This window comes from Burkholderia pyrrocinia (assembly GCF_003330765.1).
In the GTDB taxonomy this organism is placed as follows: domain Bacteria; phylum Pseudomonadota; class Gammaproteobacteria; order Burkholderiales; family Burkholderiaceae; genus Burkholderia; species Burkholderia pyrrocinia_B.
This window is the reverse complement of the sequence record NZ_CP024903.1, coordinates 2961021-3189426: the sequence shown is the minus strand read 5'-3', so window position 1 is coordinate 3189426 and position 228406 is coordinate 2961021. Positions and strand designations below refer to the sequence as shown.

Below are 228406 nucleotides of genomic sequence, written 5' to 3'. Positions count from 1 at the left end.
ACTCAAGAACGATGCTTCCGGAGAAACGTGCCTGCTCCGCGCGTATCACGTGTTCGGCCGCGATGCAGCGCGCTGCGACACGGTCATCCGGGATGCGTCGGTGTCCCGTGTCCATGCCCATATCCGCTGGATCGGCGGGGTGTGGGAACTCCACGATCACAGCAGCAACGGCACGTCGGTATCGGGCGTGCCGCTGCGCGACGGCGAGCATGCGGTGCTGCAACAAGGCGACGTGATCCGGTTCGGCAGGACGGGTATCGCACCCTGGCGCGTCGATGCGCTCGACGATCCGGCCGATACGCTGTGGCCGATACGGGGCGCCACGCATCCGATCGTGCTCGCGCCGAGCCAGATCCTGCTTGCCCACGCCGCGCAGCCGGTCACGATCGCCCGGTCGCCGGCCGGCGAATGGCTGTGTGACGACACGTTGCCGCCGCGCGCGCTCCATGACGGCGATGAAGTATCGACCGGCGACTTCTCGTGGCGCCTGGCGCTCGTGCGCAGCGGCTCGACGATGATGCTCGCCGCGCCCGCCGATCCGGCCGTGCCGGCGCAGTTGCTCGAATTCTTCGTCAGTCGGAACGAAGAGCACGTGCGCATGTTGCTGCATGTCCGCGGCGGCGTGGTCGACCTCGGCGAGCGCGTCCATCACTACAGCCTCGTCACGCTCGCCCGGGCACGCTCGGCCGACATGCAGGCCGGCTACGACGCCGCCACGCAAGGCTGGATCGAACTCGACCGGCTGGCACGCATGCTCGGCATCGATACGTCCCATCTCAACGTGCAGATTCACCGCGCCCGGAGCCAGCTCGCGGCGCTGCCGGGGCTGGACGCGAGCCAGCTCGTCGAGCGCCGGCGCGGCAGCGTGCGCTTCGGCGATTTTCCGTTCCGCATCATGCGCGGCGAGCACCTCGAGTGCCAGTCGGTGCCGGGCGTCGAGCCGCGAATCGGCGTGCATCGTCCGGCGCCTGACCCGGTCGTCCACTACTCGTGAACGCGCGAGAACCGGCCGCGCCTCGCGCGCCCGTCGTGCCGGAAGCACGTGAACCGCGGCAGCCCGCCGTACCTTTCGCGGAGCTTGCCGGCAAGCGGCACTACCGGCTCGGCGCGTTGCTCGGCGAAGGCGGCAACGGCGTGGTGTTTCGCGCGACCTGCGGCGAGACGGGACAAGACGTCGCGATCAAGCTGATGCGGGACGATGTCGCGCGGACCGCCGCGGAGCGCGCGGCCCAGCGTGCGCGCTTTCGGCGCGAGACGAGCCTGTGCGAGGCGCTGCGGCACCCGAACATCGTGGCGCTGCTGGACAAGGGGGAAGCGCCCGACGGGCGGCTGTTCGCCGTATTCGAGCTGGTACAGGGCCGGACCGTGCGCGACCGGCTCGCGGCGGAGGGGCCGCTGTCGGCCGTCGACACGGGCCAACTGATGACGGAGGTGCTCGACGCGCTCGCGGCCGCGCATCGGCGGGGCATCGTGCATCGGGATCTGACGCCGCAGAACATCGTGATCACGATGGCCGATGACGGGCCGCACGCGAAGCTCCTCGATTTCGGCATCGGCGCGTTGTTGCCCGGCACGGAAGAGATCGCGCGCCAGACCGCGACGCTGGTGACCGAGGTGCTCGGCTCGCCGCCCTATTGCGCACCGGAGCAATTGCGCAACGAGCCGCCGACGCCCAGAAGCGATCTTTATGCGTGGGGCCTGGTCGTGATCGAATGCCTGACGGGCGACGTCGTCATGCACGGCGCAAGCGTGGCCGACATTCTCTATCAGCAGCTCAGCCCGGTGGATGTCGCGCTCCCTGCGTCGATCGCATCGCATCCGCTCGGCTCGGTACTGCGGCGCGCGCTGAGCAAGAATCCGGCGCAGCGCGCCGCGTCGGCCGATGAACTCGCGGAGCAGTTCCGCGCGCTCAACTTTGCCGCGCTCGTCGGCCAGTTCGATGCCAGCCGCGCCAGCCGGCAGACGCGTCCGCGCCTGGTCACGCGCAGCGAGACGATCGCAACGCCTGGCGAGTACCGGCAGATCACCACGCTGTGTTGTTGTGTGACGATCACCGGAGAAGGCCGGCAACGCTACGCCGGAGCCGATCACGGTGACTTGCTCGACGGCTACGAGGAGCAATGGCTGACGAAGTGTGCCGACATCGCCGTCGGTTATGGCGCGCACGCAGGCGGCCGGCTCGGCGACACGCTGCTGTTCCATTTCGGCCTGCAAGGCGATATCGACCGGCCCGCGCGCCGTGCGGCGCGCGCGGCGCTCGACATGGTGCGGGTGGCCGATCGCGCACGGCTGCCGGTGTCTGCGGCTGCCGGCGGCCGCGCCGGTGGCGAAAGCTGGCGCGTCGAAGTGGCCGCCGCGATTCACGTCGGGCAGGTTCTCGCGCATGCGTCGCACATGTCGGGCGGTTCGACGCCCGCCGCGGCATCGCGGCTGCTGCGGCTCGCCGGGCCCGGGCAGATTCTGATCAGCGACGATGCGCGGCTCGCGCTCGAACGGCATGCCGACTGTCGGCCGAGTGCGTTGCGGCTGGCGCGGGCGGGCCTCGTGCCGCAGCCGGTTCATGAATTGCTCGGCGAGCGTCGCGCCGATACGCCGTTCGATTCGCTCGACGCCGGCATGCGGGCGCCGATGGTCGGCCGCGCGCGCGAGCTCGACGCGCTGCTGCGTGCGTGGCAGGAGACGCTCGCACGACATCGTCGCGTGATGGGCGGCGAGCCGGTGCCGCACAGCGTGCCGCGGCTCGTCGTCGGCGATGCGGGAATCGGCAAGTCGCGCCTCGTGCACGAGCTGTGCGAGGCGGTCCGGACCCAGGGCCACGCCTTCGCGCATTGCGGGTGCCTGCCCGAGCGGGAGAATCACGCGCTGTTTCCGATCCTGCGGTTCATCGGCGCGCATTGGCATATCGACGCCGATTGTCCGGCCGGTTTCGCGCTCGCGGCGATCGACACCATGATCGCGCCGCTCGATTGCGATCATGCGGCGGCCCGTGTCGCGCTCGCGACCTGGCTGGGGCTGCCTTGCGAGGCGAAGGGGCTCCTGTGGTCGAGTGCGCGCGAGCAGCACGCGCTGTTCGACGTCCTCGAGCAACTGATCGTGTCGCTCGGCAACGGCGCTCCGGTGCTGCTCGTCGTCGAGGACGTCCAGTGGATCGACCGCTCGACCGAGGATTTTCTCGCGTACCTGCAGCGCTCGCCGCGCGCAGCGGCCCTCGGCATCGTGTTCACGTCGCGCCCCGACAAGCTCGGGCGCTGGCGCGGTGCGACCGAACGCCTGGTGCTGCGCCGCCTGCCGCGCGACGACGCGCAGCGCCTTATTTCGGCGTGTCTGGGCCAAGGCGCGCTCGATCCGGCCTGGCTCGACCAGCTCGCCCATCGTACGGCGGGCATCCCGCTGTTTATCGAGGCCGTCGCGCGCGAGCTGACGATGAGCGGCGTGGACGGCTCGCTCGCGGGGCCGCCGGCGACGGACCCTTATCCGCTTCCGCTCAGCCTCGGCGGCATGCTCGGTCTCGCGTTCGACCGGATCGACGACGCGCGCGACACCGCACAGCTCGCCGCGACCATCGGGCTCGAGGTGGATGCGCAACTGCTCGCCGACGCATCGCCGCATGATCGGGCCACGCTCGACGCGCATCTGCGGTTGCTGCTCGAAGAGCGGATCCTGTACGCGCAACATCGGCGCGATCGCGTGTTCTATTCGTTCCGCCACGCGTTGATTCGCGACGCGGCGTATGAATCGATGCCGCCCGCCGTGCGGCGCGGCAACCATGCGTGCGTCGGCCATGCGCTGGTCGCGCAAGCCGATCGCGAGGCCGGTGCGCACGCGTTCGGCGTCGCCGGGCACTTCGCGCGCTCGGGCGCCTTCGCCGACGCGATCGCCCACGGCATCGACGCGGCGCGTCGCGCACTCGAACGTTCCCGTTACGACGACGCGATCCGCTATGGGCAGTCGGTGTTCGACTGGCTTGTCGACGCCGACTACGCACAACGCGAACACGACAGCGCGCGCATCCGCGCCACGTTGACGCACGCGACGATGGCCCGGTTCGGCTGGGCCGATCCGCAGGTGCGCGAGCATGCGGAGCAGCTGTTGCGGCAAATGCAGACGGTCGACGACCAGGAACTCGAGATCAGCGCGCTCTGGACGCTGTCGACTTACTACCACGTCGCCGGCGATCGTCCCACGGTGCGTGGGATCAGCATGCGGCTCGACGCGCTCGCGACCGAGCGCGGCGACGCCGGCGCTCAGGTCGCGGCGGACGCGATGCGCGGCATGAGCCTGTGGGTCGACGGCCACTATGCGCGCGCCCGCGCCGCGTTCGACGCGGTGCTGGCCGGCTACGACGTGCGGCGCGACGCGGACCATCGGCGCATCCTGGGGCTCGATACGCGTGCGTGGACGATGGCGTCGCTCGCGAGCGTGCGCTGGTGCATGGACGACGATCCGCACGCATCGCTCGCGATGGCGCGCGACGCGGTGTATTGCGCGACCTGCCTCGACCATTTGCCGACGCTCGGCGTCACGATGATGTACCTCGCGCGCATGTACCAGCTGACGGGCGATCGCGACGCGGCCCGCACCCTGTCGGAAGCGATTCTCCGCCTGTCGGATGTGCATCGGCTGCGCGCGGTCGGGCACTACGCCGCGATCATTCATGCGTGGACGCAAGGGGATCGCGCGGGCGTCGTCGCGCATCTCGATGCGCAGCGGCAGTCGGGCGGCCTGCTCGGGATGACCTACTACGCGTCGCTGCTTGCCGAGCTGGATGCCGCGCGCGGCGACTACCACGCCGCGCTCGCGCAGGTCGAGCAATGCCTCGCATGGTGCGAGTCGACCGGAGAGCGGTATTACGAAGCGCAGCTGTGGCTGAAGAAGTGCGAGTACCTGCGCCGGGCCGATCCGCGCTGCGGCGGCGTGGCCGCGCTGGATGCGTGCCGGCGCGCAGTCGAAATTGCAACAACGGCGGGCATGGGCCGCATCGCCAGGCTCGCCGGGGCGATGTTGCAGTCGTTGCCGTAAGTGGTTCCATTCGTCATTCAGGAGAGCATACCGATGAGCAAGGATCTTCGATTACCGACGTACGAACAATTTCTCGAATACCGGGCAACCGTCATCCGGGCAATCGCCCTCGCGTGGCATTCCCCGGCGTTTCTCGACGAACTCGAGGCCGATCCGGTCGAGGCATTGCGCGCGCATTTCGACTATCACTTCCCGTTCAAGCTCGACTTGAAGGTGCAGGTCAAATCGTCGGCCTGGACGCCGAGCGTCAACGGCGACTGGACGGGCGGCCGGAAAAACAAGCTCACGCTGTTTCTGCCGCCCGCGCCGGCGGACGAAGCGCAATTCGCGCAGGCGCTGGCCGCCTACAACGCGAACCACATCACCATCATGGAATGACCCAGGAAAACCGACATGGCAAAGGACAACGCTAATCCGACGCTCGAATCGATGCTGGAGTTTCAGAAGGTCTATCTGCGTGCGATCGCGCTTTCATGGCGGAACCCGGAGTTCAAGGGTGAGCTGCTGGAGAAGCCGCTGGAGACGCTCGCGAAATACTTCGGTTACCAGTGTCCGTGGATCATCGACATCGAGGTCGTCAAGACGGACGGCGATCATGGCTGGACGAGCCACGGTAACGGCCACGGGAGCTGGAGCCTACCGCGCAACGTGATGACGGTCGGCATCCCGGAGCAACCGACGAGCGTGGACGAAGAGGCCGTTGCACTCGCGGCATACTGCGACGCCGGGCCGAGTTACCTGTTCACCTGCTGCTGACCCCGCGCGGCCGAACCGCGCACCGTCGCGCGGCCCGGGCCGGCTGCCCGGGCCGCGCGATGTTTGTTGACCCGCCGCACGGAACCAGACGATGCTCGATGACCTTTCGCGCGTGTTGCGCTTCAAACCGCATTTGCTCGTGCTCGATGCGGGGCCCGAGACCCTGTTCGTTGTCGACGAATTCAAACGCGCGATGCTGTCCGGCGCGATCTTCGTGCGGATCGCCGCCTGCTTGCGCGCGCGGATGACGATCGCCGAGACCGTGGCATCGCTCGCCGGCACGTTCGGTGAATGGGACGTGCTCGCGCGGCTCGATCATCTGGTGCGTCGCGGGTACGTGCGCGCCGACGTGCCGCACGACGACGATGCGGCGCGCGGCTTCTTCGAGCGCGCCGGGCTCGACGGCGACGCGGCTTGTGCGCGCATCGCGCATCTGCGCGTCGCCGTCGAAGCGTTCGGCGCCGACGATGCGGCGCTCAGGCGTGCGCTCGACATGGCCGGCATCGACGTCGTGCCGGACGCCGAACTGACCGTCGCGATCACCGATACGCACGACCGCGACGATCTCGCCGCGTGCGCTGCCCGCGTGGTGGCGCGCGGCGGGGCATTGCTCGTCGTGGCGGCCAGTGGCGTGCAGACGCTGATCGGGCCGTTGCTGGCCGGCGGCGGCGCGCTTGCGGACGCGCCCTGCATCGAATGCGTGCGTTACTGGATTCGCATCAACCGGCCCGTCGAGGCGCTGCTTGCGCGCCATCACGGCAGCGACGCAACGCGCGTGCCGCCGGCCGCCTCGCGTGCCGGGGCCGCGGCCGCAGCGGCACTCGTGGCGGCGACGGTCGAGCAGATTGCGGTCAACCGCACGGCATCGGAACGGTCGCAAACGCATATCGTGGCGCAGCGCATCGACACGTTGGCTGCCGAGCGGCACCGCGTGCTCAGGCGTCCGCAATGCCCGTGCTGCGGCAATCCCGCGTGGATGCGCGAGCAGGCGGCGCGCGCGCCGCGGCTCGCCGATCATGCGCCGTTGGCGCGCACCGACGGCGGCTACCGGACCGCCGATCCGCAACAGGTGTTCGAGCGCCATGCGCATCTGATCTCGCCGGTCAGCGGCGCGATCGCGTATCTGCATCCGATGCCGAAGCGACACGCGGGCTTGCGCAAGGTCTATGCGTCGGGTTTTCTCGTGTGCCCGGCCGCCGTACCGGGCAGCAACCGGTTCGACCGGATCTGCTCCGGCAAGGGCCGCACCGACGATCAAGCCCGCGTGAGCGCGCTGTGCGAAGCGCTCGAACGATTCAGCAGCGTGTATCAAGGCGACGAGGCGACGTTGACCGGAAGTATCGAAAGCCTGCTCGCCGACCCGGCTTGTGATGCTGCACCCATTCACGTGAACGATCTTCAGCAGTTCAGCGAACGGCAATTCGACGCGCGCGATGAAATCAACGCGTTGACCCGCGATGTGCGAAAGCAGGTGCCGCCGCGCTTCACGGCGAGCGACGTGATCGACTGGACGCCTGCCTGGTCGCTCGTGACCGGCAGGCGCCGGCTCGTACCGCTGAGCTACTGCTATGCGGAAACGCCCGACAGTGCGCAGGCACCGGCCGCATGCGTACACAATCCCAACGGCTGCGCGGCGGGATCGAGCGTCGACGAGGCGATTTTGCAAGGCATGCTCGAGTTGATCGAGCGCGATGCGGTCGCGATCTGGTGGTACAACCGGATCCCGCGCCCCGGCATCGATCTCGCGAGTTTCGACGATCCGTATTTCGATGCGCTCGTGCGCGAATACGCGACGCTCGGATGGCGTTTGTGGGCGCTCGACATTACCACCGATCTCGGGGTGCCGACCGTGGCCGCGCTGGCGGAGAATCCGCAAGACGGGCGCTTCTCGATCGGCTTCGGCTGTCATCCGGACGGTCGTATCGCGGTGCAGCGGGCTCTGACCGAAGTCAACCAGTTGCTCGATGTCGCAGCGGATGCGCCGCACCCGTGGGATCGCGAAAAACTTTCAGCAACCGGGTTTCTGTATCCGGCGACAGACGTGCGCGGCACGACACGCTCGACGTGGCGGCCGATCGACGCTGCGTCGTTGCCGGCGGCGCTCGCGCATTGCGTCGGGCGCATCGCGGCGGCCGGCATGGACGTGCTCGTCGTCGACAAGACGCGGCCCGATATCGGCTTGTCCGTGGTGCAAGTCATCGCGCCGGGGCTGTGCCATTTCTGGCCGCGTTTTGGCGCGCGACGGCTTTATTCGGTTCCGGTGGAGCTGCGTTGGCGCGCGCAGCCGTGCGGCGAACCGGAGTTGAATCCGGCGCTACTGTTTCTGTAACTTGACCGCTTGTTCGCCTGCGCCAGCGGGATGGAGCCGGCAGAGGGCACCGGGCGGGCGGACCGATTCCGCCCGCCCGGTGCCGCCGGGCGCCTTGCGCCGATCACGTCTCGGTCTTGTTCAGGCGCTGCTTTGAGATCAACTGCTGATGCCGATGAAAGGATCCCAGGTGACGTAGCCCTTCAGTTGCGCATGCCGGTCGTAAATGGCGACGACAAACGAATAGGTTTCGTCGCCGGGACTGCGCACGCGGGCTTCCGCGTAGTAGTCCGCGCGCGGCTCTTCATTCACTTGGTTGTTCTCGGGCCAGCCCTGGGCCGGGTAAGGCTCGGTGATGTTGGCGGTGAGGTACGAAACATTGCCCAGCCGATTGGCGCCGCGCGGCGTGAGGCGATACAGGAAGCACTTGTAGTCTGCCGTGTCGGTCAGCGACACGGTGCGCCAGTGAATCAAGTCGTTGACTTCGGCCTTGATCCGCAAATTGCCGCCGCCCTCGCCCTGCGAGCCCTGGCTATAGCCATACGCCGCGTTCGCCAGCGTGGTGATCATGAAGACGGTATCGGGGTTGTTCCCGAGCGAGGTCGGCTGACTCGAATTCGTACTGAGCGAATTGTTGTTCCTTCTCAGGATTTCCTCGACATCGAACGCGATCAGGACATCGATGATGGAGTAGGTACTCAGAATTTCAGGCATGGCAGTTCCTTTCACGGTTTATCGTTGGCAAAACACCCTGCTGAGTGACGACGCTTGTGGCGCCTGCACCTCCCTCATCCTGCGAAGCGGCGCCCGCGGAGAAATCGGGCGCGCGGAAGAGTCAGAACAGCGTACGAAGGATTGCGTCGCGAGTCGATTACACGTGATTACAGTGCGCGTGCGACGAGAAGTGCGGTGCGTGACGGGTCTGATGCGGGGCAACCGTGTCGCGGCCAGCTCTTCTGCGAATGTCGGCCGTCAGTCCGGAGACAGCGACATGACAGCCGAATACACCTTCAAGCACTGGCGTCCGGCGATCCGGCCGCGGGATCGCCGACAGGATTCACCAGGGGGCTGGAACCTAGAACCGCGTGCTGAACCCGATCCGTGCGATCGACTGCAGTGCGCCGCTCGACGCGCCGTTCGCGTCCATCACGCCGTTGATCTGCGCGTTGCTGCCATGGCTTGCGCGCTGATGCACGCCCGCCACATACACCATCGTGCGCTTCGACAGCCAGTACTGAACCGCGGCCAGGAACTGGTGCGCGTGCGCGTTGTCGAGGGTGTCGTTGCCCTTCATGTACGTATAGCTCGCGCCGATCACCCATACCGGCGACGGCCGCCATGCGGCGCCGGCTTCCGCCGACCACGCGCCCGCGCCGTTCTGCGCATTGCGCACGGTGGTGAAGAGCGCCTTCCCCGTGACCGTGCCGACCGTGTAGTGAACGCCCGCGCCCCAGTTTCGCACGCTGGTGGGCGGCAGCCCGGCCGCCGCGCCGTATTTCTGGTTCGTATAGGCCACGCCCGCGCCGAACGGGCCGTTGTCGTAGCGCGCGCCGACGCTGACCGTGTTGTTTGCGCCCACCGACCCCGCGACGTTCCCGAAACCGTACAGCGCGCCGACGGTCAGGCCCGACAGCGACGGGCTCGTGACCTTGACCGAATTCGCGACGCGATTGCTGCCGGCGACGCGATCCCAGTCGAAGGCGCCGGTCGGGTTGTTCGGCAACGCGAGCTTGTCGAATGGTCCATTGCGAAAGCCGTACAGGCCGACGAGATCCTGCGCGATTTCATTGCCGCTGGCGGCGAGCGAATCGACCATGAACTCGTACTGGTTGCCGAGCGTCAGCGTGCCGTACCGGTCGTTCTGCAGCCCGACATAGGCCGTGCGCGCGAACAGCCCGCCGCCGATAATCGAGCCGTTGCCGAGCGAATACTGGTTGACGAGCCGGAAGATCGCGCGCGTGCCCGCGCCGAGATCTTCCTTGCCTTCGAACCCGAGCAGGTTCGGAAAGAAGATGTTGTCGTCGAATTTCGGGTTGCCGTGGCCGCCTTCGTTGCTGACGTAGCTGATGCCGGCATCCATCAGCCCGAACATCGTCACGCTGCTCTGCGCGAACGACGCGGCGGGGATCGTGCAGGCCGCGAGTGCCAGAAGGGTCTTTTTCGTCATCTCCAATGTGCTCCTCACATGTTTCCGATCGGGTCGGATATTTTTAATTGGACTACTGATTGTTGCGATGAATGTCGCGCCGAGACGGGCGCGACGCGCCGGTTGCTAGACCGTCGAATATCCGCCGTCCACCGGCACGATCGCGCCGGTCACGAACGACGCGCCGGGCGAGCACAGGAACAGGATCACTTCCGCGACTTCGTCGGCCGTGCCCCAGCGCCCGAGCGGCGTGCGATCGAGGATTTGCCGCGACGCCTGCGTATCGGCCATCAGGCCGCTGCTGAGCGGCGTTTCGATCCAGCCGGGCGCGACCGCGTTCACGCGGATGCCGCGATCGGCCCACGCCTGCGCGAGCGAGCGCGTGAGCTGCGCGATGCCGCCCTTGCTCGCGCTGTATGCGGGCCGGTCCTTGCTGCCGAAGTACGTATACATCGACGCGACGTTGACGATACTGCCGCCGTGCGCGGACAGTGCCGGCAACGCGGCGTCGGAAGCGCGCATCACCGACGTCAGGTTCACGTTCAGCACGAGCTCGAACTGGTCCATCCGGTATTCATCCGCGTGCCGGCTGATGCCGACGCCGTTGACGAGCACGTCGAGTCGCGGCAGCGCGGCGATCGTGCGCGTCAGCGCATCGCTGTCGGTCACGTCGAGCTCCACGCACCGGACGCGCGGATGCACGGGCGCATGCGGACCGGCGACGTCGAGCCCGAGCGCGACGACCGACGCGCCAGCTTCCGCGAAGCGCCAGGCGGTGCTTGCGCCGATGCCTGACGTGCCGCCCGTCACGACGACGGTTTTGCCTTCAAACGCCCACTGACGACTCATGCTCGACACTCCCGATGGTGTATGCGCGACGGGCCGGCCGTTGCGCGGGTGAAACGAGGATCTTGATCTGCGTGCGGTCGGCGAGCAGCGCGTCGAAGCCGTCGGCGACGGCATCTTCCAGCGACACGGTGCGCGTGACGATCGACGTGAGATCGAGCGCGCCCGACGCGACGATGCGCAGCAGGTCTTCGTACGCATGCCGGTAGCCGACGCTCGCCGTGAAGGTCAGCTCGTCGTTGACCGCGCGGAACGCGTCGAAGCCCGCATGCGGCATCAGGCCGACCATCACGACGCGGCCGCCCTTGCGCAGCGCCTGCATCGCCGATTCGAACGTGGCCGGCAGCCCGGCCGCTTCGAAACTCGCGTCGACGCCGAGCCCGCCGGTGGCTGCGCGGATCGCGTGCTGCAGCGCGGGTGCATTGAGCGCGCGCGCGTCGAATGTGTGCGTCGCGCCGAAGCGCGTGGCCGCCGCGAGCCGTTCGGGCGATACGTCGACGGCGACGATCGTCGTCGCGCCCTGCAGCTTCGCGAGCATGATCAGCAGCAGGCCGATCGGCCCGATCCCGAACACCGCGCAGGTCTCGCCGAGCCTCAGCGCGCCGCGCCGCAGCGCGTGCAGCGCGACGGCGGCCGGCTCCATTACCGCGGCCTGTTCGAGATTCACGCCGTCGGGCAGGCGATGCAGCATGTAGGCCGGCACGACCGCGAAGTCGGCCATCCCGCCGTCGCCCATCAGCCCGGCGAATCCCATCGACACGCACAGGTTGTACGACCCCGAGCGGCAGTACGCGCACTGCTGGCAGCGATACTCGGGCTCGACCGCGACGCGGTCGCCCGCGCGCAGCGCCGTCACGCCTTCGCCGACTTCGACGACGGTGCCGCAGAACTCGTGGCCGAGCGTCAGCGGCGCGGTGCGGTTCGACAGCGGATGCGGCGCGTCGACGGGAATCGCGTGCGGGCCGTCCGCATATTCGTGCAGGTCGCTGCCGCAGATGCCGCAATACGCGACCGCGATGCGCACGTCGCCGGGGCCGACGCGCGGCGTGTCGATTTCCACGAGACGAACGTCGCGCGGGCCATGCCATTGAAGCGCTCGCATGTCATCGCCCTCCGAGGTTCTGCGCATCGAGACGGCTGGCGGTACCGGCGAGCGCGCGCTTGCGCAGCACGGCGGGCGCGGTCTCGACGAGGCCGAACGACAGCACGCACGCGAGGATCGCGCCGGTGGCCGACGTCCACATCGCGAACTGCAGGCCGTACTTGTCCGCCGCGAAGCCGGCGACGGTCGGCGCGACGAAGCCGCCGATCAGCTCGCCGGCGCCCATGATCAGGCCGAGCGCGCTGGCGATCGCGCGCGGCGGCACCGTTTCGGCCGGGATCGTCGCCATGAACAGCGTGAAGCAGCCGAGGCCCGTGTAGGTCGCGAGCACGAGCGCGCAGAGCGCACCCAGCGAACTCGCGTGGATCAGCGCGACGGGGCATGCAGCGGCGATCAGCGCGAACACGATCATCGTCGGCTTGCGGCCGATCCGGTCGGAGATTGCCGGCACCGCGAAGCCCCAGAACACCCACGCGGCGCCGAGGCAGGTCATCACGACGCCCATGTCGGATGGGGACAGGTGACGGCTGTCGACGAGGAACACCGGCGCGAACGAGATGATCACGACGAACCACGTGAGGAAGAAGCAACTGATCAGCATGCAGAGCAGGATGTTGCGTTCCTTCAGCAGCGCCCAGCGGCTGATCGCCGTGCCGCCTGCCGAACGCGCGGCGGCGCCGTCGGCCTGCGCATGCCGCCCGCCGCCGGGCGGCACTTCGCGCACCCAGCGCCAGATGCAGAACGCGATCAGGAAGCCCGGAACGCACGACACGTAGAACGCCTCGCGCCAGCCGTACGCGGTCGCGATGCCGATCACGACCGGCGGCCCGATCATCGCGCCGAGCAGGCCGGCGGCCGAGCCCTGCAGCAGGCCCATGTTCAGCCCGCGACGGCTCGGCGTCGAACTCTCGACCATCAGCGATTGCGACAGCGGCAGCACGGGCCCTTCGGCGATGCCCATCAGCGCGCGAAACGCGATCAGGCTCGCGAAGCCGCCGACGAGCCCCGACAGCGCCGAGCACGCGGAAAAGCCGAGCACGGCCGCGATCAGCAGCGGCTTGCGCGTGCCGCGCGCGTCGGACCACGCGCCTGTCGCCGCGCCCGACAGCGCCCACGTGAGCGCGAGCGCGGACGACACCATGCCGAGCTGCGTGTTCGTCAGGTGCAGCTCGGCCGACATGAACGGGAACAGGAACGACAGCGCGAGGCGGTCGAAGAATACGAAGCCGAACGTCATGAACAGGATCAGCAGCAGCCTGTTCTCGTACGTCCATGCGGATTGGGGGGAAGGGTGGGATGTCATGGCCGGCCTCGTCGCGCGTCAGCGGTACAGCTTCTCGATCGCTTGCGCGCCGAGGCCGACCTTCTCGTAATGCGCCTTGCACATCGCGATGTACGAATGCACGTCGAAATAGCCGTCGGGGTTGCCTGCGTCGTCGAGCCAGATCAGCGGCCCCTTGACGATGAAGAACGCGCGCATCGGCTCGGGGTGATCGAACGCGACGAGCGTGTGGCCTTCGCCCGGCGTCTCGTACACGAAATCGCCGCGCGTCGCGGTCCATTCGTGCTCCAGGTAGCCCCATTTGCCGGACAGCGTGTATGCGAACACTTCATGCGGGTGATAGTGCCGGTTCACGAGCCCGGCTTCCTTCGCCATCAGGATGTCGCACCATTTGTTCTGCGACGGCGAGATCCACAGCGGCCGCGACGAAACCGTTTCGGTGAACGGAACGTAATAGCGCGCGTCGTCGGTGGCCGCGTTCGGGATGTAGGCTTCGGGCATCGCATCGGGCTTGAACGGATTGGCAATCGGCGGGATGTTTTGCCAGAATTCGGCTACGGCTTGGTCGACCACGGTTTGTCTCCTTGTATATGGATGTCGTGGGCTCGACTTTAGCCAGCCGGTGCCTGCTGCTCTTGACTGGGCTGGACGAATTGCTTGACCGCGCCGGACATTGCATCGCACCAATTCCAGACGAACCATCCCCCAATCCGTGCCGCTCCGCACGACAGGCGCCAGCAGGAGGCGACGTGACGAATTCGACCGTTTTTTCACGCACGCGAGGCTCGACGGCCGACGTGCCGGCGCGCGACAGGATGGCGTACTGGGATGCGTTCAATGCGGCGACGCTGGTCGGCCTGCGCTGCTCGTCGCTGTCGCCGGCCGGGCTCGAGGTCGAGAAGACCGACATCGCACTGCCGGGCCTCGGCATCGCCGACATCAGCGGCCGGGATCACGTGATCGAGCGCAGCCCTGCTTTGGTGCGCCAGTTGCCGAAGGAATCGCTGTTCGCCTGCCAGATCCTGAGCGGGCGCGCGTATTTCATCCAGCACGACCGGTGCCTGCTCGCGGAAGCCGGCGATGTCGTCGTCTACGACACGCGCGTGCCTTATCTGTTCGGATTCCTGACGCCGATGCGGCAACTGCTGATCGATATCCCGATCACGACCTTCGACGACCGGCTCGATGCGGAGCTGGCGGCGCTGCCGCTGCGGATCGCACCGAAGCCGGGCGCGGGTGCGATGCTGGGCGCGACGTTGCGCGCGAGCGTCGAGCGGTTCATGAAGGATCCCGTCGAGCGCGATGCCGCGCGGTTCGCCGAACACACGCGCACGCTGATCGCGGAACTCATCGACGCGGAGGTGAACGGCGCGGGTGCGTCGCGCGCGTCGCTGTCATATCTGCTGACCGCGAAGCAGTACATCGCGACGCATCTCGGCGAGCCGGAGCTCGGGCCGCAGGCCGTCGCCGATGCGGTCGGGCTGTCGCTGCGTCATCTGGGCCGGCTCTTTGCGGCCGAAGGCGAGTCGATCACGCAGCACATCTGGTCGGAACGGCTGTTGCATGCGTATCGCGAGCTGACGGATGCGCGGCTGCGCAAGACGAGCGTCGGCGAGATCGCGTTTCGCTGGGGGTTCTCGAGCCAGGCGCACTTCAGCCGCGCGATTCGCGAACGCTATGGCGCGTCGCCGATGGCGCTGCGCGATGCGGCGCGCGCGGCCGAATGCTGAAGCCGGCAGGTTGCAGTTGCGGCGGCGCGTGGTTCACGCGCCGTTTTTGTTTTCAGCGCGCGAGCATGAATTCGGCGCAGCGTTCCGCGATCATGATCGTCGGCGCGTTCGTGTTGCCGGACACGATGCGCGGCATCACCGATGCATCGCAGATCCTCAATCCGTCGACGCCTTGCACCGCGAGGCGCGGTGTGACGACCGCGTGCGCATCGTTGCCCATGCGGCAGGTGCCGGCCGGGTGGTAGACGGTTTTCGCGCGGTGCCGCACGTAGTCGGCGAGTGCCGCCTCGGTCAGCGTCTCGGCCTCGCGAACGATGCGCGCGAGCGACGGCGCGCGCATGATCTGCCGGGCGAGCGCGACGCCGCGCACGAGGCCGTCGACGTCGGCCGGGTCGGACAGTGCGCCGCTGTCGAACCGGATCGGCGCGGCCGGATCGTTGCCGCGCAGTTGCACGGCGCCGCGCGAACGCGGCCTGAGCAGGCACGGGTTGATCGACAGGCCGTGGCCGGGCAGCGGTTCGCGATCGACGTCGCCGACGAGCGTCGGCAGCACGTGGAACTGGATGTCCGGGCGGCCGCTGCCCGTCGTGTCGACGAACGCGCCGGATTCGACGACGTTCGACGTCAGCAGGCCGGTGCGGCACAGCATCCACTGCAGCCCGTGCCGCAACGCCTTCAGCCCGCGATCCTCGCCCAACAGGCTGATCGGCGCGTGGCTGTAGCCGTAGATCGACACTTCGAGGTGATCCTGGTAGTTCGCGCCGACGTCGCGGCTGTCGTGCAGCACGTCGATGCCGTGCGCGTGCAGGTGCGCGCCGGGCCCGATGCCCGACAGCATCAGCAGCTTCGGCGTGCTCAGCGCGCCGGCCGCGAGCACGACGTCGGCGCGTGCGGCGGCCGAACCCGTCGCGCCGCTTTCCGTGCGCCATTCGACGCCGGTCGCACGCCGGCCGTCGAACCGCACGCGCGTCACGCGGCAGCCGGTCAGCACGCGCAGGTTCGGGTGGCCGATCGCGTCGGCGAGATAGGTGGCCGCGGTACTGCCGCGCTGCCCGTCGAAAATCGTCGTGTGGTAGAAGCCGACGCCATGCTGCGCGACGCCGTTGAAGTCGTCGTTGTACGCGATGCCGGCTTCCTGCGCGGCCTTCACGAACGCGAGGCTCAGCGGATGCCGGAAGCGCGTGTCGCCGACCTTCAACGGCCCGTCGGTGCCGTGGAACGGCTCGGAAAGCCGCAGGTGCGATTCGGCGCGCTTGAACACGGGCAGCACGTCGTCCCATCCCCAGCCGGTGCAGCCGAGCGCGGCCCAGTCGTCGTAGTCGTCGCGCGTGCCGCGCACGTACAGCATCGCATTGACCGAACTGCCGCCGCCGAGCGTGCGGCCCTGCGGCACGTAGGTCTTGCGTCCCGCCGCGCCGGGTTGCGGCTCGCTCTCGAACGTGACCGTGCGCTGCGTGCCGAGCACACGGATGAATGTCGCCGGAATCCGGATGAACAGGCTGTCGTCCTTCGGGCCGTCCTCGAGCAGCAGCACGCGCCTGCCGGCCTTCACCAGCCGATGCGCGACCGTGCAGCCCGCCGATCCGCCACCGACGACGATATGGTCATACGTCTCCATTCCGCTTCTTCTCCTTGCTGTCGGGCGGCGGAACAGGCACCGCCGCGCAAGAAGCCAGCTTAGCGACCGGGCTGCGTCCCTATTTGACCGGGACGGACGCCGTGCTTGCCTCGCAGGGACAGAGCGGCGGGTGGCGGGCCTTGCAGCGTGCGGTTATCGCGCATCGGCCGGCGCGCGGGTGTCGCTCGGCGTCTCGCCGAAGCGCGCGCGATAGCTGCGGCTGAAGTGCGCGCTGTTGTTGAAGCCCCAGCGGAACGCGATTTCGCTGACCGTCAGGTGCTTCAGCGACCGGTCGCGCAGGTCGGCGCGGCAGCGTTCGAGCCGCCGCGCGAGGATGTAGCGCGTGAGCGGCATCCCTTCGATCTCGAACACGCGCGCGAGCTGGCGCGGCGACAGGTTGATCGCGCGGCTCACCGACTGGCTGTCGAGATCGTCGTCGGCGAGATGGCTGTCGATGAAGGCTTTCGCGCGCGACAGCGTATGGACGGTCGACTTGGTCGGCGACGCGTCGCCGTCGCGCAGCCGCAGCATCGACTGCACCAGGTCGAGTATCGCGGCGGCGCGCCGTTCGCGCGCGTCGGGCGTCGGCTCCTGCGGGGCGGCGAGCAGCGCATACACCTGCCGCACGGCCCACGACGCGACGCCGTCGCCGCGGTCGATCTTGACGAGACTGCGGTAGCGCCACGGGCCGACACGCGCCTCGAACACGTCGCGCGGCACGTCGAGCACGGTCATCGCCATGTCGGCGGGAAAGCCGTGCCCGTACGGCATCGACGTGTCGTAAAGGACGAGATCGCCGGGCGCATGCTGCATGCAGTCGACGTCCTGGAACGTATAGCCTTGGCCTGCGTGCATCAGGCAGACGAACACGGCGTCGCGCTGGTCTGCATGGATGTTGTGCGGCGTGCGCACGACCGCGTGCCGGTTCGCGACGATGTCGCATGCGCTGAACAGCCCGAGATCGCGCTTGCGCAGCGTCGCGTCGATGCCTTCGGACGACTTGCCGCTGCATTCGATCTTCACGAGCGTGCGGGCGACCTGGTCGACCCAGAAGTCGACGCGCTCGGCGCCGCGTACGGCGCGCGTCGAGATCGTGACGATCCCCGTGCTGGTGTCCGGCATGACGTTCTCCCAATGACCGCCCGAGCGGCGCAGTCTCGGGCACGTCGAATGCCGCGGTCAATCCGTGGAAGACCCGGGGCGGGCGCGCGACGCGCTTGCAGCGGGGCGTTGCGGCTGCAAGCGCGATCGATGTCCGGTCCAGTCAACGGAAGCGGCCGTGCCAGTCAAAACGCAGGTGCGAATTTCGGCTATGCGGTGCGCGTTGGTGCGTGTTTCGCCACGCGCTGCCGACAGGTGTCGCGGGCTTACTTCGACGAAGACGGCGGCAGCCCGAGCGGAACGTCCTGTTCGTATCCCATCCTGTTGTCGCGGAATTCGACGGTCACGTGGCCGGCCCGCTGCGCGTCGGTGACGTTCGCGTAGATCGATGTCGTCACCATCCCCGCGTCGCATGCGAGCGGGATCGTGCGGTCGGTGCGGCCGTGTCGAGTCGCGCGGCCGTCGGGACGCACGCCGGTGTATCCATCCGCGACCCCCGATTTTTCCCGCATCCGCGCAACCGGCGACACTGGCGTGCACATGACGCAGGCCGGCCGCTAAACCGCGAGATGCCGCGATTTCACCGACCGGCCCGCCGCGACGACGTCAGGTTGCGCTGGCCTCGTCGATCTGGCGGATGTCGTCCTGATCGAGCCGGACGCGGATCGCTTCGCCGAGCGATTCGAGCTGTGCGAGCGACGTCGCGCTCGCGATCGGCGCGGTGATCGTCGGTCGGGCGATCTGCCACGCGAGCGCGATCGCGGCCGGCTGCGTACCGTGCCGGGCCGAAACGGCGTCGAGTGCCGCGAGTATGCGCAGGCCGCGTTCGTCCAGATAGCCGGCGACGCGATCGCCGCGCACGCTCTTCTTCAGGTCGGCCTCGCTGCGGTATTTGCCCGACAGGAAGCCGCTCGCGAGCGCGTAGTAGTTGACGACGCCGAGCTTCAGGTCGCGCACGACCGGTTCGAGATCGCGTTCGTAGTCGGCGCGGTCGATCAGGTTGTATTCGGGCTGGATGACCTGGTAAGCGGGCAGGCCGTCGCGCCGGCTGATGTCGGCGGCTTCGCGCAGGCGCGCGCCGCTGTAGTTCGATGCGCCGATGATACGCACCTTGCCCGCGTCGATCAGCGCCTGGTACGCGCCGAGCGTTTCTTCGAGCGGGGCCGTATCGGCGAGATCGCGGTGCGAGAAATACAGGTCGATGTAGTCGGTCTGCAGGCGGCGCAGCGAATCGTCTGCGGCCTTCAGGATGTTGTCCTTCGTCAGCCCCGCGCGTGCGGCCAGCAGGCCGACCTTGGTCGCGATCACGACCTGTTCGCGCTTGCCGGAGCGCTTGAGCCACTTGCCGATGATCGTTTCCGATTCGCCGCCGCTGTTGCCGGGCGCCCAGGCCGAATAGACGTCGGCCGTGTCGATGAAGTTGATGCCGGTGTCGGCGAGCGCATCGAGCAGCGCAAACGATGCGTTCTCGTCGACGGTCCAGCCGAAGACGTTGCCGCCGAAGGCGAGCGGCGAGACCTGGATGTTGGACGTGCCGAGGGTGCGTAGTGCCATGTTCTGCTCCGATATCGGTGGGTAACGGGATTGAACCGCGGGATTGGCCAAAACGATTGCGGCGAGACGGCGGGGTGCGAGATGCGGTTCCGCCGTTGTCGCGGGACACCGGACATTCTCGCCGATCGGTCCGATTCGTGCAGGCGGCGAGTCGACGCGATGGTGGACGGTTTGAGGCAAATGGCGAACGCCTCGTCCGTTACGCGAGCGTTCCGTACGGCTGCATTCGATCTGGAGCGGATTTTCGTGGCGGCTGGCGCGACGGGAAGCGGGCGGGAGGGCGGAGTGCCCCGGCGTCGTGCCGGAGCGGATGGGAAGACGGGCGGCAAGCCGCCGCCCGTGCGTCGGTGAGTCGATGAGTCGGTTAGCGCAACTGCACCGCCGCGAGAAACAGCACCATGCTGCCGATCGCACCGTCCAGCACGCGCCACGCAACGGCCTTGCGGAACCACGGCGCGAGCAATCGCGCACCGTAGCCAAGCCCGAGGAACCACACGAAGCTGACCGTCATCGCGCCGATCGCGAACGCGACCCGCGCGCCTTCCGGCTCGCGCGCACCGGCCGTGCCGATCAGCAGGAACGTGTCGAGATACACGTGCGGGTTGAGCCACGTGAACGCGAGCGTCATCAGCACGATCGCGAGGCCGCTCTGCGGCGGCGGCGCGACCGCGTCGCCGCGCACGTCGAGCGTTTCGTGGCCCGGCTTGAACGCGCGGCGCAGCGCGTTGATGCCGAACCACGCGAGATACGCGAGGCCGACGTACAGCACCGCGTGAACGAAGGTCGGATAGCGTTCGACGAGCACCGATGCGCCGCCGACGCCCGCGCCGATCAGGATCATGTCGGACAGTGAGCACAGCAGCACGATCTTGCCGACGTGCGAGCGCATGATGCCCTGCCTGAGCACGAATGCGTTCTGCGCGCCGATGGTGACGATGAGCGACGCGCACAACGCGGCGCCATGGGAAAAAGCGAGCCAGTTCATGGTGGGTGAAAGCAGTAGACGAATGAATCGGGTAGCGCTAGTCTGCGGTCAGCATGAAAATAAGAGAAGCTAAATCACCTAATGCGGATTAAGGAAATCTAATGCTCGACTACGCGTTGCTCGACGCCCTCGCGGCCGTGATCCGGCACGGCTCGTTCGAGCGTGCGGCCAAGGAGCTGAATGTCACGCCGTCGGCCGTGTCGCAGCGCGTGAAACTGCTGGAGGAGCGTGTCGGCAGCGTGCTCGTCAAGCGCGGGCAGCCGTGCGTCGCGACGACGTCGGGCGCGCTGCTGTGCCGGCATACCGAGCGCGTGCAACTGCTCGAGGCCGAACTGGGCGGCCGGATGCCGACGCTGCCGGGCCAGATCGCGAGCGCATGGCCGATGTTGCGCGTGGCCGTCAACGACGACAGCGTCGCGACGTGGTTCATCGACGCGGTGGGACCGTTCTGCACGGAGCGCGAGATGCTGCTCGACCTCGTGATCGATGACCAGGACTACACGGCGGCGCGCATTCGCGACGGCAGCGTGCAGGGCGCCGTGACCGCGCAGGCCGAGCCGATCCACGGGTGCCGCTCGACGCGGCTCGGGCGTATCCGCTATCGCGCGGTGTGCTCGCCGGCGTTTCACGCACGCTACTTCGGCGCGGGCATCACGCGCGATGCGCTGCGCCGCGCGCCGTGCGTGATGTTCAATCCGAAGGACGGGCTGCAGGCGCGTTTCATCCGGCGCGTGACGCGCGCGGATCTCGATCCGCCGCAGCACTGGATACCGCACGTCGCGGGCTACCTGCGCGCATGCGAGACGGGGCTGGGATGGGGAATGTGCCCGGACCGGATGGTCGACCGCCTGCTGACGGCGGGCGAACTGGTCGACATGTCGCGCGGACGAACCGTCGACATCGATCTTTACTGGCAGAGCTGGCGCTTGTCGATCGGCTGGCTCGACGATTTCAGCGCGGCGCTCAAGGCGCGTGCCGCGCTGTTTCTCGACTGATCGATAACGTCACGCGGGCGACGCGGGCGGCGCGCGACAGGCGCGCGCCGTGCGGCATCAGAGGTGATGCAGGCCGTCGAAGTCGACGATCTGGACGTGGCGGCCCTGCATTTCGATCAGGCCGCGCTTCTGGAATTTGGACAGCGTGCGGCTGACCGTTTCGAGCGTCATGCCGAGATAGCTGCCGATATCTTCGCGCGTCATCCGCAGGTTGAATTCCGACGGCGAGTAACCGCGCTTCAGGTAGCGCGACGACACGTCGAGCAGGAAAGCGGCGACACGTTCTTCGGCATTCAGCGAACCGAGCAGCATCGTTTGCGACGTTTCGCGCACGATCTGTTCGCTCATCAGCTTGTGCATGCGCAACTGCATCGAGCCGGCTTCCGAGCACAGCGCCTTGAGCGCGCTGTACGGAATCACGCAGACGGAGCTGTCTTCCAGCGCGACCGCGGTGCGCGGATGCGTATCGTCGCAGATGCCGTCGAGGCCGAGCGCTTCGCCCGCGAGATGCAGGCCCGTGACCTGTTCGCGGCCGTCGTGGCGCGTCGCGACGGTTTTCAGCGAACCCGAGCGCACGGCATACAGGTTGTCGAATGCATCGCCTTCGCGGAACAGCGCTTCGCCGCGCTTGACGGGGCGAGCCGCGCAGATGACCGACTCGAGGCGACTGAGCGCTTCGGGCGCCAGGCCCTGCGGCATGCACAAGTGCCGCATTGCGCACGACGAGCAGTGCGGGGCCTGGCGAGGAGCCCAGCTGCCGGCATGAGGCGTGGCGGCGGGGCGTGTGGCGACGGGCGTCAGCATGATCGTTTACTCCGGCGTTGAATCGACGGAATCATTGTCCCACCGCAAGTTGCCGCTGTCGGGTGACAAAACGTCGCGACCGGCCGCGCCTGCCGAACGCCGTTCAGGCGGCCTGCTCGTCCACGCTGGCGGCCGCCGGAATCAGCAGCACGGGCAGCGTCGCGTGCCGCACGCATTGTTCGGCAATGCTGCCGAGCACGAGACGGCGGAACCCGCGGCGGCCGTGCGTGCCGAGCACGAGCAGATCGGCGCCGAACGCCTTCGCGCCTTCGAGGATCAGCGACGACACATCGTTGAGCGAGGTCGCCTCGTTCAGCCGCGTCTCGCCTTTCACGCCCGCTGCCTGCATCAGCTTCGTGAACTCCTTCGCGAGCGCGTCGCCCTGCGCGACGAGTTGATCGCGCAGCACGGACGGATCGTAGCCCGGCACGCTGTAGTAGATCGCGGCGTTCTCGACGACATAGAACGGTTGCAGCTCGGCGCCGTGCGCTTTCGCGAGCGCCAGCGCGGCATCGAACGCATGGCGGGACGTGTCGCTGCCGTCGACGGCAACCAGAATGCGCTTGTACATAGTGTCTCCGAGTGGCGGGTTGAAACGAAGTCGGCCGGATGGCCGATCAGGCTGGGCGTTGCTGCGAGGCAGAGTAAACCAATGGCGGGGACTTTGCAGTGAGGTGCCCGTCGTGCCGCGCACGGCCATGCGCGCGGCGCATGCTGCACCGCGCGACGCGTGTCGCCTGGCCCGGTCGCCTCCGTCGTCCGCATCGTCGGCGGGAAGGCATGCGCAGGCATCGGAATCGCGCGTTGCATGGGCACGCGCATCGCGGCGCATGCGAACTGCATCGACACGGCGCAACAGCCACGCTGATGAACCGCACGCATCGCCATTCAATCGCAACCGCGCCGTTTCGACATGATGTCGATCAACGCATGTGCGTCGGTGCGATTCGCGGCATGCATGAAACTGCCGACGCCGATGCGCGGAATCGTCCGTTTGCGCACCACTGGGATACCGGCACACAGTCGCATGCGCCGATCCGCAGCCATCGGTCGTCGACCGATGCCGGTCCGCAAACGAACGACCGATTCAAACGCCGCGCCGGCTACTTCGGCGCGGTTGTCAGCTCGATGATGCGCTCCGGCCGCCGTCCGTGGCCGGGCCAGTACGCGCTGCCGTACATCCGGTGGACGGGACCGATCAGCGCGTCGCCCGCGGGCGTCGGCGCGTCGAAGCCTTTCTCGATCACCATGTAGCCTGCGCGCAGTGCGAACGCCGGATGATTGCCGCCGGGGCGGCTGTCGAAACCGGCGAGGCCGTCGCCGGCTTCCGGCATCGCATTGACGAGTGATGCGTTGCTGCCGGTGATCTCGTCGGGCGAGATCGGCCCGCCGCCGGCGAGGCGCGACGCCTCGCGGTTCTTGCCGTCGGTGTCGACCGTGCTGTCGTGCGTGTCGTCGTTGTAGAGCTCGATGCTGCGCGGATGCGAACGACCTGTTTGACCGGATGATTCCATCACGGCTCTCCTGGCGGCGAAGCGCTCCGGATCGAAGCAAATCCCGTTCCGGGTACGACGGGAAAAGGCGCGCGGGCGATCGCCGCGGTCGCGCGACGCGCACTGATTTGTCATGATTTATTTCAGCTAGAAGACCCGTTTTCTACAGAGTATGATTCTTTTCCTGCGAAGCGGCGACAGGGGATGCAGTTGCGCCGCCTCTGCCCGCGCCGGGGGCGCCTCAGCACCCTTAAAGACGGGTAGTGAACAACAAAGCAAGGGACTAGAGGTGGCGGATTCATGCAAGCGACTACTGCCTTCACGCACCGCGGTTATCTGTTGAATTGTGCGCCCGCGCGTGCCAGTGACGGTTCGTTCAAGCCCTACGTCGTGATCTCCCGATCGAGCGACGGGGAACTCGTTGCGAACCGATTTTTTCCGATCGAGCTCCAGTTCAACGACGAAGGCGCCGCGATCGCGCATGCGCGCGACTGGGCCGTGCGATGGATCGACGCGAGCAGCATCACGATCTGACGCCGTCGCGATTCGGCATCGTCGGCCGTCCGGCCGATCTCCTGCGTGCCGCTCCCGGACAAAAAACGCGGTAATCTTGCGGAACCCGTCACTTTATTAGCGGCCGTGCGACCGAGCGCGGCCGCCTGCATTGGCATATGTCGACATCACCCGTCCGTCAGTGGGGCCTCGAAGAAATCGTCATCGGCTTGCGCGAGTCGCGCGAGGAACTCCATCGCACGCGCCATCCGCGCGGCATCCGTGAGCTGCCATCCCGCGATGCAATCTGCAAGATTGTCACCGGCCTGCGCGCGTCGATGTTTCCGACGCATTACGGCGCGCCGGATCTGACTGACGAAAGCGTCGACTACTACGTCGGCCATACGCTCGAAAGCACGCTGCGCATCCTGTCCGAGCAGGTTCGCCGTGCGCTGCCGTTCCTCCCCGAGCATGTGGATACGCCGTCCGCGGAGCTCGACGAGCGCGCGTTCGAGATCGCGCGCGAATTCGGCCGGCAGTTGCCGGCGGTCCGCGCGCTGCTCGTCAGCGACATCCAGGCCGCCTACGCGGGCGATCCGGCCGCGCAGCACATCACCGAGATCCTGCTGTGCTACCCCGGCGTGCTGGCGATGATGCACCACCGGCTCGCGCACGCGCTGCATCAGCTCGGCGTGCCGCTGCTCGCGCGGTTCATCAATGAAATCGCCCACTCGGCCACCGGCATCGACATCCACCCCGGTGCGCAGATCGGCCCGAGCTTCTTCATCGACCACGGCACGGGCGTCGTGATCGGCGAGACGGCGATCATCGGCGAGCGCGTGCGCGTGTACCAGGCCGTCACGCTCGGCGCGAAGAGCTTCCCGGCCGATGGCGAAGGCGCGCTGGTCAAGGGCAACGCACGGCACCCGATCGTCGAGGACGACGTGGTGATCTACGCGGGCGCGACGATTCTCGGCCGCGTGACGATCGGGCGCGGCTCGGTGATCGGCGGCAACGTGTGGCTTACGCACAGTGTGCCGGCCGGCACGAGCGTCGCGCAGGGCAAGGTTCGCGAAGGCGGGAGCGCCGAGAAGCCGTAACGCGGCGGCGGCCGCCGGCCGCCGCCGCGCGTGCGTCAGTGCTTGCCGGCAGGCGAGCGGTGCTTGTACAGCACGTCCTGGTCGACGCGGATCAGGTTCTGCCCCGCATCGACGACGAAATCCACGCCGTTGTACGCGTTGCCCGTCAGCAGCAGGATCGCGCTCGCGACATCCTCGGGGCCCGCGATGCGCGCGAGCGGTGTCGATGCGCGGCTCGCGTGTTCGAAGTCGGCCTGCGTCTGGTCGTCGCTCGGCAGCATCAGCCCCGGGAATACCGCGTTCACGCGCAGCACGGGCGCGGACGACAGCGCGAGCATCTGCGTGAGGTTGCCGAGCGCGGCCTTCGCGACCGTGTAGCTGAAATGGTCGCGGTGAAAGTTTTCCTTGATCTTCTGGTCGACCACATTCACGACGACGCCCTGCGTGCCGGCCGCGCGGGCCCGTTCGTAGAACGCGCGCGTGAGCAGGATCGGCGCGCGGCAGTTGACGGCCCACGCCTGGTCGAACGCCGCGAGGTCGAAGCTCGGGAAATGGTCCTGCCAGAATACCGACGCGTTGTTGACGAGCACGTCGAGGCGCCCGAAGCGTGCATACACCTGGTCGATCAGCGCGGTGATCTGCGCGGCATCCGACAGGTCGGCCTGCAGCGCAATCGAATCGTGCCCGCGTTCGGCGATCGCGCGGGCCGCGGCCTGCGCGGCTTCGGCCGAGCGGTCGTAATGCACCGCGGTGCGATAGCCGCGCGCGGCGAAATATTCGGCGAACGCGCGCCCGGCCCGGCGCGCGGCGCCGGTCACGAGCACGACGGGCGCGTGCGCCGTTTGCTTCGTCGGCTCCATTTACGTATTCGTCAGGTTGACTGAAGAAGGGTTGGCGACGATCGAGAGGAATTCGCGCCGCGTCGACGGATCGGTGCGGAACGTGCCGAGCATGCGCGACGTGACCATCTCGACCCCCGGCTTGTGCACGCCGCGCGTCGAGATGCACTGGTGCGCGGCTTCGAGGATCACGCCGACACCTTTCGGCTGCAGCACGTCGAACAGCGTATCGGCGATCTGCACGGTCATCTTTTCCTGGATCTGCAGGCGCTTCGCGAACGCGTCGACGAGGCGCGCGAGCTTCGAGATGCCGACCACGCGATGGTTCGGCAGATACGCGACGTGTGCGCGGCCGATGATCGGCACCATGTGGTGCTCGCAGTAGCTCTCGAAGCGGATGTCCTTCAGCACGATCATCTCGTCGTAGCCGTCGACCTCGCTGAACGTGCGCGCGAGGATGTCGCGCGGCTCAAGCGCATAGCCGGCGAAGAACTGCTCGTACGCGCGCACGACGCGTGCGGGCGTGTCGAGCAGGCCTTCGCGCGCGGGGTCGTCGCCGGCCCAGCGCAACAGCACGCGGACCGCGTCTTCTGCTTCTTTACGGCTCGGCCGGGATGTGGCCGGCTCGGGCCGCGCGGTTTTCTTACCCATGTAGTGGCTCCATCGAAGGCGGCCGCCTGCGGCGGCCGGTATCCGGTGATTGTTTCATGCTTTCGCGGGTCGTGCGTGCGGCCCGGCGCTCACTTCGGCCATTCGTCCTGCTCGTCGTTGAACAGCGATGCGACGACGCCGCGCAGCCACGCGGTGCGCGGATCGTTGTGGTACTTGCGGTGCCAGTGCTGCTTCAGGTCGAAGCGCGGCAGCGCGAGCGGCGGCTCGACGGGCACGATGAACGCGTGCTCGGCCGCATACGCATAGCCGATCGCATGCGGCACCGTCGCGATCAGGTCGGTGCGGCTCAGGATGAACGGCAGGCTCATGAAGTGCGGCGTCTCGAGCACCGCGCGGCGCTGCATGCGCTGCTTCGCGAGATATTTCTCGAGCACCTCCTGGCTGCGGCCTTCGGCGCGCACCACCGCGTGCCCGCATGCGAGGAACTGCTCGACCGTGAACGGCGGCGCCTGTTCGAACGGATGGCCGCGCCGCATCAGGCACACGAACCGGTGCGTGAACAACCGCTGCTGGAAGAAGTTGTTGCCGTCGAGGTCGGGGAAGTAGCCGACCGCGAGATCGATCGACCCGGCTTCGAGGCCGCGTCCGACTTCGTCGTGCGCGGGCGAGACCGAACGCAGGTTCGCGTGCGGCGCGCGCGTCGCGAACGCCTGCAGCAGCTTCGGCAGGAACACGATCTCGCCGACGTCCGACAGCGCGATCGAGAACGTATGCGTGCTCGCGGCCGGGTCGAAGTCGTGCGGCGCGACGAGGCCGCGCTCGATCTGCGCGAGCGCGTCGCGCGCGGCCGGCAGCAGCGCGAGTGCGCGCGGCGTCGGTTCCATCCCGCGCGACGTGCGCACGAAGAGCGGATCGCCGAAATACTCGCGCAGCCGGCCGAGCGCCGTGCTCACGCGCGGCTGGCTCACGCCGAGCAGGTCGCCGGCGCGGCTCACGTTGCGGGTGTCGTCGAGTGCGACGAGGTAGGGAATGAGGTTCAGATCGAGCGAATCCATGAGGGGACCAATATCTTCGAAACGTATACAACATATCTCCTGAATCGCGTTGCCGCATAGTCGGGAAAGCGCTCAAATGTGTTCCATTACTCGAACCAATGTTCCGCGAAGCATGGGACCGGAGTAAGCGCTGAAGCGCTAACTCCGGTCGACAGGAGACAAACAATGCGCACTCAAGTTGTAATCATCGGCGCCGGTCCGTCCGGCCTTCTGCTGTCCCATCTGCTGCGCCTGCAAGGCGTCGATTCCGTCCTTGTCGAAGCGCGTTCGCGTGAATACTGCGAGAACCGCATCCGCGCCGGCGTGCTCGAGCAGGGCACCGTCGACACGCTGAACGAAGCCGGCCTCGGCGACCGGATGCGTCGCGAAGGGCTCGAACATCACGGCATCGAGCTGCTGTTCTCGGGCCAGCGCCATCGCATCGACCTGTCCGCGCTTACCGGCGGGCGCGCGATCACCGTCTACAGCCAGCATGAAGTCGTGCGCGACCTGATCGCGGCCGGCGTCGAGCATGGCCATCAAATGCACTTCGAAGTCAGCGACGTCGCGCTGCACGACGTCGAAGGCGAACACCCGTTCGTTACGTTCAAGCACGCGGACGGCCGCGCGGATCGCATCGACTGCGACTACGTCGCCGGCTGCGACGGCTTCCACGGCATCGCGCGCCAGACGATCCCGGCCGAGCGGCTGAACACGTTCGAGCGCGTCTACCCGTTCGCGTGGCTCGGCATCCTCGCCGACGCGGCGCCGTCGCTCGACGAACTCGTCTACGCGCATCACGACAACGGCTTCGCGCTGTTCTCGATGCGCTCGCCGACGGTCACGCGCCTGTACCTGCAGTGCAAGCCCGACGAGAACCTCGCCGAATGGTCCGATGCGCGGGTCTGGGACGAATTGCACACGCGCTTCTCGAACGACACGGGCTGGACGCCGACCGAGGGCCGGATCACGCAGAAAAGCGTGACGCCGATGCGCAGCTTCGTGTCGGAGACGATGCAGCACGGCAGGCTGTTCCTCGCCGGCGATGCCGCGCACATCGTGCCGCCGACCGGCGCGAAGGGGATGAACCTCGCGGTGGCCGACGTCCGCGCGCTGTCCCGCGCGCTCGGCGCGCGCTACCGGAACGGCGACGCGACGCTGCTCGACACGTATTCGGCGACCTGCCTCGAACGCGTGTGGCGCGCCGAACACTTCTCGTACTTCATGACGAACATGCTGCATTCGTCCCCGGAGGACTCGCCGTTCGTCAATCGCCTGAAGTTTGCCGAGCTGAAATACGTGACGCGCTCGCGGGCCGCCGCGCAGTCGCTCGCCGAAAACTACGTTGGCTTGCCGTTCGACGACGCGACGCCCCCCGAGGCAACCCGCCTTGACAACGCGCTGTGCACGACTCTATGATCGGCCCATCGTTCGCTAATCGAATCTAGGTTCGAATAGCGAACAAATACCGGGATCGAAATCGGCCCCGGCGCGGCACGCGGCACGCGCGTGTCCCCTCGACAGGCCGCGCATCGTGCCGCGGGTTCGTATCAGGAAGAGACATGGTCAACAAGATTTTCGAATCGCTTCAGTCGGCGGTTGCCGACGTCCACGATGGCGCGACAATCATGATCGGCGGCTTCGGCACGGCAGGCATGCCGTCCGAGCTGATCGACGCGCTGATCGAACAGGGCGCGCGCGACCTGACGATCGTCAACAACAACGCGGGCAACGGCGAGACGGGCCTGGCGGCGCTGCTCAAGGCGAAGCAGGTGCGCAAGATCATCTGCTCGTTCCCGCGCCAGAGCGACTCGCAGGTGTTCGACGCGCTGTACCGCGCAGGCGAGATCGAGCTGGAGCTCGTGCCGCAGGGCAACCTCGCGGAGCGCATCCGCGCGGCGGGCGCCGGCATCGGCGGCTTCTTCACGCCGACGGGTTACGGTACCAAGCTCGCGGAAGGCAAGGAAACGCGCGTGATCGACGGCAAGCCGTATGTGTTCGAAACGCCGATCCACGCCGATTTCGCGCTCGTGAAAGCGTACAAGGGCGATCGCTGGGGCAATCTCGTGTATCGCAAGACCGCGCGCAACTTCGGGCCGATCATGGCCAGTGCCGCGAAGGTCGCGATCGTGCAGGTGTCGGAAGTCGTGCCGCTCGGCGGGCTGAACCCGGAACACATCGTGACGCCGGGCATTTTCGTTCAGCGCGTCGTCGAGGTGCCGCAGGCCGCGCATGCGGCCGAGCTCGCCGCAGAACACGCCGCATCGCAAGCCGCATCGCAAGCCGCCTAAGGAGATCCAGAATGAAACGACTGACCCGCGATGAAATGGCCAAGCGCGTCGCCCAGGACATCCCCGAAGGCGCATATGTGAACCTCGGCATCGGCGTGCCGACGCTGGTGGCGAACCACCTCGATCCGAGCAAGGAAATCTTCCTGCACAGCGAGAACGGGCTGCTCGGCATGGGCCCGGCGCCCGCGCCCGGCGAGGAAGACGACGAACTGATCAACGCCGGCAAGCAGCACGTGACGCTGCTGACCGGCGGCGCGTATTTCCACCATTCGGATTCGTTCGCGATGATGCGCGGCGGCCACCTCGACTACTGCGTGCTCGGCGCGTTCCAGGTATCCGCGCACGGCGACCTCGCGAACTGGCATACGGGCGCGCCCGATGCGATTCCGGCCGTCGGCGGCGCGATGGATCTCGCGATCGGCGCGAAGCAGGTGTTCGTGATGATGGAGCACCTGACGAAGCAGGGCGAAAGCAAGATCGTCGCGCAGTGCTCGTATCCGGTCACCGGCGTGCAATGCGTGAGCCGCATCTATACGGATCTCGCCGTGCTCGACGTGACGGCCGACGGCCTTGCGGTGAGCGAGATCTTCACCGACCTGTCGTTCGACGAGCTGCAGACGCTGACCGGCGTGCCGCTGATCGACGCGACGCAACAGGCCGCCGCCTGAACCGGGAGCGTGCCGGCGCGCGCGGTCGTGCGCATGCCGGTGCGCTTGGGTGGACAATAGGCGCACGCCGTTTCCCCAATCTGATGCCATGCTCGAAGACAGCGCCCGCCTGACCTCCCTCATCTGCGGCACCGAGCCGCTCAACCGGATCTGGTCGCCGCGTGCGACGATCCAGCGGATGCTCGACGTCGAGGCCGCGCTCGCGCGCGCGCTCGCCGCGCAGCAGGTGATTCCCGCTGCCGCGGTTGCGCCGATCGAACGCGCCTGCGACGCCGGCCGGCTCGACGCCGACGCGCTCGCGCACGGCGCGGCGCTCGGCGGCAATCTCGCGATTCCGCTCGTCAAGCAGCTCACCGCGCAAGTAAAGGCCGACGACCCCGAGGCCGCGAAGTTCGTGCACTGGGGCGCGACGAGCCAGGACATCATCGATACCGCTACCGTCCTTCAACTGCGCGATACGCTCGATGTGCTCGAGCCGATGCTCGACGAAGCGTGCGCATCGCTCGCGGCGCTTGCGCGCACGCATCGCGCGACGCCGATGATCGGCCGCACGTGGCTGCAGCAGGCGCTGCCGATCACGCTCGGCCTGAAATTCGCCCAATGGCTCGATGCGCTGTTGCGTCATCGTGCGCGCTTCGCCGAATTGCGCGCGCGCGTGCTGGTGCTGCAGTTCGGCGGTGCGGCCGGCACGCTCGCGAGCCTGCGCGAGCACGCGGGCGGCGTGACGGCCGCGCTTGCGGCCGACCTGCGGCTTGCGGCGCCGGCCGTGCCGTGGCATACGCAGCGCGACCGCATCGCGGAAGCCGCGTCATGCTTCGGGATGCTGACGGGTACGCTCGGAAAGATCGCACGCGACGTATCGCTGCAGATGCAGACCGAAGTCGGCGAGCTCGGCGAACCGGCCGCCGCCGGCAAGGGCGGCTCGTCGACGATGCCGCACAAGCGCAACCCGGTCGGCTGCGCGGCCGTGCTGACGGCTGCCGTGCGCGCACCGGGCCTTGTCGCGACCGTATTCGCAGGGATGGTCCAGGAGCACGAGCGGGCGCTCGGCGGCTGGCAGGCCGAATGGGATGCGCTGCCCGACCTCGCGCGCCTGACCGGCGGCGCGCTCGCGCAGATCGCGCAGATCGTCGCGGGCCTCGACGTCAATACCGAACGCCTTGCTGCGAACCTCGACCTGACGCACGGGCTGATCCTCGGCGAAGCCGTGATGCTCGCGCTCGGCGACCGGATCGGCCGGCTCGATGCGCATCATGTCGTCGAGCACGCGTCGAAGGAAGCCGTGCGCATGGGCGCGACGCTGTTCGACGTGCTCGCCGCCGATGCGACCGTCTCGGCCCACCTGTCGCGCGACGCGCTTGCGCGGCTGCTCGATCCCGCACATTACGTCGGCGAGGCGCAGGCCTATGTCGACGCCGTGCTCGCGCTGCATGCGGGCACGACACAACCAGGAGAACATTGATGCCTTTCGCCACTGTCAACGGCGTGAAACTGCATTACCGGATCGACCGTGCCGCGCGCGACGACGCGCCGTGGCTCGTCTTCTCGAACTCGCTTGGCGCCGACTTGCAGATGTGGGCGCCGCAGATCCGTCCGCTCACGCAGCACTTCAACATCCTGCGCTACGACACGCGCGGCCACGGCCATTCCGATGCGCCGGCCGGTTCGTACACGATCGAGCAGCTCGCGGGCGACGTGATCGGCCTGCTCGACCACGTCGGCATCGCGCGCGCGCATTTCTGCGGGATCTCGATGGGCGGGCTGACGGGCGCCGCGCTGGCCGCGCGCTTCCCGTCGCGCATCGTTCGCGCCGTGCTGTCGAACACCGCCGCGAAGATCGGCTCGCCGGAAGTGTGGGCGCCGCGTGCGCAGAAGGCGCGTACCGAAGGGATGGCCGCGCTTGCCGACGCCGTGTTGCCGCGCTGGTTCACCGACGCGTTCGTCGAACGCGAGCCGCGCCTGTTCGACGCGATCCGCGACACCTTCGTGCATACCGACAAGGATGGCTATGCGGCGAACTGCGACGCGCTGAACGCAGCCGACCTGCGCGACGAAGTGAAGGGCATCGCGCTGCCGGTGCTGGTCGTGACCGGCGCCAAGGACATGTCGACGCCGCCCGACCAGGGTCGCGCGCTTGCGGCCGCGATTCCCGGCGCGCTTCACGTCGAATTCGACGCGGCGCACATTTCGAACATCGAGTGCACCGGCGGCTTCAACCGCGCGCTGCTCGATTTCCTGACCGCGTGAGGCTTGGCGATGGACGACCAGGAACGTTATGAAGCGGGGATGAAGGTGCGTCGCGCGGTGCTCGGCGACGCGCACGTCGACCGTTCGCTCGAGAACCGCACCGAGGTGACCGACGAATTCCAGAACCTGATCACGCGCTATGCATGGGGCGAGATCTGGACGCGCGACGGCCTGCCGCGCCATACGCGCAGCCTGCTGACCATCGCGATGATGGTGGCGCTCAATCGCGGCGAGGAACTGGCGCTGCATTTGCGCGCCGCGCGCAACAACGGCGTGACGCGCGACGAGATCAAGGAAGTGCTGCTGCAGACCGCGATCTACTGCGGCGTGCCGGCCGCGAATTCCGCGTTCCATCTCGCGGACAAGATTTTCAAGGAACAGGACAGCGCCGGCTGACGCCGGAAGCGGCCCGATCGCGCGGCCTGCCGTCGTTGGCGGGCCGTCGACGATAAACGAACGCGCCGGCAGTGAATCGGCGCGCGGCGCACCGGATTTCCGGTGCGAAAACAAGGACGGCGCGGCTTCGAGGCCGCGTTGCTTATATCAAGGAGACTCGCGATGAATCGCGCAACCGTGGTCGATGTCCAGACCTTCATCAACGAGCAGCCGTTCGGCGGCTTTCAATGGCTCGTGTTCGTCATGTGTTTCGTGATCGTGCTGCTCGACGGCTTCGATACGGCCGCGATCGGCTTCATCGCACCGTCGCTGCTGGGCGAATGGAACCTGACCAAGCCCGATCTCGCGCCCGTGCTGAGCGCCGCGCTGTTCGGCCTCGCGTGCGGCGCGCTCGTGTCGGGCCCGCTGTCCGACCGGCTCGGGCGCCGCTCGCTGTTGCTCGGCTCGGTGTTCCTGTTCGGCGTCGCGTGTTTCGTGTCCGCGTTCTCGACCACCATCGGACACCTGACGATCCTGCGTTTCGTCACCGGCGTCGGGCTTGGCGCGGCGATGCCGAACGCGGTCACGATGATGGGCGAGTTCTGCCCGGACAAGCGCCGCGCGACCGTGATCAACCTGATGTTTTGCGGCTTCCCGCTCGGCGCCGCGTTCGGCGGTTTCCTGGCCGCATGGATGATTCCGCATTTCGGCTGGCGCAGCGTGCTGATGCTCGGTGGCGTGACGCCGCTGCTGCTCGGCGTGCTGCTGCTGTTGAAGATGCCGGAATCGGTGCGCTTCATGGTCGCGAATGGTCACGCCGTCGACCGGATCCGCGCAACGCTCGCGCGCATCTCGCGCGATGCGCTGAACGCCGGTTCGTTCGCGATGACCGAAACCGCGCCGCAGACGGGCAGCAAGGGGCTTGGCGTCGTGCTGTCGCGCTCGTACATCGTCGGCTCCGTGATGCTGTGGATCGCGTACTTCATGGGCCTCGTGATTTTCTACGCGTCGATCAACTGGATGCCGATCCTGCTGAAGGATGCGGGCCTGACGCCGCAAAAGGCGACGCTGATTTCGGCGCTGTTCCCGCTCGGCGGCGTGGGCGCCGTGCTGTGCGGCGTGCTGATGGACCGCTTCAACGCGAACCGCGTGATCGCCGTGTGCTACGCGCTGACGGCGATCAGCGTAGTTGCGATCGGGCAGGCGGCCGGCAACGTCGGGCTGCTCGTGCTGGTCGTGTTCGTGGCCGGCGTGCTGATGAACACCGCGCAATCGTCGATGCCGGCGCTCGCCGCCGCGTTCTATCCGACCGAGGGGCGCGGCACGGGGGTCGCGTGGATGCTCGGCGTCGGCCGCTTCGGCGGGATCGCGGGTTCGTTCCTCGTCGCCGAACTGACGCGCCGGCACTTCTCGTTCGCGGGCGTGTTCGCGACGATCGCCGTCGCGGGCGTGCTCGCGTGCATCGCGTTGCTGATCAAGCAGATGGCGCGGCCGCATGGCGTCGCGCAGCCGGCAGGCAAGATCGAGTCGCTCGGGCATTGAGCGGCGTTTGGGCCGGTGCGATGCGCCGGCCCTCTGTGAGCGGCACCCTGCACGCCGCTATTCTTCCGCGTCGTGTTCCTTGACGAAGTTGCGCAGATACGCGCGCAGCGCAGCCTCCCGGCCGCGATGATCGTCGTGGTTCGCGGCGCCCATCTCTTCCTCGTCGCCGAACAGGGTTGGCGGCGCGCTGTAAGTGCCGACTTCGATGTTGTCGCGCAGCACGCGGATGTCGTGCGTGAGCGGGTGATACTCGGCGACCCAGTGCATCCCCTCGATGTGTTCGCCCGTCCTCAGCAGTGGCTTCATCGGCTTTCTCCCGGAAGCAACGGCACAACCGGCAAAACGGTTGCGCGCGCCCGTACCAAAAGGGTACGCCTGCGTCGCGTGAATCTCAACGGGTGCGCTGTGAGCGCTCACTGCGGCAGCAGGTGCGCGACGAGCGGATACAGCGACAGGATCAGCAGCACGGCCATCGTCACGTTGAAGATGCGCAGTGCGCGGCGGTTCGACAGGAAGCGTCGCAGGCCGAGGCCGAATGCGGCCCACAGGCAGATGCACGGAAAGCCGATCAGGATGAACACGACGGCCATCCACGCGGCGTTCATTCCGTAGTCGGCGGACAGGCGGACCGTCGTCGCGGCGGTCAGCACCATCATCCATGCCTTCGGGTTGATCCACTGGAACGCGGCGGCTTCGATGAGCGTCATCGGCCGCGGCTTGGCGCCGTGTGCCTTCACTTCTCCCGACGTGCCGATGCGCCAGGCGAGGTATAGCAGGTACGCGACGCTCGCGGCTTCGAGGATCGTGTACAGCAGCGGCATGCGCTTGAAGGCCTCGCCGAGGCCGAAGCCGACGCAGAGCATCAGGATCGCGACGCCGATGCTGATGCCGAACAGGTGCGGCATCGTGCGGCGGAAACCGAAATTGACGCCGGACGCGAGCAGCATCGTGTTGTTGGGGCCGGGCGTGATCGACGTGACGAGCGCGAACAGCATGCCGGCGGGCAACGCGCTCAGGGTGAGGAATTCCATCGCGGATTCTCCATTCGGTTCGAGGCTGGGACGGAGATCAGTTTAGCGACGGTTTTCTGTACAGTACCGGTACAGTTGGATTGACGATTGCCGGTACGGGAGGGAGTTGCTGGGGGGCGAATGCTTCTATTTGATTGTTGTCTCTCAGAAAAGATGTCCGCGCTATCAATATGTTGTCCTGCTGGGCGCGCAAAGAAAATGCCCACTCATCGAGCGGGCATTTGAAGAGGTGGGGCAGGCAACCTGCCGCGGAACGACGTCCAGTCCAGTATGCCCCCGCTCCCTGTTTGCTGATGCTGAACCTAGATCAACTATCCGGCCGCGCCTGCCTCGAGAGAAACGACGTAGCGAAGTACGTCGTCCACGCGTCCTTCCGACACTAGCTGTTCAGCCGTCTTGTAGTCGAAGGTTGGCAACGGTTCATTACCTATGACGCGATGTTTGATCGACGGTGGCCATCATCCGGCCAGTCAGCGCTTCATCGTCAACTCGGGCGACGTGATTCGTAGTGGAACAGCGAGCGCGAAATCTTTACCAGCCTGCAGGCTTGGGTAACGACGCTGATTGGACAGCAGACGGCACACCGTGCGTCAGAAAAACTCTGGCAGTTTTTGCAGATGCATTGTCATCTTCCACAAATTCAGGCTGGCTGAATGTGGATAAAGTACTCGTCACGGAGACGCTTTAAAGCATCGGACTGTCAGGCTTTCGTGCTTCGAGCCGGTAGTGAACAAGCGTTGATCGGTGTAGATGGCTGCGACGTGCCATGAACCAATGATGCAGCCGTCGAGCGCAGGTCAGCGCCATTGACGGATCGCCGAGAAGATCGACCGTTAGGTCACGTCAGAATGGGGAGTCAATCATCATGAAGCTTGTCTTTTCGAAAATCGCAAGGGTAATCGTGTCCACGTGCGCCATTCAGAAGATGGACATCATGGTCTGCAATTCTGCGGGACAGGAGATCCCGTACGTCATGTTGTTCACCATGTATGGCTTCGTCTGAGCGCGGAGCCACGGCTTTACAAGGAAGGAGATTCTCATGCACACGACAATTGCAGCGGTACTCTGCTTCGTTACGTGCTTTCCATTGGCCGCAAGCGCCGGTGTAGTCGATGCGAGCTGCGCCGCGGCGGTGGTCACGAATGGAAAGGCGCGCGCTGAGGTACGGGCCGAACTCATTCAGGCAGAACGCGACGGCTGGATTCCGATTCACTCGCGCAGGCAGCGGACGTATCCGCCCGACATGGCGCAGGCGCGCCGGAATCGGGATGTCCGTGATGCAGGCGCCGGGGCGACGCCATCCTATCAGGCGTCGAACCAGCAACCTTGAGCAACGACCGTGGCGTCGGCATGCCGGCGCTGAAATATCGCCGCATCGTCATGTCGAATCCAGGGCGAGCAAGGCTCGTCAGAATTTATGTCGTATAGCGAGCCGATAAACCATCTGGTGGTTATTCGATGAATCTCCGGATCCGCCAATGTTGGCGACCGCCAGCGCGCCCGTCGACGATGTGCCGGAAGCGCGTTGCCAGCCGCCCGAAAAGTATACGTCGGTACGCTTCGACAGCAGATAGTCCAGCGTGAACGCCACCTGATTGTAGTGCTGATTGCCGATGGAATTGCCTTGTGCCGTCGTGACGCTCCGCGCTTTCATGTAGTCATACGCAACGCCGACGAAAAAAGCCGGCGTGACACGGTAGTTCAAACCAATGTCAAAATTGTTGAAGATGGCCGTACCGTTCTGGAACGACGCACCGAGATTGGCGTATTGAACATTCGAGTACGACGCGCTGATCGTCGCGTTTCCGATCGTGTAGGCCGCCGCGATGACGGCGTCCTGATAGGCTTGCGCGACCTGATAAGCCGAGTTCAGGGAAGAGGCTAGCAGATTGAAGCCGCTTGCATAGTTGGTGAACCATCCGTTACCTGGTGTCGATGTCGGGTGTTTGAAGTAATCGAACGCCGCGCCGATCTGAAGCGGACCGTGTGTGTAACCGACTCCAAGCGAATAGCCCGACGTCGAAGTGAAGTCGCCGGGCACGCCGCCAAGGCTATATGCGGCGCCAAAGGAGAAGCCGTGGAAGTCCGGGCTCATGTAGCGCACCGAGTTGTTGAATCGCACGCTGTTACTGGTGTTGTCGAAATCTCCCGGATGCGCGCTCGCCAGGTCGCCAACCGCTGCGGCACCGGCAAGAAACTCGGGGAAATACCACACCATGTCGTATTGACGGCCGACGGTGAGAGAACCGTAAGTGTCACTGCTCAGTCCGACGAAAACTTGCCGGCCAAACGCCGTGCCGCCCTGGGCAAGTCGTCCGTTATTCACGTCGATGCCGGACTCGAGCGTAAAAACCGCCTTGAGACCGCCTCCCAGATCTTCCTTGCCGGTCAGCCCCCAGCGACTGCCGTCGATGCCGTCCAGCGAGTCCATGTAGACAGCTTTGCCGCCGCCTACGTTGGTCTGGTAATGAATACCGTTGTCGATCTCGCCATAGAGCGTTACGCTGCTTTGGCTATGCGCGACGGAACTGGCCAGCCCCATGAGCGAGCCGACAATCATTTCGATTTTTTTCGTTTTCATGAGATCTCCGCATTTCAAAGGCAATACACAGGAACCGTTCATCTGACGTTCATCGATTCAGCACGTGGTGCAGGTCAGGCTGAGAAGGATTTCTTCAGGCCGTTTTTCGTCAGGCCATAGGAAGCGCCCATCAGGGCCACGCAAGCCGCTGCAACGAGTATTGGCGCTGCTGCAACACGAAACATCGCGTCGACGGTCCAGTTGTTCGCGTACAGGACGCCCGCGAGGTAAGTGCCGCCCGCGGCGCCGAGCCGACCGAATCCATAGGCCCATGCGACGCCCGGGGCGCGCAATTCCGGGCTATAGAAGAGCGTGCACAACGCGATCGCGCAGGTTTGTCCGCCGCTGATGCAAAAGCCGCAAAAGAAGATCGTCGTGAGTAAAGCGAGATGCGATGAGCCGATTGCCATGGAGATCGCGTACATTGACACGGCGCCGCCGACGTAGACCGCGGACAGGATTCTGTAAGGGCTCGTGCGATCCATGATGGGTCCCATCAGCAGACTGGCCACCATGCCGCCGATGATCACGGTGATGGTCGCCCAGACCACGAGCGCGGGTGGGAACGAGATGGACGCGAGAACGGTCGGCAGCCAGCTTTGCAGAAAATAGAAAGCGGCCAGGTTGATGGCGAATACGGCCCAAAGCAGGAATGTCCCCACGCGGAATTGTGCGGAGAACAATCCGAGCACACTTGCGTCCGCCGGCTTCTCTTCGTGAGTGACCAGTTCGCTGTCCGATTGCAGCGTGAAATCGGGAAAGAGGCGCTTGGTTGCACGAAGCAATTCGGCCGGCTCCGCATTTGCCGACAGGTAGGCCACGGATTCCGGCAGCAGCGGGATAAGCAACACCGTCAAGCCCAGTGCCGCGAGCCCGCCCAGCCACAGTGGTCCTTCCCAGCCAAACCGCGGGATCAAGGCGCTACTGCAGACGCCCGCGAAGATGAATCCCAGCGCATATCCCAGGTAGACGAGAATGACGAAAGTCGCGCGGGTTCTCTTCGGGCTGAATTCCGAAACGAGGCCCACCGCGCAAGGCGTGGCCGCTCCGAGGCCGATGCCCGCAAGGAATCTCAAGGCGATCAGTTGCGGCACGCTGGTGGCAAAAACGGTCAGGACGGTGAACAGACCGAAAGCAGCGGTTGCCACGAAAGCAATCTTCTTCGTGCCGAAGCGCCGAGTCGCGAACGGAATGCCGAAGTTGCCGATTAGTAGCCCGAAGAAAACAGCCGAAAAAATCGCGCCGAATACTGCCTTGGGCAGTTGCCATTCTTTCGCGAGAACGGGCACGATGAAGCTGATGACCTGGGTGTCGAAGCCATCGAACAGCATGAGCAGCGCACAGAAGGCGACGATGAAATACTGCCTCCTGCCGATTCTGCGACTGTCGATGACATCGTAGACGTTGATTTGCCGTATTTCCATATTGTTCTCCTCTCGTTAAAAGGAAGGGTTTACTTCGGGTATTACATTTTGTTTTCTGGTTTAAAGGTGGTGGCGCAGATGGTCGAGCATTCATTGCCCGTAAAGCGGATTTCCGGAACCGATTATTAATATTACGAATACTTGATTAATTTCTGAGGCTGATTGGTTATGTGAATGGAGCGCGCTGCGGATTCAACCGACGACGACCGTGCCGTACGGGGCGAGCGCCATACGCAATGGCGCGACGCTGTCGTCCGTCCGGTATTAGTGTGAAAAAAAACTGTCTCGCTTGATTTATTATTTCGTCGCTCCGGATTTCATTGCGCGTGACGAAATCCGGGGCGCCTGGATCGTGAATCATTTTGATTGCACGGGGAAATATTGCCGCAGTTCGGGCAGCATTTCTTATTCTTGTGTTACCGCAGTGGCGCTCCATTCGGCAGATTGTGCGGTGAGAACAGTCAATCGAAGCGCAATTCGCGGTCGGTGGCTCGCTGAACTTCGAGGTGCCGTCCACGTCGATCCGCGAGACGCCTTCGTGGCATTCATCCGACTTGTGAACCGCGGACGTGATGTGCCACAGATTACGCACGAAGCACAATCGGGTCCGAACCGGACAGCACAGGCGTCGACACTGTCGAAACGCACACCCGCGAGCCCGGATTCCAGCCGTCCGCGAAGGCGAGGTTTGGCGCAATGAAAGTCGTGACGGCGTTCCAGCTTGGTATGACACGACTATGCCGGCTCATGCTTCGCATCGATTTGGCTACAATTTCAACTTGTCGCTAAAATTCCGGATATGAACCGCTACGTTAGTCTTCCTGATTTTGTGGATCCCGACGCGATCGATCGGCCGGCGGTAGCGATGCGCATGCACGTCGACGAGCATGCTTCCGAAATCCCTGTTCACAAACATCTGAAGGGGCAACTGGTGCTGGCGTTGCACGGCGCCGTAACCTGTCGGGTCGCGGGCGCGTTCTGGATCGTCCCGCCGCAATGCGGCGTCTGGATTCCTGGCGAGATGCCGCACAGCAACCACGCCACGCCCAATGCCCGGCTTTGCTATCTGTTCGCAGAGCCCGGTATCGTCGACTTGCCAACGGATTGCTGCACGCTGTCCATTTCGCCGATGCTGCGGGAAATGATCCTGCATCTGGCCGACGCGCCGCTGGACTATGAGCAGGGCGGCCATACCGACAGGCTTGCGCGCGTGCTGTTGCATGAGCTGACGTTGATGCCGGTCGAGCGCCTCTATCTGCCGGTTACGGATCATCCGCGAATCCGGCAGATGGCGGACGCGTTGAACGCCAATCCCGGCGATCGCAGCACCGTCGCGCAATGGGCCAAGCGTGTCGCCATGAGCGAGCGTTCGCTGGCAAGACTCGTCGTCAGTGAAACGGGACTGACCTTTGGCCGCTGGCGGCAGCAGTTGCAACTGCTCGTTGCGGTGCGCGAGCTTGCCGGCGGCGCTTCCGTGCAACGCGTGTCGGACGAACTCGGCTACGAGTCGGTAACTGCCTTCATCATCATGTTCAAGAAAGCGCTCGGGCATTCGCCAGGCCGCTACTTCGCCGCGCTGGCGCGCACGCAGTCGGGGGCGGTCCTCGCGTCGACGGCTTCGACCGGGATGGACGACCGAGCGGATGGTCCAGCGGGCGTGGTGGCCGATGTGTGAAGTCGCGCGCCTCGGCGCATCGATGAACGTGTGGCGTGAGCGGCCGCAATCCTGCGGCCCGTTCCTTCCCGGTGCCCGTTGTGATGGAACGCGCTTCGAGTTTCGACGCGCCTTTCGTCCATCTTCCAGCCCGTGACTCCGGGCCCTCCACGCGCGGCCGCCCGCATCAAATAGAAATGCTGTAGATCACGCATTTCGCAGAAGAGACTGCAACTGACACCGCATGGGCGGCCCGTAATACGACCACACATTCTGCGGCATCCCCCGTAATCTTTGCGCACTCGCCACTGAATTCGCATTGCTTTTACGGAGTTGCAAGATGACCGACTTATCGACGGGGACACCCTCGATTCTTTCCCTGGGTCAGACGAAAGTTGACGACGACCCACTGGAAACAGCCGAATGGCTCGACGCGCTCGATGGCGTGGTCCGGCATGCAGGTGCCGAACGGGCGCAGTACCTGTTCGATCGGCTCGCGGCCCACGCTTCGTCCAACGGTATCGCAACGGCGCGCCTCAATATCACGCCCTACGCGAATACGATTACCGTCGATCAGCAGCCGCCGTATCCGGGCGACTTCGATATCGAAGAAAAGCTCGCCGCCGCGCTGCGCTGGAATGCGCTGGCCATGGTGGTGCGGGCCAATCGTGCCTACGGTGAACTCGGCGGGCATATTGCCAGCTATGCGTCGGCGGCTGACCTGTTCGAAGTCGGCTTCAATCATTTCTTTCGTGGACCGAATGATGCTCACGGTGGCGATCTCGTCTATTTTCAACCTCATTCCGCGCCAGGTGTGTACGCGCGGGCTTACCTCGAGGGCTTTCTCGACGAGACGCATCTCGAGCATTACCGACAGGAAATCACCGGTGCGGGCCTGTGTTCCTATCCTCATCCGTGGCTGATGCCGGACTTCTGGCAGTTCCCGACCGGCTCGATGGGTATCGGGCCGATCAATTCGATCTACCAGGCGCGTTTCATGCGTTATCTGCAGAACCGCGGACTGCAACGCACGGAAGGCCGAAAGGTGTGGGGCTATTTCGGCGATGGCGAAATGGACGAACCCGAGGCAATCGGCGCGCTTTCGCTGGCCGCGCGCGAGGGACTCGACAATCTCGTGTTCGTGATCAACTGCAATTTGCAGCGGCTCGACGGACCCGTGCGCAGCAATGGCCGCATCATCGACGAACTCGAAGCGCAGTTCACGGGAGCGGGCTGGAACGTCATCAAGGTGTTGTGGGGTTCGGACTGGGACGCCCTGTTCGCACGTGATCGCACGGGGGCGCTGTTGCGCGCGTTCGCGCACACCGTGGACGGCCAGTTCCAGACTTTTTCCGCCAACGACGGCGCCTACAATCGCGAACGCTTTTTTGGTCAGAACGCCGAGCTGGCCGCGCTCGCCGCGCATCTGAGCAACGACGATATCGACCGCCTGCGGCGCGGCGGCCACGATGTGCGCAAATTGCACGCTGCATACGAAAAGGCGTCGAAACACAACGGGCAACCCACGGTCATTCTCGCGAAGACCATGAAGGGCTTCGGCATGGGCTCGATCGGCCAGGGGCGCATGACAACGCATCAGCAAAAGAAGCTCGACATCGACCAGTTGAAGGCGTTTCGCGAGCGCTTTCGTCTGCCACTTTCCGACGATGATGTCGAACAACTCAAGTTCTACAAACCGGACGAAAGCAGTGCCGTCATGCAGTATCTGCACGAGCGCCGTGCGGCGCTGGGCGGCTACCTTCCCCGAAGGCGCACGGCGGCATCGCACGCGCCGGCCGTGCCTGCGATGTCGTCGTGGGGACGATTCGCGCTCGACACCAACGACAAGGAAATGTCCACCACGATGGCGTTCGTGCGCATGCTCGGCAACCTGTTGAAGGACACCGAGCTGGGGCCGCGTGTGGTGCCCGTCGTCGCCGACGAGGCACGCACCTTCGGCATGGCCAATCTGTTCCGGCAAGTTGGCATCTATTCTCCGCTCGGTCAACTGTACGAGCCGGAAGACATGGGTTCGATGCTCTATTACCGTGAGGATACGAGCGGCCAGATTCTGGAAGAAGGCATTTCCGAGGCGGGCGCGGTGTCGTCGTGGATTGCCGCGGCGACGTCTTACAGCGTGCACGATCTGACGATGCTGCCGTTTTATATCTACTACTCGATGTTCGGTTTCCAGCGTATCGGCGACCTGATCTGGGCGGCTGCCGACCAGCGCGCGCGCGGTTTCCTGATCGGCGCGACGGCTGGCAAGACGACGCTCGGTGGTGAAGGTCTGCAGCATCAGGACGGCACGAGCCACCTTGCAGCCTCGACGATACCGAACTGCCGTGCGTACGATCCGGCCTTCGCGTACGAAGTGGCGATGATCGTCGACGAAGGCATGCAGGAGATGATCGCGCGTCAGCGCGACGTGTTTTACTACATCACGGTCACCAACGAAAACTACGCACAGCGTCCGTTGACTGAAGCGGATGTCGATCGCGTCCGGCGCGGCGTGCTCAAGGGGATGTACGTGCTGGAGCCTGCGCAGGTCGAGATCGCACAGGTGCAGTTGCTGGGCTCGGGCGCGATTCTCGGTGAAGTCCAGGCCGCGGCACGGATGTTGAAAGACGACTGGAATATCGACGCGGCCGTCTGGAGCGTGACGAGCTTTACCGAATTGCATCGCGACGGCGTGTCCGCGGAGCGCGCGCAGCGGCTGCTGGAGCGTGGCGAGCCTGCGGTGCCCTACGTGACGGCAGCCCTGGGCGCCGCGCGTGGACCGGTGATCGCCGCGACCGACTATGTGCGCGCCGTGCCCGAACTGATCCGCGCGTACGTGCCGTCCCGCTATGTCGTGCTCGGCACCGACGGCTTCGGGCGCAGCGATACACGTGCGGCGTTGCGGGCGTTCTTCGAAGTGGACCGTGCGTCGATCGTGATCGCCGCGCTGAAAGCACTCGTCGACGACGGCCAGCAGGACCCGGGCATCGTGCGTCAGGCGATCGACCGATATGGGCGAATCGGAAGCGGGCTGATCGAGCCCTGGCTTGTCTAGGACCCGTTGACCGGTGCGCGCCATGAGAGCGGTGCGCGAATCGGCTGCTCGAAGGCTTCGCGCGTTCATCGGTCCATCCTGGGCAATCCGATCGAATCAAGTGCGTCCGGCCAGATGAAGAGGAGCGCCGACTGTTGAAACGCTTGCTGTTGGAGGCGAATGTGCGGGTGACACGAATAGAAGTACCGGATATCGGCGATTACAAGAACATCCCCGTGATCGAAATTCTGGTGAGAGTTGGACAACGCGTCGAACAGGAGCAGTCGCTCGTCATGCTCGAGTCGGACAAGGCGACGATGGATGTGCCCAGTCCCACCGCTGGCGTGATCAAGGAGCTGAAGGTCGCGGTTGGCGAAATGGTGTCGCAAGGCACGCTGATCGCGCTGCTCGAAAGCGACGGTGAGCGGCAGGACGACGCGGTGCCCGTGCCTGCTGCCGCGTCCGCGGCGCACGATCTCGCGTGTTCGTCGGCGAATGTCACGACAGTGCCGGTGTCCGCGCCGGCGCCCGAACTGAAGATCGAGCCCGCGCCATTGCATCGCGCCCCGGCGCGCGAAGGCGAGCCGCATCGCGACAGCCATGCGTCGCCGTCGGTGCGCAAGCTCGCGCGAGAACTGGGCGTCGAGATATCGCGTGTGCAGGGCACCGGTCCGAAGCAGCGCGTTACATCGGAAGACATTGCCGCGTTCGTCAGGAACGCGATGACGACATCGTCCGGCACGTCTCCAGTCTCGACGCCTGTCTCGGCGAACGGAACGGAGCTCGGTCTATTGCCGTGGCCGAAGGTGGATTTCGCGAAATTTGGTCCCGTCGATTCGCAGCCGCTGTCGCGCATCAAGAAGATCTCGGGTGCGAACCTGCATCGTAACTGGGTGATGATCCCGCACGTCACGAACAACGACGAGGCGGACATCACCGAACTGGAGGCCCTGCGTGCGAAGTTGAACAAGGAATACGAGAAGGCGGGTGTGAAGTTCACGATGCTGGCCTTCGTGATCAAGGCGGTCGTTGCCGCACTGAAGAAATTCCCGGCGCTCAATGCAAGCCTCGAGGCCGACACCCTCGTGTTCAAGCAGTACTACCACATCGGTTTCGCCGCCGATACGCCGAATGGTCTCGTCGTGCCCGTCATCCGCGATGTGGATGGAAAAGGGCTTGTCCAGATTGCGACGGAAATGGGCGAACTGTCGAAGCTTGCTCGGGAGAGCAAGCTCAAACCCGATCAGATGCAGGGCGGGTGCTTTTCGATCTCGTCGCTTGGCGGTATCGGCGGCACGCATTTCACCCCGCTCATCAATGCGCCGGAAGTGGCGATTCTCGGCTTGTCGCGCAGCGCGATGAAGCCGGTGTGGGACGGCAAGCAGTTCGTGCCGCGCTTGATCCTGCCCCTCTCCCTGTCGTTCGATCACCGCGCCGTGGATGGCGCGGAAGCGGGCCGCTTCAACGCGTATCTGGTTTCGCTATTGGCCGATTATCGCCGGATACTGCTCTGATGAAGCCGGCGGACGCTTCTGCACGAAGCGGCGATCAAGCTTCTTTCTGCGTGAACAGACATGTGTGGGCAACACAACAAGGGTTTTCATAAGCATGACAGCGATCGAGGTGCCGGATATCGGCGATTACAAGGAAGTCCCCGTCATCGAAATCGCCGTGAAGGTCGGTGATCGTGTCGAGAAAGAACAATCCCTGATTACGCTCGAATCCGACAAGGCGACCATGGATGTACCAAGCCCGGTCTCTGGCATCGTCAAGGAATTGAGCGTCCGGGTTGGCGATCTCGTGTCTGAAGGCACGTTGATCGCGCTTCTTGAAGACGTTCGCGAATCGGCTGCCGTGAGTTCATTGGTGGTCGCTTCGGTCCAGGTACCGGAGAACGCGTCAGCCACGCGGCAAGCCGGCAGCTTCTCCGGTAACGCAGATATCGAGTGCGACATGCTCGTGCTCGGCGCCGGCCCCGGCGGCTACTCGGCCGCGTTCCGCGCAGCCGATCTCGGCATGAAGACGGTGCTGGTCGAACGCTACTCGACGCTCGGCGGCGTGTGCCTGAACGTGGGCTGCATCCCGTCGAAGGCGCTGCTGCACACGGCGCTCGTCATCGACGAAGCCGCGGCGCTCGCGTCGCACGGCATCTCGTTCGGCAAGCCGGAAGTCGATCTCGACAAGCTGCGCGACTTCAAGGGCGGCGTCGTCAAGAAGCTGACGACGGGCCTCGCCGGCATGGCGAAGGCGCGCAAGGTCGAGGTGGTCACCGGCGTCGGCGCGTTCGTCGACCCGTTCCACATGGAAGTGCAGGGCGAAAACGGCAAGAAGGTCGTCAAGTTCAAGCAGGCGATCATCGCCGCGGGCTCGCAGGCCGTGAAGCTGCCGTTCATGCCGGAAGACCCGCGTGTCGTCGATTCGACGGGCGCGCTCGAACTGCGCCAACTGCCGAAGCGCATGCTCGTGATCGGCGGCGGCATCATCGGCCTCGAAATGGCGACGGTGTACGCGACGCTCGGCGCCGAGATCGACGTCGTCGAAATGATGGACGGCCTGATGATGGGCGCGGACCGCGATCTCGTGAAGGTCTGGGAAAAGTACAACGCGAAGCGCTTCGGCAACGTGATGCTGAAGACCAAGACGGTCGGCGCGGAAGCGAAGGAAGACGGCATCTACGTGAAGTTCGAGGGCGAGAAGGCGCCGGCGGAAGCGCAGCGCTACGACCTCGTGCTCGTCGCGGTGGGCCGCAGCCCGAACGGCAAGAAGATAGGTGCCGACAAGGCTGGCGTCGCGGTCACGGATCGCGGTTTCATCGACGTCGACAAGCAGATGCGTACGAATGTCCCGCACATCTTCGCGATCGGCGATATCGTCGGCCAGCCGATGCTCGCGCACAAGGCCGTGCATGAAGGCCACGTCGCAGCGGAAGCCGCGCACGGCGAGAAGGCGTACTTCGATGCACTGCAGATTCCGTCGGTGGCGTACACCGATCCGGAAGTGGCGTGGGCCGGCAAGACGGAAGACCAGTGCAAGGCCGAAGGCATCAAGTACGGCAAGGCCGTGTTCCCGTGGGCCGCTTCGGGCCGCGCAATCGCGAACGGCCGCGACGAAGGCTTCACGAAGCTGATCTTCGACGAGGAAACCCATCGCGTGATCGGCGGCGCGATCGTCGGCCTGAACGCGGGCGACCTGATCAGCGAAGTATGCCTCGCCGTCGAGATGGGCGCGGACGCGGAAGACATCGGCAAGACGATCCATCCGCACCCGACGCTCGGCGAATCGGTTGGCATGGCCGCCGAGTTGTACGAAGGTGTCTGTACCGACTTGCCGCCGCTGAGAAAGGCCTGATCGTCATCTCGACTTACGTGTCGAAAGTATGACGAATAGCGGGTTTTCCCGAGGGTGTACCGAGAATGTCCGTTTTTGGTGATAACTCGACTTTTTATCGGAATTTTCCACGGAGCCGGCTGGCATAAACTCGTTCATCAGGTGATGTTGTTCGATTGCGTGCTGGAGCGGAAATCGATGTTCTGCTCGAAAGCGAGCGTTCGAACCTCAGGGCACCGGAGCCTTATGCAAAGAGGAGACCCAGGCCATGAACGTTGCGCTGGACAGGATAGACCTTAGCATCCTGAGTGAACTTCAGGAGGACTCAAGTTTGACGAACCTCGAACTGGCGGCTCGAGTCAACCTATCGCCCTCTCCCTGTCTCGTGAGAGTCAGAAATCTGGAGCGTCTCGGTGTAATCAGCCGGCGCGTCGCCGTGCTCAATGCGTCCCTGCTCGGCCTGGGCGTCATGGCCATCGTCGAAATCGGTCTGGAGCGGCAGGGCATGCAGGCGCGAGAGAGTTTCGCCGACACGGTGAGAGGCATCACCGAAGTCATGGACTGCTTCATGATGACCGGGCAAACCGACTATCTGCTGCGGGTGGTGGCCAGGGATCTCGTCGAACTCGAACACATCATCACACATAAACTGACGTTGCTTCCCGGTGTGGCCAGCGTTCGCTCGAACGTCGTCCTGAAACGGCTTGCCAACAAGACGACGCTTCCTATCGACAAGACACGGCCTATCCAGATTCACGGCCTGGCGCAGGCGTCGTGATCACATCGCGTGAGGTGTTCTCATGAGTAACGCAACGTCCGCCCGGCTGCCGGTGGATTCGCGCGCCGACATCGCAACGGCGTCGGAGATTATCGAAGAAGCGCGCGCCGGGCGCATGTTCATTCTGGTCGACGACGAGGATCGCGAAAACGAAGGCGACCTTATCATTCCCGCGCAATTCGCCACGCCTGACGCCGTCAACTTCATGGCGACGCATGCGCGTGGCTTGATCTGCCTCGCGATGACACGCTCGCGCTGCGAATCGCTGGGCTTGCATCTAATGAGTCGAATCAACGGCTCGCGGCACGAGACGGCCTTCACGGTGTCGATCGAGGCGCGTGACGGTGTGAGTACGGGCATCTCGGCGGCCGACCGTTCCCGCACGATTTCGATTGCGGTCAATCCGGAAACGGGCCCCGACGAGCTCGTTTCTCCCGGGCATGTCTTTCCGCTCATGGCGCGCGACGGCGGCACGCTCGTGCGCGCGGGTCATACCGAGGCGGCGGTAGATATCGCCCGTCTGGCCGGGCTCGCGCCAGCCGGTGCAATCTGCGAAATCATGAACGACGACGGCACCATGGCGAGGCTGCCGGATCTCATCGCCTTTTCACGGCGGCATCAACTGAAGCTGGGCACGATCGCCGATCTCATCGCGTACCGCCGACGAACGGAAAGGCTCGTGGAGGCCGTTGAACACGGGAGCTTTACCGAGCCGAATGGCAGGCATTGGCGGATCGTGGTCTACCGGAACCAGGTCGATCAGGTCGAGCATATCGCCTTCGTCATGGGCGATCTACGGGGAGCCGACCCTGTTCTCGTGCGCATGCACGCGATGGATACCATGAACGACGTCATCGGCGGTCACCACCTCGCGTCTCTACGCGGCGCCGCGCGTTTGCTGGCGGGTGAGAGCCGCGGCGTCATCGTGGTGATCCGCGAGTCGCGCCTCACGGCCGTGTCCGAACGTGTGCGTTCCATGATGCACCCCAAGCCTGCCGAGCCGGAACTGCGTGATTACGGAATAGGCGCGCAAATCCTCACCGAACTCGGCGTGAAGAACATGATCCTGCTCTCCAATCATGAAAGAACGATCGTGGGCCTAGAGGGCTACGGCTTGAACGTGGTGGAGCAAAGAAAAATAGAGCGTATCCACGACTATCAGGAAGTTTGACGCCATCCAGTCGTGCCACCGTGCTGATGAAAAAATCGGGTTCTCCCGTTCGAGTCATGGTGGTTTTTTCCGGATGAAGTCGTGTCGCTCATTGCAGAGCGTTTCGTGACCATAAGAGCAACTGGTGGAGGAGAGATGAGACACGTGGAGAACCTCGGCATCTTCGGCGCGCGCGCGAGTGCCATAGCCGCGAGGCGGCCCGCATGAAAACACCGGCGGACAATCCTTATACGATCGGACTCGAGCGAGACCGGGCGAACTTCGTTGCCTTGTCGCCGCTGACGTTTCTCGAACGCGCCGCGTCTGTCTGGCCGGTGCGCACGGCCATCGTGCATGGCACGATTCGCCGCGACTGGGCCGAAACCTATCGACGTTGCCGGCTGCTCGCCGGTGCGCTGCGCGGGCGCGGCATTGGCAACGGCGATACGGTGGCGATGATCGCGGCCAATACGCCGGAACTGTTCGAGGCGCATTTCGGTGTACCGCTTTGCGGCGCCGTACTGAATACCATCAACACACGGCTCGATGCCGACACGATCGCTTTCATTCTCGACCACGGCGACGCGAAGCTGCTAATCACCGACCGCGAATTCTCCCCGACGGTGAAGAAAGCTCTGGCACGTCTTGGTCGCGTCATTCAGGTCATCGACATCGACGATCCTCAGTGTGGAGAAGGTGATCTGCTCGGCGAAAAAGACTACGAAGCGTTGCTGCATGAGGCCATGCACACTGAATTCTCTCTCGCGATGCCGGAAGACGAATGGCAGGCCATTTCGCTAAACTACACATCGGGCACGACGGGCAATCCAAAAGGCGTGGTGTATCACCATCGCGGCGCATATCTGAACGCCGTGTCGAATGCACTATCGTGGCATCTGGACGAGGACACGACCTATTTGTGGACCTTACCGATGTTTCATTGCAATGGTTGGTGCTTTCCCTGGACCATGGCGTTGGTGGCCGGCACCAGTGTCTTCCTACGCCATACGCGGGCCGAGAAGATTCTCACCGCCATCCGCACCGAGGCGGTCACGCATTTTTGTGCCGCGTCCGTGGTGTTGAACATGATCAATAACGCCGCGCCGGAGCTGAAGGCGGGCATTCGTCACGGAGTCAAGGTCATGACCGGCGGTGCGCCACCGCCGGCTTCGGTGATCGCCGGCATGGAGCGCATGGGCTGGGAGGTGACACATGCCTATGGGTTGACCGAGTCTTATGGGCCGGTCGTGCAATGCGTATGGCGCGAGTCGTGGAATGCGCTCGATCTCGATGCGAAAGCGCGACTCAAGGCCCGCCAGGGTGTACGCGGCCCTGTTCTCGAGGCAGTGATGGTGGCAAACCCGGATACGCTGGAGCCCGTTCCAAAAGACGGGCAAACGCTCGGCGAGGTATTCCTGCGCGGCAACAACGTCATGAAGGGCTACCTGAAGAATCCGAGCGCCACAGTGGAGACATTTTCCGGCGGGTGGTTTCATACGGGCGATCTCGGGGTATGGCATCCCGATGGCTACCTGGAAATCAAGGATCGCTCGAAGGACATCATCATCTCGGGAGGCGAAAACATTTCGTCGATCGAGATCGAGGACATACTGTATTCCCATCCCGCTGTTCTGGAGGCGGCAATCGTCGCGCGTCCCGACGACAAGTGGGGCGAGACACCTTGCGCTTTCATCACGCTCAAAGACGATTCGGTCGTGACCGAAGCGGACATCATCGCGTTTTGCCGCGAGCGGCTGGCACATTTCAAGGTGCCCAAGACCATTGTGTTCTCGCCACTGCCGAAGACTGCGACCGGCAAGATCCAGAAGTTCAACTTGCGGGAGCGAGCGCGCCAGCTGTGAAAGAGGCGGCGGCGTAGCGCCAGCCGCCGTGTTTCGATCAACGCGACGAAGCCTCCTTCTTGTCCACTCGAAATCTGCCGGGACTTCGTCCCATGGTCTTCTTGAACATGGTGATGAACGAATTCGGACCTTCATAACCGAGCTCGAGCGCTACGGCGTGAACCGACGCGCCTGCCGACAATCGTTGAAGCGCAATGATGATATGCAGACGCTCGCGCCAGCGCCCGAAGGTCATGCCGGTTTCGCTGCGTACCAGCCGCGCGAGCGTACGTTCGCTCATCGCATATCGGCGCCCCCATTCCGCGATCGTGCTGCGGTCGGCGGGGTTGTCGAGCAACGCCGAGGCGATCTGTTGAAGCCGGGGATTGTCGGAGATTGGGAGAAAGACGTCGTCGGGCGCCAGCAGCGCAAGCTGATCCAGCAATACTCTGGCGAGCCGACCTACCGGGCCGTCCTTCGGATAGTCGGGTGGGAATCGGGCCAGCGAACGGATCAGCTCGCGGATGAGTGGCGTGATCGTAAAGCTGCGGCAGTCGGTGGGCAGACCGGCTTCGTCCGGTGGAATGAAGATGACGTACAGCTTGGCGAAATCGGAAGCATGATTGCTGTGAGGAATGCCACCCGGAATCCACACCGCCCCGTTGGGCGGGACGATCCACCATCCGCTCGGTGATCGGCACATGACCGACCCGCTCAATGCGACGACCATTTGCCCCTTGCGATGAACGTGCATCGGCAGCTCATCCTCTTTTCCAATCGTCTCCAGAAGAACGGAAATGACCGGCAAATCGACTAAGTCCGGATCGAACGGTTGATAGTTGATCTTCACCTGGTCTGTCATGCCTCGCGAAGCGGACATACGGATTTCCGGAGTTTCAGGTTCCACGGTTCACTCGCTTTCTGCGCTTGCCCGGCCTCGGTGAATTCATGTGTCGTCGCGCTCGGCGCAACATACGGTGGGCCATCCGACTGACGCGATTTTAATCCGCCGAATCAACGATGGCGTCGACAAATCAAAATTAAATTTGGCCCGGCTGGACCTACACTGACCCGATCAAAAATGACGAGACATCAGGTATGAAAACCGACGAATTGATTTGCACATACGTCGACGCGGACATTGTGCGGCTGACGATCAACCGGCCACCGGCGAACGCGCTGAGCGAACCGCTCATCACCGCATTGATTTCCATTTTCCGCGACCTCGCTCAACAAGACGTGCCACCCGGCATCGTGCTCACCGGGGCGGGAGAGAAGTTCTTTTGTGCCGGCGGCGATATCAATGAAGTGGCGGACCATGATCTCGCGCTGTCGCGCATGGAAGCGTTCCACGCGTTCCTGGCGCAACTCGAGCAGTATCCGAGCCCGCTCGTGTGCGCGGTCAACGGCTATGCAGTGGGCGCCGGATTCGAAATGGTGCTGCATGCGGATTACGTCGTCGCGTCCGCTGAATCCCGGCTGGGATTTCCCGAGATCAATCACGGCTTGCTGCCCGCGGCGAAAGGCATGCGCCACGCATCGGCCCTGCTGGGTCAACGTGCCGCGCGTTCGCTGCTTTTTTCCGGCGAACTGATCACTGCCGGAGAAGCGCTCGAGATAGGCGCGGTGGACACGATATCCGCGCGCGATGAGACGCTGCGAGACGCGCTGGCCAAATGCCGCGAGCTTTGCGCCAAAGATCGCCAACTCTTCGCCGCCATCAAGAGAACGCTGCGCGAGAGTCCACGGATGAACGACGCAGCTCTGCTGCAGATGACGCTCGATGACCTGCGTGGATATCTCGGTAACGCGAAGACCGCGGACGCAAGATCCAGGTTTCTGAACCGCAACAAGAAGGACTGATCGTGGGCAATCGCCAACTACCGGAAACGCTGCATCTCGCGCGCATGACGTATGAGGACGTGACGGCCGCATTGGACACGCAGTTCGATCGTGTCATCATTCCTTGCGGCGCAATCGAGCAGCACGGCCCCCATCTGCCGCTGAGCATGGATGCCGATCATGCTGACGCGCTAGCGGTGGAAGTCGCCACGTTGCTGGGGCGAACCCTGATCGCACCGACGATACAAGCAGGATGCTCGAAGCACCACATGGCCTTCCCGGGCACGATCTCGTTGCAGGAGCACACGTATGCCGCACTCTGCCACGATTACTGCGTGAGCCTCGCAACACACGGATTCAAGCGCATCTACCTGTTCTCGGCGCATGTCGGCAACTTCAATACCCTTCATGCGATGTTGCCGGGATTGCGACAGGCTGTCGGGCCGGACGTGCAGGTGCTTGCCTATACGAATCATCAGGCGTGGCTGCGTGAATGGCGGCTGGCGGTCGAGGAAGCCGGCGGCGATCCGGAATCCGTGGGCGGGCACGCCGACATCGCCGAAACCTCCCTCATGATCCACCTTCATCCCGACAGTGTTCGACTCGCTCAACTCACGGCAGGCCATGTGGGCGTCATGACGACCGAGCAATTGAACCGGATGTGGAAGGAAGGCGTGGCGTCCATCTCCCGAAACGGCGTGCTCGGCGATGCACGAGGATCATCACGCGAGATTGGCGAGGCCTGTCTGCGTGCGACGGCCAGACTTCTCGCGTCGGCATTTGCGGCCGAATCATCGGCGTAAAAATGGCGGAACGCCAGCGGCATGATCTGCCGGTATCGGCAAGGTCGCGGCATGAAAAGAATAAAAAATGCTGCGGGATATGCGGCAATATTTATTCACCGAAACAAATGAGAGATCAAGGCCGAAGCGGCAGGCGGATCGATAGGTAGTCCTATCGACTATCGACGAGACGTTCCGAAATCAAGCGCAAGGGCAATGTTCATGGTTCAACGGCATGACAGTGACCCGAACCTCGGAAACAGTTCGCCCACGCGGTGAATTTTCAAATTACGACTGTCAAGGAAAAGAAAATGCCATTGAAATTTGGTTTTTGGTCCGAGCAGGAGACGCAGGTCGGGCATAGCTACTCGAACAGGCTTCGCGAGCTGGTTCGCGAAGCACTGTTCGCCGAGCAAATGGGTTTCGACTTTGTTGCTTTGTCGGAGCAGCACTTTGCGCTTGGCGGAGTGTCGAGTTCGGCGCCTGAAGTGGTCTTTGGTTATCTCGCGGCCGTCACTTCGCGAATCAAGCTTCGTCCTGCCGTGGCGTTGATGCCGAAGGCCATCAATCACGCACTGCGTACCGCGGAACGGCTGGCGGCCACCGACATCCTCTCCGACGGCCGGATGGAGATGTATTGCGGTCGCGCCAACACGACGATCGCCATGCGCGCGTTCAACGTATCGCCCGAGGAAACCCTTCCGCAAATGGAAGAGGGTATGGCGCTGTTGCGCAAAGCGATGCGTGAGGACGTTTTCACCTTCGAAGGGAAGTATTACCAGGTGCCGCCCCGGTCACTCGTGCCGAAGCCGTTGCAAAAACCGTATCCCGTGCTCGGCGTTGCCGCCACCAGCGCGAACAGCCATGCTTGGGCTGGATCGGAAGGCCTCGCGGTGATGAGTCATGCGATTTATCAGGGATGGGAAAAACAGAAGGGTCTGCTGGACACCTACTGGAAGAGCTGGAAGCGCGATGAGACCGGACCGTTGCACAAGCCGCGTGCCGGCATGCCGATCTTCATCGGTATCGGCAAGACCGACCAGGAAGCGAAGGACATTTACGCCCGCGCGATCATGAACTATGCGCGCATCTCGACCGATGCCTATCCGCGGCTCGCCAAACTCGCGGACAACTACGCGTACATGGCCGAAAGCGTGCCTGCGATGCAACGCGCCGCCGAAGATTGGGACTACCTCCTGAACGAATCCGCCACCACGGTGTGCGGAAGCCCCGATACCGTCATCCGTCAGTTGGAGCAATACGAGAAGCTCGGAATCGACGAGGTGCTGCTGCATATCGACTCGGTACCGCACGAGCAGATCATGTCGACGATCGAAATGGTGGGGCGCTACGTGATTCCTCATTTCAACGATCGAAACAATATCGTCCGCCCGACCGAGGAGTTGCTCGAGAAGATTCGCGCCATGCGCCCGCAGGCTGCCAACCCGCAGCAAACTCAAGGATGAATCTAGGTATGAATACGTCTTCGCGCTATCAGTATCTGAATGTCGAACAACGGTCCTCCGGTGTCGCGATTGTCACGATGAATCGCCCGGAAATCCTGAACGCCATCAATTGGGACATGCACAGCGAGCTGGAACGGGTGTTCGTCGATCTGGATCACGACAAATCGGTCAAGGCGATCGTATTGACCGGCGCCGGCCGCGGTTTCTGCTCCGGCGGCGATCAGAAGTCGATCGACAATGGCGATATCCCGTCGGCGACGCGCGGCGGCCGTCACCTCGTGAGAAACATGCTCGAGGTCGAGGTGCCGATCGTGGCGGCGGTCAATGGCGTGGCCGTGGGTCTGGGCGCGACGCTGGCGCTGTTCTGCGACATGATTTATGCGAGCCCGACCGCACGGTTCGCCGATACGCACGTCAATGCCGGTGTCGTGGCCGGCGACGGTGGTGCGGTGATCTGGCCGCTTCTTCTCGGGCCGGTCCGCGCTCGGCACTATCTGATGACGGGCGACTTCGTCAGCGCCGAGGAAGCGCTGACGATGGGGATGATCAACAAGATCGTCGAAAGCGACAAGCTGCTGGAGGCGGCGATCGATTACGCGGAACTGCTCGCGAGCGGTCCGCGCGACGCGATCGTCTGGACGAAATACTGTGTCAACAAGCTCGTCAAGCAGAATGCTCATCTGCTACTCGATACGTCGATCGCTCTGGAGACGATCACGTTCAATTCCCCCGAGCGCCGCGAAGCGGCGGCTTCGTTCACCGAAAGGCGCAAGCGCTTTGGAGACAACTGGAGATGAGCGCGGCACCGTGGACTTCCGGCAGTCAATTCGCGACCGTCACTATTCCGGCCTTGCTGATCGAGCGCGTGAAGAACGACGCCGACACAAACGCGTTCTTTCAGAAGCGTGCCGGGGAGTGGGTACCCACCACCTGGAAAGGCTATGCGAATGCAGTCTGTTCCGTATCCGCAGCCCTTAGAGCGGCCGGTGTAGCACGAGGCGATCGGATTGCCATCATGGGCGACGTATCCCGAGAGTGGCTCATTGCCGACATGGCGACGATCTGCTCGGGAGCGGTTACAGTAGGCGTCTATTTCACCGCGTCGGTCGAAGAGGTCCGCTACTACCTGGAGGATTCAGGGGCGAGACTCGCTTTTGCCGGAAGCGCTGAACAGCTTCGGATCGTGGAAGCGGCCGATACGTCCCGCAGGCTCCTCAAAATCGTGGTGCTCGATCCGGACTGGAAGCGCTCGCCTGGCGAAACCGGCATGAATGTCGTTTCACTCGCCGAGTTCGCGTCGCATTTTGCCGGCGACGAAGTCGCTTATCTGCGTGAGCAGTCCTCGCTTGCGAGGCCGGCAGATCTGGTGAGCCTGGGTTACACCTCCGGAACCACGGGGGCGCCCAAAGGTGCGATGCTGACGCATGTATCGATGCTGGCGGGCGCGTTCACGTGGCCAACCTTTTGTCCGGCGATATTGTCCGAACCGCAGCGCATGGTGGTCCATCTGCCGCTGTCGCACACGGTCGCGCGCATTCAGGCGACGACGCTGCCGTTGATGGCGAAGACGGTACCTTACTTCGTCGACGTGTCGGCTGATTTCGCGAAGTGCATTCAGGAAGTCAGACCGACGTCCTACATGGCGCCGCCGCGCTTCTATCAGAAGTTCGCGACCCAGCTCATCAACCACGTAAATGGCAGCAGCGCAGCCGAGCAGAGAAACTACAAGCTCGCACTTGGCATCGCGCGGGAAGTGCTGGCCGATCGACTGGACGCAGGCACGGGCGACCCATTCAAGGAACAGCTCTACGCCACCTGTCGTGAGCGCGTTTTCAAGCCGTTGCTGGCCAGAATCGGCTTCGACGATTTGCGCTATCCGTATACGGCCTCCGCTCCAGTGCCGCCCGAGGTCGTCACACTGTTCCAGTTGTGGGGCATCAACCTGAAAGAGAATTACGGGCAAACGGAGATGGTCGGCGGAAACCTCGCGCAGGTGACCGACTGGTCGAGGCCTGGCAACTCCGGCGTGCCGCTTGACGACCCCGCCTGGGAAACCCGTGTGTTGCCGGACGGTGAGATGATCGTTCGGGGGCCGGGGCTATTCATCGGCTACTGGAACAAGGAAGCCGAAACCAAGGCCGCATTGCGGGACGGCTGGCTGTATACCGGCGACATCGTCGACGTCGGCGCGGACGGTTCGTACAAGCTGATCGATCGAAAGAAAGAGCTTATCAATACGGCCGCCGGCAAATCGATCAGCCCGGTGCAGATCGAAAACGAACTTCGCCAGAGCCCGTACATTACCGAGGCACTGGTGATTGGCGAAGGGCGCAAGTATCTGACGGCGTTGATCGAAGTCGACGGCACGCTCACCATGGACTGGGCAAGGACACGCGACCCTTCGGTCACGCAGTACGCCGATCTGGCCACCTCGCGGATCGTTATCGACCTGATCCGTGAAGAAGTGGAAAAGGCGAATGCGAAGTTGGCGCGGGCAGAGCAGATCAAGGCGTTCAGGATATTCCCCGAGGAACTCACACCGGAAAACGGAGTGATGACCGCCACGCGCAAGAAGCGCCGCAAGGCATTGATGGCACGCTACGTGCACATTATTGCCGACCTTTACGACGATGCCGAAGAACAGTTGATCAAGGAGCAGCTTGCCGGTTCAGGGTCAGCAGCTTCCGTTCACCAGCAATAGGAATCGCCGGCAGCGCAACTGCCCACGAGAACCCGTCGACGGTGGAGCGCGGGCGATGAACGGTGCAACGCCACGGGTACTTCACCACGCGGCTTCATGGAAGTACCTGTGGCACTCCGCCATGAAGCCGCACCACCGTTCCGTCAACCGAGAGAGGTACCGCCGTGATAGCACTTTCCCCTGACCGCACGACCTTCCGCGAAGCCATGGCCCGTATCGGTGCCGCGGTGAATATCATCACCACCACGACACCTTCTGGCGATGTCGGCATGACGGTGTCCGCGGTGTGCTCCGTCACCGATGACCCCGCCACGGTGCTCGTTTGCATAGGCCGGTCCAGCCGTCAATATGGCTACTTCAGCACGGCGGGCATCATCTGTGTCAACGTTCTTTCCCATGAGCATGAAATGCTTGCACCGATCTTCGCGGGCAAGGGAGATGTGCAGATGACCGAGCGCTTCACGTACGGCGAGTGGACCCGTCTCGTCACGGGTGCGCCGGTGCTGGCGACTGCGGCTGCGAGTCTCGACTGCACGGTGGACCGAAGCATCGACATCGGCACACATACCGTCTTTTTCTGCGCCGTGCAGGCGTTACATCTTGGTTCGGCGTGTTCGGGCCTCGTGTATCACGGGCGCACTTATCATCGGCTGCCGCAGCAGCATGCGTGACTCGCCACGGCTGTTCCTGCCCGACCGCAAAGCCACGACGATCAACAGGATTCTCTGATCGAGAGATCTGGTCTTGACTTACGCACGACGGCGTCCTTTGCAGGGACTTATGCAGTTGATAGCTATGTTGTCGTGTCGAGACCATATTCGCCGATCGTAATTCAAAGATTAGGTCGCGTTTACTCGCTATGACTTATGCGAAATTTTCCTTACGGAAGGTGCTCGAATTGCATCTTTAAAATTCCGTAAGTGACTGCTCACTATGGAGTGTGTCTGAAAAATAGTGCGACGCCACCTCTCATCCAAATTCCTGTCTAGCCAGGAAACTTGGCGGCTAGCCCAACAGGTGAGACCGTGACACGGTGGAAGATGGAAGAACAACGGTCGGCGACATCGCCCGTTCGGATTGAACGCGCAACGCCCGGTGGTGCGCCGGGTGCCATGTGTCAGCGAGAACTTGCCGTGGCTCCAGCTAGCGGGATGATCAGGATTCGTGCCTAGTCCGCAGGGCCCAGGATGAGATCGATGGCAGCCTGGCCAGCGATTTCCGCAACGAGGTAGGCCCAGCGACGGGAAAGCCCCGCAGATCACGAAATTGAGTAACGGATCTGCGGACCATCCACGTACAGTTTCCTCGCGATTTCGAGCAGCTTCTCGCGAAACTCGTCGAAGGCACCGAGTATCGCGCGTTCGTCATTGCCCACGCCAGGCTGCAGATTTTTCAGCATCGCATCGTCGACCACGAAGGTGATTTCGCGCGAATTGTCGTATCCCCAGAAGCTCACGCATTGACGGGCAGCATCGTGGCTACGGCTGGGATTGGGAAATTGGAGCGCCATGATCAGGTTTTCACGCTGATGGCCGAATAGCGCCACTTGCTCGCGTTTGAATTGATGGAGGCGTAGCTGATGCGCCTCGCATCAGCGCGTAGGGCGTCCGCTGCCTCGAGTCGTAGAGCACGGGTCTTGCACTCGATGGCGTATTCGCTCTGGGTACCAGTCGATCTGGAAGCAGGTTTGATGGGGGATGGCATGATCGCCCTCGCAGCAGTAGGTCACGCAAGGCGACCGGTCAGACCACTGTATACCCTTTAGGCAATACCAGTGTTCTTTCTTGGCAGAACGTCCATGGGCTTGGCTCGCCCCTCTTTGAATGTGTGCCTCCGGCTAACTTTCAGATAAGGCCGTGGCTAACACAGATAAGTCCAACGACAGCGTATGTGATCCTGCATCCAGAGGTACGCGGACGCCTTCCCCGTTGCAGTCAACAGGCTCGCCGTCGAGTACTGCACGCATCGCATCGCCGCGCGCGATTGATTCGACGCGGATCTCATACCGCGTCGAATGCATATCAACTGTTGCCGTGAAGCCGGGCCACGCATCCGGAATACAAGGGTTCACCACCAGGCAATCGCCTTCCCGCCGGATTCCCAGAATGCCCTCCACACCGGCGCGGTACATCCATCCCGCCGACCCCGTGTACCAGGTCCAACCGCCATGCCCGACATGAGGCGCCACCGAATAGACGTCGGCTGCAATGACATAGGGCTCGACCTTGTAGCGATCGACCTCGACCGGCGTACGCGCGTGATTGACTGGATTGAGCAGCGCAAACAGTTCAGCTGCGCGGTTGCCGTCGCCGAGTTTCACGTATGCCAGAATCGCCCACATCGCGGCATGGCTGTACTGGCCGCCGTTTTCACGCAACCCCGGCGGATAACCCTTGATATAGCCCGGATCGTGCGACGTGCTATCGAACGGCGGCGTGAACAGCAGCGCTATTCCGTCGTCGCGGCGGATCAGATGCTTTTCCAGGGAAACCATCGCCAGCGCGGCACGCGCCGGGTCCGCCGCACCGGACAGCACCGCCCATGACTGGGCGATCGAATCGATCCGGCATTCGTCGTTCGCGTGCGAGCCGAGCCACGTGCCGTCGTCGAAGGTCGCGCGGCGATACCACTCACCGTCCCATGCGTCGCGCTCCAGCGCGATGCGCACCGACGCCGCGTGCGCGCGCCAGCGTGCGACACGCTGTGCGTCGCGCGGTTCGGCGAGCGGAGCGAACAGCTCGACGGTGCGCAGCAGCAGCCAGCCAAGCCAGACGCTTTCTCCGCTGCCTTGCGCACCGACCCGATTCATCCCGTCGTTCCAGTCGCCGGTGCCGATCAGCGGCAAACCGTGCGCGCCGGTCAATTCGATGCATTGATCGAGGCCGCGCGCGCAATGCTCGAACAGCGACGCGGATTCGTCCGCGATCATCGGCTGGAAGAACGCATCGTGCTCGCCGGGCCGCAGCAGTGGCCCATCGAGGAACGGTACGATTTCGTCCAGCACCGCAGCGTCGCCGCTGCAACCGATGTACGTCGCGGCCGCGAAGGCGAGCCAGACATGGTCGTCGGAAATCCGTGTGCGCACCCCTTGCCCGGAGTGCGGCAACCACCAGTGCTGAAAATCGCCTTCGACGAACTGCCGCGACGCCGCGCGCAGCAGATGCCGCCGCGTTTCATCGGGCTGCACGTGCGTGAGCGCCATGCCGTCCTGCAACTGATCGCGGAACCCGTATGCGCCGCTTGCCTGATAGAACGCCGAGCGCGCCTCGATACGACACGCGAGCGTCTGATACAGCAGCCAGCCGTTCAGCATCAGGTCCATCGCGCGGTCGGGCGTTTTCACCTGAATGGCACCGAGCACGTTCTGCCAGTGGTGCGTGACGTCCGCGAGCACGGCGTCGAGATTCGCGCGGCGATAACGCTGGATCAACGCTCGCGCCTCGTCAACGGACGCACATTGACCGACGAACGCGACGACCTCGACGATCTCGTCCACACCTAGCTCGATACAGCCCTGCAATGCCGCACACGGGTCGAGTCCCGCGCCGGTCGCGCCGGACAGCGGTGCGTCGCCCGTCAGCCCGAGCGGCGCGGCGGCGGCGCCGTGACGGCCGAGGAATTCGGTACGATCCGCGGTCCACGCCGTTTGCCGGCCACCGAGGTCGGCGAACGCGACGCGCGTGCCGAATGCCATGTTCCACGGATTGTGCGCGAACATCGCGCCGGTGACCGGATCGATTTCCGTTACGACGAACGGCCCCGACGCACCGCGCGATGTGCCGAGCACCCATTCCATCCACGCCGTCACGGATAAGCGCCGGGCGATACCGGACGTATTGCGCAGCGTGAGCCGGGAAATTTTCAGCGGATCGGCGAGCGGCACGTATTGCAGCAACCCGAGCGCGACACCGTACGCCTCGTGTTCGAAGTGGCTGTAGCCGTGACCGTGACGCGCAATGTAGGTCCCGCTGTCGCGGACCGGCAGTGCAGTGGCGCCCCAGATGTCGCCGGTCATTTCATCGCGGACGTAGAGCGCTTCGCCGGCGGGATTCCCGACCGGATCGTTCGACCACGGCGTGAGCTGGTTCTCGCGGCTGTTCTCCGCCCACGTATAGCCGGTACCCTCCGCCGCGACCTGAAAGCCGAAACCCGAATTGGCGATCACGTTGATCCACGGTGCCGGTGTCGCAGCGCCCGCAGTCAGCACGGTCACATATTCGCGGCCGTTCTTGTCGAAGCCGCCAAGGCCGTTGAAGAATTCGAGTCCGGCAGTCATCGGGAGAGGTGCGGCGGGCGCATCGAGCGGGGTGGGCCACAGCGACAACATCGGCCGGCTTTGCCGACGCAGCTCCGGCGCTTCGTCCTGGGCCTGCGGCATGCGAGCGAACTGAGTCGCGATAGACCCGCGCCGGGCGATCAGCGCGACCCGCGCGATCGATTGCAGCAGCGCACGCGTGTCCACGCTTATCAGATCGGCACGCAGCGTATAGACCGCTCCTTGCGCCAGCTCTTCGCCGAAGCGGGGGCGCGTCTGGCTGCTGCGCACAGCTGTCTCGATTGCTGTCTGCAACTCCTGGATATACGACGAAGCCCGTTCGTTGACGATGACGAGATCGACGGCGAGCCGCTTCATTCGCCAGTATTCGTGGGCCTTCAATAACTGCCGGACCTGGGCGATGTCTTCGACGTCGCTGATACGCAGCAACACGATCGGCAGGTCGCCCGAGATCGCCTGCGGCCACAGCCCCGATTGCGCGCCGGCTCCGCGCACGATCGCCTCGGACGGTGCCCTGAAGCGCGGATCGGCGTACAAAATAGGCGCGGCGAGCCGCTGGAAGTCCGCGGCCTCTTCGGCTTCGATGTCAAGGTAGCGCAACTGCACCTGAGCCTGGGTCCACGCGAGTGTCTTCGCGCGGTCGAACGCGTTGCGATCGTGGTGCTTGTCGATCAGGTCGAGCAACCGTGCGCGCGAATCGGCCACCACGGTCCAGAAGGTCACGCGTACCACCTTGCCCGGCGGTACCAGCACGCGATAGCGCAGCGCAAAGACCGGATCGAGCACGGTGCCGGTGGTATTGCCAAGCGGTTCGCCGTCGACGATCGATGCAGCGTTGCCCACACTGTGTCCGCGACCGAGAAAACGCAGGCGGTCGGTTTCGTATTGCGGCTCGGCAACGATTTCGCCGTCGACGACCGCAAAATGCGCGGCCCAGATCTGCGGGTCGTCGGGCGAGCGCAGGCGTCGCGTCGCCACCAGTGCGCCGAATTCCGCGAGGTGCTCGGTCTGCACGAACATACGGGAAAAAGCCGGATGCGCGTTGTCGGCGGCCGGGGTGGCCAGCGAGAGCTCGGCATATGAGGTCAGCTCGATTTCGCGCGCGCCGCGTCCGCTGTTCGCAAGCGATACGCGACGGACTTCGCCGTCGTCCTCGCCGGACACGAGCACGTCCATCGTGGTCGTGAGCGATCCGTCGCGCCGGGTAAATTCCGCGTGATCCTCGCCAAACACGACACTGCCAGCCTCGACTTCGCCGGTGAGCGGCTGCGCTCCCGCGGACCAGACATGCCCGCGCAGCGTGTCGCGCAGGAAGATAAACGAGCCCCAGTTGTCGCGGGTCGTGTCTTCACGCCAGCGCGTGATCGCCAGATCGCGCCATCGGCTGTAGCCTGCGCCGGTCGCGGTCAGCATCACCGCGTACCGTCCGTTGGACAGCAGATGCGTGATCGGTGCCCGTGCGGCGGATGTCTGCTCGACGACACGGCGCACGGTGAGCGGCGCGGTGCCGGCGTCGGTCGCCGATTTGTTCACTTCTTCGGCACGCGGGTGCGCGACGGCCACGTCGCGTGGCATGCGTTCCTGCAGCAGCAGCTCGCTTGCCTGGATCATCGGCTCGCGATGGAAGCGCGCCCGCATCTGCGCGTCGAGCAGGGTATTGGCGATAGCCACGATCGTCATGCCCTGGTGATGCGCCATGAAGTTGCGCACAATGGCGAAGGGCTCGCCGTCAGGCAAACGGGCACGGGTGAAGTCGAGCGCTTCGTAAAAGCCGTAGCGTCCCAGCGCACCCAGCGCAGCGAGCTGCGCGTAGTTTTCGCAGGCGGCCTCCGGCGCAACCATGGCGGCGAGGCCCGTAGCATAAGGCGCGATCACCCGGTTTTCGGAGAGACCGCGTTTGAGGCCGAGGCCCGGCACGCCGAAGTTCGAATACTGGTAGGTGAATTCCATGTCGCGCGCGTTGTAGGCGGACTCCGAGATGCCCCACGGAATGCCGAGCTCGCGGCCATACGAGCGTTGTCGTTCCACGATCAGGGTGCTAGTCTGTTCGAGCAGACTGCCGACCGGCGCGCGCATCACCAGCGATGGCATCAGATACTCGAACATCGATCCCGACCACGAGATCAGCGCGGAGCCGGTGCCGACCGGCGTTGCGGCGCGGCCGAGACGAAACCAGTGAGTCGTCGCTACGTCGCCCTTCGCGATCGCGAACAGGCTTGCGAGTCGCGCCTCGGAAGCCAGCAGGTCGTAGCAGCTCGGGTCGAGGCTGTTGTCGACATGCGAGTAGCCGATCGACAACAACTTGCGTTCGGGATCGAGCAGGAACGAGAAGTCCATGCCGAGCGCCATCGCGCGCGAAGCTTCGGCGAGCGAGATCAGGCGCGTCTGCAGCGATTGCGGTTCGGCCGCGTATTCCATCTGATCGCGAGCGTGTTCGGCCACGCTCTTCGTCAGCGCTTCGATCCAGAACATCAGATCGGAGTAACTGTCGTCGTCGGCGGCGGGCATGATGTCGCGCGTAGCGTCCAGTGCTTTCTTCGTGAGACGTGCGAACACGGGTGACAGCGCTTCGAGCGTCTGCGGGCCGCGCAGCTGGGTGTCCACTTCTTCGAGAATGCCGAGCAGTTTCTTGCCGCGCTCGCCGTTGGATACACGCAGGGCATCGAGTGCCGCTCGCGCCAGATGCAGGTTATCGAGCATGCCGGAGCGGGCCACCGGTGCGAGCGGCGCAGGCAGCCATTCTTCGCATGCATTGGCGAGTGCGATCAGATGACCGGCCAGATTGCCGCTATCGACCGACGACACATACGCAGGCGCCAGCGCCTGCAAGTCCTGCGTGCCGTACCAGTTATAGAAATGCCCCTTGAAACGCATCATTTTCTGCATCGAAGCGAATGCGGCTTCGAGCCGTTCGACGGTCTGCATCGTGCCTGCCCAGCCGAAATCGCGCGCGGCGACGGCTGAAAGCAGATACAGCCCGAGGTTGGTCGGCGACGTGCGGTGCGCGACGACAGGCTTCGGGTCTTCCTGAGAATTGTCCGGCGGAAGCATGTGTTCCTCCGGGGTCACGAACGTCTCGAAGAAGCGCCACGTGCGCCGTGCGATCAGACGCAGATAACGTGCGTCCTGCTCGGAGGCGGCGAGACGCCGCGCGGTGGCGGGCGACCGACTCGACCACAGGGCGAACGCGGGTGCGGCGAGCCACAGCAATGCGACGGGCAGCACGAGCGGCCAGTGCGACGGCGCAAAGGCGATCGCCCCCGCCGACAGCGCGAGCGTGAGCGCGATCGAACCCGCCATCTGCCGATAGAAGCCGCTCAGGTTAAGTCGCGGGTCGCCTTTCGACTGCGCGGCGGTGGTCCATTCGAGCAGGTGCCGGTGCGTCACGAACAGCCGCATCAGAGTCCGCACGATCGCATCTCCCATGCGCCACGCGTGGTCGACGAGAAACGCGGCGGACAGCAGCGTTTGCAGCGCGGCGAGCCGCGCGTCGCCGCCTAGCGTACGAAGGCGGCTGCGCAGACGAACACCCGTGCGCCGCTGCAGGATCGCAAACACGGTCGGCAGGAAGGCAGGAATCGCGAGCACGCATAGCATCCACGCCACGCCGGCAATCCCTGCAGGCAGCGGCATGAGCCAGCACAGCGCAAGCCCGGTGACCACCAGCGGAGCAATCAGCGAGCGGCGCAGATTGTCGAGCATCTTGAGACGGCCGATCAATGGCGTCGCCTGACGGTCCCGGTGCCGATGCCCGACGATCCACGGCAGCAACTGCCAGTCGCCGCGCGTCCAGCGATGTTGGCGCTTCGCCACGACGTCGTAGCGAGCCGGTGCTTCTTCGACCACCTCGACATCCGACGCCAGCCCAGCTCGCGCAAAGACACCCTCAAACAGGTCGTGACTGAGCAACGCGTTCTCCGGCACGCGGCCCTGCAACGCAGCTTCGAATGCATCGATGTCGTAGATGCCCTTGCCGGTAAACGAGCCTTCGCCGAACAGATCCTGATAAACGTCGGAGACAGCAGCAGCATAGGGGTCCATTCCGCTGGGGCCGGAGAACACGCGCTGATGCAGCGACCCTTCCTGGCCTACCGGCAGCGAAGGCGTCACGCGCGGCTGAAGAATCGCGTAGCCGCCCACGACGCGTTGCTCGACGCTGCTGAATCTCGGCCGGTTCAGCGGATGCGCCATTTTGCCGATCAGGCGCAATGCGGCGTCGCGCGGCAGCCGGGTGTCCGCATCGAGCGTGATGACGTAGCGCACATCAGGTGGCACATGCGGCATGCATCCGGCGATCGGCACGAACGTGGTGTCGGTCGCGCCGCGCAGCAAACGGTTGAGTTCGTGCAGCTTGCCACGCTTGCGCTCCCAGCCCATCCAGCAGTTTTCGCCTGCATTGAATACGCGTCGGCGGACCAGCAACAGGAAACGGTCGCCGCCCGGGCCCGGCCCGTAGCGGTGGTTCAACGCTTCGATGGCAGCCGCGGCGACGGCGACCAGCGGCGCGTCGCCATCGAGGGTCTCCTGATCGGCGTCGAGCCCGTCAGCGAGCAACGCAAACGACAGATCGCCGCCCGCGCCCGCCAGGTGATGAACCTCGAGACGTTCGACGAGTTCGCGCGTATCGGCTTCGCTGGTCAGCAGCATGGGTACCGCGATCAGCGTACGTAGCGACGACGGCACGCCGGCTGTCAGTTCGAGTGCCGGCAACGGGTTCGCACCGAAACTCCAGGTCACCGTCCGGTTGACGAGCGCGACGGCGATTTCCGTGGCGGGCAGGAATCCACATACGGCGAACAGCACGAACACCCAGGGATCGTGCCATTGCGGCGCTAGCGCCGACACCGCCCACAATGCCAGCGCAAGAAGCATGGCAGCAACCGCCATAACCTCGCCGACGTAACCGATGATGCCGAGGCGGACGTTGAAGCGCGTGAGCCGCAAGCCTGTCGGTGGACGAAAGTCGATCGCGTCTTCCAGCGCGCGCCGTCCTTCGGCAATCAGGTGGTAGCCGGGGTCCGCGGTGCGTTCTTCATAGGCAGAGTCGGTGGCGGGTCCGGCCGTCGTATGCGCCAGATGCAGCGCGAGGTCGGTGATTTCTAGTTCGGTAAAGGCCGAGCCGCGTGCCAGTTGCTCGATTGCGCTGCGATACAGATTACGGGTCGGAAAATCCATCGCCGAGAAGGCGCTGCCCGCGCGCAACCGTTCGTCGACGAGGCTCACGCTTTCGAACAGTTCGGTCCAGCTGATGTCGGAGATCATCCGCATGCTGGTGATTACGTTGCGCACGGTGACATTGGACGCGCCTTGTCTCTGCTGCGCATGGAGCACCACTTCCTCTACCGACGAGCCCTGCTGCCTGAGCCGCTCCTCCAGCCAGCCGAGCGCTGGCGTCGTGCGGGGGTCCTGGTCGCGCAACCGCTTCGCGAGTTGCGCCGCGAACAGTTCCGACAGCATGCCCGACGAGCGCGTCGAAATATCCGCTTCGAGCGCGGAGCGTGCGCTACCCGATTCGAGCAGACGTTCGGTCAGCGCATCGGCATCGGCGCGTGCGATCCGGCCGGCAGTGATCTGGTCGGCGAGGCGTCTCAGGTTCTCGATCAGCACGATGCGCAGCGTGATCGCGACCGCCCATAGCTCACCGATTGTCAGCGGTTGAACCCGCTGATATGCGTCGATGAAACGCCGCAGGATCTGCGGGTTGAAGTGGCTGTCGGTATGCGCGACGAACGCCCATGCAAGACCAAACACGCGCGGGTAGCCGGCGAACGGACCGCTCGAGAGTTTCGGCAGCAGCCGGTAATAACCGGGAGGCAGATCATCGCGGATCTCGCGGATCTGTTCTTCGACCAGGTGATAGTTGTCGAGCAGCCATTCGGCAGCGGGCACCACGCTATGGCCGCGCTCCAGTTCTCTGGCGCTTGCGCGGTAGGCGGCGAGCAGGACGGCGGCGTTGTCGTCGAGCCGCGTGTGCAGCGACAGCACGACAGGCGGTTGATCCGTCACCGGCTGCGCGGCGGCAAGGCTTTGCGCGTGCTGCTCGAGGCGTTCAATCCCAAACAGTTCGTCCCGCACCGGCGCGGTGTCGGTCCATGGCGGCGAGCGCGGACGCAATCGCGCGGCGAAGAGGAGGAGTGTTTTCATGAGCGTCCGTCCTGCAGTGTCGATGGTGTCGATAGACGAGGCAAATGCTTCGCACGCGCGATATTTCTGAAGGGCGTACCGCGCGCTATCGTCGCAGCGATGCACGGTTTGTCGAGTTGAGACATGATCGGTTGTTCCTTCGGGACAGCCAGACGAGGCGCGGCGTGTGCAGACCGAGGTGGCGCTCGTTCTGTGCGGTTGAACACGCGCAAACAGAGCAAACGGACGGAACGAAGAAGCGGTTGTGGCTGCCGCTGATAAATGCGCATGCGGCCGCTGAGACCACCGATGGCAGCCGTAGCGACACGAGCCCCGGTCGAGTGCCCGCGGCCATCACCATGGGCCGCCGGTGTGACGGATATTCCGGTGCGGCGGCGCAAACCGCGGACGAGGAAACCGCGCGAGGACTTCGCGACGGGCGGAGGCCGCTAATGCCGAGATAACAGCAAACGCATGCAGGTCATCCGCGACCTGCGGAATTCATTCCGGAGCGGGTGAGCGCGTGGGGTGTTGCCGTCGCCGATCCGTATGGCGCTGCGACAGGCATGGGTGGAGGAGGTAAGAGAGACGCAGACCTTGGTCTGCGTGATCGGTTGCCTGCTATTTCTTCTTTGCTGGTTCGCCGGATGAGGTGGTCTTCGGAACGGCCGTCCATGACGTACCTGCTACGGGAGACGGCAATTTCTTCGGTTGCTTAGGCTTTTTCGCCTCTCGGTTACTGCGCGCTTGGCCCTTTGCCATAGTGTTTCCCCAATTTCACCGGCCGCAGACGCGACCGCCGTGTCAGGCAGTTTGGGCGCATTTGATGATGCTGTCGCGATCTATTTTCGGCGGCATGCATGCAGACCTTCTGGACGGGCGATTCAGGAAAGGCCGCCGATGCCCAGCGGCAGTTGGCGGCGTTGCTGTCGTGGGTAACGGAATTGCTGCCTTTCCTGCTCGAGAGGGTATACAGTGGGTTCATCAGGACCGGATGCGGTATGGCGAGCGTGTGCCGCGTGCCCCGCAGGTCCGAACAAGGCGTCGTCGAACAATCCACCGATTCCCGCTCGACACGCCACGCCTGCACCTTCAGGCCTACCCCTCGAAGCCCTCGCAGATCTCAAGGGCTTACTTCATCCGGTTTTTCGGCAACGCGAACCGCGCACGACGATATCAACGACGCTGCCGCCAAAGGGAGGTTCGGGGAGACGTGTTCCCAGCGGATAGCGATTCGCCCCGGCATGTCCTCGATCTGGATCTTGGGGATGCATCGCATTTCTTGCCCGCAACCGGAGCATCTGCTTTCGATGCTGCGCGTACATTATCGACGGCAAGGTTCAGGCGACCAGGCTATGAGCAGTACCCATACCCGTCCGCCCTTCGGACACCAGGGAGTCGTGCCATGCAGTACCCGCTCTATGTGAACCGTGCCCGCAGCACTGCGCTGCACGCGCATTTTCCCGATTTTCCCGGTGTCGATCTGATCGGTCAGTCGATTGCAGAGATCGAGCGCAATGCACCGCAAGTTGTCGAGCAGGCCTATGACGGCAGTGAGCAGCTGATTGCCGCGCCGACGCGCGACACTGAATTGCGCGCGCTCGAAACGGTGGGTGAAGATGGGCTCTGGGTGTACGTCGACATCGATCTTGCACGCGTGACATCGACGGCTGTCGAGTTGCAGTTCAGCGTTCCCGATAGTCTGCTTCGTCGCGTCGATGCAGTTGCGCGGGCCCGCCAGATGACGCGTGCGGAATTTTTCTCGCTGGCGGCGGCTCGCGAGCTACAGCGCGAGCGGACGCCGCAGGTCCCCTCAGTCGCCCTTATCGCAGGCAAGCGTTCCACCTGACATATTGGGAGTAAATCATGATCGACGATCAGGTCAATCTCGAAGAGCTTGAAGAAATGAAGCGGCAACGGCAGGCCGTGCAGGAAGCAACCGACGATGGCATGCCGGTCGCCCCTGGCGAGGACGCCAAAGCGCATGCGGAAATGCGCTATAGAAGGCCGAAGCAGTGGGTGAAATATGCAAGGAAGTGGATCGGTGCACGCGGTCACACCGTGTCTTAAGAAACTGGCGTCCCAAACGGGCGCCGATTCGTCGACTCGCGACGAGCACAGGAAGCCGGCGAAACGCCGGCTTTTTTACACCTGGGGGGATTGAGCCGGCATGCGCAAGGCTAGCTAAGGGAACGCGCACGCCCCGCATTGCGTCCGTCATGTCAGCCTTTTCAATCTGTTCTCGAATTACGTCAGACGACAGACTACGCGATAGAGAAATAGCACTCGCGTGCCCCAGCGCCCCCAATAAGTATGTTGAATCACTCAGTGCTTATGGCGCAGCCAGTCGCGAATTGGATGCGTGTCTAGCCATCGGGTAACCGGCTTGTCCTCGTGTTCCCGCCTGTAGCGTGCCGCTGCAAGTATCGCGACGCATAGCAGCACCACGATCCCAACTACAAGACTGATCATTGACTGGCTCATGGCAGCCTCCTTTGAGGTTGGACCCATGCTTATATTTTAGGTAACCAGAGAAATGACCACGGTCATTCTCGTTCGCCGGGCCCTGTTTACTACGCTCCTCTTCGCACGGTTTCCGGCTGCACCTGAGATGCGACGACCGATCACGGATTTTTTGATAATTTTAGAATCCTAAGTGTCAGGCGTCGAGATGAACCGGTGCGGCGCCGGCCTCCCGCGAATTCACCACGTCAAGACAGATCGGGCTTCCTTCTCACGATCACCGGCCTTCCAGATTGCATGGGACCATCTTAGAACCACGTCCTTGCGTGCTTCAACCATCGCTTCGGCGTGCCGTCCTGGGTCACTTCACTGTCCTTCATTCGCCCTCATGTCCGGCGCGACGGGCATACCGTCGTCGGTCGCGGTTTCCGCCGCTTCTCTCTGTTTCTTGTTTTCTGCTAGTTCTTCTGCCTTCAATGGGTTTTTAGGGCTGGCATTTTGTCGAGGAGCGAGGTGCGATGCCCTCGCGGGGCATCGCACCAAAACGCGGCGCTCGAAGCGCCGTGGAAAAACGTTTCTATCCCTTATGCGAGATCGAATCAGAACAGATGCTGGATGCCGGCGTAGACGCCCGTCTGGCTATGGCCGGGTGTCGGATTGTCGTTGTAGCCACCGCCGGCGATGGGGCCGCCGGCGCCTGCTGCGTTCGACTCCAGGCCGAAGTTCGCGTTCTTGCTATTGCGAACCGTAGCAATCTGCATGTCGAAGAGCGTGCGCTTCGAGATGTTGTATGTGCCGCCAATCGTGTAGATGTTGGCGTTACCGCCGCCATGATTGGCATTGACGTGATAGACGGCGCCGGTCAAGGCTGCGGCCGCTGTAGCCTGCCATGTTACGCCGCCCCAGACTTGCTGCGTCGACGTGATGCCGTTGTTGGCGGCCGGCGCGCCATTTGCGTGCGAGGTCTGATAGGCCGCTTGCAGTTTGAACTGGCCGAGGAATACGTTCAGGCCGGCGAAGTACTCCCGAGAATAGTTGAACACGTCGGAAAACTTGCCGTTCACGTCGCGCGCTTCGTCATAGATGCCGCGAACCTGGAAGTACGGGTTCGTGTAGGTCAGTTGCAGACCGTCGGAGCGACCCTGTGCGGTTGTGCCGTTACCATTCCAGCTCGTTGCATTCGACAGCGAATACTGGCCGTACACGTCGAAACCGTAGAAGGCCGGCGACTGGTACGAAATGTTGTTGCTGGTCTTGTTCCAGTTGCGCCCACGCACGAGTGAACCGGACGACCAGGAAGTTTGGCCGAGCGGATCGAAGTCCCACAACCCGTTCGAGATCGAGAGCTCGCGGCCGAGCAGCAGGGTGCCGAAAGCGTCATTGGAAAAACCGACCGTTGCCCAGCGATCCCAGATAGAGCCGGTGCCGCCGAGGCCACCGTTCATCGCATTGAACGAGCCTTCGAGGTGGAAGACAGCCTTATTTCCACCGCCAATATCCTCGGAACCTTTCAAGCCCCAGAGGCTGGTACCCCAGTCGCCGCTTTCGGCACGCCAGCGGCTTGTTGTGCCGCCATTGCCGTTGGCAATGCCGCTCAAGTACTCGATGCCCGCGTCGAGGCGGCCGTAGAGCGTGACACTGCTTTGTGCGTGGGCAACGATACCGGCGGACATCAACGTGGCAGTGAGTATTGCTTTTTTCATAATTGGCTCCAAACCTGTCAGAAAGGAAAACGCGTTACTGCGGCACAACAGATCCGATACGTACTGTCACCGAATAAAATAAGGAAAACGAAATAATGTGTTGTGAAAAACAGATTAAGTGTCAAGCGGGAAAGCGAAATGATCTCCGCTTGCGAAGTGTCCAGCCGGGTAAGCTGGACGAAGTCCCCGTGGTGGGCATGTGGGCAAGGCGAAACTACATACAAAAAATCATGTAGTACAACTATTCATATGAAAAATGCCGAAAGGTCGAATAATCATGAAACTAGCGCTTGGATCAGATCAATTTTTAGAAGATTTGGAGCAAAATCAGTCCGCTGCGGGATGCAAGCCTAATGTGCGGCGAGCATCTCGAATCGGTAAGCGATTTCTGTTCGGGTGTCCGGGTTCAATGTGAGTGCCGTTCGGACGCCTCGCGAATTGATCGGATTAGGCGCGAGCGAGGCCGCGCGGCCAAGCTCGAATGCACTCGCAATCGGCTCGATGCCCACGCAGAGGTTGCGGCCGTTCCACGGCGCATAGGTACGCCCGCGGTTGCTGATCCACAACAGCAGTGACGGAAGCGCGTCGGCATCCCATGTCAGCCGGTAGCGTGTGCCGGCATCGTCGTCAGTCATCGTTACCGAACCGTCGATTCCGCAGAGCTGGAGGATTTCTTCCGTGGACTGCGCGAGCGGTAGGCGGTCAAACGCGCCGAGGCCACCGGCCGCAAGGGGGACGCGCTCGAGGGTTTCGAATGTCGCACCAGCAAGCGCGCTCGATATGCCGGGTTCCGGGCCTGCCGGGTGCACCATCCCGAAACGGTATCTGCCGGGATCGATTCGAAATGCGCCAGTGAGCGTTGGCAACGCGAGATTCGGATGGAGCCCGATGGGGTATCGAATCGACCTGCGCGCTTCGATTCGGAGAATGATGTCCAAGGCAGCGCAAGCCGGATCGGCGCGCACGATGCGGGTGAGTCGTGCGATTGACGATGTTTCGGGATATTCAATTCCGATTTCGATCTCATGCGTGGTTCGTCTGACGAGTGACCATGTGCCGGTACAGCCATAACCATGCTGCAGATCGTCGCTCGAATCGAGTGCGGCGTCACGCGGGGTCGTCGGCGTCGCAGCAGTTTCCCGCCAGCTGGCGGGCAGTCGATCGGGTGAGTATGGGACACCGAACGGTACACACGGGAATTCGCTTCGCATGACGCCCAGTAGCCCGGAGGGTTGTTGTTCGGCTCGGCCGATCCATGGCGCTTCATAGAACGGACGGATCGTTCGGCCGCCTTGCTGAAATGCAACGCTGCCGAGCATGCCTCCTGCTGCATGGAGATCGAACGCACCATGTGCCCATTTGAGATGCCAGACTGTATCCATTGCTTCGTCGGGTGTAGTTGGAAAGGACGTTTCTACGATAGGGAAGAGGCATGCTTGCGCGGATTAGTTCTCTTCCTCGCTCCAGCATGTGCCATATCTCGCCAGCAACGCGCTGGCTTGCGCAGGCCCCCAGTTTCCAGCCGAATACGGTTTTGGCGCCGTCTTCAAGTCGAGAATTGGCGCGACCCAGCGCCATGCGGCTTCCTGCTCGTCGCGACGCACGAACAACGCGAGTCGACCGGCGATCACATCAAGCAACAGGCGCTGATACGCTTCCATCCGATCTTGCTGAAAGAATCGGTCGAACGCGAGATCAAGGTAGACGCCTTGCAGGGTCATGCCGAGCCCCGGCCGCTTCGCGAGTGTGCTCAGGCGGATCGATTCATCCGGTTGTAGCCGAATCGTCAACCGGTTCGAGCCCGCCCACAGCGCCGTTGGGCCGAGCGCCGAATGCGGTGGGCGCTTGAATGTGACGACAATCTCAGCCGCGCGTCGTGCCAGTCGCTTGCCCGTGCGGAGAAAGAACGGTACGCCGGCCCAGCGCCAGTTTTCGACCTCGGCCACCAACGCGACGAAGGTTTCGGTCGTACTGTCGGTCCGGATCCCGGATTCGTCGAGGTAACCCGGCACCGACTGCCCGCAGATCGCCCCCGCGCGATACTGTCCGCGTACGACGCTCTGATGCAACGCTTCTTCGGTGAGCGGTTTGAGCGCGCGCAGCACGCGCAGCTTCTCGTCGCGGACCGCGTCAGCTTCCATCGATTGAGGCGGTTCCATCGCGACGATCGCGAGCAACTGAAGCAGATGGTTCTGCACCATGTCGCGCAGCGCACCTGTCTGATCGTAAAACCCGCCGCGCCCGCCGACGCCGAGTTCCTCTGCAACCGTGATCTGAATGTTGTCGATCCATTCACGACGCCACAACGGCTCGAACATCACGTTGCCGAACCGCAGCGCGAACAGGTTTTGCACGGCTTCCTTGCCGAGGTAATGATCGATTCGGTAGATCTGCTCTTCGGAAAAAATTTGACCGACCGCATCGTTGATCGTCGTCGACGAGGCGAGATCGTAGCCCAGCGGTTTTTCGAGCACGATTCGCGATGTCGACGGGGCGAGCCCTGCCTGCGCGAGCGCGCGGCAAATCGGCACGAAAAGTGATGGTCCTGTCGCCAGATAAAAAATCTGGCGTGATGATGTCGGCGAGAGCGCGTTGGCCAAGCGCGAGAAGGTGCCAGGCTGGCTTGCGTCAAGTGCCACGTACGAGAGCCGTGCGCAGAAATCGCGCCATGCGCTTTCATCGAACCGGGCCTGCGTCAGGTGCGGCCGCACCGACGCGTCGACCCAGTTCAGGTAGCTGGCGGTATCGAGATCGTTCTGCGCAACCGCGATGATGCGTCCTTCGGGTGCGAGCAGGCCATCGCGATGAGCGGAGTAGAGCGCCGGCAGGATCTTGCGCATTGCGAGATCGCCGGTGCCGCCGAACAGCACGAATTCGAACGGAGCCGGGGTACCGGAAGACGGGGTGTGCGCACTCATTGGGCTGCGCTCGCGGTTGCGTTTGCCGATTCGATCAGCGCTTGTACTTCGGTCGCCGTCGGCGCATATGCGCCGGCACGCGAGGCAACGAGCGCCGCACAGGCGGCGGCGAATCGAAGATGTTCGGCCGCGGCGGCTTCCGGGCTCATCAGCAGGCTTGTCATCCAACTGCCGACGCATGCGTCGCCGCAGCCGACCGTGTCGACGACCGTGACCTTGAATCCCGGCTGCACCAGCGTTTCCTTGCCGGCGAAGAGTTCCATGCCAGCCGCTCCGCGCGTGACGAGCACCGCAGCCTGCGGAGCCCATGCACGGATTTGCGCGAGTGCAGCTGCCTCGTCGAACTCGGGGAACAGACCGATGAGATCCTCGTCGGACACCTTGATGTAGTCCGAGAGACCCATCATCGTGCGCAAGGTGTCGCGGTACGATGGATTGGCCATCGGCGCGCGAAAGTTGGGGTCGAACGAAATCCGCTTGCCCGCAGCACGCACGGCAAGCGCAATTTCGATCAGACGCGAAGCGAGGGGCTCGCGCACCAGACCGAGACAGCCGAAATGAACGATCTCGACGGTCTCGAGCCAATCCGGAGGCAGTGCAGTCGGATCGAACGCGAGATCGGCGCTATTCTCGCCGATGAAGAAATACTGGGGCGGCTGCGTCGCAACAACCATGGCAAGAAGCGGCGGGCGGTCGACCTGCTGCGTGAAACGCATGTCAAGGCCGGCTTCGGCGCTCTTTTGCATGAGCTCGTCTCCGAATATGTCGGCGCTCACGGCACCGGCAAAGCCGGTCGACGCGCCCAGGCGCGCGCCGACGCGGGCGACATTCCAGCATGCGCCGCCAGCAACGCTGTGCCAGCGGTTCGTGTCGTCTCGAATGAAATCGGTCAGGGCTTCGCCGAAGATGACCAGTCGCGGTAACTTCATCGTGGGATCCGGGATGTCAGGCCGCGGCGTGACGCTGCGTCTTGAAGCGGTTGATCAGCTGGTTTGTCGAGCCGTCGTGCGAGTGAACCTGCCCTGGGGTGAGTAACTCGTCCTCGATCGCAACCGCGAGTTTTTTGCCGAGTTCGACGCCCCACTGGTCGAACGAATTGATCCGCCATACCACGCCTTGCACGTATACCTTGTGTTCGTACAGTGCGATCAGCGCCCCGAGGGACGCTGGATCGAGCGTGTCCAGGCAAATCGTGTTCGTTGGCCGATTGCCTTCGAAATTGCGGTGCGGTTCGGTTGTCGAGCGCGATCCGTTCATCAATGCCTCCGACTGCGCGAAACAGTTTGCGACGAGGACGGCTTGGTGATTGTCGAATGCGTGATGCGGCCGCATGCACACGATGAAGTCGGTCGGGATGATCGCGGTACCCTGGTGCAGGAGCTGGAAGAACGCGTGTTGCCCGTTCGTACCCGGCTCGCCCCAGATTACCGGACCGGTGGCGTAATCGACGCGCTCGCCGTCGAGCGTCACTGATTTGCCGTTGCTTTCCATGTCGAGCTGCTGCAGATACGCGGGCAATCGGTGCAGATAGTTATCGTATGGGGCGATCAGGTGGCTCGTCGTGCCGAGGAAATTTTGATGCCAGATGCCGATCATGGCGAGCAGGACGGGCAGGTTGCGAGCAAGCGGTGCTTGCGCGAAGTGACGGTCCATCGCGTGCGCACCGTCGAGCAGCTGCTCGAACGCGTCCATGCCGGCCATGATCGCGATGGGCAGCCCGATGGCGGACCACAACGAGTAACGTCCGCCCACCCAGTCCCAGAACTCGAACATGTTGCCGGTATCAATGCCAAATTCCGCAACGGCTGCGGCATTCGTCGAAACGGCGACGAAGTGCTTCGCGATCGCCGAGTCCGGTGCACCGCCTTCGAGCAGCCAAGCTCGGGCGGTGTGGGCGTTCATGAGCGTCTCACGTGTCGTGAACGTTTTCGACGACACGATGAACAGCGTCGTCTCCGGGTTCACGCACTTGAGCACTTCGGCGATGTCGGCTGCGTCCACATTCGAGACGAAATGCATCTGCAACCGTTCATGCGCGTATGGCTTGAGCGCCTCGCACACCATCTTGGGACCCAGGTCCGAGCCGCCGATGCCGATGTTGACGATATCGGTGATCTGACGGCCCGTGTGACCACGCCATTCACCGGAGCGGACCGCATGGGAGAAGCGCCGCATCCGGGCAAGCACGTCGCTTACCAGCCGCGACACATCGACATCATCGACAATACGCTTCCTACCCGAACGGTCACGCAGCGCGACGTGCAGCACTGCGCGATTCTCCGTGCGGTTGATTCTCTCGCCGGCGAACATTGCGTTGCGATGCACATCGACACCTGCCTCATGCGCGAGCGCGACGAGCAGGGCGATTGTTTCGTCGTCGACAGGGTTCTTCGAGTAATCGACGAAAAGCCCGGCCGCCTCGAGGCTGAAGCGCGATGCCCGCTCCGGGTCGCTGTCGAATCGCGCGCGGATCGAGACGTCAGACAAGGCGTCCCGGTGGCTGGCGAGCGCGCGCCACGCGCGCGTTTGGGTCAAGGATGTCATGGTTGTGTCAGGCCTGGGATGCGTTGGGATGGGTCAGTGCGAGCTCCAGCCTTTGTAAGCCTTCACGTTGTCGCGCGTGATGAGCGTCGGCTCGATCAGGATCATCGGATTGGCCGGCTTCTGGCCGTTCATGATTCCGTAGCCGACGTTGACGGCCTGCTGCGCCATCGCCCACGGGTCCTGGCTCGACGACGCTTGCACCAGCGTGTTGGACTTGAGCGCCACCTCGATGTCGGGCGCGCCGTCGACCGACGTGATCACGATGCCCGGACGATTCAACTGTTTCGCGGCGAGATCGCTGCCGATCGCCTGCGGGTCGTTGATCGTGAACACCGCATCGAGCTTCGGAAAGCGCGTCAGGTAGCCCTGCATCGCGTTCATTCCGCCTTCGCGCGAACCCTTGCCGTCCTGGTCGCTCGACAGCAGCTTGATGCCCGCGTTTTTCGCGAGCACGGTCTTGCAGCCGTTGACGCGATCGATCACGGCCGACACCTGCGGACCGTTCTCGATGATCACGTTGCCCTTGCCGTTGAGTTTCTTCGCGATGTAGTCGCACGCCAGCTCGCCGGCCTTCACGTTGTTGGTCTGCACTGTCGCGTTCGCGCCGGCCGCCGCGACGTCGATCGCCACGACCGTGATGCCGGCCGCCTGCGCCTTCTTCACCGCCGGCTCGATCGCCTTCGGGTCGGTGGCGTTGAGCAGGATCATGTCGACGTGTGCGGAGATGAAGTTGTCGATCTGCGTGAACTGCTTGTTCAGGTCGTAGTCGGCCGACACGGCCGTGACCTTCGCATTCGGGTTGAGCTGCCTGGCGCGCGCCTCGGCGCCCTTGACGATCGTGACGAAGTACGGGTTGCCGAGCGACCCGACCGTGACGCCGATCGATTTGAGCGGCTTGTCGGCCGCGTGTGCGGCGGAAGCGCCGAATGCGAGTGCGCAGGCGACGGCGGTCAGGGCGGCTTTGTGCTTGAACATGTCGTTGTGTCTCCGTGAGGTCGGTGGGCGGGCGGCGCAGGAGGACCTGCCTGCGCCGCAAGGTTGAATGGACGGGAAGGGTGTCAGGTGCGTGCCGAATCGCGCTGGCGATAGCGATCGAGAGCGACGGCGCCGATGATCACGAGCCCCTTGATGATGTACTGCCAGATGTCGGACACGCCGAGCAGCACGAGACCGTTCGTCAGTACTGCGATGATCAGCGCGCCGATCAGCGTGCCGACGATCGAGCCGACGCCGCCGACGAAGCTCGTGCCGCCGAGGATCACCGCGGCGATCGCGTCGAGTTCGTAGGACTGGCCGAGCTGCAGGCCGTTGGCTGCATAGAGTCGCGCGGCCGACATCACTGCGCCGAGGCCCGCGAGCAGCCCCGACGCCGCATACACGAACAGCTGGATCGCCCGCACGTTGATGCCCGACAGGCGTGCTGCTTCCGGATTGCCGCCGACCGAATAGATCCGCATCCCGAGCACCGTGCGGCGCAGGATGAACCACGAGATCGCGATCACCGCGCACGCGATGACGACGAGCCATGGCACGCCGAGGATCGTGCCGTTGCCGATGAACGCGAACGGCAGTTGCGGATTGAATAGGGTCGTGTCGTTGCCGATCAGGCGCGCGACGCCGCGCACGGCCGTCATCGCCCCGAGCGTGACGATGAACGGGGGCAGGCGCAGGAACGAGATCAGGCCGCCGTTGATCGCGCCGAACACGAGGCCGACAGCGAGCGCGAAGGGCACGCCGAGCCAGCCCCAGCCCGGAATGGTCGACGCGAGCAGCGCCGCGACGGCCGCAGCGGCGAGCACCGAGCCGACCGACAGGTCGATGCCGCCTGTCAGGATCACGAAGGTCATGCCGGCGGCGAGCACGATGTTGATCGACGCCTGCTGCGTGACGATCGACAGGTTCTGCAGCGTGAAGAAGCCGTCGGTCAGGAAGCCGAACGCGATGCACAGCACCAGCAGCACCGGCAGCATGCCGGCGGTGCGTATCAGCGACTGCATGCGTGCGCGATGAGCGGCGGCGCGCAACTGGGGAGTACGATCGCCCACCGGATGGGCCGTCGCGGAAGCGAGGTTCCGCTGCTTGGTCGGGTTGATCATTTCGGTAACCTGAATGTAAGAGTGAAATGAAAGAGCGGGGCTCAGTGCGCGTCGGCGAGTTCGGCCTGCGAGCCGGTGGCGAGCGCGATGATGGCTTCCTGCGTGATGGGCGTGTGCGTATGGCCGCCGAGTTCGCCCGCGATCTCGCCTTCGCGCATCACGAGCACGCGATCCGCGACGCCGATGATCTCCGGCAGCTCGCTCGAGATCACGATCACGCCCACGCCGGCACGGGCCAGTTCGTTGATGATCCGGTAGATTTCCGATTTCGCGCCGATGTCGACGCCGCGCGTCGGTTCGTCGAGGATCAGCACGCGCGGCTTCGTCTCGAGCAGGCGTGACAGCAGCACTTTCTGCTGGTTGCCGCCCGACAGCGCGCCGACGTTGACGTTCGCGTGGGGTACGCGGATCGACAGCGATGCAATCGCGTCGCGCGCGCGTTCGCCGCCGCGTGCGAGGTCGAGCGCGCCGAGTCGTGCATCGCGGTTGCAGACCGAGATGTTGATGTTGTCGCGCACGCTCATGTCGAGGAACAGGCCCTGGCGCTTGCGGTCCTCGGTCAGGTAGACGAGGCCCGCGTCGATCGCGGCGCGCGGCGAGTGCGCGCCGAACGTGCGGTCGCCCAGCTTCACGTCGCCGCGCACGCGCGATTCGGCGCCGAAGATCAGCCGCGCGAGTTCGGTGCGGCCCGCGCCGACGAGCCCCGCGATGCCGAGCACCTCGCCGGCGTGCAGGTCGAGGCTGCAGCCGCGCACGCGCGCGCCGTCGGCGATGTCGCGTACCGACAGCAGCAGGTGGCCGGGGTCGTACGGCGCGTGTTCCTTCTTGTAGAAGCCGGAGATGTCGCGGCCGACCATCATCGCGACGAGGCGATCGGCCGACAGCGATTCGCGTTCGAGCGTGCCGACGTACGCGCCGTCGCGCAGCACCGACACGCGGTCGGACAGTTCGTAGATCTCCGCCATCCGGTGGCTGATGTAGATGATCGCGAGACCTTCCTCGCGCAACTGGCGGATCAGGCGGAACAGGTGCTCGGTCTCGCGCGACGACAGCGGCGTCGTCGGCTCGTCCATCACGAGGATGCGTGCGCGGGTGTGCACGGCGCGCGCGATCTCGACGAGCTGCTGTTCGGCGATCGACAGCGTGTCGACCAGCGTGTCGGGCCCGAACGATGCGCCCAGGCGCGCGAGTACGTCCTGGCAGCCGCGGGCCATCGCCGCGCGGTCGATCGTGCCCCAGCGCCGGTTGCCGCGCCGCAGTTCGCGGCCGACGTAGATGTTTTCCGCGACGGTCAGGTTCGGCGAAAGGCACAACTCCTGGTAGATCACCGCGACGCCCGCATCGCGCGCGGCGAGCGGGCCGTCGATGTCGATGCGTTCGCCGTCGATCAGGATCTCGCCGCCGGCGTCGGCGCGGTACGCGCCCGACAGGATCTTCATCAGCGTCGATTTGCCCGCGCCGTTCTCGCCCATCAGCGAATGGATCTCGCCCGGATAAACGGTCAGGCTGACGTTGTCGAGTGCACGCACGGCCGGAAACGTCTTGCTGATCCGGCGCATCTCGAGCAGCGGGCGGGGCGACTCAGAACGCGACATAAGCGACCTCTTGGGTATCCAGGCCTGCACCTCGCAGGATGCCGGAGCGCGGTGAGAAATTGAAGAACATCGGTAGCGTGGCGGCACCGATCGCACCGGCGTCGGCGCCGAATGAGCCACGCACGAGTTCCGGAGCGCTGCGCGCTTCCGGCGTGATGTCGGCGAGCGCCACGCTTAGACGCTGCATGAGCGTGTCGAGCAGGCCGGCATCGATGTCCGAATCGAGGACGACAACCGGCAAATCGAGTACCGACAGCACCGCGCGCAGGGCGAACGCGAGGGCATCGACGCAATCGTCGATCCATTCGTCGACGGCCGGCAGGCCGCGTGCGATGCAGTCATTGAGATCCGCGCGGCTGTCGACCGTCTCGCCGCAATAGCGGAGATGCCGGATCAGCGCACTCAGCGACGCACGCGTAAGGAGGATGTCCCAGGCGCCGTGCGGCGCGGGCGCCGAGCGCAGGCGGCTCGGTTGTACGGGCATCACGGCGAAATCGCCGGCGTTGCCGGTGCGGCCGTGCAGGCAGTCGCCGTCGATCGCGATCCCTCCACCGATTACCGGTCCGAGGAACAAATAGACGAAATTGTCGCGTTGACGGCCACAGCCGTAAAAGAGCTCGGCGATGGCGGCAGCATTGCCATCGTTTTCGCTGAACACCGGCAGCGGAATGACGCGGGCGAGTTCGCTGGCCAGGTCAATCTCCGCCCACGCGCGGAAGGCTTCGGCCGGAAGGCCAAGTTCGCGTAGCCAACTACCCAGGTTGAAGGGGTGAGCCACGCCGACGCCCGCCAGTCGATCGCGGTCCTGTGCGGGCAGAAGCCGTTGCATCTCTTCGATGTCGCGGCGAACCAGTTCGAGCACGGTCGCGGGTGGAGGGAGCAGGGTGTCGTGGGAGCGGCAGCCGATTACGTCGCCTGCGAAGTTGACCAGCGCAGTTTCGATGCGCATGCGATCTATGCGTACGCCGATACCGAATGCCCCATTGGGATCGACGCGAATCAGCGACGCCGGCTGGCCGCGCTGGCCTTCGGTACGGCCGGCGAATTCGATCAGCTTCGCGTCGGCAAGGGACGCGATGATGCTGCCGACCGCCGTGCCCGTCATGTTCGCGTGGCGGGCGAGGTCGGCTTTGGACGCGCTGCCTGCACGGCGCAGCGCCTTCAACAGCAAGCGCTCGTTGTAACGGCGCACGTTGGCCGAATTGCTTCCCTGGCCGATGTGCGGGCTTCTCATGGCGTCTCCTTCCATGTCGCGCCGGATGTCGACGCATTAAATAAATCACGTTGATTTATTTAAGCATGCTCCCTCGGCAAAGTCAGCCCAGGTAAACCCCGGAATGGCGTGTCCCGTGCGGCGTTTTGAAAGGTATTTGCAATGTTCATCCCGTTCATTGACCTGCTCCCCGCGTTTAGTACGGTGACGGTGTAGAGTCCGTTCCAGAGAGGAACGGCGATGAAAAAGCGATTCACCGAAGAACAAATCATCGGCATCTTGAAGGAAGCCGAGGCTGGCCTGAAGCCGGCGGAGCTGTGCCGCAAGTACGGCATCTCGGAAGCGACCTACTCCAACTGGAAAGCGAAGTTCGGCGGGATGACGATCTCCGAAGCGCAGCGCCTGAAGGAACTGGAGCAGGAGAAAAGCAAGCTCAAGCGCCTGTTGGCCGAATCGATGCTCGACAACGCCGCGTTGAAGGACCTGCTGGCTCGAAAGTAGCAAGCCCGCAGGCCAAGCGCGAAGCGGTCCGGATATTGATGACCGAACGTGCCATGGGTGTTACCCGGGCCTGCGGGCTGGTAGGGATTTCGCGCTCGCTGTTCCACTACGAATCACGCCGCCGAGTTGACGACGAAGCGCTGACTGGCCGGATGATGGCCATCGCCGCGCAGAAGCGCCGATACGGCTATCGCCGGATTCACGTGCTGTTGCAGCGGGATGGCTGCTTCGCCAACCACAAGCGCATCTGGCGCCTGTACAGCAAGGCGGGGCTGAGCGTGCGCAAGCGGCGACGCAAGCGTATTGCGGCTGTCGAGCGCACGCCGCTGCCGTTACCAACAGGTCCGAATCAGAGCTGGTCGATGGACTTCGTTTCTGACGGGTTGGCCTATGGTCGGCGGTTTCGATGCCTGCACGTGGTCGACGACTACACGCGCGAGTGCTTGACCATCGAGGTCGATACTTCGCTGCCGGGCCTACGAGTGCAGCAAGTGCTCGAGCGGCTCAAGGAGATGCGGGGCTTACCCGCATCCATCACGGTCGACAACGGGCCGGAGTTCGCTGGTAAGGTGCTGGATGCATGGGCCTACGAAGCAGGTGTCACGCTGTCGTTCATTCGGCCTGGCAAGCCGGTGGAGAATGCCTATATCGAGAGCTTCAACGGGCGGTTCCGCGACGAATGCCTGAACGAGCACTGGTTCGTCTCAATACGCCACGCCAAGCGGCTGATTGAGGAATGGCGTATCGAGTACAACACCGAGCTGCCTCATAGTTCGCTCGGCTATCTGACGCCTGCGCAGTTCGCCCGGGCGCACGACGCGAAGCAGCAGTTTTTAACCTCGGACTCTAACTGCACTTCGGACTAAAACCGGGGGCAGGTCACAGGGTCTTATCAGGGTTGATGGTCTGTCCGTCGCAATGCCATTTGGCCGCTAGGTCGGGTACCTTCAGAAGGTCGGCTATGACGCCGATTTTCCATACGTGCTTGTCGAACAGCCAGTAGAGACCTGCGTAGATAAGGCTTGCCGTGACCGGCCATAGCACCAGACCGGGAACGTGGTCGGCAACACCAAGACGCTTAGCCAGGTCAACTGCCCACAAGACGAAGACACCGATACCCGAGGCCGCGATTGCGGAAACCATGCTCAGATAACGGCCGATGACGGCTCGATTCAGGCCGCCAAGGACAGAATATTCATGTTCCAAATTGAAATTCCCCTGGGATTGTTCTTTTCGTGGGCTGTTATCCGCGACTGGATTCGAGTCTTCGAATAACAGTGCAGGGATGACGTAGCGTATGCGTTCAATGAACAACGCTGGTCTGAGCTGTGGCGTGAGGTGGGCGGTGAACGGGTAATCTCGCTATTGCACGCACACTCGTGTTCTTGCTGCTCTCGATCATGATCGCCGCCCGCTCTTCCGGGCTCGGATGCCTGTACGTCTTCTTCATCGCAACACCCTAACTTATTCGGGGTGTTGCACTTGAAGCTAGAGACTAAGCAGTCTCAGTAAGTTGTCTTTGAATAAAAAGCGACATCACACGGGCCGTGGGCCAGATCTGCGACATTCTGCAAAAATAGTGAGTCTGTTTTCGAGGTAAGCGGGTTCCGGCGCAATGCCCGATCACCGACGCAATATCTTTGTCGTCGGGTCGAGCGCGCTTACCTACGGGGGAAAACCCGTCATGCGTGTTGCGTATGGGCGTCCGCGTGTTTCGCATGCTCGGTGTCGGCACGTATTTCCTGTTCCAGGAGCGATTTCGCGGCTTGCCACGCGCGCCCCGCAGACGCGGGATTGTTGAACGCTCGCGCTTCTACTGTCGCACCGTCCAGCAGCATCATATAGACGGTCGCCAGCCGTTTTGCCGCTTCGGGCGAAACGAGATCGGCGAGCAGTTCGGCGATCCATTCGACCATCTTGCGGCGATAGCGGATCGCGACATCCGAGATGGGCGCATACGCCGTTCCGAATTCGGCCAATGCGCGCTCGAACAGGCAACCGGCGAATGCCGGCGTATTGAACCACGCTTCGTACCAGTCGAAGATCGTCTTGACCCGTTCGACCGGATTGGCGACGTGCTGCAGTTGCGCGTCGATACTGCCTACGATCAGGTCGTAACGCTGGGCCAACACTTCCCGGATGAGTTCGTCCTTGCTCGGAAAATGCCGATATAGCGTCATTCGGGCGACGCGAGAATCGTCGATGATCCAGTCGACCCCGACCGGATGAAAACCGTGCTTCGAGAACAGTTCGGTAGCTTTGTCTACCACCAACTGGCGTTTGCTGGCTCGCACGAACGGTTCCCTCCCTGATCCTTCCGACTGCGTAGACTTACTATTTTAGCATCGTACCGCTTGGTCACATCCGGTCTCGCCACCGGCCTCCCGAACTTGGCGGGCCCACCCATGACGCGCGATTGCAAGTTGTCTTGACTATGATATAGACCGATATGTATCATTTGAAACTGGAAAATGACGGTCGATGAAGCGTGCTTTAAAAAAACGGGAACGTCAGCGATCGATTCACCGCCCGACGGCGCCGCAACGGACTCGGCGGCGGAATTGAACGAATGCCGGGGCGGTGCCCGGTGCCTCTCGCTGTCTTCGCCGGCTTCGACGGTGCAGTGGTAATGCAAGACGAAAAGAGAACCTGAGAGAGCCTTGGGCTGCGTGTCGGCGTTGGCAGATGGTATTCGCCGCGCCGCGCGCAAACCGGTGCGCGCTCGCGGGGAGGGATCGCGCGAAGCAGTCGGCGCAAATAAAACTTGAGGAAAGTACCAATGCATCGCCGTTTACTCGCACCGGGGCTGCTGTTGCTATTGGCCGCGTGCGCGCAGGATCCGTCCGTGACCAGCAACACGGTGCGGATCTGCGACGACACGGGTTGTTCCGATCGTCCTAAAGATCAGGTGTCCTATCAAAATAAGGACGATGCCGAAGATCGGGACGCTCCGCGCATTGTCGCGCTGAAGCAAGCCGCGAAAACCCAGCCGAAGGCCGCCTACGACCTCGGGCTGCGCTATTTCCGCGGCGACGGCGTGCGTCAGGACAGCTACCAGGCCCTCAAGTGGATGCGCGATGCCGCCGAGCGCGGCGACCTGCAGGCGCAGAAGGCGCTCGGCAGTTTCTACCTGTTCGGCCTCGAGGAAATGGGCTCCGATCCGCGCGAAGCGGACAAGTGGCTGTCGATCGCGGCGGGCCGCGGCGACAAGGAATCGAAGAAGCTGCTCGAGCTCGCCCGCAAGGCCAAGAAAGAAGACGAAGAAGACTGGAAATGGCGCACGCAATGGCGTGACGTCTATTACGGCTACTGGTACTCGGGCTATCCGTACTACGGCGTCTGGAATCAGACGAACTGGTACTACTGACCGGGCAGAAAGCAACGGGGGCAGCAGCGGGGAGACCATCATCGCGCGCCACGCCGGGGGGCTTATCGAGGTTCGCACGAACACATAAGCCGAACAACGACTCTATCGATCGATAACGACATGAAGACCATCCTTTCCCATCGTCTTACCCAAGGTGCGCTGGTCGCAGCGCTTTGCGCTTCCGTGGCCGGCTGCGGCGGCATCGTGACGCCCGGCGGCCAGAACGCCGGCGTGACGGGCGCCGCGGCAGGCGGCACGAGCGCCGGCGCCGATTCGGGGCTGCAGCGCTGCGCGTCGCCGCTCGGCACGATCGCCGTCGACGACGGCCGCAACGCCGACTGGTGGGGCCCGTTCGGCAGCGCGACCAAGATGACGACCATCGACCCGCTGCTGCGCCTGGCCGTCCAGCAGTCGAACTGCTTCGTGATCACGTCGATCGGCAACCAGAAGAGCGACGCGCGCCTGTCGCGCATCACGCAGCTGCAGCGCGGCTCGGGCGAATACCGCGCAGGCTCGAAGCAGCAGAAGGGCCAGCGTGTCGCGGCCGACTACTACATGGAACCGCAGATCGTCATCAACGATTCGCCGATCGCCGGCATCGGCAGCATGATCGGCGGGCTGATCGGCAACAGCGCGGTGGCGGCGGTGGCCGGCCACCTGCAGACGAAGGCATCGGTCGTGACGCTGACGCTGTTCGACGTGCGCTCGGCCGTGCAGATCGCGGCGGCGGAAGGCAGCTCGACAGCGACCAACTACGGCGCGGCGCTGGGCGGCTTCGGCGGTGGCGTGGGCGGCGCGCTTGCCGGCTTCTCGACGACGCCGGAAGGCAAGGCGACGGTCGTCGCGTTCATCGACGCGTACAACAAGATGGTTGTCGCACTGCGCAGCTACAAGGCGCAGGACGTCAAGGGTGGCCTCGGCCGCGGCGGCCAGTTGCAGGTCAACTGATGCCTGCTGGCCGGCGCGCGCCCGCTGGCCGATTCCTGATGCATGAGGGTTGGTGCGCGCGGCGTCGTCCGCGCGCGCTGGCTACGTTCGTCCTTTCCGTTTCGAGGTGACTCCTATGAAAGCCGTAGCATTGATCGCACTGACCTGTCTGGCATTGACCGCGTGTGGCGGCGACGATAGTTCGACATCCGCGTCTTCGACCCCGTCGAACGGATCGGGATCCGGCGGCACCGGCGGCACGGGCGGAACCGGTGGGCCGGGCCCCGGCAGCGGCTCGTCGGGATCGGGCGGCAGCATGCTGACGCTGCGCTACGAAGCGCTGTCGCCGGCGGCGGATGCGGCCAGCTTCCTGACGCTCGTCAACGGCGAAGGCGCGAAAGGCTACCGCTACCTGAGCGACGGTTATTACTCGGTCGACGGCGCGATCCGCTCGATCTTCGTCAACGACGGCGCCGCGCAGACCTACACATACGAGCTGCTCGCCGCGCCGGCCGATGCGGCCAGCTTCATCAGCCAGGCCAACACGGCTGGTGCGCAAGGCTACCGGTACGAAGGTCCGCTCACGTACGGCAATCTTTATCGCAAAGACGGCGGCTCGTCAGCCACGTTCACGTATGCGAGCGCCGCGACGCCGGGCAGCCAGGCCGCGTTCCTCGCGCAGGCGAACGGCCAGGGCCAGTCGGGCTACTGGTTTGTCGGCCCGATGATGGTCGGGTCGGTCGCCGCGAACCTGTACATGAAGAACGGCGCGTCGAACGCGACCTACGCGTACGATGCGCTGACGCCGACCACGACCGTCAGCGATTTCATCGCGCAGGCCAATAGCGAAGGGGCGAAGGGCTATCGCGCGAAGGGTGGGATGGTGTTCGGCAGCGATTCCGCATGGGTCTATGTGAAGGACCAGACCCAGTCGCCGACCTTCACGTATCAATCGGCCACGGTGCAGACGACCAGCGCGGGCTTCGTCCAGCAATCGAACAATCTCGGCGCGCAGGGCACCGCGTACCTCGGCGACCTCGCGCTCGGCGGCACGGCGTCGTTCTACTTCAAGCCGGCGAACTGCACGGGCTTCCTCTGCACGACGCTGAATCCGCTCACGCAGAACTGAGCGGCCATTCAGGGCTTGGCGCGCCGCCTTCTCTCCCGCTTTTGCGCGCATGCGCAGTACCGCGTGCCTCGGGTGCGCACGACGTGATCGTGCGTGCCCTTTGCCGCCGGCTTGCCGGCGGCGTTTCATTTCTGCGGCGCCCGTGGCGGACCCGCGCGCCCGCGAACTGCGACTTCGGATCAGTGATGGAGCAACGGGTAGGCCACCAGCCCGAGGAACGCCGCAGCGGTCACGATCACCGGCTCCTGCAGCTTCTTGAAGCGCCAGAGCAGCACGACCGTCACGACCGCGACCGTGGCGGTCGGCATGTCGACGATCGAACGCCTCGCGATGACGAGCACGGAGCCCGTGATCGCACCGACGGCCGCCGCCGTGATGCCGTCGACGAATGCCTTGACGCCCGGCAGGTGGCCGTACTTCTTGACGTACGGTGCGGGTATGACGGTGAACAGGTAGCAGGGTAGAAACGTGCCGAGCGCGGCGACGAGTGCGCCCGGGAAGCCCGCTACCAGATACCCGATGAAGCCGACGGTGATCACGACCGGCCCCGGCGTGATCATCGCGACTGCGACGGCGTCGACGAACTGCTTGTCGTTGAGCCAGTGATGCTCGGTGACGACGCCGCCATACAGGAACGGCACGATCGCGAGCCCGGAGCCGAACACGAATGCGCCGGCCTTCGTGAAGAACACGCCGATCTGGACGAGTTGCGGCATGTCGATGCTGCTCAGCAGGCCGCTGGCCGCCGGCAGGTTGGCGGCAGCCACCGCGTTCAGTCCTCCCTTGTGCAGCCATTTGGGCGGCGCGCGCCACAGCCAGCCGATCAGCCCGGCGACGATGAACAGCCACGCGATTTCCGACTCCGTGATGAAGGTCACGGCCGCGAGCGTCAGGAAGATGGCCCACAGGAGCTTGTCGTGGCCGACGGTCTTCGTCGTGAGCTTGTACGCGCTCATCGCGATGATGCCGACCACCGCGGCGCCGACGCCGTAGAACACCGCCTGCATCCACGACAGCCCGCCGAAGTGCGCGTACGCGAAGCCGAGCGCGAGCACCATCAGGAACGACGGCAACACGAACGCGAAACCGACGAGCGTCGCGCCGAGGAGCCGGTAATGCACAAAGCCGAGGTAGATCGCGAGCTGGGCGGCCATCGGTCCCGGCGCGAGCTGGGCGAGCGTGAGCCCTTCCTTGTAGTCCGCTTCGGTGATCCAGCCGCGGCGCTCGACCAGGTCGCGGCGCATGTAGCCCGCGAGCGCGACCGGCCCGCCGAATCCGAACGTGCCGAGACGCAGCATGTAGCCGACCAGCTTGCCCAGCGCGTAAGTCGGTTCGGCCGTGGCGATACCGGCAGTCATGAACGTGCCCCGCTCTCGTTGGTTCCGTTCGACGCGAAGTGCGCATACAGCGCATCGAGCACTGCGCTCATCTGCTCAAGCAGTTGATCGTCGTTTTCCGTGCGCTGGCGCGTGCCGGCCATCACTGCCTCGAAGCCGACCGCCTCCGGCGCGGCGGGGCCGCCGACGTCGAGCGCGTGCACGATCTCGCCGAGCCGCGTCAACGCCGGATCCTGGTCGAGCCCGAAACTCGCGAGCAGTACCTCGAACGTCACACGCTCGCCGACGTGGGTAAAGTTCGCTCCGTCGAAATCGAAGCCCAACGCATCGGCCGGGCAGTCCGCCGGCGACGCGAGCCAGACGAAGCGGGCACGCGCATCGATGAAACGACGAATCACCCACGCGCTCGCGACGCGGTCGACCCACATGCGCTGTCGCGTCGCCCAGGTGCGACCCTGATACGCGTCGATCGCGAGCGGCCGGATCTCGCGGTCCGCGGCGTGCGGTTCGCCCGGCGACAGCACGGTGTCGACCAGCGTCACGAAATCCTGCAGCGCGACTTTCGCGCGGGTTGCCGAGTCGCCGGGGAAATAGTCGATTGCATGGAGCGTGTCGAAATCCTTGCGCAGGCGGCGCAGCATGCGGGTCAGTTCCGTGGCGGACTGCCCGGCCAGTGTCTTGCGCGCGTCGGCGAGGGCGCGGGCAAAGGTCGCGTAGTCCTCGTCGCGATTGAAGAGCGCACGGAATTCCTGTTCCTGCGATGCGTCGAGGCTCGGTGCGCGCAGCAGATGGGCTGTCCCGCCGCTTTCCGCGATGGCGTCCGCGAGTTCGCGCAACATGGTTTCGCGTTCGTTCGTGTATGGAAGCAGGTAGATGCCGTCGCGCAGCACCGCGCAGCCCTTCGCCTTGAGCGCGCGCCAGAACCGCATGCGGGCCGTCGCGTTTTCCGTCGGCAGGGTCAGAACGAGAAGCGACCACGTCGAAAGGGTATCCATGTAGATAAAGCTACGTGGATGTCGCTATCTCTACAAGTTAACTTTGGGGCGCTTATCTGATCGTGTCGACCCGGTTGCCCGCATTCGACGACCGATCACCGGCGGGATGGATGGCCAAATCGGTGCTTCGAGTGCTCGTCCGGGGCGCCCCGCCAGGCTCACGGTGTCACGGCGAGTACCGTGTGCATGCCTGCCTCGTAGTGCCCGGGCTTGTTGCAAATCAGGACGTAGTGCCCGGGAGTGAGCTTGAATGACGCGTATTTGCGCTTGCCCGGTGCGATATCCTCGACTTCCCCGATCTTGGTCAGCTTGTGCTCGACCACTTGTCCCTTGCTCACGGGCAGCGCGTCATCGGAGAGATTCGTTTTGAGCACGACGAGTTCGTGCTCCATGTTGTTGTTCGCGGCATTCGCGACGTCGAGTTTGATGCGGCCGGCCTTCACGTGATGCGTCTCGAGCTGAATCCCGTTCGACATCAGCGTCGCCTTGACGGTCTGCTGTGCCCAACCGGCATTCGATGTTGCGCCGAGCCCGGCCACGCCGACGAGAGCGGCGATTCGATACCAGCTACCCATGGCTGCCTCCATTAGCGTTGAAACGCGGTGCGCGCCCGATAGACGGCATGAACGTCTCCAGCGGACGGCGGCACATGCAGTAAACGCGGCACGCAGCGAGATATTCCCGAGATCGGCCCGCCAACGGATTCGCCCCCGTAAACGCCGGCACGCTAGCCTATCGACGCGATAGCCGGCTATAATTCCGCCCGTCTTAGGGGAGTAGTCTGCTTTGCCGTCCCTCGGCAAAGCGCCGCCGTCAACATAATTGGCACCCAATGCCATGGCGTCGGCAGCCGTTTCACCACGGCCTGGCGAGACCTTTGACGCATCCCTTCCACCCGAGCCGGGCGAAGGGTTGCGTCATTGGTTTTGGCGGCCCGGCTCGTGGAGAACTGCAAAATGCTGTTGGTACCCCGCCTCCTCGTTCAGGAGCGACAGTCATGATCCTGACTTTCGCTCTGCTCATCGCCGCTGCCGGCATCATCTATTTCTCGTGCGAAACGTTCGTCAATGGCGTTGAGTGGCTTGGCCAGAAACTCAATCTGACGCAGACGGCGACCGGCACCATTCTCGCTGCGTTCGGCACCGCCCTGCCGGAGAGCGTCGTCACGCTGGTGGCCGTTGCATTCGGCAGTTCGCCCGCCCAGAAGGAAATCGGCGTGGGCGCGGCAATCGGCGGCCCGCTCGCGCTGAGCACGGTTGCTTATGCGGTCGTCGGCATTGCGTTGTTGGCCACTGCGCGTCGTGTCGGCAAAGTGCGGGCCGGCGCAATCGACGCCGATACGAAACGCCTTCGTCGCGACCAGCTCTGGTTTCTTGCGATCTTCGTCGTGAAGATCGGGCTGGGCCTCGTCCTGTTCAGCTTCAAGCCCTTGCTTGGCCTTGCGTTTCTCGCGGCCTATGCGGTGTATTGCTGGAAGGAGTTGTCCGCCTCCGGCGATGGCGACGAACACGGAGAACTCGAACCCCTGAAACTCCGCCCGCGCGATGCGAATCCCACGATGTTCTGGGTCGCGTTGCAAGTGACCGGCGCGCTCGTGGTGATCTTCGCGGCCTCCCATCTGTTCGTCCGCCAGATCGAAGCCGTCGGCCCGTGGCTCGGACTGAGCCCGCAGCTCACCGCGTTGCTGTTCAGCCCGATCGCGACCGAACTGCCGGAAATCATGAACGCGGTGATCTGGGTGCGGCAGGGCAAGGAGCGGCTCGCGCTGGCCAACATCAGTGGTGCGATGATGATCCAGGCGACGATCCCGACGGCATTCGGTTTGTTCTTCACGCCGTGGCATCTGGCCACCCCGTCGATTCTCGCCGCGTGCGTGACGGCAGCGGCCATCGTGTTCCTGCAATGGTCGTTTCGTGCGAAGCAGGTCCTCAGCCGCCAGCTCGCACATGTCGGCTGGCTCTATGCGGTGTTTGCCGCACTGCTGTTCGTGGTTTGACGAGATTCGCGGCCGCATCGACTTCTGATGGCGGGTGCGGCCGCATCGCTTTCGACACGTTATCGAGACCGTTCCGGGTGCCTGCCTTGCACCGACCTGACATATACCCCTCCACCCTATATGGAGAACCCCTTCGGTATATACTCCCCCTCCCTATATGAGAGGTCGTCATGAGTCACACCGTCAGGGAAAAACAGAAGCTGCTGAATCGGGTACGTCGCATCAAGGGGCAGGTCGAGGCCATCGAGCGCGCACTCGAGGAGGAGCGGGGCTGCAACGAAGTCCTCCAGCTCATCACGAGCAGCCGCGGCGCAATGAACGGGCTGCTTGCGGTCGTTCTTGAAGATCACATCCGCAGCCATTTGGTCGACGCCGACGGTCCCGATGCCCATGAGGGCAGCGCGACCGAACAGCTGATCGAAGTCGTTCACAGCTACTTCAAGTAATCGGGTGCGGGGATGAGTGAATTCAAGAATGCGGCCTTCGGTGCCGGGCACGACCACATCTTTCTCGGCGCCGCGCACGAAGAGAACGAGCGCAAAACCTGGATCGTGATCGGGCTGTGCGCGGCAATGATGGTGGCCGAGATCGTCGGCGGGTCGATTTTCGGCTCGCTGGCGCTCATCGCGGACGGGCTGCACATGTCGACGCACGCGGGCGCGATGCTGATCGCTGCGCTCGCGTACACCTACGCGCGCCGGCATGCGACCGATCCGCGATTCGTGTTCGGTACGGGCAAGCTCGGCGACCTGGCCGGCTTCACGAGCGCCATCGTGCTCGCGATGATCGCGCTGCTGATCGGCTATGAAGCGGTCGCGCGTTTGCTCGCACCCGTTCCGATCCATTTCGGCGAGGCCATTCCGATTGCGGTTGTCGGCCTGCTCGTCAACATCGCGAGCGTCTGGTTGCTGAGCGGCGACCACCACGGGCACGGTCATGGGCATCATCATGGCCATCACCACGGGCATGGGCATGACGATCACGGTCATGACCACGACCACGAGGAGGAGACGCACAAGGTCTTCGATCAAAGCGGCGCGTTCTCCGTGTCGATTTTCGAAGACGGCGTGCCGCCGGTGTTCCGGATCGCACCTGCGATTGCCGGCGCGACGCTCGGCGACATCACGGCTGCATCGATCACGACGATCCGTCCGGACGGCGCGCGGCAGGCGTTCGCGATGAGCGTGCGCGGTGCGTGCCTGGAGTCGGTCGAGAACATCCCCGAGCCGCATGCATTCAGGGCCATTGTCCGGTTGAACGGGCGCGACCACGAACTGGCGTTCGAGGAGCACGACCATGGCGCGTCTGCGGCGGCGGCGCGCGATCACAACATCCGGTCGGCCTACGTCCACGTGATTGCCGACGCGGCAGTCTCCGTGCTGACGATCGTCGGGCTGGTGCTCGCGCGCGCGTTCGGCTGGCTCTGGATGGACCCGTTGGCCGGCATCATCGGCGCGCTGGTGATCGCGAACTGGTCATACGGATTGATGCGCGACACCGGCGGCATCCTGCTCGACATGCGTTCGGACCGTCGGCTGACGGACAACGTGCGCAGCACGATCGAAGGCGGTGGCGACACGATCAACGACCTGCACGTCTGGCGTCTCGGGCCGGGGCACATGAGCGCGGTCGTGTCGGTGGCGACGGACGACCCGAAGCGGGACTCGCGCTTCTATCACGGCCTGCTCCAGCGGTTCAAGGATCTGTCGCATGTCACCGTCGAAGTCGTGCCGACGACGAGGGGGCAATAAGCATGGCGGTCAAATCGCCTTGCATCGACGTGTGCTCGTTCGACGGCAGGACGGGCTACTGCGTCGCGTGCCTGCGCACGCGGGACGAAGCGCGCGGATGGAAGAAGATGACGGACCATCGACGTCACCAGATCGTGAATGACCGGTCACGGCGGCAGGTAAAACTGGCGCGGGAAACGCCGGACTGATCACGCTCGCGCGGCAACGCGTTGCCTGCCCGGCGGTAAATGATATTCGCCGGCCTGGATTCGAAATGGATTCAGGCCGGCGATTTATTTGATGCAAGGGCTCCGCATTGCATGCGGCGGGTTTTTCCGATTCGCCGGAAAGGGCGCTCGCAGTTTCAATATGTCGTCCTTGAACAAGCGGCGATATTCTCGTGGGTGAAAACCCGACTCTCCCCATTCCCGATCGAGCGTGTAAGTGAACATTCACTGTCGCCCAGCCGCGCCTGCCGTCAGGGCAAGTGGTCGCCACCGGCGCCGCGATTGACGCCGAGCCGGTGAAAAGCGCGACGGCGCGTGCGGTCCGCAATTTTTTTCGATTTATATAACGCTATTCTCGCCCTGCTCATTATCGAAGGCATGCCGCACGTAATACTGACTGCGCCAGATGATTCAGGGGAAGAATTTACGCATCGCGGATTTCAAGCCATCTGGCCGGCCGACCCGTCAGGTGAATGTTTGCACCATTCAGGAGAGCATCCGTCATGGTCGCTGGAAAACGTCGTATACAGGCTGCGCTTCTTGCCGCAGCGATCGCCGCGATCGCGCCGGCCGCGCACGCGGGCAACACCACCGACTGGATCGCGAACACGTACGGCACGCTTGCGGCTCACGTCGGCAACGTCGCGCGTTCGATGTGGGTCGCGCCCGAAGGCGTCATCTACACAGCCTCGATGTGGGACGAAGATGAAGGCGGTGTCGCGATCTACCAGAACGGCAAGAGCATCGGCTCGATCGGCACGCATTCCGAATTCCAGGGCAGCGCGATCACGGGCAACGCGACCTCGCTGTTCGTCGCGCTGCAGCCCGGCAAAACTTACGGCAGCGGCGCGGTCGGGCGGTACAACCGCGCCACGAAGTATCGCGACCGGGTCATCCAGGTCAGTGCGGCAACCAATCAGCCGCGCATCGACGTCGTCACCGGGCTCGCGACGGCCGGCTCGCTGCTCTATGCGAGCGACTTCTACGGCAATCGCGTGTGCGTGTTCACCACCGACGGCGTCTGGCAGCGGGACATCAGCGTATCGGGGCCGGGCGCGCTCGCGGTGGATGGCGCAGGCAACGTGTGGGTCGCGCAGAAGCGCGCGGGCTCGATCATCGGCTTCAGCCCGGCCGGCGCGCTGCTGAACACGATCCGGATGCCGGCCGGGTCGCAGCCGTCGGCACTGAATTTCGATGCGGCGGCCGGACAGCTCATGGTGGGCGACGAAGGCCCCGACATGAACATCAAGCGCTATACCGTGTCGGGCCGGCCCGCGCTGGCCGGCACGTTCGGCGTGCGCGGCGGCTATCTCGACACGACGACGGGCATCAAGGGGCAGGTGGGCGCGAAGCGCTTCACGCGCGTCGCCGGGATCGGCAAGGACACCGCCGGCAACCTCTATGTACTCAACAACCCATGGGGCGGCAGCTGGGATCTCGGCCGCAACGGCGCCACCGACATTCACGCGTACAGCAGCGCCGGCAGCCTGCGGTGGACGCTGCAGTCGCTGAACTTCGAAGGCATCGCCGCGCCGGACCCGGTCACGGACGGGGCGCTGTTCTATGGCGCCACGCATGTGTACAGCGGTAGCGCGGGCGGCACCTTTGTCGCGAACACGGTCGATCCGTTCACGTACCCGTCGGACCCGCGCATCAACATGAGCGACACGCAGCGCGACGAGCACTTCGGGCTGCTCACGTCCGTCGGCGCGAACCGGATCCTTGTCGCGGCGGGCCAGAACCCGCCGGTCTTCTACTTCTTCCATTTCAACGCGGCGAACGGCTATATCGCGATTCCGGACGGATCGATTCCGGGCCCCGCGTTCAACACGACGCAGCGCGTCACGAGCGGGTTCAGCATCGACAGCAAGGGCGGCGTGTGGGCCGGTCTCGACAAGACCGGCGCGATTTACCACTACCCGCTGACCGGTTTCGACGCGAGCGGCAAGCCGTCGTGGGGGCCGGGCGTCGCGACCCGCGTTCCCGCCAGCATCCAGCCGCTGACGCGCATCGTCTACCTCGCGGACAGCGACACGATGGTGCTCGCGCAGGGCGCCGTCGGGAGTAACGACTGGACATCGATCGGTACGCGCATCGAGGTGTATCACGGCTGGCTCGCGGGCAACACGACGAAGCCGAATCCGGTGATCACGCTGCCGCACAGCGGCGCGAAATCGATCGACGCGGCCGGCAACCATCTGTTCGTCGGCTACTGGTTCAGCAGCAGCGGGCCGCTCTGGCCGAACATCGATGCGTTCAACCTCACCACCGGCGCGCTCGACACCACGCTGGTCAACGCGAGCCCCGCGACCGTGGATACGAGCAGCGCGATCGATGCGATGTACAGCGTGCGCGCGTACCGCCGATCGAACGGCGAGTATGTGGTGACGAAGAACAACGTGAAGGGGAACAGCATTACCGTTTATCGTTGGACGCCTTGACGACGGTGCGGCCGCTTCGACCCGCGGCCGGACCCGCGAAGCCATAACCATATTCGAAGCATTTTCGCGGGATTGCCACGCTACGCGTTCGTGACGAACGGCGCGCGCAACGCGCGCCTCGCCGCCTTGGGCGGCTTTCCCCAACCTCCCGACGCGCAAACGCACTTCCGTGCACAATGACAGCGGCACGGGCAGAGGCTGCCTGTGCCTGCGACATTGAACCCGAATGACCGAACGGTTGCGCCGGCGTGTTGCCGCGCCGGCGAACTTGCGCGGCAGCCCCATGCCGCGTTTTTTGAGCTCGAAGCGACGAAACGATGAAGATGAAAACGACACCGAACCGCCTGTTGCTGATTGCCGCGCTGGCCGGCGTGCTGAGCGGTCCTGTTCACGCACAGACGGCGGCTGCGTCGCAGCCGTCCGGCGCGGCGGCAACCGTCGCGACCGTCAACGGCACGGCGATCACGAAGGCGGACGTCGATGCGGTGCTGCGCGCGTCGCGGCAACCCGACACGCCGCAGATCCGCGACGCGATCAAGCAGCAACTGATCACGCGCATGCTGGTTCAGCAGGCTGCCGAGAAGGCGAACTACGGTGACAAGCCCGAGGTCAAGGCGGCGATGCAGCAGGCGAAGGCGAATGCCGAGGTGCAACTGTACGTGCGCGACAACGTGAAGCCCGAGCCGGTGACCGACGAACAGGTCAAGGCGCGCTACGACGAACTCGTCGCCGCGCTCGGCAAGAACGAGTACAAGCCGCGCCTGATCATCGTCAAGGATCCGGTGGCGGCCGCGACCGTGCTGAGCGAGCTGAAATCGGGCAAATCGTTCGACGGGCTGGCGCGCCAGTACAGCATGGCGCCGAGCCGCGATACCGGCGGCGAGCTGCCGTGGGTGAGCTTCAACACGCCGGCGGTGGAAGGCAAGACGGGTGGGTTGCCGCTGCCGATCGCGCAGGCGCTCGCGAAGCTGCCGGTCGGCGCGGCGACGACGGACTCGATTCCGGTCGATGGCGTGCGGGCGATCGTGAAGCTGGATGCGAAGCGGCCGACGCAGGTGCCGGGCTTCGAGGCCGCGAAGCCGGTGCTTCAGCAGCAGCTGCAGGCGATCGCGGTCGAGAAGGCGAGTGCGCGGATGATCGGCAATTTGCTGAAGGACGCGAAGGTCACGCAATAGCGCGGCGTCGAAACGCCGGACGTCACGCGCGCCAGACGAGGCTCGCACTCGTGTCGGTTTCCGACGCGACGCGGAAGCCGAGCCGCTCGTAGAGCCGCCGCGCCGGATTGCCGTGCAGCACGCTGAGCGACACGGGCACGTTCTCGCGTGCGGCGTCGGTCAGCAGTTCGTGCAGCACGGCCTCGCCGATGCCCCGGCCCTGGCGGGCCGGGTGGATCTGGATCTGATGGATGTGCCATTCGCCGGCGAAGCGTGTGACCTTCAGCAAGCCGATTGCGTCGGCGCCTTCGCAGACGATCATCGCGTCGTCGAAGTTCGCGCGGATGCGCCGGTCGTGCGCTTCGTCGTCGGTCGGCGCGCCGACGCGTTGCAGGTGTTCGGTCATCGTGAGCCGACGGAGCGCTAGCAGGAACGGGAGGTCGGCCGGGGATGCGGTGCGCAGGCTGATGGCGGGGGGCATGGTGGGGATCGCTTAGGCTTCAGCTTTACGAACGCCGGAAGCGGGTCAAAGTCCGGGCAACGGGATCTGCCGCGCAGCCGGACGATGCTCGAGGACGTCCGTGACCTCGTATTCGGTCCTGGCCCCGTCGGCGGTCTGCCACTGCTGTACGCGAACATGGCAGACCAGTACGTCGCCCTTGCTGAAGCTGATCTGATTGTTGTCGACGCGTGTCAGGAAATTCGCATCGGTGATCGCGGCATGGATCGTGGACGCACCATCGTAGAGGCGCCACTTGTTGTCGTCCTTGAATGCGAGCGACACGATGGAGAACGCCATCTTGCGGCTTTCGTCGAGGATCAGCACGTCGGCTCGCTCGGGGACGTGAAACCACGCGATTTCGTCACGCGTGACCGTCTCGAATACTTCCGTGTCGGTGCCGGCCGAAAAAATCGTCACGCCTTCGCGCGCAAGGGGCGAGAGAACGCGTGCGGTCGCCTCCCTGACGCTTACGTCGCGGAGCAGCGTGAGGACGGACAGTTCGATCTCGAGCTTCTCGCCATCGACGTGAAGGACCGCCACGTGGTCTTGCATCTCGACACGCTGGATCTTGCGGCCGCGCAACCATTTGAGCACGGCGAACAGGCCCTTTCCGACCCTGGGGCCGGCGATCCCGAGCGCGGTCAGGATCGTGACGGCGTTGGCGAGCGCTGCGCCTTCGCTGCCGCCCAGCATGTCGCGCATTCGGCCGAGCAGAGAGGTGGCGAGCGTGAAGTCGATGCCGAAGCTGCCGGTCTTGAAGCTGCCGCGCACGTTCACCTGAGGCTGAACCTGGTCGTCGCAGAGCGCCTGGGTCGATGCCTCGAGCAAATCGCCGATGGCGAGCAGGGCGGGGGCGAGTTCGCGCACGTCCATTTCGGACGACTCGAGCGCCGGCCCGTCATAGGTGATTCGAAAGTGGCTCATGTCGGCCAGTGTACCGGCATCGGCAAAGCCGGCCTTGTTTCCATCGTGGTGGGTCATTCCGGTTTGCTGACTGAACAGGATGTCGACGCGCGAAGCGCAATGCTTTCGTATACCTTTCGAATTGCCCTGCGGTCAACCAGATAGGTACGATTCTGGCCGTCAGGCCTATGCGAGGATGGCCGACGAGCGTGTCATCCGTCGCAGCGAGGCGCGCGAGCCGGCCGGCACGGCTCGTCGAGCGCGATCCGGTAGACGCGGATCGCATTGTCATACCAGATCGCGCGGCGCGCCGCGTCGTCGAGGCTCGCCATCGCGCAGGCAAATGTGCGCAGCAGCGCGGGATACGACACGCGCAGGCCGGCCACCGGAAAATTGCTGGCGAACAGGCAGCGCTCCCAGCCGAATATCGCGATCGTGTCGCGGATGATCCGCGCGTTGTCCGCGTCGTTCCACACCGCATCGCGCAAGCCGAGTTCGGAGATTTTCACGACCACGCGCGGCGATTCGGCGAGCGCTTCCATGCCGCTGCGCCAGCGCGCGAGCCCCGCGTCCGAGCGATCCCACGGCAATCCAGCGTGTTCGAGCACGACGTCGACACCGGGCGCATCGGCGAGCAGCGCGGCCGCGTCGCCGAGATGCCAGAACGGCACGCGCAGATCCCAGCACAGGCCGTGCGCGGCGAGGCGTTCGAGCGCGGCCGGCCAGCGTGGATCGCGCAGCGTGCCCGGCCCGTCGATGGATGCATCCGGCGCCGACGCGGTGCGCGGCTTGAAGCGCACGCCGCGCACGCGCGGCCACGCGGCCTGTTCGGCGAGCCGTTCGTCCGCATCGCCGGCCAGCAGGTCGACCCACGCGACGACCGCCGACGGCAGCCCGTGCGCATCCGCGACCGCGTGCAGCCAGCGCGTTTCCGTCAGTGCCTCGTCGCGGGCGCGTTCGGCCTCGACGTGCACGCTGGCGACGATCGGCGCGCCTTGCGCCGCGTGCCGGAAATCGTCCACGCCGAAATCGCGGCACAGCGACGCGTAGTCGCCGAACATGAAGCGCGCCGGATCGTATTGCGCCTGCAGCCACGGATAGTGCGCGTCCGCATCGAGCCGCCACAGGTGGTGATGCGCGTCGACGAGCGCGTCCGGCATGCCGTCGGGCGGCGCTCCGTCGTGCATGTCAGCGTGCTCCGGCGAGCACGTACGACGCATCGGGCTCGCGCAGCGTCGGCAACGCACCGACGAAACGCCAGGTATCGAGATCGAGTTCGCGCACGTAGTCGTCCTGGAACGACACGTAGGCGACGCGCCGCGACGGATGGAACGACAGCGCGGTCGGGTTCGCGGGCAGCGCGATGCGTTCGATCTCCTCGAGCTGCCGCGCATCGAACACGGAGATCGACCGTTCGCCCGAATTGGTCAGCAGCAGCAGGTCGCGGCCGTCCGGCGCGCTCGTCCGGTAGATGCGGTTCGGATCGCTGCGCGTCTTCACGCGCCGTCCGCAGGTCATCGTGGCGGTGTCGATCTCGACCAGCGTGTCGTCGCCGCGATTCGCGACGAACAGCGTGCGCTCGTCGCCCGACAGCGCATTGCCCTCGGGGCGCGGGCCGGGCATCACCGCGCGCGGCACGACCGTCGCATCGCGCGGATGGAACTGCGTGACGGTGTTCGACAGCAGGTGCACGCCGTACGCGCGGCTCGCGTCGCGCGTGAGCGTCACGAGGTGCGTCTTCACGCCGCCGGACGGCACGGCCATGTTCGGCACGGGCTGCCGGGTCGGTTCGTCGAACACGAGCAGCATGTCGTGCGCTTCGCTCATCGCGTACAGCCGGCCGTCGCGGTCGCTCGCCATGCCGTGCGGCCGGTAGTACGGCCACAGGTCGAGCATGCGCGTGTGCGTACGTTCGGCGAGGTCGATCTCGGCGATCCGGTGATCGCCTTCATGGCCGCGCGACCACGCGGTCTCGATCCCGAAGATGCCGACATACGCGTAGCGGTTGTTCACATCGACGGTGAATTCGTGCGGGAAATTCGGCAGCACGATGTGCTTGAGCGCCGTTTTCGTGTCGAGGTCGTAGAAACTGAAGGTATGGGCGCATTTCTGCACCAGCAGCAGGATGTCGTTCAAGGTGTGTCTCCGTTGTTTCGTTCGCGGGCCCGCGTATCGGGTATCAGTCCTCGCAGCGCTTTGGCAGCATCAGCGCGAGCAGGCCGGCCACCGCGAGCGTGACCGCGAGGCTGACCACGCCGGCGGCTGCGCTCACGTGCTGGGTCAGCACGCCGACCGCATACGGGCCGCAGAAGCCGCCGAGATTGCCGAGCGCATTGATCAGGCCGCGCGCGCTGCCGGCCGTCTCGACGCTGCAGAGTTTCGGCGGAATCGCCCAGAACACGCCGGCGGCCGCCTGCAGGAAGAAGCCGCAGCCGATCAGGAACGTGAACGACACGGCCATCGACGCGTGCGTGAGCACCGACAGCGCGAGGCACGCGGCGAAGCCGACGAGCGGCAGCAGCACGAACAGGCGTCGCTTGCCGGTTCGGTCAGACAAATACGACGTGACGAACATCCCGATCACCATCGCGACATACGGCAGCATCGCGAGCAAGCCGACCTTGCCCATCCCGCTGTGCGTGAGGTTTTTCAGCAGCGTCGGCAACCACATCGTATAGCCGTAGATGCCGACCTGATAGCAGAAGTTGATGGCGATGAGCAGCCAGATCGTCGGGTTGCGCAGCAGCTCGCCGAACGATGCCGCGGCCGGCGTGCCGGCCGCGCGCTTGCGTTCCTGCTCGTCGCGCAGCGCGTCGAGGATGTACGCCTTCTCGCGCGGCGACACCCAGCGCGCGGTCTCCGGGCCGTCGTCGGCGAACAGCATCCACGCGACCAGACACAGCAGCGACAGCGCGCCCGCGCTGAAGAACAGGTGACGCCAGTCGTACGCGGCGAGGATGAAGCCGGACAGCGGTGCGGTGATCATGCCGGCGAGCGGCACGAACATGATGACCATCGCATTCGCGCGGCCGCGTTCGCGGTCGGGAAACCAGTGGCTGACCATCGTGAGCACGACGGGCAGCATCCCGCCCTCGGCCACCCCGAGCAGGAAGCGCAATGTCAACAGTTCCCAGGTGTGCGTGACGAGCCCGGTCAGCACCGACAGCGCGGCCCAGCTCACGAGCGACCAGGCGATGAATTTCTTGCCGCTGCCGAGCGCCGCGCGCCGGCCGCCGGGAATCTGCAGGAACAGGTAGCCGAAGAAGAAGATGCCGCCGGCGAGACCGGCCATCGTCGCGTCCATGCCGAGATCGGCGTTCATCCCGCCGGGCATCGCGAACGCGATGTTCACGCGGTCCATGTAGGAAATGATGCAGGCGAGCAGCAGCGGCGGAATCACGCGCAGCCAGCGGCGGCGCGGAATGGCTTCGCCGGCTTCGTACGCCGGGGTGGCCGGGGTCAACAGGTTCATGGTGTCTCCATTCAGTTTGGGTAGTCGGCCGCGGCGGCCTTCTGATGGGCCGCTGTCTTGCCGTGGCGAACCGGCGGGTGCCGGCCGCCGACGCGCGACGCCTCCGCGTCGCGCCTGCATCCGATGTCTAGCGTCCCCAGCGCAGCACGAGCGGATCGAGCCGCCGCGCCGTATCGAGCAGGCCCGCGCGCACCTGCGGATGCAGTTCGGGCCACGGCGCGCGCGGCTGGTCGCACGCGATCACGCCGCCTGCCCGCATCAGCGCCTTCGCGGTCAGGAAGCCCGACTGACGGTTCTCGTAGTTGATCAGCGGCAGCCAGCGCGCGTACTGCTCGCACGCTTCATCGCGGCGCCCGGCGAAATACGCATCGGTGATCCGGCGAATCCCGTCCGGATAACCACCGCCCGTCATCGCGCCGGTTGCGCCGGCATCGAGATCGGCAAGCAGCGTGATGCCTTCCTCGCCGTCCCACGGGCCCTCGACCGCGTCGCCGCCGAGCGCGATCAGCTCGCGCAGCTTCGACGCGGCGCCGGCCGTCTCGATCTTGAAATACGACACGGCGTCGATCTCGCGCGCGAGCGTCGCGAGAAACGGCGCGGACAGCGCGACGCCGCTCGCGGGCGCGTCCTGGATCATCAGCGGAATGCGGAGCCCGTCGGCTGCTTCGGCGAAGAACGCGCGAACCTGCGCTTCGGGCACGCGGAACGTCGCGCCGTGGTACGGCGGCATCACCATGACCATCGCCGCGCCGAGCGCCTGCGCGCGCCGGTTGCGTTCCGCGCAGATCCGCGCGCTGAAATGCGACGTCGTGACGATCACCGGCACGCGGCCCGCGACGTGCTCGAGCGTGGTGCGCGTGATCAGGTCGCGTTCGTCGTCGCCGAGCGCGAATTGCTCGGAGTAGTTCGCGTGGATGCAGAGGCCCTGCGAACCGGCATCGATCATGAAGTCGAGGCAGCGGCGCTGGCCGTCGAGATCGAGTGCGCCGTGCGCGTCGAAGATCGTCGGCGCGACCGGAAAGACGCCCTGGTAGCGTGCGTTCATGGTTGCCTCACTCGACGATGTCGAACTGGTCGAGGAATTCGGTCTTCAGCGTGAGACCGAGGCCCGGCACGTCGTCGCGCAGTTGCAGGAAGCCGTTCTCGGCCACCGGCTCGCCGTCGAAGATGTAATAGAACAGCTCGTTGCCGACCTCGACGTCGAACATCGGGAAGTACTCGCTCATCGGCGACGCGAGCGTGCTCATCGTCAGGTGATAGTTGTGCATCTGGCCCGCATGCGGAATCACCGGCACGCTGTACGCTTCGCACAGCGCGTTGATCTTGTGCGCCATCGTGATCCCGCCGACGCGGTTGGTGTCGTACTGGACGACCGACACGGCCTTGCGGTCGAGCAGTTGCTTGAAGCCGTACAGCGAGAACTCGTGCTCGCCGCCGGAGATCGGAATGCGCGTCAGTTGATTCAGCTCCGCGTAGCCGTCGATGTCGTCGGCGATCACCGGTTCTTCGAGCCAGCGCGGCTGGTATTTCTCGAGCTTCGGCAGGATGCGCTTCGCATACTCGAGATTCCAGCCCATGTAGCATTCGAGCATCAGGTCGTTGTCGTAGCCGATCACCTCGCGGATCGCCGCGACCGACTTCAGGTTCTCGACCACCCCCTGCTGCCCGTGCGCGGGCCCATAGCCGAAGCGCATCTTGAACGCGCGGAAGCCTTCGGCGAGATAGCGCTGCGCCTCGTCCTGCATCGCCTTCAGGTCGGTGCGGTAGAGCTTCGAGTAGTAGCAGGGAATCTTTTCCTTGGTGCGGCCGCCGAGCAGCTTGAACACCGGCTTGCCGACGCTCTTGCCGAGGATGTCCCAGATCGCGATATCGACCGCCGAGATGGCCGCCATGCCGATGCCCTTGCGGCCCCATGCGTGGGTCGCGCGATACATCCGCTGGTTCAGGTATTCGTAGTCCCACGGGTCCTGGCCGATCACGAGCGGCGCGAGGTACTGGTCGATGATGACCTTCGCGACGTGCGGCGCGAGCGCGACGTTGCCGAGGCCGACGATGCCGTCGTCGGTCTCGACTTCGACGACGGTCCACGCATGGAAGCGGAACGTGCTCATCGTTTCCTGCGGCGCATACAGCAGGTCCATCGCGTTCGAGCAGAAGTTGCCTTGCGGTGGCACGGTCTTGCCTTTCCACTGGAATACGCGGGCGCGCACGGATCGGATTTTCATCGGGATGTCTCCGGAAGTTCGGTGTTGTCGTGAGAAGCGGTCGGCCGGCGTGGCCGTCATGCGGAAACGGGCTGCGTGCGGCGCGCGGCGCCCATCCGGCACGCGATCTGCAACGCCTGCCAGGTCGCGCCGACGTCGGCGGTGCCGCGGCCCGCGATGTCGTACGCGGTGCCGTGCGCGGGCGTCGTGATCGGCACGGGCAGCCCGCCCTGCACGGTCACGCCGCGCGAGAAGCCGAGCAGCTTGATCGCGATCTGCCCCTGGTCGTGGTACATCGTGACGATCGCCTGGTAGTCGCCGGCCTGCGCCTTCAGGAAAATCGTGTCGGCGGGGAACGGGCCGTGGAACGGCGCGTCGGTCGGCCAGTCGCGCGACTGCAGCTTGCGGACCGCGGGTTCGATGATGTCGACTTCCTCGCGGCCGCAACTGCCGCCGTCGCCGCCGTGCGGGTTGAATGCGGCGATCGCCACCTTCGGTGCGGCGACGCCGTTCGCGAGCAGCGACCGGTAGATCAGTTCGGATGCCTGTTCGATCCGCTCGATGCTCAGGCAGCCCGCCGCGTCTTTCAGCGGAATATGCGACGAGATGCGCGCGGTCCACAGTTCGCCGAGCGTATTGAATTCGCAGAAATAGCCGGTCACATCGAGCGCCGCGGCGAAGTGGTGCAGTTCGTCGTCGTGCTTCAGCCCGCCGAGCTTCATCGCGTACTTGTTCAGCGGCGCAAAGCAGATCGCGTCGATGTCGCCGGCGAGCGCGGCGTCGAGGCACCGGTCGAGCACGGCGAGCGTCGAGCGGCCGCCGGCCGCGCCGGCCTGGCCGACCGTGACCTGCGCGGGATCGACCGTATCGACTTCGACGAACGCGGCGCGCGCGATCGACGGCCGGCCGCGTACGGCAGCCAGCGACGCGACGGGTTCGACGTCGACCTGCACGCCGGCGACGCGCTGGCCGGCTTCCCACAGCCAGCGATCGCCGATCAGCACGAGATTCGCGTGCGCCGTCGCGTCGGGCCGCGCGAGCAGTTTCGCGATCAGTTCGGCGCCGATGCCGGCGGGGTCGCCGAGCGTCAGCGCGACGACAGGCAGGGTGGCGGCGGTGGGTTGGGTATGCATGCTGCGTCTCCGGTGGCGGCGCGTGGCCGTTCGTGTATGGGGTTCATGCTAGGTAGACGGAATGAGTCGGTAAATTGAAAACTCTTGATGAATCGATAACCTGGAGTAATCAAAGATGGGCTCGATCGACCGACGAGACTCGACACCGCAGTTGCTGAACCGGCTGCGCATGCGACAGATCGCGTTGCTGCTTGCCGTGGACGAATGCTCGACGCTGCGCGCGGCGGCCGAGCAGATGGGCCTGACGCAGCCAGCCGCGACGAAGATGCTGGCCGAACTGGAGAGCGCGCTCGGCCAGCGGCTGTTCGATCGCGTCGGGCGCGGGCTCGTGCTGAATCCGGCCGGCGAGCGCGTGCTCGGCTATTTCCGCGGGATTCGCGGCAGCATGGAGGCGCTGAACCGCGAGCTCGGCGAACTGCAGCTCGGCAGCGCGGGGCGGCTGGCGATCGGCAGCATCATGGCGGCGTCGCCGGGGCGGCTCACCGAGGCGCTGGTGCAACTGAAGGCGCGTTATCCGCTGCTCGCGATCGACATCGCGGTCGACACGAGCGACCGGCTGATGCCGCAGCTTCGCGAAGGCGTGCTCGAAGTGGTGATCGGGCGCAACGCCGGGACCGACTGCGACTTCCGCGTGGTCGACGATGAGGCGCTCGCGATCATCGCCGGCCGCGACCATCCGCTCGCGGGCGCCGGGCCGGTCGAATTCGATGCGCTGCTCGATTACGCATGGATCCTGCAGCCGGCCGGCAGCCCGGCGCGCGAGGTCGTCGAGCGCGAGTTCCGCGCGCGTCACCAGCCGATGCCGCGCGGGCTGGTCGAAACGGGCTCGATCCTGACCACGATGAACCTGGTCGACCGTTCGCCCATGCTCGGCGTGATTCCGCTGACGGTCGCGCAGCGCAACGCGGCGCACGGGCTCGTCGCGATCATCGATTACGCGCTCGAACAGAAGCTGCCGTCGTACGGCAGCATCGTGCGGCGCGACCGGCCGCTGAGTATCCCCGCGCAGCAGTTTCTCGCGCTGTTTCACCGGGAGGGTGGCGCGGACGACGACGGTGCTTGAGGGGAGTTTCGTCGGCCGCGCCGATCACGCATCGCGGAACGCGGCGATGCGTGATGGCGCCCCGTGCGCGCCGTGCGATAGGGGTGACGCAGGCGAAGCGGCGGCGAAGCGCTTCAGCGCGCCGACGGCGCGGCGGGTGCGTCGGCGAGCGTCGGCATCGATTCCGACAGCGTGCGGTCCGGGCGGATCCGCAGCGCGGCGACGATGCCGATCAGCAGCATCGCGACCGAGCCGATGAACGGTAGCGTCCAGTTGCCCGTGCGATCGACGAGATAGCCGAACAGGATCGGCGACAGGATGCCCGAGATCGCGGAACCCGCGTTCATCATCCCGCTCGCGATGCCGGCGTGGGCTGGCGCGATGTCGCTCGGCACGGCCCAGATCGGCCCGATCGTCAGTTCGAGGCACAGGAACGATCCCGACAGGCACAGCGCGACGCCGCCCGTGGAATGCACGAATGCGAGCGGCAGCAGGCACAGGAGCGCGCCGGCGAAGCTCGTGACGATCACGCTCTGGCGCGACAGCGCGAGGTTGCCGGTTTTCCGGTAGATCCGGTCGCAGAGCCAGCCGCCGAGCGTATCGCCGACCACGCCCGCGAAGAACACGCCGGACGCGAACAGCGCGGTCGATTTGAGGTTCAGGCCCTGGCCGTTCAGGAAGAACGTCGGCAGCCACGTGAAGAACAGCCACGCGGTCCAGCCGTAGCAGAAGTAGACGAAGATCGTCGGCGCCATCCGGCGGAACAGCGGACCCCACGGCGTCGGGCCGGCCGGCGGCGCGCGGCGGGCGGCGCCGCGTGCGCGGCCGTCGTCGTCGCCGAGCGGATGTTCGCGGAAGCCGACGATCCACCACGCGAGCCACACCAGCGTCACCGCGCCGATCACGAAGAACGCGGCGCGCCACGACAGCCACGTCATCAGCGCGGCGACGATCGGCGGCGTGACCGCGTTGCCGAGCCGCGAGAACGAATGCGTGAAGCCCTGAACGACGCCGCGCCGCTCGCGCGGGAACCAGTGCGTGATCGCGCGGGCCTGCGCGGGCAGCGTCGCGCCTTCGCCGATGCCGAGCAGCAGGCGCGCAGCGAACAGCAGCGTGAGGCTGTGCACGAACCCGGTGGTGAAGGTCGATACGACCCAGATCAGCCCGCAGCCGATCAGCGTGATGCGGGCGCCGAACCGGTCGGCGATCCAGCCGCCGCCGATCTGGCAGATTGCATACGAATACGCGAACGCGGAGAATGCGACGCCGAGCTCGGTGTTCGACAGCCCGAGCTCGGCCTTGATCGCGCCAGCCGCGGTCGCGAGGTTGACGCGGTCGACGTACAGGATGAACGAAAGCGCGCACAGCAGCCACAGGGTGTGGCGCCGTTGACGGTGGTCGCTAGGCATGTGTCTCACTCCATTCTCGTGCGCGGCGTTGCAATGACGCCGCGCTTGATTGGTGGGGCCAGCATCGCGCGGCGGCGGAGACACTGTCTAATGAATCTTTTGGATCAATTGATAACCTCAGGCATTCATTCGCCAGTCGGGCCGCCGCGCGCGCCGGGCCGGGCCGGGCAGGTGAGGCAACGCGACGCCCGGGCGGGACGGGATCGCGCAGGCAGGTGAGACAGTGAACGATATCGACGAACTTTCGCTTCATCAGGACAGCCGCTTCTGGCGGTTGCCGCTGGTGAAATGGTGGATCCAGGGGCGCTGCCGCAACGGCTATGCGTTCCGGTTGCTCATGGGCCGCGGCTGAAATTCGACCGGGCGGGCGCGGTGCGTGCGGTCGTGGTGCGGGGGCCGGCGGAGAAAGCGACGGTGTCCGTGACGGCGTACACGGTGCTGCAGTTCATTCCGCCGCTCGAGCAGATCGGGCGCGAGCCGCAGGCGGGACGCGGCGCGGCCCGCGCCGGCATCAATTCGCCGGAAAGCGCTCGTTTTCGGGCGCCGGCACGAGGTTGTCGGGCCACTGCACCTCGAACCGCGTGCCACCCGTGCCGGTCGGCACGCAGACAGCTTCGCCGCCGTGCGCATGCGCGATCGCCGCGACGACGGCGAGCCCGAGGCCGCTGCCGCCGGGCTGCGTATCGTCGACGCGCCGGAATGCCTGGAACACATGCGGCGCGAAATCGGCCGGGATGCCGGGGCCGTCGTCCTCGACGCGCAGCCGGCACATGCCCCGTTCGATGCAGGTGTCGATGCGGATCTTGCCCGGCACCGCATGGCGACGCGCGTTCTCCAGCAGCGCCAGCAGCGCCTGACGGATCCGGACCGGGTCGCAGCGCATCGGCCGCGCGTCGAGGTCGAGCACCGGGTGCTGGCCGGCGGCCTGCATCGCGTGCGCGAACACGTCGACGACGGCCCGGATCTCCGCGGCGAGATCGATGTCGCGGATCTCGATGCTCAGGTGGCCGCTATCCGCGAGGCTGACCACGCGCAGATCCTCGATCAGCCGCGTCAACCCTTCGACCTGCGCGAGCAGGCTGCGGAACTGGGCTTCGCTCGGCGTGAACACACCTTCGGCGAGCCCTTGCAGCCGCCCGCGCAGCACGGTGACGGGCGTGCGCAGTTCGTGCGCGATCGCCGCGTTCCAGAACGTCTGTTCGTCGGTCACGCGCTGCAGTTCGCTCGCGAGCGCGTTGAAATTGTCGGCGAGCAGCGCCGCTTCGTGCAGCGAACGATCGCCGGCCATGGCGCGCGCGTCGAGATCGCCGCGCGCGACGCGGCGAATGCTGTCCGTCACCGAGTTGAGCGGCACGAGGATGCGGCGCGACAGGTTGACCGCGACAATGATGGAGATCACGAGACCGACCAGTGTGGTCGAGATCAGCCACACCCACTCCGGCCCGGTCGGCGCCCAGCCCGACTGGTTGAATTCCGCGGGCCAGTACTTGTAGGCGACGTAGTAGAACGCGTAGGCCGTCACGACGACCAGCAGCGTCACGCCAAATGCCATCGCGCCCATCGTCAGCGCGATCTGGCGGCTCAGGCCATCGAGCTTCAATCGCCGCTCCACAGTTTGTAGCCGACGCCGCGCACGCTCACCGGTACGCCCGCAACACCGAGATCGTCGAGCTTCTTGCGCAGCTTGCTGACGTGGCTGTCGACCGTGCGCTCCAGCGCGTCGCCTTCCGGCAGGCAGGTGGCCATCAGCTCGGCGCGGCTGAACACGCGGCGCGGCGCGCGCGCGAGCTGCGCGAGCAGCTTGAATTCGGTGAGCGTCAGCACGAGCGTGTGGCGCTCGCTTCCGACTTCGACCGTCGCTTCGTGGCGTTCGAGATCGATCTCGAACGGTGCGGCGCGCAACACGCGCTGTTCTTCCTGGCGCGAGCCCGCCATCGAGCGGCGCAGCACCGCCTGTGCGCGTGCGACGACTTCGGCGGGATTGAACGGCTTCACGACGTAGTCGTCGGCGCCGATGCGCAGGCCCGTGAGCTTGTCGATGTCCTGGTCGAGCGCGGTCAGCATGATGACGGGCGTGTCGCCGCGATGGCGGATCTCGGCGAGCACCTTCCAGCCGTCGACGTGCGGCATCTGCACGTCGAGCAGCACGAGATCGGGCTTGAGCTGTAGATGCAGTTCCAGCGCGCGGCGGCCGTCGGCGGCATGCACGCTGCGCAGGCCGCTGCGTGCCAGATAGGCGGTGAGGATCTCGGCGATTTCGGGCTCGTCCTCGGCGATGAGGACGAGCGCCTGGCCGGCGCCGGAAGGTGAAGAAAGTTCGGGCATGGCCATTCGTTCAGGTTCGTCAGGGGATTTCCATCGAATCTCCATACTACCGCATGGGCCCGTTCATCGAACGAAGGCAGGGGGCGCGCATCGCCGGCCTGCATGGCGGGCCGAGTCTTTCCGGGACCTTTCATCGTCGCCGGGAGGCGCGTCAGGACAGGGGAATACCCTGTCTTTTTTTTTCTAATCCGTTTTATGTATCATGACCTAACTTTTGCAACATGTACTAATTAAGGCGGCCGGCGGATCCTTATCGGTAAAAGGAACATCGACGCGGGTACAGGAAGGACTGCGAACCGTGAACGCATGTGGACCGGCGGCAGGCGAAGGGGCTTCAGGTTGCATTCAGTCGTCAGATTCCGCGCGAGCGCGGGGCGTGTGCCGTCGAGGCGCGCCATCGTTCGCGTCATTTGCAGGCAGTCATCCATACACCATGTTCAAAAAGTCATCCCCCAACGCGTTGGCCGACATGCAGCGTCGGCAGTGGCTCAAGGTCGCGGGCGCATCCGTCGCGATGGGCGGCCTCGCGATCGGCGCGTCGCGTGCGAGCGCCGATGTCGCGCCCGGCGCCGCTGACGCGGGCGACGTGCTCGACGTCGCGATCATCGGCGCGGGCCTGGCCGGCCTGACGGCCGCGCGCGACCTGCGCTACGCGGGCTGCGAATCCTTCGTCGTGCTCGAGGCCCGCGATCGCGTGGGCGGCCGCACGCTCAACTACGACGTGGGCGGCGGCTACGTGACCGAAGTCGGCGGCCAGTGGATCGGCCCGGGCCAGACCGCGGTCGCGGATCTCGCCCGTGAACTGGAAGTCGGCACGTTCCCGAGCTACTACGCGGGCAAGACGGTCATTCTCGGCGGCGACGGCCGCGTGGCGCTCGATCTGCAGGGCACCTTCGGCACCGACGAGGCGATGGCCGCGAAGCTCAGCCGGCTGTCGCGCGACGTGCCGTCGGGCGCGCCGTGGACGTCGCCGAAGGTGGCCGAACTCGACCGGCTGTCCGTCGGCGACTGGCTCGCGCGGCAGGACATCAAGCCCGAGGACCGGGTGAGCTGGAACGGCTCGATCGCGCTGTCGGGCGGCGTCATGCCGGCGAAGATGGGGCTGCTGCATTTCCTGTCGATGGTCAATTCCGCCGACTGCGATTACACGCAGCTCGATTCGATCCGGCACAGCGCGCAGGAAACCCGTTTCGTCGGCGGCTCGCAGGTCCTCAGCATCCGGATGGCGCAGCAGCTCGGCGACAAGGTGCGCCTGTCGACGCCGGTGCGCCGGATCGCCGGCTGGGATCGAGACGTCGTCACGCTGCAGACGGATCGCGGCACGGTGCGCGCGCGCAAGGTGGTGATGGCGATCCATCCGGCGCTGTGCCATCAGGTGCAGTTCGATCCGCCGCTGCCGGCGCAGCGCGACGCGCTGCAGCGCGCATGGCCGGCCCACTCGCCGGCGCGCAAGACCGCGATGGTCTATCGCCGTCCGTTCTGGCGCGACAAGGGGCTGAACGGCCATATCTTCCAGCCCGACGGGCCGATCATCTGGGCGTACGACAACTCGCCGCCGGGCGGCGAGATCGGCGTGATCAACGCGTTCGTCCTGAACGCGATGCTGCCGTCGGACCTGCAGGCCGCGAAGCAGATGCTCGCCGGATTCTATGCACGGGCGTGGGGCGACGACGCGCTGTCGCCGGTGTCGTACCACGATCGCGACTGGGGCAAGGACGACCCGTGGACGCTCACTTGCGTGTCGGCGATTCCGCCGGGTTTCTGGAGTGCGCACGGCGAAGCGCTGCGCGCGCCGTGCGGGAACCTGATCTGGTCGGGCACCGAAACCGCGAACATCTGGGCCGGCTACATGGACGGCGCCGTTCGTTCGGGCCATCAGGGCGCGCTGCAGGCGCTCAACGCATTGCGTCGCGCATAAAGGAGAGCGGAGATGAAGAAACGCATGCTGTTGCTCGCCGCGCTCGCGATCGTCGTCGCGCTGCTGGCCTTCTATGGCCCCGGACTGCTCGATCTGTATCGGCTGCAGCGCCATGTCGCCGAGGCGGCGGAAGCCAACCAGGCCGACGGCGGCGCATGGCCGCGGCTCACCGACGTGTGCATGGGCTGTCACGGCGCGAAAGGCACGTCGCTCAACGAGGCCTACCCGAGCCTCGCGGGGCAACCGGCCCAGTACGTGGCCGCGCAGCTTCATGCGTTCGCGAGCGGCCAGCGGGCGAACCCGACGATGGGGCCGCTCGCGATGACGCTGAGCGAAGCGGAGATCGCGCATCTGGCCGACTACTACGCGAAGCAGGCTGCCATCGACAACGGCTACTTCAAGCCGGACGCCCGGCTGCGCGCGAAGGGCGAGCAACTGGTGACGGGCGGCGCGTGTGTCGCCTGCCATGGCGCGCGGCTGACGGGTCAGGCGCAGTTCCCGCGTCTGGCCGGGCAGGGCTACGACTACCTCGTGGCGCAGCTCGACGCGTTTGCGAAGGGCACGCGCAGCGAGGCCACGGGCACGATGCAGCGCGTCGCGCAGGCGATGTCGGCGGACGATCGCGCGGCGGTCGCCACCTATCTCGCCAGCATCAGCCCCGACCGGCATTGAATCATCGAACGCAATCGATTTCGGGAGTTTGGATCATGGATCTCAAGTCACTCATGCTTTGCTTTTCCAGCGTCGCGCTCGCGACGACGACCGGCCTCTACGGTTTGAAGTTCGTCCGCAAGCGCAACTACCTGCTCGGTCTCGAGTGGTGGGTCGTCACGGTTTCGTCGACGAACGCGCTGATCTTCTTTGCGACCGGCTCGCCGTTTTTCTACGGCATCTCGCACTTCCTCGATGCGTTCTCGCGCGGCTTCGGGATGCCGCTCATCGCGGTCGCGGGCCTGATGACCGTGACGCACGGCTACCGGCCGTCGGCGTGGCAGGACGTGCTGCTGTTCGGAATCGCGACCGTCGGCACGATCGTGCTGGTGGCGGCCGGATTCGTGAAAGAAGTGCTGCCTTACTTCTATGTCGCGATGTGGGGTTTGCTCGCGCTCTATCTCGCGTACTTCGCGACGCGGCTATTGCGCGCGGGGCAGCCGTTCCACGCGTTGACGACGATCGTGGCGCTGGTCTGTTCGCTGGCGATCGCGTGCATCTACGACTTCTACAAGATCCCGGGCGAGGAAACCAACGTCGTATTCAATTTCTACGTGCTCGCGCTGCTCACGTGGTCGTACTTCACGGTCGCGATCTATTACGCGTACTGCGCGCTGGAGCGTGCGCAGGGGCGGACCAACGCGGACACCGGCGTTTTGTCGTATTCGAAATGAATAGACATCCTGATCGAACGAGCGGATGGATACGAAACGCCTGACCCGTGCGCAACGGCGGGACGCGACACGCGAACGCCTGCTCGACGCCGCGCGCACGATCTTCGCGGAGCAAGGGTATGCGGTCGTGAGCGTCGAAGCGATCGCCACGGCAGCCGGGCATACGCGTGGCGCGTTCTATTCGAATTTCCGCAGCAAGACCGACCTGCTGTTCGAGCTGATGCGGCGCGATCACGACGCCGCCGCGGCGGAGCTGCGGCGGATCGTCGACGCGGACGGCACGTGCGAGGACGCGGAGCGCGCGCTGCTCGACTACTGGCGGCGTCACGCCGGCCAGCATGCATCGCGTCTGATGTGGATGGAGGCGCAGCTTCAGGCCGCCCGCGATCCGCGGTTCCGCGCGCGGTTCGGCGTGTTCCTGCGAGAGCGGCAGGAACAGGCGGCGGCGTGCCTGAGTGCGTTCGCGGCGCGTGCGGGCACATCGCTGTCGTTGCCCGCGGAGGTGCTGGCATTCGGCCTGACCGCGCTGTGCGATGGCGTGCAGTCGTGCCGTGCGGCCGATCCGCGCGGCGCGACCGACACGCTGGCCGATGCGGTGCTGGCGGGCTTCCTGACGCGCGCGGTGTTCGACCACGGGTCGAAGCCGGGGCAGGACTTCAGCGTCGGCCTGTAGGCGAACGGAAAGCCCGTTGAAATAGTTGAACGACACAGCAGACAAAACAGGGAATACCCCGTCTTTAACTTTCTATTATTTTTGTCATGATGACCTAACATTGTCACCATGTTCTACTGAAAAGGCCGGCAGCGAGCGATCGCGACAGGCCGCCGTTGGACGAATCAGGAGATCTACGATGGATGCATCCACGCGCAGGGCTTTCTTCGAGGACGGCGCGGTCCTCATCGAAGGGCTTCTCGACGACGAACAGCTGGCGCGCTGCCGCGCGGCGTTCGACTGGGGGCTCGAAAACCCGGGCCCGATGGCGGGCTCGCTGCTCGACGGCACGGAATACAAGTCGCACAACGACAACGCGAACCCGTACGCGAAAGCGCGACTCGACGCACTCGTCGGCACGCTGCCGTTCGGGCAGCTGTTCGCCGACCTGTGGGGCTCGCAGCACGTGTGGTACTTCGCGGAAGAACTGTTCATGAAGACCGGCGGCAAGAGCGCCCGCTCGCCGTGGCATCAGGACACGTCGTACCTGCCGTGGGCAGGGATGCACTTCGGCAACGCGTGGATCAGCTTCGAAGGCGTGCCGAAGCGCAATGCGCTGGAGATCGTCCGCGGCTCGCATCGCGGCGTGCGTCACGACGGCACCACGTTCCAGAACGCCGAGGACCCGACCGATCCGCTGCACGGCGGCGACGCATGGCCGCGCCTGCCGAACATCGAGGCCGCGCGCCGCGCCGACCCGAAGGCCTACGACATTTTCTCGTGGGAAACGAAGCCGGGCGACGTGCTGTTGCTGCATCCGGGCGTGCTGCACGGCGGCGGCGCGGTCGATGCCGATTTCCCCGATCGCCACACGCTGGTGCTGCGCTTCTTCGGCGACGACGCGGTGTTCAGCCCGCTGCCCGACGAAAGCCGTTCGGGTTTCACGCCGGCCGGCGTGCTGTTCGTCGAGGAACTCGCCGCGCTGAAGGCCGGCGATCCGTTCCGCGCACCGTGTTTCCGTCAACTCGTCTGAACCAGGAGAACTTCCATCATGACTACGACCAGCAAACGACAGTCGATCGTCCCGCCCGCTTTTCAGCCATGGTACGACGCGTACCACTTTGCGCCGGCAACGCGCGTCGGCGACACGATCTGGGTATCGGGCCAGGTCGGCCTCGACGCGCAGATGCAGCCGGCCGACGGCGTGCAGGCGCAGGCGCGGATCGCGTTCGAATCGCTGAAGGGGATCCTCGAGGCGGCCGGCGCGAGCCTGGCCGACGTCGTCGAACTGACGACGTTCCATACGGATCTGCAGCGCGAGACCGAAGGCTTCGCGGCGGTCAAGGATGAGTATTTCCCGAGCCGCTATCCGTCATGGACGGCGGTCGGCATCTCGCAACTGGCGCTGCCGGGCCTGTGCGTCGAGATTCGCGCGGTGGCGGTGGCCGGGTCCGGCAAGGACTGACCGGGCGGCTGACCGGGTCGGCCGGCGAGCCGATTCGAATCAATGCGTGTCGTCCGTGATGGGCGAACCAAGGCGGAGTGGGAAGGAGAACGTGATGATGAAGCAAAAATTCGTAACCGTGTCCGTGATCGCGGCTGCTGCCTGTCTCGCGATCGGCACGGCAGTCGCGGCCGACGACCTGACGCCGTCGGGCGCCGAGCGCGCGGCAAGCAAGGACGGCGCGGTGCCCGCGTATGCGGGCAAGCAGCCGCCTGACGCCGGCTGGGAGTGGGGGAAGGTGCGCGCCGATTTCTGGAAGCACCGCAACGAGAAGCCGCTGTATTCGATCGACGCGGCGAATGTCGACAAGTACGCCGACAAGCTGTCGCCCGGCCAGATCGCGCTGATCAAGCAGAAGAAGGGCTACCGGATGGACGTCTATCCGTCCCATCGCGAATGCCAGCTGCCGGATGCCGCGGAGCAGAACTCGAAGGCGAACCTCACGGCAGCGAAGCTCGATTCGAGCGGCGTGAACCTCGCGGCCGCCGTGTTGCCGGGCATGCCGTTTCCGCAGCCGAAGAACGGTGCGGAAGCGATCCTGAACTACGAGATGCGGTATCGCGGCGAAGGCATCGACTGGGCGCAGATGGTCACGACCATTGCGCCGCGCCCCGGCAGCAGCGACTGGATCGACGCGGTCGGCCCGCAGTCGTTCTACTTCCCGGCCGGCAAGCTCGGCAAGCGCTCGCCGCAGGACGTCGACCAGCTCAGCGCGGCCGTCTACTTCCAGATGAACTCGCCCGCGGCGCTGGCCGGGCAGGCCTTCGTGCAGCGCCAGTATTTCGACAAGGCGTCGGAGACGTATTACTACTTCCCCGGCCAGCGCCGGGTGCGGCGCATGCCGGCCTATACGCACGATGCGCCGCTGATCGGCTTCGAGAACCAGTACCTGATCGACGAAGCCAACATGATCAACGGCTCGCTCGACCGGTTCGACTGGAAGCTCGTCGGCAAGCGCGAGATGGTCGTGCCGTACAACGCGTTCGGCATGTACCGGTTCAAGAGCAAGCTGCACGACGTCGCGACGGCCGACGGCGTTGCTGCCGCGAACCGCCGCTACGAAACGCATCGCGTGTGGGTGGTCGAGGCGACGCTCAAGCCGAGTGCGCGGCACGTCGCATCGAAGAAGGTGTTCTACCTGGACGAGGACAGCTGGCTCGCGCTGGTCGGCGAGGACTACGACGCGCAAGGCAAGCTGTGGAAAGTGCGGGAAAGCTACCCGATCCCCGCGTGGGAGCTCGGCGGCACCTGCGACAACGAACCGCTCGCGCAGTACGACCTGGTCAACGGCCGCTACGTGCTCGACGCGACGTCGATCGGGCAGGGCAAGGACGTGCGCTGGCTCGAACAGGCCGACGATCCGCGCTTCAAGTCGGATTTCTACACGGCGGAATCGTTGCGTTCGGTCAGCGAGCGTTGACGGGCGGCGAACGATAGACAAGAAGACCGGCGCGCGTCACGATGCGCCGGCGTCGAACAGGGGAGGAGACGGATCATGGAACCGGCACGATTAATCAGGAATGCTACGGTATCGATCGCCATCGCGGGCGCCGCGACGTCGAGTGCATACGGTTACGATTTCACGGTGGGGAATGGCGATCTGCAAGGGTCGTGGGTGACGAACCTGACGGCAGGCATGGGCATCCGCACCAAGAACCCGAGCTGCTCGCTCACCGGCGATCCGAATGCGTTCGGCTGCGGCGCGGCGGCCAATACCAACCAGTGGGGCTATGCCGACAACGGCGACCTGAACTACCGCAAGGGCCAGCCGTTCAGCACCTACATCAGCGCGACCAGCGAGCTGCTGCTGAAGATGCCGAGCGAAGGGCTCAAGTTCATGGTGCGCGGCACCGGCATGTACGACTTCCTCGCCGGCAATACGAACCGCACGCCGTTGTCGAGCACGGCGGCCGCGCAGGTCGTCTACAACGCGCAGCTGCTCGATCTGTGGGCGCAGAAGGATTTCACGATCGGCGGCCAGGGCGCGCACGTCCGGCTCGGCAACCAGGTGATCAACTGGGGCGAGAGCATGTTCGCGCAGAGCGGCATCAATGCGACCAACTCGCTCGACGTGCAGAAGCTGCTGATTCCCGGGTCGCAACTCAAGCAGGCGCTGCTGCCGGCGCCGATGCTGAGCGTTGCCGCGAACCTGTCGCACGGGTTCAGCACCGAGGCCTATTACCAGTTCCAGTGGAACGGCAACCGCTACCCGCCGGTCGGCTCCTACTGGTCGGTGACGAACGGCTTCGGCCGCGGCGCGGAGCCGTTCACGATCAACACGAACAACCTCAACCTGATCGGCCCGAGCGCGGGCACGATCGCCAACGCGATCGGCGGCTCCGGCGCGGCGGGCAACCAGGATACGCTCGACGCGATCAAGAACGGGCTCGTGAACGGCGCATTCGCGGGGCCGCCGTTCAACGACATCGGCCTGCCGAGCACGACGAACCTGCCGGCGAAATACCGGCCGCAGTTCGGCGTGAAATTCAACTATGCGCCACGTTCGTTCGACGCGAACTTCGCGTTCTATTACCTGAACTACACGGACAAGTCGCCGGTGCTGGCGTCGCTCGCGAACGGCATCGAGCAATGGTCGTATCTCGGCCGGCGCCAGTTGTTCGGCGTCAGCGCGAACTTCGGGGTCGGCCCCTGGGCGATTGGCACCGAGCTGTCGTACCGGCCGCGCGATGCGGTCGCGCTGTCGGGCTGCTACGGCGCGGGCGGCCCGCTCGACATGAACACGAACGGCGTGCCGGGCGTCAATTGCCAGCAGTGGGTCGACAAGAAGAAGTTCCAGTACGACCTCAACGGCCTGCTCGCGCTGACGCGCAGCGAGTATCCGTTCCTGAAGTGGCTCGGCGCGGATTCGGCGGCCCTGACCTGGGAACTGACGTGGATCTACTACCCGGGACTGAACGCCAACGGCGTCACGCGCACGATCGACGGACATACCGTCACGCAGGCGCCGGCGACCGGTTATCTGCCGTGGCTGAACTACGGCTCGGGGCTCGGTTATCCGATCGCGGCCGGGCAGGGCACGGCGAGCTCGGTCGGCGCGACGATCGATTTCAACTGGACCTATGACGGCACGCTGATTCACGGCTGGCAGGTGACGCCGGGCGTGACGTTCTCGGACGGCCTCTACGGTTATACGCCGACCTTCACCGCGAATTACATGCAGGGCGCGAAGTCGGTGAACGTCTACGTGCTGTTCAACCAGAACCCGCCGAACTGGCAGGCCGGCATCAATTTCACCGCGTTCTTCGGCGGACACCAGACGGTGGGGCAGCCGTACGCGGACCGGAATTTCGTCGGCCTGTTCGTGACGCGGAACTTCTGACGGGTGCATCGGTGCAGGGTGGCGCACGTCGTGCGCCGCCGGAATACATGAAGGGGTAACGTCGTGCTCAATCGTCTGGTCAGTCGCCTGGAAAGGCTCTTCTTCGGTCATCGCGCGATCGTGCTCGCGGCGATCGGCCTGTTTACCGTCGCGATGGCCGTATTCGCCGTGCAGCTGCGCATGGATGCCGGCTTCGAGAAGCAGATGCCGATCGGGCACGAGTACATCCGCACCTTCCAGCAATACCGGAACGACCTGCTCGGCGCGAACCGGATCACGGTCGTCGTGCGGGCGAAGCAAGGCTCGATCTGGACGCCGGCGGGACTGACGCGGCTGTACAAGGTCACGCAGGCCGTCACGTACCTGCCGAACGTCGACCGGATCGGCGTGCGCTCGCTGTGGACGCCCAATGCGTTCGTCAACGAGGTGACCGACGAAGGCTTTCGCGCGGAGCCGATCATTCCAGGCACGATCACGCCAGGCCAGCTGACGCCGGAAGTCGTCGCGCGGATCCGCCGCGCGACGACGCTCGGCGGTTATGTCGGCACGCTCGTGTCGCACGGCGAGGACAGCGCGATGATCACGGCCGAGCTGAACGAGCGCGATCGCGCGGGCAAGGTGCTCGACTACGTGGCGTTCAATCACCTGCTCGAGCAGCAGATCCTGAAACCGTTCGAGGATGCCGGCTACGACATCCAGATCATCGGCTTCGCGAAGCAGATCGGCGACATCGCCGACGGCGCGACCGCCGTGCTCGGGTTCTGCGGCATCGCGCTGCTGCTGACCGCGCTCGCGGTCTACTGGTACTGCCATTCGGTGCGCTTCACGGTGCTGCTGATCGTGTGCTCGCTGACGTCGCTGGTCTGGCAGTTCGGCTCGCTGAAGCTGCTCGGTTTCGGCCTCGATCCGCTCGCGGTGCTGGTGCCGTTCCTGGTATTCGCGATCGGCGTGTCGCACGGCGTGCAGCAGGTGAACTTCATCGTGCGCGAGATCGCCCACGGGCAGAGTTCGTACGACGCGGCGCGCCACAGCTTCCGCGGCCTGCTGATTCCCGGCGTGCTCGCGCTGATTACCGCGTTCGTGTCGTTCATCACGCTGCTGCTGATTCCGATTCCGATGGTGCGCGAACTCGCGATCACCGCGTCGCTCGGGGTCGCGTACAAGATCGTCACGAACCTGATCCTGCTGCCGGTGGCCGCGTCCTGTTTCAACTTCACGAAGACCTATGCGGACAAGTCGCTGAAGCGCGCGCAGCAACGGGCGAAGCCGCTGCGCGTGCTGGCGCGGGTGGCCGAGCCGAAGGTCGCGGGCGTCACCGTCGCGGTGACGGTGGCGATCTTCGCGCTCGCCGCGTGGCAAAGCCGCGACCGCGTGATCGGCACGCTGCAGCCGGGTGCGCCGGAGCTGCGTGCGGATGCGCGCTTCAACCGCGATGCGACGTCGATCGCCGGCAACTACGACATGGGCCTCGACTGGCTGACGGTCGCGATCGAATCGACCGGCAAGGCCTGCGACAACCCGGCGGTCGGCCTGTACCAAGACGACTTCTCGGCGGCGATGCGCACCGAGCCGGGTGTCGTATCCGTGCAGTCGTATGCGGCGATGCTGCGTGCGTACAACCAGGGCTACAACGAGGACTACCCGAAGATGAACGTCGTGCCGATCGATCCCGAGAACTACGGGGCGGTGTCGGTCGACGTGTCGCGCCTGAAGGGCTATATGAACCGTGACTGCGGGATGACGGCCGTTCACCTGTTCCTGACCGATCACAAGGCGACGACGATCAACCGGATCCTCGACGACGTGAAGCAGTACCGCACGTCGCATCCGTTCCCGGGCATCACGGTCCGCCTCGCAGCGGGCAACGCGGGCGTGCTGGCCGCGACCAACGACGAGGTTGCTAAAAGCGAGCTGCCGATGATGCTCTATGTGTACGCGGCGATCCTGATCCTGGTGTTCTTCGCGTACCGCGACTGGCGCGCGATGCTCGCGTGCTGCGTGCCGCTGTCGGTCGCGACCTTCATCGGCTACGGGTTCATGAAGGAGCTGCAGATCGGGCTGACCGTTGCGACGCTGCCGGTGATGGTGCTGGCGGTGGGGATCGGCGTCGACTACGCGTTCTACATCTACAACCGGCTGCAGGTGCATCTCGCGGGCGGGCAGGACATCGTGAAGGCGGTGCAGCACGCGATGCTCGAAGTGGGGGTCGCGACGATCTTCACGGCGATCACGCTGGCGATCGGCGTCGCGACGTGGAGCTTCTCGGCGCTCAAGTTCCAGGCCGACATGGGCAAGCTGCTGGCGTTCATGTTCATCGTCAACCTGGTCATGGCGATGACCGCGCTGCCCGCGCTCGCATCGGTGCTGGAGCGCTGGTTCCCACGCCGCAAGCCGGCCCGCGCGCCGGGCCTGTTCAGTCATTGACTCCAGTCACGAATACCCGAACACCACGGAGAACCTTCCATGAACAAGCCCCTGGTTGGCTGTACCGCGTTGTGCGTCGCTGCAGTGGCAGTCGCGCTATTCCATGGATCGGCTGGGGGCCGGACGGTACCGACCCACATGCTGCTGACCAACCTCACGCGCGCCGGCACGCATATCGTCGCCGTCGACGAACACGGTGCCGTTCTTTTGTCGGACGACGACGGCAAGACCTGGCGGCAAACGTCGCGCGAGGCGGCGTCGGCGATGCTGTCGGCCGTCGCACTCGGCGGCGCACCGTCCGGCTGGGGCGGCTTGCTCACCCACTGACGCCAACGCACACCATTACAGAGGCCCACCATGATCAAGACGCTTGTTGCCTGTACCGCGCTTTGCGTTGCCGCAGCAGCCCTGGCGCAAACCGGCGACGGCACGGTTGCCACGTGGGCCGCGAAGCCGGCCCACGCGTGGCCCGCGCCGACCCACATGATGCTGACGGACGCGACGCACGCCGGCACGCGCATCGTCGCCGTGGGCGAGCACGGCGTGATTCTGCTGTCGGACGACGACGGTCGCACGTGGCGGCAGTCGCGGCGCGTGCCCGTGTCGGCGACGCTGTCGGCCGTTACCTTCGCCGATGCGAAACACGGCTGGGCGGTCGGCCAGTGGGGCGTGATTCTCGCGACCGTCGACGGTGGCGAAACGTGGGAGAAGCAGCGCATCGATACGTCGGTCGACCAGCCGCTGTTCTCCGTGTTCTTCACGAGCGAACGCGACGGGATCGCGGTCGGCCTGTGGTCGCTGATGCTCGCGACGCACGACGGCGGCAAGACGTGGGCCCGGGTGTCGCTGCCGAAGCCGCCGGGCGGCGGCAAGGCCGACCGCAACCTGTACCACGTGTTCGCCGATGCGTCGCATGCGCTCTACATCGTGTCGGAACAGGGGATGGTGATCAAGTCGACCGACGGCGGCGCGGGCTGGACCTATCTGCCGACGGGCGGCAAGGGTACGTTGTGGTCGGGCGTCGCGATGCCCGACGGCCGCATCGTGGTGGGCGGGCTGCTCGGCAGCCTGTTCCAGAGCGCCGACGGCGGCGCGACATGGTCCGCGCTGAACTCCGGCACGCGCAGCTCGATCACCGATCTCGTCGCGACCGGCGGCGGGCTGGTCGGCGTCGGCCTCGACGGCCTCACGTTCACGCAGCGCGTGGCGGGCGGCCCGTTCGACGTCGCACCGCGTGCCGATCGCGCGACGCTGACCGCGGCGCTGATCGATGCGCGCGGCAAGCCGATTCTCTTTTCGCAGGAAGGCGTGCTGGCCGCGCCGTGAGCGCGTATCGACGTCGGCAAGCGGATGAATCAACCCGAAGGACCCGCGCAGGAAAGCGAGGATGAAGACGGATGGAGTATGCAAGATGAATCGAAAATACCAACCTGACACCCAGGGCCGGCGCCGGATACTGCGCGCCGCGGCGGCGGGTGCCGCGGCGCTGGCGGCGGGAGATGTGTCGTTCGCGGCAGGGTCCGCCGCGAACGACACGGATCGCGGCGTGCTCGATGTCGCGATCATCGGCGCCGGGCTCGCGGGCCTGACCGCCGCGCGCGACCTGAAGCGCGCCGGCTGCGCGTCGTTCGTCGTGCTCGAGGCGCGCGACCGCGTCGGCGGGCGAACCTACAACCACGACCTCGGGCACGGCGTCGTGTCGGAAGCGGGCGGCCAGTGGATCGGCCCCGGGCAGACGGCGATCGCCGATCTGGCGCGCGAACTCGGCGTCGATACGTTTCCGACCTTCTACGCGGGCAAGACGGTCGTGCTGGCCGGCGACGCGCGCGTCGCGCAGGATTTTCACGGCGGCACGGGCGGCGACGACGCGATCGGCGCGAAGCTCGGCGCGCTCGCGCGCGGCGTGCCGTCGCGCGAGCCGTGGACCGCGCAGCACGCGGCGGAACTCGACAAGCTCACCTACGGCGACTGGCTGCTGAAGCAGGGCGTGACCTACGAGGACGGGTATTTCCTGGGCCTCGCGGCGAAGCTGTCGCTCGGCGGTGCGCCGGCGCAACTCGGGCTGCTGCACTACCTGTCGATGATCAACAGCGCCGATTGCGAATACACGAAGCTCGAGTCGATCAAGGGCGGCGCGCAGGAAACGCGTTTCGTCGGCGGCTCACAGGTGCTGAGCATCAGGATGGCGGCCGAACTCGGCGGCGCGGTGAAGCTGAAGTGCCCCGTGCGCCGCATCGCGGGCTGGGATCGCGACGTCGTCGAACTGCACACCGACCAGGGCGTATTGCGCGCGCGGCGCGTGATCCTCGCGCTCAATCCGGCGCTCTGCAACCAGATCGCGTTCGACCCGCCGCTGCCCGACGGGCGTGCGCAACTGCACCGGAACTGGCCTGCGAATGCGCCGATGCGCAAGACGGTGCATGTCTACCCCCGCCCGTTCTGGCGCGACGCCGGCTATAACGGGCAGATCTTCGAGGTCGGCGGCCCGGTGTTCATGGCGTACGACAACTCGCCGCCGGACGGCTCGGTCGGCGTGCTGGCCGCGTTCGTCGCGCCGGGCGGGCTGCCTGCGGACCCGAAGGCCGCCGAGCGGATGCTGTCGGCCGTCTATGCGCGCGCGCTCGGCGACGACGCGCTGCGTCCGACGCAGTTTCACGACTACGACTGGGGGCGCGTCGATCCGTGGACGCTGCAGTGCATTCATCCGCTGCCGCCCGGGTTCTGGACGACATGGGGCAAGTTCCTGCGTCCGGAGGTCGGCCGCCTGATCTGGTCGGGCACCGAGACCGCCGACATCTGGCCCGGCGCGATGGACGGGGCCGTGCGCTCGGGGCACCGTGCGGCGTTGCAGGCGCTCGGCAAGCTGGCCGGCCGCGGCGGGGAGGTCTGAATGAAGCGGACATCGATGATCGTCGCCGCGCTGGCGGTAGCGGTAGCGGGCGTGGTCGCGGCAGGCGCGCTTTACGGGCCCGACGTGGTCGATGGCATGCGTTACCAGAAGGCGATGGCCGCGATCGGCGACGCGGACAAGGCCAATGCCGGCGCGTGGCCGCAACCACAGGAAACCTGCTTCTTCTGCCACGGCGCGCGCGGCCAGTCGCTGAACGCTGGGTATCCGTCGCTGTCGGGGCAGCCGGCGGCGTACCTCGCCGCGCAACTGCGCGCGTTCGCGAGCGACCAGCGCCGCAACGCATTCATGGGGCCGCTCGCGCGGGAACTCGACAGCGCGAAGATCGCCGCGGTGGCGGCCTATTTCGCGCGGCAGGCGCCGGCGCGCAACGAGGCCGTGCCGGCCGACGCCGCGCTCGAAAAACGGGGCATGGCGCTGGTCGCGGCCCGAAGCTGCCAGGCGTGTCACGGCGCGACGCTGATGGGCAAGGATCAGGTGCCGCGCCTCGCAGGCCAGGGGCAGCGCTATCTGGAAGACCAGCTCGCGATGTTCCGGTCGGGCGAGCGCCACGATCCGGGCGGCGCGATGAACGCGATGGCCGCCGCGCTGTCGGGCGACGACGCGCGCGCGATCGCGCACTACCTGGCCGGCATGTCGCCGGGGCGCGTCGAGGGTGCCCAATGACGCGGGCAGCGCGGCAGAACCGGGAATACCCTGCCTTTTTCTTTGCTCATTACTTTGTCATAGTGACCTAAGATTGGTAATGTGTTCTATGAATGAAGTGCCACCTGGATGGGCGGCGGCATCACCCGACGTTCGACCGAACCGATTTTCGACAACTGACGTTTCAGGAGACAACCATGGCTAAGCACCCCGTCGTCGTTTATGGCGCAAGCGGTTACACCGGCATGTTGATCATGGACTGGCTGATCGACCAGAACATCCCGTTCACCGCGGTCGCGCGCAACGCGGGCCGCGCGAAGGAAATGATGGCGCAGCGCGTCGTCCGCCTCGAATCCGCTCAATACGAAATCATCGAGGCGGAGCACAACGTCGATGCGCTGGTGAACGCGTTTCGCGGCGCGAAGGTGGTCTGCAACACCGTCGGGCCGTTCTCCAATTTCGGGCTCGTCGGCGTCGAAGCCGCGCTGAAGGCCGGCTGTCACCATCTCGATACGACCGGCGAGCAGTCGTATATCCGCGACGTGCGCGAGCAGTTCGGCGAGCTGTACCGGCAGGCCGGCCTGCTGGTGTCGTCGTCGAACGCGTACATGTACACGTTCGCCGAGATCGCCGCCGAGCTGGCGCTCGAAACGCCGGGCATCGATGCGCTGGAAACCGCGACGCTGACGCGCGGCCCGCGCGGCGCGGCGGGCGTGAGCGTCGGCTCGACCGCGACGATCTTCGACGGCTCCCGCCACGAGTCCTGCTACCTGTGGGAGAAGACGCTGGTCCCGCACGCGCCGGACGCATCGTTCACGGTGGCGACGCCCGAGCTCATGCAGCCGGTGTTCTGCCTGCCGTGGGGCGGCACGTCGCTGCCGGTCTACTTCGAGCACGACCCGCGCGTGCGCAGCTGCATCTCGTGCGTGGGCTTCTATGACAACAACGTGATGAAGCTGGTGCACCAGTTCGGGCAGAAGTGGGAAGCCGAATACAAGCACCTGCCGCGCGAGCAGCAGGACGCGGTGCTCAAGCAGGTCGTCGATTCGACCACGCCGGCGATGCCGCCGCGCGAGCGCACGACGATCCAGCGCAGCGTCGATTTTGCGATCGGCCGCGGCCAGCTCGCGTCGGTGCGCGCGACCGTGCACGGGATCACGCCGTACATCTCGACGGGTGCGATTCACACGGCCGGCGTGCTCAAGCTGCTCGACGGCGACGCGGCGAAAGTCGGCTTCGCGTCGGGCTCGAAGGCGTTCGGCCATCGCTACCTGCTCGGCTTCCTCGAACAGCGCGGGCTCGCGCGCGCGACGGTCACGCAACTGTGACGGCTGCCGCCGTGCCGGTACAGACTCAACGGAACTTGTGAAATGGCCATTATCGATTTCTACGACCGCGGGTGGCGCATCAATCCCGACGGCATCGCGTATATCCAGGACGATCGAAGCTACACGTTCCAGGAAATCGGCGAGCTGTCGTGCCGCATCGCCAACGGGCTGATCGCCGCCGGCTTCGCGAAGGAGGCGAAGGCGGCGGTGTGGGCGGACAACGACGTGATCGGCTGGACCTGCGCGCTCGGGATGTGGCGCGCCGGGCTCGCATATATCCCGGTCAACGGGCGCAACGCGCCCGCCGAGAACCAGTACGTGCTCGATGCGTTCGACTGCGAAGTGCTGTTCTTCCATCACGCGTTCGCGCCCGCGATCGACGCGCTGCGGCCGAGCCTGCCGAAGGTCCGGCTGTGGGTGTGCCTCGACGCCGACCTGCCGTGGGCGCCGTCGCTCGCGACGTGGAGCGCGGATCGGCCGGCGACGATGCCGGTTGTCGACTTCGCGATGGACGACGTCGTGGCGCTGTCGGCCACGGGCGGCACGACCGGTGCGCCGAAAGGCGTGATGAACACGCACCGCTCGCTCCAGACGTACTTCGCGCAATTCATGATCGCGATGTCGTACGGCGCCGAGCGCCCGGTGAATCTCGCCGCGGCGCCGATGACGCACACGGCCGGCATGATGTCGCTGCCGTGCACCTCGCGCGGCGGCACGGTGGTCGTGCTGCCGAAGCCCGACCCCGCGCTGCTGCTCGGCGCGATCGTGAAGCACCGCGTGACCGAGTTCTTCCTGCCGCCGACCGTGATCTATCGGCTGCTCGATATTCCCGGTATCGACAAGGTCGACTTCTCGTCGCTGCGCTACTTCCTGTACGGCGCCGCGCCGATGTCGGTCGAAAAGCTCAAGCGCGCGATCGACGTGTTCGGCCCGGTGATGACGGGCGGCTACGGGCAGACCGAAGCGCCCGCGTCGATCTCGTACCTGACGCCGGCCGAGCATTTCGTCGACGGCAAGCTGGCGTCCGACGAGCGGCTGGCGTCGGTCGGCCGCCCGAATCCGCTGGTGCGCGTCGAGATCGTCGGCGAGCGCGGCGACGTGCTGAAGCAGGGCGAGACCGGCGAGATCTGCGTGCGCGGCGATCTCGTGATGAAGGGCTACTACCACGCGCCGGACAAGACGGCCGAGACGCTCGTCGACGGCTGGCTGCACACCGGCGACATCGGCCATCTCGATGCCGAAGGCTATCTGCATATCACCGACCGCAAGAAGGACATGATCATCAGCGGCGGTTTCAACGTTTATCCGAGCGAGGTCGAGCAGGTGATCTGGGCGCACCCGGCGGTGCAGGACTGCGCGGTGATCGGCGTACCCGACGACAAGTGGGGCGAGGCCGTCAAGGCCGTCGTCGAGCTCAATGCCGGCCAGCACGTGAGCGCCGACGAGCTCGTCGCGCTGTGCAAGGAGAAGCTCGGCTCGGTGAAGGCGCCGAAGAGCGTGGACTTCGTCGCCGCGCTGCCGCGCAGCACGGCCGGCAAGGTGTTGAAGAAGGACCTGCGCGAGCAATACTGGCAGGGCCAGCAGCGCCGGATATGAGTCAGATTGATAGGGATTGCAAACGATGAACGATGATATCTACATCGCCGGCATTGCGATGACCGTGTTTGGCCGGCATCCCGATCGCAGCATCGACGATCTGGCGCGCGAGGCGTTGCAGCGCGCGTTGCGGGACGCCGGCTGTCACGCCGACGCGATCCGCGCGGCGTTTTACTCGGGCATCACCAACGGCGCGCTGCAGGGGCAGCTGTCGATTCCCGGGCAGGTGGTGTTCAGCAAGATCGGGATCGAAGGCGTGCCGGTGTTCAACGTCGAGAATGCGTGCGCGTCCGGCAGCACCGCGGTGCACCTGGCCGTGCGGCATCTGCAGTCGGGCGCGTGCGACGTCGCGCTCGCGCTCGGCGCGGAGAAGATGAACGTCGCGGACAAGGCCCGCGCGTTCGCGCTGTTCGAAGCGGGGTGGGACGTGTCCCGCGTCGACGAGAACTTCGCGATGCTCGAGAAGCTCGGCGAAGGGATCGAGCCGCCGCCCGGCTCCGAGTCCGACCGGCCGTACAGCCGTTTCATGAAGATCTATGCGGCTCTGTGCCGGTATCACATGCGGACCTACGGCACGACGCAGCGGCAGATCGCGGCCGTGTCGTCGAAGAATCACGGGCATTCGGTGCATAACCCGTATTCGCAGTTCCGGCAGCCGTTCACGGTCGACGAAGTGCTGGCGGCGCCGCCGATCACGTATCCGATCACGCTGCCGATGTGCGCGCCACTGTCGGACGGCGCGGCGGCCGCGATCCTCTGCACCGAGGAAGGGCTGGCGCGCATCGGCGCCGATCGCAGCCGCTGCATCCGGGTCGCGGCGAGTGTGATCCGCAGCTTCACGCGCCGGCGCATCGACGAGCCGCACAAGCATATCGGCCGGCTCGCGGCGCTGCACGCGTATGAACAGGCGTCGCTCGGCCCCGAAGACATGCACGTGGCCGAGGTGCACGACGCATCGGCGATGGGCGAGATCATCCAGGCCGAGAACCTCGGCTTCGTGCCGTTCGGCGAGGGCGGCCCCGCTGCCGAGCGCGGCGACTTCACGCTCGGCGGGCGCATCCCGATCAACACGTCGGGCGGCCTCGAATCGAAGGGCCATCCGCTCGGCGCGACCGGCATCGGGCAACTGTACGAGCTGGTCACGCAATTGCGCGGCGAGGCGGGTGCGCGTCAGGTGCAGGGCGCGCGCCATGCGATCCAGGAGAACGGCGGCGGCTTGCAGGGCGTCGAGGAAGCCGCGCTGGCGATCCATATCTTGAGCAGGGACTGACGGAGGCGGACATGAGTGACGCACAGGGCGTGATACCGGTCGGACAGGCGGGCGTGGCGGCGCGGCACGGTGTCGATGGCGCGGGCGGTGTCGGCGTGGCGGCGTCGATGCAGACGGCGGGCACGGACGCGGGCGGGCCGCTTGCCCGTTGGGGCGAGGCCATCCGGGCCGACGCCGCGCTGCGGACCTACCGCCCGGTGGGCGGGTGGATCGAGTCGCCACATGACTTGCAGCCGCCGCTCGAAGACGACATCCAGGCCGACGCGATCGTCGTCGGCGCCGGCTTCGCCGGGTTGTCCACGGCGCTGGAGCTGACCGCGCGCGGCGCCCGCGTCGTCGTGCTCGAACGCGAGTTCGCGGGCTTCGGCGCGAGCGGACGCAATGCCGGCTATCTCGGGGGCGGCCAGGCGCTCGAGTACGAACTGTTCGTCAAGCGCGTGGGGCACGAGCAGGCGAAGCGGATCGTCGGCTTCTACGACGAAGGCGTCGCATACGTCGAGCGCAAGCTCGTCGAATACCGGATCGACTGCGATTACCGCGCGTCGGGCATCATTCGCGCGGGCGTGCATCCGTCACAGGAGAAGCGCTTGCGCGAGAGCATGGAGACGGGCATCGCGCTCGGCTCGCCGGCGCAGTTTCTCGATGGCGCGGCGATGCGCGAACGCGGCATCCCGCCCGCGTTCCTGTTCGGCGCGTACCTGCCGGGCGGCGGCACGCTCGATCCGGGCAAGTACGTAACGGGGCTGCGGCGCGCGGCGCTGGCCGCCGGCGTGAAGCTCTACGAGCACACCGGGCTGCTCGATTTCGAAGCAGGCGCGACGGTGCGCGTGCGCACCGCGCGCGGCAGCGCGAGCGCGCCGGTCCTGGTGCTTGCCACGAACGCATACACGCCGCAACTCGGGCTGCTCGGCGACAAGGTGATCCCGGTGCGCGTGTCGGCGCTGGAGACGGAGCCGCTGTCCGATGCGCAACTGGCGGCGCTCGGCTGGCCGAATCGCGAAGGCATCATGACGTCGCACCTGACGATGGAAAGCCATCGTCTCACCGCGCGCAACACGCTGCTGCTGACGACGAAGCGGCTGCACTACGTGTACGGGTCGCAGACGCCGAACGTGCCGGACGACGCGGCGTATCGCGCGCTCCTGAAGTCGCTGCACGAACGCTTTCCGCAACTGGGCAATCTGCCGGTGCGCGCATGCTGGAGCGGTTACGTTTCGATGGCCGGCGACGCATTGCCGGTGGTCGGCGCGACCGGCGCGCACGCGAACGTGTTCTACACGGCCGGCTGTTCGGGGCACGGCGTCGGCACGCAGTCGCTGATCGGGCGCGTGCTCGCCGAGCGGATTCGCGACGGCACATCGCCGCTGCTCGACGCGCTGACGCACCAGACGCCCGCGATGCCACCCGAGCCGGTGCGATGGTGCGCGGTCAACGCGCTGCTGGGTGCGGCGAACCTGCTCGACGAACGGGTGAACCGGAAGGCGCGACGGCGGTAGCGGCGCACGCGGTCGTCGCGACGAAGGCCTCTTCGCTCGCCCGGTCCGTCGGGCGAGGGGGCTCGATGGAAAACGGGGCCCGCATCGGGTATAGTCGTTTGCGCCCCGTGGAACGCGGGGCGTCATTTCGACGAAGTCGATACACCACCTTCACGACGAATACGATGACAGTGCCCAACGAACAGCGCAGCGGCAAAAAGCGGCGCACGTCGACTGCAACCGCCGCAGCCAGCAACCCCGACGGTTTGCGGGCGCAAGGCCTGCGCACGCGCAACACAATCATTCGCGTCGCGAAGAAGCTGTTGCTGGAAGGCGGCCCGCTGGAATTTTCTCAGCGCGCGGTTGCCGCCGCCGCCGGAATCAGCGTCAGCAATCTGCAGTACTACTTCCCGACCCGGATCGCCGTGTTGCGGGCTGTGATCGAGCCGGTCATCGACACGTATCTGGACGACATGAAGCGCGCGATCGGCAGCGACGCGTCGCCGCGCGACGTGTTCGAGGAGATCATCGAGCGCTCGATCAGCGATGCGAAGGATGCCAAGTACAACGCACTGTTCCGGCACTTCCTGTCGTTCGCGGCGACCGATCCCGAGTGCTTCAAGCTTTACGACGAATGGTATGCGACGCTCACGCGCGATCTGGCGCAGCTGCTGCGGGCCGTCAATCCTGCGTTCAGCGCGGCCGAAAGCCGGCATGCGGCGACCATGCTCATCGCGCTGGCAGACGGCTTCGCGATGCAGTACGGCACCGGGCGACACACGCAGGCGCTCGATGCGTATTTCACCGCGACCTCCCGCGCGCTCGCGTACGGCACGCTGCTGGCGCCCGCCGGCAAATAGCGGCCCGGGCCGCACCGCGGCAACGCGGCAACGCGGCAACGCGACAAGAGACAGGGGAATACCCTGTCTTTTTTTTGCTTCCTGTGTTTGTCATGATGACCTATGTTTGGTATGTATTACTAGATGTGGGGCTGGCCGGGCGCATCCGCTGTCCGGTCGGCATGGTTCCAGTCCAGGAGGAGAACGGAGATGATTCGTCTGAACAAGACCGCGGCGCTGCCGCTGGCCGGCATGACCGGCTTCGAGACGCCGCTGAGCGAAGAGGAAGGCGCGATCCAGCATACGGTTCACCGTTTCGCGCGCGACGTGCTGCGGCCGATCGGCCGCGAGCTCGACCGGATGACGCCGGAGGAGGTGATCGCGCCCGGCTCGCCGTACTGGGCCGCGATCGTCGAAAGCGCGAAGCTCGGGCTCGATCCGCAACTGATCGCGCAGTTTCCGCCGGACGTCGCGGTGCGCATCGAGTCGCTGATCGGCGAGGAGCTCGGCTGGGGCGATTCGGGCCTCGCCGTGTCGATCGGCGCGGCGACGATGCCGCTGATGATGGCGCAGACGCTCGGCAATCAGGAACTGATCGAGATGTGCGCGGGCAAGGTCGGCTGCTGGATGAACACGCAGCCGGATCGTGGTTCCGATGCGGCGATCCTGTATCGGGAGGAACTCAGCGCGCACGGCAAGCAACCGGTGGGGAACCTGACCGCGAAGGTCGGCGCGGACGAGATCGTCATCAACGGGCAGAGTTCGGCCTGGGTGTCGAACGGAGCGGTCGCGCAGGTCGCGCTCGCGTACATGGCGGCGGACTACGGCGACGGCTTCTATGGCGAAGGCGAGCGCAGCGCGTTCACGAACGGCATCGCGATGATCCTGCCGCTCGACCTGCCGGGCGTGTCGCGCGGCAAGCCGCTCGACAAGATCGGCCAGCGCTCGCTGCCGCAGGGCGAGATCTATTTCGACAACGTGAAGGTGCCGAAGCGATTCGCGGTCGCGCTGAAGGACGAGTATCTCGGCAACCTCGCGTCGACGTGGTCGTACGCGGGCACGCACATGTGCCAGGTGTTCGTCGGCGCGGCGCGCGCGGCGTTCGAACTGGCGCTCGCGTATTGCCACGAGCGCAGGCAGGGCGGCGCGCTGCTGATCGAGCACCAGATGACGCACCTGCGCATCGGCGAGATGCTGCGCCGGCTGGAGATGGCGCGCGCGATCGCGCGCCGCAGCCTCGCGTTCTCGCGGATGTCGCCGCAGAGCCATCCGTACGCGACCGCACAGGCCAAGGTGAGCGTGACCGACGAAGCGATGAAGATCGTGAACGAAGCGTTCCAGCTGTTCGGCGGCAACGGCACCACGCGCGAATTCCCGATCGAGAAGTTGTTCCGCGACGTGCGCTCGGCGCTGATCGAGGACGGCGAGAACATGATCCTCACGTCGCGCCTCGGCGTGCTGGCCGGGCAGCTTTATCGGAACGGGTGGACGCAGGAGTAAGCGCGGGCGGTAGCGGCAGGCCGCCTGCGGGCCTGTCTCCGTGCCCGTGCAGTTGCCGGGTTTCCCTGTCTGGCGCTCTTGTGTAAAGCGGCCACGATGCAGTGTTTGGAAAGCGCGTGCCCAGGCGACGGGCACGCGCCGTTCGGCCCGCGTTCAAATTTGACCCAGCAGCACCAGCACGACAACGATGATGACAATCAATCCGACTGAACCCGACGGCCAGTAGCCCCAGCTTCGGCTGTGCGGCCATGCAGGAAATGCTCCGATGAGCAGCAAAATCAGTATGACGATTAGGATCGTACCGAGCATCGCATCCTCCTGGAACGTGGTCGACAAGACGGCGCCTGATGTCGCAATTCCTGTGCCGCCGGGTGGGCGGCAGGAAAAAGACCTGCCCGGAGTCGGTGTGGATTCATGAAATGAATACCGTCCGATTCAAAAAATAAATTTCAAAAATGCATGGACGCCCCCTATGCTGAATCCTTCTGATCTGGCGGGCATGCGATGGCTGAACTCTTTCTGGTACGGCACGGGCAGGCGTCGTTCGGCACGGACGACTACGACCGGCTTTCCGCGTCCGGCGAGCAGCAGGGCGTCTGGCTCGGCGAATACTTCGCGCGGCAGGGCATGACGTTCGACCGCGTGATCTGCGGCACGCTGAACCGTCACGCGCAGACGGTCGACGCGATCCTGCGCGGGATGGGCCGCGAAGGCGTGTCGGTCGATCGCCATCCGGGCCTGAATGAATACGACTTCCACGGGCTGTTCGCGGCGGCGGCCAGCGACTATCCGGAGATCGCGCGGCTCGCGGCCGGATCGATGAAGGAACACTTCCGCGCGCTCCGGCAGGTGCTGCAACTATGGTCCGAGGACAAGCTCGGCGATGCGGCCCCCGAAACCTGGGCGCATTTCCAGCAGCGCGTCGCCGACGCGCGCGCCGCGATCCGCCACGGCGGCGGCCAGCGCGTGCTCGCGGTGAGCTCCGGTGGCCCGATCTCGGTCACCGTGCAGCAGGTGCTCGCCGCGCCGCCGTCGAGCGCGATCGCGCTGAATCTGCAGATCCGCAACAGCAGCCTTTCGCAGTTTTTCTTCAACGCCGAAGCGTTTCATTTGGCGTCGTTCAACGGCATCCCGCATCTCGAGGATCCGGAACGGCACGCGTGGCGCACCTACGGCTGACCCTACGAACGATCGCGACGATGACGAATCCTTCCCAGCAACTCGACGCAGCCCGCCTCACGCGCTATCTGGAAGCGCACGTGCCGGGCTTCGAAGGCCCGGTCGACACGGAGAAGTTTGCCGGCGGCCAGTCGAATCCGACTTTCCTGTTGCATGCGCGCAGCGGCCGCTACGTGCTGCGCCGCCAGCCGCCGGGCGAACTGCTGAAATCCGCGCACGCGGTCGACCGCGAATTCCGCGTGCTGACTGCGCTGTCGGGCACCGCGGTGCCGGTCGCGCGCCCGTATCACCTCTGCGTTGACCGCGACGTGATCGGCAGCCTGTTCTACGTGATGAGCTTCGAGGACGGCCGGATCTTCTGGGACCCGGCCCTGCCGGAACTGCCGAAGGCCGATCGCGCGGCGTGCTACGACGCGCTGCTGCAGACGATGGCCGCGCTGCACGACGTCGACGTCGACGCGGTGGGCCTGGCCGACTACGGCCGCCCCGGCAACTACTTCGAGCGCCAGATCGGCGTGTGGACGAAGCAGTATCGCGCGGCCGAAACGGAGCGCCTCGACGCGATGGAGACGCTGATCGACTGGCTGCCGAAAGCGTGCCCCGACGACACGGGCCGGCCGGCGCTCGTGCACGGCGATTTCCGGATCGACAACCTGATGTTCGCGCGCGACGGCTATCGCGTGCAGGCCGTGCTCGACTGGGAACTGTCGACGCTCGGCAACCCGCTCGCCGATCTCGCGTATTTCTGCATGTGCCTGCGGCTGCCGTCCGGCGGGCAGGTGCGCGGGCTCGCGGGCCAGGATCGCGCCGAACTCGGCGTTCCGGACGAAGCGGCGATCGTCGCGCGCTATTGCGAACTGCGCGGCATCGAGCCGATTCGCGACTGGCACTTCTACCTCGCATTCAGTTTCTTCCGGCTCGCGGCGATCGCGCAGGGCGTGAAGGCGCGCGCGCTGCAGGGCAATGCGTCGAGCGAGCAAGCGTTGCGCGTCGGCGAAATGACCGGCCGGCTGGCCGAACTGGCCGTCGGCGTGATCGACGCGCATCGCTGAGAACGCCGGGCGCCGGCACGACAACCCACAACATGGAGGAGCACGACAACATGGCAACGAATCTGTTCGACCTGACGGGCAAGATCGCACTGGTAACGGGCGCGAGCCGCGGCATCGGCGAGGAAATCGCGAAACTGCTCGCGGAGCAGGGCGCGCACGTGATCGTGTCGAGCCGCAAGCTCGACGACTGCCAGGCGGTGGCCGACGCGATCGTCGCGGCAGGCGGCCGCGCCGAGGCGCTGGCCTGCCACGTCGGCCGGCTGGAGGACATCGCCGCGACGTTCGAGCACATCCGCGGCAAGCACGGGCGGCTCGACATCCTCGTGAACAACGCGGCCGCGAACCCGTATTTCGGGCACATCCTCGATACCGACCTCGCCGCGTACGACAAGACGGTCGACGTGAACATCCGCGGCTACTTCTTCATGTCGGTCGAGGCCGGCAAGCTGATGAAGGAACACGGCGGCGGCGCGATCGTCAACACGGCGTCGGTGAACGCGCTGCAGCCGGGCGACCGGCAGGGCATCTACTCGATCACGAAGGCCGCGGTCGTCAACATGACGAAGGCGTTCGCGAAGGAATGCGGGCCGCTCGGCATCCGCGTGAACGCGCTGCTGCCGGGCCTGACGAAAACGAAGTTCGCGGGCGCGCTGTTCGCCGACAAGGATATCTACGAGACCTGGAAGGCGAAGATCCCGCTGCGCCGCCATGCGGAGCCGCGCGAAATGGCCGGCACCGTGCTGTATCTCGTGTCGGATGCGGCGAGCTACACGAACGGCGAATGCATCGTCGTCGACGGCGGCCTGACGATCTGAGCGCGCGATGAAAATCGACAGCTACGCCGGGCAGGCCGTGATGATCACCGGCGCCGCAAGCGGCTTCGGCGCTTTGCTCGCGAGCGAGCTGGCCGCGATGGGCGCGCGGCTCGCGCTCGGCGACCTGAACGGCGAAGCGCTCGAACGGGTGGCCGCGCCGCTGCGCGCGGCCGGCGCCGACGTGATCGCGCAGCGCTGCGACGTGCGTGTCGAAGCGGAGGTCGCGTCGCTGGTGCACGCGGCCGCCGCGCGCTTCGGGCGGCTCGACGTCGGCATCAACAACGCGGGCATCGCACCGCCGATGAAGGCGCTGATCGACACCGACGAAGCCGATCTCGACTTGAGCTTCGCGGTGAACGCGAAGGGCGTGTTCTTCGGCATGAAGCACCAGATCCGCCAGATGCTCGCGCAGCGCGAAGGCGTGATCCTGAACGTCGCGTCGATGGCCGGGCTCGGCGGCGCGCCGAAGCTGGCCGCGTACGCGGCGTCGAAGCATGCGGTGGTCGGGCTCACGAAGACGGCGGCGCTCGAATACGCGCGCCACGGGATTCGCGTGAACGCGGTGTGCCCGTTCTACAGCACGACGCCGATGGTCACCGACAGCGATATCGGCGGCCGCCAGGACTTTCTCGCGCAGGGCTCGCCGATGAAGCGGCTCGGCCGGCCCGAGGAAATCGTCGCGACGATGCTGACGCTGTGCGCGAAGGAAAACACTTATCTGACCGGGCAGGCCGTCGCCGTCGACGGCGGTGTCTCGGCCTTCTGACCGAACGCAAAACGGAATCTCGAGGAGTCGATCATGGACTTTGGCTACACCCCGAAAGTGGAAGAACTGCGCGACCGCGTGCGCGCGTTCATGGACGCGCACATCGTGCCGCGCATCCGCCAGTGGAACGAGGAAGTGCATGCGGGCCAGTATCCCGTATCGTTCATGGAAGAGCTGAAAGCGCGCGCGAAGGCGGAAGGGCTGTGGAACCTGTTCCTGCCGCACCTGAAGGCCGACGAGCCCGGCACGGGCCTGACGAACCTCGAATACGCGCCGCTCGCCGAGATCATGGGGCGCGTGGCTTGGGCATCGGAAGTGTTCAACTGCAACGCGCCGGACACCGGCAACATGGAACTGCTGCACATGTTCGCGACGCCGGAGCAGCGCGAACAGTGGCTGCTGCCGCTGCTGCGCGGCGAGATCCGCTCGGCGTTCGCGATGACGGAGCCCGACGTGGCGTCGTCGGACGCGACGAACATCACGACGCGCATCGAGCGCGCGGGCGACGACTACGTGATCAACGGCCGCAAGTGGTTCATCACGAACGCCGCGCATCCGAACTGCAAGATCTTCATTGTGATGGGCAAGACCGATCCCGATGCAGCATCGCACCAGCAGCAGAGCATGATCCTCGTGCCGCGCGACACGCCGGGCGTGACGATCGTGCGCAACATCACGGTGGTCAATCACTTCGCGCCGGAAGGGCACTGCGAGATCACGTTCGACAATGTGCGCGTGCCGGCGCGCAACCTGCTCGGCGAAGAGGGTAGCGGTTTCGCGCTCGCGCAGGCACGCCTCGGGCCGGGCCGGATCCATCACTGCATGCGTTCGATCGGCGCGGCCGAGCTTGCGCTGGAGCTGATGGTCGACCGCGCGCAGTCGCGCGAGGCGTTCGGCAAGCCGCTGAACCGGCACGGCACGATCGGCGAATGGATCGCGCGCTCGCGCATCGAGATCGACCAGGCGCGCCTGCTCGTGCTGAAGGCTGCGTGGATGATCGACAAGGTCGGCGCGAAGGCCGCGCGCAAGGAAATCTCGATGATCAAGGCGCTCGTGCCGACCGTCTATACGGACGTCTGCGACCGCGCGATGCAGGTGTTCGGCGCGGCGGGGTTGAGCCCCGATACGCCGCTCGCCGATCTGTGGACCTGGGGCCGCGCGCTGCGCTTCGCCGATGGCCCGGACGAGGTGCACCTGCAGGCGATCGCCCGGATGGAGATCAAGGACGGCGAACCGGGTTCGACGGCCGCCTACCTGACGCCGCCGCTGCGCGGCTGAGCGCTGCGCAGCGGATACGCAACGCGTCGGGTATGGCGAATACGGCGCCGGGGCCCGGCGTGGACGAACGGACGGCGCACGCCGTAAGATGCCGGCAAGGAGATCCGGCGATGCGCCTATCGAAGCTTGACCTGAACCTGTTCGTCGTATTCGACGCGATCTACACCAAGCGCAACCTGACGCGGGCGGCCGAGGTGCTGAACCTCACGCAGCCCGCCGTCAGCAACGCGCTCGCGCGGCTGCGCAAGTCGCTGAACGACCCGCTGTTCGTGAGCACGCCGGCCGGGATGATGCCGACGCCGATGGCGGAGAACATCGTCGGCCGCGTGCGCGAGGCGTTGCAACTGCTCGATTCGAGCGCGCACGAAGGCGACGTGTTCGATCCGGCGTCGTCGACGCGCGTGTTTCGGCTGAGCATGAGCGACCTGACCGAAGCGCTGCTGCTGCCCGCGCTCGGCGAACTGCTGCAGCGTGAAGCGCCCGGCATGCACGTGCGCAGCTACACCATGGACCGCGGCGAAGTCGCGACCGCGCTCGCGAACGGGTCCGTCGACATCGCGATCGACGCACCGCTGATCGGCGATCCGCATCTGCACCAGGCGCTGCTCGTGCGCGACCGCTACGCGTGCATGATCCGCGACGATCACCTGTTCAGGGGCAAGACGCTGACCATGGACGACTACCTGTCGATGGGGCACATCCACGTGTCGAGCCGCCGCAAGGGCAGTGGGCACGTCGACGCGGAACTGACGCGCCTCGGGCTGCGCCGCAACATCCAGATGCGCGTGCAGCACTACATGGTCGCGCCGCTGATCGCGATGCGCGGCGATCTCGCGCTGACGGCGCCGCTGCGGCTGCTGCAGCGCTATCCGGCGCGCATCCTCGAACTGCCGTTCGAGATGCCGGGCCTCGATTACTTCTGCTACTGGCATCGCAGCGCCGATCAGGATCAGGGCAGCCAATGGCTGCGCGAACGGCTGATGACGCTGATGGGCGGGATGGGCGAGCCGCAGTGACGCAGGCGGGCGCCGCGTAGCGTACTGCACGCGGCGGCCTGCCTTCAAGGCCGCTCGCCTGCGTCGCCACATCGACGGTAGCGCCGATGCGTTACAGCACCGCCATCGATTCCGTCATGTTCTGCTTCATGTAGTCGAGGAACCGCTTCTGGAACAGCATCGTGTGCTCGTGCGCGGCCCGTTCGGCGGCTTCGGCGTCGCGTCGCGCGATCGCGTCGATCAGTTCGTCGTGGTCGCGGCCGAGCTTGCCCGCCGTGGACGAACTGACCGTAAAGTCGAAATGCAGGTGGAGCAGGCGTTGCCCTTCGCCGAGCAGCCGTTCGTAGTAACCGACGAAATACGGGTTGTTCGCGGCATGCGCGATCGCCATGTGGAGCGCCTTGTTGGTCTCCGACATCGCCTGGAAATCGCCGCTGGCGACGGCTTCCATATAGACGTCGTCGGCCTTGCGGATTTTCGCGAGATCCGCATCGGAGCGCTGCGTGGCCGCGAGCCGCGTGACGGCGCGCTGGATCAGGTCGAGCGCCGAGATGTACTTCGGGAATTCCTCGATCTCGAACGGCGTGACGAGCGTCGTGCGGTTCGGCAGGATCGTGACGAGCCCCTCGCTGCTCAGGCGCGCGAGCGCATCGCGCACCGGCGAGCGCGACAGCCCGAACTGCGCGGCCAGCGAAATCTCGTCGAGCTGCACGCCGGGTTTCAGCTTGAGCGTCAGGATCTGCTTGCGCAATTCCTCATACACATACCGCCCGCCGTGCCGGCGGCCGCCACCTTCGGTTTCAACGGCCTCTTTGCTCATTACGCCACCCTTCCTGTAATCGGCCCGGGTCGCCGGGCGCGCTCGGGAGTTTAGCATCGCGTCCTCACGTGCCCGACGGCCCGAATCCGTCGCCCCAGGTATCGCTCAGCATGAACCCGGCGGCCAGCGGATCGTCGGGATCGACGCCGAGCTGCTGGAACCCGAACACCCACGCGCGCCCGGTGACGCGCGGCAGCACGGCCGGCCGGCCGCCCACCTCGGTCATGCCCAGCAGTTCGACGCCGAATTCGCCGCCGATCGTCGAGCGCGACGTGAGGCGGTCGCCGACCTTCACGCGCCCGCGCGCCGCGAGCGTCGCGAGATTGGCCGAGCTGCCGGTCCCGCACGGCGACCGGTCGACCCGGCCGGGCGGCAGCGTCGTGCAGGTCTGGTAGACCGTGTCGTCGACCCGATTCCTGAACATCACGTACGCGACTTCGTTGATTTCCGGATAAAGCGGATGCTGGACGGCAACCTGCCGGTTGATGATCTCCTTCAGCCGCACGCCATGCGCCGCGAGCTGCCGCGCGTTGCCCGGCGCGATCTCGAGCCCGATCTGGTCGACGTCGACGAGCGCGTAGTAGACGCCGCCGAACGCGATGTCGGCCTTGATCGTGCCGAACGCGTCCGTTTCGACGGCGACGTCGAGCTGCTCGACGAATGACGCGACCATGTCGAGCGATACGGCGGTGCAGCGGCCGTCGCGGCAGGTCGCCCGCGCCGTGACGAGCCCGGCCGGCGTGTCGAGCACGACCGTGGTCTCGGGTTCCTGCATCGGCACCATGCCGAGTTCGAGCAGCGCCGTCACCACGCAGATGCAGTTGCTGCCCGACATCGGATGCGCCTTGTCGGCCTGCAGCACGATGAACCCGGCATGCGCGTCGGGCCGCGTCGGCGGCAGCAGCAGGTTGACCGACATCTGCAGGCAGCCGCGCGGTTCGAGCACGACGAGCCGCCGCAGGCTGTCGTCGGTCTCGTTGAGGTAGTTCATCTTGTCGAGCATGGTCGTGCCCGGCACGTCGAGGACGCCGCCGGTGATGACCTTGCCGATCTCGCCTTCGCAATGCACGTCGACGAGTTGCAGCGTTTTCTTCCAGCGCATGATCGCTTCACCTTACTTGATGTACCAGCCCCACGGCTTGTCGCTGTCGTAGCGCGTGATCTGCTTGATCTCGAGGTAGTTGTTCAGGCCCCACTCGCCGAGTTCGCGCCCGATCCCGCTCTGCTTGTAGCCGCCCCACGGCGCTTCCGTGAACGTCGGCTGCGAGCAGTTGATCCACACGATGCCGGCGCGCATCGCGCGTGCGACGCGCTCGCAGCGCGGCAGGTCGGCCGACATGACCGCCGCCGCGAGGCCGAAGCGCGAATCGTTGGCCGACCGGATTGCTTCGTCTTCCGTATCGAACGGCCGGATGCACACGACGGGCCCGAAGATCTCCTCGCGCCAGATCCAGCTGTCTTCCGGCACGTCGGCGAACACGGCCGGCTCGATGAAGTAGCCCCGGTCGAGATGCGCGGGCCGGCCACCGCCCGTCACGAGCCGCGCGCCTTCCTCGCGGCCGCGCGCGACCGCCGCCCGGACCTTGTCGTACTGCCCGCGGCTGACCAGCGGGCCGAGCAGCACGCCGTCGTCGCGGCCGTTGCCGATCGTGATCTTGCGCGCTTCCTGCGCCAGCCGCTCGACGAGCGGCGCGTACAGCGAGCGCTCGACGAGCACGCGCGACGTCGCGGAACACACCTCACCCTGGTTCCAGAATATGCCGAACAAAATCCATTCGACGGCCGCTTCGAGGTCGCTGTCGCCGAATACGATGAACGGCGACTTGCCGCCGAGTTCGAGGCTCACGTTCTTGATGTCGCGCGCGGCGGCCTGCATGATGCGGCTGCCGGTCGGCACGCTGCCGGTGAATGCGAGCTTGTCGACGCCCGGATGCTCGGTGAGCGGCGCGCCGGCGTCCGCGCCGAGGCCCGTCACGACGTTCAGCACGCCGGCCGGCAGCCCGGCCGACTCGGCGATGCCGGCCAGCGCCAGCGCCGTGAGCGGCGTCAGCTCGGACGGCTTGAGCACCATCGTGCAGCCGGCCGCGAGCGCGGGCGCGACCTTCCACGCGGCCATCAGCAGCGGAAAATTCCACGGAATGATTGCGCCGGCCACGCCGATCGGCTCTTTCCGGACCACCGTACTGAAGCGCTCGTCGGCCAGCGGTACGGGTGCTTCGGCGTTGCCGTCGAGCTGCTCGGCGAGCCCCGCATAGAAATCGAAGCAACCGGCGGCATCGCCGAGATCCCACATTGCTTCGGGCAGCGGCTTGCCGTTGTCGCGCACTTCGAGCTCGGCCAGCTCGGGCAGGCGCTCGCGGATACCTTGCGCGATCGCGCGCAGCACGGCGGCGCGCGCAGCGCCGGTCATGCGCGGCCACGGGCCTGCGTCGAACGCGCGGCGTGCCGCGTTGACGGCGAGGTCGATGTCTTCGGCGGTGGCGGCGGCCACTTTCGCGATCACGGTTTCGTCGCTCGGGTCGATCGTGTCGAAGGTGTGTCCGCGAACCGGCGCTACCCAGCGGCCGTCGATGAAAAGTCGTTCGTAGGATTGCATGAAGGGTCTCGAAGGTCAGGTGAAGCGATAGGCGCTGAACGGCGACAGGTCCTGCCGCGTCGGCCGGCCGGCGACGAGGTCGCCGATCAGGCGGCCGGTCGTCGCGCCGAGCGTGAGGCCGAGCTGACCGTGGCCGAATGCCATGTACGTGTTGGGCAGGCGCCGCGAGCGGTCGATCACCGGTTTGGTGTCGGGCAGGAACGGCCGGTAGCCGACGCCGTACTCGACGCGCGCGGTCTGCAACTCGGGCAGGATGCGCCGGGCTTTTTCCAGGATGATGTCCGCGCGCCGGAAATTCGGCTGCGCATTGCGGCCCGCGAACTCGATGGTGCCGCCGATCTGCAGGCCGCGCGTCATCGGGGTGAAGCAGAAGCCACCATCCGCGTAGATCACGGAGTGGCGAAATTCGACGCCCGGGTCGGCGAGCAGCGCCTGGTAGCCGGCGATGCCTTCTAGCGGCACGCGCACGCCGAGCTGGCTGAAGAATGGCCGCGAACCGGTGCCGGCCGCGACGACGACATGATCGGCCGCGATCCGCTCGCCGCTGGCGAGCGTCACGCCCGTCGCGCGCCCGGATGCCTCGTCGATGTGCGTAGCGTTCGCGCGGATGCGGCGCCCGCCTTGCGCTTCGAAGCTGGCCGTCAGCGCCGCGATGAAACCTTCGGTATCGCTGACCGCGCGCCAGTCCGGAAACAGCAGTCCGTGCCGGAACCGGCCGGCCAGCGCCGGTTCGAGATCGCCGATGTCGGCGGCCGTCAGCCGTTGCGACTCGAACCCCAGCGACTGCCGCAAGTCGAGATGCGGCTGCTCGCTCGTGATGCCGGCCGGATCGTCGAATACCTCGAGCACCGGCTGCTGGCCCAGCAGTGCGCGGTCGCCGCACGCATCGAGCAGCGGCGCATAGTCGGGATAGACGTCGTGCGTCAGCGTGGCCATGGCCTGCGCGATCGACACGATCTTCGCGTGACGGGCCGACGCGACGAACCGGAAAAACCACGGCAGGATGCCGGGCAGCGCGCCGGGTCGCAGCGCAAGCGGCCCCTTCTGGTCCATCAGCCAGCGCGGCACCTTCATCAGGATGCCCGGCTTCGACAGCGGGATCACCTCGCTGACCGCCATCTGCCCGCAGCTCCATTTCGCGGTGCTGTCGCCGGGGGCGGCCGGATCGATCAGCGTGACGGCATGGCCGTCGCGCTGCAGATAGAGCGCGCAGCACACGCCGACGATCCCGCCGCCGATCACGACGGCCGTTTCATCGCGTGCCGCGCCGGGCGACACGGGCGCGTGTCGTTGCGGAATCGCGTTCAATTGACGAACTCCTGCAGGCTGAACCCGTGCGCATAGGGCTGGGACGAATCGACGCGATACTGCGCGCGCCCGGTGACCCACGCGCGTCCTTCGATGCTCGGCCGCACGGCGTCGAGCCCGCTGTGGAGGCGCGTGACCGATTCCACGCGGCCGATGAAGCGGCTGCCGATCAGGCTCTCGTGGCAATACGCGTCGCCGGCCTTCAGCCAGCCGCGCGCGAAGCGCTGCGCGACGCGTGCCGAGCTGCCGGTGCCGCACGGCGAACGGTCGACCAGGCTGTCGCCGGCGATCACCACGGCGCGGCCGTGCGAGTCGCCCGCGAGCGGCTTGCCCGTCCACATGCAGTGTCGGACGCCGCGAATGGCCGGATGGTCGGGATGCACGATGTCGATCGCGTCGTTCACCGCGCGCTGCACGTCGCGGCCCCACGCCAGCAGTTCGTCCGGCGTGAAGTGCTCGCAACCGGGGAAGTTCGGCTGAACCTCGACGATCGGATAGAAGTTTCCGCCGTACGCGATATCGACGGCAAGCGTGCCGAGCGCCGGAATGGCGATCTCGACGTCGCGTGCGAGCAGGAAGCTCGGCACGTTGGTGAAACGCACCGACGTCACGCGTTCGCCGTCCATCTCGTAGCGCGCGACGATCTGCCCGGCCGGCACGTCGACGGTGACCGTTCCCGGCTGCTTCGGCACGACGAGGCGCTCCTCGATCGCAAACGCGATCGAGCCGATCGTCGCATGGCCGCACATCGGCAGGCAGCCCGACGTCTCGATGAACAGCAGGCTGAAATCGGCGTTGTTGCTGACGGGCGGGTAGAAAATCGTGCCCGACATGTGCGCGTGGCCGCGCGGCTCCAGCATCAGCGTGCGGCGAACCCAGTCGTGATGCGCGACGAAATCCTCGCGGCGCGCATTCATCGTCGCGCCCTGCAGCGCCGGCGCGCCGTCGATCACCATGCGCACCGGCATCCCTTCGGTATGGCCTTCGATACAGGTGAAGCTGTGCATCGTCATGTTCAGGTTTCCTCGGTCGGCGTACCGGCGCCGCGCGGCGCCGGTACGTGTGCGCATCACGCCTGGGACGCTTCGAAGATCGTGCGGAATTCCGCCTTTTCCTGGTCGGTCAGCGGCTGCAGCGGCATGCGCGCATTGCCGACCTTGAAGCCCGCCAGTTCGCAGCCGTACTTGACCTTCTGGATAAACTTGCCGGCTTCCATGCTCGCCATCACCGGGAACAGCGAACGCATCACATTCTGCGCGCCTGCCACGTCGCCGGACGAGAATTTGTCGTAGAAGCTCACGACCTGCTTCGCGAAGCAGTTCGCGGGCCCGCAGATCCAGCTCGTCGCGCCCCACAGGAAGAAGTCGAGCGCCTGGTCGTCCGAGCCGCACGACAGCTGATAGTGCTCGCGGTACTTGCCGCCGATCTCGATCGCGCGCAGCAGGTTGCCGCTGCTTTCCTTGATGCCGATCACGCGCGGGTGATCCTTGAACGCGTCGAGCACGCCGAAGCCGACCTCGACGTTCGTGCGTACCGGATAGTTGTACAGGATCACGTTCACGTCGGTCACGGCGGCGAGAATGGCGTCGTAGTGCCCGATCAGTTCTTCCTGCGACGGCAGCGCGTAGTACGGCGGCGCGATCAGGATGTTCGTGTAGCCGGCATCGCGCGCCTGGCGGACCTGCTCGATCACTTCCCGCGTCGACGAGCCGTTTGCGCCCGCGACGAGGGCGCCGCGGTTGCCGACCACTTCGCGCACGGTCTTCATCACCGCGCGGCGTTCGTCGTTCGTGAGCGCGTAATACTCGCCCGTCGAACCGAGCGGCACGAAGCCGCTGACGCCCGCGGCGAGCTGAAATTCGAGGATCGACGCGAGCGTATCGTGATCGACTGCGCCCGATGCGTCGAATGGCGTAACGAGTGCGGGCAGAATGCCTTTCAGTTGCATGAGATTTCTCCGGCTTGACGAGAGTTAGTAGGCATAGCGCCTGAGCATCCTGGACTCCACTACGCCGACCAGGCGGGTCAGCGGAAAGGCGACGAGGAAATAGATGACGGCCACGGTGGTGAGGAACTCCACGGGCCGTGCCGTGCTGTTCGACACGTTCTGGCCGACGAACATCAGGTCGGCGATCCCCACCGACGAAATGAGCGCGCTCTCCTTGAACAGGCTCACGACGTTCGACAGCAGCGGCGGAATCGCGCGCAGCAGCGCCTGCGGAAAGATCACGTAGACGATCTTCACGTGCGGCGACAGGCTGAGCGCGATGCACGCATCGTGCTGTTCTCCCGCGATCGACTTCAGCGAGCCGCGAAACGTCTCGCTCGTGATCGCGGCCATGTAGAGCGTCAGCGAGATCAGCACCGACAGGTACGGCGGGATCGGCAGCCGCAGCACGACCGGGAAGCAGAAGAACACCCAGAACAGCTGGATCAGCAGCGGCGTGCCGCGGAAGAATTCGACGAAGGCGGCAACCGGCCCGCGAAGCCAGCGCGACGGCGACATCCGCAGCAGGCTCAGCACGAAACCGAGCAGGCTGCCGACGATCGCGCATGTCGCGGTGAAGGCGAGCGTCAGCCCGAGGCCTTTCGCGAGCACGAGCCAGTACGGCCAGACGACGGAAAAATCGAGATTCACGACGGGCTCCTCAGCGCTGGACGGCGGCGTCCTGGCGACGCTCGACGACATGGACGAGTTTCGCGATCGGCAGCGACAGCGCGAAATACACGAGCGCGACCACCGAATACGTTTCGAGCGGCCGGTATGCCTCGGTTGCGAGGCTTTTCGCGACATACATCAGGTCGGCCACCGCGACGATCGCCACCAGCGCGCTCTGCTGCAGGCTGCCGATGCCGTTCGTCAGCAGCACGGGCATCGCGCTGCGCAGCGCCTGCGGCAGCACGACGAAGATCGTGCGTTGCCACGGCCGCAGGCCGAGCGCCACCGCGGCATCGAGATGTTCCTTCGGCACGGCCTGCACGCCGGCGCGGTACGCCTCCGCGTTGAATGCGGTCAGGTTCAGGCCGAGCGCGAGCACGCCCATCGTGATCGGGTCGATGAACACGTCGACCATCATCGGGATGCAGTAGAAAAACCAGATGATCTGCAGCAGCGCCGGCGTGCAGCGGAAGAATTCGATGAAGAGCCGGGCCGGCCAGCGCACGGCCGCCCAGCGGCTCATCGCGAGCAGGCACAGCACGAAACCGAGCACGAGGCCCATCGCGTTCGCGGCGACGGCCAGCACGACGGTGACTTTCAGGCCGTCGAGCAGCGCGCCGATGCTGCCCGCGAGGAAACTGAAATCGAAGTGGTAGTTCATGGCTTCGGCCTCAGTCGAGATGCAGGATTTTCTCGAGGAATTCCCGCGTGCGCGCTTCCTTCGGACACTTGAAGATGTCCGCCGGCGCACCTTCCTCGACGATCTTGCCGTTCGCGCAGAACACCACACGCGTCGCGATGTCGCGCGCGAAGTGCATGTCGTGCGTGACGATGATCATCGCCATCTTCTGCTCGGCGAGTTGCAGCATCACGTTCTGCACTTCGACCACCATCTCCGGATCGAGCGCGGACGTCACTTCGTCGAACAGCATCAGCTTCGGTTCGAGCATCAGCGCGCGTGCGATCGCCACGCGCTGCTTCTGGCCACCGGACAGCTGGCTCGGATACGCGTGCAGCTTGCTTTCGAGGCCCAGGCGCGCGAGATACGTGCGCGCACGCTCGGTGGCCTCGGCTTTCGACAGCCCGCCGACCCTGACGGGTGCGAGGATCAGGTTGCCCAGCACCGACAGGTGCGGAAACAGCGTGTAGTGCTGGAACACCATGCCGACCTGCTTCTGCAGCTTCGCGTCGATGCGCCACCCGCCGCGCGCGTCGCCGCCGCGGATATACGGCGCGCCCTGGAACGCGATCTCGCCGCGCTGGATGCCTTCCAGCCCCATCATCACGCGCAGCAGCGAGCTCTTGCCGCTGCCGCTCGGGCCGATGATGACGAGCCGGTCGTCGGCGCGCATGTCGAGGCTCATGCCGTCCATGACGACGAGGTTCGGGCCGTACGACTTGTGCACGTCGTGCAGCCGGACGAAATCGCCGGCTGCAGCGGACGCGGCGAAGCGCGTCGTCGAAAGGGGATGCATGGCCGACCTGACGGCCGTCGTTTGAGGCGACAACATGACTGTCTCTCCAGTGGCGCCCGACGTCGGCGCGCAAAGTGCGAATCGGAAAACCGAAGCCCGCTGACGGTCCGACGGTCCGCCGGGCTCGTCGGCGCGGCCGGCGCTTACTTGCCCGGGGTCAGCATGGTTTGTACGGAAGTCTTGATGAGACGGTTCACGGCGCCGGACTTGACCTGCTGGGCGAGATAGCCGTTGAGCACGTCGAGGTCGGCCTTGGGCGTGTCCTTGCGCAGGCCGAACGCCACTTCCTGCTGGGCGAGCGGCGGCGTCGGATTGAAGCTGGCCGCCCAGTCCGGGTGCGCTTCCGTCAGCAGCATGTTGGTGATGTTCGCGTCGGCGAGCAGGTCGGCGCGCTTCGAGATCAGCGACAGGCGCGTCTCGTCGTTGCCGGGCAGCCGCATGATCCGCGCCTGCTTCAGTTCGGCGGAAATCGCCTTGTCCTGCGACGTGCCCGACATCACCGCGACCGTGATGCCCGGCTTGTCGATGTCGGCGACCGAGCGGAGGTTCTTCGGAACCCGCGGGTTGTTCTTGTTGTAGACGAACGAGACGTTGTAGTCGGTCGCCGGCGCGGAGAAGGCGACGGCCTTTTCGCGCTCGGGCGTGTCGTTCAGCGCGAGCGACAGGTCCCACTTGTCCGACTGCAGGCCGGCCACGATGTTGTCCCAGCTCGTATCGACGAACTCGACCTTGACCTTCAGTACGTTCTGCCCGAAATCGCGGCACAGATCCGAGAAGAAGCCGCTGTACGCGCCGGTCTTCGGATCGCGCATCACATACGGCGGCGCGACCGCGGCACCGCAGCGCAGTACGCCGGCCTTCTTCACGCCGGCCCATGCGTCGGGCCCGGCGGCATGCGATGCAGTGGCGGCGAACAGCGATGCCGCTGCCACGGTGCACGCGGCGATTTGACGGGAGAAACGAGACAGTCGATTCATGGTGTCCTCACTGGATATGGGTAAACCCGCATGCTTGAGCTATCTGATACACATCTATGTGTGTTTGATTGTGTGCAACGTTGTGTGCATATTAGAAGGGCAAAAATCGCTGTGTCAACGAGAACTTGTCGGTGGGGAGGCGGGGTTTTCCCGGTGCGTGCGGCGCGGGGAGCGTGGGGCAGGCTGCGGGATGTGCGGTGAAGCGCGACGGGAAAGGGGCCCGAGGCACGGCTTGCGGCGGTTGTGCGTACCCGGTGAGCGGAAACGTCAGGCGATTGCCGCGACCGGTCGGGCGACTGCGGGTGGGTGGCGGAAGTCGGGGTGTGGCGGAGAGGGAAGGCGGCCGGTTGCCGTCGCGCTGTCGGCAGGCGGCATCGTTGTTTCAGGTTGAGGGCGGCCCGGGTGGGCGGTCTCCCCTCGGCGATCGGCGCGTTTTACTGCTTCACCGCCGCAACCGCGTGCGCGCTTAAAACGGATCGTCGTCGAAGCGGGGGGATGCCTGCCGGCGCTTCACGTCTTTCAGCCAGTCCTTGATCTTTTCCGGATCGTCGAACTCGCGCAGTGCGATGTTCAGGTCATGGTTGCTGCGCTGAATAGCGGCAATGTCGCGCGTGAGCATGCGGACGACGGTATCGGGCGCCAGCTTGACGGACGGCGCGATCCCGTAAGCCCGCCGGAAACCGGTCTCGACGTGCAGGATCTCCTGATCCAGCTCGCGGAGCTGTTCCTCCAGGATGCCGTTGTAGCGCGTCAGTCGATCTTCACCGAGGCCGTTGATTGCATGGCGGTCGATCTGCTCGATCTCCAGTTGCAGTTCCAGCAGCTGCAGGAGATTGCCCTTCGCATAAGCGTGGTTGACCCGCTGCATCAGCACGGTCTTGCGTTCCTGTTCCCGGGGATCGGGTTCGCGATCGGGGTGCAGCGCGCTGGCAAGCTTGCGATAGACCTCGCGGATCGACCGGCTCGATTCGGCCTGCTCGGCTTCGCGCCTGGCTTGCGCGGCCGATTGCCTGGGCGATTTCTTGCGCTTGGCGCGCTGTGCCTCGCGGGCCTCGTGGTCGGCCATGTCCCGCTTGAACTGTTCGTCCAGTTCGGCTTGCACGCGCGCGATGAGTTCGTCGGGCGACAGCGTGTCGAGATCGTCGCCCGGTTCAACGCCGGGCATCGGCTCCGGTTCCGGCTTCATCTGCTGGAGATCGGCCGCTGCGTTGCTGCCGTGGTCGGATGCGCTGTGCCGGTGGTAGATGATTTTCAACTGCGCGTCGTCGTCGACGTCGAGCAAGTCGCGGGCCATATCGGCGATCAGCCCGGAGAGGGTGCGTTGCTCGGTCTTGCTCAATCCTTTCTGCAGAAAGGCGTCGTCGAGCCGATGGACCATTCTGATCCGCAACGCCGTCGACGCCTGTTCGAGCGGCAAGAGCCCGTCGACGAATTTTTTCTGGAAGACCGGCATGATGGCTTCCCACGCACCGAGGCGTTCGCGCCGCTTTTCGATTTGCTCGACGAGCGTGTTGAACGCTTTCTGGGCTTTCGACAGGCTGGCTGTCTCGTGGCTGGGCGCGATGACGACCGCGGCTCCGCGACGTGCGGTCATGATGGATGTCCTCTGGCCGCGGCAGGAGGCGCAGCAGGCCGATATTCTAGCTGGATGGGCGCTCCCGGGGACATGGATGTCTCGATCGCCGGCGGCCCGGCGCGACGCTGCGCGGCAGTTCGTGGAGAAGTGCGATGCGCCTTTAATCCTGAAACAACTGCCCTTGCCCGGAGATGACGCGTTCGAAATCGTCCGTCAGAAACGGCAGGATCGCATCGGCGACGGGTTGCAGCTGACGGCTCAGGTAGAACGCATAGTCGATCGGCGAGCGCATCGTCTCGAGCGGCTCGGGGCCGGCCGTCGTCATCACGTAGCTGATCCAGCCGCCGCGCTGATATTGCAGCGGCCGGCCCTGCGCGTGGTTGAACTCGTCGGCGATCCGCGCCGCGCGCACATGCGGCGGCACGTTGCGCTCATATTCGCGCAGCGGCCGGCGCACGCGTTTGCGGTAGACGAGCTGGTCGTCGAATTCGCCGGCCAGCGTGCGCTGCACGTAGTCGCGAATGAAATCCTGGTAAGGCTCGCGCCCGAACACGCGCCGGTACAGCTCGCGCTGGAACTGCTGCGCGAGCGGCGTCCAGTCGGTGCGCACCGTTTCGAGTCCCTTGAAGACGAGGTCTTCGCCGCCGTCGGCGGCCGCCACGAGGCCCGCGTAGCGCTTCTTGCTGCCTTCCTCCGCGCCGCGCACGGTCGGCATCAGGAACCGGCGGTAGTGACGTTCGTACTGCAGCTCCAGCGCGCTCTCGAGCCCGAAGTCCTCGCGCAATCGTGCTTGCCACCAGCGGTTCACGTGCTCGACGATCGCACGGCCCTTGCGTCCGGCTGCGTCGTCGTCGTGCGCTTGCCCGAGCCACACGAACGTCGAATCGGTATCGCCATAAATCACTTCGTAACCCTGAGCTTCGATCAACTCGCGCGTGCGGTGCATGATCTCGTGGCCGCGCATCGTGATCGACGATGCGAGGCGCGGGTCGAAGAACCGGCAACCCGTCGAACCGAGCACGCCGTAGAACGAATTCATGATGATCTTCAGCGCTTGCGACAGCGGCGCGTTGCGCTGGCGCTTCGCGTCGTCGCGGCCTTCCGACACGCGTCGCACGATGTCGGGCAGGCAGTGCGCGGTGCGCGAGAAGCGCGCGCCGAGAAAGCCGGGCACCGACGAGTCGTCGCCGGGGTTCGCCAATCCTTCGATCAGCCCGACCGGATCGATCAGGAACGTGCGGATGATCGATGGATACAGGCTCTTGTAGTCGAACACGAGCACCGAGTCGTACAGCCCGGGGCGGGAATCCATCACGAAGCCGCCGGGGCTGTTCTGTCCCGTCACGTCGCCGAGGTTCGGCGCGACATAGCCGAGCCGGTGCATGCGCGGCAGGTACAGGTGCGTGAAGGCTGCCACCGACCCGCCGGTGCGATCGGCCGCGAGCCCCGTGACGCTGGCGCGTTCGAGTGCGAAGGACAGCAGGTCGGCCTTGTCGAAGATGCGCGTGACGAGCTCGCAGTCTTTCAGGTTGTAGCGCGCGAGCGCGGGCTTGTCGTGATCGAAGCGGCGCTGGATCTCGTCCATCCGCTGGTACGGATTGTCGATCGACTTGCCTTCGCCGAGCAGCGCTTGCGATACGTATTCGAGGCTGAACGACGGGAACGTCCACGTCGCGGATTTCAGCATGTCGATGCCGTCGAGGATCAGGCGGCCGACCGCGCCCGCGAAGAAGTGGTCGGGCTGCTGGCCGTGCGCGCGCCAGTCGAGCACGCTGCCGCCACGCCCGAGCTTCAGCGGCACGCCGTATTGCTCCGAGTGTGCGTGCAGGATGCGCAGGTCGAACTGCACGAGATTCCAGCCGATCACCGCATCGGGATCGTGTTCGTCGAACCAGTCGTTGAGCCGCGCGAGCATCGCGGGCCGGCTGTCGCAGTAGTCGAGGCGGAAATCGACGGCGCTCGCGTCGCCGTTCGCCGGCCCGAGCATGTAGACCTGCCGTTGCCCGCAGCCTTCGAGCGCGATCGAGTACAGCTCGCCGTGGACGCTGGTTTCGATGTCGAGCGACACGCAGCGCAGCGCCGGGCGATAGCCGGTCGCGGGTTTCAGCTCGCCGCCGGTCAGCGTGCCGTCGCGGCCGGGCTCGCCGCGAAACTGCACGGGCGCGGTGATGAAGCGCTCCATCGCGTAGCGGTCGGGTGGCTGCACGTCGGCTTCGTAGACGTCGACGCCGGCCGCCGCCAGGCGCTTCTGGAGCCCGGATAGATGGCGGTAGCGCCGGCAATAGAGGCCGACGACCGGGCGCTGCCGGAAGTCGCGCAGCGCGAGCGGGCGCAATTCGGCATCGCGCTCGCCGGCCAGCACGCGTTCGGCGAGTGCTTGCTGTTCGACCGGCACGAACGCGACGGCTTCCTGCGGGCGCAACTGCACGCGGCGCGGACCGTGTTCGGTTGCCAGCCAGAACTCGATCTCGATGCCGGTCGCGGTGTCCCGCCAGTGGCGGGTGAGGATGAAACCCTGCTCGAACTCCGTCAAAACGCTTGCTCGTGGTGGATGCCCAGGCGGCGGATTTTAGCGCCTGGGCGCGGTCCGTGCCGAAGGGGCCGGCGTGCGAAATGGGGGCGGAGTCGTTTCCCGTCCCGCCGGCGATGCGTCGAACGTCGTCGGATAGGCGTTATTGACTGATGTGTCAATAACGCCTATCCTGCCGCCATGGTGAGACCACGTGAATTCGATCGGGACGAGGCGCTGGAGCGCGCATTGCGCGTGTTCTGGGAGAAGGGTTACGCCGCGACGTCCACGGACGACCTGCTGACCGCGATGAACATCGGCCGGCAGAGTCTGTACAACGCGTTCGGCGACAAGCGGAAGCTGTATGTCGAAGCGCTCGAACGCTATCAGTCGCAAAGCGTGTCGGGCCATGTCGCGCGGTTGACGGGCCCGGCGTCCGCGATCGCGGGCATCGAGGCGCTGCTGCTTGGGGTAATCGCCGCCCATGCAGCCGAGCGCGTGCTCGGCTGCATGGGCGTCAATGCGATCTGCGAATTCGGTGCGGTCGATCCCGAGCTTGCCGAGCTACGCGAGAAATCCGGCGCGGTGCTTGTCAGGCGGATCGTCGCGCGCGTGCGTGAAGGGCAGGACGCAGGTGAGATCGACCGTGCGGTCGACGCGCGCGAGGTCGCGAACTTCATTCTGACGACGATGCAGGGCATTCAGCTCGGCGCGCGCGCTGGCGCGAAGCCGCAGGCGTTGCGCACGACGGCCGAATTCGCGGCCGGTCGGCTCAAGGCGCGCTGATACCCGGGCAGGGAAACGCGCCGGCATGAAAGCCGGCGTTTTTTGTGACGAGTTATTGACTGATCGATCCATAAAGGAGCAAACCATGACGGACATTACTGGTGAGGCGCGCAAGGTCGCGATCGTATTCGGCGGGTCGCGCGGGATTGGTGCGGCGATTGCAAGACGGCTCGCGGCCGACGGCGCGGACGTGGCGTTCACCTACGTTTCGGCGCCCGAGCGCGCGCAGGAGACGGCCGCCGCGATCGAGGCGAGCGGGCGGGCCGCATTGGCGATCCGCGCCGACAGCGCGAACGCGGACGAGATCCGGCAGGCGGTCGCGCGCACGGTCGAGCGTTTCGGGCGTCTCGACGTCGTCGCAGTCAACGCAGGCATCCTGAAGACGGGCGACGTGTCGGCGGTCAGCGTCGAGGATCTCGACCGGATGCTGGCCGTCAATGTGCGCGGCGTGTTCCTGGCTGTTCAGGCCGGCGCCGCGCACCTGGCGCGCGGCGGCCGCATCGTCACGATCGGCAGCAATGTGGCCGTGCGCAGCGGGTATCCCGGCTCGAGCGTCTACTCGATGACGAAGGCCGCGGTGGCCGTGATGGTCAAGGGCGTCGCCATCGATCTCGCACCGCGCGGCATCACGATCAACAATGTTCAGCCGGGGCCCGTCGAGACCGACATGACGGCCGATCATCTCGATCACGTTCGGCCGCTCATTCCGCTGCAGCGGGCCGGCAGCCCGGACGAGGTCGCCGCGCTCGTATCGTGGCTCGCGAGCGCCGAATCGGCCTACATGACGGGCTCCAGCCTGACGATCGACGGCGGGATGGCGCTGTAGCGCAGCGTGGCGGGTGAGGATGAAACCCTGCTCGAACTCCGTCAAAAACGCTCGCTCGTGATGGATGCCCAGGCGGCGGATTTTGGCGCCTGGGCGAGGTTCCCGCCCGCGCCGGTCGAACCGATCTCGCCCATACCGATCCACGGATGGCCGCGCCGCGCAGCCTGCCATCCGTCCCATGCGGCGGCTGTCCGTGTGCCCCTCACATAGCCGTCCTGATCCCGAAAACGATATGCGACGGCCGTACGATATTCGCTTGGCGTGTCGCGAAACCACCATTGCTCGAACAGCTCGCGTTCGGTTGTCACAGGTGCGCCTCCGCTGACAAGATCTGCGTCGAATTCAATGGACCTGGAAGCTCGAAGCACGGCCGTACTAAACGCTTACGGATGAGATCTGTAAGCGCCGTGCCCGGCTATGGGTGTAGCAAGAATCAGTCCTGTTCCCCCTGCTTGAGGACCTCGAATACGGCTTTCCAGCCCGTTGGCGTATCGCTTTGCAAGGATGTCCAGGCACGGAGCCATGTCGGTCTGTCATCCGAATCATTTTGCCGGTGTGGCGTGTACGCATACCGGGAAGCGGCTACACTAAGATCAGGCTGAATTTCGGAGCAACATCATGATTGACGCCAATCCAAACAGCACCTTTCGGCACCTTCCACTGACACCCGAGCAAGATGCAGAAGTCCGGCACTACATAAAGAGGAAAAAGCAAAGGGGCGAACAATGGAATACCCCGGAACTGGCGATGATGCTCAAAGACATGCTCGATCCTCCTCCCGGCGACGACGAGGAGCCTGAGGCTGACGTTGACGTTGAAGAAACGAAACTGGCCTGCGAGCATGCAACGGCATCGATCGACGAGGCGATGGAATCCGTTTCCGCGAGTGAAGAACGCAATGCGGCAGTGGAAGCCGAGGAGATGAAGCACCCCAGGCGGTAGCGCTCCGCCGTGCCGGAAGCGCCAGCCGAAGCTGCGCTACCGTCCGGGCTCGACCGCTCGCGCGTTATCGCCGAGCGTGCATAACCGGGCCAGGTGTCCCTGCCCATTGACACGGTAAATTCTCCAAAGCTTTCTCGCTTTCGTATCGCCCGGTTGTATCCGTGACCGCCGGCGAAAGTAGAACCGTGTCCTGGGTACGACCTGCTGTCGAAACTGCGTCTCGCGCATGCAACCGCATCGTCGCGCGCATCGAAGCCAGCCAAATCGCCGCTGGCGTGTATTTCCCGTTCACTTCCGCGATGAAATGCCACCTCCGGATTCCGGTCTCCAAAGTATGCGTTCGCACTACAGCGAGGTGTGAATCGCGACGGCAGCGCGTATAGTGGGGCTAGCTGGTCATCCTCGGTGTTCGCGCGTCTGTTCGAGAATCGGGCATCTGCAAGAGGGGCGATGTCTGACCGATCATCTTCTTATGTAGCCGCGCCGGTTCGAGAAAACGCCATGAAGATTGACCGCAGTTCCATTCCCCACTACCTGGTCCTTCGTGCCGGCTGGCCACCCTATGTGTTGAATGCAGACCGCCTGGTGCTCCGCCGAGAAGCGAGCCCGCTGTTGCGGGCGTTCGCGCGCGCTGGCGGAAGGTTTGCACATATCGATGATGTCGCGTGGAACCTCTTCTCCGATGCGGAGGGCCTTTCAGTGGTCGAGCGTCGGGAGACGTGGTCCTTTGCGTTGATCACCGGAACCGAGACCGAGCATCAGTTACGTTTGCTGGCAACCCTCTGACATTGCCGTTGAGGCGGCGCGGCCATGGCCGACGAAAACACTCCACGAGATCCTTCAGGCGCGTTGGAACGACTTGCGGTTTTCCGGCGAGCGTGCGCGCTTCTGACCGCGATCAGTGACGACCGAACGACGGTAACGTGTTCTGCCCCTCGACCAAAAGCGCTTGACACACGCCTTGGCAAGGCGTACTGTCAGTCGCTGAAGTTTTCAAGAAGCGCGATTGCTGCTCATCATCGACCGCGACCTGCGGTATTCGTTGTCCTCTCCCTCCTTGATTCTTTTCCCGTGCCCATTTAGGGCGCATACGCTCGTCCATTTTCAGGAGATCTAATATGGATACCGGTACCGTCAAGTGGTTCAACGACAGCAAGGGCTTTGGTTTCATCACGCCGGACAAAGGCGGCGACGATCTGTTCGCGCACTTCTCCGAGATTCGCGGTGACGGCTTCAAGACCCTCGCCGAAGGCCAGAAAGTCAGCTACGAAACGAAGAGCGGCCCCAAAGGCCTGCAGGCTTCGAACATTACCCCTCTGTAATTCCTGCGAGTCGTGAGCCCCCCGTTCGCGGGGACGCACGTCACGGCCGCTTCTTACGCATTCCGCACCTTCGTCGCGGACGCAACACGCCTTGATGCAAGCCCTGCGGGGCCTCCTTTCGCATCCGGACGTCGAACATGCGCGCTGCAGATGCACTCCCTCGCAGCGCGCGTGTTCAGCCGCGTGTGCCTGATCGGATGAGCCCGGCTCATCCGATCGCGCAAGCGGCGCAGCAGGAGAACCTGCATGACCCGAAGTCAACCTCGCGGTAACAAGGTGCCTCCGCGTGCCAAGAATGTCATGGCCCTGCCCAAGCTCGGCACGGCATTGAACTGGGTACCGCCCAAGCTCCCCTCTGTCACGAAATCGCGCACGAAGAAGCGCCCGCTTGCTCCACAGTAGCGGATCGGATTAGCCGCTACGTTCCGACGAGGCGTCGTGGGCATCTTTGTATGAACAAAGCGACAGCGCCCCGGCCCGATTCGTCGTAACCCGACGTCGCGTGCCTGCCGGTCGTGCGCCCGTGCGTCGTTGCGTGCAGTCGGGAATAAGTTGGACGCCCCATAAACGATGCGCGTATGATGGGTTCATCTGAGCGATCATCAGCCCTCCGAGCGCTCGTCCCTCCATCTGCCCTCTTGCTGCATCGCCCCTCTCACGCGCTGCACCGTTGACCCTTTCACCCCCCGGCACGCCTTGCAGTGGCGATACTGGCCGGATGTGTTCGCCCATGCGATTCGTCGCGGCCGAACGCGAGGAGTTTGTCATGAGCATGCATGTCTACCGTGGATTCGAGATTTATCCACTGATTTACCCTCACGTGCCGGCACTGGATGGCAGCCCGCATAACTACGATGCCGGTTTCGACGCGGCCGTCAAGATTTGCCTTCGCGGTACCACGGACACGCTGACGCGGAGCCAGACTTTCAGATTGCGTGACAACTCTCCATTTGGTAGCGCCGGTGATGCACGTCGTGCTTCGCTGCGCTACGCCGAGAACATCATCGACGACAATCGCGACAAACAGGGTTTCTTTTCCAGCACGCTCTGACGCGACCCGGTCAGGCAACGCGATTTATCGGCAATTTGGAGGACGAAATGATCATCGACGAACTACTCGGTCTGATCAGGCGACACGAGGTCACTTGGGCCGGCGCCATTTTGCCCGCCGAAATGGCCGATTCGGCGCTGTGCCATCAACAAGAGTTGCAAATGTTCGTGGCGGTACGCGCACTATCGATCGGAGCCGGATATTCGGAGTTCGAGTCCGACGGGATAGCGAGTGCCGTCATGACACAGCTCGGCTAGTTTTCCGTTCAAACCTACCCAAACAGGATCTGCATGACGACTATCACACTCAAGGTAAACGAACCGATCGATGTCGCGCTCCGTCGATTCCGGCGAGGCATCGAGAAAACCGGGCTGATCCGGGAGCTGCGCAGTCGCACCGGCTATGAAAAACCCACGACGGAGCGCAAGCGGAAAAAGGCCAGCGCCGTTGCCCGGCAACGCTTGAGGGCGAAGCGCATGTTGCCGCCCCGCAAAATGTACTAGGAGAGCTTCGTGTACAACATCCCGGTCGAAGAGCCCCCGTTTTTCCCGCTGACAAAATGCGAAGTCGATTTCGATCAGCAGAAGGACATGGTGACACTGCTGCCGAGCTTCTATGCGTTCGGATGCGAGTACACCAGCCGCGGTTTTCTGATCGGGCGGGACGACGCGTTCAAATTGATTGCCGCGCTCGAGAAGGCGCTCAGCATCCAGGGATGAGCCGACGCCGACGCACTCGCGAGCATCGACAACGAGAAGATGGACCATGCGCGTCCCGGCCAAGTACGTAGATCTGCTCTATTTCCTTGTTGTCCTGCAACTCGTCACTCAAAGGCGGACTCGTGAGTGGCTGTCGCCGTTTGAACTCGTCGAATCGCTGCAAGCATGGCTTGTCATCCATCGTGCGAATTGCGAGTGGCGCGATCGCATCTGGATAGGTCATGCGTCGCTTCAGATCGCGAAGTCGGTGCGCCCGGTCGACAACGCTGCGTTTGCAGAGCCGCTTGTCAGTGCGGAGACGGATCCGACGCCCCCGCCACCGGACGCACTCGCGGATCGGTTGAGTCTGCGGATGAGGTGCATCCGTTACCTTCGGGAGCAGGTCTGATCGTCGCCGCACTCGCACGAGCGGCAGCAGGACTACGGCGAGGACAACGAGGAGCGGCAAGACGGCCTGCTGTGTCTCGCGGTGCCCGTGTTCGACCGTTTCGATCGTGCGATCGCGGGGCTGTCGATTTCGTTTCCGACGATGCACTACGGCGCGGATACGAAGGCGCATTACGTCGCACTGCTGAAGGTGTCCGCGCAGGATCGAGCGTGCGGCGCGGCGACGCTACCCCTACACCGACGCCCACGCGAAATCGCGCTTCAGGTTCTCCGCGCGCTGCGGCCGCTGATACAGGTAGCCCTGCGCGTATTGAATCCCGACCGCATGCAGCGCGCGATGCTGCGCTTCCGTCTCCACGCCCTCCGCGATGATCTTCAGGTCGTAGTGGTGCGCGACGGCCGCGATACCCTCGATCAATCCCGCACCGCCGCCGTTCAGTTGCGCCACGAACTGGCGATCGATCTTCACGTAGTCGAACGGAAAGCGCGACAGCATGTCGAGATTGCTGTGATGCGTGCCGAAATCGTCGATCGCGAACTTCGCGCCTTTCGACCGCAGCGCATGGAAGATCGCGGTGGTCCGCGCGTTCTTCTCGAGCAGGATGCGCTCCGTGACTTCGAGCACCAGCGTAGAGCCGGGCGGCAGCGAGCGGATCGCTTCTTCGACGACGGACACGAACCGCGCGCGTTCGAGATCCTTCGGCGCGATGTTCACGGCGATGCGCAGCGGTGCAGGCGGCGTCAGCGCGGCCAATTCGGACACGGCCGTCCGCAGCACGAATTCGGTCACCTTCGGCAGGATCGCGCTCGATTCGACCTGCGGGATGAACACGGCCGGGCTGATGGCCCCCCACTTGGGATGGTGCCAGCGCAGCAGCGCCTCGACGCCGACCGTCCTGCGTGTCTGCACGTCGACGATCGGCTGGTAGACGACATGGAACTCGTTGCGCCTGAGCGCGTGGCGAACGGCCTTCAGCAACAGCCGCCGCGGCGCCATCGCCAGCAGGTAGGCGGCCATCACGAGGCTGTCCGCCAGCAGCACGATCATCGCGCAGAGCAGCCGATAGTGGCGCTGGACCTGCGATGCATGGTGCGTCGACGCGACGACCGACACCGTGAACGGCCAGCGGTGCGACGCGATCGCGCTTCCGCCTGCGGGGCCCGGCGCCGATTCCAGCGCGAACTTCCCGTGCTGGTCGAGACGGCCCGAACCCGCGATCGACAGCGTCGCGGTTTCCGCGCCGTCGCGGGCGCTGTGCGCGAGCGCATCGGCCACATAGTCGCCCTCGATCAGGTACAGGACACCCGCGCCGTGCGCGGTGGCACGAAACACCGACAGCACCGGAATGCCGTGCTGAAACGGCGTCTGGCGCAGCAGCGTGACGATCGTCGATCCCGGTTCCGGTTCGCGCGTGTAGGCGTCGAGCGGCAAGTCGATCGCGCCGAGCGCCGACGAGCACGTGACGCGGCCGTCGTTCACCAGGGCGACGGCGCGCAGGTAGCGCAGGCGCGTGCCCACTTCGGCCAGCGTCCGGAATACCGACGTGCATGGCCGCCCGACGAGCGCGGTCAGTTCGTCCGAATGTCGCAGGCGAGCGCCGTCCAGGATGCGATCCACCGAGGCCACGATGTCGTTCGCGACGATGCGTTCATGCGTGGTGACGGCATCGCGCGCGTAGCGATCGGCAAGCGCGATCGCGAATGCGGGCACCAGCACGCAAACGATCACGGCGACGAAAAAGACAACCCGCGGCCACGCGCCGCTGCGCTGGAAAACTGGCTTCGAGCCTGGCGTGAGTGCCGACATTCCCGCGGTTGCCTTTGGTGTGGTGCGCATGGAGCGGCAGGAAGAACCGGTCGATGTACAAACGGCGCGCATGCGTCATGCCGGGTTCGGGCAAGGCGGTGCGCGCCGGTAATCGGGATGCTAATCGATTCAACGGCTGCGATGGGCATAAAACGCACCGTCTCGATCGGCCATTCGTTCGGAGGCTTGCCTCTATAACATGTGCATGTTGCGCATGTATATTGACGTAGCGCACCGAAAAAAAACCCGACCGCATGGTAGTGCGGCCGGGACGAAAGACACCGTCTCTTGGCACGAGGATGGTGCGCGGCAAGTATAAGATGTGGCGCGAGATTACGAAATATTGTTATTCAACAAATGGTGGAGTTTTGTGATTGCGTCTCGACAGGAAATATTTTCGCAAGGTGCCGTTCCCGGCGATTTGCCGGCGGCGCGCGAGCGGTCGCTGCGCGGTACGGTCGCCATCAGCGGAGGACACTGACCGCTATCGAAAGGTGAACGAAAGAAAATGCTGTCGCTGCTCGATCGTATTGCCGACCCCGCGATGCGTGCCGGTATCGCCGGCACTTTTATGCAGGTGCTGAAGCGGTCTGACGTTGAATGAACGATGCGGTGTGGGTGAACACAGGGACGTGGCTGGCCGCTACGTCGGGCCCGCCGCGATTCAGAAATCGTTGCGCATCTTGTGCAGCAGGTCGCCGGCCGATTGGTGCGTATCCACCGCGGTGAGGACATCGGTCAGGAACCACGGCAGGTTCAGTTGCGTATCGGAATCGCCGACGCATACGCGGATCGGCGGCGCCTTTGATGGCGAGCGGGCGTCATGCGTGACGTCCCGGGACGGGACGCAATTTTTTGCGTGCGCTGGAACCGGCGCGGCGGCGCCGGAGGGTGCGCCGGCGGCTGCCGGCAAGCTGACGGCGGCAAGCAGGGTCAGTACAGCGACAGTGGCAACGCGTTTCATCGAGTTCTCCGGCGATGCACGTTCGACCGCGCGGGCGGACGCGAGTTCGTTGGCGACGCGGCTGCGTCACCCGCTCATCCGCGCGCGACGCTTGCCGCCCGCGCAGGCCGCCGGCTGCGCCACTGCTGCGGCGATTCACCGGTCCATCATCTGCAGCAGCGCGTCGTCCGGCTGTCGAGCGTCGCTGAGCCGGTTACGACGGATTCCGGTATCGATCGTTGCCTTCCAGCGTCGATCGCGTCGCCTTAACCTGCAGGCATCGTTCAACCGGAGATGCACATGGTCACGGCCACCCGAACGGGCAAGCCCTACAGTGTCGAAGTCAGTAACGGATGCCGCTTCGTGCGTTCGGATACGCGAAAGGACGGCAAGGGCGGCGATGCCGGCATGCGGCCGCACGAACTGCTCGAGAGCGCGCTCGCTGCCTGTATCTGCATGCCGCTCGACATGGCCGCCGAACGGGAGCAGGTAACGCTCCCTGACGCAACGGTGGAAGTCGTCGTCGACCGCCTCGGCAGCGAAACCGTCTTCAACGTATCGCTGCGCTTCGCGGAAGCGTTGTCGGCATCAGGGCAGGCACGGGTTCGTGACGTCGTGCGCGCCTCCCCGGTCGCGCGCACGCTCGGCAAGCCGATACGCGTGAATCTGGCCGGGTTCGTCACCGACTGATGCCGCCATGCATCACGGATACTCGTCACACCGCTGCAACCCTGCGTAGTCGTGAAAGTGGCTGCCCGGCGCGATCTTCGCGCCGCCGCACGCGGCCTGGCAATCGTCGGATTGCGGCCGGCCGCCGCCGGCCCGCGTGCCCGCGTTCAGTGCAGGCCAGCCGATGCGATCGATCGCACCGTGTCGGTGATGCTCACGCAGCGCGACAGGCCGAAATGTTCGGCTTCGCGGCGTTCCGGTTCGCTGCTCGCAATCGCCACCGCACGTTCGGGCGGCACGCCGAGCGCTTGCAGCGCGACGTCGAAAGGATGCTGCTTTGATCCGGAGTCCTGCTTATTGGCGTCCGTGACGACGACCGAGAAGCGGTCGAGGTTCGCGCGGCCGAACTGGCCTTCGAACATGTCGCTGAGCCGTGCGGCCGGCAGCGTCGTGACGAGACCGAGTCGATATCCTTCTTCCGACGCGCGATCGAGCCACTGGATGATCGCGTCGCGCTGATCGCGCGCTTCGCGCGAATCCGGTGTCGCTTCGATCTGCGCGAATGCAGCGTCGAGACGGGTGACGATGGCTTCGATAACCACGGTGATTCCTCTTCAGAGACGTGATGATCCGTTCGCCGACGGGAATGCCACACACCTTAGCGTCGATCCGGAAAACGCGACCAATTAATATTTATATCCGACTCATACGATTCGACTAATGAATGGGGTGGCGAGCCAGAGTGGGCGCGGGATGCGTGTCATGCGGCGTTTTCCGCGCGAAAGGCATCGTATCGACGGCCTTCAATGTGATGTACCAGACTCGCGCACGCTGCGAATGCACCGGAGATGTGCAAATAAAAAACGGCGTACCGGGCGATGCGTGCCCGATACGCCGTCTTGCGATGCTGCGTGTCAGCCGTTGATCAGTGCAGCTTGATCGACGGCTGGTTGCGGCTTTGCAGCCAGTGGCTCAGCGACTGGAACAGCGCGCGCTTCAGCCCGTATACGCTGAACAGGTGCTTGCGGTACAGGAACTTGTACAGGCCGATCGCGGCGAGCCCGTCGACGATCAGCGAGCGCGAACGCACGCCGAGGTCGGCCTGGTACACGGCGCCGGCCTGCCCGAGCGACACGACGGTGCCCGCGTCGTGGAACGTGAAGCCCGCCACCGGCTTGCCGGCGACACGGCGCGCGAATGCGTGGATCAGATACACGGCCTGCTGGTGCGCGACCTGCGCGCGCGGCGGCAGGAAGCCGCTCGCGCCGGCCGACGGGCACGCGGCGCAATCGCCGAACGCATACACATGGGGATCGTCCGGCGTCTGCAACGTGTCGGTCACGATCACCTGGTTCGCCCGATTGAGCGCGATGTCACCGATCTCCCGCAGGATCGCGGGCCCCGCGACGCCGGCCGCCCAGATCGTGATGTCGCTAGCGAGCCGTTCGCCCGTCGCGGTCGTCACGGCATCCGCGCCGACCTCCGCCACGCGCGTGTCTGTCAGAACGTCGACGTTCAGCGCGCGAAGCTGCACGTGCATCTTTCCGGACAGCCGCGCGTCGAGCGCCGGCAAGATGCGCGGGCCGCCTTCGATCAGCCGGATGTGCACGTCGCGTGCGGATACCAGTGCCTTGAAACGGTATGTCGTCAGTTGCTGGATCGCGTGCCGCAGCGCGGCGGCCAGCTCGACGCCGGTCGCGCCCGCGCCGATCACGTTGACGCAGATCGGCGCCGCGCGCCGTGCCGGATGCTGCTCGGCCTGGTGATTCGCCTTCGTGCACGCCGCGAGGAACTTCCGGCGGAAATCCTCGGCCTGGTCGAGGTTTTCGAGCGGCAGCGCATGGCGCGCAGCGCCCGGCACGTTGAAGAAGTTCGTCACGCTGCCGACCGCCAGCACGAGATCGTCATAGCCGAGCTCGCGCTGCGGCAGGATTTCGGTGCCGTCGGCGTCCTGCACGGCGGCGATCGTCGCCGTGCGGGCGGCGCGGTCGACCCGCTGCAGCGCGCCCTGCACGAAGCGGAAACCGTGGCGCTTCGCCTGCGCCGCGTATTCGATCGTGTGGGACGCCGGGTCGCGATGGCCCGACGCGGCTTCGTGCAGCAGCGGCTTCCAGAAGTGCGTCGGGTAGCGGTCGACGAGCACGACTTCGGCTTGCCCGCGGCGTCCGACCGTATCGCCGAGACGCGTGGCGAGCTGCAGGCCGCCGGCGCCGCCGCCGACGATCACGATGCGCGGCATGCGCGGCGCGCGGTCCGTTGCAAGGTTGGGCGTGGTGTTGTCCATGTTGGGCTCCCGCTGATGACGATTCGGATGACATTGCTCAGGAACCGACGATATAGTTTCGAACCCACTCGAACAATTTAATGTTTATAAGCGACTCATATGTATTCACTTATAGGAAAGACCGCGACGTTCCGGCAGCTGAAGGCGCTGGACATGATCGCGCGGCTCGGCAGCGTGTCGCGGGCGGCCGAGGAGCTGAACCTTACGCAGCCGGCCGTTTCGCTGCAGGTTCGCCTGCTCGAGGAGGCCGTGGGCGCCGCCGTGCTGCAGCGGGTGGGGCGCGGCGTGCAGTTGACCGCGGCCGGCGAGATCGTCGCGCGCTATGCGCGCGAGATCCTGCATCTGTGGAGCGAGGCCGGCGACGAAGTGGCGGCGTTGACGGGCGATCTCGGCGGCACGCTGCGGATCGGCGCGATTACGACGGCCGAGTATCTGATCCCGCCGCTGCTCGTGAAATTCACCGCGACGCGTCCGCACGTGAAGACGTATTTCAAGGTCGGCAACCGCGACGACATCATTCGCATGCTCGCGACGCATGAAATCGATCTCGCGGTGATGGGCAGCCCGCCGAAGGAGCTGCGCACGCATGCGGTCGAGTTCGCGAAACATCCGATGGTGTTCGTCGCGGCGCCTGGTCATCCACTGATGCAGCGCAAGCGCGTCACGCTGAAGGATCTCGAGTCCGCGCACCTGCTGGTGCGCGAACGCGGCGCGGGCACGCGCTCGACTGTCGAGACCCTGTTCAAGACGGCCGGCTACCGATTCCATGTGGGTTCCGAATTGTCGAGCAACGAGGCGATCAAGCAGATGGCCGAAGCCGGGCTGGGCATCGCATTCCTGTCGTTGCACGCGTGTGCACTCGAACTGCGCACAGGGCTGCTTGGGCAGTTGCCGTTTCCGGGCAGCCCGATCGAGCGCGAATGGGTGGTGGTCACGCTCGCCGACCGGCGAATCTCGCAGGTGACGGGGCTGTTTCGCGATTTCCTGATCAAGCAGGGCGCGCCGGTGATCGACGGCGCGACGGTGGCGCCGCACGAGCGGCGGCGCAAGTAGGCGCAGGCGGGCGGACGCCGCTCGCGCCGGCCGGTCAGACGAGTCCGAAGTCGTCGTTGCTGTCGGGAATGGACGCGAGCAGCCGTTCGAGCCGACGCCAGCCGACGACGCGCAGGCACCATTCGGCAACGGCAGACCGGGCGCCATTGGCGCGGGAGAGGGTGTGAAGGCGGGCGGCGCCGGACGGCGGCAGGGCGGCGATTGCCGCGCGCCGCGGGCAGGAATGGGACATGACGGGCTCCGTAGGTGTCGGATGGAGCGATCGTAAGTGGCACGGCGCCCGCCGGCGCTCACGCAAGGATCGGCTTGAGCAGGAACGGATGATCTTTTTCATCGGTCCCGATCCGGCCCCCGCAGGCCCGGCACGCCGGCAGAAAACGCGTCACAATGCGCGTTCATACACGAGCGGATGGAGCCAGGCCATGAGCGATCCGATTCTCGCCGCACCGCCGGACAACGGCGTGCCGGTCAGCCTGCGTTCCAGCAGCGGGCGCGGCTGGCGAGGCTTCGGCGCGGCGCTGCTCGACATTCGCGCCGGCACGTACCGGATTCCGGCGGCCGACCATCACCGCATCGGCGTGCATATCGGCTCGCCCGTTCGCGCGGACTGCGTGTGCGACGGCGAGCGCGTGTCGCGCATCCAGGCGCACGGCGATGTCGACGTGATTCCGGCCGGCCTGCCCGGCCAGTGGACCGACAGCGCCGACTGCCGGATCCTGCACATCATGCTCGGCGACACGTTCGTGCGGCGGACCTTCGAGCACCTCGAGTTGAAGCCGTCGCAGGCGCAGATCCGCCGCCGGCTGCAGGTGCGCGACCCGCGCCTGCAGCACATCGCGTGGGCGATGGCCGCCGAACTCGAAGCGGACGACGCGTCGGACCCACTCTATGCGGAAAGCCTGTGCACGGCGCTGGTCGCGCGGCTGGTCGACAGCCAGCCGACGTTCCGCGAGCGCCGGCGTGCGCTCGCGCCGAAGGCGGCGGCGCGCGTGATCGACTATGTCGAGGCGAACCTCGACCGGCGCATGACGCTGGCCGAACTCGCTGCGCTCGTGTCGATCAGCGTGCCCCATTTCAAGGTGCTGTTCCGCGAAACGCTCGGGATGCCCGTGCACCAGTACGTCGTGCGGCGCCGGGTCGAGCGTGCGAAGACGCTGCTGCTCGAAGGCCGGCTCAGCATCAGCCAGATCGCGCTCGAAGCCGGTTTCGCGCACCAGAGCCACATGGCGAACTGGATGAACCGCGTGCTCGGCGCGACGCCGACGGAGATCGCGCGATCGGGAGGGCGGGGCGGGCTCAGGCTTGCTTATGACGGCGAGGACAGCGAGAAGCCTTCACGTCGATAGCCGCCGGTGGGCGTGCGGGCCGCGCGATCCGTGCGCGACCTCGCATCTCGTCATCCTTTCCTGTTCGAATCATCCCTTCCTGCGCGCCGTCCTGGCCGCGCATGCAGACAATCACTACACCTTCATCCCACAGGAGCGGATCGTGTTCGTGATCTTCGGTGCATCCGGCAACGTCGGCCTGTCGACCGTAACGACCCTGCGTAACGCAGGCCATCCCGTGCGCGCGGTGCTGCGCGACACACGTCATCGTGAACGCTTCGAGCAGCTCGGTTGCGACGTGGCGATTGCGCCGCTGACGGACTTGAGCGCGGTCGCGGCGGCGATCGACGGCGCGCGGGCCGTGCAGATGCTGTGCCCGGTGCCCGTCGCCGACAGCGATCCGGCCGTGACGATGACGCGAACGATCGACATCGCGACCGCCGCCCTCGCCGCGAACCCGCCGCCGGCGCTGCTCACGCTGTCGGACTACGGCGCGGAGCGCGACGGCAATACGGGCATCACCCGTTTGTTTCATTACCTCGAGGAACGGCTGAAAACGATCCCGACGCAACTGACGCTGCTGCGTTCGGCCGAGCATCTGCAGAACTGGATGCGGATCCTGCCGGTCGCGCTCGGAACCGGCGTGCTGCCGAGCTTTCATCATCCGGTGACCAAGGTATTTCCGACAGTCTGGGCGCCCGATGTGGGCGTCGTTGCGGCGGGGCTGCTGCTCGATGCGGCCGAAGGCGGCAACGGGCCGCGCATCGTCAGCGTCGAAGGGCCGCGGCGGGTGAGCGTGACGGCGATCGCAGATACGCTCGGCGCGGCGGCCGGCCGCGCGATCGTTGCGCATGAGCTGCCGCGCGACACATGGACCGCGACGCTGCTGCGCGCGGGGCTCGGCGAACGCCATGCGCAGTTGATCGTCGATCTCTACGACGTGCACAACGCCGGACAGATCGACGTCGAGGCCGGCGTGTCGGAGCGGCTTTACGGGACGACGACGCTGACGGATGCGCTCGCGCAACTGGTGCGCCAGCACGCGCGATGATCGAGGCGGCGGCGAGCGCTGCGCACGATGCGCATCACGCCGGCCGCCGCACCTTGTTCAGTACCGCATACGAAAGCGACCCGATCACGATTCCCCAGAACGCGGAGCTGAGCCCGAGCCACGTCATGCCCGACGCGGTCGCGAGGAACGTGATCACCGACGCTTCGCGGTGGTTCTCGTCCTCGAAGATCCCATGCACGTTCGCGCTGATCGCGCCGATCAGCGCGAGCCCCGCGAGGATCGCGACGAACGCTTTCGGCAACGCGAAGAACACCGTGACGATCGTGCCCGCGAAGAGCCCGCCGATCAGGTAGAACGCGCCGTTCGCGAGCCCCGCGACGTAGCGCCGGTCCGGATCCTCGTGCGCGTCTTTGCCGGTGCAGAGCGCCGCGGTGATCGCTGCGACGACGATCGTGATTCCGCCGAAGCACGCGACGACGAGCGACATCACGCTGGTGGCCGTGATGATCGGGCGCGCGCTCGTGTGATAGCCCGACACGCGCAGGATCGTCATCCCCGGCAGGAACTGGCCGGTGAGGCTGACGACGACGAGCGGCAGCGCGAGGCTGAGCGTCGTGCCGAGCGTCCATTCGGGTGCGATGAAGATCGGCCGCGCGATGCTCGGCGACACGTTGCCGAGATGCGTCATCCCGAGCAGCGTCGCGAGCGCGGCGCCCGTCAGCAGCACGAGCACGATGCTGTAGCGCGGCAGCAGGCGCCTGAAGATCACGTAGGCCGCGATCATCCCGAACGCGAGCGCGGGCTGCGCGGACGCGGCGGCGAACGCATGCGTGCCGAACGGCAGCAGGATGCCGGCCATCATCCCGCACGCGATGCCGCGCGGAATGTGGCGCACGAGCCGGTCGAAATAGCCGGTCACGCCGATCAGCAGGATGATCAGCGCGGCCGTGATGTACGCGCCGACGGCCTGGTTGAGCGTCAGTTGCGGAAACAGGCCGACGAGCAGCGCGGTGCCGGGCGCCGACCACGCGGTGACGACCGGCACCTTCAGCTTCCAGCTCGCGAACAGGCCCGATACGCCCGCGCCGATCGAGATCGCCCAGACCCACGACGACACCATGGCGTTGGACGCGTGGGCCGCCTGCGCGGCCTGGAAAAAGATCGCGAGCGGGCCCGCATAGGAAATCAGTACCGCGAGAAAGCCCGCGGTGATCGCGGAAACGGACCAGTCGTTGCCGATCGCGCGGATCGCGCCGGGCGGGGTGTTCGGTTGCATCGTCGTCGGGGAATGGGGCGCTGGGCCGGACCGCAGAGCCGGGGCGAATGATTGTTGGAAGCCCCGGATGAGCCGCCATTCTGGGCATTGCCAGCACAATTGGCAATTCGTCGGCGAAGATCGGTGCCGTCGGCTTTTCGTAAGAAATTCGCGGCGGGGCGGATAGATCGTCGACCGCGCGGTCCTGCGCCTGCAGTGTCGATTCGGTCGACTTCACGACGACGTGCGGCTTCGTCGAACGTCAGGTACTGACCTGCAGCACTCCGTCGATCACTGCCACCTTCACTCCGCTGCCTGTCGACAGCGATTCCGTGCCTTGATCGAACGGATGCACGGGCGCATCGGTCGGCGTCCACGCATGGCGCGCCAGCAGCTCGCGATACCCGCCGCGGATCACGAAGCCGCCGCATTTTTCCGCATACGCATCGCGCCGCATCCGGTAGGCGCGCGGCAGGTCGTACCACGGCAGCTTCGGCAGGTCGTGATGGACGAGATGATAGTTGTTGTTCAGGTACAGCAGCCGCATCGCGACGCCGGCCTCGTTGATCGCGATGCGCGCCTTCGGGCGCGGCGCGGCGCGGTGCTCGTAAAGCGAGCGGATCATCGCCAGCGACAGCGCGGGCCACGTGACCGCCAGCAAGTAGTACCACCACGGCACACCGATCGCCCATTGCAGCCACGCGAGCAGCGCGACCACGCATGCAGCGTGCATCGCCCACATCGGCACATAACGGAAGTCGCCGCGCCGGAACGCGGCGAACGCATCGGCGAACGTCGCGGCGATGCTCAGCGGCGGCCCGACGACGATCCGCCCGACGAAGGTCTTGCGTGCGACCGTCAGCGCGCGACGCCAGCGCGGCAGCCGCGCCCAGCGTTCGCGTGCAACATAGTTCGTTTCGGGATCGACGCCGGGCACGGTCAGGTCCGCGTCGCGGTGATGGTCGAGGTGCGTGTCGCGATACAGCGTGTACGGATACCAGACCGTTAGCGGCGGATAGCCGAGCAGCCGGTTCACGCATGCGGAGCGCGTCGGATGGCCGTGCAGCAGCTCATGCTGCAGCGACAGGTGCCACGCGCCGAGCAGGATCAGCGGCGGCGTCGCGGCCGCGAGCGACAGGCGCTCCGCACGCACGAGCAGCAGCACGGCGAGCCAGCCGCCGTAGATCGCGACGACCAGCAGCCAGGTCGGCCATTCGGTGCGGGCGGTGAAGCGGGCGTCGAGCGCGGCAATCGCGCGCGCGTGGTCGACGTCGAAGTATTCGGCCATGGTGCTGAAGCGGGATGGAACGGGCGGCGCGGGCAATCGAGCCGGTGCGCCGGCCCGGATGCCCGGGCGTCGCGCGGATCACGGTCGGCCTGCCCCGCATGGCGCGCGGCGGCGATGCGGAGGCAGGCATCGGGACGTTACCGGGAGGGCGCGGTATGACCAACCAATCGATTCGCATTTGCTTATCGTCGTGCGGCCGATAAGCTTTCAGGCCGCCGTGGCACGTTCGGCACCTGTTTTAGCGTGATCGAACCGGATTCCGCCGCGCCAATATCGATGCGTAGAATGCGGGCATGAGCCAATGGATCGCAGCACTGCCGATGTACAACGTGACGCCGCGCCACGCCGAACTGTGGCGCGCGCTGCTGCGCGACGCGCTCGATGCGTTCGCGCAGGCGGGCGGGCCCGCCGACGTCGTGCTGCCCGGCGAGCCGTTCGACGATCTGCATGCGCTGTGGCGGCGCGACGATCTGCTGCTGTCGCAGACCTGCGGCTACCCGTACCGGATGCTTGGCTTGCGCGACACAGTTCGATTGATCGCGACACCCGCATTCGACGCGGACGGCTGCCGCGGTGCGCACTACAGCAGCGTGCTGGTCGTGTCGGCCCGTGTACATGCGGGCGGCGCGACGACGCTCGCCGCATGTCGCGGGCTGCGGGCCGCATTCAACGGCGAGGATTCGCACAGCGGAATGAACGCGTTCCGGCACGCGGTTGCGCCACACGCGCACGATGGAAGATTCTTCGGATCGGTCACGCCGTTCGGTTCGCACCTGAACGTGCTGCGTGCGCTGGCGTCAGACGAAGCCGATTGCGCGGCGATCGACTGCGTGACGTTCGCGTATGTGCGCGATGCGCTGCCCGACTTGCTGAACGACATCCGGATCATCGATACGACGGCATCCGCGCCGGGGCTGCCGTTCATCGCATCGCGGGCGCTGGAGGAAGCGCGGGTCGCCGCGTTGCAGGATGCGCTCGATCACGCAGCCGCTGCCGATGCGGAACGGGCGAGGGTATTGCGGTTGAAGGGATTCGAGCAGTTGTCGCCGCACGACTACGATACGATTGCGTGGTTCGCGCGGGATGCGGCCGCGCACGGGTATCCCGAACTCGCCTGAGCGTCGCGAGCGCGCCGTCTTGCGCTAGAACGGCAGCGTGCCGGGCGGCGCGTTGCGCACCACGGCGAGCGTCGTGCCGATATGGTCTTCGAGCGCGAGCGCGGCGCGTGCATCGGCACGCCGCATCGCGGCTTCGTACAGGCACGTGTGTTCCGCATGCACGTCGCGTTTCGAATCGCCGAGCCCGATACACACACGCCGGTAACGTTCGCTTTGCTGCGACAGCATGCGCAGGATCAGATAGGTCCACGGCGTCGCGGCGGCCGAAATCAGCGCTTCGTGAAAGCGCCGGTTGCACGCTTCCCATGCGGTCCGGTGCGCGATCGATACCGGCTGCTCCCATGCCGACAGCATCTCGAAGCTCTGGCGCACGCGCTGCGCCCATGCATCGTCGCCGCGTCGCACGGATTCGCGCAGCGCATCGACCTCGATGTGAATGCGCAGCCGCGTGATCGCTTCCAGGTCGTCGACCGACATCGGCGTCACGCGAAAGCCGCGCTGCCCTTCGGCCACGACCAGTGCGTCGCTGACGAGCCGCGTGAGCGCTTCGCGCAGCGTGCCTGCGCCAACACCGTACACGTTCTTCAGATGCTCGACGCGCAGCTTCGCGCCTGGCGGGTAGTGCCCTTCGATGATGTGCTGACGAAGCTGGTGGTACGCATGCTCGCTGAGCGTGCGCGCGTGCGGTTCGACCGGGTCGTCGGCGGCGGGCTCGGTCGCGCCCGACGCGTCGTCGGGCAGCGCGTCGTCGACCGGATGCGCGGGCAGGATGGTGTTCATGTCACGCGTCCTCCTGATCCTGTTTGCGGTTGAGGCGATAGCTGAGCTGCGCGCGCGTCAGGCCGAGCAGGCGCGCGGCGGCCGACAGGTTGCCGTTCGCGCGGTCGACGGCCTCGTGCAGCAGCGCGCGTTCGAGGCCGTCGAGCCCGCCGCCGCCCTGCAACTGATCGAGGATCGTCGCGCAGTCGATCGACAGGGCGGCCGCCGGCCGGATCTGCCCGGCTCGGTCGACCGTCGCGCCGCCGGGCAGCCCGACACCGGGGAACAGGTCCTTCGCGTCGACCGGGCGGTTGGGACGCGACAGGATCACCGCGCGCTCGATCAGGTTCTCGAGCTCGCGCACGTTGCCGGGCCACCGGTAGCCGCGCAGCGCGTCGTATGCATAGTCGGTCAGCGTGGGCGTCGGCTTGCCGTGCAGCGACGCGAAGCGCTCGAGCATCGCATCGGCGAGCAGCGCGATGTCGTCCTGACGGTCGCGCAGCGGCGGAATCAGCACGGGGTAGACATTGATCCGGTAGAAGAGGTCGGCGCGAAAGGTGCCGTCATTCACGGCCTGTTCGAGGTCGCGGTTGGTCGCCGCGACGACGCGGACATCCACCTTCCTGCCGTCGGTCGCGCCGAGCCGCTCGACCTCGCCTTCCTGAAGCACCCGCAGCAGCTTCGCCTGCACGTCGAGCGGCAATTCGCCGATCTCGTCCAGGAACAGCGTGCCGCCGTCCGCGCGTTCGAAGCGCCCGGCACGCGCGGCCTGCGAGCCCGTGAACGCGCCCTTCTCCGCGCCGAACAGCTCCGATTCGATCAGCGCGTGCGGAATGGCCGCGCAGTTGATCGCGACGAACGGCTTCGCGGCGCGCGGGCTGAGGCTGTGCAGCGCGCGGGCGAACCGCTCCTTGCCGACACCCGTCTCTCCCGTGAGCAGCACGGCCACCTTGGTCGGCGCCGCCGTTTCGAGCAGCGCATAGGCGCTGCGAAACGCATCGGAGCGCCCGACGAGCCGGGTCCGGCCATCGTCGGGCGCGATCTCGAGGCGCAGCGATTCGACCTCGGTCTGCAGGTCGCGGAGCGTATTGATCAGCGAGTCGGCCTTGAACCACGACGAGATTTCCTCGGCGTCGGGCCATTCCTCGGCCGGCTTGCCGACGATCGTGCAGTGCGCGTCGTGCATGCCGACGCAGCCGGTTTCCTTGAACAGGATCGTCCGACCGATGAAGGCGCTCGTATAACCGGTCGCATAGCCGATCAGCATCCAGCACACGGGCTCGGGCTGCGGTCCGAACGTGCGGCGGTGCACGTCGGCTTCCCATGAGTGTTCCCAACGGTACTCGCAATAGAACGCGCCCGTCGCGGGGTCGGCTTCGAAGCGCAACGGCGTGACCTGCACGGCGCCTTCGAGCATGTGCAACTGAGGGCCGACGTGGAACATGTCGAACAGCGATGCGCCGCTGCGGATCTCGCGGGCGAGCGCGGCGTCCCGTTCGCCGGCGGCGAAGCCGACGCGCGTGAAGAAACGCCGCGTCTGCGCCGGCCCGACGCTTTCCATCAGTTCCTGGCGCAGCGTCGCCAGTGCGCCGGCATGCAGCAGCACCATCCGTTGTCCGGCGAGCCAGATGCGGCCGTCGCTCGCCGAAAAATGGATCAGCTTGCGCAGGTCGGTGTCCGGTGGCAAGGGGGGCAGGCTGGGCCGCGTCATGTCTCCTCCGTCGAGATTTCTCGTGATTTTAGAAATTTACGCAACCGGCGCCGCAGGGCCGGCAGCGATTTGATCATTTCATCAAATGCGTGCGATCGGGTTGATCAAATGGTGAAGAAGGCCGCCAAATCTAGGGTTTGGCGTGATCGCCCGGGCGCGGTTTCCGTTCTGGTTAACCGCCATTGTGGATCGCGAATTCGAACTTCGCGTCAGGGCTTTCCCTGAATTATCGAGATTTTTTGACGAACCGGTCGCGGATGGCATGGATGCTGCATTGAGGTACGGGCATGGAGGCGACACCGATCATGAATCAACCCGATACCGATCTTCCCCTGCTCGACCCGGCCCGCAAGTGCGTCCGCGTGACCGGCACGAACGTTCGCGGCTTCGTCGAATTCGAGTTTTCGATCGGCGGCGCGCCGGACCTGTTCGTCGAACTGGCGTTGTCTCCTGCCGCCTTCGACGCGTTCTGCCGCGAACAGCACGTCACGCGGCTGGACGTCGAAGCGAACCCATGACCTTGAGGAGCAAGAAGTGACCATCGAGCTGAAGACAGTCGACATCAAGCCGCTCCGGCACACCTTTGCGCATGTCGCGCAGAACATCGGCGGCGACAAGACGGCGACGCGCTACCAGGAAGGCATGATGGGCGCGCAGCCCCAGGCGAACTTCCATTACCGCCCGACGTGGGACCCCGATTACGAGATCTTCGATGCGTCGCGTTCGGCGATCCGGATGGCGAACTGGTACGCGTTGAAAGACCCGCGCCAGTTCTACTACGCGTCGTGGGCGACGACGCGGGCGCGCCAGCAGGACACGATGGAATCCAACTTCGAGTTCGTCGAATCGCGCCGGATGATCGGCCTGATGCGCGACGACGTCGCCGCGCATGCGCTCGACGTGCTGGTGCCGCTGCGTCATGCCGCGTGGGGCGCGAACATGAACAACGCGCAGGTCTGCGCGCTCGGCTATGGCACCGCGTTCACCGCGCCTGCGATGTTTCATGCGATGGACAACCTCGGTGTTGCGCAGTACCTCACGCGTCTTGCGCTCGCGATGGCCGAGCCCGACGTGCTCGATACGGCCAAGGCGGCGTGGACGACCGGCGCCGCATGGCAGCCGCTGCGCCGCTATGTCGAGGACACGCTGGTCGTCGCCGATCCGGTCGAGCTGTTCGTCGCGCAGAACCTCGCGCTCGACGGGCTGCTTTATCCGCTCGTCTACGACCGTTTCGTCGACGAACGGATCGCGCTCGCGGGCGGCTCGGCCATCGCGATGCTGACGGCGTTCATGCCCGAATGGCATGCCGAATCGAACCGCTGGATCGACGCGGTGGTGAAGACGATGGCGGCCGAATCCGACGACAACCGCGCGCTGCTCGCGCGCTGGACGCGCGACTGGTCCGCGCGGGCCGACGCGGCGCTCGCGCCGGTGGCGGCGCTGGCACTGCATGACGCCGGCCGCGCGGCGCTCGACGAGGTGCACGAACAGTTCCAGGCACGGGTCGTAAAGCTCGGCATTGCGCTCTGACGACGGGCCTCCGTCACTCAATCAAGGAAACCAGCATGTCCAACGTATTCATCGCCTTCCAGACCAATGAGGAATCCAGACCGATCGTCGAGGCGATCGTCGCGGACAACCCGCTCGCGGTGGTGGTCGAGTCGCCCGGCATGGTCAAGATCGATTCTCCCGACCGGCTGACGATCCGCCGCGAAACGATCGAGGCACTGACCGGCACGCGGTTCGACCTGCAGCAGCTTCAGGTGAACCTGATCACGCTGTCCGGCCACATCGACGAGGACGACGACCAGTTCACGCTGAGCTGGACGCACTGAACGCCGCGCAACGCGCACCGACAACACCGGAGACACGCATGGACACGCCAACGCTCAAGAAAAAGCTCGGCCTGAAGGACCGCTACGCGGCAATGACGCGCGGCCTCGGCTGGGAGACGACCTACCAGCCGATGGACAAGGTTTTCCCGTACGACCGCTACGAGGGCATCAAGATCCACGACTGGGACAAGTGGGTCGACCCGTTCCGCCTGACGATGGACGCGTACTGGAAATACCAGGGCGAGAAGGAAAAGAAGCTGTATGCGGTGCTCGACGCGTTCACGCAGAACAACGCGTTCCTCGGCGTGACCGATGCGCGCTACATCAACGCGCTGAAACTGTTCATCCAGGGCGTGACGCCGCTCGAATATCTCGCGCATCGCGGCTTCGCGCATGTCGGCCGGCACTTCACCGGCGAGGGCGCGCGCATCGCGTGCCAGATGCAGTCGATCGACGAATTGCGGCACTACCAGACCGAAACGCACGCGATGTCGACGTACAACAAGTTCTTCAACGGGTTCCATCACTCGAACCACTGGTTCGACCGCGTCTGGTACCTGTCGGTGCCGAAATCGTTCTTCGAGGATGCGTATTCGTCGGGGCCGTTCGAATTCCTGACCGCGGTGAGCTTCTCGTTCGAGTACGTGCTGACGAACCTGCTGTTCGTGCCGTTCATGTCGGGCGCCGCGTACAACGGCGACATGTCGACCGTCACGTTCGGCTTCTCCGCGCAGTCGGACGAATCGCGCCACATGACGCTCGGCATCGAGTGCATCAAGTTCCTGCTCGAACAGGATCCCGGCAACGTGCCGATCGTGCAGCGCTGGATCGACAAGTGGTTCTGGCGCGGCTACCGGCTGCTGACGCTGGTCGCGATGATGATGGACTACATGCAGCCGAAGCGCGTGATGAGCTGGCGCGAATCGTGGGAAATGTACGCGGAGCAGAACGGCGGCGCGCTGTTCAAGGATCTCGCCCGCTACGGCATTCGCGAGCCGAAGGGCTGGCAGGACGCGTGCGAAGGCAAGGACCACATCAGCCACCAGGCATGGTCGACGTTCTACGGCTTCAACGCGGCTTCCGCGTTCCACACGTGGGTGCCGGCCGAAGACGAGCTGGCGTGGCTGTCCGCGAAGTATCCCGACTCGTTCGACCGCTACTACCGCCCGCGCTTCGACTACTGGGGCGAGCAGGCGAAGGCCGGCAACCGCTTCTACATGAAGACGCTGCCGATGCTGTGCCAGACCTGCCAGATCCCGATGCTGTTCACCGAACCCGGCAACCCGACGAAGATCGGCGCGCGCGAATCGGACTACCTCGGCAACAAGTTCCATTTCTGCAGCGATCACTGCAAGGAAATCTTCGACCACGAGCCGCAGAAATACGTGCAGGCGTGGCTGCCGGTGCACCAGATCCATCAGGGCAACTGCTTCCCGCCCGATGCGGATCCGAGCGCCGAAGGCTTCGATCCGCTCGCCGCGGTGCTCGACTACTACGAAGTGGGCATGGGCCGGGACAACCTCGATTTCGACGGCTCCGAAGACCAGAAGAATTTCGCGGCATGGCGTGGCCAGGCCACGAGCAACTGATACGCAACCTTGAAGAGGGCCCGCGCGCGCCGATGCGCGAACGCGGGCCGACAGGAGACAAGCATGGCCGTCATCGCGCTCAAACCCTACGACTTCCCGGTGAAGGACGTGGTCGGGAAGTTTCCGGCACCGCTGCTCTATGTGTGCTGGGAAGACCACCTGATGTTTCCGGCGCCGTTCTGCCTGCCGCTGCCGCCCGACCTGCCGTTCGGCGCGCTTGCGAAGGACGTGCTGCCGCCGGTCTACGGCTATCACCCCGACTTCGCGAAGATCGACTGGGACCGCGTCGAGTGGTTCCGCTCCGGCGAGCCGTGGGCGCCGGATGCAGCGAAGAGCCTGGCCGGCAACGGCCTCGGGCACAAGGACCTGATCAGCTTCCGCACACCGGGCCTCGACGGCCTCGGCGGTGCGAGCTTCTGACCGCCACGCGGACGAGCGAACCATCATGAGCCACCAACTTACCATCGAGCCGCTGGGCGTCACGATCGAGGTCGAGGAAGGACAGACGATGCTCGACGCCGCGCTGCGCCAGGGCATCTACATTCCGCACGCGTGCTGTCACGGCCTGTGCGGCACCTGCAAGGTCGCGGTGCTCGACGGCGAGACCGACCTCGGCGATGCGAATCCGTTCGCGCTGATGGACTTCGAGCGCGAGGAAGGCAAGGCGCTCGCGTGCTGCGCGACGCTGCAGGCCGACACCGTGATCGAGGCCGACGTCGACGAGGAGCCGGATGCGGAAATCATCCCGGTCAAGGACTTCGCGGCCGACGTCACGCGCATCGAGCAACTCACGCCGACCATCAAGTCGATCCGCCTGAAGCTGTCGCAGCCGATCCGGTTCCAGGCCGGCCAGTACGTGCAGCTCGAGATTCCGGGGCTCGGGCAGAGCCGCGCGTTCTCGATCGCGAATGCGCCGGCCGACGTCGCCGCCACCGGCGAGATCGAGTTGAACGTGCGGCAGGTGCCGGGCGGGCTCGGCACCGGCTACCTGCACGAGCAGCTGGCGACGGGCGACCGCGTGCGCCTGTCGGGCCCGTACGGCCGCTTCTTCGTGCGCCGTTCGGCCGCGCTGCCGATGGTCTTCATGGCCGGCGGATCGGGGCTGTCGAGCCCGCGCTCGATGATCGCGGACCTGCTCGACAGCGGCGTCGCCGCGCCGATCACGCTGGTCTACGGCCAGCGCAACGCGAAGGAACTCTATTACCACGACGAATTTCGCGCGCTGGCCGAACGCCATCCGAACTTCACGTATGTGCCGGCGCTGTCCGAAGGCGCGCCGGACGCGGGCGGCGGGATCGCGCAAGGGTTCGTGCACGACGTCGCGAAGGCGCATTTCGACGGCGACTTCTCGGGGCATCAGGCCTACCTGTGCGGCCCGCCCGCGATGATCGACGCGTGCATCACCACGCTGATGCAGGGGCGCCTGTTCGAGCGCGACATCTATCACGAGAAGTTCATCTCGGCGGCCGATGCGCAACAGACGCGCAGCCCGCTGTTCCGGCGGGTGTGACATGGACGCCGGCCGCGTGTGCGGGACGGTCACGATCGCGCAGACCGACGAGCGCTACGCATGCGTGGCCGGCGAGTCGTTGCTGGCCGGCATGGCGAAGCTCGGCCGGCGCGGCATTCCGGTCGGCTGCCTGAACGGCGGGTGCGGCGTGTGCAAGGTGCGCGTGCTGCGCGGCGCGGTGCGCAAGCTCGGGCCGATCAGCCGCGCACACGTGAGCGCCGACGAAGAGGGCGACGGTTATGCGCTCGCGTGCCGCGTGGCGCCCGACGGCGACGTCGAGCTGGAGGTGGCCGGCCGGCTGAGCAAGCCGTTTTTCTGCGGGTCGGCCTGCGCCGGCGCGCCGGACTTCAACAAGTAACCAGGAGGAGACACATCATGGGTGTGATGCGTATTGGACATGTCAATCTGAAGGTGATGGACATGGAAGCGGCGCTGCGTCATTACATGCGCGTGCTCGGCATGCAGGAGACGATGCGCGACGCGGCGGGCAACGTCTACCTGAAATGCTGGGACGAATGGGACCGATATTCGCTGATCCTGTCGCCGTCCGACCAGGCGGGGCTCAAGCACGCGGCCTACAAGGTCGAGCACGATGCCGATCTGGACGTGCTGCAGCAGCGCATCGACGCCTACGGGATCAAGACGGAGATGCTGCCCGAAGGCGCGCTGCCGGCGGTGGGCCGCCAATTGCGATTCCAGTTGCCGAGCGGGCATGAACTGCGCCTGTTCGCGAAGAAGGAGCAGGTCGGCACCGCGGTCGGCTCGCTGAATCCCGATCCCTGGCCGGACGATATTCCGGGCTCGGCCGTGCACTGGCTCGACCACTGCCTGCTGATGTGCGAACTGAACCCCGAGGCCGGCGTGAACCGCGTCGAGGAGAACACGCGCTTCATGGCCGAGTGTCTCGACTTCCATCTGGCCGAGCAGGTGATGGTCGGCCCGGGCAACACGATTCGGGCCGCGACGTGGATGTTCCGCAGCTCGACGCCGCACGACATTGCGTTCGTCGGCGGTCCGCGCAACGGCCTGCATCACATCGCATTCTTCCTCGACGACTGGGCCGACGTGCTGAAGTCGGCCGACGTGATGGCGAAGAACAAGGTGAAGATCGACGTCGCGCCGACGCGGCACGGGATCACGCGCGGCACGACCATCTATTTCTTCGATCCGAGCGGCAACCGCAACGAGACCTTTGCGGGGCTCGGCTATCTCGCGCAGCCCGATCGCCCGGTCACGACGTGGACCGAGGACCAGCTCGGGCGCGGCATCTTCTTCCACTCCGGCGAGCTGAACGAAGCGTTCACGACCGTCTACACCTGACCCGCGCAGGAGCACAGCGTCATGGCACCGAACGATTCGACCCGAAGCGTCGATCTGCGCACGATCGACTGGCCCGCCGCGGCGCGCGCCGCGCAGGCGGCGGCACAGGCGGCCGAGCGGCTCGGCGTGCGCGTGAACGTCGCGGTTGTCGATGCGGCCGGCCTGCTCGCGGCATTCGTGCGGATGCCCGGCGCGCCGCTGCATTCGATCGACATTGCGATCGACAAGGCATACACGGCCGCGAGCTTTGGCCTGCCGACCGGCGCATGGCACGACGCGCTGGTTGCGCACTCGGAGGCGGTGCGGCAAGGGCTCGTCTTGCGCGCGCGCTTCGTCGCGTTCGGCGGCGGGTTGCCGATCGTCGAGGACGGCGTGCGGATCGGCGGCATCGGCGTGTCGGGCGGCAGCGAGGCGGAGGACGAGCGTTGCGCGCACGCGGGCCTCGAAGCGGCCGGCTTCGGCGGCCCGTGACGGGCGGTACACGGTACGCGGCACACGGAACGAGAACGCGCTTCACGAACGAACCGGCTCACGAATTCACGACTATCGGCAGACACATCATGTACGACACGGAACCCATCGCCGCGACACGCGGCCCCGCCGGCGGGCAGCCGGACCTGCGGCTCGTCCGCAATTTCATCGACGGCGACTATCGCGCGGGCGAACGCTGGTTCGACAAGCGCTCGCCGCTCGACAACGCAGTGATCGCGCACGTGGCCGAAGCGAGCCGAGCCGATGTCGACGCGGCCGTCCACGCGGCGCGCGCGGCGCTGGCGGGGCCGTGGGGCGGCTTCACCGTCGCGCAGCGCGTCGAGATCCTGTACGCGGTGGCCGACGGCATCACGCGCCGCTTCGACGATTTCCTCGAAGCCGAGGTGGCCGACACCGGCAAGCCGGTGAGCCTCGCGCGTCATATCGACATCCCGCGCGGCGCCGCGAACTTCAAGGTGTTCGCCGACGTCGTGAAGAACGTGCCGTGCGAAACCTTCGAAATGGCGACGCCGGACGGCGCGGGCGCGCTCAATTACGCGATCCGCCGGCCGGTCGGCGTGGTCGGCGTGATCTGCCCGTGGAACCTGCCGCTGCTGCTGATGACGTGGAAGGTCGGGCCGGCGCTTGCATGCGGCAACACGGTGGTCGTGAAGCCGTCGGAGGAAACGCCGCAGACGGCCGCGCTGCTCGGCGAAGTGATGAACGCGGCGGGCGTGCCGCGCGGCGTCTACAACGTCGTGCACGGCTTCGGGCCCGATTCGGCCGGCGAATTCCTGACGACGCACCCGGGCGTGAACGCGATCACGTTCACCGGCGAGACACGCACCGGCGCGGCGATCATGAAGGCGGCGGCCGACGGCGCGCGGCCCGTCAGTCTCGAGATGGGCGGCAAGAACGCGGCGATCGTGTTTGCCGATTGCGATTTCGACGCGGCCGTCGAGGGCACGCTGCGCTCGTGCTTCGCGAATGCCGGACAGGTGTGTCTCGGCACCGAGCGCGTGTATGTCGAGCGCCCGCTGTTCGAGCGCTTCGTCGCCGCGCTGAAGGCCGGCGCCGAACGGCTGCGGCCGGGCCGCCCGGAAGCGGAAACCACCGGCATCGGGCCGCTGATCAGCCAGGAACACCGCGACAAGGTGCTGTCGTACTACCGCAAGGCGGCCGAGCTCGGCGCGACGGTCGTGACGGGCGGCGGCGTGCCCGACATGCCGGACGACCTGCGCGACGGCGCGTGGGTGCAGCCGACGATCTGGACGGGCCTCGGCGACGATTCGCCGATCGCGCGCGACGAGATCTTCGGCCCGTGCACGCTCGTGATGCCGTTCGATTCCGAAGCCGAGGTGATCGGCCGCGCGAATGCGAATGCATACGGGCTGTCGACCGCGATCTGGACGGCCAGCCTGTCTCGCGCGCATCGCGTCGCCGCGTCGATCGACGTCGGCATCGCATGGGTCAACTCATGGTTCCTGCGCGACCTGCGCACCGCGTTCGGCGGCGCGAAGCAATCGGGCATCGGCCGCGAAGGCGGCGTGCATTCGCTCGAGTTCTACACGGATCTCCGCAACGTCTGCATCAAGCTTTGATTCCCTCTGTTACTGCTACTGATCGGAAGACTCTTATGGACTCCACGTTGATTACCGCGCTAGGCGACCGGCTGTACGACGCGATGCGATCGCGCACGCCGGTCGCGCCGCTGACGTCGCAGCACGAGGACCTGTCGGTCGACGACGCTTACCGGATCCAGCAGCGCTTCGTCCAGCGCCGCCTGGACGCCGGCGAGACCGTCATCGGCAAGAAGATCGGCGTCACGTCGAAGGCCGTGATGGACATGCTCGGCGTGTACCAGCCCGATTTCGGCTACCTGCTGTCGGGCATGGTGCATGGCGAAGGCGAATGCGTGGCGCTCGACACGCTGATCCAGCCGAAGGCGGAAGGCGAGATCGCATTCGTGCTGAAGCGCGACCTGCTCGGCCCCGGCGTGACGAACGCGATGGTGCTGGCCGCGACCGAATGCGTGATGCCGTGCTTCGAGATTGTCGATTCGCGCATTCGCGACTGGAAGATCCGGATCGGCGACACGGTCGCGGACAACGCGTCGTGCGGCGTGTTCGTGCTCGGCGACCAGGCGGTGAGCACGCGCCGCGTCGATCTCGCGACCTGCGGGATGGTGCTCGAGAAGAACGGCGACGTGATCGGCACCGGTGCCGGCGCGGCGGCGCTCGGTTCGCCGGTGAATGCCGTCGCATGGCTGGCCAATACGCTCGGCCGTCTCGGCATTCCGTTGAAGGCGGGCGAAGTGATCCTGTCCGGTGCGCTTGCCGCGATGGCACCGGTCGGGCCCGGCGACAACTTCCGCGTGTCGATCGGCGGGATCGGCGCGTGTTCGGTGCGGTTCGCGTGAGCGGCGCCGTCCTCATTCACTGGCAAACAAGGAATTCCCCATGACCCGAAAGATCCGTTGCGCGCTGATCGGCCCCGGCAATATCGGCACCGACCTGCTCGCCAAGCTGATGCGCAGCCCCGTGCTCGAACCCGTCTGGATGGTCGGCATCGATCCCGAATCCGACGGCCTGAAGCGTGCGCGCGAGCTCGGCCTGAAAACCACCGCGGACGGCGTCGACGGCCTGCTGCCGCACGTGCAGGCCGACGGCGTGCAGATCGCGTTCGATGCGACGAGCGCCTACGTTCACGCGGAGAACAGTCGCAAGCTCAACGCGCTCGGCGTGCTGATGATCGACCTGACGCCGGCTGCGATCGGCCCGTATTGCGTGCCGCCTGTCAATCTGAAGGATCACATCGGCTCGGGCGAGATGAACGTGAACATGGTCACGTGCGGCGGCCAGGCGACGATTCCGATGGTGCGTGCGATCTCCCGCGTGCAGCCGGTCGCGTACGGCGAGATCGTCGCGACCGTGTCGTCGCGCTCGGTCGGCCCGGGCACGCGCAAGAACATCGATGAATTCACGCGCACCACATCGGCGGCGGTTGCGCAGGTCGGCGGCGCGAAGGACGGCAAGGCGATCATCGTGATCAACCCGGCCGACCCGCCGCTGATCATGCGCGACACCGTGCATTGCCTGACCGAAAGCGCGCCCGACGAAGCGCGCATCGTCGAATCGGTGCACGCGATGATCGCCGACGTGCAGCGCTACGTGCCGGGCTACCGGCTCGTCAACGGGCCGGTGTTCGACGGCAACCGCGTGTCGGTCTACCTCGAGGTCGAAGGCCTTGGCGACTACCTGCCGAAATACGCGGGCAACCTCGACATCATGACGGCCGCCGCCGCGCGCACCGCCGAGATGTTCGCCGAGGAACTGCTGGCGGGACGCCTTGCGCTGGCGCCGGCCGCGCCGGCAGTGGCCTGACGCCCGCGCACGCTTATCCCACGATCGGACGAACAAGGAACCGCAATGAACCTCAAAGGCAAGCAAATCACCGTCCACGACATGACGCTGCGTGACGGCATGCACCCGAAGCGTCACCAGATGACGCTCGACCAGATGCGCTCGGTCGCGAGCGGGCTCGACGCGGCCGGCGTGCCGTTGATCGAAGTCACGCACGGCGACGGGCTCGGCGGATCGTCGGTCAACTACGGCTTTCCCGCGCACACCGACGCCGAATACCTCGGCGCGGTGATCCCGCTGCTGAAACGCGCGAAGGTATCGGCGCTGCTGCTGCCGGGCATCGGCACCGTCGACCACCTGAAGGAGGCGCACGCGCTCGGCGTGCATACGATCCGCGTCGCGACGCACTGCACCGAGGCGGACGTTTCCGAGCAGCACATCGCGATGGCGCGCCAGCTTGACATGGATACCGTCGGCTTCCTGATGATGAGCCACATGAACAGCCCGGAAGGGCTGGTGAAGCAGGCGAAGCTGATGGAGTCGTACGGCGCGAACTGCATCTACGTCACCGATTCCGCGGGCTACATGCTGCCCGATGACGTGAAGGCGCGCCTGGGCGCGGTGCGCGACGCGCTGCAGCCGGAGACGGAACTCGGCTTTCACGGGCACCACAACCTCGCGATGGGTGTCGCGAACTCGATCGCCGCGATCGAGGCCGGCGCGAACCGGATCGACGGCGCGGCGGCCGGGCTCGGCGCCGGCGCCGGCAACACGCCGCTCGAGGTGTTCGTCGCCGTGTGCGAGCGAATGGGCATCGAGACCGGCGTCGACGTGTGGAAGATCCAGGACGTCGCCGAGGATCTCGTCGTGCCGATGATGGATTTCCCGATCCGCATCGATCGCGATGCGCTGACGCTCGGCTATGCGGGCGTGTACGGGTCGTTCCTGCTGTTCGCGAAGCGCGCAGGCGAGAAGTACGGCGTGCCGGCGCGCGACATCCTCGTCGAGCTCGGCCGGCGCGGGATGGTCGGCGGGCAGGAGGACATGATCGAGGACACCGCGCTGACGCTCGCGAAGGCGCGCGCGGCGCAAGCGAAGCGGGAGGCCGCATGAATCTGACCACCGAAACCGTCGAGTCGCTCGCCGCGCATCTCGACGACTGCATGCGCGACGCGCGCGACACGCCGAAGATCACCGACCGCCATCCGGAGATGGACTGGGACGACGCCTACGCGGTGCAGGACGAGATTCGTCGCCGGCAGCTCGAGCGCGGCGCGCGCATCGTCGGCTACAAGGCCGGCCTGACGTCGCACGCGAAGATGCGCCAGATGGGCGTCGACACGCCCGTGTTCGGGTTCCTGACCGATCTCTACGACCTGCCCGACGGCGGCGAATGCGACACGTCCGCGCTGATCCATCCGAAGGTGGAGCCCGAGATCGCGTTCGTCACGAAGGCCGAACTGAAGGGGCCCGGCTGCCATATCGGCGCGGTGCTGGCCGCGACGGATTTCGTCGTCGCCGGCATCGAGGTGATCGACAGCCGCTACCGCGACTTCAAGTTCGACCTGAAGAGCGTGGTGGCCGACAACACGTCGGCCGCGCGCTTCGTCGCGGGCGGCCGCCCGCTGGCGGTGGACGGCGTCGATCTGCGCACGCTCGGCGTCGTGCTCGAGAAGAACGGGCTGCCGGTCGCGTTCGGCGCCGGCGCGGCGGTGCTCGGGCATCCGGCCGCCGCGATCGCGATGCTCGCGAACCATCTGGGCGCGCGCGGCGAATCGATTCCCGCGGGCAGCCTGATCCTGTCGGGCGGCATCACCGAGGCGGTGGCGGTCGAGGCCGGCGACAACGTGACGCTGCGCGTGCAGGACATCGGGTCGGTCGGCCTGCGATTCATCTGACGAGGAGGCCGATCGTGCCGGTTGCTCATCTGTACATCCTGGAAGGCCGCGACGACGACAAGAAGGAACGTCTGATCGCCGAGGTCACCGAAGCCATCCATCGCTCGCTCGACGCGCCGGTCGAATCGGTGCGCGTGATCATCACCGAGATGCCGAAGGCGCACTTCGGGATCGGCGGGCAGAGCGCGAAGCAGCGCGGGCGCTGACGCGCCGCGTCTACATGAATCGACTGGAGGAGCGTCATGTCACTCAATCCTGAAATCGGCCGCCGGATCGTCGCCGGCGGCATCGACACGAACTATCACGACCACGGCGACGGGCCGCCCGTGCTGCTGATCCACGGCTCGGGGCCGGGCGTCACGGCCTATGCGAACTGGCGGCTCACGATGCCGACGCTCGCCCGGCAGTTTCGCGTGATCGCGCCGGACATGGCCGGATTCGGCGAGACCGAGCGTCCCGCCGGATACCGGTACTCGATGGACCACTGGGTCGATCACGCGCTCGGCCTGCTCGACGCGCTGGGCGTCGAGCGCGCGCACGTGATCGGCAATTCGTTCGGCGGCGCGCTGGCGCTTGCATTGGCGATCCGGGCGCCCGCGCGGGTCGGGCGACTCGTGCTGATGGGCGCCGCGGGAACGCGTTTCACGTTGACCGAAGGGCTCGATGCGGTGTGGGGCTACACGCCGTCGATCGCGAACATGCGCGCGCTGCTGGACATCTTCGCATTCGATCGCACGCTGGTGAACGACGAACTCGCAAAGCTGCGCTACGACGCGAGCGTGCGGCCCGGCTACCAGGAGGCGTTTGCGAACATGTTTCCCGCGCCTCGCCAGCGCTGGGTCGATGCGCTCGCGAGCGACGAAGCGAAGCTGCGCGCGCTGACGCACGACACGCTGATCGTGCACGGACGCGAGGATCGCGTGATTCCGCTCGAGAGTTCGCTGAAGCTGGCCGAACTGCTGCCGAACGCGCAGCTTCACGTGTTCGGCCGGTGCGGGCACTGGACGCAGATCGAGCACGCGGCGCGCTTCGACCGGCTCGTCATCGATCACTTCAACGAGTAGGGAATCGGCAGGGCTAGTCGCGCAGGACAACCATAAAAAATCAAATCAGTAGAACGAATATTGGAGACGTCGATGAAACGAAAGACTGCATACGGATTGATCTCGCTCGCCGCGTGCGCGGGCATGGCGCTGAGCACGGGCGCACGGGCGACGGAGGGCGGCGGCGATACGATCGGCGAGGGCGCGGAGGCGTTCTTCGCCGGCGCGCTGCCGCCGGCCGGGCTCTACGGGCTGCTGTACTACACGCATTACCATGCGTCGCGCTTCAACGATTCGCACGGCAATGGCGCGGTGCCGGGCTTCAGGCTCGATGCCGACGTGCTGATTCCGCGCGTCGTCTGGATGTCGAACCTGTCGGTGCTCGGCGGGCGCTACGGCGCGTATGCGGTGCTGCCGATGGAACACCTGGCGCTGGATGCGGGCGGCGCGTCGTTCGACCGCACCAATCTCGGCGACCTGATCGTCAGCCCTGCGCTGATCGCGTGGGGATCGGGAGCGCTGCGGACCGTCGCGGCGATCGAATTCGTGTTCCCGACCGGGCAGTACGACGCGCATGCGGCGCTGAATACCGGCAAGAACTACTACACCGCGCGGCCGGTATTCGGCGTGTCGTGGCTGCCGAACGACAAGATCGAGGTTTCCGCGAAGATCACGTACAGCTTCAACTCGCCGAACAACGATACGCATTACCACTCGGGGAACCTGTTCCACGTCGACTATTCGGCGAGCTATGCGGTCACGCCGAAGGCGCGGGTCGGGCTGTCGGGTTACTTCGTCAAGCAGACCACGGACGACATGCAGAACGGGCAGCCGGTCGCGGGCGACGGGTTCCGCGGCCAGGCGTTCGCGATCGGGCCGGGCGTGCGCTACCAGTTCGGCAAGGTCAGCCTCGAAGCGCGGGTGGTGAAGGAGTTTTTCGTCCGCAACCGGCCGGCCGGTGAGGCGGTGTGGGCGAAGGCCGTCATTCCGTTCTGACGAGCGAAAGGCGTATTGCTCGTTCCGCGCGTGACGCCACCGTCGTGGGGCGTCACGCTGCGCGTTACCGGGCGAGCGACGCGAGGCGGGGAAACAGCGCGAGTGTGTTGCCGCGGTTGATCGCAACATGCCGGTCGGCGCTCAGCGCGGCGCAGGCATCCTGCTCCGCGGCAAACGACGTGCTGACGGCGGCCGGCGCGTACGGGAAATCGCTTCCGTACAGAATGTGGCCGGGCTTTGCGAATGCGACGAGGCTCGGCAGCGCCGACGGGGACGACAGCGCGGTATCGAAGTAGAACGCTCGGAGAAGCTCGAGCAGCCCGTCGCGGGACGGCACGTCGTCGCGCACGCCAGGCGCCAGTTCCGCGAACCGGTAGGCCGCGTACGGCAGGAAGCCGCCGGCATGCGACAGGATGATGCGCACGTTCGGGTGTCGCGCGATCACGCCGTTGAGCACGAGCTGCAGCGCGGTGCGCGTCGTATCGAACGGATAGTCGAGCAGCGGGCCGGGCATCCCGGGCAATGCGTCGATCGCGGGCTTCGCGGGGTGGATGAAGACCACCGCGCGGCGGCGATCGAGTTCGGCCCAGATGGCTTCGAATGCCGGGTCGCCGAGATAGACGCCGCCATAGTTGCTGAGCAGCACGACGCCGTCGGCGTTCAGCGCATCGAACGCATGGCCGATTTCCGCCAGCGTGCCGTCGACGTCGGGCAGCGGCAACGTGGCGAAGTTGCCGAATCGCGCCGGATGGTTCGCGACGAGGCCGGCCGTGTATTCATTCACCTTGCGGGCGAGGTCGCGCTTCGCGTGACCGTTCCATCCCTGCACGCCCGGCGCGGTCAGCGACAGCACGCCGGTCTGGATTTCCAGCGAATCCATGAAGGCGAGCGCGCTCTCCGGGCTCCATGCGGGGCTTTTCCAGCCGGACGGATCGCCGCCGTGCGCGGGCAGTGCGTCGGCCCAGAAGGGCGGGACGACGTGCTGGTGAACATCGATGCGGTTGAGTTTCGACATGACCGGGCTCCTGGGGAAGTGCGCTGCATTGCAGCGTTCGATCGTCAGGATGCGCGTGGTTGATTTTTCAATCCAATAGATTAAATTTGAAGATTGATTGTTTTTGGTGATTAATCGATCGTATGGATCTTCGTCATTTGCGCTACTTTCTCGCGGTTGCCGAAGAAGGGCATTTCGGCCGCGCGGCAGAGCGGCTGCATATCGTGCAGCCCGCATTGAGCGTGCAGATCCGCGCGCTCGAGGATGAACTGGGAACCGCGCTGTTCGAGCGCAGCACGCGCAAGGTCGCGCTGACGGACGCGGGCCGGCTGCTGGTGATCGAGGCGCGGCGCACGCTCGAGCAGGCCGAGCGCACGAAGGCCGTGGTCCAGCGCGCGGCGCGCGGCGAGACGGGTGTGGTGCGGGTCGGCTTCGTCGGGAATGCGGTCGCCACGGGGCGCCTGTCCGACGATCTGACCGCGTTTCATGCGGCGTGGCCGGGCGTGGCGCTCGACCTGCACGAAATGGCGCCGGCCGCGCAGCAGGACGCGATCCTCGCGGGCCGCCTCGACATCGGCTATTGCCCGGCGTTCGGCACGGCCTTCGATGCGAAGCTGGCCGTGCGAACGGTCGGAAGCTGGTCGTGGGAAGTGGTGATGAGCGATCGGCATCCGCTGGCAAAGCGGCGCTCGGTGAGCGTTGCGGCGCTGGCGGACGAACCGTTCATCGTCTACGCCGCCGACGGCGACGACGAAGGGCAACTGGCGATCCTGCGGCAGGTGCTCGGCAAGGAGCCGCGCATCGCGCACAAGGTGAGCAGCACGCTTTCCGTGCTGGCACTGACCGGCGCCGGCCTCGGGGTGACGCTCGCGCCGGCGCCGCTCAGCCGGATCGCGGCGCCGAATGTCGTGTACCGGAAACTCGCCGGGAGCGCGCCGAGATCGGAACTCGTCGCGATCAGCCGGATCGGCGGGGAATGGGGCGCCGTACAGCAGTATCTGGCGATGCTGGGCGAGCACGCCGCATAAGCGTTGCACAAGCGCCGCGACGCATGGCGCCGCGGCGCCATGCGTCACTCGTCGTCCATCAACCGGACCTTGACCCGCTTGCCCTTGATCTTCCCCGCATTGAGCTTGCGCAGCGCGTCGTGCGCGACGCCGCGCTCGATCGCGACATAGGTCGAGAACTCGGTCACATTGATCTTGCCGATCTGCTTGCCGTCGAACCCCGCGTCGCCGGTCAGCGCACCGAGCACATCGCCCGGGCGGATCTTGTCCTTGCGCCCGCCGAGGATCTGCAGCGTCTCCATCGGCGGCAGCAGCGTGCCGTCGCTGGCTGGCTTCAGCTCGGCGAGCGGATGCCATTCGACTTCGCGCTTCTGCGCGTGCTCGATCCCGCCGACGCGGCCCATCTCGTCCATGCTCGCGAGGCTCAGCGCCCAGCCGTCCTGATCCGCGCGGCCCGTGCGGCCGATGCGGTGCACGTGCACTTCGGGGTCGGGCGTCACGTCGACGTTGATCACCGCCTCGAGCTGCGCAATGTCGAGCCCGCGCGCGGCGACGTCGGTCGCGACCAGCACCGAGCAGCTGCGGTTCGCGAACTGGATCAGCACCTGGTCGCGCTCGCGCTGGTCGAGCTCGCCGTGCAGCGCGAGCGCGTGGAAGCCCTGCGCATGCAGCACGTCGAGCAGGTCGCGGCACTGCTGCTTGGTGTTGCAGAACGCGATCGTGCTTACCGGCCGGTAGTGGTTCAGCAACTGGCCGACCGCGTGCAGTCGCTCGTTCTCGGTCACTTCATAGAAGCGCTGGCGGATCTTGCTGTTGTCGTGGCGCTCTTCGAGCTTCACTTCCTTCGGGTTGCGCAGGAACTGCTGGCTCAGCTTCACGATGCCGTCCGGATAAGTCGCGGAGAACAGCAGCGTCTGGCGCGTCGGCGGGCACATCCGCGCGACCTTCGCGATGTCGTCGAAGAAGCCCATGTCGAGCATCCGGTCGGCTTCGTCGAGCACCAGCGTGTTCAGCCCGTCGAGCTTCAGGTTGCCGCGATCGAGGTGATCCATGATGCGGCCCGGCGTGCCGACGACGATGTGCGCGCCGTGCTCGAGGCTCTGCGCCTGCGGGCGCATCGGCGTGCCGCCGCACAGCGTCAGCACCTTCACGTTCTCCTCGGCGCGCGCGAGGCGGCGCACTTCCTGCGCGACCTGGTCGGCGAGCTCGCGGGTCGGGCACAGGATCATCGCCTGCACGTCGAAGCTGCGCGTGTCGAGTCGCGACAGCAGCGCGAGCGAGAACGCGGCGGTTTTGCCGCTGCCGGTCTTCGCCTGCGCGATCAGGTCCTGGCCGGCGAGCGCGATCGGCAGGCTGGCGGCCTGGATCGGCGTCATGTCGACGTAGCCGAGCTGCGCGAGGTTGGCGAGCGTGGCGGGCGTCAGCGGCAGCGCGCTGAAGGGCGTGGCGGTCGGCTGGGTCATTCCGGGGCGTCTCCAAGGTAGGGGCGGCCTGCCATCTGTTCGTAGACGATCGTGCCGTCTTCGGCGTCGAAGCGCTCGAGATAGTTGCGCGCGCCGCACAGCGGGCAGCGGAACAGCAGCCCCTGGCCCTCGTCCTTGATGACGACGTCGGATATCTCCCACGGCGAGCCGCAGCTCTGGTTTCGGCAGGTAAACACGGTCTTTCTCCAGCTGAATTCGGTTGTGCGCCCTTTGCGGGCGGGCGCGGGCGTCGCACGGCCACGGCGCTCGCGTGCACCCGCGGCAGCGGGCGGTGCGGTCGGTGGCGTGAGGGTGCGACGCTGCGGATGATGGATCGGGAGGGCGATTCGGGATCGCGCGTGCCGCAATTCTAGCGGATACCGCGCGACGCGCTGGGCTGGATGCGGCGGAACCGCCGCAATCGGTCGATTTCGCCCGGGTGTCGCGACCGTGCGGCTGGTGGCGCGCACCGGGCCGCCGGGCGCAGACGCAAAAACGGCCATCCTCGCGGATGGCCGCAGATTGCCGACCGCCTCCCCGTTTTCCGGAGCGAGGGGCGGTCCGTCTTTCAGGCGAAACAGGACGGAACGGGCAACGGCCCGCCCGTCAGGTTCGCGTTGCGTGTCGCCGTTCGGCGAATTACAGCGCCATGTCGGCCGCTGCCTTGGCCGGCCGGGCCGGCGCGGCAGCGGCACCCGACGGGGCGGGCGCGGTGAGGTCGATCTTCGGCGGCGGCGCGAGTTGCAGCACGTCGCTCGTGTAGGTCCATTCCTCGACGACCTTCGCGGGGCTGTCGTTCAGCTTCGTGCCGTAGCTCGGCACGATCTGGCGGATCTTCTGCTGCCACTCGGGCGTCGCGACCTTGTCCTTGAACACCGTCTTCATCAGGTTCAGCATGATCGGCGCGGCCGTCGACGCGCCCGGCGACGCGCCGAGCAGGCCCGCGATGCTGCCGTCCTGCGAACTGACGATCTCGGTGCCGAGCTTCAGCACGCCGCCCTTCACCGGGTCGCGCTTGATGATCTGCACGCGCTGGCCGGCCTGCCACAGGCGCCAGTCTTCCTTCTTCGCGTTCGGGAAGTATTCCTTGAGCGCGTTGAAGCGGTCGTCGTCGGACAGCATCAACTGGCCCGCCAGGTACTGGACCAGCGGGAATTCGTCGACGCCCACGCGCATCATCGGCGCCACGTTGTGCGTGTTGGTGCTCTTGAGCAGGTCGAAGTACGAGCCGTTCTTCAGGAACTTGGTCGAGAATGTCGCGAACGGCCCGAACAGGATGATCTTCTTGCCGTCGATGATCCGCGTGTCGAGGTGCGGCACCGACATCGGCGGCGAGCCGACCGACGCCTTGCCGTACGCCTTCGCCAGATGCTGCTTCACGACCTCGGGGTTGTCGGTCACGAGGAACGAGCCGCCGACCGGGAACGCGCCGTAGTCCTTCGCCTCGGGGATGCCCGACGCCTGCAGCAGGTGCAGCGCGCCGCCGCCCGCGCCGATGAACACGAACTTCGCGTCGACGGCTTGCGGCGGTTCATCCGAATGCAGCTTGACCCACGACACGTGCCACGTGCCGTCGGCGTTGCGCGAGATCTCGCGCACTTCGCTCGACAGCGACAGCGTGAAGTTCGGCTGGGTCTTCAGGTAGCCGACGAACTGGCGCGTGATCTCGCCGAAGTTCACGTCGGTGCCGATCGGCGTCCAGGTGGCGGCGACCTTCTGCTTGCGGTCGCGGCCTTCCATCATCAGCGGCACCCACTGCTTGATCTGGTCGTACTCTTCCGAATACTGCATGCCGCGGAACAGCGGGCTCGCCTGCAGCGCGTCGTAGCGCTTCTTCAGGAAGCGGACGTTGTCGTCGCCCCACACGAAGCTCATGTGCGGCGTCGAGTTGATGAACGCGTGCGGGTTCTTCAGCACGCCCTGCTTGACCTGCCAGGCCCAGAACTGGCGCGAGATCTGGAACGACTCGTTGATCTCGATGGCCTTCGAGATGTCGATCTTGCCGTTCGCCTTCTCCGGCGTGTAGTTGAGTTCGGCGAGCGCCGAGTGGCCGGTGCCCGCGTTGTTCCAGCCGTTCGAGCTTTCCAGCGCGACGCCGTCGAGGCGCTCGACCATCGTCATCGACCAGTCGGGCTGGAGCTCGTGCAGCCAGACGCCGAGCGTCGAGCTCATGATGCCGCCGCCCACCAGCAGGACGTCGACCTTTTTCGTATCGGCGGCGTGCGCGGACGACGCGGCGACGCACAGCGCGAGCGCCGACAGTATTACCCGTAACGTTTTGATCACAGCAGATCCCTCTTCAACTTGGATGCATCGGTTTGCCATGCCGCCCGACGAGCGTTTCGATCGCGGCCGATACGCGTATCCGGAGATCCGGATCGCGAATCCGGAATTCCGGATCGAGGATGTTCGCCGTTGCATTTGCGCACGCGAAGCCGTTGAGGAGGACACCTTCGGATCGGCTTCTTGCAGGCAGGCAATCACCTGCGTCGCGGTGGCGCGCAGCGCGCCCGGGCCCTTGCGGCATGCCTTGGCGGACGGCGCTTCAGGCTGCGTTGAAAGAGGCCGCGCGCGACGCGTCTGGCGGGAGCGGGGTGGCAAGGGGCGCGTAATATAACCGAACTCGGTTAACGTGTCGCACGCGAAGAATGTCCCTGTTTTTGTGGGGTTTTTCGCATGTCCGGGTTTCCGGAATCGTGGTGCGCGATGCTGGAAAACCGACGGGAACTTGCAGGCGCGGCGCGCGCAATTTGCGCGCGGCGTGCCGAGGCGAAACGTTGGAACGTCGATGCGCCGATGCAATGCGGGAGCGATCGCGCAGCGCTTCGCATCGGCATGTCATTGCGTCGCGGCATTGCGCCGCGACCCGCTCACTTCGCCGAATCGTTCCTGCAGAACTGCTCGTACGCTTCTGCCGAATTCGCGAACCCCTTCTGCTTCGCCAGTTCCCACGGGCGCTCGCATTGCTGCGTCTGTTCGCACCATGCGTAGCCGGCCGAGCCGATGCAGCCGTGTGCGTCGCGATCGCCGCCGACCATCGGCGGTGCGGCCGGCGCCGAAGCATCGATCGGCGCCGACGCATTGGCAGGCGCGGCGGAAGGGATGAAACGTTTCATGGGGTAGTGCTCCATGGGATGGGTTTGGGGGAACGGAATGACGGCCCGCACGTTCGTCGCGCCGCTCACGCGTCCGGCACCGGCACGCGCGACGAGAACTTCACCTCGCGCAACGCGAGGCTCGACTGGATCGACGACACGCCGGCCTGCTTCCGGAGCACGCGCTCGACGAATTCCGCATACGCATCGAGATCGGCCGCGACGACCTGCAGGATGTAGTCAGCCGCGCCGGTGATCTTGTGGCACGACGTCACTTCGTCGTGACGCCGCATCACATCCTCGAAGTGATCCGAATCCTGGTCCGAATGCATGTTGAACGTCACCTGCACGAACGCGAACACGTTCATCCCGAGCGCGCGCCGGTCGAGGTTCGCCTGGTAGCCGGTGATCACGCGTTCGTCCTCGAGCCGCTTGCGGCGACGCCAGCACGGCGTGACGCTCAGCGACAGCTTTTCGCCGAGTGTCGCGTTCGACAGTGCGCCATCTTCCTGCAGAAGGCGGAGCATCGCGCGGTCGACGCCGTCCAGTTCAGCTGCAGCGCGATTTTTGCTCATATCCGTGGCTCCGTAGACAGTTTTCTCAAAATTCTACGAAACGCGCGCGCGAAAAGCAAAGTTATTGCCGGCCGGCCTCAATAAACTGTTTCCACCCCTCCTTACACCCATCACTGCAACGGTCAACCATGCTCACGGTCTACAGCAGCGATCACCACCTGCATCGCGGCGTCGAACTGAAAGACGGCGCGATCACCGAGTCGTTCGAAAACCCCCTTCGCGCCGAAACGGTGCTCGCGCAGGTCCGCGCGGCCGGCCTCGGCGACGTGATCGCGCCGCGCGCGTTCGACCGCGCCAGCTACGCCGGCGCGCACAGCGCGCGCTACGTCGATTTCCTCGCCGGCGCATGGGACGAATGGACCGCGACCGGCCGCACCTGCCAGGCATTGCCGCTCGTGTGGCCGGTGCGCGCGATGCCGGCGGCCGCGACGCTGCCCGACTTCATCGACGGCAAGCTCGGCTTCTTCGCGATGGACGCCGGTGCACCGATCAACGCGGGCACCTGGGATGCGGTGAGCGCGAGCGCGAACTCGGCGCTCACCGGCGCCGACCTGCTGTCGAACGGCGCGCGCGCGGCGTTCGCGCTGTGCCGCCCGCCCGGCCACCACGCGGGCCGCGAGTACATGGGCGGCTACTGCTACCTGAACAACGCGGCGATCGCGGCGCAGCACGGCATCGCGAGCGGCGCGGCGCGCGTCGCGGTGCTCGACGTCGACTTCCACCACGGCAACGGCACGCAGGACATCTTCTACGACCGTCCGGACGTGCTGTTCGCGTCGATCCACGGCGAGCCGTCGGTGTCGTACCCGTACTTCTCCGGCCATGCGGACGAGCGCGGCGCGGGCGCGGGCGAAGGCTTCAACCTGAACCTGCCGCTGCCGAAGGGCACGCAGTGGGGCACCTATGCAACGGCGCTCGGGCATGCGACGGCCGCGATCGGCGCGCATGCGCCCGACCTGCTCGTCGTGTCGCTCGGCGTCGACACGTTCGAGCACGACCCGATCAGCCTTTTCCGGCTGCGCTCGCCCGACTACCTGCGGATCGGCGAGGCGCTCGCGCGCCTGAACCTGCCGACGCTGTTCGTGATGGAAGGCGGCTACATGGTCGAAGAGATCGGCATCAACGCGGTGAACGTACTGCTGGGATTCGAAGGGCGCGCGTGAGCGCACGGCATGGCCTTCGACGAACGACGGATCTGAACACGAACGAAGCGCGACAAGGAAGGAGACAGACATGAATCGACATCACAAAACGGCATTCGCCATCGCAGCGACGCTGACATGCGCGGTGCCCGCATTTTCCGCGCACGCGGACGAGATCGTGCGCATCGGGCACGTCGCACCGCTGACCGGCGCGATCGCGCACCTCGGCAAGGACAGCGAGAACGGCGCGCGGCTCGCGGTCGAGGAAATCAACGCGAAGGGGCTCGTGATCGGCGGCAAGAAGGTCAGGCTGCAGCTCGACGCGCAGGACGATGCGGGCGATCCGCGCACCGCGACGCAGGTCGCGCAGCGACTCGTCGACGACAAGGTGGTCGGCGTCGTCGGCCATCACAACTCGGGCACGTCGATTCCGGCGTCGCGCGTCTATCGCGACGGCGGCGTCGTGCAGATCTCGCAGGCCGCGACCAACCCGATGTATACGCAGCAGGGCTTCAAGACGACGTATCGCGTCGTCGCGACCGATGCGCAGCAGGGGCCGGCGCTCGCGTCGTATGCGGCGAAGAACATGGGTATCAAGACGGTTGCGGTGGTCGACGATTCGACCGCGTACGGGCAGGGCCTGGCGACCGAGTTCGAGAAGGCGGCGAAGGCGGCCGGCATGAATGTCGTCTCGCGCGACGCCACCAACGACAAGGCGATCGATTTCCGCGCGATCCTCACGAAGATCAAGGGCGAGAACCCGGACGCGATCATGTACGGCGGGATGGATGCGACGGGCGGCCCGCTCGCGAAGCAGGCGCGGCAACTCGGCATGCGCGCGAAGATCCTCGCCGGCGACGGCGTGTGTTCGACCGACCTGCCGAAGCTCGCGGGCCCGGCGTCCGACAACGTCGTGTGTTCCGAGGCCGGCATCGCGCTCGAGAAAATGCCGGGCGGCGCGGCGTTCGCGAAGCGCTACGAAGCGCGTTACCACCAGCCGATGCAGGTGTATGCGCCGTTCTCGTACGACGCCGTCAACATCATCGTCGACGCGATGAAGCGCGCGAACTCGACGGACCCGGCGAAGGTGCTGGCCGCGATGCCGGCCACCGACTATCGCGGCGTGATCGGCGAAACCAGCTTCACGCCGCAGGGCGACTTGAAGCATGGTGCGATCTCGGTGTTCACGTACAAGAGCGGCAAGAAGGCGCTGCTCGATATCGTCAGGATGTAACGCGGGGCGGGCCGGGCGCGCGCGCCGCCCGCCGCCGCGCCGGTTACACCTGTCGGGCGTGCGCGCCGTCCGTGCGGCGCTCCGCGTCGTGCACGATGTGCAGTTCGCGCGTGCGGATCGGCAGCGCGCAGTCCGCATCGGCGAGCGTCTTGCGCAACTGGCGCGCGAGGCGCCAGCGCATCGCCCAGAATTTGTCGGTATGCGTCCACACGCGCAGGTTCGCGACGGCCGTGCTGTCGTCGAAGCGCATCACCATCACGTCCGGCGCGGGATCCTGCAGCACGTCGGGATCGGCCACGGCCAGCGCGTGCAGCGCGGCGAGCGCGCGATCGATATCGTCGTGCACGGACACCTCGACCTCGAGATCGAGACGGCGCGTCGGATTGCGCGTGTAGTTGCGGATCGAGCTGCCCCACAGCGCGCTGTTCGGCACGTATTCGCAGATGCCGTCCGGCTTCGTCAGCCGCGTCATGAAGAGCCCGACCTCGTCGACGGTGCCCGCGACGCCCGTGCCGCCGTCGATATAGTCGCCGACCTTGAACGGCCGCAGCAGCAGAAGCATGATGCCGGCCGCGATGTTCTGCATCGTGCCCTGCAGCGCGAGCCCGATCGCGAGGCCGGCTGCGCCGAGCACCGCGACGATGCTCGCGGTTTCGATGCCGAGCTGGGACAGCGCGCCGACGATCGCGACGATGCGAATTCCCCACACGGCCACGTCGCAGAGGATCGGCCGCAGTGTGTCGTCGACGCGCTCCTTGTTCGAGAGCAGCCGGTTCAGCCAGTTGCCGAGGCGTTTCGACAGCCACCAGCCGGCGACGAGCAGCGCCAGGCCGGCGCACAGCTTGATGGAAAGGGTGGACAGCGCGTTCCACAGGAACGTCCAGCGTTCCGGGTGCAGATGATCGAGAAACATGACGGGATTCCGGTTTGAAGACACAGTGCGCGACGCGTCGCACGCCCGCCGCATTTGGGCAGGCACGTGCTCGTGCGCGGGCAGCCCTCGACTGTACACGGCACACGATGTCTCGCGCGAGCGCCTGGGGGCGGAGCGACATGCTGTCGGACGGTGAAATTGCGATTTCGTTCTGGTACTAAGCGTATCTTCAATCAAATAGGATTGGTCCTATTTAGCCGTTTCAAGCACGCCGATACACTCGCTTTCACGTTACCGGATCGCGACGATAGTCTCTCCGCGATACCCGGTTCTTTCCTGATTTTTCATTGATAGACAGCGAGTGACGACGTCATGCGGTTAGACCTGCGTTTCCGTCTCGCACGCGAACAAGGTCAACCCGCGCAACGCGGCGTTCACTGTTTTCCGATTCGCCGCGCGCTGCTGCGCGGTGTCGTCGCGGCGGCGTGTGTGGCCGGCGCACAGGGCGCGACAGCGCAGGCGTTTGACGACGCCGCGCCGTTCGCGCCGGTGACGGCGGAAACGGCAGGCCTTGTCAACGTGCCTTTTTTCAGTTCCGCCCGGACGACGTGGGGCGGCTTGCATGCAGCGTCTGCGTCGCACGTACCGACGGACGCCGATCGCGACGGCAACGCTGCGCGCTTCGGCGCATGCGTGGTTTACAGCGTGCTGTGCGACGCGGCGCGCGGTGCGATCGAACGTGGCTACGCAACCCGGTTCGACTACGGCATCGCATCGCCGTTGCCCGCGATGGGCGCGCAGCCGGCGTTCGAGCGGGGCTCCGTCGATCTGGCATCTGCCGAGCCGTTCATGTTCGCGCAGCCGGATCGCGGCACGCGCGCCGGCGCGATTACCGGCAGCCTGCGAACGTCGCTGGCGCGCGCCGAATTGCCGGCCGGCATCGCGGCGCAGATCACCCGCATGCTGGCCGGGCGCATCGATCCGAAGCAGCGCGGCGCGATCGGCGACACCTTCCGCGTGGCATACGAACCCGACCACACCGCGACGCTGCCGGGTGGCGTGCGCGTGACGGCGCTCGAGCTCCGCTTTCGCGGGCAGCGCGTCGCGGGTGTGTGGTTCGCGCCCGATGCACGCGCGCCGGGCGCCTACTACGACCTCGACGGCGTGCCGCTCGCCGGCTTCCGGTTTGCAATGCCGGTCAACGCGACGCGGATCAGCTCGCATTTCGGTGCGCGCGTGCATCCGGTAAGCGGCGCGCGTCACGTGCATTCCGGCGTCGATCTCGCTGCGCCGGCCGGGCGCGCCGTTCATGCATCGGAGAACGGTGTGGTGTCGTTCATCGGCACCGAGCCGCGCGGCTACGGCAAGTATGTGGTGATTCGTCACGACGGCGGTTATGCGTCGTACTACGCGCACCTGTCGGCGTTCGAGCCGACGCTGCGAACCGGCGCGCGCGTCGTTCGCGGCCAGCGCGTCGGCGCCGTCGGCAGTACGGGGACGGCGACCGGCCCGCACCTGCATTTCGAAGTCCGGCGGCATGCCCGTCTCGTCGACCCGATCGCACTGGTGCAGGCGGCCAAAGCGGGCTCGCTGAAGGGCGAACGGCGTGTCGCGTTCAACCGCGTGGCCCTTGACGTGCGCACACGTCTGGCCTCGGCCGCGTGGTCGCTGCCGGTCGCGATGTCGAAGCCTGTCGCATCGGATGCCGGCTGACAGCTAACGGGATGCCGGCCATCGCGGCCGGCATCGTTGCCTGCGCGCATCGGCGCACGCGCCGGCTTTCGAATCGCCGGCCATCGTGCGAAGCAACATGATCGAATGGCGTGCAGCCATTGCACGATTAATTGACCGTCGAATAACGTCAATTTTTCCGGCTTGTTCGATTCGCATTCTTCATCGCTTTCGACACTCTCGTGAAAATCGGAAAATTCAACCGGTTTTCTTCCAGCTTTCCCGCCACGCCTGTTGCACAGGGTTTTCCGCAACGCAACAGCGCAGCTATTCCCGTTATTTCCGAATGCGAAATTAATCCAGGACTGATTTCCGATATCACGCAATCGGATCTTGCGATTATTTCAAAGCAGATGATATAACCCGTTTCACGCACCGGTTTGCTGCAATAACGTCACCAATAAAAGCGAGCGGAAAATGAAAAGAAAGGCGCGGAACCTGGGTTTGGGTGGAATGGCGATCCTGACCGGCGCGATGCCGGTGGGCGCCCATGCGGCATGCTCGGCCGTTGCGCCGGGCAGCGGAACGACGGTCGCGTGTTCCGGCGCGAATGCACCGTCGGTCGTGGCTGCGGCCGGCAGTACCAACGTGACGATCAACCTCGATTCGACCGTGACGGGCAGCTATGTGCTGACGTCCACGCCCACACCGTTCTCCGTCGACATGTCGAGCGCGATCACCAACAACGGCAACCTGTCGATGTCCGGAAACGGTACGGGCGTCGCGAACCGCGGCGCGATGCTGCTCGGCGTGAACAACGGCAATACGCTCACCAATGCCGCAACCGGCGTGATTTCGACGACCGGAATCTATAACGACGGGATGGCCGCGAACGGCAACAACAACACGCTCGTCAACAACGGCACGATCACGACCACCGGCAACAATTCATACGGGATGACGGCCGCGTGGGGGCAGAGCAATCCCGGCGCGTCGGGCAACCAGATCGTCAACACCGGCACCGTGACGACGTCCGGCAACAACGCGCGCGCGGCGTCGCTGCTCGGCGGCAACGGCACGATCACCAACAGCGGCACGCTGACGTCGAACGGCCGCGATGCGCCGGCCGTGTACATGCAGGGCAACAACGACACGCTGGTCAACAGCGGCACGATCCAGACGACCGGCACGGCGACGAGCGGCGGCAGTGTCGACGCGGTCGTGTCGAACACGCTCGGCAGTTCGTTCACCGCGACGATCACGAACCAGGCCGGCGGCAGGATCATCAGCAACAACGGGATCGGCGTGCGCTCGACCAACGGCGCAACGACGATCACCAACGCGGGGCTGATCCAGGGCGGCGGCGGCACCGCGATCCAGGGCGGCAACGGCAACGTGACGCTGATCCTGCAGACGGGTTCGCAGATCGTCGGCACCGCGAACGGTGGCGGCGGCACCAACACCGTGACGCTGCAGGGCACGGGCACCGCATCGAATGCGTTCACGAATTTCCAGAGCCTGACGATGGCCGGCGCCGACTGGACCTGGGCCGGCACCGGCACGTTCTCGACCGCGCTGGTGCAGAGCGGCACGCTGAACCTCACGGGCACGCTCGGCACGACGACCGCGTCGGTCGTCGCGACCGTGAACGCGGGCGCGACGCTGCAGGCGAATGCGTCGAACCTGCCGCTATCCGTGACCGACAACGGGTTCGTGCGCTTCCAGCAGGACAGCGCCGGCACGTACACGGGCACGATCGGCGGCTCGGGTGCGGTGGAGAAAACCGGCGTGGGCACGCTGACGGTCGCGCCTTCCACCGCCGGTGGCAATACGTATTCGGGCGGTACGACGATCACGCAGGGCACGCTGTCGGTCGCGGCCGACAATGCGCTCGGCGCATCGTCAGGAAGCCTGACGTTCAATGGTGGCACGCTGCAGCTCGGCAGTTCGTTCAATCTGGCGTCGAGCCGTTCGGTGTCGATTACGCCGTCTAGCAGCGGCACGATCGATACGCAGGGCTTTAACACCACGATCGCGCAGAACATTATGGGCGGCGGTGGCTACCTGACGAAGCTCGGCAGCGGCACGTTGACGCTTAACGGTCCTAGCAACGCCATGGGCTTCACTGACGTCAAGGCGGGAACGTTGGTGATCGGCGATGGACTGGGCGGCCCGGCCACGATGATCGGCGGCGGCATGGTAAGGGTTGAGCCGGGCGCGACGTTTGGCGGTTACGGCAGTGTCGCGGGCGATGTAGTGAACCACGGCACGGTTTCTGTCGCGAACGCATTGGCCGGCCTCGCGAGTGGCCGGACAGGTAACCTGTAAATCAAGGGGCTGCTGACAAATGCAGGGCTCTTGCAGCTTGCTGGCAGCGACGTGGGCAACACGCTGACGATCGTCGGCGGCAGCTACGTCGGCCAGAACGGCACGATCGCGCTGAATACGTATCTTGCAGGCGATGGAGCGGCATCGGACAGGCTGATTGTCGGCGCCGGCGGAATCAGCGGCTCAAGCGTGCTCAAGGTGATGAACGTCGGCGGCCCCGGCGCGCAGACGACGGCCGACGGCATCCAGGTCGTGCAGGCGACCGACGGCGGGACGTCGAGCGCGGGTGCGTTCACGCTGTCGGGCGGCACGGTGAGCGCCGGCGCGTATTCGTACTTCCTCGCGAAGGGCGGCGCGGCGAACGGCACCGGCGATAGCTGGTATCTGCGCAACACGGTGCCGCCGAAGCCGGTGCCGCCGGTCGTCCAACCGGGACAACCGACGCCGCCGCCCCAGCCGCCGATCACGCCGGCCGAAGGCACGCCGGAGTCGATCGTCGAGGCCGTCGACAATGCCGGGACGGGCGGCGCTGCCGAACCCGTCTACCGCCCCGAAGTGCCGCTGTACGCGGAAGCGCCGGCCGTCGCGCGCCAGCTCGGCCTGCTGCAGATCGACACGTTCCATGACCGTCAGGGCGAACAGGGCCTGTTGAGCGAGCACGGCCCGATGCCTGCGTCGTGGGCGCGCGTGTGGGGCGGCAACAGCAACATCAAGCAGAAGGGCGACGTGACGCCGTCGTTCGACGGCACGGTGTGGGGGATGCAGGTCGGCCAGGATCTGTATGCGGACACCAGCCCGAGCGGCCAGCGCAACCACTACGGCTTCTTCCTCGGCTTCGCGCGCGCGGTGGGCGACGTGAACGGCTTCGCGCTCGCGCAGCAGGACCTGGGCGTCGGCACGCTGCAGGTCAATGCGTACAACCTCGGCGGTTACTGGACGCATATCGGCCCGGGCGGCTGGTACACGGACGCGGTGCTGATGGGCAGCGCGCTGACCCTTCGCACGCATTCGAACGACAACGCGAACGGCTCGACGAACGGCAACGCGTTCACGGGCTCGGTCGAGGCGGGCTTCCCGGTCGCGCTAGGCTACGGGCTGACGCTCGAGCCGCAGGCCCAGCTCGTGTGGCAATGGCTGTCGCTCGATCGCTTCAACGACGGCGTGTCGAGCGTGATGTGGAATAACGGCAACACGTTCCTCGGCCGGATCGGCGCGCGGCTGCAATGGGCGTTCGATGCGAACGGCGTGAGCTGGAAGCCGTACCTGCGCGTGAACGTGCTGCGCTCGTTCGGCGCCGACGACAAGACGACGTTCGGCGGTGCGACGACGATCGGCACGCAGGTCGGGCAAACGGCCGGGCAGATCGGCGCGGGGCTGGTTGCGCAACTGACGAAGCGCGGCAGCGTGTATGCGACGGTCAGCTACCTGACGAACCTGGGCGGCGAGCATCAGCGCACGATTACCGGGAATGCGGGCGTGCGGTGGGCGTGGTGAGAGGCATGTGAGGGCGTGCACGCCGATCGTTTCGACGGGCCGCTCCGGGCAGCGATCCAGCTGCGGCGCGAGCGCTCGATGCTCGCATCTGGCAGCGTATCGTTACTTGGAGCACTACAGCGTTTGAACCCTGTGGCCGCGCCCACCGGCCACCATCGAACGCCCGCGCCGCAGCCGGATCGTGCGCGCTATCCGGATGGCCGGCGGTCGAGGCTCGCGCCGCAAAACCCAAGCCGTCGGTTGCTTGCCGAACCGGAACCGCGCGGCAAAAGAGTAGCGTGGGGTGCGACGCGGGCCAATCAGTCTGGTCTGATTTTGCGTCGGTCTCGGCGAGCCGGTCAGCCCAGCGGCCAGTTCAGGATCACGAGCCCGTCGTTGTAGTCGCCGTCCGTGCCGTCCTCCGATCCGACCAGCCCGAAGTAGGTCTTCTTGAAGATGTCGACCTGCCGCGAGCCGATCTTCGACGGCTTGCCGTTCGCCGTCACGACCACGCGTACCTTCCCCTTGCCCGACTTCAGCACTTGCGTGTTCAGGTTCGCGTCCTGCGTGCCGGCGCCCTGGAACGTCGCGGCCGGTTTCGCGTCGTCGTCGACAAAGACCTCGATCGTCTGCTGCGCCGACGAGTTCACGAGCGCCGTGACGCCGAACGGGATGTTCGGCGGGAGGTTGAAGATGCCGTCGCGCTCGCCGCCGGCGTTCGTCGCCGGGTCGGGCTGCGCGGGTTGCGGCTCGGCCGTCGCTTTCGCAAAGTACGTGACCACGGCGCCGACGCCGAACTTCGCGGCGGCGCCGGGCAGCACGCCCGGTGCGCCGGCCCACGTCACCGTGCAGGCGTCGATCTTTCCCGTCGTGTCGGTCTTGACCTTGTTCATCCAGCTTCCGACGTCGAAGCTGTACGGGATGGTCGAGATATGGACGAACACGTCGTATTGCGGCAACTTCTCGACGAGTTGTGCAGTCATGAACTGACGCATCCTGTCGAGCACAGCCTGATCGCCGCCGGATTGCGCGGCGGTCGCGTCGTTGCCGGCGAGTCGCAGCAGCGCGTACAGATCGTCATGGGTAAACGGTTGTTGCATGTCGTCCTCGTCTTGATGGAATGTTCGCCGTCATGCGGCCGATGAACGAATTTCACCGTGTCGCGCGCGGAGCAAAGCGTGAGGCAGCACGTGGCTGCCCGAATGATTCGCAATGTGTGGTTGGCCCCGTCGTCATTGCGTTCCCGACAGCGGCGCGCAATCCATGCCGCGCCGCACGTCTCGGTTATCAACGCCTGTCGATCAGCCCAGCGGCCAGTTCAGGAACACGATGCCGTCGTTGTAGTCGTCGTCGGTGCCGTCTTCCGATCCGACGATCCCGAAGAACGACTTCTTGAAGATGTCGACCTGCCGCGAGCCGAGCCGCGACGGCTTGCCGTTCACCGTCACGATCACGCGCACGCGGCCCTTGCCGGAGTCGAGTACCTTCGTGCCCAGGTTCTCGTCCTGCGCGCCGGCACCCTTGAACGTGGCGGCCGGTTTCGGGTTGTCGTCGATATAGATGTCGATCGTCTGGTCGTTCGCCGCGTTGGTAAGCGCGGTGACGCCGAACTTGATGTTGGCCGGGAGATTGAACAAGCCGTCGCGTTCGCCACCGCCGCCGATGTTGCCGGTGCCGCCGCCGGTTCCAGTGCCGCTGCCGGTTTCGGTGCCTTGGTTCCCGCCGGGCTGGGACGACGATTGCGCGGTGGTTTCACCGATCGCGGAAATGCTCGCGTACGAATCGATATGCATCGCGCTGCCGCGCACGCTTTTCCACTGGCCCTTCACGAACGTGACGCCGCTGCCGACGTCGATCGTCGTGACCAGCGTGAACGGCATGCGCCCGGTGCTTTCGGGCACCTTCGACGAATAGGTGAAGCAGCCGTCCGCGACGACACCCTTGTCGGTCGCGATCGCGAAATAGATGCCGGGGAAGTTGTTGCCGGTGGCGTACGGCGTCGGCACGTTGAGCGTGACCAGCAGTTTGCCGTCGCGAATGTTTTCTTTCGCGACGTCGATATGCAGGCCCGGAATGTCGACGTAAGTCTCGGACGTGACGACGGGAGCGCTATTGATCGAAGCCGAAAGGATAGGCATGGAGGTCTCCTGATGGCGAAACGGTTTTCGATGGGGTTGCTGCGCAGTTCGACGCGAAACCGCCGGGCTGCCTGACAGGCGGCAACCCGGCGGTTGTCTGCCGATCGATCAGCCGATCGGCCACTGCAGCACGACGATGCCGTCGTTGTAGTCGCTGTCGTGGCCGTCTTCCGACACGACGATCCCGAAGTTGACCGTGAACGGCGAGCCGTCCGACTTCTTGCCGTTGATTGGCGCGAGGCGCGCGTCGGTGGCCGACGTCTTGCCGTTCACCGTCACTTCGAAGCGGAGCTTGCCGTTGCCGGAATTCAGCGTGGCTTCACGCGGGCCGTCGCGCGTCGTCAGCTTGTGATATGCGGCAGGTTCCTTGCTTTCGCCGATAAACAATTTGATGTGCTGTTGCTCGGCGGCATTCGCGAAGAAAATCGCGCGAAAATCGGTATTCGGCGGAATCGAAAACTCGCCGGCGCGATTGGATGACGTTTGATTGTCGGCCATGCTTTCCTCCTGAGGAGTGTTGGGTAACGCTTCAGGCCGTGTCGCGCAAACGTTTGCTGTTTGAAACACGGCCTGTCGAGCATGCCGAAAAATAAATGAAAAAATATTCGATTGAGAATGATTATTGTTCAGTAAATCGAAAATGAAGGTGATCAGATTTAATGAAATGGTTTTAATTGGAGGTATTTCGATATATTCAAGAAATTATATCGATGCGCATATCGTTTTTCTGAATGATGCGCAGCCGTGCAGGCGGGGCGGGAGGCGGGGCAATCAGGCTTCGGCGCAGGCGCTCGGCGTTCGCATATGGCAGCGTTTCGTTTCAACATCAGCATTTCTGTCGTGGCCGCGCCCACTGGCCACCACCGAACGCCCACGCCGAAACCCGATCGCAAAGGGAAGGGGTGCGGCAACCGGCGAAGATTGTTGACCGACTCACTCCGAACATGAATAGGGCTTCACCGGTGCCGCACCCGTGAAGCATAGCGACGGGGCCCGCCGCCGCCTATCGGACTGGACTGATTCTGGCGGCCGCGCCGCCGCGCGATTCGTGTCCGTCCGGCGAGCGGCCCGTTGACAGCCTCCTGCGCCTGTGATCTGATTCCGGCCATGCAAGCCGCCCAGTCCTTCTTCTCGCTACGACTACTAGCCCGTTCTTCCGGGCTGGGTCTGCGGCTGCGCGCTTTCCATCTGCTTCTTTCCTGAAGCGCCAGATTTCCCCCGTATCACCGACCTGGCCCCGGTTATCGACCGGCGCCTGAGTTCGTCTTTCTTCCGTATCGCTCCGCTCCGTCCCGGTCGCTCAACCGCCAAGGCTGTCGTTCGCCGTACCGCTTTGCCGTTGTGCCGCTTTTTCACTGTTTTAACCGCTGCGCGCGCAGCCGGCCTCCACAACTGATGGCCGTTGCGCCGCGGTTTCCCGACAAACCGACCGAGGACCGAACATCATGATGCTGGAGAACCCCGCAACCAAGTACCGACCGTTCACGCCCGTCAACCTGCCGAACCGGGCGTGGCCGTCGCGCACGATCACGCACGCGCCGATCTGGATGAGCACCGACCTGCGCGACGGCAACCAGGCGCTGTTCGAGCCGATGGACGCCGCGCGCAAGATGCGGATGTTCAAGACGCTGGTCGCGATCGGCTTCAAGGAGATCGAGGTCGCGTTCCCGTCGGCGTCCGAGACCGACTTCAACTTCGTGCGCGAACTGATCGAAGGCGGCCACATTCCCGACGACGTGACGATCGAGGTGCTCACGCAGGCGCGCGACGACCTGATCGAGCGCACGTTCGAATCGTTGCGCGGCGCGAAGCGCGCGATCGTGCACCTGTACAACGCGACCGCGCCGGAATTCCGCAAGATCGTGTTCGGCCTCGACCGCGACGGCGTGAAGCAGCTCGCCGTGAACGCGGCGCGCACGATCAAGCGCTTCGCCGACGCCGCGACCGATACGCAGTTCACGCTGCAATACAGCCCGGAAACGTTCACGGCGACCGAGCTCGACTTCGCGAAGGAAGTTTGCGACGCCGTATTCGACGTATGGCAGCCGACGCCCGAGCGCAAGGCGATCGTGAACCTGCCCGCGACCGTCGAGGTCGGCACGCCGAACTTCTATGCGGACCAGATCGAGTGGATGCACCGCAACCTCGCGCGACGCGATGCGCTGATCCTGTCCGTGCATCCGCACAATGATCGCGGCACCGCGGTCGCGGCGGCGGAGCTCGCAGTGATGGCCGGCGCCGACCGGATCGAAGGCTGCCTGTTCGGCAACGGCGAGCGCACCGGCAACGTCGATCTCGTCACGCTCGCGCTGAACCTGTACACGCAGGGCGTCGATCCGGGCCTCGATTTCTCGCAGATCAACGAGGTTGCGCGCACGGCCGAGGAATGCACGCAGTTGCCGATCCATCCGCGTCATCCTTACGTCGGCGATCTGGTGTTCACCGCGTTCTCCGGCTCGCATCAGGACGCGATCAAGAAGGGCTTCGCGGTGCAGCGCGCCGACGCCGTGTGGGAAATGCCGTATCTGCCGATCGACCCGAGCGATCTCGGCCGCACGTACGATTCGATCATTCGCGTGAACAGCCAGTCGGGCAAGGGCGGTATCGCGTACCTGCTCGAACAGGGCTACGGCGTCGCGCTGCCGCGCCGCCTGCAGGTCGACTTCAGCGCGGCCGTGCAGCGCCTGACCGACGACAGCGGGCAGGAAGTGACGGGTGCGCAGATCTGGTCGCTGTTCCAGCAGGAATACGTGGCGGGCGACACGCCGCTGCGCTACGTCGGCCATGAACTCAGCGAACGCGACGGCCGCGAGTCGATCGTCCTGACCGCGGACGTGCACGGCGAGCGCCGCGTGCTGCGCGGCGAAGGCAATGGTCCGCTCGACGCGCTGATGCACGCGCTGCGTACGCCGTTGCGCATCCAGCATTACGAGGAGCGTGCATTGTCGCAGGGGGCGGATGCGAAGGCGATCGCGGTGGCGGAACTGGCCGGTTCGGGCGTGCGCGGTAGCGCGTTCGGCGTGGGCATCGACGCGAACCTGACGACCGCGTCGATCCGCGCGGTGATCAGTGGCGTCAATCGTGCGTATGCGCGAGCCGACGAGGCGGCGCAGGCGACGTTTTTCGACGTGCAGCCGGTGAAGGCCGTCGCGTAAGCGGCGCGGTGGTGGGCGCGTCGGCGGCGCGGCGCGTGGGCCTGACAAACCTGACAGGCGATGACTTCGCACAACGGGCGTATCGTGCAAGCGGCGCGCGCGGGGCCATTTTCCCGCGCCCATCACCATAAGGAACGCGTCATGACGAAACTCGATTCCCTGAAAGGCGACATCAAGGGGCAGGCCCAGGAAGCAGACCGCCACAACCTGGCGCGGCCCGCCGTGAACGGCGCATTGTGGGCGCGCGGATTGACGACGCAACGGGTCGCCGATCTGTTCCGGACCCTGCCCGGTTTGCCGGGTCACTGGATGCAATTGCAGAACGAGGTCAATGCCGGGAATCGCTACTTCTACGGCGGCATCCAGAACGGCAGCGTGACGACCGACGAAGGGAAGGCGCTGATCCGCTGGATCGCCGACGCGGTCGTGAGTGCCGCCGGGAAGGCCTCGTTCGATTTTCCTCTGCAGCAGCTTCGCTTCACCGCCGACATGGGCTGGCTCAAGTTGCAGCGTGTGTCGGGGCGCGTGATGGTGTTCTCGCGGCCGTAAGCCGTGCGTCGAGCCCGATGCTGACCGCCGGGTAGTGCATCGGGAAGCGCGCGCCGCGTAGTTGAAGGCCGGGCTGTCGTCGGGCGCAGGGTTCGTTGACAGTCGCAGTCGTTTTGTTTGTCCCCGTTCGTTGGCCATCGCTTCGTCTCGAAGTTGCTTCTCATAATTCGATATTTCGACTATTATCGAAAAATGGAAACGACCCAGGCCATCGCCGCGCTTTCGGCGCTCGCTCACGAATCCCGGCTCGCGGTTTTCCGCGCGCTGGTGCAAGCGGGGCCGCAGGGCCTGCCGGCCGGGCAGATCGCCACGCTGCTGGATGTGCCCCCTTCATCGCTGTCCTTTCATCTGAAGGAACTGGCCCATGCAGCGCTCGTCACGAGCCGGCAGGAAGGCCGCTTCGTCTTCTATTGCGCGAACTTCGCGACGATGAACGGCCTGCTCGCCTACCTCACGGCGAACTGCTGCGGCGGCAATCCGTGCTCGCCAGTGTCCGCGTGTTCGACATCCGGCACCCATCCATCCTGAAGCGCATTCGCGTCTCTCGTCCATGACCACGAACGTCCTGATCCTCTGTACCCACAACTCGGCCCGCAGCGTGCTCGCGGAGGGCATGCTCAATCATTGGGCCGGGAAGCTCGGCAAGGACGTGCGCGCGTACAGCGCCGGCAGCGCGCCGAGCGGCCGGCTGAATCCGTTCGCGCTGGAAGCGCTGACCGGCGCCGGCGTCGATGTCGGCGGATACCGCAGCAAGAGCTGGGATGAATTCGTCGGCGATGGCGCGCCGGAAATGCGCGTCGTCATCACCGTGTGCGATAGCGCGGCCGCGGAGACGTGCCCGTACTGGCCGGGAAGTCCCGTGAAGGTGCATTGGGGCTATGCCGATCCGTCGAACGCGGCGGGCGGCGACGACTGCAAGCGGCTCGCGTTCGAACTCACGCGCCAGGCGATCGGCTATCGGATGCTGCAGTTGCTGGCGCTGCCGCTCGAACGGCTGAGCCATGCCGAACTCCAGGCGGCCCTGACCGACATTTCGCAAAACTGAGCATTCGCACGGCGGCAAGCCTGAGTCAGGGTGTCGCCTGCGTCTGCAAGACCGGCCCCGATCCATGAATACGTCCAATGTCGTCCCGAGCCGAAAGGCTGTAGCCCAGCCTTCCATCAATTTCTTCGAACGCTATCTGACGGTCTGGGTGGCGCTGTGCATCGTCGCCGGCATCGTGCTCGGCCAGATGCTGCCCGGGCTGTTCCAGCGGATCGGCCGAATGGAATATGCGCAGGTCAATCTGCCGGTCGGGCTGCTGATCTGGGTGATGATCATTCCGATGCTCGTGAAGGTCGACTTCGGCGCTTTGCATGAAGTGCGTCGGCACGTCAAAGGTATCGGTGTCACGCTCGCCGTGAACTGGCTCGTCAAGCCGTTCTCGATGGCGTTCCTCGGCTGGCTGTTCATCCGGCATCTGTTCGCGCCGCTGCTGCCCGCCGGGCAACTCGACAGCTACATCGCCGGCCTGATCCTGCTGGCCGCCGCGCCGTGCACGGCGATGGTGTTCGTGTGGAGCCGGCTGACAGGCGGCGATCCGCTGTTCACGCTGTCGCAGGTGGCGCTGAACGACAGCATCATGGTGATCGCGTTCGCGCCGCTGGTCGGCCTGCTGTTGGGCATGTCGGCGATCACGGTGCCGTGGGCGACCCTGCTCACGTCGGTGGTGCTCTACATCGTCATTCCCGTGATCCTCGCGCAGATCTGGCGCAGGCGACTGCTCGCGAAAGGGCCGGCGGCATTCGATGCCGCCATGGCGAAGATCGGCCCGTGGTCGATCGCCGCGCTGCTGGCCACGCTCGTGCTGCTGTTCGCGTTCCAGGGCGAAGCCATCCTGAAGCAACCGCTGGTGATCGCGCTGCTCGCGGTGCCGATCCTGATCCAGGTGTTTTTCAATTCGGCGCTGGCGTACTGGCTCAATCGCGCGGTGGGCGAGAAGCACGACATCGCGTGCCCGTCGGCGTTGATCGGCGCATCCAATTTCTTCGAGCTGGCGGTTGCGGCCGCGATCAGCCTGTTCGGTTTCCACTCCGGCGCGGCGCTGGCCACCGTCGTGGGCGTGCTGATCGAGGTGCCGGTCATGCTGCTGGTGGTGCGCATCGTCAACCGGTCGAAGGGCTGGTACGAACGCGCTTGAACAAACAGGAGAATCTGTCCGCATGACCCACGTCACGACTCATCGCCATCACGCGGAGAGCAAGCATGTCTGATCGTCAGGACGACTTGCCGCAACTCGACATCGCATCGTTCCGCGTGCCGGACGCCGGCCAGTTGCGGCCGGCGTCGCCGTCGACCCATCCGCCCCGGCTTCTGCTCCTGTACGGCTCGCTGCGCGAGCGTTCGTTCAGCCGGCTGCTGATCGAGGAAGCCGCGCGTCTGCTCACGGCGATGGGCGCCGAGGCGCGCGTGTTCAATCCGGGCGGCCTGCCGTTGCCGGACGATGCGCCGGAGAGTCATCCGAAGGTCGTCGAGTTGCGCGAGCTGGTGCAATGGTCGGAAGGCATGGTGTGGTGCTCGCCGGAACGGCATGGCGCGATGACCGGCATCATGAAATCGCAGATCGACTGGATTCCGCTATCGATGGGCGCCGTTCGGCCGACCCAGGGCAAGACACTCGCCGTGATGCAGGTCAGCGGCGGTTCGCAATCGTTCAACGCCGTGAACCAGATGCGCGTGCTGGGGCGCTGGATGCGCATGCTGACCATTCCGAACCAGTCGTCGGTGGCCAAGGCGTTCGCGGAATTCGACGAAGCGGGCCGGATGAAGCCGTCCGCCTATTTCGACCGTGTCGTGGACGTGCTGGAGGAACTGGTCAAGTTCACGTTGCTGACGCGGGACATCGGCCCCTATCTGGTGGACCGGTATAGCGAGCGGAAGGAAAGCGCGGAGGCGCTGTCAGCGCGCGTCAATCAACGCAGTATTTGAGAGAGGCGGGGTGGTGGTGGGGCGGTGCGATGGCCCGCGCGCGCGAGCCAACCTTTACTTTGCAACCGTGATGCCAGCCGAATGCGAGCGCCGCGCAGGCCGCACCACGATTTCCACATGCTGGTCGAGCGATACCAGTGCCTCCATCAGTCGTTCCAGCGAAATGTTCTGGAGCTTGTAGCGGCGTACCTGGGACACTTTCGGCTGGGTCATGCCCGTGATCGCTGCTGCTTCCGTCTGGCTCAGGCCGCGCTTGTCGATCAGTTGGTTGAGCTTGAGCGCGAGCGCAGCCTTGGCCGACAGTTCCTCTGCATCGTCGAAACCCAGGTCCTGCAGCACGTTGTCGGTGCCTCGCGGATGGTCATTGCGAATCATCATTTCGAATACGCTCGCGACGATCAGCGCCAGCACTGCGATGTCGAGCTTGCGGCGGAACGAAGGGCGGCGCACGCGCTGTGTGACGGCATCGCGCACGGCGTCGAAGGAGGTCTGGATCAGCGAAATCATGCGCCCGAGTGTACGGACGGCACTCCGCAGGGACTATCGGACGTGTCTGATTTCGGCGCCGCGCTTTCCGTAGCGCCGGCCCCGGCTTACGCGTGCAGCGCTTCCATCTGCCGACGCGCGTTACTGGCCGAAGCGTTGCGCCACGGTGTCCTTCAGCCGCGCCGCGGTCAACTCGCCCATGTGCGATTCGACGAGTTCGCCTTTCGCGTTGAAGAACAGCGTGGTCGGCAGGCCGCGCGAACCGTACGCGTGCATCGCGTGCAGCGATGGATCGAGCAGCACGTGATCGAAGCGCAGGCCCTGCTGTTCGAGGAACGCGCGCACCGCCTGCGCGTTTTCACCCTGGTTGAGCATCAGCACTGCGATGTCCGGATGATCGCGCTGCGCCTGTTCGAGGATCGGCATCTCGCGGCGGCACGGCGGGCACCACGTCGCCCACAGGTTCACGACGACCGGCTTGCCGGCAAAACGTTGCGGCAACACCGGCGTCGAATCGAGCGCTTCGAGCTGCATCGCGGCGAGCGGCGGCGCGGTGCGCTGCAACGTCGCCAGCGTGCCCTGCGCGATGCCCCATGCGGCGACGCCCGCGACCATGCCGGCCAGCACCGGGCGACGCAGCGCGGGCAGCCGGCGCAGCCGCCAGCCGGCGAACACGAGCGCGGCCCCCAGGCCGACACGCCAGTCGAAGCCGCCGTCGCCGAGCGCGACGATCGATCTCGGCGTGGCCGCGTAGTCGCGCCACCATTGCGCGACATAACCGATGCGCGCGGCGACCAGCCCGAGCAGCAGCACGTCGAGGATCAGGCTCGACGCCGTCTTGTGATGTCCGTCAGGCGGGCGGCGCTGGATGAAACGCGCGACGAGCCACGCCAGCAGTGCGGCGACGGCTACCGCGACGACGCGGATCGAGAAGGGACCGATGCTCAGCATGAAAAGTAAAGGGTGGACGTGATCGAGCGGGAGAGGAGACGGGATTGTCGGCCGCGGCGATGAAGCCGTCGACGGACGTGCGGCGATTCGACCGGTTGTGCCGCACGCGGGTTCCCTTCGCGAACGTAACGGCGTGTTGCGAATTCGATGTGACCGGTTGGGTCAGGACTCCGTCGTTTTCATGGCAACGGGCAGCGAATCAGGCTGGTTTGGTGGTCAGTGGAATCCGAACGACGAGACGCCGCGATGCAGGCGCCGGCGATCGGCATCCGCTGCCGCGGCGTCGACGCGTTTGCGTACGATCACGGGCCGTTGCCGGACGCCGCACCGCCGAGCCGATAGGCCGTGAAGAACTCGTACCACGGCGAACCTTCCGCAACCGGCACGTTGAGCGCCGACGTGCGCCGCTTCAGCGCGCCGAACACGTCGTTGATGCGAGCCGTCTGCCCGGCGTCGTTGAACGGATAAGGCCGGGACCGGCCGGCCGCGAATGCGCCATACGCGATCGCGAGCAGGCGCGCGCTGTCGTCGGTCGCGGCAATCGATCCGTTGATCGCTTCGGCGAAGCGCGGCCGGTCTTCGGCACGCGATTCGGACAGGCACAGGAACACGATGGCCGACAGTTCGTGCAGGTCGTTCGCCTGCAGCAGCCCCGGCAGCCGCGCGACGATCCGTTCCACCGGTTCTTCACGTAGCGCATCGCCGAAATCGAGTACGGCGGTCATCGGATTCCTGTCTGTTTTCAGGCGATCGAGCGCTGGCGGTGTGGCCGACGTGCCGTCCGGCAACGAGGGCGGCGCGGACCGCAACGCGTCGGCCACCTGCTGCGTCCATTCCGGAAAGATCATCCGCACCGCGCCGAACTGTTCGCCGCCTTCCGCTGCCGGATTCCATCGATAGACAATCGTGCCGCCGCGAATGAACGGCGAATACAGGTGCTCGGGCGTTTGCGGGAGCGGCCGCCGGTTGATCGGCAGCCAGGCGAGCGTCAGCCAGTCGTAGCGGCCTGTCGCGGGCACCGACGGGCTCGAACTCGCGACGACCTGCCAGGTGCCGCGATTCGCATAGCGGCGGCGCGCGTCGGGCACCGGGACGGTCTTGCCTTTTGCGGTGTCGAAGTACGACTCGCCTGTCACGTTCGCGCCGCTGTCCTTGGCCGGCGTGATGGTGGAGATGACCCACGACGAACCGTCCGCCGAACGGTAGTCGGACGGCTTCAGCGTGGCAACGTCGTGAACCATGCGCGTTTCCGCCGGGACGGGGCTCGGGGGGAGATTGGCGGGCGCGGCGACGATACTCGGCATGGACTTTCCTCGGAATCGGGTGCGTATCGTCGAACGGGGACGATGCGCGGCGGCGCGGGTCGTTTCTCGTAACTGTAGAACGTCGCCGCCTGAAACGGAAACCGGCGAAGCGGCGCAACGCGCTCACGCCCGCCGTCGCTTCGGCTTACCATGCGCATCCTGGGCCAACGACGAAACCGATCGGGAGCAGACATGACCGACACGAAAACCATTACCGAACACTGGACGCAGGTGGCCGACCAATGGATCGGCTGGGCCGGCAAGCCGGGGCACGATGCATTCTGGCAATACCGCGCGGGGCTCGCGGCGTACATCGGTCGCGGCAGCGGCCGCGCGCTGGAGATCGGCTGCGGCGAAGGCCGCGTGAGCCGCGAGTTGAAGGCGCTCGGCTACGACGTGACCGCGAGCGACGCGGTGCCCGCGATGCTCGACGCCGCGCGTCACGCGGATTCCGCGCATCGCTATCAACGGGCCGACGCGGCGTCGCTGCCGTTCGATACGGCCAGCTTCGATCTGGTGATGGCGTACAACGTGCTGATGGATCTCGACGACATGCAGCGCGCGTTGAGCGAGGCGCGCCGCGTGCTGAAGCCGGACGGGTTGCTGTTCATCTCGCTCGTGCACCCGTTCCGCGATCGCGGCGGCTTCGCGGGGCCGCAACCCGATGCACCGTTCGTGCTGAAGGGCAGCTACTTCGGGCGCGAGCCCTTCGACGGCGTGGAAACGCGCGACGGGCTGTCGATGCATTTCGCGGGCTGGTCGCTGCCGTTGCAGGCCTACATGGAAGCGCTGGAAGCGGCCGGGTTCGCGATCGTGTCGCTGCGCGAGCCGCCGCCCGACCATGCGGATACGGATCAGCTCAAGCAGTGGGCGCGTGTGCCGCTGTTTCTGTGGATCAAGGCGCGGCCGGTGGGTTGAGAGAAGCCCCGGACTTGCTCCTGTTGGCTGACCCTGGGCGGGCGTCAGCTTCCCTTGTCGTGATTGGCCAGCAATTCCGAGCGGCCAATGACCTCTCTCGCGCTATCGGCCCGATCTGCATCCGGGAAACCGGCGGCCTCGATGATCGGCGTGAGCGCTTTGAGCGCCACCTGTGGTTTGGCGCTACGGAGCGATCCCATCCCCTCGTTCCATGCGTGCAGCATCTGCTTGGCTATCCAATGCCACCGCGTCTCGTTTTTTGCCGCTTCGACGATGTCTTTTCCTGTTGATACGGCCGAGTCGCACAGCGCCTCGGCCATTTCACGATATCGCTTCGGCGGGATGCCGAGGCGAGTGTTGAAGAAACGTTCCAGCGTCTTCCCGGGCGCCCACGTTTTGCGACCTTCGACGCTCAGTCCGGGAGGATTGTTCGCGAAGCGCGGATAGGCCTCGGTGGTGACAATGTCGTAGGCGGGCGTGTAGACGACGTCGTCGATGTTCGAGTAGAGAAGCGCAATGTTCTTGGCGTGGCAGTCCGCATTGCGCACAACATAGTTGGCGATGAGCTGCCAGCCGAGCTGCTCGGCCTCTCGTCTCCAGTTGGCGGCGCCGATGTAGGGCTTTGTCGCGTTGAGAACCTGTTCGGTCGACGGGCGGTACTTTTCATGCGGAGGCAGGCCAAGCAGGCTGCAAGCGTCTTCCAGGCCAAACGCCGGTTTGCCTTGCTCGTCGATATCGAACCGGTCAACGACGAGCACGCGGCCGTCGTCCGACATCGTGGTCTTCGCGACTCGAGCGACGCCAAGTCTTGCCAGCACCTGCATCGAGTAATGCTCGTTGAAACCCAGATAGGGCGTTTGCTCGTCGGACCCCTTGATGATGTGTCGGCTCGTGCGTAGCGTTTGCTTGCCTACCGGTGCCTGAGCCGACGAGCGTTCAGGTGCAAGGAATTTGGGTACGGCGCCTGAAATTGCCGCGCGCGCGTAGTACCGTACAAGTTCCGCAAAGCGTGCGGTTGTGATGTCCTCGTGCAGCAGGCTCTTCAGGTCGAGCGGGTCAAGTTCGCCGCCGGGCGCGCCGCTTTCGGGTGCGACGGTTACCCGGCCGATGCCGGAACCGCCGATGATGGCCAGAAGCGAAAGATCCGTTCCGTCGAGATAGGGGCCGAACTCTTCGCGAATCACTTGAAAGAGAAACCCTTCCGGCAGGTTCTGCCGGAAGAAGGGATGCAGATCGCGAGGCCAGACCCAGGCATCGTTGCGAACGGGCATGGTCAGGCTGGCAAAATCGTCGGCAGTCGCATCCGCGGTGTAGCGCAGCGCATAGTCGTCCGCCTGACGGTAGAGATGGGCAACGAGTTTGCCTTTGACGTAGACGTGAAGGCGCATGTCACGCGTCTCCCGTCGTGCGCTGTTCGGCCAGCACGTCGTCCAGCGTGCGCCTGTGTCCGCGCTTGACCGTTCGCAGGTCATAGCCGGCGGCCTCAAGGAGGCGAACGAGCGCGGATACGCTCATGTCTCCTCGCGCAAGCGTTTCCATGCGGGCGAGCGTCGTGCGTGCGACACCGGCGTGCTCAGCCAGTTCTTTCTGTGAAAGACCTGCCGTGCGGCGGGCGTCTCTCAGCATCTCTCCGACATCGGCCAGTGTTGTCATTTGTAGCCCCAGGGCATCAAAAATTGCCAAACTGGTTCTGATTGTAGCCCCTCTGCTACAAAATAGCACGTCGAAATTGTAGCCCGAGGGATACAGAAATCGATAAAAAGGAAGGTTTTGTGTCCTTCGGGCTACCAAGGCTGCGATGACGTACAACGTGCTGATGGGCCTCGGCGAGATGCCGCGCGCGTTGAGCGCCTGACCCGGCGCGCTCAGCGCGGCAGCACCTTCCGGTAGACCACGGACCCCGGTTTTTCCGCGATGGTGTCGTAAAGCCGCATCGCCGTGTGATTCGTCTCGTGCGTCTGCCAGTACACGCGCTCGGCGCGATGCCGGCGCGCGGCGTCGTACACGGCTTCGATCAGCGCACGGCCGACGCCCTTGCCGCGTTCGCTGTCGAGCGTGAACAGATCCTGCAGGTAGCAGGTCGGCCCGGCGGGCGAGGCCGTGCTGACATGTCTGCTGCCGTCGCGCCGCGTCGCCGTCGCCGCTACCCCCGCATCGGCGGATTGAGCCGCGCGAACGCTTCCTGCCGGCGATACGGAAAGTACGGATAAGGCGCTGCCACCGCGCTCGCCGCGTCGAGCTTCGCGACCTGCGCATCGGTCAGCGCCCAGCCGACCGCGCCGAGGTTCTGGCGCAACTGCTCCTCGTTGCGCGCGCCGATGATCACCGACGACACGGTCGGGCGCTGCAGCAGCCAGTTCAGCGCGATCTGCGGCACCGTCTTGCCGGTTTCCTCCGCGATCGCGTCGAGCGCATCGACCACGTCGTACAGGCGCGCGTCGTCGACCGGCGGCCCGTAGCTGGCCGTCTCATGCAGGCGACTGCCTTCGGGCAGCGGTGCATTGCGCCGGATCTTGCCGGTGAGCCTGCCCCAGCCGAGCGGGCTCCACACCAGCGCGCCGAGACCCTGGTCGGCGCCGAGCGGCATCAGGTCCCACTCGTAGTCGCGGCCGACGAGCGAGTAGTAGACCTGGTTCGCCACGTAGCGCGACCCGCCGTGCCGGTCGGCCGCCGCGAGCGATTTCATGATCTGCCAGCCCGCGAAGTTCGACACGCCGATATAGCGCAGCTTGCCCGTGCGCACGAGATCGTCGAGCGTCGACATCACTTCCTCGACCGGCGTGCCCGCGTCGAACGCGTGAAGCTGCAGCAGGTCGATGTAGTCGGTGTCGAGGCGGCGCAGCGCGTCGTCGACGGCGCGCACGAGCCGCGCGCGCGACGTGCCCGCGTCGTTCGGGCCGTCGCCGGTCGGCAGGCCCGTCTTCGTCGAGATCAGCACCTGGTCGCGACGCCCCTTGATCGCGGCGCCGAGCACGCGCTCGGACGCGCCGTCGGAATACACGTCGGCCGTGTCGAACAGGTTGACGCCGGCTTCCAGGCAGATGTCGACCAGGCGGCGCGCTTCGTCGACGCCCGTGTTGCCCCATGCGCCGAACAGCGGGCCGGCGCCGCCGAAGGTGCCTGCGCCGAAGCTCAGGACGGGAACCTTGAGGCCGGAGCGGCCGAGCGTACGGTATTCCATGTGCATTTCCTTTCGTCGTGTGACCGGTGCGGGACCGCGTGTCGATCGTCAGGCAGCCAATGTACCGTTTGCGTCTTTTCCTGATAATCGGGAGGATGGCGAAAATATCCTTCGGAGAAGGCGAACAATGCTGCTCGATAACCTCGCGCTGTTCCTGCGCATCGTGGAGAAGGGCGGGCTGGCTGCGGCGGGCCGTGAGGTCGGCCTGTCGCCAGCCACGGTGTCCGAGCGGCTGGCGGCGCTCGAGAGCTACTACGGCGCGGCGCTGCTCACGCGCACGACGCGCGCGATCAGCCTGACCGACGAGGGCCGCACGCTCGTCGCGGGCGCGCGGCGCTTGCTGGCCGAGGCCGACGAGCTCGAAAGCCGCGTGCGCGTGGGCGCGCAGACGCTGTCGGGGCCCGTGCGCCTGAGTGCGCCGGCCGACCTCGGGCGCGAGCGCGTCGTGCCCGTCGTCGACGCGTTCCTGGCCGAGCATCCGCGCGTCACGGTCGACCTGCATCTCGGCGACGGCTACGTCGATCTCGTCGGGCAGGGGCTCGATTTCGCGATCCGCCGCGGCACGCTCGCGGACAGTTCGCTGCGCAGCCGTTCGCTCGGCCGTGCGCGGCGCGTGGTGTGCGCGTCGCCCGCGTATCTCGCCGCACACGGCACGCCACGGCATCCGGACGATCTCGCCGCGCACGACTGCATCGTGATGCGTTTCGGGCCGGACCTGTATTCCGAATGGCCGTTCAGCATCGATGGCGAATTGAAGCGCGTGACGGTGCGCGGCCGGCGCGTGGCCAATGACGGCGCGCTCGTGCGCGCGTGGTGTGTCGCGGGGCACGGCGTTGCGCTGAAGTCGCTGGTCGACGTCGAGCAGGATCTGGCGTCCGGCGCGCTCGTCGAGGTCTTGCGCGCGTTCTCGCCGGGCGACGTCGATTTGCAGATCGTCTATCCGGGCAGCACCGTGCAGCCGCGACGCGTGCGCGCGCTGATCGACAAGCTGGCGCAGGCGCTGGCGGGGACGTAAAGGCGCGTGGTTCACGCTGTCTGCGGCACGTTGCGGCGTCTGTCTTGCTGCGATCGCATCGCATGCCGATGTGGCGATCCGGCGCGCGACATGATCGGCTGAAATCGGACTTCAAACCGATTGCTCACGTTTCGTCATTTAGCTAATATTCAAAACGTCAAACCAAACCGAAACCTATGGACGACGTCACCCGCATCAGCGCACTGGCCAACGAAAGCCGTCTGGCCGTGATGCGCTGGCTCAAGCAGCCGCGCAAGCATTTCCCGCCGCAGCCGCACGGCGATTTCGACGAACTCGGCGTGTGCTGCACATACATCACCGAGAAGCTCGGCATCGCGCCGGCCACGACCACGCGCCACATGCGCATCCTCGCGGATGCCGGGCTCGTGCAGGCGACCCGCGTCGGCAAGTTCACGTACTACAAGCGGATCGACGGCGCGCTGCAGCGGCTCGGCCGCGATCTCTCGCAACTCTGACTCCCACCGAGGCAACCGACATGGACGAACTTGCACTGCTGGCCGACGCCGACCGGCGCGCACACGCGTATCTGGCTGCGACGAACGAGCGGCGCGCGTTTCCCGACGCGGCCGCGCTGGCCGGTCTCGCCGCGTTCGACGAGCCGCTGCCCGATGCGGGCCGCCCGGCCGACGACGTGCTGCGCCTGCTCGACGAGCGGGGCACGCCCGCGACCGTCGCGTCGAACGGCCCGAACTACTTCGGCTTCGTGATCGGCGCCGCGCTGCCGGCCGCGGCGGCGGCCGAGCGGCTGATGCTCGCGTGGGACCAGTGCGCGTCGTCTTACGCGAATTCGCCGGTGGCCGCGACGATCGAGCGCCAGGCCGCGCGCTGGGTGGTCGACGCGCTTGCGCTGCCCGAAGGCAGCGCGGTCGGGTTCGGCACGAGCGCGACGGCCTGCACGCTCGTCGCGCTGGTTGCCGCGCGGCGCGCGCTGCTCGCGCGCAAGGGCTGGGACGTCGACGAGGACGGCCTGATCGGCGCGCCCGAGGTGAAGGTCGTGATCTCCGGGCTCGCGCACATCACGGTGAAGAAGGCGCTGCGCGTGCTCGGCTTCGGGATGAAGCGCGTCGTCGTCGCGCCGGTCGACGCGCACGGCCGCATCGACCCGGCGGAGTTGCCGCCGCTCGACGATATGACGATCTTCTGTGTGCAGGCCGGCGAAGTGAACACCGGCGAATTCGATCCGTTCGCGGCATTGATTCCGCCCGCGAAGGCGGCCGGCGCATGGGTGCACGTGGACGGCGCGTTCGGCCTGTGGGCTCGCGCGTCGTCGAAGCGCGCGCTGACGGACGGCGTCGACGGCGCGGATAGCTGGACGACCGACGGCCACAAGTGGCTCAACACGCCGTACGACGGCGCGATGGTGATCTGTCGCGACGCGGCCGCGCTCGCGACCGCGATGAATAGCGACGCCGTCTACCTGACCGGTGCGCAGGACGCGCAGAAGAACCTGAACCTCGAGTTCTCGCGGCGCGCGCGCGGCATTCCCGTGTGGGCCGCGCTGCGTTCGCTCGGCCGCGCCGGCGTGGCCACGATGGTCGAGCGGCATTGCGCGCAGGCGGCGCGTGTCGCGGACGGCCTGCGTGCCGCCGGCTACGACGTGCTGAACCGTGTCGTGCTGAACCAGGTGCTCGTGCGCGCCGGCACCGACGACGAGACTGCCGCGATCCTCGAGGCCGCGCAGGCGTCGGGCGACGTATGGTTCGGCGCGACCGTGTGGCAAGGGCGGCCGGCGTTCCGCATCAGCGTGTCGTCGTGGCGCACGGAAGACGCGCACATCGATCGTCTCGTTGCGTTGCTGACGGAGTTGCGCGGCGTGCACGTGCGCTGACGATCATCATGAACCGTCGTCCTTGCCCGCGACGGTGGCGGACGCCATCTTCAGGCATTCGATGAAATGCAGCGCGGCCGGCGTCAACAACGCATGCCGCCGCATCACGATCGCGACCGTCAAGGCCGGCAGCGGCTCGACGAGATTCAATGCGACGATTCCGCGCGACTTGTGTTCGACGTCGGCGAGCGGCCGGGCGAACACGCCGAGCGCATCCGTCTGCGACACGAGCCCCAGCGTCGCGGCAAACGACGGGCAGTGGATCACCCGCTTCGGCATGTCGATGCCGAACGGCATGAAGATCGAGCGGACCAGATCATCCCCGCCTTCTCCGTAGCGCGGCACGCACCATCGAGCATCGGTCAGCTCGCGCAACGAGCGGGCGCGTGCGAGCCGATGCCGGTTTCTTGCCACGACCGCGAACGCCGTCCGGAACAACGGAATGCTGGCGAATTCGTCGGTGTCCGGCATCGCGTTCGACAGTTGATGCGTGACGATGAAATCGAGCGAGCCGTCGCGCAGTCGCGCGAGATCCGTCGCGGTCAGCGCGTCGTCGACGTTCACGGTCGCTCCGGGCAGATCGCGCGTGAATGCATCGAACGCACGTGGCAGGATGGTCAGCGCGACGGTCGGACTGACCGCGATCGACACCGATCCGGTCGTGCCCAGCCGCAACTGCTCGATTTCGTCGCGCGTGCGCTGGATCTCCTCGACGATCAGCCGCGCGCGAATCGCAAACGCACTGCCGTAGTCGGTCAGTGCGATCCCCTTGACGCTGCGCATGACGAGCGGCACGCCCAGTTCGAGTTCGAGCTCGCGCACGATGCTGCTGACGGCCGGTTGCGTGACGCCGAGCGCGCGGGCCGCGCCGCGGATGGTTCGGTGCTCGGCGACCGCGAGAAAGGCATCGAGCTGTTTGAGCTTCATGGGCGAGGCGACCGATCGGGAGGGCAACGCGGGGTTCCGGGCGGAACACCGGGTGACAAGTAAAAATTATCGTCTGCAACGAAATCTTGGATTTTTCTTGTCGGATCGAGTGTATATGCTCGATGTTTTTCAGGAGCGGCCACGATGATTCTCGTTAACCAGCAAAGGCTGTGGGATTCGCTGATGGACATGGCGACGATTGGCGCGACCGCGCACGGCGGCAGTTGCCGGCTCGCGCTGAGCGACGACGACGTGCTGGGCCGGCGCCGCTTCATCCGCTGGTGCGAGGAAGCCGGTTGCGCCGTCCGCATCGATCCGATCGGCAACGTGTTCGCACGCCGGCCGGGCACGCAGCCCGACGCGGCGGCCGTGATGTGCGGCAGTCATCTCGACACGCAGCCGCTCGGCGGTCGCTTCGACGGCGTCTATGGCGTGCTCGCCGGCCTCGAGGCCGTTCGCACGCTGAACGAGCACGGCATCGCGACCCGGCATCCGATCGACGTCGTGGCATGGACCAACGAAGAGGGTTCGCGCTTCACGCCGGGCATGATGGGCTCGGCCGTCTATGCCGGCACGCTGGATCTCGAGACCGCACTGGCCCGGTCGTGCATGCAGACGGGCGTGCTGCTCGGCCACGAACTCGAGCGCACCGGCTTCGCCGGCCGAGCGCGCGAGCGACAGATGCCGAAGGCCTATTTCGAAGCGCATATCGAACAAGGGCCGGTGCTGGAGCAGGCCGGTGTGCCGATCGGCGTCGTCACCGGCGTGCAGGGCATCTACGAACTCGACGTCACCGTGACGGGCTTCGAGTCGCATGCCGGCACGACGCCGATGAGCGTGCGCAAGGACGCGATGGGCGCGGCGGCCACGATGATCGCCGCGATCGTCGAGCACGGTCACGGGTTCGATGCCGATGCGCGCGTCACCGTGGGGCATGTCGCGTGCCAGCCGAACTCGCCGAGCACGATACCCGGCAAGGTCAGGTTCAGTGTCGACGTGCGCCACCCGTCGCGGCCGGCGCTGCAGCGGCTCGTCGCGGACATCGAGGCGATCTGCCTGCAACGTACCGCGCTGCGCGGCGCGAGCGTGCAGGTGCAGACCATCGCCGAATACGAGCCGGTGGTGTTCGATGCCGAGTGCGTCGCGCGAGTGCGGCAGGCAACGGCCACTGCCGGCTATCCGTATCTGGAGATGTGCAGCGGCGCGGGGCACGACGCGGTGAACCTGTCGTACGTCGCGCCGGCCGCGATGGTGTTTGTGCCGTGCAAGGCCGGACTGAGCCACAACGAGGCGGAAGATGCCGATCCGGTGCACCTCGCGCAAGGCGCGTCGGTGCTGGCGAACCTGCTGGCCGATTGCGCGCGCTAGCCGCGCGGCATGGCGGTGCCCGGCGCACCCTTGCAGGCGTGAAAATGTCGGACAATAGCCGCTACGCGCACCGCGCGGGCGGCGCGTTCAACCGATGCATTCACGCAAACGAGAGCCCCCATGTCGACCACCCCTCCCCGGGAATTGCTGAAGGCCGCCGATATCGCGAAGATGGAACCGACGCGCGCGGTGCATTCACTGAATCCCAATGCCGTCCGGCTCAAAAGACCGCTCAGTGACCTGACCGGCCTGACGCAGTTCGGCTTCCACCTGCTCACGCTGATGCCCGGCCACGAATCGGCCGAATACCACCGTCACCTGTATGAGGAAGAATGCGTGTACGTGCTGTCCGGCACGGGCACGGTCACGATCGGCGAATGCCCTTACGACGTCGGGCCTGGCGATTTCCTCGGCTTCGCGCGCGGCGGCGAAGCGCACACGCTGCAGAACACGGGCAACGTGCCGCTCGAACTGATCGTCGTCGGGCAGCGGCTCGAACACGACGTGTGCGAATACCCGAGAATCGGCAAGCGGCTTTACGTGGCCGGGGAACTCGAAGCGTTTGTCGATCTGCCGAAGTAGCCATGGCCCGATCGTCGATGCGTTAATGTAGGCTGACAAAGCAACTCACTCGGCGATTATCCAGGGACAATCGGTTGTGACGCTCTGCGTCCCCCGTTTTTTTTCGGACATTTCTCTCGCTTCCAGGGCTGGACCTTGTCCGTCACGGCACGCATCGCGCTGATGCCGTCCCCCAGGATGCTCGATGCCCTGCGGCGCGGTTATGCCGTCATGGTGGGAATGATCTTCTGCGGGTACCCTCTTTGGCCGATGAGGAAACTGCCTGAAGGAATGCTGGCGGAAGCATACGCTGCGGTAGATTTACAGAATTCCGTGTGAATCGACTACCACCGAAAGCGGTCGCCTACCAACCGGGAGGGTAGGCCCCAGCCATCTGGGTGATACGTGACGCTCGGGATGTAGACCGGGCCGGAAGCCGGGTCGCTTGCCCACCCGTGGCGGGCTTTGGGCGTGAGACCGGGTGACGGCTGCGGGTTGCCCACATGGAGGATGTTCCGCGCAGGAACAACGACGTGGCTGGCCGTTCCCGTATGTGGGCTTATCGAATGGCCGGGCTGTACGACGACCAGGGCGATCAGCATCGGTATCGAAATGCCGTTCACTTCTCCTCACCTAGATCGGATGATTCGGGTCAATCCATGTTGCGATCGGAGTAGCAATTGATGAAAGCGCTTTGCACTACCCTTCATGCGCGCCTATATTTTAGGTCACATGATGACATAATTCCAGAAAACCCCCGGCGTTTCTGGAGTTTGTAATGGCAGCGAGCAACCGAAGGGCTGGCGGAGCCGCCACGAAGCACGACCTCGAGCAGTTGTCCGAATTCCGTTATCGG

The 228406-nt window shown here is 65.5% G+C and carries 211 protein-coding genes, 3 pseudogenes and 1 riboswitch (2 of these 215 only partly in view); of the genes and pseudogenes, 122 read left to right on the top strand and 92 right to left on the bottom strand.

What is annotated here, in order from left to right; translation table 11 throughout:
* From CUJ89_RS32135 to CUJ89_RS32115, 5 genes are all read left to right on the top strand, one after another.
* Positions 1-994 carry the 3' portion of an FHA domain-containing protein gene (locus CUJ89_RS32135; protein WP_114181250.1) on the top strand. It extends 8 nt beyond the left edge of the window, so the window shows 994 of its 1002 coding nt (coding positions 9-1002); its start codon lies beyond the left edge, outside the window; it ends in the stop codon at positions 992-994.
* Positions 991-5019: a TOMM system kinase/cyclase fusion protein gene (locus CUJ89_RS32130; protein ID WP_114181249.1), complete on the top strand. Its 4029-nt coding sequence runs from the start codon at positions 991-993 to the stop codon at positions 5017-5019. The genes CUJ89_RS32135 and CUJ89_RS32130 overlap by 4 nt, the downstream gene beginning before the upstream one ends.
* A gap of 33 nt (positions 5020-5052) precedes the next feature.
* Positions 5053-5397 carry a BMA_0021/BMA_0022 family TOMM bacteriocin gene (locus CUJ89_RS32125; RefSeq protein ID WP_114181248.1) on the top strand — a complete coding sequence of 115 codons (345 nt, stop codon included), beginning with the start codon at positions 5053-5055 and terminating at the stop codon, positions 5395-5397.
* A 15-nt stretch (positions 5398-5412) separates the two neighbouring features.
* On the top strand, positions 5413-5775 hold the full coding sequence (locus CUJ89_RS32120) for a BMA_0021/BMA_0022 family TOMM bacteriocin (RefSeq protein WP_114181247.1): 363 nt from the start codon (positions 5413-5415) through the stop codon (positions 5773-5775).
* 91 nt (positions 5776-5866) lie between these two features.
* Positions 5867-8104 carry a TOMM precursor leader peptide-binding protein gene (locus tag CUJ89_RS32115; RefSeq protein ID WP_114181246.1) on the top strand — a complete coding sequence of 746 codons (2238 nt, stop codon included), beginning with the start codon at positions 5867-5869 and terminating at the stop codon, positions 8102-8104.
* Positions 8105-8242: 138 nt separating this feature from the next.
* Here CUJ89_RS32115 and CUJ89_RS32110 read toward each other — a convergent pair whose 3' ends face one another.
* From CUJ89_RS32110 to CUJ89_RS32085, 6 genes are all read right to left on the bottom strand, one after another.
* Positions 8243-8797, bottom strand: a complete 555-nt coding sequence (locus CUJ89_RS32110; protein WP_114181245.1) for an AidA/PixA family protein — start codon at positions 8795-8797, stop codon at positions 8243-8245.
* A gap of 361 nt (positions 8798-9158) precedes the next feature.
* On the bottom strand, positions 9159-10250 hold the full coding sequence (locus tag CUJ89_RS32105; RefSeq protein WP_114181244.1) for a porin: 1092 nt from the start codon (positions 10248-10250) through the stop codon (positions 9159-9161).
* Positions 10251-10355: 105 nt separating this feature from the next.
* Entirely contained in the window at positions 10356-11078 is a 723-nt protein-coding gene (locus CUJ89_RS32100; RefSeq protein ID WP_114181243.1) for an SDR family NAD(P)-dependent oxidoreductase, read from the bottom strand.
* Positions 11056-12177 (bottom strand): 2,3-butanediol dehydrogenase, encoded by a 1122-nt coding sequence (locus tag CUJ89_RS32095; RefSeq protein WP_114181242.1) that lies wholly within the window; start codon positions 12175-12177, stop codon positions 11056-11058. The genes CUJ89_RS32100 and CUJ89_RS32095 overlap by 23 nt, the downstream gene beginning before the upstream one ends.
* Before the next feature lies 1 nt (position 12178).
* Positions 12179-13480, bottom strand: coding sequence for an MFS transporter (locus CUJ89_RS32090; protein ID WP_114181241.1), 1302 nt, complete (start codon positions 13478-13480; stop codon positions 12179-12181).
* Between the two features lie 18 nt (positions 13481-13498).
* Positions 13499-14032 carry a 2,4'-dihydroxyacetophenone dioxygenase family protein gene (locus tag CUJ89_RS32085; protein WP_114181240.1) on the bottom strand — a complete coding sequence of 178 codons (534 nt, stop codon included), beginning with the start codon at positions 14030-14032 and terminating at the stop codon, positions 13499-13501.
* A 176-nt stretch (positions 14033-14208) separates the two neighbouring features.
* On the opposite strand from CUJ89_RS32085, the gene CUJ89_RS32080 reads away from it, so the two are divergent.
* Positions 14209-15189 carry a helix-turn-helix domain-containing protein gene (locus CUJ89_RS32080; RefSeq protein ID WP_114181239.1) on the top strand — a complete coding sequence of 327 codons (981 nt, stop codon included), beginning with the start codon at positions 14209-14211 and terminating at the stop codon, positions 15187-15189.
* A 52-nt stretch (positions 15190-15241) separates the two neighbouring features.
* Here CUJ89_RS32080 and CUJ89_RS32075 read toward each other — a convergent pair whose 3' ends face one another.
* The 5 genes from CUJ89_RS32075 to CUJ89_RS32055 all read right to left on the bottom strand — a co-directional run bounded on the left by CUJ89_RS32075 (position 15242) and on the right by CUJ89_RS32055 (position 20447).
* On the bottom strand, positions 15242-16807 hold the full coding sequence (locus CUJ89_RS32075) for a GMC family oxidoreductase (RefSeq protein ID WP_114181238.1): 1566 nt from the start codon (positions 16805-16807) through the stop codon (positions 15242-15244).
* Between the two features lie 153 nt (positions 16808-16960).
* Complete coding sequence (locus tag CUJ89_RS32070; RefSeq protein ID WP_114181237.1) at positions 16961-17929, bottom strand: helix-turn-helix domain-containing protein; 969 nt, start codon at positions 17927-17929, stop codon at positions 16961-16963.
* Between the two features lie 245 nt (positions 17930-18174).
* Complete coding sequence (locus CUJ89_RS32065; RefSeq protein ID WP_236655016.1) at positions 18175-18381, bottom strand: hypothetical protein; 207 nt, start codon at positions 18379-18381, stop codon at positions 18175-18177.
* Between the two features lie 133 nt (positions 18382-18514).
* Positions 18515-19462 (bottom strand): aldo/keto reductase, encoded by a 948-nt coding sequence (locus tag CUJ89_RS32060; RefSeq protein WP_114181236.1) that lies wholly within the window; start codon positions 19460-19462, stop codon positions 18515-18517.
* Between the two features lie 364 nt (positions 19463-19826).
* On the bottom strand, positions 19827-20447 hold the full coding sequence (locus CUJ89_RS32055) for a LysE/ArgO family amino acid transporter (RefSeq protein WP_114181235.1): 621 nt from the start codon (positions 20445-20447) through the stop codon (positions 19827-19829).
* Between the two features lie 101 nt (positions 20448-20548).
* On the opposite strand from CUJ89_RS32055, the gene CUJ89_RS32050 reads away from it, so the two are divergent.
* Complete coding sequence (locus CUJ89_RS32050; protein WP_114181234.1) at positions 20549-21442, top strand: LysR family transcriptional regulator ArgP; 894 nt, start codon at positions 20549-20551, stop codon at positions 21440-21442.
* A gap of 57 nt (positions 21443-21499) precedes the next feature.
* On the opposite strand, the gene fnr is transcribed toward CUJ89_RS32050, so the two are convergent.
* From fnr to CUJ89_RS32030, 3 genes are all read right to left on the bottom strand, one after another.
* On the bottom strand, positions 21500-22246 hold the full coding sequence (gene fnr, locus CUJ89_RS32045) for a fumarate/nitrate reduction transcriptional regulator Fnr (RefSeq protein WP_114181233.1): 747 nt from the start codon (positions 22244-22246) through the stop codon (positions 21500-21502).
* A gap of 103 nt (positions 22247-22349) precedes the next feature.
* Positions 22350-22817, bottom strand: a complete 468-nt coding sequence (locus tag CUJ89_RS32040) for a universal stress protein (protein WP_114181232.1) — start codon at positions 22815-22817, stop codon at positions 22350-22352.
* Between the two features lie 532 nt (positions 22818-23349).
* Positions 23350-23760 (bottom strand): DUF3005 domain-containing protein, encoded by a 411-nt coding sequence (locus CUJ89_RS32030; protein ID WP_114181231.1) that lies wholly within the window; start codon positions 23758-23760, stop codon positions 23350-23352.
* Between the two features lie 279 nt (positions 23761-24039).
* Between CUJ89_RS32030 and CUJ89_RS32025 the strand changes: the two genes are divergently transcribed.
* Positions 24040-24273: a hypothetical protein gene (locus CUJ89_RS32025; protein WP_114181230.1), complete on the top strand. Its 234-nt coding sequence runs from the start codon at positions 24040-24042 to the stop codon at positions 24271-24273.
* A 137-nt stretch (positions 24274-24410) separates the two neighbouring features.
* Positions 24411-25331 carry a serine O-acetyltransferase EpsC gene (gene epsC / locus CUJ89_RS32020; RefSeq protein ID WP_114181229.1) on the top strand — a complete coding sequence of 307 codons (921 nt, stop codon included), beginning with the start codon at positions 24411-24413 and terminating at the stop codon, positions 25329-25331.
* Between the two features lie 35 nt (positions 25332-25366).
* On the opposite strand, the gene CUJ89_RS32015 is transcribed toward epsC, so the two are convergent.
* The 3 genes from CUJ89_RS32015 to CUJ89_RS32005 all read right to left on the bottom strand — a co-directional run bounded on the left by CUJ89_RS32015 (position 25367) and on the right by CUJ89_RS32005 (position 27816).
* Positions 25367-26170 carry an SDR family oxidoreductase gene (locus CUJ89_RS32015; protein ID WP_114181228.1) on the bottom strand — a complete coding sequence of 268 codons (804 nt, stop codon included), beginning with the start codon at positions 26168-26170 and terminating at the stop codon, positions 25367-25369.
* Entirely contained in the window at positions 26171-26800 is a 630-nt protein-coding gene (gene folE / locus CUJ89_RS32010) for a GTP cyclohydrolase I FolE (protein WP_114181227.1), read from the bottom strand. It lies immediately after the preceding gene.
* 89 nt (positions 26801-26889) lie between these two features.
* Positions 26890-27816: a LysR family transcriptional regulator gene (locus CUJ89_RS32005; RefSeq protein WP_114181226.1), complete on the bottom strand. Its 927-nt coding sequence runs from the start codon at positions 27814-27816 to the stop codon at positions 26890-26892.
* Between the two features lie 165 nt (positions 27817-27981).
* On the opposite strand from CUJ89_RS32005, the gene pobA reads away from it, so the two are divergent.
* The 7 genes from pobA (at position 27982) to CUJ89_RS31970 (ending at position 34918) form a co-directional block, all read left to right on the top strand.
* Positions 27982-29214 (top strand): 4-hydroxybenzoate 3-monooxygenase, encoded by a 1233-nt coding sequence (gene pobA / locus CUJ89_RS32000; protein ID WP_114181225.1) that lies wholly within the window; start codon positions 27982-27984, stop codon positions 29212-29214.
* 143 nt (positions 29215-29357) lie between these two features.
* The gene (locus CUJ89_RS31995; RefSeq protein WP_114181224.1) at positions 29358-30086 is read left to right on the top strand and encodes a 3-oxoacid CoA-transferase subunit A; all 729 of its coding nucleotides are present in this window, start codon (positions 29358-29360) and stop codon (positions 30084-30086) included.
* An 11-nt stretch (positions 30087-30097) separates the two neighbouring features.
* Positions 30098-30754, top strand: coding sequence for a CoA transferase subunit B (locus tag CUJ89_RS31990; protein ID WP_114181223.1), 657 nt, complete (start codon positions 30098-30100; stop codon positions 30752-30754).
* 88 nt (positions 30755-30842) lie between these two features.
* The gene (locus CUJ89_RS31985; RefSeq protein ID WP_114181222.1) at positions 30843-32216 is read left to right on the top strand and encodes a 3-carboxy-cis,cis-muconate cycloisomerase; all 1374 of its coding nucleotides are present in this window, start codon (positions 30843-30845) and stop codon (positions 32214-32216) included.
* A complete protein-coding gene (gene pcaD, locus CUJ89_RS31980; protein WP_114181221.1) occupies positions 32216-33001 on the top strand; it encodes a 3-oxoadipate enol-lactonase in 786 nt (261 codons plus the stop codon). The genes CUJ89_RS31985 and pcaD overlap by 1 nt, the downstream gene beginning before the upstream one ends.
* A 9-nt stretch (positions 33002-33010) precedes the next feature.
* A complete protein-coding gene (pcaC, locus tag CUJ89_RS31975) occupies positions 33011-33397 on the top strand; it encodes a 4-carboxymuconolactone decarboxylase (RefSeq protein ID WP_114181220.1) in 387 nt (128 codons plus the stop codon).
* Positions 33398-33559: 162 nt separating this feature from the next.
* Positions 33560-34918 (top strand): MFS transporter, encoded by a 1359-nt coding sequence (locus CUJ89_RS31970; protein ID WP_114181219.1) that lies wholly within the window; start codon positions 33560-33562, stop codon positions 34916-34918.
* Between the two features lie 57 nt (positions 34919-34975).
* Here the strand turns inward: CUJ89_RS31970 and CUJ89_RS31965 are convergent, their stop codons facing one another.
* The 3 genes and pseudogenes from CUJ89_RS31965 to CUJ89_RS38725 form a co-directional block, all read right to left on the bottom strand.
* Positions 34976-35224, bottom strand: coding sequence for a hypothetical protein (locus tag CUJ89_RS31965; RefSeq protein ID WP_114181218.1), 249 nt, complete (start codon positions 35222-35224; stop codon positions 34976-34978).
* A gap of 107 nt (positions 35225-35331) precedes the next feature.
* Entirely contained in the window at positions 35332-35949 is a 618-nt protein-coding gene (locus CUJ89_RS31960) for a LysE family translocator (protein ID WP_114181217.1), read from the bottom strand.
* A 311-nt stretch (positions 35950-36260) separates the two neighbouring features.
* A pseudogene (locus CUJ89_RS38725) lies at positions 36261-36374 on the bottom strand (DUF2384 domain-containing protein); the annotation flags it as partial.
* A 614-nt stretch (positions 36375-36988) separates the two neighbouring features.
* Here CUJ89_RS38725 and CUJ89_RS31950 point away from each other — a divergent pair.
* A complete protein-coding gene (locus CUJ89_RS31950; RefSeq protein WP_114181216.1) occupies positions 36989-37279 on the top strand; it encodes a DUF4148 domain-containing protein in 291 nt (96 codons plus the stop codon).
* A 78-nt stretch (positions 37280-37357) separates the two neighbouring features.
* On the opposite strand, the gene CUJ89_RS31945 is transcribed toward CUJ89_RS31950, so the two are convergent.
* Complete coding sequence (locus tag CUJ89_RS31945) at positions 37358-38530, bottom strand: porin (RefSeq protein WP_114181215.1); 1173 nt, start codon at positions 38528-38530, stop codon at positions 37358-37360.
* 74 nt (positions 38531-38604) lie between these two features.
* The gene (locus CUJ89_RS31940; RefSeq protein ID WP_114181214.1) at positions 38605-39954 is read right to left on the bottom strand and encodes an MFS transporter; all 1350 of its coding nucleotides are present in this window, start codon (positions 39952-39954) and stop codon (positions 38605-38607) included.
* A gap of 799 nt (positions 39955-40753) precedes the next feature.
* Here CUJ89_RS31940 and CUJ89_RS31930 point away from each other — a divergent pair.
* The 7 genes from CUJ89_RS31930 (at position 40754) to CUJ89_RS31900 (ending at position 51759) form a co-directional block, all read left to right on the top strand.
* Complete coding sequence (locus tag CUJ89_RS31930; protein WP_114181213.1) at positions 40754-41629, top strand: AraC family transcriptional regulator; 876 nt, start codon at positions 40754-40756, stop codon at positions 41627-41629.
* A gap of 319 nt (positions 41630-41948) precedes the next feature.
* Entirely contained in the window at positions 41949-44663 is a 2715-nt protein-coding gene (gene mdeB / locus CUJ89_RS31925) for an alpha-ketoglutarate dehydrogenase (RefSeq protein WP_114181212.1), read from the top strand.
* Between the two features lie 134 nt (positions 44664-44797).
* Entirely contained in the window at positions 44798-46156 is a 1359-nt protein-coding gene (gene aceF / locus CUJ89_RS31920; protein WP_415859051.1) for a dihydrolipoyllysine-residue acetyltransferase, read from the top strand.
* A 94-nt stretch (positions 46157-46250) separates the two neighbouring features.
* Positions 46251-47990 (top strand): dihydrolipoyl dehydrogenase, encoded by a 1740-nt coding sequence (gene lpdA / locus CUJ89_RS31915; protein ID WP_415859050.1) that lies wholly within the window; start codon positions 46251-46253, stop codon positions 47988-47990.
* Between the two features lie 247 nt (positions 47991-48237).
* Entirely contained in the window at positions 48238-48747 is a 510-nt protein-coding gene (locus CUJ89_RS31910; RefSeq protein ID WP_114181211.1) for an Lrp/AsnC family transcriptional regulator, read from the top strand.
* Positions 48748-48769: 22 nt separating this feature from the next.
* The gene (gene ribB, locus CUJ89_RS31905) at positions 48770-49918 is read left to right on the top strand and encodes a 3,4-dihydroxy-2-butanone-4-phosphate synthase (protein WP_114181210.1); all 1149 of its coding nucleotides are present in this window, start codon (positions 48770-48772) and stop codon (positions 49916-49918) included.
* A gap of 203 nt (positions 49919-50121) precedes the next feature.
* Entirely contained in the window at positions 50122-51759 is a 1638-nt protein-coding gene (locus CUJ89_RS31900) for an acyl-CoA synthetase (protein WP_114181209.1), read from the top strand.
* Positions 51760-51796: 37 nt separating this feature from the next.
* Here the strand turns inward: CUJ89_RS31900 and CUJ89_RS31895 are convergent, their stop codons facing one another.
* A complete protein-coding gene (locus CUJ89_RS31895; protein ID WP_114181208.1) occupies positions 51797-52618 on the bottom strand; it encodes an AraC family transcriptional regulator in 822 nt (273 codons plus the stop codon).
* 218 nt (positions 52619-52836) lie between these two features.
* On the opposite strand from CUJ89_RS31895, the gene CUJ89_RS31890 reads away from it, so the two are divergent.
* From CUJ89_RS31890 to CUJ89_RS31865, 6 genes are all read left to right on the top strand, one after another.
* The gene (locus CUJ89_RS31890) at positions 52837-53601 is read left to right on the top strand and encodes an enoyl-CoA hydratase/isomerase family protein (protein WP_114181207.1); all 765 of its coding nucleotides are present in this window, start codon (positions 52837-52839) and stop codon (positions 53599-53601) included.
* 2 nt (positions 53602-53603) lie between these two features.
* Positions 53604-54383, top strand: coding sequence for a creatininase family protein (locus CUJ89_RS31885; RefSeq protein ID WP_114181206.1), 780 nt, complete (start codon positions 53604-53606; stop codon positions 54381-54383).
* 290 nt (positions 54384-54673) lie between these two features.
* Positions 54674-55828: an LLM class flavin-dependent oxidoreductase gene (locus CUJ89_RS31880; protein WP_114181205.1), complete on the top strand. Its 1155-nt coding sequence runs from the start codon at positions 54674-54676 to the stop codon at positions 55826-55828.
* Positions 55829-55836: 8 nt separating this feature from the next.
* Positions 55837-56625 (top strand): enoyl-CoA hydratase/isomerase family protein, encoded by a 789-nt coding sequence (locus tag CUJ89_RS31875; protein ID WP_114181204.1) that lies wholly within the window; start codon positions 55837-55839, stop codon positions 56623-56625.
* Positions 56622-58529: an AMP-dependent synthetase/ligase gene (locus CUJ89_RS31870; protein ID WP_114181203.1), complete on the top strand. Its 1908-nt coding sequence runs from the start codon at positions 56622-56624 to the stop codon at positions 58527-58529. The genes CUJ89_RS31875 and CUJ89_RS31870 overlap by 4 nt, the downstream gene beginning before the upstream one ends.
* A gap of 164 nt (positions 58530-58693) precedes the next feature.
* Entirely contained in the window at positions 58694-59200 is a 507-nt protein-coding gene (locus CUJ89_RS31865; protein WP_236655014.1) for a flavin reductase, read from the top strand.
* Between the two features lie 587 nt (positions 59201-59787).
* Here the strand turns inward: CUJ89_RS31865 and CUJ89_RS31860 are convergent.
* The gene (locus tag CUJ89_RS31860) at positions 59788-60039 is read right to left on the bottom strand and encodes a DUF1488 domain-containing protein (protein ID WP_114181202.1); all 252 of its coding nucleotides are present in this window, start codon (positions 60037-60039) and stop codon (positions 59788-59790) included.
* Positions 60040-60366: 327 nt separating this feature from the next.
* Complete coding sequence (locus CUJ89_RS31850; RefSeq protein WP_114181200.1) at positions 60367-68949, bottom strand: GH36-type glycosyl hydrolase domain-containing protein; 8583 nt, start codon at positions 68947-68949, stop codon at positions 60367-60369.
* 1384 nt (positions 68950-70333) lie between these two features.
* Between CUJ89_RS31850 and CUJ89_RS31845 the strand changes: the two genes are divergently transcribed.
* Together CUJ89_RS31845 and CUJ89_RS31840 are read left to right on the top strand one after the other, a co-directional pair.
* Positions 70334-70777 carry a type II toxin-antitoxin system HicB family antitoxin gene (locus tag CUJ89_RS31845; RefSeq protein ID WP_114181199.1) on the top strand — a complete coding sequence of 148 codons (444 nt, stop codon included), beginning with the start codon at positions 70334-70336 and terminating at the stop codon, positions 70775-70777.
* Positions 70778-70794: 17 nt separating this feature from the next.
* Positions 70795-70998 (top strand): hypothetical protein, encoded by a 204-nt coding sequence (locus CUJ89_RS31840; protein ID WP_114181198.1) that lies wholly within the window; start codon positions 70795-70797, stop codon positions 70996-70998.
* A 992-nt stretch (positions 70999-71990) separates the two neighbouring features.
* Here the strand turns inward: CUJ89_RS31840 and CUJ89_RS31830 are convergent.
* The 9 genes from CUJ89_RS31830 to CUJ89_RS31790 all read right to left on the bottom strand — a co-directional run bounded on the left by CUJ89_RS31830 (position 71991) and on the right by CUJ89_RS31790 (position 83481).
* Positions 71991-73094, bottom strand: a complete 1104-nt coding sequence (locus CUJ89_RS31830) for a porin (protein ID WP_114181196.1) — start codon at positions 73092-73094, stop codon at positions 71991-71993.
* Between the two features lie 350 nt (positions 73095-73444).
* Positions 73445-74476, bottom strand: a complete 1032-nt coding sequence (locus tag CUJ89_RS31825) for a hypothetical protein (RefSeq protein WP_114181195.1) — start codon at positions 74474-74476, stop codon at positions 73445-73447.
* A 63-nt stretch (positions 74477-74539) separates the two neighbouring features.
* The gene (gene zwf, locus CUJ89_RS31820; RefSeq protein ID WP_114181194.1) at positions 74540-76012 is read right to left on the bottom strand and encodes a glucose-6-phosphate dehydrogenase; all 1473 of its coding nucleotides are present in this window, start codon (positions 76010-76012) and stop codon (positions 74540-74542) included.
* Positions 76009-76941 carry a carbohydrate kinase family protein gene (locus tag CUJ89_RS31815; RefSeq protein WP_114181193.1) on the bottom strand — a complete coding sequence of 311 codons (933 nt, stop codon included), beginning with the start codon at positions 76939-76941 and terminating at the stop codon, positions 76009-76011. The genes zwf and CUJ89_RS31815 overlap by 4 nt, the downstream gene beginning before the upstream one ends.
* Before the next feature lie 16 nt (positions 76942-76957).
* On the bottom strand, positions 76958-78556 hold the full coding sequence (pgi, locus tag CUJ89_RS31810; protein WP_114181192.1) for a glucose-6-phosphate isomerase: 1599 nt from the start codon (positions 78554-78556) through the stop codon (positions 76958-76960).
* A gap of 33 nt (positions 78557-78589) precedes the next feature.
* Positions 78590-79531, bottom strand: coding sequence for an ABC transporter substrate-binding protein (locus CUJ89_RS31805; RefSeq protein ID WP_114181191.1), 942 nt, complete (start codon positions 79529-79531; stop codon positions 78590-78592).
* Between the two features lie 83 nt (positions 79532-79614).
* Positions 79615-80652, bottom strand: coding sequence for an ABC transporter permease subunit (locus tag CUJ89_RS31800; protein WP_114176895.1), 1038 nt, complete (start codon positions 80650-80652; stop codon positions 79615-79617).
* A gap of 41 nt (positions 80653-80693) precedes the next feature.
* On the bottom strand, positions 80694-82247 hold the full coding sequence (locus tag CUJ89_RS31795) for a sugar ABC transporter ATP-binding protein (protein WP_114181190.1): 1554 nt from the start codon (positions 82245-82247) through the stop codon (positions 80694-80696).
* The gene (locus tag CUJ89_RS31790) at positions 82234-83481 is read right to left on the bottom strand and encodes an ROK family protein (protein ID WP_114181189.1); all 1248 of its coding nucleotides are present in this window, start codon (positions 83479-83481) and stop codon (positions 82234-82236) included. The genes CUJ89_RS31795 and CUJ89_RS31790 overlap by 14 nt, the downstream gene beginning before the upstream one ends.
* A 219-nt stretch (positions 83482-83700) precedes the next feature.
* On the opposite strand from CUJ89_RS31790, the gene CUJ89_RS31785 reads away from it, so the two are divergent.
* Positions 83701-84827 (top strand): IS3 family transposase gene (locus CUJ89_RS31785; protein ID WP_415859049.1). Its coding sequence is split into 2 segments (ribosomal slippage): positions 83701-83941 and positions 83941-84827, totalling 1128 coding nucleotides; the frame shifts between segments, so codons are not numbered across the junction.
* A 13-nt stretch (positions 84828-84840) separates the two neighbouring features.
* Here the strand turns inward: CUJ89_RS31785 and CUJ89_RS37890 are convergent.
* On the bottom strand, positions 84841-85275 hold the full coding sequence (locus tag CUJ89_RS37890) for a hypothetical protein (protein ID WP_152036683.1): 435 nt from the start codon (positions 85273-85275) through the stop codon (positions 84841-84843).
* Between the two features lie 368 nt (positions 85276-85643).
* Positions 85644-86255, bottom strand: coding sequence for a TetR/AcrR family transcriptional regulator (locus CUJ89_RS31775; RefSeq protein WP_114181186.1), 612 nt, complete (start codon positions 86253-86255; stop codon positions 85644-85646).
* A gap of 485 nt (positions 86256-86740) precedes the next feature.
* Here CUJ89_RS31775 and CUJ89_RS31770 point away from each other — a divergent pair, with 485 nt between their 5' ends.
* From CUJ89_RS31770 to CUJ89_RS31760, 3 genes are all read left to right on the top strand, one after another.
* The gene (locus CUJ89_RS31770; RefSeq protein WP_114181185.1) at positions 86741-87328 is read left to right on the top strand and encodes a tetratricopeptide repeat protein; all 588 of its coding nucleotides are present in this window, start codon (positions 86741-86743) and stop codon (positions 87326-87328) included.
* A 120-nt stretch (positions 87329-87448) separates the two neighbouring features.
* Entirely contained in the window at positions 87449-88276 is an 828-nt protein-coding gene (locus CUJ89_RS31765; protein ID WP_114181184.1) for a hypothetical protein, read from the top strand.
* Between the two features lie 115 nt (positions 88277-88391).
* A complete protein-coding gene (locus CUJ89_RS31760) occupies positions 88392-89384 on the top strand; it encodes a hypothetical protein (protein WP_114181183.1) in 993 nt (330 codons plus the stop codon).
* A gap of 179 nt (positions 89385-89563) precedes the next feature.
* Here CUJ89_RS31760 and CUJ89_RS31755 read toward each other — a convergent pair whose 3' ends face one another.
* The 3 genes from CUJ89_RS31755 to CUJ89_RS31745 all read right to left on the bottom strand — a co-directional run bounded on the left by CUJ89_RS31755 (position 89564) and on the right by CUJ89_RS31745 (position 92291).
* The gene (locus tag CUJ89_RS31755) at positions 89564-90742 is read right to left on the bottom strand and encodes a chromate transporter (protein WP_114181182.1); all 1179 of its coding nucleotides are present in this window, start codon (positions 90740-90742) and stop codon (positions 89564-89566) included.
* A complete protein-coding gene (locus tag CUJ89_RS31750; RefSeq protein WP_114181181.1) occupies positions 90739-91716 on the bottom strand; it encodes a chromate resistance protein ChrB domain-containing protein in 978 nt (325 codons plus the stop codon). Before CUJ89_RS31750 ends, CUJ89_RS31755 begins: the two co-directional genes overlap by 4 nt.
* Positions 91717-91874: 158 nt before the next feature.
* A complete protein-coding gene (locus CUJ89_RS31745) occupies positions 91875-92291 on the bottom strand; it encodes a hypothetical protein (RefSeq protein ID WP_114181180.1) in 417 nt (138 codons plus the stop codon).
* 184 nt (positions 92292-92475) lie between these two features.
* Positions 92476-92656, top strand: a riboswitch (yybP-ykoY riboswitch).
* A gap of 57 nt (positions 92657-92713) precedes the next feature.
* On the opposite strand from CUJ89_RS31745, the gene CUJ89_RS31740 reads away from it, so the two are divergent.
* From CUJ89_RS31740 to CUJ89_RS31715, 6 genes are all read left to right on the top strand, one after another.
* Positions 92714-93712 (top strand): sodium:calcium antiporter, encoded by a 999-nt coding sequence (locus CUJ89_RS31740; RefSeq protein WP_114181179.1) that lies wholly within the window; start codon positions 92714-92716, stop codon positions 93710-93712.
* A 170-nt stretch (positions 93713-93882) separates the two neighbouring features.
* Positions 93883-94158: a metal/formaldehyde-sensitive transcriptional repressor gene (locus CUJ89_RS31735; protein WP_114181178.1), complete on the top strand. Its 276-nt coding sequence runs from the start codon at positions 93883-93885 to the stop codon at positions 94156-94158.
* A 12-nt stretch (positions 94159-94170) separates the two neighbouring features.
* Positions 94171-95463 (top strand): CDF family Co(II)/Ni(II) efflux transporter DmeF, encoded by a 1293-nt coding sequence (gene dmeF / locus CUJ89_RS31730; RefSeq protein ID WP_114181177.1) that lies wholly within the window; start codon positions 94171-94173, stop codon positions 95461-95463.
* A 2-nt stretch (positions 95464-95465) separates the two neighbouring features.
* Entirely contained in the window at positions 95466-95651 is a 186-nt protein-coding gene (locus CUJ89_RS31725; RefSeq protein ID WP_201752353.1) for a DUF1289 domain-containing protein, read from the top strand.
* A gap of 521 nt (positions 95652-96172) precedes the next feature.
* Positions 96173-98110 (top strand): SMP-30/gluconolactonase/LRE family protein, encoded by a 1938-nt coding sequence (locus CUJ89_RS31720; protein ID WP_114181176.1) that lies wholly within the window; start codon positions 96173-96175, stop codon positions 98108-98110.
* 317 nt (positions 98111-98427) lie between these two features.
* On the top strand, positions 98428-99285 hold the full coding sequence (locus CUJ89_RS31715) for a peptidyl-prolyl cis-trans isomerase (protein ID WP_114181175.1): 858 nt from the start codon (positions 98428-98430) through the stop codon (positions 99283-99285).
* A gap of 22 nt (positions 99286-99307) precedes the next feature.
* On the opposite strand, the gene CUJ89_RS31710 is transcribed toward CUJ89_RS31715, so the two are convergent.
* From CUJ89_RS31710 to CUJ89_RS31675, 8 genes are all read right to left on the bottom strand, one after another.
* Positions 99308-99745, bottom strand: a complete 438-nt coding sequence (locus CUJ89_RS31710; protein ID WP_114181174.1) for a GNAT family N-acetyltransferase — start codon at positions 99743-99745, stop codon at positions 99308-99310.
* Between the two features lie 45 nt (positions 99746-99790).
* Positions 99791-100747, bottom strand: coding sequence for a hypothetical protein (locus tag CUJ89_RS31705; protein ID WP_114181173.1), 957 nt, complete (start codon positions 100745-100747; stop codon positions 99791-99793).
* Positions 100748-100881: 134 nt separating this feature from the next.
* Complete coding sequence (locus CUJ89_RS31700) at positions 100882-101856, bottom strand: amidohydrolase family protein (RefSeq protein WP_114181172.1); 975 nt, start codon at positions 101854-101856, stop codon at positions 100882-100884.
* Between the two features lies 1 nt (position 101857).
* Complete coding sequence (locus CUJ89_RS31695; RefSeq protein WP_114181171.1) at positions 101858-102805, bottom strand: YncE family protein; 948 nt, start codon at positions 102803-102805, stop codon at positions 101858-101860.
* 43 nt (positions 102806-102848) lie between these two features.
* Positions 102849-104141, bottom strand: coding sequence for an MFS transporter (locus tag CUJ89_RS31690; protein ID WP_114181170.1), 1293 nt, complete (start codon positions 104139-104141; stop codon positions 102849-102851).
* A 127-nt stretch (positions 104142-104268) separates the two neighbouring features.
* Complete coding sequence (locus tag CUJ89_RS31685; protein ID WP_114181169.1) at positions 104269-105186, bottom strand: dihydrodipicolinate synthase family protein; 918 nt, start codon at positions 105184-105186, stop codon at positions 104269-104271.
* Between the two features lie 7 nt (positions 105187-105193).
* Positions 105194-106366, bottom strand: coding sequence for an L-rhamnonate dehydratase (locus CUJ89_RS31680; protein WP_114181168.1), 1173 nt, complete (start codon positions 106364-106366; stop codon positions 105194-105196).
* Positions 106367-106422: 56 nt separating this feature from the next.
* Positions 106423-107478, bottom strand: a complete 1056-nt coding sequence (locus CUJ89_RS31675; RefSeq protein WP_114181167.1) for a 4-hydroxythreonine-4-phosphate dehydrogenase PdxA — start codon at positions 107476-107478, stop codon at positions 106423-106425.
* A gap of 115 nt (positions 107479-107593) precedes the next feature.
* On the opposite strand from CUJ89_RS31675, the gene CUJ89_RS31670 reads away from it, so the two are divergent.
* On the top strand, positions 107594-108541 hold the full coding sequence (locus CUJ89_RS31670; RefSeq protein ID WP_114181166.1) for a LysR family transcriptional regulator: 948 nt from the start codon (positions 107594-107596) through the stop codon (positions 108539-108541).
* A 113-nt stretch (positions 108542-108654) separates the two neighbouring features.
* Here the strand turns inward: CUJ89_RS31670 and CUJ89_RS31665 are convergent, their stop codons facing one another.
* The gene (locus CUJ89_RS31665) at positions 108655-109929 is read right to left on the bottom strand and encodes an MFS transporter (RefSeq protein WP_114181165.1); all 1275 of its coding nucleotides are present in this window, start codon (positions 109927-109929) and stop codon (positions 108655-108657) included.
* Positions 109930-110152: 223 nt separating this feature from the next.
* Between CUJ89_RS31665 and CUJ89_RS38900 the strand changes: the two genes are divergently transcribed.
* Entirely contained in the window at positions 110153-110281 is a 129-nt protein-coding gene (locus CUJ89_RS38900; protein ID WP_265341767.1) for a hypothetical protein, read from the top strand.
* Between the two features lie 159 nt (positions 110282-110440).
* On the opposite strand, the gene CUJ89_RS31660 is transcribed toward CUJ89_RS38900, so the two are convergent.
* Entirely contained in the window at positions 110441-111529 is a 1089-nt protein-coding gene (locus CUJ89_RS31660) for an ATP-binding protein (RefSeq protein WP_114181164.1), read from the bottom strand.
* Positions 111526-112254: a response regulator gene (locus CUJ89_RS31655; protein WP_114181677.1), complete on the bottom strand. Its 729-nt coding sequence runs from the start codon at positions 112252-112254 to the stop codon at positions 111526-111528. The genes CUJ89_RS31660 and CUJ89_RS31655 overlap by 4 nt, the downstream gene beginning before the upstream one ends.
* A gap of 433 nt (positions 112255-112687) precedes the next feature.
* Between CUJ89_RS31655 and CUJ89_RS31650 the strand changes: the two genes are divergently transcribed.
* The 19 genes from CUJ89_RS31650 (at position 112688) to CUJ89_RS31560 (ending at position 135038) form a co-directional block, all read left to right on the top strand.
* Positions 112688-114172, top strand: coding sequence for a flavin monoamine oxidase family protein (locus CUJ89_RS31650; protein WP_114181163.1), 1485 nt, complete (start codon positions 112688-112690; stop codon positions 114170-114172).
* Between the two features lie 12 nt (positions 114173-114184).
* Positions 114185-114844, top strand: coding sequence for a c-type cytochrome (locus tag CUJ89_RS31645; protein ID WP_114181162.1), 660 nt, complete (start codon positions 114185-114187; stop codon positions 114842-114844).
* 35 nt (positions 114845-114879) lie between these two features.
* Entirely contained in the window at positions 114880-115557 is a 678-nt protein-coding gene (locus CUJ89_RS31640; protein ID WP_114181161.1) for a hypothetical protein, read from the top strand.
* 25 nt (positions 115558-115582) lie between these two features.
* Positions 115583-116230 carry a TetR/AcrR family transcriptional regulator gene (locus CUJ89_RS31635; RefSeq protein WP_114181160.1) on the top strand — a complete coding sequence of 216 codons (648 nt, stop codon included), beginning with the start codon at positions 115583-115585 and terminating at the stop codon, positions 116228-116230.
* Positions 116231-116408: 178 nt separating this feature from the next.
* Positions 116409-117242 carry a phytanoyl-CoA dioxygenase family protein gene (locus CUJ89_RS31630; RefSeq protein WP_114181159.1) on the top strand — a complete coding sequence of 278 codons (834 nt, stop codon included), beginning with the start codon at positions 116409-116411 and terminating at the stop codon, positions 117240-117242.
* Positions 117243-117260: 18 nt separating this feature from the next.
* Positions 117261-117674 carry a RidA family protein gene (locus CUJ89_RS31625; protein ID WP_114181158.1) on the top strand — a complete coding sequence of 138 codons (414 nt, stop codon included), beginning with the start codon at positions 117261-117263 and terminating at the stop codon, positions 117672-117674.
* 94 nt (positions 117675-117768) lie between these two features.
* Positions 117769-119133 carry a DUF1329 domain-containing protein gene (locus tag CUJ89_RS31620; RefSeq protein ID WP_114181676.1) on the top strand — a complete coding sequence of 455 codons (1365 nt, stop codon included), beginning with the start codon at positions 117769-117771 and terminating at the stop codon, positions 119131-119133.
* A 75-nt stretch (positions 119134-119208) separates the two neighbouring features.
* Positions 119209-121053 carry a DUF1302 domain-containing protein gene (locus CUJ89_RS31615; RefSeq protein WP_114181157.1) on the top strand — a complete coding sequence of 615 codons (1845 nt, stop codon included), beginning with the start codon at positions 119209-119211 and terminating at the stop codon, positions 121051-121053.
* A 63-nt stretch (positions 121054-121116) separates the two neighbouring features.
* Positions 121117-123477 (top strand): efflux RND transporter permease subunit, encoded by a 2361-nt coding sequence (locus CUJ89_RS31610; RefSeq protein WP_114181156.1) that lies wholly within the window; start codon positions 121117-121119, stop codon positions 123475-123477.
* 39 nt (positions 123478-123516) lie between these two features.
* Positions 123517-123804, top strand: a complete 288-nt coding sequence (locus CUJ89_RS31605; protein ID WP_152036682.1) for a hypothetical protein — start codon at positions 123517-123519, stop codon at positions 123802-123804.
* 30 nt (positions 123805-123834) lie between these two features.
* Entirely contained in the window at positions 123835-124803 is a 969-nt protein-coding gene (locus CUJ89_RS31600) for a WD40/YVTN/BNR-like repeat-containing protein (protein ID WP_114181154.1), read from the top strand.
* Positions 124804-124888: 85 nt separating this feature from the next.
* Positions 124889-126367 carry a flavin monoamine oxidase family protein gene (locus tag CUJ89_RS31595; protein WP_114181675.1) on the top strand — a complete coding sequence of 493 codons (1479 nt, stop codon included), beginning with the start codon at positions 124889-124891 and terminating at the stop codon, positions 126365-126367.
* Entirely contained in the window at positions 126368-127051 is a 684-nt protein-coding gene (locus CUJ89_RS31590; RefSeq protein WP_114181153.1) for a c-type cytochrome, read from the top strand.
* A gap of 176 nt (positions 127052-127227) precedes the next feature.
* Positions 127228-128358, top strand: a complete 1131-nt coding sequence (locus CUJ89_RS31585) for a saccharopine dehydrogenase family protein (protein ID WP_114181152.1) — start codon at positions 127228-127230, stop codon at positions 128356-128358.
* Between the two features lie 42 nt (positions 128359-128400).
* Complete coding sequence (locus tag CUJ89_RS31580; protein WP_114181151.1) at positions 128401-129954, top strand: class I adenylate-forming enzyme family protein; 1554 nt, start codon at positions 128401-128403, stop codon at positions 129952-129954.
* Positions 129955-129979: 25 nt separating this feature from the next.
* Positions 129980-131224, top strand: coding sequence for a thiolase family protein (locus CUJ89_RS31575; protein ID WP_114181150.1), 1245 nt, complete (start codon positions 129980-129982; stop codon positions 131222-131224).
* Positions 131225-131235: 11 nt separating this feature from the next.
* Positions 131236-132720, top strand: coding sequence for an NAD(P)/FAD-dependent oxidoreductase (locus CUJ89_RS31570; RefSeq protein ID WP_114181149.1), 1485 nt, complete (start codon positions 131236-131238; stop codon positions 132718-132720).
* 164 nt (positions 132721-132884) lie between these two features.
* Positions 132885-133559 (top strand): TetR/AcrR family transcriptional regulator, encoded by a 675-nt coding sequence (locus CUJ89_RS31565; protein ID WP_201752421.1) that lies wholly within the window; start codon positions 132885-132887, stop codon positions 133557-133559.
* Between the two features lie 189 nt (positions 133560-133748).
* Positions 133749-135038, top strand: a complete 1290-nt coding sequence (locus CUJ89_RS31560; protein ID WP_114181147.1) for an acyl-CoA dehydrogenase family protein — start codon at positions 133749-133751, stop codon at positions 135036-135038.
* Between the two features lie 153 nt (positions 135039-135191).
* On the opposite strand, the gene CUJ89_RS31555 is transcribed toward CUJ89_RS31560, so the two are convergent.
* The gene (locus CUJ89_RS31555) at positions 135192-135347 is read right to left on the bottom strand and encodes a DUF3309 family protein (RefSeq protein WP_114181674.1); all 156 of its coding nucleotides are present in this window, start codon (positions 135345-135347) and stop codon (positions 135192-135194) included.
* Between the two features lie 195 nt (positions 135348-135542).
* On the opposite strand from CUJ89_RS31555, the gene CUJ89_RS31550 reads away from it, so the two are divergent.
* From CUJ89_RS31550 to CUJ89_RS31525, 6 genes are all read left to right on the top strand, one after another.
* Entirely contained in the window at positions 135543-136217 is a 675-nt protein-coding gene (locus tag CUJ89_RS31550) for a histidine phosphatase family protein (RefSeq protein ID WP_114181146.1), read from the top strand.
* A 20-nt stretch (positions 136218-136237) separates the two neighbouring features.
* Positions 136238-137269: a phosphotransferase gene (locus tag CUJ89_RS31545; RefSeq protein WP_114181145.1), complete on the top strand. Its 1032-nt coding sequence runs from the start codon at positions 136238-136240 to the stop codon at positions 137267-137269.
* A gap of 50 nt (positions 137270-137319) precedes the next feature.
* Entirely contained in the window at positions 137320-138084 is a 765-nt protein-coding gene (locus CUJ89_RS31540) for an SDR family oxidoreductase (RefSeq protein WP_114181673.1), read from the top strand.
* A gap of 7 nt (positions 138085-138091) precedes the next feature.
* Positions 138092-138850 (top strand): SDR family NAD(P)-dependent oxidoreductase, encoded by a 759-nt coding sequence (locus tag CUJ89_RS31535; RefSeq protein WP_114181144.1) that lies wholly within the window; start codon positions 138092-138094, stop codon positions 138848-138850.
* A 33-nt stretch (positions 138851-138883) separates the two neighbouring features.
* Entirely contained in the window at positions 138884-140128 is a 1245-nt protein-coding gene (locus tag CUJ89_RS31530) for an acyl-CoA dehydrogenase family protein (protein ID WP_114181143.1), read from the top strand.
* Between the two features lie 110 nt (positions 140129-140238).
* Positions 140239-141144: a LysR family transcriptional regulator gene (locus tag CUJ89_RS31525; protein ID WP_114181142.1), complete on the top strand. Its 906-nt coding sequence runs from the start codon at positions 140239-140241 to the stop codon at positions 141142-141144.
* 91 nt (positions 141145-141235) lie between these two features.
* Here CUJ89_RS31525 and CUJ89_RS31520 read toward each other — a convergent pair whose 3' ends face one another.
* The 12 genes from CUJ89_RS31520 to CUJ89_RS31465 all read right to left on the bottom strand — a co-directional run bounded on the left by CUJ89_RS31520 (position 141236) and on the right by CUJ89_RS31465 (position 155067).
* Positions 141236-141943, bottom strand: a complete 708-nt coding sequence (locus tag CUJ89_RS31520) for a GntR family transcriptional regulator (protein WP_201752352.1) — start codon at positions 141941-141943, stop codon at positions 141236-141238.
* A 64-nt stretch (positions 141944-142007) separates the two neighbouring features.
* A complete protein-coding gene (locus CUJ89_RS31515; RefSeq protein WP_114181141.1) occupies positions 142008-143045 on the bottom strand; it encodes a proline racemase family protein in 1038 nt (345 codons plus the stop codon).
* Positions 143046-143057: 12 nt separating this feature from the next.
* The gene (locus tag CUJ89_RS31510; RefSeq protein ID WP_114181140.1) at positions 143058-144539 is read right to left on the bottom strand and encodes an aldehyde dehydrogenase family protein; all 1482 of its coding nucleotides are present in this window, start codon (positions 144537-144539) and stop codon (positions 143058-143060) included.
* 15 nt (positions 144540-144554) lie between these two features.
* Positions 144555-145847 (bottom strand): NAD(P)/FAD-dependent oxidoreductase, encoded by a 1293-nt coding sequence (locus CUJ89_RS31505; RefSeq protein ID WP_201752351.1) that lies wholly within the window; start codon positions 145845-145847, stop codon positions 144555-144557.
* On the bottom strand, positions 145844-146860 hold the full coding sequence (locus tag CUJ89_RS31500) for a 4-hydroxyproline epimerase (RefSeq protein WP_114181670.1): 1017 nt from the start codon (positions 146858-146860) through the stop codon (positions 145844-145846). The genes CUJ89_RS31505 and CUJ89_RS31500 overlap by 4 nt, the downstream gene beginning before the upstream one ends.
* 56 nt (positions 146861-146916) lie before the next feature.
* Complete coding sequence (locus CUJ89_RS31495) at positions 146917-147795, bottom strand: dihydrodipicolinate synthase family protein (protein ID WP_114181139.1); 879 nt, start codon at positions 147793-147795, stop codon at positions 146917-146919.
* A gap of 24 nt (positions 147796-147819) precedes the next feature.
* Positions 147820-148485: an amino acid ABC transporter permease gene (locus CUJ89_RS31490; RefSeq protein WP_114181669.1), complete on the bottom strand. Its 666-nt coding sequence runs from the start codon at positions 148483-148485 to the stop codon at positions 147820-147822.
* Positions 148486-148495: 10 nt separating this feature from the next.
* On the bottom strand, positions 148496-149167 hold the full coding sequence (locus CUJ89_RS31485; protein ID WP_114181138.1) for an amino acid ABC transporter permease: 672 nt from the start codon (positions 149165-149167) through the stop codon (positions 148496-148498).
* 10 nt (positions 149168-149177) lie between these two features.
* Positions 149178-150017 carry an amino acid ABC transporter ATP-binding protein gene (locus CUJ89_RS31480; protein ID WP_114181137.1) on the bottom strand — a complete coding sequence of 280 codons (840 nt, stop codon included), beginning with the start codon at positions 150015-150017 and terminating at the stop codon, positions 149178-149180.
* Positions 150018-150124: 107 nt separating this feature from the next.
* Positions 150125-150958 carry a substrate-binding periplasmic protein gene (locus tag CUJ89_RS31475; protein WP_114181136.1) on the bottom strand — a complete coding sequence of 278 codons (834 nt, stop codon included), beginning with the start codon at positions 150956-150958 and terminating at the stop codon, positions 150125-150127.
* 466 nt (positions 150959-151424) lie between these two features.
* Positions 151425-152552, bottom strand: coding sequence for a molecular chaperone DnaJ (locus CUJ89_RS31470; RefSeq protein WP_114181135.1), 1128 nt, complete (start codon positions 152550-152552; stop codon positions 151425-151427).
* A 142-nt stretch (positions 152553-152694) separates the two neighbouring features.
* Complete coding sequence (locus CUJ89_RS31465) at positions 152695-155067, bottom strand: DNA polymerase II (protein WP_114181134.1); 2373 nt, start codon at positions 155065-155067, stop codon at positions 152695-152697.
* Positions 155068-155244: 177 nt separating this feature from the next.
* On the opposite strand from CUJ89_RS31465, the gene CUJ89_RS31460 reads away from it, so the two are divergent.
* Together CUJ89_RS31460 and CUJ89_RS31455 are read left to right on the top strand one after the other, a co-directional pair.
* Positions 155245-155829, top strand: coding sequence for a TetR/AcrR family transcriptional regulator (locus CUJ89_RS31460; RefSeq protein ID WP_114181133.1), 585 nt, complete (start codon positions 155245-155247; stop codon positions 155827-155829).
* A gap of 85 nt (positions 155830-155914) precedes the next feature.
* Entirely contained in the window at positions 155915-156655 is a 741-nt protein-coding gene (locus CUJ89_RS31455; protein WP_114181132.1) for an SDR family NAD(P)-dependent oxidoreductase, read from the top strand.
* A gap of 41 nt (positions 156656-156696) precedes the next feature.
* Here the strand turns inward: CUJ89_RS31455 and CUJ89_RS31450 are convergent, their stop codons facing one another.
* On the bottom strand, positions 156697-156963 hold the full coding sequence (locus CUJ89_RS31450; RefSeq protein WP_114181131.1) for a hypothetical protein: 267 nt from the start codon (positions 156961-156963) through the stop codon (positions 156697-156699).
* 310 nt (positions 156964-157273) lie between these two features.
* Between CUJ89_RS31450 and CUJ89_RS31445 the strand changes: the two genes are divergently transcribed.
* From CUJ89_RS31445 to CUJ89_RS31405, 9 genes and pseudogenes are all read left to right on the top strand, one after another.
* Positions 157274-157597, top strand: a complete 324-nt coding sequence (locus tag CUJ89_RS31445) for a hypothetical protein (RefSeq protein ID WP_114181130.1) — start codon at positions 157274-157276, stop codon at positions 157595-157597.
* A gap of 501 nt (positions 157598-158098) precedes the next feature.
* A complete protein-coding gene (locus tag CUJ89_RS31440; RefSeq protein ID WP_114181129.1) occupies positions 158099-158383 on the top strand; it encodes a hypothetical protein in 285 nt (94 codons plus the stop codon).
* Positions 158384-158715: 332 nt separating this feature from the next.
* Positions 158716-158919, top strand: a complete 204-nt coding sequence (locus tag CUJ89_RS31435; RefSeq protein WP_085038287.1) for a cold-shock protein — start codon at positions 158716-158718, stop codon at positions 158917-158919.
* A 766-nt stretch (positions 158920-159685) separates the two neighbouring features.
* The gene (locus CUJ89_RS31430) at positions 159686-159970 is read left to right on the top strand and encodes a hypothetical protein (RefSeq protein ID WP_114181668.1); all 285 of its coding nucleotides are present in this window, start codon (positions 159686-159688) and stop codon (positions 159968-159970) included.
* Positions 159971-160017: 47 nt separating this feature from the next.
* Complete coding sequence (locus tag CUJ89_RS31425) at positions 160018-160227, top strand: hypothetical protein (protein WP_114181667.1); 210 nt, start codon at positions 160018-160020, stop codon at positions 160225-160227.
* Between the two features lie 33 nt (positions 160228-160260).
* On the top strand, positions 160261-160473 hold the full coding sequence (gene rpsU, locus CUJ89_RS31420; protein ID WP_034189687.1) for a 30S ribosomal protein S21: 213 nt from the start codon (positions 160261-160263) through the stop codon (positions 160471-160473).
* A gap of 9 nt (positions 160474-160482) precedes the next feature.
* Complete coding sequence (locus CUJ89_RS31415) at positions 160483-160689, top strand: hypothetical protein (RefSeq protein ID WP_114181128.1); 207 nt, start codon at positions 160483-160485, stop codon at positions 160687-160689.
* Positions 160690-160735: 46 nt separating this feature from the next.
* On the top strand, positions 160736-161077 hold the full coding sequence (locus CUJ89_RS31410; protein WP_114181127.1) for a hypothetical protein: 342 nt from the start codon (positions 160736-160738) through the stop codon (positions 161075-161077).
* Positions 161078-161092: 15 nt separating this feature from the next.
* Positions 161093-161278: pseudogene (locus CUJ89_RS31405) on the top strand (IclR family transcriptional regulator C-terminal domain-containing protein); the annotation flags it as partial.
* A 30-nt stretch (positions 161279-161308) separates the two neighbouring features.
* On the opposite strand, the gene CUJ89_RS31400 reads toward CUJ89_RS31405, so the two are convergent.
* Together CUJ89_RS31400 and CUJ89_RS31395 are read right to left on the bottom strand one after the other, a co-directional pair.
* On the bottom strand, positions 161309-162913 hold the full coding sequence (locus CUJ89_RS31400) for an EAL domain-containing protein (RefSeq protein WP_114181126.1): 1605 nt from the start codon (positions 162911-162913) through the stop codon (positions 161309-161311).
* 634 nt (positions 162914-163547) lie between these two features.
* Positions 163548-163847, bottom strand: coding sequence for a hypothetical protein (locus CUJ89_RS31395; protein ID WP_114181125.1), 300 nt, complete (start codon positions 163845-163847; stop codon positions 163548-163550).
* Positions 163848-164126: 279 nt separating this feature from the next.
* Between CUJ89_RS31395 and CUJ89_RS31390 the strand changes: the two genes are divergently transcribed.
* Positions 164127-164516: an OsmC family protein gene (locus tag CUJ89_RS31390; RefSeq protein WP_114181124.1), complete on the top strand. Its 390-nt coding sequence runs from the start codon at positions 164127-164129 to the stop codon at positions 164514-164516.
* 146 nt (positions 164517-164662) lie between these two features.
* On the opposite strand, the gene CUJ89_RS31385 is transcribed toward CUJ89_RS31390, so the two are convergent.
* Together CUJ89_RS31385 and CUJ89_RS31380 are read right to left on the bottom strand one after the other, a co-directional pair.
* Positions 164663-165097, bottom strand: a complete 435-nt coding sequence (locus tag CUJ89_RS31385; protein ID WP_114181123.1) for a phosphatase — start codon at positions 165095-165097, stop codon at positions 164663-164665.
* A gap of 323 nt (positions 165098-165420) precedes the next feature.
* Positions 165421-166779, bottom strand: coding sequence for an NAD(P)/FAD-dependent oxidoreductase (locus CUJ89_RS31380; RefSeq protein WP_114181122.1), 1359 nt, complete (start codon positions 166777-166779; stop codon positions 165421-165423).
* Between the two features lie 99 nt (positions 166780-166878).
* On the opposite strand from CUJ89_RS31380, the gene CUJ89_RS31375 reads away from it, so the two are divergent.
* Positions 166879-167832 carry a LysR family transcriptional regulator gene (locus CUJ89_RS31375; RefSeq protein ID WP_114181121.1) on the top strand — a complete coding sequence of 318 codons (954 nt, stop codon included), beginning with the start codon at positions 166879-166881 and terminating at the stop codon, positions 167830-167832.
* Between the two features lie 34 nt (positions 167833-167866).
* Here CUJ89_RS31375 and CUJ89_RS31370 read toward each other — a convergent pair whose 3' ends face one another.
* Complete coding sequence (locus CUJ89_RS31370) at positions 167867-168064, bottom strand: hypothetical protein (RefSeq protein ID WP_236655013.1); 198 nt, start codon at positions 168062-168064, stop codon at positions 167867-167869.
* Positions 168065-168254: 190 nt separating this feature from the next.
* Between CUJ89_RS31370 and CUJ89_RS31365 the strand changes: the two genes are divergently transcribed.
* Together CUJ89_RS31365 and CUJ89_RS31360 are read left to right on the top strand one after the other, a co-directional pair.
* The gene (locus CUJ89_RS31365) at positions 168255-169178 is read left to right on the top strand and encodes an AraC family transcriptional regulator (protein WP_114181120.1); all 924 of its coding nucleotides are present in this window, start codon (positions 168255-168257) and stop codon (positions 169176-169178) included.
* 142 nt (positions 169179-169320) lie between these two features.
* Positions 169321-170208, top strand: coding sequence for an NAD(P)H-binding protein (locus CUJ89_RS31360; RefSeq protein WP_114181119.1), 888 nt, complete (start codon positions 169321-169323; stop codon positions 170206-170208).
* 34 nt (positions 170209-170242) lie between these two features.
* On the opposite strand, the gene CUJ89_RS31355 is transcribed toward CUJ89_RS31360, so the two are convergent.
* Together CUJ89_RS31355 and CUJ89_RS31350 are read right to left on the bottom strand one after the other, a co-directional pair.
* Positions 170243-171445 (bottom strand): benzoate/H(+) symporter BenE family transporter, encoded by a 1203-nt coding sequence (locus CUJ89_RS31355; RefSeq protein WP_114181118.1) that lies wholly within the window; start codon positions 171443-171445, stop codon positions 170243-170245.
* A 241-nt stretch (positions 171446-171686) separates the two neighbouring features.
* The gene (locus tag CUJ89_RS31350; protein WP_114181117.1) at positions 171687-172712 is read right to left on the bottom strand and encodes a fatty acid desaturase; all 1026 of its coding nucleotides are present in this window, start codon (positions 172710-172712) and stop codon (positions 171687-171689) included.
* A gap of 293 nt (positions 172713-173005) precedes the next feature.
* Here CUJ89_RS31350 and CUJ89_RS31340 point away from each other — a divergent pair, with 293 nt between their 5' ends.
* The gene (locus CUJ89_RS31340; protein ID WP_114181116.1) at positions 173006-173830 is read left to right on the top strand and encodes a phosphate/phosphite/phosphonate ABC transporter substrate-binding protein; all 825 of its coding nucleotides are present in this window, start codon (positions 173006-173008) and stop codon (positions 173828-173830) included.
* A gap of 24 nt (positions 173831-173854) precedes the next feature.
* Here CUJ89_RS31340 and CUJ89_RS31335 read toward each other — a convergent pair whose 3' ends face one another.
* Positions 173855-174610 (bottom strand): GntR family transcriptional regulator, encoded by a 756-nt coding sequence (locus CUJ89_RS31335; protein WP_114181115.1) that lies wholly within the window; start codon positions 174608-174610, stop codon positions 173855-173857.
* 1 nt (position 174611) lies between these two features.
* Positions 174612-176300, bottom strand: coding sequence for a sigma-54-dependent Fis family transcriptional regulator (locus CUJ89_RS31330; protein WP_114181114.1), 1689 nt, complete (start codon positions 176298-176300; stop codon positions 174612-174614).
* A 305-nt stretch (positions 176301-176605) separates the two neighbouring features.
* Between CUJ89_RS31330 and CUJ89_RS31325 the strand changes: the two genes are divergently transcribed.
* The 17 genes from CUJ89_RS31325 (at position 176606) to CUJ89_RS31245 (ending at position 190324) form a co-directional block, all read left to right on the top strand.
* Positions 176606-176818 (top strand): phenol hydroxylase subunit, encoded by a 213-nt coding sequence (locus CUJ89_RS31325; protein ID WP_236655012.1) that lies wholly within the window; start codon positions 176606-176608, stop codon positions 176816-176818.
* A 16-nt stretch (positions 176819-176834) separates the two neighbouring features.
* Positions 176835-177830: a phenol hydroxylase gene (locus tag CUJ89_RS31320; protein WP_114181112.1), complete on the top strand. Its 996-nt coding sequence runs from the start codon at positions 176835-176837 to the stop codon at positions 177828-177830.
* A gap of 35 nt (positions 177831-177865) precedes the next feature.
* Entirely contained in the window at positions 177866-178135 is a 270-nt protein-coding gene (locus tag CUJ89_RS31315) for an MmoB/DmpM family protein (protein ID WP_114181111.1), read from the top strand.
* 38 nt (positions 178136-178173) lie between these two features.
* Complete coding sequence (locus CUJ89_RS31310) at positions 178174-179724, top strand: aromatic/alkene/methane monooxygenase hydroxylase/oxygenase subunit alpha (protein ID WP_114181110.1); 1551 nt, start codon at positions 178174-178176, stop codon at positions 179722-179724.
* A 63-nt stretch (positions 179725-179787) separates the two neighbouring features.
* Positions 179788-180144, top strand: a complete 357-nt coding sequence (locus CUJ89_RS31305; protein ID WP_114181109.1) for a phenol hydroxylase subunit P4 — start codon at positions 179788-179790, stop codon at positions 180142-180144.
* A gap of 25 nt (positions 180145-180169) precedes the next feature.
* Complete coding sequence (locus tag CUJ89_RS31300; protein ID WP_114181108.1) at positions 180170-181234, top strand: NADH:ubiquinone reductase (Na(+)-transporting) subunit F; 1065 nt, start codon at positions 180170-180172, stop codon at positions 181232-181234.
* 1 nt (position 181235) lies between these two features.
* A complete protein-coding gene (locus CUJ89_RS31295) occupies positions 181236-181592 on the top strand; it encodes a 2Fe-2S iron-sulfur cluster-binding protein (RefSeq protein WP_114181107.1) in 357 nt (118 codons plus the stop codon).
* Positions 181593-181609: 17 nt separating this feature from the next.
* Complete coding sequence (locus tag CUJ89_RS31290; RefSeq protein ID WP_114181106.1) at positions 181610-182554, top strand: catechol 2,3-dioxygenase; 945 nt, start codon at positions 181610-181612, stop codon at positions 182552-182554.
* A gap of 21 nt (positions 182555-182575) precedes the next feature.
* A complete protein-coding gene (locus CUJ89_RS31285) occupies positions 182576-183025 on the top strand; it encodes a GlcG/HbpS family heme-binding protein (RefSeq protein WP_114181105.1) in 450 nt (149 codons plus the stop codon).
* A gap of 89 nt (positions 183026-183114) precedes the next feature.
* Positions 183115-184626: a 2-hydroxymuconic semialdehyde dehydrogenase gene (locus CUJ89_RS31280; protein WP_201752350.1), complete on the top strand. Its 1512-nt coding sequence runs from the start codon at positions 183115-183117 to the stop codon at positions 184624-184626.
* A gap of 35 nt (positions 184627-184661) precedes the next feature.
* A complete protein-coding gene (gene dmpE / locus CUJ89_RS31275) occupies positions 184662-185444 on the top strand; it encodes a 2-oxopent-4-enoate hydratase (RefSeq protein WP_114181104.1) in 783 nt (260 codons plus the stop codon).
* A gap of 40 nt (positions 185445-185484) precedes the next feature.
* On the top strand, positions 185485-186408 hold the full coding sequence (locus tag CUJ89_RS31270) for an acetaldehyde dehydrogenase (acetylating) (protein WP_114181103.1): 924 nt from the start codon (positions 185485-185487) through the stop codon (positions 186406-186408).
* A 45-nt stretch (positions 186409-186453) separates the two neighbouring features.
* Positions 186454-187500 carry a 4-hydroxy-2-oxovalerate aldolase gene (gene dmpG, locus CUJ89_RS31265; RefSeq protein ID WP_114181102.1) on the top strand — a complete coding sequence of 349 codons (1047 nt, stop codon included), beginning with the start codon at positions 186454-186456 and terminating at the stop codon, positions 187498-187500.
* Positions 187497-188285, top strand: coding sequence for a 2-oxo-3-hexenedioate decarboxylase (dmpH, locus tag CUJ89_RS31260; protein ID WP_114181101.1), 789 nt, complete (start codon positions 187497-187499; stop codon positions 188283-188285). The genes dmpG and dmpH overlap by 4 nt, the downstream gene beginning before the upstream one ends.
* Before the next feature lie 14 nt (positions 188286-188299).
* Positions 188300-188491, top strand: coding sequence for a 2-hydroxymuconate tautomerase (locus tag CUJ89_RS31255; protein ID WP_114181100.1), 192 nt, complete (start codon positions 188300-188302; stop codon positions 188489-188491).
* A gap of 36 nt (positions 188492-188527) precedes the next feature.
* Entirely contained in the window at positions 188528-189349 is an 822-nt protein-coding gene (locus CUJ89_RS31250; protein WP_114181099.1) for an alpha/beta fold hydrolase, read from the top strand.
* Positions 189350-189421: 72 nt separating this feature from the next.
* Entirely contained in the window at positions 189422-190324 is a 903-nt protein-coding gene (locus CUJ89_RS31245; protein ID WP_114181663.1) for a transporter, read from the top strand.
* 64 nt (positions 190325-190388) lie between these two features.
* On the opposite strand, the gene hndA is transcribed toward CUJ89_RS31245, so the two are convergent.
* Positions 190389-191339 (bottom strand): 2-hydroxy-1-naphthoic acid nonoxidative decarboxylase, encoded by a 951-nt coding sequence (gene hndA, locus CUJ89_RS31240; protein WP_114181098.1) that lies wholly within the window; start codon positions 191337-191339, stop codon positions 190389-190391.
* 122 nt (positions 191340-191461) lie between these two features.
* Here hndA and CUJ89_RS31235 point away from each other — a divergent pair, with 122 nt between their 5' ends.
* The gene (locus CUJ89_RS31235; protein WP_114181097.1) at positions 191462-192346 is read left to right on the top strand and encodes a LysR substrate-binding domain-containing protein; all 885 of its coding nucleotides are present in this window, start codon (positions 191462-191464) and stop codon (positions 192344-192346) included.
* A 44-nt stretch (positions 192347-192390) separates the two neighbouring features.
* Here CUJ89_RS31235 and dbpA read toward each other — a convergent pair whose 3' ends face one another.
* The 5 genes from dbpA to CUJ89_RS31210 form a co-directional block, all read right to left on the bottom strand.
* Complete coding sequence (gene dbpA / locus CUJ89_RS31230; RefSeq protein ID WP_114181096.1) at positions 192391-193788, bottom strand: ATP-dependent RNA helicase DbpA; 1398 nt, start codon at positions 193786-193788, stop codon at positions 192391-192393.
* A complete protein-coding gene (locus CUJ89_RS31225) occupies positions 193785-193985 on the bottom strand; it encodes a hypothetical protein (protein WP_114181095.1) in 201 nt (66 codons plus the stop codon). The genes dbpA and CUJ89_RS31225 overlap by 4 nt, the downstream gene beginning before the upstream one ends.
* 442 nt (positions 193986-194427) lie before the next feature.
* On the bottom strand, positions 194428-196113 hold the full coding sequence (gene mqo / locus CUJ89_RS31220) for a malate dehydrogenase (quinone) (protein ID WP_201752349.1): 1686 nt from the start codon (positions 196111-196113) through the stop codon (positions 194428-194430).
* A gap of 545 nt (positions 196114-196658) precedes the next feature.
* Positions 196659-196904, bottom strand: a complete 246-nt coding sequence (locus CUJ89_RS31215; protein WP_236655011.1) for a hypothetical protein — start codon at positions 196902-196904, stop codon at positions 196659-196661.
* 65 nt (positions 196905-196969) lie between these two features.
* Positions 196970-197458 carry an Lrp/AsnC family transcriptional regulator gene (locus tag CUJ89_RS31210; RefSeq protein WP_114181092.1) on the bottom strand — a complete coding sequence of 163 codons (489 nt, stop codon included), beginning with the start codon at positions 197456-197458 and terminating at the stop codon, positions 196970-196972.
* A gap of 128 nt (positions 197459-197586) precedes the next feature.
* On the opposite strand from CUJ89_RS31210, the gene CUJ89_RS31205 reads away from it, so the two are divergent.
* Both CUJ89_RS31205 and CUJ89_RS31200 read left to right on the top strand, forming a co-directional pair.
* The gene (locus tag CUJ89_RS31205; RefSeq protein WP_114181091.1) at positions 197587-198621 is read left to right on the top strand and encodes a histone deacetylase family protein; all 1035 of its coding nucleotides are present in this window, start codon (positions 197587-197589) and stop codon (positions 198619-198621) included.
* Positions 198622-198691: 70 nt separating this feature from the next.
* Entirely contained in the window at positions 198692-199834 is a 1143-nt protein-coding gene (locus CUJ89_RS31200) for a branched-chain amino acid ABC transporter substrate-binding protein (protein ID WP_114181090.1), read from the top strand.
* 43 nt (positions 199835-199877) lie between these two features.
* Here the strand turns inward: CUJ89_RS31200 and CUJ89_RS31195 are convergent, their stop codons facing one another.
* Complete coding sequence (locus tag CUJ89_RS31195; RefSeq protein WP_114181089.1) at positions 199878-200747, bottom strand: mechanosensitive ion channel family protein; 870 nt, start codon at positions 200745-200747, stop codon at positions 199878-199880.
* Between the two features lie 339 nt (positions 200748-201086).
* The gene (locus CUJ89_RS38720; RefSeq protein WP_236655010.1) at positions 201087-201332 is read right to left on the bottom strand and encodes a hypothetical protein; all 246 of its coding nucleotides are present in this window, start codon (positions 201330-201332) and stop codon (positions 201087-201089) included.
* Between CUJ89_RS38720 and CUJ89_RS31190 the strand changes: the two genes are divergently transcribed.
* The 4 genes from CUJ89_RS31190 to CUJ89_RS38710 all read left to right on the top strand — a co-directional run bounded on the left by CUJ89_RS31190 (position 201327) and on the right by CUJ89_RS38710 (position 206201).
* Positions 201327-202421, top strand: a complete 1095-nt coding sequence (locus CUJ89_RS31190; RefSeq protein ID WP_236655009.1) for a M23 family metallopeptidase — start codon at positions 201327-201329, stop codon at positions 202419-202421. The two genes, CUJ89_RS38720 and CUJ89_RS31190, sit on opposite strands and share 6 nt — an antisense overlap.
* Before the next feature lie 200 nt (positions 202422-202621).
* Positions 202622-202801, top strand: coding sequence for a hypothetical protein (locus CUJ89_RS31185; RefSeq protein WP_114181087.1), 180 nt, complete (start codon positions 202622-202624; stop codon positions 202799-202801).
* A 55-nt stretch (positions 202802-202856) separates the two neighbouring features.
* On the top strand, positions 202857-204707 hold the full coding sequence (locus CUJ89_RS38715) for a beta strand repeat-containing protein (protein WP_236655008.1): 1851 nt from the start codon (positions 202857-202859) through the stop codon (positions 204705-204707).
* A gap of 30 nt (positions 204708-204737) precedes the next feature.
* Complete coding sequence (locus tag CUJ89_RS38710; RefSeq protein WP_236655007.1) at positions 204738-206201, top strand: autotransporter outer membrane beta-barrel domain-containing protein; 1464 nt, start codon at positions 204738-204740, stop codon at positions 206199-206201.
* 338 nt (positions 206202-206539) lie between these two features.
* Here CUJ89_RS38710 and CUJ89_RS31175 read toward each other — a convergent pair whose 3' ends face one another.
* The 3 genes from CUJ89_RS31175 to CUJ89_RS31165 all read right to left on the bottom strand — a co-directional run bounded on the left by CUJ89_RS31175 (position 206540) and on the right by CUJ89_RS31165 (position 208816).
* On the bottom strand, positions 206540-207280 hold the full coding sequence (locus tag CUJ89_RS31175) for a fucose-binding lectin II (RefSeq protein WP_114181086.1): 741 nt from the start codon (positions 207278-207280) through the stop codon (positions 206540-206542).
* A 201-nt stretch (positions 207281-207481) separates the two neighbouring features.
* Positions 207482-208318: a fucose-binding lectin II gene (locus CUJ89_RS31170; protein ID WP_114181085.1), complete on the bottom strand. Its 837-nt coding sequence runs from the start codon at positions 208316-208318 to the stop codon at positions 207482-207484.
* 108 nt (positions 208319-208426) lie between these two features.
* Entirely contained in the window at positions 208427-208816 is a 390-nt protein-coding gene (locus CUJ89_RS31165) for a fucose-binding lectin II (protein ID WP_114181084.1), read from the bottom strand.
* A gap of 950 nt (positions 208817-209766) precedes the next feature.
* On the opposite strand from CUJ89_RS31165, the gene leuA reads away from it, so the two are divergent.
* The 6 genes from leuA to arsH all read left to right on the top strand — a co-directional run bounded on the left by leuA (position 209767) and on the right by arsH (position 214990).
* The gene (gene leuA / locus CUJ89_RS31160; RefSeq protein WP_201752419.1) at positions 209767-211473 is read left to right on the top strand and encodes a 2-isopropylmalate synthase; all 1707 of its coding nucleotides are present in this window, start codon (positions 209767-209769) and stop codon (positions 211471-211473) included.
* Positions 211474-211614: 141 nt separating this feature from the next.
* Positions 211615-212022 (top strand): peptide ABC transporter ATPase, encoded by a 408-nt coding sequence (locus tag CUJ89_RS31155; RefSeq protein ID WP_114181082.1) that lies wholly within the window; start codon positions 211615-211617, stop codon positions 212020-212022.
* Between the two features lie 192 nt (positions 212023-212214).
* On the top strand, positions 212215-212550 hold the full coding sequence (locus tag CUJ89_RS31150; RefSeq protein WP_114181081.1) for an ArsR/SmtB family transcription factor: 336 nt from the start codon (positions 212215-212217) through the stop codon (positions 212548-212550).
* 22 nt (positions 212551-212572) lie between these two features.
* Entirely contained in the window at positions 212573-213067 is a 495-nt protein-coding gene (locus CUJ89_RS31145) for an arsenate reductase ArsC (RefSeq protein ID WP_114181080.1), read from the top strand.
* A 64-nt stretch (positions 213068-213131) separates the two neighbouring features.
* On the top strand, positions 213132-214202 hold the full coding sequence (gene arsB, locus CUJ89_RS31140) for an ACR3 family arsenite efflux transporter (RefSeq protein WP_114181079.1): 1071 nt from the start codon (positions 213132-213134) through the stop codon (positions 214200-214202).
* Between the two features lie 65 nt (positions 214203-214267).
* Entirely contained in the window at positions 214268-214990 is a 723-nt protein-coding gene (gene arsH / locus CUJ89_RS31135) for an arsenical resistance protein ArsH (protein ID WP_114181078.1), read from the top strand.
* 54 nt (positions 214991-215044) lie between these two features.
* Here arsH and CUJ89_RS31130 read toward each other — a convergent pair whose 3' ends face one another.
* The 3 genes from CUJ89_RS31130 to CUJ89_RS31120 all read right to left on the bottom strand — a co-directional run bounded on the left by CUJ89_RS31130 (position 215045) and on the right by CUJ89_RS31120 (position 217731).
* The gene (locus CUJ89_RS31130) at positions 215045-215365 is read right to left on the bottom strand and encodes a helix-turn-helix domain-containing protein (protein ID WP_114181662.1); all 321 of its coding nucleotides are present in this window, start codon (positions 215363-215365) and stop codon (positions 215045-215047) included.
* 252 nt (positions 215366-215617) lie between these two features.
* Entirely contained in the window at positions 215618-216427 is an 810-nt protein-coding gene (locus CUJ89_RS31125; RefSeq protein ID WP_114181077.1) for a TlpA family protein disulfide reductase, read from the bottom strand.
* A 302-nt stretch (positions 216428-216729) separates the two neighbouring features.
* Entirely contained in the window at positions 216730-217731 is a 1002-nt protein-coding gene (locus tag CUJ89_RS31120) for a hypothetical protein (protein WP_114181076.1), read from the bottom strand.
* Positions 217732-217923: 192 nt separating this feature from the next.
* Between CUJ89_RS31120 and CUJ89_RS31115 the strand changes: the two genes are divergently transcribed.
* Positions 217924-218649: a class I SAM-dependent methyltransferase gene (locus CUJ89_RS31115; RefSeq protein WP_114181075.1), complete on the top strand. Its 726-nt coding sequence runs from the start codon at positions 217924-217926 to the stop codon at positions 218647-218649.
* A 44-nt stretch (positions 218650-218693) separates the two neighbouring features.
* Here CUJ89_RS31115 and CUJ89_RS31110 read toward each other — a convergent pair whose 3' ends face one another.
* The 4 genes and pseudogenes from CUJ89_RS31110 to CUJ89_RS31095 form a co-directional block, all read right to left on the bottom strand.
* The gene (locus CUJ89_RS31110; RefSeq protein ID WP_114181074.1) at positions 218694-220037 is read right to left on the bottom strand and encodes a type II toxin-antitoxin system HipA family toxin; all 1344 of its coding nucleotides are present in this window, start codon (positions 220035-220037) and stop codon (positions 218694-218696) included.
* Position 220038: 1 nt separating this feature from the next.
* Complete coding sequence (locus CUJ89_RS31105; RefSeq protein ID WP_114181073.1) at positions 220039-220302, bottom strand: helix-turn-helix domain-containing protein; 264 nt, start codon at positions 220300-220302, stop codon at positions 220039-220041.
* A 212-nt stretch (positions 220303-220514) separates the two neighbouring features.
* Positions 220515-220739, bottom strand: a pseudogene (locus CUJ89_RS31100) (GNAT family N-acetyltransferase); the annotation flags it as partial.
* A 53-nt stretch (positions 220740-220792) separates the two neighbouring features.
* Positions 220793-221830, bottom strand: a complete 1038-nt coding sequence (locus CUJ89_RS31095) for an aldo/keto reductase (RefSeq protein WP_114181072.1) — start codon at positions 221828-221830, stop codon at positions 220793-220795.
* A 127-nt stretch (positions 221831-221957) separates the two neighbouring features.
* Here CUJ89_RS31095 and CUJ89_RS31090 point away from each other — a divergent pair, with 127 nt between their 5' ends.
* From CUJ89_RS31090 to CUJ89_RS31080, 3 genes are all read left to right on the top strand, one after another.
* On the top strand, positions 221958-222845 hold the full coding sequence (locus tag CUJ89_RS31090) for a LysR family transcriptional regulator (protein WP_114181071.1): 888 nt from the start codon (positions 221958-221960) through the stop codon (positions 222843-222845).
* Between the two features lie 176 nt (positions 222846-223021).
* The gene (locus tag CUJ89_RS31085) at positions 223022-223321 is read left to right on the top strand and encodes an ArsR/SmtB family transcription factor (RefSeq protein ID WP_114181070.1); all 300 of its coding nucleotides are present in this window, start codon (positions 223022-223024) and stop codon (positions 223319-223321) included.
* Positions 223322-223341: 20 nt separating this feature from the next.
* A complete protein-coding gene (locus CUJ89_RS31080) occupies positions 223342-224694 on the top strand; it encodes a pyridoxal phosphate-dependent decarboxylase family protein (protein ID WP_114181069.1) in 1353 nt (450 codons plus the stop codon).
* A 6-nt stretch (positions 224695-224700) separates the two neighbouring features.
* Here CUJ89_RS31080 and CUJ89_RS31075 read toward each other — a convergent pair whose 3' ends face one another.
* Positions 224701-225621, bottom strand: coding sequence for a LysR substrate-binding domain-containing protein (locus CUJ89_RS31075; protein ID WP_114181068.1), 921 nt, complete (start codon positions 225619-225621; stop codon positions 224701-224703).
* Between the two features lie 144 nt (positions 225622-225765).
* On the opposite strand from CUJ89_RS31075, the gene CUJ89_RS31070 reads away from it, so the two are divergent.
* The 3 genes from CUJ89_RS31070 to CUJ89_RS31055 all read left to right on the top strand — a co-directional run.
* Complete coding sequence (locus CUJ89_RS31070) at positions 225766-226989, top strand: Zn-dependent hydrolase (protein ID WP_114181067.1); 1224 nt, start codon at positions 225766-225768, stop codon at positions 226987-226989.
* Positions 226990-227109: 120 nt separating this feature from the next.
* A complete protein-coding gene (locus CUJ89_RS31065) occupies positions 227110-227571 on the top strand; it encodes a cupin domain-containing protein (protein ID WP_114181066.1) in 462 nt (153 codons plus the stop codon).
* 757 nt (positions 227572-228328) lie between these two features.
* Positions 228329-228406 carry the 5' portion of a MarR family winged helix-turn-helix transcriptional regulator gene (locus CUJ89_RS31055; protein ID WP_114180374.1) on the top strand. 348 nt of this gene lie beyond the right edge of the window, so the window shows 78 of its 426 coding nt (coding positions 1-78); its start codon is at positions 228329-228331; its stop codon lies off the right edge, out of view.

Bases quoted from the DNA above. Each gene is read 5' to 3' on its own strand.
- fnr (WP_114181233.1), bottom strand. From the start codon at position 22,246: ATGCTGACGCCCGTCGCCACACGCCCCGCCGCCACGCCTCATGCCGGC.
- CUJ89_RS32040 (WP_114181232.1), bottom strand. From the start codon at position 22,817: ATGTACAAGCGCATTCTGGTTGCCGTCGACGGCAGCGACACGTCCCGC.
- CUJ89_RS31870 (WP_114181203.1), top strand. From the start codon at position 56,622: ATGAGCGCGGCACCGTGGACTTCCGGCAGTCAATTCGCGACCGTCACT.
- pcaC (WP_114181220.1), top strand. From the start codon at position 33,011: ATGGACGACCAGGAACGTTATGAAGCGGGGATGAAGGTGCGTCGCGCG.
- CUJ89_RS31650 (WP_114181163.1), top strand. From the start codon at position 112,688: ATGTTCAAAAAGTCATCCCCCAACGCGTTGGCCGACATGCAGCGTCGG.
- CUJ89_RS32115 (WP_114181246.1), top strand. From the start codon at position 5,867: ATGCTCGATGACCTTTCGCGCGTGTTGCGCTTCAAACCGCATTTGCTC.
- pcaD (WP_114181221.1), top strand. From the start codon at position 32,216: ATGCCTTTCGCCACTGTCAACGGCGTGAAACTGCATTACCGGATCGAC.
- folE (WP_114181227.1), bottom strand. From the start codon at position 26,800: ATGGGTAAGAAAACCGCGCGGCCCGAGCCGGCCACATCCCGGCCGAGC.
- CUJ89_RS31105 (WP_114181073.1), bottom strand. From the start codon at position 220,302: ATGACAACACTGGCCGATGTCGGAGAGATGCTGAGAGACGCCCGCCGC.
- CUJ89_RS31095 (WP_114181072.1), bottom strand. From the start codon at position 221,830: ATGGAATACCGTACGCTCGGCCGCTCCGGCCTCAAGGTTCCCGTCCTG.
- pobA (WP_114181225.1), top strand. From the start codon at position 27,982: ATGCGCACTCAAGTTGTAATCATCGGCGCCGGTCCGTCCGGCCTTCTG.
- CUJ89_RS31890 (WP_114181207.1), top strand. From the start codon at position 52,837: ATGAAAACCGACGAATTGATTTGCACATACGTCGACGCGGACATTGTG.
- CUJ89_RS31560 (WP_114181147.1), top strand. From the start codon at position 133,749: ATGATTCGTCTGAACAAGACCGCGGCGCTGCCGCTGGCCGGCATGACC.
- CUJ89_RS31370 (WP_236655013.1), bottom strand. From the start codon at position 168,064: ATGTCCCATTCCTGCCCGCGGCGCGCGGCAATCGCCGCCCTGCCGCCG.
- CUJ89_RS31715 (WP_114181175.1), top strand. From the start codon at position 98,428: ATGAAGATGAAAACGACACCGAACCGCCTGTTGCTGATTGCCGCGCTG.
- CUJ89_RS31940 (WP_114181214.1), bottom strand. From the start codon at position 39,954: ATGGAAATACGGCAAATCAACGTCTACGATGTCATCGACAGTCGCAGA.
- CUJ89_RS32100 (WP_114181243.1), bottom strand. From the start codon at position 11,078: ATGAGTCGTCAGTGGGCGTTTGAAGGCAAAACCGTCGTCGTGACGGGC.
- dmeF (WP_114181177.1), top strand. From the start codon at position 94,171: ATGAGTGAATTCAAGAATGCGGCCTTCGGTGCCGGGCACGACCACATC.
- CUJ89_RS31425 (WP_114181667.1), top strand. From the start codon at position 160,018: ATGATCATCGACGAACTACTCGGTCTGATCAGGCGACACGAGGTCACT.
- CUJ89_RS32025 (WP_114181230.1), top strand. From the start codon at position 24,040: ATGCAAGCGACTACTGCCTTCACGCACCGCGGTTATCTGTTGAATTGT.
- dmpE (WP_114181104.1), top strand. From the start codon at position 184,662: ATGGACTCCACGTTGATTACCGCGCTAGGCGACCGGCTGTACGACGCG.
- CUJ89_RS31350 (WP_114181117.1), bottom strand. From the start codon at position 172,712: ATGGCCGAATACTTCGACGTCGACCACGCGCGCGCGATTGCCGCGCTC.
- CUJ89_RS31195 (WP_114181089.1), bottom strand. From the start codon at position 200,747: ATGTTTCTCGATCATCTGCACCCGGAACGCTGGACGTTCCTGTGGAAC.
- CUJ89_RS31965 (WP_114181218.1), bottom strand. From the start codon at position 35,224: ATGAAGCCACTGCTGAGGACGGGCGAACACATCGAGGGGATGCACTGG.
- CUJ89_RS31625 (WP_114181158.1), top strand. From the start codon at position 117,261: ATGACTACGACCAGCAAACGACAGTCGATCGTCCCGCCCGCTTTTCAG.
- CUJ89_RS31970 (WP_114181219.1), top strand. From the start codon at position 33,560: ATGAATCGCGCAACCGTGGTCGATGTCCAGACCTTCATCAACGAGCAG.
- dmpH (WP_114181101.1), top strand. From the start codon at position 187,497: ATGAATCTGACCACCGAAACCGTCGAGTCGCTCGCCGCGCATCTCGAC.
- CUJ89_RS31085 (WP_114181070.1), top strand. From the start codon at position 223,022: ATGGACGACGTCACCCGCATCAGCGCACTGGCCAACGAAAGCCGTCTG.
- CUJ89_RS31795 (WP_114181190.1), bottom strand. From the start codon at position 82,247: ATGTCGCGTTCTGAGTCGCCCCGCCCGCTGCTCGAGATGCGCCGGATC.
- CUJ89_RS31495 (WP_114181139.1), bottom strand. From the start codon at position 147,795: ATGCAACTGAAAGGCATTCTGCCCGCACTCGTTACGCCATTCGACGCA.
- CUJ89_RS31550 (WP_114181146.1), top strand. From the start codon at position 135,543: ATGGCTGAACTCTTTCTGGTACGGCACGGGCAGGCGTCGTTCGGCACG.
- CUJ89_RS31285 (WP_114181105.1), top strand. From the start codon at position 182,576: ATGGCACCGAACGATTCGACCCGAAGCGTCGATCTGCGCACGATCGAC.
- CUJ89_RS38720 (WP_236655010.1), bottom strand. From the start codon at position 201,332: ATGCAAGCCGCCCCACGTCGTCCGGGCGGAACTGAAAAAAGGCACGTT.
- CUJ89_RS31805 (WP_114181191.1), bottom strand. From the start codon at position 79,531: ATGTTCAAGCACAAAGCCGCCCTGACCGCCGTCGCCTGCGCACTCGCA.
- CUJ89_RS31330 (WP_114181114.1), bottom strand. From the start codon at position 176,300: ATGACGCGGCCCAGCCTGCCCCCCTTGCCACCGGACACCGACCTGCGC.
- arsH (WP_114181078.1), top strand. From the start codon at position 214,268: ATGTCTGATCGTCAGGACGACTTGCCGCAACTCGACATCGCATCGTTC.
- CUJ89_RS31740 (WP_114181179.1), top strand. From the start codon at position 92,714: ATGATCCTGACTTTCGCTCTGCTCATCGCCGCTGCCGGCATCATCTAT.
- CUJ89_RS31455 (WP_114181132.1), top strand. From the start codon at position 155,915: ATGACGGACATTACTGGTGAGGCGCGCAAGGTCGCGATCGTATTCGGC.
- CUJ89_RS31485 (WP_114181138.1), bottom strand. From the start codon at position 149,167: ATGAACTACCACTTCGATTTCAGTTTCCTCGCGGGCAGCATCGGCGCG.
- CUJ89_RS31520 (WP_201752352.1), bottom strand. From the start codon at position 141,943: ATGAGCAAAGAGGCCGTTGAAACCGAAGGTGGCGGCCGCCGGCACGGC.
- CUJ89_RS31850 (WP_114181200.1), bottom strand. From the start codon at position 68,949: ATGAAAACACTCCTCCTCTTCGCCGCGCGATTGCGTCCGCGCTCGCCG.
- CUJ89_RS31745 (WP_114181180.1), bottom strand. From the start codon at position 92,291: ATGGGTAGCTGGTATCGAATCGCCGCTCTCGTCGGCGTGGCCGGGCTC.
- CUJ89_RS31510 (WP_114181140.1), bottom strand. From the start codon at position 144,539: ATGCAATCCTACGAACGACTTTTCATCGACGGCCGCTGGGTAGCGCCG.
- CUJ89_RS31130 (WP_114181662.1), bottom strand. From the start codon at position 215,365: ATGATTCGCAATGACCATCCGCGAGGCACCGACAACGTGCTGCAGGAC.
- ribB (WP_114181210.1), top strand. From the start codon at position 48,770: ATGAGTAACGCAACGTCCGCCCGGCTGCCGGTGGATTCGCGCGCCGAC.
- CUJ89_RS31250 (WP_114181099.1), top strand. From the start codon at position 188,528: ATGTCACTCAATCCTGAAATCGGCCGCCGGATCGTCGCCGGCGGCATC.
- CUJ89_RS31380 (WP_114181122.1), bottom strand. From the start codon at position 166,779: ATGGACAACACCACGCCCAACCTTGCAACGGACCGCGCGCCGCGCATG.
- CUJ89_RS31200 (WP_114181090.1), top strand. From the start codon at position 198,692: ATGAATCGACATCACAAAACGGCATTCGCCATCGCAGCGACGCTGACA.
- CUJ89_RS31585 (WP_114181152.1), top strand. From the start codon at position 127,228: ATGGCTAAGCACCCCGTCGTCGTTTATGGCGCAAGCGGTTACACCGGC.
- CUJ89_RS31655 (WP_114181677.1), bottom strand. From the start codon at position 112,254: ATGCCCGAACTTTCTTCACCTTCCGGCGCCGGCCAGGCGCTCGTCCTC.
- CUJ89_RS31545 (WP_114181145.1), top strand. From the start codon at position 136,238: ATGACGAATCCTTCCCAGCAACTCGACGCAGCCCGCCTCACGCGCTAT.
- CUJ89_RS31205 (WP_114181091.1), top strand. From the start codon at position 197,587: ATGCTCACGGTCTACAGCAGCGATCACCACCTGCATCGCGGCGTCGAA.
- CUJ89_RS31125 (WP_114181077.1), bottom strand. From the start codon at position 216,427: ATGCTGAGCATCGGTCCCTTCTCGATCCGCGTCGTCGCGGTAGCCGTC.
- CUJ89_RS31475 (WP_114181136.1), bottom strand. From the start codon at position 150,958: ATGAATCGACTGTCTCGTTTCTCCCGTCAAATCGCCGCGTGCACCGTG.
- leuA (WP_201752419.1), top strand. From the start codon at position 209,767: ATGCTGGAGAACCCCGCAACCAAGTACCGACCGTTCACGCCCGTCAAC.
- arsB (WP_114181079.1), top strand. From the start codon at position 213,132: ATGAATACGTCCAATGTCGTCCCGAGCCGAAAGGCTGTAGCCCAGCCT.
- CUJ89_RS31815 (WP_114181193.1), bottom strand. From the start codon at position 76,941: ATGAAGTTACCGCGACTGGTCATCTTCGGCGAAGCCCTGACCGATTTC.
- CUJ89_RS31210 (WP_114181092.1), bottom strand. From the start codon at position 197,458: ATGAGCAAAAATCGCGCTGCAGCTGAACTGGACGGCGTCGACCGCGCG.
- CUJ89_RS31540 (WP_114181673.1), top strand. From the start codon at position 137,320: ATGGCAACGAATCTGTTCGACCTGACGGGCAAGATCGCACTGGTAACG.
- CUJ89_RS31685 (WP_114181169.1), bottom strand. From the start codon at position 105,186: ATGAACGCACGCTACCAGGGCGTCTTTCCGGTCGCGCCGACGATCTTC.
- CUJ89_RS31670 (WP_114181166.1), top strand. From the start codon at position 107,594: ATGGGCTCGATCGACCGACGAGACTCGACACCGCAGTTGCTGAACCGG.
- CUJ89_RS31335 (WP_114181115.1), bottom strand. From the start codon at position 174,610: ATGAACACCATCCTGCCCGCGCATCCGGTCGACGACGCGCTGCCCGAC.
- CUJ89_RS31470 (WP_114181135.1), bottom strand. From the start codon at position 152,552: ATGACCGCACGTCGCGGAGCCGCGGTCGTCATCGCGCCCAGCCACGAG.
- CUJ89_RS31310 (WP_114181110.1), top strand. From the start codon at position 178,174: ATGGACACGCCAACGCTCAAGAAAAAGCTCGGCCTGAAGGACCGCTAC.
- CUJ89_RS31900 (WP_114181209.1), top strand. From the start codon at position 50,122: ATGAAAACACCGGCGGACAATCCTTATACGATCGGACTCGAGCGAGAC.
- CUJ89_RS31735 (WP_114181178.1), top strand. From the start codon at position 93,883: ATGAGTCACACCGTCAGGGAAAAACAGAAGCTGCTGAATCGGGTACGT.
- CUJ89_RS31065 (WP_114181066.1), top strand. From the start codon at position 227,110: ATGTCGACCACCCCTCCCCGGGAATTGCTGAAGGCCGCCGATATCGCG.
- CUJ89_RS32095 (WP_114181242.1), bottom strand. From the start codon at position 12,177: ATGCGAGCGCTTCAATGGCATGGCCCGCGCGACGTTCGTCTCGTGGAA.
- CUJ89_RS31440 (WP_114181129.1), top strand. From the start codon at position 158,099: ATGAAGATTGACCGCAGTTCCATTCCCCACTACCTGGTCCTTCGTGCC.
- CUJ89_RS31090 (WP_114181071.1), top strand. From the start codon at position 221,958: ATGCTGCTCGATAACCTCGCGCTGTTCCTGCGCATCGTGGAGAAGGGC.
- CUJ89_RS31215 (WP_236655011.1), bottom strand. From the start codon at position 196,904: ATGAAACGTTTCATCCCTTCCGCCGCGCCTGCCAATGCGTCGGCGCCG.
- CUJ89_RS31635 (WP_114181160.1), top strand. From the start codon at position 115,583: ATGGATACGAAACGCCTGACCCGTGCGCAACGGCGGGACGCGACACGC.
- CUJ89_RS32110 (WP_114181245.1), bottom strand. From the start codon at position 8,797: ATGCCTGAAATTCTGAGTACCTACTCCATCATCGATGTCCTGATCGCG.
- CUJ89_RS32120 (WP_114181247.1), top strand. From the start codon at position 5,413: ATGGCAAAGGACAACGCTAATCCGACGCTCGAATCGATGCTGGAGTTT.
- CUJ89_RS38715 (WP_236655008.1), top strand. From the start codon at position 202,857: ATGAAAAGAAAGGCGCGGAACCTGGGTTTGGGTGGAATGGCGATCCTG.
- CUJ89_RS31800 (WP_114176895.1), bottom strand. From the start codon at position 80,652: ATGATCAACCCGACCAAGCAGCGGAACCTCGCTTCCGCGACGGCCCAT.
- CUJ89_RS31395 (WP_114181125.1), bottom strand. From the start codon at position 163,847: ATGAAACGCGTTGCCACTGTCGCTGTACTGACCCTGCTTGCCGCCGTC.
- CUJ89_RS31515 (WP_114181141.1), bottom strand. From the start codon at position 143,045: ATGCGCTGGAAGAAAACGCTGCAACTCGTCGACGTGCATTGCGAAGGC.
- CUJ89_RS32105 (WP_114181244.1), bottom strand. From the start codon at position 10,250: ATGACGAAAAAGACCCTTCTGGCACTCGCGGCCTGCACGATCCCCGCC.
- CUJ89_RS31595 (WP_114181675.1), top strand. From the start codon at position 124,889: ATGAATCGAAAATACCAACCTGACACCCAGGGCCGGCGCCGGATACTG.
- CUJ89_RS31555 (WP_114181674.1), bottom strand. From the start codon at position 135,347: ATGCTCGGTACGATCCTAATCGTCATACTGATTTTGCTGCTCATCGGA.
- CUJ89_RS31830 (WP_114181196.1), bottom strand. From the start codon at position 73,094: ATGAAAAAAGCAATACTCACTGCCACGTTGATGTCCGCCGGTATCGTT.
- dbpA (WP_114181096.1), bottom strand. From the start codon at position 193,788: ATGACCCAGCCGACCGCCACGCCCTTCAGCGCGCTGCCGCTGACGCCC.
- CUJ89_RS31340 (WP_114181116.1), top strand. From the start codon at position 173,006: ATGAGCCAATGGATCGCAGCACTGCCGATGTACAACGTGACGCCGCGC.
- CUJ89_RS31500 (WP_114181670.1), bottom strand. From the start codon at position 146,860: ATGACGATGCACAGCTTCACCTGTATCGAAGGCCATACCGAAGGGATG.
- CUJ89_RS31790 (WP_114181189.1), bottom strand. From the start codon at position 83,481: ATGAGAAGCCCGCACATCGGCCAGGGAAGCAATTCGGCCAACGTGCGC.
- mdeB (WP_114181212.1), top strand. From the start codon at position 41,949: ATGACCGACTTATCGACGGGGACACCCTCGATTCTTTCCCTGGGTCAG.
- CUJ89_RS31705 (WP_114181173.1), bottom strand. From the start codon at position 100,747: ATGACCCACCACGATGGAAACAAGGCCGGCTTTGCCGATGCCGGTACA.
- CUJ89_RS31295 (WP_114181107.1), top strand. From the start codon at position 181,236: ATGGACGCCGGCCGCGTGTGCGGGACGGTCACGATCGCGCAGACCGAC.
- CUJ89_RS31325 (WP_236655012.1), top strand. From the start codon at position 176,606: ATGAATCAACCCGATACCGATCTTCCCCTGCTCGACCCGGCCCGCAAG.
- CUJ89_RS31120 (WP_114181076.1), bottom strand. From the start codon at position 217,731: ATGCCGAGTATCGTCGCCGCGCCCGCCAATCTCCCCCCGAGCCCCGTC.
- CUJ89_RS31155 (WP_114181082.1), top strand. From the start codon at position 211,615: ATGACGAAACTCGATTCCCTGAAAGGCGACATCAAGGGGCAGGCCCAG.
- CUJ89_RS31620 (WP_114181676.1), top strand. From the start codon at position 117,769: ATGATGAAGCAAAAATTCGTAACCGTGTCCGTGATCGCGGCTGCTGCC.
- CUJ89_RS31720 (WP_114181176.1), top strand. From the start codon at position 96,173: ATGGTCGCTGGAAAACGTCGTATACAGGCTGCGCTTCTTGCCGCAGCG.
- CUJ89_RS31565 (WP_201752421.1), top strand. From the start codon at position 132,885: ATGACAGTGCCCAACGAACAGCGCAGCGGCAAAAAGCGGCGCACGTCG.
- CUJ89_RS31575 (WP_114181150.1), top strand. From the start codon at position 129,980: ATGAACGATGATATCTACATCGCCGGCATTGCGATGACCGTGTTTGGC.
- CUJ89_RS31430 (WP_114181668.1), top strand. From the start codon at position 159,686: ATGAGCATGCATGTCTACCGTGGATTCGAGATTTATCCACTGATTTAC.
- CUJ89_RS32090 (WP_114181241.1), bottom strand. From the start codon at position 13,480: ATGACATCCCACCCTTCCCCCCAATCCGCATGGACGTACGAGAACAGG.
- CUJ89_RS32075 (WP_114181238.1), bottom strand. From the start codon at position 16,807: ATGGAGACGTATGACCATATCGTCGTCGGTGGCGGATCGGCGGGCTGC.
- CUJ89_RS31280 (WP_201752350.1), top strand. From the start codon at position 183,115: ATGTACGACACGGAACCCATCGCCGCGACACGCGGCCCCGCCGGCGGG.
- CUJ89_RS32005 (WP_114181226.1), bottom strand. From the start codon at position 27,816: ATGGATTCGCTCGATCTGAACCTCATTCCCTACCTCGTCGCACTCGAC.
- CUJ89_RS31460 (WP_114181133.1), top strand. From the start codon at position 155,245: ATGGTGAGACCACGTGAATTCGATCGGGACGAGGCGCTGGAGCGCGCA.
- CUJ89_RS31675 (WP_114181167.1), bottom strand. From the start codon at position 107,478: ATGCATACCCAACCCACCGCCGCCACCCTGCCTGTCGTCGCGCTGACG.
- CUJ89_RS31930 (WP_114181213.1), top strand. From the start codon at position 40,754: ATGAACCGCTACGTTAGTCTTCCTGATTTTGTGGATCCCGACGCGATC.
- zwf (WP_114181194.1), bottom strand. From the start codon at position 76,012: ATGAGTGCGCACACCCCGTCTTCCGGTACCCCGGCTCCGTTCGAATTC.
- CUJ89_RS31845 (WP_114181199.1), top strand. From the start codon at position 70,334: ATGCAGTACCCGCTCTATGTGAACCGTGCCCGCAGCACTGCGCTGCAC.
- CUJ89_RS31315 (WP_114181111.1), top strand. From the start codon at position 177,866: ATGTCCAACGTATTCATCGCCTTCCAGACCAATGAGGAATCCAGACCG.
- CUJ89_RS31235 (WP_114181097.1), top strand. From the start codon at position 191,462: ATGGATCTTCGTCATTTGCGCTACTTTCTCGCGGTTGCCGAAGAAGGG.
- CUJ89_RS31175 (WP_114181086.1), bottom strand. From the start codon at position 207,280: ATGCAACAACCGTTTACCCATGACGATCTGTACGCGCTGCTGCGACTC.
- CUJ89_RS32070 (WP_114181237.1), bottom strand. From the start codon at position 17,929: ATGCCGGACACCAGCACGGGGATCGTCACGATCTCGACGCGCGCCGTA.
- CUJ89_RS31995 (WP_114181224.1), top strand. From the start codon at position 29,358: ATGGTCAACAAGATTTTCGAATCGCTTCAGTCGGCGGTTGCCGACGTC.
- CUJ89_RS31400 (WP_114181126.1), bottom strand. From the start codon at position 162,913: ATGCGCACCACACCAAAGGCAACCGCGGGAATGTCGGCACTCACGCCA.
- CUJ89_RS31990 (WP_114181223.1), top strand. From the start codon at position 30,098: ATGAAACGACTGACCCGCGATGAAATGGCCAAGCGCGTCGCCCAGGAC.
- CUJ89_RS31530 (WP_114181143.1), top strand. From the start codon at position 138,884: ATGGACTTTGGCTACACCCCGAAAGTGGAAGAACTGCGCGACCGCGTG.
- CUJ89_RS31710 (WP_114181174.1), bottom strand. From the start codon at position 99,745: ATGCCCCCCGCCATCAGCCTGCGCACCGCATCCCCGGCCGACCTCCCG.
- CUJ89_RS31145 (WP_114181080.1), top strand. From the start codon at position 212,573: ATGACCACGAACGTCCTGATCCTCTGTACCCACAACTCGGCCCGCAGC.
- CUJ89_RS31895 (WP_114181208.1), bottom strand. From the start codon at position 52,618: ATGTCCGCTTCGCGAGGCATGACAGACCAGGTGAAGATCAACTATCAA.
- CUJ89_RS31600 (WP_114181154.1), top strand. From the start codon at position 123,835: ATGATCAAGACGCTTGTTGCCTGTACCGCGCTTTGCGTTGCCGCAGCA.
- CUJ89_RS31365 (WP_114181120.1), top strand. From the start codon at position 168,255: ATGAGCGATCCGATTCTCGCCGCACCGCCGGACAACGGCGTGCCGGTC.
- CUJ89_RS32060 (WP_114181236.1), bottom strand. From the start codon at position 19,462: ATGGCACTACGCACCCTCGGCACGTCCAACATCCAGGTCTCGCCGCTC.
- CUJ89_RS31690 (WP_114181170.1), bottom strand. From the start codon at position 104,141: ATGAACCTGTTGACCCCGGCCACCCCGGCGTACGAAGCCGGCGAAGCC.
- CUJ89_RS31950 (WP_114181216.1), top strand. From the start codon at position 36,989: ATGCACACGACAATTGCAGCGGTACTCTGCTTCGTTACGTGCTTTCCA.
- CUJ89_RS31615 (WP_114181157.1), top strand. From the start codon at position 119,209: ATGGAACCGGCACGATTAATCAGGAATGCTACGGTATCGATCGCCATC.
- CUJ89_RS31875 (WP_114181204.1), top strand. From the start codon at position 55,837: ATGAATACGTCTTCGCGCTATCAGTATCTGAATGTCGAACAACGGTCC.
- CUJ89_RS31150 (WP_114181081.1), top strand. From the start codon at position 212,215: ATGGAAACGACCCAGGCCATCGCCGCGCTTTCGGCGCTCGCTCACGAA.
- CUJ89_RS31300 (WP_114181108.1), top strand. From the start codon at position 180,170: ATGAGCCACCAACTTACCATCGAGCCGCTGGGCGTCACGATCGAGGTC.
- CUJ89_RS31290 (WP_114181106.1), top strand. From the start codon at position 181,610: ATGGGTGTGATGCGTATTGGACATGTCAATCTGAAGGTGATGGACATG.
- CUJ89_RS32030 (WP_114181231.1), bottom strand. From the start codon at position 23,760: ATGGAATCATCCGGTCAAACAGGTCGTTCGCATCCGCGCAGCATCGAG.
- CUJ89_RS31960 (WP_114181217.1), bottom strand. From the start codon at position 35,949: ATGGAATTCCTCACCCTGAGCGCGTTGCCCGCCGGCATGCTGTTCGCG.
- CUJ89_RS31435 (WP_085038287.1), top strand. From the start codon at position 158,716: ATGGATACCGGTACCGTCAAGTGGTTCAACGACAGCAAGGGCTTTGGT.
- CUJ89_RS31445 (WP_114181130.1), top strand. From the start codon at position 157,274: ATGATTGACGCCAATCCAAACAGCACCTTTCGGCACCTTCCACTGACA.
- CUJ89_RS32015 (WP_114181228.1), bottom strand. From the start codon at position 26,170: ATGGAGCCGACGAAGCAAACGGCGCACGCGCCCGTCGTGCTCGTGACC.
- CUJ89_RS32125 (WP_114181248.1), top strand. From the start codon at position 5,053: ATGAGCAAGGATCTTCGATTACCGACGTACGAACAATTTCTCGAATAC.
- CUJ89_RS31110 (WP_114181074.1), bottom strand. From the start codon at position 220,037: ATGCGCCTTCACGTCTACGTCAAAGGCAAACTCGTTGCCCATCTCTAC.
- CUJ89_RS31410 (WP_114181127.1), top strand. From the start codon at position 160,736: ATGCGCGTCCCGGCCAAGTACGTAGATCTGCTCTATTTCCTTGTTGTC.
- CUJ89_RS31770 (WP_114181185.1), top strand. From the start codon at position 86,741: ATGCATCGCCGTTTACTCGCACCGGGGCTGCTGTTGCTATTGGCCGCG.
- CUJ89_RS31755 (WP_114181182.1), bottom strand. From the start codon at position 90,742: ATGACTGCCGGTATCGCCACGGCCGAACCGACTTACGCGCTGGGCAAG.
- rpsU (WP_034189687.1), top strand. From the start codon at position 160,261: ATGACGACTATCACACTCAAGGTAAACGAACCGATCGATGTCGCGCTC.
- CUJ89_RS31590 (WP_114181153.1), top strand. From the start codon at position 126,368: ATGAAGCGGACATCGATGATCGTCGCCGCGCTGGCGGTAGCGGTAGCG.
- CUJ89_RS31535 (WP_114181144.1), top strand. From the start codon at position 138,092: ATGAAAATCGACAGCTACGCCGGGCAGGCCGTGATGATCACCGGCGCC.
- CUJ89_RS31640 (WP_114181161.1), top strand. From the start codon at position 114,880: ATGGATCTCAAGTCACTCATGCTTTGCTTTTCCAGCGTCGCGCTCGCG.
- CUJ89_RS32055 (WP_114181235.1), bottom strand. From the start codon at position 20,447: ATGAACTGGCTCGCTTTTTCCCATGGCGCCGCGTTGTGCGCGTCGCTC.
- CUJ89_RS31760 (WP_114181183.1), top strand. From the start codon at position 88,392: ATGAAAGCCGTAGCATTGATCGCACTGACCTGTCTGGCATTGACCGCG.
- CUJ89_RS31645 (WP_114181162.1), top strand. From the start codon at position 114,185: ATGAAGAAACGCATGCTGTTGCTCGCCGCGCTCGCGATCGTCGTCGCG.
- CUJ89_RS31075 (WP_114181068.1), bottom strand. From the start codon at position 225,621: ATGAAGCTCAAACAGCTCGATGCCTTTCTCGCGGTCGCCGAGCACCGA.
- CUJ89_RS31270 (WP_114181103.1), top strand. From the start codon at position 185,485: ATGACCCGAAAGATCCGTTGCGCGCTGATCGGCCCCGGCAATATCGGC.
- CUJ89_RS31375 (WP_114181121.1), top strand. From the start codon at position 166,879: ATGTATTCACTTATAGGAAAGACCGCGACGTTCCGGCAGCTGAAGGCG.
- CUJ89_RS31580 (WP_114181151.1), top strand. From the start codon at position 128,401: ATGGCCATTATCGATTTCTACGACCGCGGGTGGCGCATCAATCCCGAC.
- lpdA (WP_415859050.1), top strand. From the start codon at position 46,251: ATGACAGCGATCGAGGTGCCGGATATCGGCGATTACAAGGAAGTCCCC.
- CUJ89_RS31355 (WP_114181118.1), bottom strand. From the start codon at position 171,445: ATGCAACCGAACACCCCGCCCGGCGCGATCCGCGCGATCGGCAACGAC.
- epsC (WP_114181229.1), top strand. From the start codon at position 24,411: ATGTCGACATCACCCGTCCGTCAGTGGGGCCTCGAAGAAATCGTCATC.
- CUJ89_RS31700 (WP_114181172.1), bottom strand. From the start codon at position 101,856: ATGCACGACGGAGCGCCGCCCGACGGCATGCCGGACGCGCTCGTCGAC.
- CUJ89_RS31840 (WP_114181198.1), top strand. From the start codon at position 70,795: ATGATCGACGATCAGGTCAATCTCGAAGAGCTTGAAGAAATGAAGCGG.
- CUJ89_RS31115 (WP_114181075.1), top strand. From the start codon at position 217,924: ATGACCGACACGAAAACCATTACCGAACACTGGACGCAGGTGGCCGAC.
- CUJ89_RS31945 (WP_114181215.1), bottom strand. From the start codon at position 38,530: ATGAAAACGAAAAAAATCGAAATGATTGTCGGCTCGCTCATGGGGCTG.
- CUJ89_RS31165 (WP_114181084.1), bottom strand. From the start codon at position 208,816: ATGGCCGACAATCAAACGTCATCCAATCGCGCCGGCGAGTTTTCGATT.
- CUJ89_RS31525 (WP_114181142.1), top strand. From the start codon at position 140,239: ATGCGCCTATCGAAGCTTGACCTGAACCTGTTCGTCGTATTCGACGCG.
- CUJ89_RS31985 (WP_114181222.1), top strand. From the start codon at position 30,843: ATGCTCGAAGACAGCGCCCGCCTGACCTCCCTCATCTGCGGCACCGAG.
- CUJ89_RS31070 (WP_114181067.1), top strand. From the start codon at position 225,766: ATGATTCTCGTTAACCAGCAAAGGCTGTGGGATTCGCTGATGGACATG.
- CUJ89_RS31390 (WP_114181124.1), top strand. From the start codon at position 164,127: ATGGTCACGGCCACCCGAACGGGCAAGCCCTACAGTGTCGAAGTCAGT.
- pgi (WP_114181192.1), bottom strand. From the start codon at position 78,556: ATGACATCCTTGACCCAAACGCGCGCGTGGCGCGCGCTCGCCAGCCAC.
- CUJ89_RS31480 (WP_114181137.1), bottom strand. From the start codon at position 150,017: ATGTTGTCGCCTCAAACGACGGCCGTCAGGTCGGCCATGCATCCCCTT.
- CUJ89_RS31750 (WP_114181181.1), bottom strand. From the start codon at position 91,716: ATGGATACCCTTTCGACGTGGTCGCTTCTCGTTCTGACCCTGCCGACG.
- CUJ89_RS31170 (WP_114181085.1), bottom strand. From the start codon at position 208,318: ATGCCTATCCTTTCGGCTTCGATCAATAGCGCTCCCGTCGTCACGTCC.
- CUJ89_RS31605 (WP_152036682.1), top strand. From the start codon at position 123,517: ATGAACAAGCCCCTGGTTGGCTGTACCGCGTTGTGCGTCGCTGCAGTG.
- CUJ89_RS31570 (WP_114181149.1), top strand. From the start codon at position 131,236: ATGAGTGACGCACAGGGCGTGATACCGGTCGGACAGGCGGGCGTGGCG.
- CUJ89_RS31910 (WP_114181211.1), top strand. From the start codon at position 48,238: ATGAACGTTGCGCTGGACAGGATAGACCTTAGCATCCTGAGTGAACTT.
- CUJ89_RS31680 (WP_114181168.1), bottom strand. From the start codon at position 106,366: ATGAAAATCCGATCCGTGCGCGCCCGCGTATTCCAGTGGAAAGGCAAG.
- CUJ89_RS31305 (WP_114181109.1), top strand. From the start codon at position 179,788: ATGGCCGTCATCGCGCTCAAACCCTACGACTTCCCGGTGAAGGACGTG.
- CUJ89_RS31725 (WP_201752353.1), top strand. From the start codon at position 95,466: ATGGCGGTCAAATCGCCTTGCATCGACGTGTGCTCGTTCGACGGCAGG.
- CUJ89_RS31860 (WP_114181202.1), bottom strand. From the start codon at position 60,039: ATGGCGCTCCAATTTCCCAATCCCAGCCGTAGCCACGATGCTGCCCGT.
- CUJ89_RS31630 (WP_114181159.1), top strand. From the start codon at position 116,409: ATGGATGCATCCACGCGCAGGGCTTTCTTCGAGGACGGCGCGGTCCTC.
- dmpG (WP_114181102.1), top strand. From the start codon at position 186,454: ATGAACCTCAAAGGCAAGCAAATCACCGTCCACGACATGACGCTGCGT.
- CUJ89_RS32050 (WP_114181234.1), top strand. From the start codon at position 20,549: ATGCTCGACTACGCGTTGCTCGACGCCCTCGCGGCCGTGATCCGGCAC.
- CUJ89_RS31665 (WP_114181165.1), bottom strand. From the start codon at position 109,929: ATGCCTAGCGACCACCGTCAACGGCGCCACACCCTGTGGCTGCTGTGC.
- CUJ89_RS31245 (WP_114181663.1), top strand. From the start codon at position 189,422: ATGAAACGAAAGACTGCATACGGATTGATCTCGCTCGCCGCGTGCGCG.
- CUJ89_RS31825 (WP_114181195.1), bottom strand. From the start codon at position 74,476: ATGGATACAGTCTGGCATCTCAAATGGGCACATGGTGCGTTCGATCTC.
- hndA (WP_114181098.1), bottom strand. From the start codon at position 191,339: ATGTCGAAACTCAACCGCATCGATGTTCACCAGCACGTCGTCCCGCCC.
- CUJ89_RS31880 (WP_114181205.1), top strand. From the start codon at position 54,674: ATGCCATTGAAATTTGGTTTTTGGTCCGAGCAGGAGACGCAGGTCGGG.
- CUJ89_RS31765 (WP_114181184.1), top strand. From the start codon at position 87,449: ATGAAGACCATCCTTTCCCATCGTCTTACCCAAGGTGCGCTGGTCGCA.
- mqo (WP_201752349.1), bottom strand. From the start codon at position 196,113: ATGGCAAACCGATGCATCCAAGTTGAAGAGGGATCTGCTGTGATCAAA.
- CUJ89_RS31080 (WP_114181069.1), top strand. From the start codon at position 223,342: ATGGACGAACTTGCACTGCTGGCCGACGCCGACCGGCGCGCACACGCG.